A 230,686-nucleotide genomic window follows, 5' to 3' on the forward strand; every position below is an offset into this window, starting at 1 on the left:
GCAGGTCCAGGCGAGCGGTTCGCCGCTGGCTCCTCCGGAGGAGACGATGACCGACGCGCCTTCGGACTTGGCCTTGGCGATCAAGGGGTCGGTGTAGGAGTCGTTGCCGATGGGGAGCGTGTCTCCCCAGATCTGGTTGCAGCCGACGCCGAGCACGAAGGCCGCGGTGTAGGCCTTGAGCTTGTGTCCGGTGATGGCGGTGTCGAGCAGTCCTTCCTGACTGTTCGACATGTCCACGTAGGGGGCCACGGAGTAGACGCTGCTTCCCGCTGCGCTGCTCGCGGGGGCCAGGGCGACGGTGACGCCGGTGGCCGCGAGCGCGAGAGCGGAGACGGTGGCCGCGAATCTTGCCAGGCGCATGACAGTTCCCCTTTCGGGGTGCCCGCTGGGGGCGAGGGGGGTGCACGGGATATTGGTACATACCAAACAACTCGCGGAGCCCTCCGTCAAGAGGACTAGACCAACTTGGTTCGGTTGGGTCGCGTCGCGTCAACTCCGGCTGGGGGAACGGCCGTAGAGGCGGTGCGTCCCTGCTCGGCTCGCGGGTTCGCCCGCGGGCGGCGCTCGTCGTGAAGGCGTGGAAAGGGCCTCTGTTCAGGAGCTAAAGCTCCCGCAAAGACTCGGGCGGTTCAGCCCGGTCGGCCCGGCCGGTTCGGCTCCCGCCCGGTCTCCCGGAGGGGTGGTGCGGGGCTACGGTCTCGACGGCCCGGACTCGCGCCGAAGTGCCGGCCGGGTCCGGAGCCGCCGGGCCCGCCCCACTCGCCGGACCAGCCAGGTTCGGCGAGTCCACCGGGGCGCGGGAGCCTCGCCGGGTCCGTCCGCGGCCCCTTGTGCTCAGGTCGGCGGCGTCACGCGCGCCCTGGGCACCCATGACCCCCGACCCCATCCGTTCAAGAACTCCGTCCCCAGAAACTCCCGCTCGCCTCGTTGACACACCATCAACACACCCGTTTCACTCGTCACTCGTGCATTGGCAACGTTGTCAGGCCGTGGGAGCGACCAGGAACTGTTGCCTGTCGTCGGCGTTCCGGTGTTCTCCGGTGCGCCGCCACCTGATCTGCGAAGCACGAACCGCTGCGGAGGCGACCGATGGTGAGACCCCGACGTTCAGCCGTGCCACGTGACCGCAACAGATTCCGTCAACGCCTCGCCGTGGCCTGCGTGTTGGGCCTGACCGCCCTGCCGCTCACGGCGATCGGCAGCGCCCAGGCCGCGAGCACCGCGACGCCGGCGCTCGTGACGGACCCCGCGTCCCTCGTCAACCCGCTCATCGGCACCTCCGGTGCGGTCGACACCTTCCCCGGTCCCGACATGCCCGCCGGCATGGTGCAGTGGGGTCCCGACACGACGCCCAACCGTCCCGAGGGCGGCGGCTACGAGTACAACGACAACAAGCTCTCCGGCTTCAGCCTCACCCACGTCTCTGGACCGGGCTGTTCCGTCGCTGGCGACCTGCCGATCCTGCCGGTGACCGGTTCGCTGTCGGGTGACCTCGGCAGCACGTCCGTCGGGTTCAGCCACGCCGACGAGCAGGCCGGCATCGGGCGCTACAAGGTCACCGACGCGAACGGCGTCAAGACCGAGCTGACCGACACCACCCGCGCCGGTCTCGGCACCTTCACCTTCCCGACGGGTCAACAGGCCAACCTGCTCTTCAAGTTGAGCGGCGGCGCCACACAGGTCGACGGGACCCGCGTCCAGGTGATCAACAACAAGGAGATCAGCGGCGCGGTCGACAGCGGTCACTTCTGCGGCGCGAGCAACCGGTACACGCTGCACTTCGACATCAAGTTCGACCAGCCGTTCACCGCGAGCGGCACCTGGGTCGGCGGCACCATCAACCCCGACGCGAAGTCGCTGAAGGCCGGCAAGGTCCAACTCGCCCCGCACGCGACCGAGTCGGCGCCGCTGAAGGAGAAGCACTTCACCGTCCCGGCGACGCCGGCCCCCACGGTCCACGGGACCGGTCCAAAAGCCAAAGCCAAAGCCAAAGCCAAAGCCAAGGCCGCCGAGCCGCCCACGACCGGCGCGAACGGCATGTACCTCACCTTCGACACCGCCGCGAACCCCACGGTGAGCGCGAAGGTCGGCGTCTCGTACACGAGCGACGCGGGCGCGGCGAACAACCTCGGCACCGAGATCAAGAACTGGAACGTCGGCGCCGTGGAACGGTCCAACCACGATGCCTGGAACACCGTACTGAACAAGATCCAGGTCGGCGGCGGATCTGCCGACCAGCAGACGCAGTTCTACAGCGCGCTCTACCACGCGCTGCTGCACCCGAACGTCTTCTCCGACGACAACGGCCAGTACATGGGCATGGACAACCAGGTCCACACACTGGCCAAGGGGCAGCACGCCCAGTACGCCAACTACTCGGGCTGGGACACCTATCGCTCCCAGACACAGCTGATGGCGATGGTCGAACCCAAGGTCACCGCCGACGTAGTCACCTCGATGCTCAACGGCTACGACCAGACAGGCCTGTTGCCCAAGTGGGCCTCGAACAACGGCGAGAGCTACGTCATGGTCGGCGACCCGGCCGCCGGCATCATCGCCGACGCGTACGCCTTCGGCGCGACGGGCTTCGACACGACCAAGGCCCTCGCCGCTCTGCAGCACGAGGCCACCGTCCCCAACAACGACCGCCCCGGCGAGTCCGTACGGGACGCCAAGGGCTACCTCCCGCTGGACGAGAACGACTACGGCTGCTGCAACTTCTACGGCCCCGTCTCCACCCAACTGGAGTACGACTCCGCCGACTACGCCATCGCCGCCTTCGCGAAGTCGCTGGGCAAGACGTCCGTCTACGAGAAGTTCGCCACCCGCGCCCAGGACTGGATGAACGTCTTCAACCCGCAGACCGGTTACATGCAGGGCAAGAACAAGGACGGCCAGTTCGCGGGCGGGTTCACCCCCGGCACCTCCAACGGCTTCGTCGAGGGCACCTCCGCGCAGTACACGCCGATGGTCCCGTTCAACCTGCAACAGCTCATCCAGGCCCGCGGCGGCACCAAGGCCTACTCGTCGTACCTGGACAGCCTGCTCGACGACATCACCACCCCGGGCAACGCCGACGCCGACCTCAGCAACGAGCCCAGCGTCGAGATCCCCTGGGAGTACGACTACACCGGCCAGCCATGGAAGACGCAGGCGGCCGTCCGCGAGGCGCAGCAGAAGCTGTACTTCAACGCCCCGGTCGGCTCGTTCGGCAACGACGACCTCGGCGCGATGAGTTCGTGGTACGTCTGGTCCGAGCTCGGCATGTACCCGGAGACCCCGGGCACGGACACCCTGGCGCTCGGCAGCCCGGCGTTCCCGGCGGCCAAGGTGACCTTCGGCAGCGGAAAGACGGTGCGGATCAACGCCCCGCAGGCCGCGCCCGACGCGCCGTACGTGCAGTCGCTCGCCCTCAAGGGGCAGGCTTGGAACGCTCCATGGCTGACGTACCAGAAGTTCCAGGGGGCCGGCTCCCTCGACTTCACGCTCGGCACGCAGCCCAACACCGCCTGGGCGTCAGCCCCTTCGGCGGCCCCGCCCTCGGACACCACGGGCGGCGGCCGGGTGCTGGCCGCGGCCGGCCCCTCCAACGGCCTTGTACTCCAGCCGGGTTCGGCCGGTGACGGCACGCTCGACCTGACCAACCTCGGCAGCGCGGCCGTCACCGTCGACTGGAAGGCGACGGCTCCCTCCGGCGTCACGCCGACCCCGGCGTCCGGATCGCTGACGGTGCCTGCGGCGGGCAGCGCCGAGGCGAAGGTCAAGGTGACGGCGGGCGCGGACGAAGGCCTGTTCCCGGTCACGTTCGCGCTGACCGACCACACCTCCGGTGCGACGCTGGCCGGGGCGACGCTCCGGGTGGCCGTGGCCAAGGCCGGTGCGCTGTGGCCGTACAACACGAACGAGGGCATCTATCCCGACGGCGCCACCTTCTCGGGCGGTTTCGACGGCGGGGGTTGGGCCTTCTCGCAGAACGCGCTGGCGGCCGCGGGTGTCACGAGCGGTTCGCCGCTCACGGTCGACGGCGTCAACTACAACTGGCCGACGGTGACTTCGGGACAGCTGGACAACCTGGAGATGGCCGGCCAGACCATCTCGATGCCGGCCGGTACGTCGGGTGCGTCGCTGGGGCTGCTCGGTACGGCGACCAACGCGCCGACCGACGGCAGCGGCGTCTCGGGCACGGTGACCGTCACCTACACCGACGGCACCACCTCCCAGGGGACGGTCGCCTTCCCGGACTGGACCCTCAACGGCGGTTCCAGCAAGCCGATTCCGGGCGACACGACCGCCGCGACGACGGCTTACCGGAACACCGGGAGCGGGGGCCGGGACAGCGTGAAGACCTACGTCTTCGCCGCGAAGGTCTCGCTGGACTCGTCGAAGCAGGTCGCGTCGATCACGCTGCCGGTGACGGGTTCGACGGGAACCGACCACCTGTTCTCGTACGGCTTCGGCCAGTAGCCAGTAGCCAGTAGCCAGTAGCCAGTAGCAAACAACCAATAGCCGAAGGCTAGTTATCGAAGGTGGACCAGGATCCGGCCCGCGTTGGCCGGGTCCTGTTCCACGCGGGCGTAGAGCTTCTTGATGTGCTTCTGCGCCAGCACGGCCAGCACGCGCTTCTTGAGCTGGCCCGTCCCCTTGCCCGGGATGATCTGGATGGTGTCGACGCCGGTGGCGGCCGCCTTGAAGAGGGTCTGCCGCAGGGCCGTGTCGATGTCGCGATCGCTGCGGAAGTAGGGGTGCAGATCCAGGGTGATCAGGGTCATCGCCTCCGGGGTGTTCTCCAACTCTGGTTCTACGAGGCGGTCGTCCCGTAGCGCGAGGACGGAGCCTCGCCCCGACCCTAGGCTCGATCACATCGAGAGAGCGACAGCTCTTCCGTGGCACCGGCCGGCGCCTGTCCAATTCCCCCACGACGAAGAGGCGTTGTGTCCCCTTTCGGATTGATCGGATCGACCAGTTCCCCGGGCAGTCAGTCCCGGACGCGCCGTGCCGCCACCGGAGTCCTGGCCGCCTCGGCCGTCGTCCTCACGCTGAGCGCGCCGATCGCGGCGGCCACCTCCACCGATGGGCCCGCCTATGTGGCGCGCGGCGACTCCTACGCCTCCGGGGCCGGACTGGCGGGTGTGAAGGACAAGGAGTGCGACCGTACGACCGGCAGCTACCCCAGTCTGATCTCCCGGTTCGCCTCGATGGTGGGCCTCAACCACACGTTCGACGACGTCACGTGCAGCGGCGCCACCACGAACAACTACTGGAATCCCAAAGGCAGTAAGGCTCCCCAGGCCGACGCGCTCACTCCCCGCACGAGACTCGTCACCCTGACCATCGGCGGCAACGACGTCGGCTTCAGCAGTGTGCTCGCCACCTGTGCACGTGTCGCCGCGACGGACCGCGAGGGCACCCCCTGCAAGCAGTACTTCACGGCGGACGGCAAGGACGTACTGGCCGACCGCGTCGTCACTATGGAGGGGCGCGTCCACGATGTGCTCGCCGACATCAGGCGACGCAGTCCGCACGCCAAGGTGATCGTCGTCGGTTACCCGGCGCTCTTCCCCGACAACGGCGTCGGCTGCGCCGAAGTCCCCTTCGCCAAGGGCGACTTCGCGTATCTGCGGGACACCACGAAGCAGGCCAACGCGGCGCTACTACGCCAGGCGGCGGCCGAGGGCGCCCACGCCTCCTACGCGGACACCTACACGGCGACGGTGGGCCACGACATGTGCCGACCCCGTGAGGACCGATGGGTCGAGTCGCTCACCCCCGCTGCCAACACCGCAGCCGCGCACCCCAATGAGTCCGGCCAGTTCGCCATGGCCATCGCCACCCTGCGGCAGATCTACAAGCCGTAGACGACACACGACACCGGACGGACGACAGCGCCTCAAGGCGTACACCCCGAGGCTGACAGGCCGCGCGGATATCCGCCGGAGGCCCGATGACGCTTCCTCGGTCCTGCCTGCAAGGTGGCGGCCATGGGTGAACCCAGAGAACTGACGAAGTGTCATAGACGGTCCTTAGCAGGTAGGTTGACGGCTTTCGCGGCCGTCCTGTGTCTCACCTCGGCCACTGTCGCGCTGCTGCCCACACCCTCGTCCGCCGCGACGGGGCCGGGTGGCACGACGGTGGCCGAGGGCGGTCACACGGTCCGGATCAGTCGCACCGAGTACGGCGTCCCGCACATCCTGGCCCAGGACTTCGACGGGCTCGGATATGGATACGGGTACGCGTTCGCGCAGGACAACGTGTGCGAACTCGCCGACCACGTGGTGACCTTGAGGGGTGAGCGGTCCCGGTACTTCGGGCCCGACGGAGAGCCCGGCGAAGACGAAGCCCAAGGCTCCAACCTCGCGAGCGACACCTACTACAGCGGGCAGCGGCGCGCGGGCACCGTCCACCAACTGCTCGCCCGGAAGGCCCCGTTGGGCCCGACAGCGGAACTGCGCCGGATGGTCGAGGGATACGCCGCCGGGTACAACCGCTATCTCCGCGACACCGGCGTCGACCACCTGCCGGACCCGACGTGCAAGGGCAAGCCCTGGGTCCGGCCGATCACCGCACTCGACCTGTGGAACGTCGTCTACGACGTCAACAGGGTGACCGCGACAGTGCCGTTGGCCCCGGACATCGGCGACGCGAAGCCTCCGACGACGACCGCCGCCGACGGCAAGGACACGGCGGCCTCCAGCGCAACCGCCGAGACCTCCGCCGCCCCGGCCCTCGCCTCCGCCGACGTCGGCAGCAACGGCTGGGCCCTCGGCCGCGACGCGACCCGCACCGGCAACGCCATGGTCCTCGCCAACCCGCACCTTCCCTGGGCGGTCGGCTACTTCCGTTTCTACCAAGTGCAGTTGACGATCCCCGGCACCCTGGACGTCTCCGGCGCCGGCCTCTACGGCACACCCCTGGTCGAGATCGGCCACAACCGCACCCTCGCCTGGACCCACACCGCGAGCGACGCCCAACACGCCTCCGTCTACGCGCTGAAGCTCGCACCCGGCGACCCGACCAGCTACCTGCTCGACGGCAGGACCGTGCCGATGGAACGCCGTACGGTTCCCGTCACCGTCCGGGACGCGAGCGGCGGCCTCTCGACCGTCGAACGCACCCTGTACTCCTCGCACTTCGGTCCCGTCCTCTCCTCCGGCTGGACCGCGACGACCGCCTACGCGATCCGTGACGCCAACGCCGACAACCTGCGCTCCATGAACACCTGGCTGGCCATGGGCAAGGCACGGAACCTCGGCCAACTCCGCGCCGCCCAGAACGAGTTCCAGGGCATTCCCTGGACCTACACCCTCGCGGCCGACACCAGCGGCGGCACATACTTCACCGACTCCTCGGCCGTCCCGCACCTCACCGACGCCCAACTCGCCCACTGCACCCTCCCGGACGACGAGGGGCCGACCGCCCTGGACGGTTCGACGTCGGCCTGTGCCTGGGGGAGTGACCCCGACGCACTCGTGCCCGGCCTCTACGGACCCGCGCAGCAACCGGAGTTGAGCCGTACCGACTACGTCGCCAACTCCAACAACGGCCCCCAGTACGTCAATCCGGAGGCGCCGATCACCGGCCTCCCGGGCGTGTACGACACCGATCCCCACCTCGACGGGCGGGCCCAGCTCGGACTCCGCATGATCGCCCAACGCCGGGACGGCACCGACGGGTTGGGCGCACCGGGCTTCACCGAAAGCACCCTGCGTGACTCGATGCTCGGCAACCGCGTCCTGTCGGCCGAGACGGGCCGTGACGACATCGTCGGCATGTGCCGCGCCCACCCGAGCCTGACGGCCACGGACGGCACGCGGATCGACGTACGGCAGGCCTGTGCGACCCTCGCCCGCTGGGACACCCGCGCCGACACCACCAGCCGGGGCATCGTGCTCTGGAGCACGTTCTACGACCGTCTCCTCGACGGCGGTCCGCCCGACACCTGGCGTCGCGTCCCCTACGACCCCGCCCAACCCCTCACCACACCAAGGGGGTTCAACGGCGAGGACCCGCGCGTCCAGCGCGCCCTGGCCGACGCCGTCCAGGACTTCGCCGCCCGTGACCTCCCGGTCGACGTCGAACTCGGCGCCGTACAGAAATGGGACGGCATCCCGCTGCCCGGCTGTGACGCGGGCTGTTTCGACGTCGTGGAGGCGGATCCGGACTCGGGCACCGGCACCCCGACCGCCGGGGCCTTCGGCACCACCTTCCTGATGACCGTCGAACTGACCCCGGACGGCCCGCGCGCCCACACCCTCCTCACCTACGGCCAGTCCGCGAACCCGGCGTCGCCCCACTTCTCGGACCAGACCCGCCTCTTCTCGCGCAAGCGGTGGGTCACGGAGCGGTTCACCCAGGCGGAGATCTCCGGCGCCCCGGGTCTGGAGGTGACGACTCTGCGCAGGTGACACGGGTCGACGTAGCGCGGGCCGGTCGTAACTCGGCCGCCGCGGTGCGGGGTTGACTGGTCTATACCCTTGACTGGTACATACCAATGCGGTTCAGTGAGGGGCACCATCCCCCACCACGGCCGCCCCCCCACGCCGTGACCGGTCCGACCGGCCCGTGCGCACCAAGGCTCCGCTTCGCCCTGCCCTTGGCGGGGTACGGCCGTGCTCCGCAGAGGAGTTGAACCCTGTGTCGAGACGCCGCATCGCCGCAGTGCTGACCGCACTCGTCCTCGGTAGCCTGACGCCCGTGGTCCTTCCCGCCGCCGGCGCGTCCGCCGCCTCCTGTTCCAGCTATCCGAACTGGGTGGCCGGCAAGTCGTACGTCACCGGCAACATCGTCCGCTACACCGACGGCAAGGCGTACATCGCCGAGCACGACAACCCGGGCTACGACCCGGTCATCAGCACCTGGTTCTGGGAGCCGTACGCCTGCGACGGCTCCGGCACGCCCGTGGGCAACTTCGTGGTGAGCGAGGCCCAGTTCAACCAGATGTTCCCGAGCCGCAACTCCTTCTACACCTACAGCGGTCTCACCGCCGCCCTCAGCGCCTACCCGGGTTTCGCGAACACCGGCAGCGACACCACGAAGAAGCAGGAGGCCGCCGCCTTCCTCGCCAACGTCAGCCATGAGACGGGCGGGCTGGTGTACATCGTCGAGCAGAACACCGCCAACTACCCGACGTACTGCGACTGGTCCCAGTCGTACGGCTGCCCGGCCGGCCAGTCCGCCTACTACGGGCGCGGTCCGCTGCAGATCAGCTGGAACTTCAACTACAAGGCGGCCGGGGACGCGCTGGGCATCGACCTGCTGGGCAACCCCTGGCTGGTGCAGAACGACTCGGCCGTGGCCTGGAAGACCGCGCTCTGGTACTGGAACACCCAGAGCGGTCCCGGTTCCATGACCCCGCACAACGCGATGGTCAACGGCGCCGGCTTCGGCCAGACCATCCGCAGCATCAACGGCTCGATCGAGTGCGACGGCAAGAGCCCCGCCCAGGTGCAGAGCCGCGTGGACGCCTACACGCGGTTCACCTCGATCCTCGGGACCAGCACCGGGGCCAACCTCTACTGCTGACCGTGCGGCACGGGTGCCGGCTGGACCGTTCCAACGGCCGGTGCCCGTCCCACCCACGCGTTCCAGGGGCGGTACGTTCCAGCAGGTCAGACCCTGTGTGAGCGTTCCAGCTTCCCGTTTCCCCCGACTGTTCTGGCGGCTGGGACGGATCGCCGCGCAAGCTGCGGTTGTTCGCAGCGAGACCCACCACGAACCCGGTGGCTCGCCTTCCAGCACCGCACTCAGGGGGAACCCGATCATGTCCGACGCCATCTTCCGCCGCCGTACGGCACTCCTCACCGCGACCCTCGTCGCGGCCGCCTCGCTGGCGCTGACCGCCTGCGGCACCGACCGGGACTCGGCGGCCGAGAACACGCCGACCGTCGCCGCCGACAACGGCATCTCCTCGACCGCGACGCCCAAGACGGACGCGGGGGACACCCGGGCCGCCGCCTCCGGTACGGACGCGTCCGTGACCTCGAAGTCGGGCAGCGGCAGCACCACCGCCAAGGGGTCCACCGGGGCCAAGGGAGCGACCTCCAGCATCGTCACCTGCACCGGCGCCAACACCAAGGTCACCGCGCAGACCGTGTCGCGTCCGCTGAACCACCTGCTGCTGACGGTCAAGAACACCGGCTCCAAGACCTGCTACCTGTACGGCTACCCGGCCCTGCGGTTCACGGACGCCCAGGCCGTGCCCCCGGTCGACGAGGACACGCAGCCGCAGTCGGTCACCACGCTCCGCCCCGGACAGTCGGGCTACGCGGGCGTCCTCCTCTCCGCCGCCGACGGCAGCGGCTCCGGCGGCTACACCGCGAAGACGCTCTCGGTGATCTTCCAGAACCGCGCGCTCGACTTCGTGGGCTCGGGCGTCAAGGTAGCGCTGCCCAGCAAGGGCGTGTACATCGACAGCTCGCTGACCACCACCTACTGGCTGACCAACCCCTCGGACGCCCTCAACTAGGCAGCCCGTGCCGCGAAGTTCCCTGCCGCACAGAGAGGACGTAGGTGTGTCCAGTACATCGAACAACGTGAACCGGCGGCCCGATCCCGGGGCGCCCGCGCACGAGTACTTCGAGGTGGTGTGGCACACCTCGTCCGACGGCGCGTTCAGGAGAGCGGGCGTGCTGGTCTGGGAGATCATCGGTATCGCCGTGGGCCTGCACTCGGCGGACGAGGTGCAGCCGAGCGGTATCGAGATCCGCGAGTGGGAGGGCCCGCTCGTCGTCAGGTTCGTCTACGGCGACGATCACGAACTCGCCCGCCGGCACACGGCGTTGGTGGAACGCCGGCTCTGGAGCTGCACGGTGGGGGAGTTCCTCGCCTTCCTCCGCGAGACGGCCGCCGACCCGACGACGCAACCGGGATCCAACCCGACGACGCAACCCGGATCGGCGGATTTACCTCTCTTGGACTGCGCGTAGCCGACCCGGGCCGCATCAGCTTCTGGAACCACTTGAACCAGTCGAGGAGACATCCCCCATGTTCGACAGCCCCCTTCCCGGGAGCCGAGTTCTCCGCCGTCGTGCCACGGCGCTGACCGTGGCCGGTACGGCTCTCGCGCTCGCCGTTCCCGTCTCGGCCACGGCCGTCTCCGGCGTCGGCCGCGCCGCCGCTGCCCCCGACCCGGTGTCCTCCTTCTCGTTCACCGCCCAGGAACGCAAGGACGCCCTCGCCTACTGGACCCCGGCCCGGATCAAGGCCGTAGGAAAGTCGGTTGACCTCGGGCCGACCGGGCCGAAGACCAAGACGTGGACCGGTCCACAGCTGAAGACCGTGGGGCGGATGTTCATGGTCAACGCCGCGGGGGCCGACACCTGGTGCACGGCCACCGCCGTGAAGAGCGCCAACCGGTCGGTGGTGATGACCGCGGGGCACTGTGTCCGGCGGTCCGCCTCGCCCGTCAACACCAACATGTCGATGGTGTTCGTACCGGCCTACAGCAAGGGCAAGCAGCCGTACGGCGCCTTCGCGGTGCGTACCGTCCTGACGCCGCGTGCCTTCGCGGAGGAGGGGACGAACGACGTGGCCGCGATGGTCGTCGACGCCGACAAGAGCGGTCGTAGGCTCACGGACGTCGTGGGCGGGACGCCGATCGCGTTCAACCGGGCCGTCGGCGGGAAGATCTCGTCCTTCGGCTACCCCGCCACCCACCCGCAGCTCGGCGAGGAACTCCTGCGCTGTGTGGGCACGGAGAAGAAGGAGAACGGCCAGCAGGTGGTCCCCTGCGACATGACCGGCGGGTCCAGCGGCGGCCCGTGGCTGGCCGACCTCAACGAGACCACCGGGCAGGGCACCCTCGTCTCGGTCAACAGTTCGCTGGACGGCTTCACGCCGACCAAGATGTACGGCGAGATCCTGGGCGCCACGGCCAAGACGATGTACGGGCGGGCCGAACGCGGCTGATCTCAGGGCCCGTTGAGGAGGGCTGCCCCCGCCGACAGGGGCAGCCCTACGCGAATACCGCCAGGGGAGGTGCGGTGCCGGATGCCTTGCCATGACAGCCGTGGGGTTGACCAACACTGCCGGCCCCGACACTTCCCGTTCCCCTGGCGGTAGTTCCAGCTTGGGGTGCCGGGCGGGTGCGGGGGGTGTGAACTCCGGGATATCGGTGGGGATATCGGTGCACGTAGTCGTCGGCGGGGGTCTCGGAAGGGGTACGTAAGTACCTCGTACCTATGCCGATTTGGTGCCCTCGGGCTGTGCCGCGGCCAGGATCTCGGTACGCGAGGTGATGCCCAACTTGGCGAGGATGTGCTCGACATGGGCGTCCACGGTGCGTTTGGAGATGACGAGCCGTTCGGCGATCTCCCGGTTGGACAGGCCCTGGGTGACGAGCGCGGCGACCTCGCGTTCGCGGCGGGTGAGGGGATCGGCGGGGCGGGTGTCCGGCGTCGCGGGGCGGGCCGTAGGGATGCCGGGCGGTTCGTCCGCGTCCGTGCGTACGGCGTCCAGGAGTTCGCGGCCCGACATCCGGGCGCCCGCCTCCCGCCAGCGCTCGTACGGTTCGGCGCCCAACGCGGTGCGTACCGACCGCTGTTGGGACTCCTGTTCCTCCAGCAGCCGGGGCAGCATGCCGACCGGGTCGCCGCCCAGCCGTCGCGCGTGCTCCGCGTAGCCCATCAGCCAGCAGGCCCGGACGTACCGCTTCTGCCCGGCCGCGTGCCAGGCGAGGCCCAGGGACGCGAGCGCCGCGACCAGCACCTCGCCGATCTCGCTCGCCGCTTCCAGGCCCCGGCGCAACGCCGTCGCGCTCTCCTCGGGCCGGCCGACGAGCCACAGGATGATGCCCTGGACGGTGAGCGTGGAGCCGTACAACTGGCGCTCGCCGCGGCCCTCCAGATACGTCAGGCCCGTCTCGCACCACTCCAGCGCACGGTCCGTGTAGCCCAACGCGGCGTACAACAGGGCGCCTTCATAGTGGACGACGCCGATGCCCAGCGCGTCGTCCGCCGCGATCATCCGCCGACGGACCGTTTCGAGCGCCGCCGCCCCTTCTTCCACGGCCCCGCCGAGCACGGTCAGGGCGCTCAAGTAGCCCTCGCTGAACAGTTCCACGCGGCTCTCGCCGACGCGCCGCGCCACGTCGAGGGCCTGCGGGAACCGGTCCAACGCCGTCTCCAGGTCGGCCGTCCAGATCCCGAACACCCCGGTCATGAACAGCCCCCAGGCCCGCGTCGCGGAGTCCTCCGGGACGAGGCCGAGCCCCTTGTCGATCCAGTACCGGCCCTCCGACAGCGTGCCCGCCGCCCGCCAGTACGCCCCGAGCCGCGTCGCCAGCCACAGCGCGTCCGTCGCCCGTCCCTCGGTGGCGCAGCCGTACTTCAGGGCCGCCCGGACGTCGGCGATCTCCGCCCGTACGGCGTGGTGCAGTTGGACCTGGCCCCGGCCCATCAGACCGTTCCAAAAACGGCCGACGAGTTCGTCGTAGTGGGCGAAGTGCCGTTGTCGTACGGCCTCGGCGTCGTCGGTGCCGGCCAGGCGAGCGGTGCCGTACTCGCGGATGGTGTCCAGGAGCCGGTAGCGGCCGCCGTCCTCGCCGATGCGCTGGACGACCGACTTGTCGACGAGCCCGATCAGCGCCTCGACGACCTGCCCGCCGTCGAGTTGGACCGTTCCACCAGGGTCGTCGCCCGCGCACACCCGCTCGGCGGCGGACAGTTCGAAGGAACCGGCGAACACCGACAGCCGCGCCCACAGGAGTTGTTCCTGGGGTGTGCACAGGTCGTAGGACCAGTCGATGGCGGCGCGCAGGGTCTGGTGGCGGGTGAGCGCCGTGCGGCGGCCGCCGGTCAGGACCTCGCAGTGGCGGTCCAGGCGGGCGACGAGTTCCGCGAGGGGGACGGCCCGCAGGCGGACGGCCGCGAGTTCGAGGGCGAGGGGGATGCCGTCGAGGCGGTCGACGAGGGCGAGGGTGTGCTCCCGGTCGGCGCCGTCGAGGGCGGGGCCGCCGGTGACGGCCGCGGCGCGCTGCGCGAACAGGTCGACGGCGTCGGCGCGGGCCAGCGGGGCGATCGGCAGACAGCGCTCACCGGGCACGTCGAGCGGCTGCCGACTGGTGGCGAGGACGCTCAGCCCGGGGGCCTCGCGCAGCAGGATGTCGCAGAGCATCGCGCACGCGTCGACCAAGTGCTCGCAGGTGTCGAGGATGATCAACATCCGCCGCCCGCGCAGGTGTTCCACGATGGCGTCCAACGGGGTCATGCCGGACTGCTCGGGCAGTTCCAGGACGCCCGCGAGCGTCGGCGGCACCAACTCCGGGTCGTGCAGCGCCGACAGCTCCACCAGCCGCACCCCGTCGGCGAACCGGTCCCCGGCCGCGCGGGCCGCCCGCAGTGCCGTACGGCTCTTGCCGACCCCGCCCGGACCGACCAGCGTGACCAGCCGCGACCGTGCCAACTCGGTGTGCAGCATCCCGAGTTCCTCGGTGCGTCCGACGAAGCTGGTCAACTCCACCGGGAGTTGACCGCCCCGCCGCTGTCCGAAGCCGTATCCCATGCCGCCCCCATACCCGTCCGCCAACCGGTCACCACAGCGTAGGCGAGTGACTCCCGAGCGTGAACGGTAGTCGAGTCCGGCGGGTGGGCGCGAGATCGCGCGGGCGCCCGGCGGCGCGCCGATCAGGCGACGCGCGCGCCGTTCACGCCGGGCTCACCCAGGTGCCAGTCTCGGCAGAACGCACCATGGCGTCCACAACTGCCGCGCTGCGTACGGCATCCGGGAGCGTCGCGCCGTACGGGGTGCCCTCGGCGACGGAGCGCAGGAAGCGGTACGCCTCGATCACCTTGAGGTCGTCGTAGCCCATCGCGTTCGCCGCGCCCGGCTGGAACGCGCCGAACTCGCCGTCGCCCGGGCCGACATACACCGTGGTGACGGGCTGGTCCTGGTAGGTCGTGCCGCGGCTGACCGCCAGCTCGTTCATCCGGCGGAAGTCCCAGAACACCGCGCCCTTGGTGCCGTGCACCTCGAAGCCGTAGTTGTTCTGCTCGCCGACCGAGACCCGGCAGGCCTCCAGGACACCCCGGGCGCCGGATGCGAACCGCAGCAGGCAGTTGACGTAGTCCTCGTTCTCGACCGGGCCCAACTCGCCGCCGGTGGCCAGGGCGTGGCCCGCGGTCGCGCCCGTGGGGCGGGAGCGCTGCGGCAGGAAGATCGCGGTGTCGGCGGCCAGGGACGTGATGTCGCCGAGCAGGTACCGGGCCAGGTCCGCGCCGTGCGAGGCGAGGTCGCCCAGGACGCCGTGGCCGCCGCGCTCCAGCTCGTAGCGCCAGGTCAGGGCGCCGTCCGGGTGGGCCGCGTAGTCGCTGAAGAGGCGGACGCGGATGTGCGTGACCGTGCCCAGCTCGCCGGACGCGATCAGGTCGCGGGCGGCCTCCACGGCAGGTGCGTTGCGGTAGTTGAAGCCGACCGCGCCCTGGACGCCGGACTTGGTGACGGCGTCGGCCACGGCGGAGGCGTCCGCCGTCGACAGGCCCACCGGCTTCTCGATCCAGATGTGCTTGCCCGCCTCCGCCATCGCGACGCCGATCTCGCGGTGCAGGAAGTTCGGCGCGGTGATGCTCACCGCCCGCACGCGCGGGTCGTCGACCACCTCGCGCCAGTCGCGGGTGGTGGAGGCGAAGCCGAACTGCTCGGCGGCCTGCTCGGCCCGCCCGGGCACCTCCTCGGCGACCGTCACGAGCTGCGGCCGCACGGTCAGCTGCGGAAAGTGGTGCGGGACACGGGCGTACGCCTGTGTGTGCACCCGCCCCATCCAGCCGAAGCCCACGACGGCGACACCGAGAGAGGTCACCATGACTGCCCTTCTTTGGACCGGTCCATAAACTGTCCACGTCACAGTGGAACCCGTTCGTCCTGATGTCAATACCTGGCTGTCAACACCGAGTGTCCGCGCCTTTGACAGGGGGCGCGACCGCATGGAACGGTCCAGCCATGAGCGCTCCGACCATCCGTGATGTCGCCGAGCGGGCCGGTGTGTCGAAATCCCTGGTCTCCCTGGTGCTGCGCGGCTCCGAGCAGGTCCGACCGGAGAAACGACAGGCCGTGCTGGCCGCCGTGGAGGAACTCGGCTACCGCCCGAACGCCGCCGCCCGCAGCCTCAGCGAACGCCGCACCCGCTCGGTCGGCGTCCTGCTGAACGACCTGCGCAACCCCTGGTTCGTGGAACTCCTCGACGGCCTGGGCTCCCGCCTGCACGAGAACGGCCTGCACATGATGCTGGCCGACGGCCGCCTCAACCGCCACCTCGGCGAGGACCTCACCCGCATCTTCACGGAACTCCGCGTCGACGGCCTGATCGTGGTGGGCACCCTCCCCGGCTCCGACGAACTCCTCGCCGCCGCGACCCACATCCCCACGGTGGTCGCGGGCGCCGTCGAGCCGGTCCTGCCCCACGTCGACGTCGTGGCCGGCGACGACTCGTACGGCGCCGTCCTGGCCACCGAACACCTCATCGACCTGGGCCACCGCCGCATCGCCCACATCGCCGGCCAGGGCGTCGCCGGCGAACTCCGCCGCACCTCCTTCGACGCGGTCATGCAGGCCCACGGCCTGACCGACCTCGCGACGGTCGAACAGGGCGACCACACGGAAGAGGGCGGCTACCGCGCGATGGTCCGCCTGCTCACCGCCCCGCACCGCCCCACGGCCGTCTTCGCCTTCAACGACATCGCGTGCGTCGGCGCGCTCTCGGCGGCCGAGGAGTTGGGCCTCCAGGTGCCTCGGGACCTGTCCCTCGTCGGTTACGACAACACGTATCTCGCGCGCCTACGACACCTCTGGCTCACCACCGTCGACAACGGCAGCCACGACATCGGCCGCCGCGCCGCGCAGCTTCTCGTCCACCGGATGAGGGATCCGAGGCGGGCGGAGGAGACGGTACTGTCGGAGCCGCGGATCGAGGTGCGGGGGAGTACGGGACCGCCCTGGACGGAGTAACTCCGGTGCGGGCATGATCCGTACGGTGCCGAACGAATCCGCGGCAGCGCGCCGCCCGCCCCTGCTCTGGGAACAACACTGCTGCCTGGCCCTGGAGAAGAACGCCGACGTCGGCGAACTGGCCCGGTACAGCAGGCCCGGTGGCAGCTTCGTCTCGGTCAACGTGGGCTACGCGCCCCACAGCGCCGACGACGTCACCGGGCTGATCGCGAGCTGGCGGGAACGGATCGCCGCCGACGACCGGCTGCGGCCGGCCGCGAACGTCGACGACATCGACGCCGCCGGGCGCGCGGGGGAGGTGGCGGTCGCCTTCGACCTGGAGGACTCCGGGCCCCTGGAAGGGGAGTTGGACCGGGTACGCCACTTCTACGACCTCGGCGTCCGCACGATGCTGCCGAGCTACAACACCCGCAACGCGGCCGGCGGCGGTTGCCTCGACGAGGTCGACGAGGGGCTCACGGCCTACGGCCGGGCGCTGGTACGGGAGTTGAACGCCGTCGGCATGGTCGCGGACGGCTCGCACTGCGGTGCCCGTACCGGCCTCGACCTGTGCGAGGTCTCCCAACTGCCCGTCGTCTACAGCCACTCGTGCATGCGCGCGGTGTGGGACCACCCGCGCAACATCACCGACGAGCAGGCCAGGGAGTGCGCGGCGACGGGCGGGGTCGTCGGCATCACCGGAGTCGGCATCTTCCTCGGTCCCAACGACGCCTCCGTCGACGCCCTCGTACGCCACATCGACCACGCCGTCGACCTCGTCGGGCCGGAACACGTTGGTGTGTCCACCGACTACCCGTTCGACGAAGGGGACTTGAACGCGATGCTCGAACAGAGCCCGGAGCTCTTCCCCGACTGCTACACCCGCTGGGGCCCGATCGACTTCATGCCCCCGGAGGGCCTGTTGACCGTCGAGGGCGCGCTGCTCGCCCGGGGGTACCCCGACGACGCCGTCGCCGCGATCCTCGGCGGCAACTTCCGTCGGGTCGCCGAGGCGGTGTGGCGGTAGCGGGCAACTCGCGTGCGGTACAGGTCAGTTGACTGGCAGGATGGGTGGGCGTGAGTGAACGCACCACCTTCATGACCATCGCCAGGGCCGCCGCGCCGCTGTATGTGAGCACCCTCGCCGCGTCCGCCGGGTCGCTCGTCGACACCGCGTTGTTGGGGCGGCACGCCACCGTCTCGCTGGCCGCGTTCGCCGTGACGATCGCCGTGTTCAGTCCGGCCACCGCCACCGTGGCGGGGGCGTTGCGCGGGGTCATGCCGTTCGTCGCGCTGCATCGGGATGATCCCGAGGGGCTGTTGCCGGTGGTGCGGAGCGGGATGTGGCTGGCGTTCGTCGTGGGTGGGATGTGTGCGGCGGCCGTGTGCGCGGTGCCGTTGCTCGGCGGGTTGTTCGGGGTGCCGGGGGCCGTGCTCGATCAACTGGGGCTGTTTCCCCGGATGTTGGCGGGGAGCGTGTTGTTGATCGCCGTCAACTCCTCGGCCTCGTCCGTGCTGGTCGCACTCGGGCGGTCGGCGCAGGTGATGCGGTCCGGGCTCGTGGGGACCGGGGTGTCCGTGGCGTTGTCGGTGGTGCTGGTCGGGGGGCCGGGATCGCTGCCGAGCTTCGGGCTGGCGGGGGCCGGGGTGGCCATGCTCGGCTCCAGCGCGGTCGGGGCCTGGCTCAATCAGTACGCGCTGCGTCGGCGGACCGTGCTCGCCGGGCGGCCCGTCCGGCCCGGCAGACCCGATCCGCGCGAGGTATTGCGGCTGGCCCGGGTCGGGGTGCCGCTCGGCGCGACCGTGCTGGTGAAGTTCTCCGTGCTCGGCGTGCTGACCTTCGCCGCCGCCCGGATCGGCACCGACAGCGCTGCCGTGCACAGCGTCTCCGAGTCCCTGGTGAACGTCGTCTTCACCGCCGCCGTGGCGGTCGGGCAGGCCACGGTGCCGTTGATCGCCGGGTACGCCGAGGAACGCGACCTCGCCCGCATCCGGCGCAGTGTGGACGCCGGGATCGGGGTCGCCCTGTGCGCGGTCGTCGTCCTCGGGGCCGTCCTGGTCGTGCTGCGGGACCCGGTGATCGGCCTGTTCACCAGGGACCAGGGGCTGGCGGACCAGGTCGTACGGCTGTTGCCGCTGGTGCTCGCGGTGGTCGTCACCGATGCCCTGCAGGCGGTGGCGGGCTTCGGGCTCGTCGGGCTCAAGCGCACCGTGCCGAGCCTGGTGTCCACGGCGGTGTGGTTCGGGGTGCTCGCGGCCCTCGCGGTACCGGTCGCCGACGCGGCGGGACTGGCCGGCCTGTGGACCGCGCTGGCCTGCGCGAACCTCCTCCAGGCCGTGACCAAGTTCGTCTCCTTCCGGCGACGCAGTGCGCGGATCGTCGGTACGCCGCTTCCGGTGGGCGTGCGGGACGGCAACACCGGCGCGGGCGCGGCTCAAGAGTCCGGTCGGGGGCGTTGAACGGCTGCCGAGGCCCTTCTGGTCGTCAACTGGGCGTGCCCGCAGCGGTCGTAGGGACCGGTCCAAGTCGTTGAACAGTCGCTGAACATCCTTGATCCGAAGCGTATCGGCGGTGTGCGGGACCCGGGTGTCGGCAACGGGCACCTGGTGCGACGTCGACCCCGGCGGGCGTCCGCGCGATGTGACGTCATGGCACGCGCCCATTACGGTCGTACGGACGACGGTGGCGCCGGAAGAGGGGCAGCATGAGCAGCCGGAACCCGGGTGAGATCACGCGCATCGAGGACGCGGCGCTCACCCTGGCCGCGCAGGCCGGGGATGTGGCCTCCCTGGGGCTGTTGCTGGAGCGGCACCGGGCCGGGATGCGTGCCGTCGCGGTGAGTGTGCTGGGGCCGGGGCCCGATGTCGACGACGTGGTGCAGGACGCGGCGCTGACCGCGCTCCGGCGCGTGGGGGATGTGCGGGACCCGGAGGCCGTAGGGCCCTGGTTGCGGATGATCGTGCGGAATCATGCCCGTTCGTTGCTGCGGGGAGCCGTCGATTTCCGGCCGCTCGACGATCTGCATGTGTCCGTCGCGGAATCCGGTCCTGAGCGGTGGCTGGAGCGGCACGCCCTGCGGGACTGGATCTGGGAGGCCATCGAGGAACTGACCCCCGCGCTGCGGTTGCCGCTCGTGCTGCGGCATTTCAGTGTCGGGGTCACGTCGTACGAGCAGATCGCCGAGGCATGTGGGGTGCCCGTTGGAACGGTCCGAAGTCGGCTCAGTCAGGGGCGGGCCAAGCTCGCGCTGGCCCTCGCCGCCACGGCCGACGCCCCGCACGGAGACGTCGGGCGGCGGACCCGCGCCAGCCGGATCGAGGCGCGCGAGACACTGCACGCGGCCGAGAGCGGGCACTTCGGGAAACTGCTCACCGAGCGCTGGTCGCCCGAGGCCGCGCTGGTCCAGGGGAATCAACCGGTGGGCGGCAGAAGCCTGTTGGTGCGCGGGATGGAGTGCGATCTGGAGGCGGGCGTACGGCAGCATCTCGCGCACGCCGTGGCCGGGCGGTCGCTCGTCGTCTGGGAGATGGACATCACCAATCCCGACGACGACCCCGACCACTGCCCGCCCGCCGTGGCCTGGCTCATGAGTCTGGACCGTGCCGGGCGGGTGCACCGGCTGCGTCTCGTGCATCCTCGGCCGGTGCCCGTTCCGCGGGCCCTCGTAGTGTGACCGGCATCACATCGTCCATTTCGAACTTCGGTCTTTCTCCCGCGTCCTGTCCGTGTCATCGCCGTATGCCGAACAGGGAGATCCCATGAGCACCACCCCCACGACCGACCCGCTCGCGAACGGGACCCACACCGTCGAGATCGACGGGGTCACGCAGAGCTACCACGTGCACGGCAGTGGACCGGTCTGCATCGCGCACTCCGGCGGGCCGGGCATCTTCTGGGAGTACCTGCGGATGCCCGCGCTGGAGGAGCACCTCACGGTCGTCTACCCGGAGCCCGTCGGCACCGGCGCCTCCGGCCGGCTGCCGTCCCACCCGCACGGCTACACCCGGGCCCGTTACAGCCGCTTCCTCGCGGCGCTGATCGAGTACCTCGGCGTCCCCGAGGTACACCTCCTCGGGCACTCGCACGGCGGTTTCGTCGCCCAGTACCACGCCCTGCACCACCCCGAGCGCATCGCCGGCGTGATCCTCTACGACAGCGCCCCGGTGACCGGTCCCGAGCACGGCGCCGAGGCGATGCGCCTGGTGCAGGAGTTCGCCGCCCGGCACGCCGAGAACCCGGGGCTCCCCGAGGTCGTTGGAGCGTTCCAGAGCATCCCCACCATCTCCGACGACGCCCAGATGACCGCCGTGGCCCGGGGGATCTTCCCCGCGTACTTCGCCGACTTCTGGGGCCGGGAGGACGAGTTCGGCCCCGCGCGGGCCGGCGTGACGGCCACGTACATCTCCGGCCTTGACGACGACCTCACCCCGGACGTCATCGACGACCGCGCCGACCTCCGCTCGCTCACCGTGCCCGCCCTCGTCCTCGTCGGCCACCACGACGTCATCTGCGGGGTGCGCTGGGCGGAGGAGCTGCACGAGCTCATCCCGGGTTCGGAGCTGGTGATCTTCGAGGACAGCGGGCACTTCGGTCACCTGGAGGAACCGGAGGCCTTCGCGAAGGCCGTGACCGCGTTCGTCGAGGCTCCCGCCGCCAACTAGGTCATTTGGTCGAAGCCCGGCCGGACGGTCCGCTCTAGCGTGGAGGCGTCCGGAGGGTTTCCGACACAACCAAGGAGCAACGGCATGAGTGCCGTCAAGAACATCGTTCTCGTACACGGCGGATTCGTCGACGGTTCCGGCTGGCAGAACGTGTACCGCCTGCTCACCCAGGACGGCTTCCACGTCAGCGTCGTGCAGAACCCGACCCTGTCCCTCGAAGGCGACGTCGCGGTCACCCACCGCGCCCTCGACGCGCTGGACGGTCCGGCGGTCCTCGTCGGCCACTCCTACGGCGGCGCCGTGATCACCGAGGCCGGGCGCCACGACGCCGTCGCCGGGCTCGTCTACATCGCGGCCTTCGCGCCGGACAAGGACGAGTCGGTCGGCTCGCTGGTCGCCGACCCGGCACCCGGCGCGCCCGTGCCCCCGATCCTGCCGCCGGTCGACGGCTTCCTCTTCTTGGACCGTGACAAGTTCGCCGCGTCCTTCGCGGGCGACCTGCCGGCCGAGGACGCCGCGTTCCTGGCCGACGCACAGGTTCCGTGGGGCCTGGACGCGGTGGGCGGAACGATCACCGAGCCGGCCTGGCGGACCAAGCCGAGCTGGTACCTCGTCACGACCGAGGACCGCATGATCCCGCCGCCGGTCCAGCACCAGATGGCCGAGCGCGCCGGCGCCACCGTGGCCGAGGCCGACGGGAGCCACGCCATCTACGTCTCCCAGCCCGCCGCGGTGGCGGACCTGATCAAGCAGGCGGCGGCTCACCAGGCCTGATGTCCCCTCCCTGACCACCTGTCAACTCCCCGCTTCAGCCCGCCTGTTCACAGGCGGGCTGTCCGCGTGACTTCCCGAGGGAAGCCGAGCGAACCCGAGAGGGAAACAGATCCATGACGACCGTCGTCCAGCCGTCCGTCGCCGAGCAGTCCGAGGCGGAGGCCCTCTACCGATTCCAGACGGAGACCCCCGAGCCCGTCCGTACCGCGCTGGGCATGACCGCCGCCAGGATCGGCGGCGGTGTGGTGCTGTCGATGCGCGACGACATCACCCGCTTCTGGAGCAAGGCCCTCGGCTTCGGTGTCACCGCCCCCGTCACGGCCCAACTCGTCCGAGAGGTCTGCGACTTCTACCGCGCGGCGGGCACCCCGCAGGCCGTCTTCCAGATAGCGCCCGCCTTCCTGCCCGAGGACTGGCCGGAGATCTGCGAGCGGGAAGGCATCGTCCAGGGCTCGTCCTGGGCGAAGCTCGTCGGCACTACTGAGGAGGCCGTGGCCCGCGCCGACGCCCTGGACGTGCTGCCCGACGGCATCAGCGTCACCCCGCTGGAGGCCCAACACGCCCTGAAATGGGGCACGGTGATGATGCGGGCCTTCGGGACACCGGTCGAGCACTACGCCGAGATGGGCGCCGCGACCGTGTCCCGGCCGGGCTGGCACCCCTACGGGGCCTGGCTGGAGGGGGAGTTGGTCGGCACCGGCACCATGCTCGTCCGCGGTGACACGGCGCAGATGTTCGCCGGCGCCGTACTGCCCCACGCGCGGGGGCGTGGCGGACAGACCGCTCTGCTTGCCGCACGGGCGCGCGCGGCACGGGAGTTGGGGTGCCGCGTCCTTGTCGCCGAGACCGGCGCCGAGCAGCCCGGCACCCACAACAGTTCCCTGCACAACATGCTCCGCCTCGGCTTCGAGGTGGCCTACGAACGCCCCAACTGGAGCTGGCAGTTGGAGCCTGAGGCGAGCTGAGTGGGAGGCGTCACGGCATGGGGCCGGTCAACGCGTCGCGCAGGCCGCCCCGTGAGGTGACGTTCAACTTCCGGAAGACGCTGCGGAGATGGGCCGCCACCGTACGCGGCGACAGGAAGAGCTGCGCGGCGATCTGCTTGTTCGTCAGCCCGGTGGCAGCGAGTTGGGCCGCCACCCGCTCCTGCGGGGTCAGCAGCGCGTACCGGTCCCGGCCCTCGGACTCGACGGGCTTCAGCGGCTTGACGGGAATCCCGCTCGCCCGCAGCTCGTTGGCAGCCCGCGCACTCCACGGGGTGGCGCCGAGCCGCTCGAACGTGCCGAGCGCCGCGTCCAGATGGATCCGGGCCGCGCCGCCCGCCTTGGCGCGGCGCAGTCGCTCGCCGTAGGCCAGGCAGATCCGCGCCCAGTCGAACGGCCAGCGTTCGGCACCGGGCGTGGCGATGGCCGCCTCGAACCGGTCGTGGTCGATGACGTCCGGGTCCGCCATCGCCTCGGCGGCGTCCGTCAGCATGGCCAACCGGGGTGAGATCGAAGGGATGTCGGTCTTGCGGACCGCCGCGATGTGCGCGGCAGCCTCCTCGTGGTGGTCGGTGTGCACGGCGGCCTCGGTGAAGTCCAGCAGGAGCCACAGCGCGTGCGGCATGAACCGCGGTACCTCGCCCGGTGTGACGAGGGCCCGCAGCAGGCGGTGGGCGGTGTCGAAGTCCGCGCCGCCGAGCGCCGACAGGGCCCGGATGTGCGCGGCGTAGACCCGCAGCGCGCCCAGTCCGCGCGGGTTGCCCCAGGATACGAGCCGGTCCGCGATCTCGCGGGCGGCGGCGCCGTCGCCGCGCGCGGCGGCCACAAGTCCCCGCTGGAAGTGGCCTGTTGAGGCCGTCAGCCGGTAGTCGTACGTCGCGCACCAGGCGAGACCCTCCGCGGTGATCTCCAGCAGGTCGTCCCACTGGCCGCCCGCGTAGGCGTCGTTGGCCAGCAGGAACTGTGCCTGGATCGCCAGGGCCACGGCCCCGCCGTCGCGGCCGTCGTCGATGACCCGGCGCAGCGCGCTGCGGCAACTCGGCAGGCGGTCGATGTAGGAGGCGGAGAGCGCGAGGCTCAAGACCCTTACAGGATCGGTCTGTTGGCGCAGGCCGGCGATGAGGTGGTCGAGCCGGTCGAGGAAGGGCGGCGCGCCGTGCGCCGGATCGCCGAAGGTGCCCAGGATCAACGGCAGCAGGCGGCGCGACGTGGGCGGACGCCGTCGCTTCACGACGTCCTCGAAGGATTGCCACAGTTCCGGTCGGCCGCCGTAGAAGCACACCATGAGGAGGGTGTTGAGGGCCTCGCGGAAGATGTCCTCGACCGTCTCCGTCTCGTCGGGCCACGTATGGGCCTCGATAGCGCGGATGAGCAGCCGGTGGGCGGTGTCCACATCGCCCTCGCCGTTGAGGAGTTGACTGGCCGCCGCGGTGGCGGCGGCCAGCGAGTCGGTGCCGGACGGGTCGGCGTGGTCGGCGTTGTCCAGCAGTGCGCGCACGTTGCGGAGATCGCCGGTGATGTTGGCGCCGAGGCAGGCCGCCTCCGCCAGCCGACGGGCCTTGTCCGTGCCGGTGGCGCTCAACTCCGAGGCGCGCAGCAGGGTGGTGATGGCGCCGACCGCGTCACCGCGGCGCAGGATGCGGTACGCCACCTCGTGCAGTAGGGCGGCCACTTGGTCGTCGGGGCCGACGGCCGCGTCGGCGAGGTGCCGGGCCCGGTGCTCGGAACCCTCGGGAAGCTCGGCGGCGAGGGCCAGTTGGGCCCACCGGCGTTCCTCGCTGGTCGACAGATCCAGCACCGCGGAACGGGTCAGCGGGTGCCGGAACTCCAGTCTGCCGGTGACGCCGTCGACCTGGACGAGTCCGGCGCGCTCGGCGGGGGACAGCCCGGCGAGACCGTCCGGTCCGCCCGACGCCCGCTGGAGGATGCGCAGTTCACCCGAACCGTCCAGCACGGCGAGCAGCAGCAGCTTCCGGGTCGCGGCCGGGAGCGCGGCGACCCGGGTGGAGAAGATGCCCTTGAGCCGCTCGGTCAACGGCAGTACGGCGGGCAGGGTGCCCCGCTCCCGCTGCTGCGAGTCGTTCAGGGGGACGGGCAGTTCGAGCAGGGCGAGAGGGTTGCCCCGGGCCTCCGCGACCAGCCGCCGCCTGACTCTGGGCGTCATCGCGGGGAACCGCTCGGCCACCAGCTCGTTCGCCGAGACGTCGTCCAGCGGCCGGACCTCGTACTCGGGTATCCCGATGTTACTGAGGAAGGACTCGTCGCCGGTCCGGGACGCGCCCAGCAGGGCGATGGGTCCGGTGCGCAGGGCGCGGGCGAGGGTGCCCAGGACCGTGGCGCTGGGCCGGTCCACCCACGCCACGTCGTCGACGATCAGCGCGAGCGGACCGGACTCGGCGGTGGACCGTTCCAGCAGGGCGTGCACGGCGTTGGCGATGGCGAGCAGTTCGGTCGGCTGCTCGTCGGACAGCCCGCGGACCGCCTGGAGGGTCTCCGCCTGCCGTGCGGGCAGCGCGGGAATCTCCTCGGCCAGCGGTTGCAGCAGCTGGTTCAACGCCGAGAAACTGACGCCCCGTTGGAACGGGCAGCCGGAGATCCGCAGCACCCGGAAGCCCGCCCCCGACGCGCGCGGCGCCGCGGCCTCCAGCAGCGCGGTCTTGCCCACCCCGGCCTCCCCGGTCAGCATCAGCGTGACTCCCCGCGCCCGGGCGGTGTCGAAGTGCCCGTCGAGGAAGGCCAGTTCGGCCGATCGTCCGATGAGGGCCGGCGGGGTGAGGGATGCCGATGCCATGACGCCTCCCGTAGGGGTCGAGCGGTCGAGCGGTCGAGCGGTCGAGCGGGAACAGGAACGGTCCAAACGCGCCTGAGGCCGGCTCAGGCGATGCGTGCGGCCGCCTCCGCGGCGGCGTGCTGGGCGGCGACACGGTCCACCGTGACCGTCTCACCGTCCACGACGACGGGCTCACCCGCGACCCAGACATCCTGGACCGCGCGGGAACCCGCCGCCCACAAGAGGTTGGCGAGCAGCCGGCCGTCCTCGACGTCGAGGCCCGCGGCGAAGTGGGGTCCGTCCACGGAGAGGTGGATCAGGTCCGCCCAGTTTCCCGGGCGCAGGGCACCGATGTCGGTCCGGCCCAGGGCCGCGGCGCCGGCCGAGGTCGCCATGAGGAAGGCGTCCGCGGCGGTCAGGGCCATGGCGTCGGCCGTGGCGAGCCGGCAGAACATCATCGCGAGGCGGGCCTCCTCCCACAGGTCGAGGTCGTCGTTGCTCGCAGGCCCGTCGGTGCCCAGGCCGACGGGGACGGACGCGGCGCGCAGAGCGTGCAAGTCGGCGATGCCGGAGGCGAGTTTGGCGTTCGAGCCCGGGCAGTGCGCGACACCGGCACCCGATGCGGCGAGCAGCCGGATGTCGTCGGCGGAGAGATGCACGGCGTGGGCCGCGAGCAGCCGCCCGTCCAACAGCCCGGTCTCCTGGAGCAGTTGAGGCACCGAACCGTGCAACTCCCGCTGGGCCACGTCCTCGGCGAGGGTCTCCGCGACATGGATGTGCACCAGGGCGCCGCGCTGTGCCGCCTCCTCCGCCGTGGCGCGCAGTGCCTCGGGCGGCAGGGTGTAGGCGGAGTGCGGGCCGTAGCAGAGCTCGACCCGCTCACCGGGCCCGAAGCGCAGACCGTCCGTGTCGATCCACTTGCCGATGGCCGCGAGGTCGGTGTGCCAGTCGTCGCCGGGCCGGTCGAAGTAGGCGGGCGCGATCAGGACCCGGCTCCCGGCCTCCAGCGCCGCGTCGGCCACCTGCTCGGCGTGCGCGTACATCTCGGCGCTGGTCGTCACGCCGTAGCGCAGCATCTCGACGCAGCCGAGCAGCATGCCCGCGTGGGCGTCGCGGGGGCGCATGCGGGCCTCGGCGGGCCAGACGGCGTCCTGGAGCCAGGACGCCAGCGGGAGGTCGCCGCCGAGTCCCCGCAGGAGGGTCATCGGGGAGTGCGCATGGGTGTTGACCAGGCCGGGAGCGAGGATGCCGGACAGCGAGGTGAGGGGGACGCCGGCCGGGAGCGGGGGAGCGGTGGCCGCCGGACCGCAGTGGGTGATGCGGCCGTCCGCGTCGACATCGACCACGGCGTCGCGCAGGACGGAGCAGGAAGGGTCGGCCGGGAGGACCACGGGGGCGAGAAAGCGACGGGGCACGGACATGGGGGGAGCTCGCTTCCGGAGGGAGTGCTGTCAACGAGAACAAGATGCGGGACCGATCCAAAAGTTCGATCCCGAGGGCGTGAACTCGATCACAGACGTGGGGAAACGGGGCGTTCCGCTGCCATGAGCATCGCCGGTTTCGGGTGGATAGGATGAGGTGTGTCTTCCTGGAGCCAAGCTCTGACCGTCTCCTCCGCGAGTGCCTGGGACGAGGTCTTCACCGGGCTGCACGGTGCGAGCCGGATCAGGGTGCCGGACCGCCGCGCACCGTGGACCGGGCAGCTGGAGTGGCAGCGGTCGAAGACCTACAGTCTCGCCCTGTGCTCCGGCGGCGAGGAAGTCGTGGACCGGGACAACCGGCACATCCGCACCGATCCCCGCGGTACGTACGAACTCCTCGTCCCCCTCTCCGGGTCGGCCTGGGTCGAACAGGGCGCGGCCGCCGGCGAGATCGGGCCCGGCGTCATGGCGCTGTGCGACATCGACCGGCCGCTGACGTTCGCGCACGGCGCCGACCTCCGCAGCATCTCCCTGATCGTGTCGGGCCAGCACCTCTCGGCGCGCAGCGCGCTCGCCGCCGGCGGGCCGCATCTCCTCGGCGGTGACCGTGGACTCGGCCGTGTCATACGGCAGTTGACGACCACCCTGCACGAGGAGCGCGAGCACCTCTCCGAGACGACCTTCGACATCGCCTGCGACCGGCTCCTCGACCTGGTGTGCCTCGCCGCGGAGGGCGGCGTCGACTCGGCACCCACCGGACAGCGGGCGAGCGTCGAGGCCGCGATCCGGCGCTACGTCCGGGAGCACGCCTGCGACCGTGACCTCGACGTCGTCGGCATCGCGCGGGCGCTCGGCTGGTCCGCGCGCTACGTCCAGCAGGTGCTCCAGGCCGCGGGCACCACCTCCCGCGACCTGATCCGCCGCGAACGGCTGAACGTCGCCAGAACCCGTCTGGCGAGCGCGAGTTGGACGACGTACTCGATCGCGGAGATCGCCCACGCGAGCGGCTTCGGCAGCCACGCCTCGTTCGCCACGGCGTTCCGGGCGGAGTTCGGGCTGACTCCGCGCGAAGCGAGGCGCAACAGCTAGGACGGGCCTAGGAGTTGGCCGGGGTGAAGTACCGCCGCGGGTTGTCGACGAGCATGGTGGTGAGCTGCTCCTCGGTGACCCCAGCGGCGCGCAGGACCGGGAGCACCTGGTCGTGGAGATGGGTGTGGTGCCAGTTCGGCGCGATCTGCTCCCGTACGCCCGGCGGGAACCAGTCGATGTGGCAGGACGCGTCGTGCGACAGGACCATCCGCTCGGCGAACCCCTCGCGCGCGAGGGCCGCGACGGTCGCCACCCGCTGGTCCTCGGGCAGCAGGACGTCGAGACCGAAGCGGTCCATGCCGACGTACGAGCCGTTGTCGATGAGCTGGTGCAGATAGTCGAGGTCGGCGGTGTCACCGCTGTGCCCGATGACGACGGCCCCGAGGTCCACGCCCTCACTGCGCAGGATGTCCTGCGCGACAAGTCCCGTACGGGCGGCGGCACTTGTGTGCACGGTGATCGGAGCGCCGGTACGCAGATGGGCCTGGCCCACCGCACGCATCACCCGCTCGACACCCGGGGTGAGTTCGTTCTCGATCGCGCACTTCAGGAACGCGGCCCGGATGCCGGTGTCCGCGATGCCCTCGGTGAGCTCCCGGACGAACAGCTCGGTCATGCCCTCGGGCCCGCCGAGTAGCGTGCCCGGACCGTGGTACCGGTAGAAGTCGGGGATGTCGGCGAGGGTGTAAATCCCGGTCGCCGCAACGATGTTGAGGTCCACTTGCTCGTTCACCAGGGCGACGCGGGCGACATTGCGGCCGAGCCCGATGACGGTCGGGTCGACCAGCGTGGAGACACCGGTCGCGGCGAGGGCCTTGAGCCGGGAGACGGCGTCGGCGATGCGTTCCTGTTCGTCCCAGGTCTCGGGGAGGCTCTGCCGGAGTTCTTCGCTGACGACGAAGACGTGTTCGTGCATCAGGACGGTGCCGAGGGCGGTTACGGGGATGGCGCCGCGGATGGTTTGGAGTTGGGGGGATTCGGGGGCTTGAGGGGTTGTCATGGTGATCCTTCGGTGCGTGCCCGGCGCGTGGCTTTTGAACGGGCGGGCAGGGGAGGGGAGTTGTGGGGTGGGGGGCTGGAGGTGCAGGGGGTGTCAGTCGTCGGTGGAGTCGGCCGCGGCCTGCCTGATGAGGTCGGCCACGGCGTCCGGCCGGGACACGTACACGGAGTGGCCGGCGTCGGTGCCGGTGACCGTGCTGCCGGCCCGCCGGGCCATGGCCCGCTGCGCGGGAGGCGGGATCATCCGGTCGTCGGTCGCCACCAGGTACCAGCTCGGTTTGTGCCGCCAGGCCGGTTCGCCGATCGCGCCGCCGAGCGCGTCGAGCCCCCACGGCACCTGCGAGTCGGCCATGAACTCCGCCTCGGCCAGGGGGAGATCGGCCGCGAAGGACGCGCCGAACTTCTCCCGGTCGAGGAACAGGAACCCGTCGACCGGCGGCAGGATCGGCGGCACCGGCGCGCCGGGCTCCGGGTCGGCGATCAACGTGTTGACGGACTCGCCCTTGTCGGGCGCGAACGCCGCGATGTATACGAGCCCGGCGACCCGTTCGTGGTTCCCGGCTTCGGTGATGACGGCCCCGCCGTAGGAGTGCCCGACCAGGATCGCGGGCCCGTCCAGCGCGTCCAACACCCGCTCGGTCACCGCGACATCACCCGCGAGGGACAGGGTCGGATTCTGCACGACGCTCACCCGGAACCCGTCGTCCGTCAGCAGCCGGTGCACCTCCCGCCAACCGGAGCCGTCCACGAATCCGCCGTGCACGAGTACGACGTTCTTCACCAGTTCCGTATCCATGGACCCGACTCTTCCAAGGGCACACGGTTGCCGTCTTTCGCGTCGGCGCGCAGTCCTTTCGCGTGGGCGCGCGCCGGGAATGAGGGGGACGGTTGCTGGAGGTCCGGGGCGGTGCGGTCCGGGTTCGTGCATGTTCGGATTCGTGATTCCGCGCCGGGCAGTTGAGGAAGCGCTGCGTCCTTCCGCCTGGGTGCGCGCCGAGCGCGAGTGGAACAGGTTTCGGGGTTCCGGGCCCGCACCGACTGGTCCAGCACTGCCCAGCCCTACCCGGGTTCGTGGCTCGGCTCCGGCCGGTCGGCGAAGCCCTGCGGGTTGTTCGCAAGCCAACTTGCGGATGGCCCCGTCGAGTTGTGTCGTGCCGGGATGATCCTGAGCAGGTCTCACGCCGGGCTAGGCCGAGTGGACCTGGCCCCGCGCCACTGAACCAAGCCGGACTGAGCGGATCCGGCGCCATCTCGGCCAAGCCCAGCCGAGCGGGCCTCGCGCCGGACTGGGGTGAGTTGGACCGGTCCCGTGCCGGACTGGGGTGAGTTGGACCGGTCCCGTGCCGGACTGGGGTGAGTCGGACCGGTCCCGCGCTGCGCCACTGCGCCGGTCCAACTGCCGCCCGACTCGCCATCCGCAGCAGGTCGAAGGGGCAGGGCGCCCCACTCCCGTGCCGCGCGAAGTGGAGCCGAGCCGAGCCGACCCAGTCCCGCGTCCCCGCCTGCAAGACCCCCACCACGCTCCCAGCCTCGCTCGCCATCCGCAGGAGTTCGACCGGGGCATCGCCGGCGGCGGCATTCTCCGCTTCGTCTGGCGTTGATGTCCCCTATAACGCGCTACGTCATCATCTTCCGCCCCCCGCTGATACGTTGCTCGGGCGTCGGCCCTCGCACCCCCAAACCCGCCTCATTCCCCCTAACCCGCCGCCCCCCCGCACCCCCGCCCCCCCCGCACCCCCGCCCCCCCGCCCCCCCGCACCCCCGCACCCCCGCACCCCCGCACCCTTCGAACCCGCCTCAGCCCCCCGAACTCGCAGCCCCCACAGCCCCCGACGAAGGAGAGCCGTGCCCCCGCACGGGACGCGCCGCACCCCGCCGGCCCTGTTCACCGTCGCCCTCGCGTTCCTCCTGCTGGCCGGGCCCGCCTGCGTACCCGGTGCCGAATCCCCGCCCCCGCCCACGCAAGCCGCCCCGACGCGGGCATCCGGCCCGCCCACGGCCTACGGCGCCTACGTCGGATACGGTGCCGACGCCGTGCGCCGGGTCGCGGAGTTCGGGGCCTGGCTGGGACGGCCCGAGCCCCGGGTCGGGCATGCGTATCTGCCCGGGGAGAACTGGAGCGACATCGAGGGCGCCTCCAACGACCTTGCCGTGTGGGCCGATTGGCGGCGCAAGGAGCAGGACCGCCTCCTCGTCCTCAACGTGCCGATGCTGGACCGCAACGAGGACCACCTCCCCGACAGCGTGGTCAGTACCGAGCTGAGAGACGGAGCGGACGGACGTTACGACGACCACTTCCGCATCCTCGCCGAGCGTCTCGTCCAACTCGGCGCCCCCGACACCGAGATCGTCCTCGGCTGGGAGATGAACGGCACCACCTACACCCACCGCTGCGCGCCCGACCCCGCGTCCTGGAAGCGGTACTGGACGCGCATCGTCACCGCGATGCGGTCCGTCCCGGGGCAGCACTTCCGGTTCGACTTCACGCCCAACCGCGGCCGCGACGCGATCCCGTGGACCGACTGCTACCCGGGCGACGACTACGTGGACGTCATCGGCATGGACGCGTACGACGCCCCCCGCGGTCTGCCCTTCTCCCAGCAACTGACCGAGCCTTACGGGCTGTTGGCGCAGGTCGACTTCGCCCGCGCCCACCACAAGCCCATCGCCTACCCCGAGTGGGGACTGTTCGACAACGGCGACAACCCCACCTACATGCGCGGCATGCTCACCTGGATGGCCGGCCAGCGCCCGCTCTACCAGACCATCAGCGACTACTGCCCGCACGGCGTCTGGCGCTGCCACGACAACCCCAAGTCCTCAGCCGTATACCGCTCCTTGACGGACAGTCAGTCATGAGGGAGGTGGGGGGACGGAGAACGGCACCCGCCGTTCTCCGTCCCCCCCACCTCAGACCCTGCGTCCTGAACTACCGTCCTACGGCGTCCACTTCACGTTCGGATTCACCTGGCCGGTCCAGTTGAAGATCGCCATGTTGTCCCAGCCGTCCCCGCTGTTCGCGATGTCGGCGGGGTCCCAGCCGTTGCCGGTGACCGCGTACCAGGTCGGTTCCCAGTAGAAGACGCCGATCGCTCCAGCGCTCCGGGCGGTGTTCTGTACCGCCGTGAACTCCGCACCCTGGCCCGCCCAGGTGAGTGGATAGCCGGAGCACCCCGACGTCACCGAGTTCGCCGTACTGTCCGCGTCGGACGAGGTGAACGGGTAGGCCGTCTCCGCGATGATGACGTCCTTGCCGTAGCGCGACTTCATGTCCGAGACGACGCTGCCCATGTTGGCCAGCGTGCCGTGCCACATGCAGTAGTAACTCAGCCCGGTGATGTCCCAGTTGACGCCCTGCGCCTTGATGCCGTCGTAGAACCAGCGGGCGTTGGAGTCGCTGTCCGCGTCGGCGGTGTGGATGATCACCTGGGTGGAACTGTTGCACGCCTTGGTCGCGTTGTAGCCCGACTTCAGCAGCAGCCCGAGGTTGGTGAAGCTGTTGTTGACGACCTTGCCGTCGTCCCACAGCATGCCGACGTTGATCTCGTTGCCGATCTGCACGCTGTCCGGGGTGGTGCCCTGGGACTTGAGGCTGTTGCAGACGTCGTAGGTGTAGTTGTAGACGTCGGTCTGCAGCGCGCTGATGCCGTGGCTCGACCAGGCCGCCGGCTTGTACTGCTTGCCCGGGTCGGCCCAGGTGTCCGAGTAGTGGAAGTCGATCAGCAGCTTGAGGCCCTTGGCCTTGACCTGCTTCGCGTACGCCAGCACCTTCGCCTTGTTGTTGTAGCCGCTGGCGGGGTTGTTCCAGATCCGCAGGCGGACGTAGTTGACGCCGGCGCCCTTGAGAATGTCGAGCGGGTCCTTGGCGGTCCCGCTGGAGTCGTAGTACTTGGCGCCGAGGTCGATCGCGCGCTGCGCGGACGAGACGTCGGCGCCGAGCATGGTGAGCGAGTTCGCCGCGGCGGCGTCCGTGGGGGTGAGCATCGCCGCCGGCAGGGCGACTGCGGCCAGGAGCAAGGCGGCTTTGACTATGCGGCCCGGGCTTCTCACGTGGATCCCGACCTCCTTGGGTCGACTGACATGCGCATGCGGGTGTGTCTGAGAACGTTCACAGTAGGAGAGGTGACAGGCGCTGTAAATATGTGTGTCGGTTGTATTTCCCGCAGTTGGTGGGCGTCACGATCGCGTGAACGAGGTGGGAACGTACACAACCGTGTGCGCGCAGTGGTACCGGGGTACTACGCCCGCGCCCTCAATGACCCCCCGGTACGACGGTTTCGAGCCCCCCACCCTCCTAGCGTTGCCGGCGGGAAGGCCCAGTGGGGGCGGTGGCACGTGAGCGCGAGGGAAACCGATGATCGAGGCACACCAACTGACGAAGCGGTACGGGGAGAAGACGGCGGTCGACCGGCTGGACTTCGTCGTCCGGCCCGGCACCGTCACCGGCTTCCTGGGCCCCAACGGCGCGGGAAAATCGACCACGATGCGCATGATCGTCGGCCTGGACGCGCCCACCAGCGGCACCGTCACGGTCAACGGCAAGCCCTACGCCGAACACAGCGCACCGCTCCAGGAGGTCGGCGCGCTCCTTGAGGCCAAGTCGATCCACCCGGGCCGCTCCGCCTTCGATCACCTGATGGCGCAGGCCCACACGCACGGCATCCCGCGCCGCCGGGTCGACGAGGTCATCGAGATGACCGGACTGCAGAGCGTGGCGAAGAAGCGGGCCGGGGCTTTCTCCCTCGGCATGGGCCAACGGCTCGGCATCGCCGCCGCGTTGCTCGGCGACCCGGCGACCGTCATGCTCGACGAACCCGTCAACGGCCTTGATCCGGAAGGCGTGTTGTGGATCCGCAACCTGCTGACCGGGCTCGCCGCGGACGGCCGAACCGTCTTCGTCTCCTCGCACCTGATGAGTGAAATGGCGCTGGTCGCCGACCACTTGATCGTCGTCGGGCGGGGGCGGCTGCTGGCCGACACCACCGTGCAGGACCTGGTCCGGCACGCGGGCGGCGACACCGTCACCGTGGCCTCCGAACAGCCGGCCCGGCTGCGCGAGGTCCTCGCCGGTCCCGGCGTCGAGATCAGCGGCGAGGTCGGTTCCGAGGAACTGCACGTCACCGGGCTGACCGCGCGGGCCATCGGCATCAGGGCCGCCGAGCACGGCATCCCGCTCTTCGAACTCAGCGCGCGGACAGTGTCGTTGGAGCAGGCGTTCATGGACCTGACCCGGGACGCCGTCGAGTACCACGGCTCCACCACCGTCGAGACCTCCGGGAGGGCCGCGTGAGCACCATCACCGCGACCGACAGCGCCGCACCCGCACCGGTGAAACCGGCCCGTCCGCCGTACAAGGTCACCGGGCGTCGCGTGCTGCGCTCCGAGTGGGCCAAGTTGTGGTCCCTGCGCTCCACCTGGATCACCCTGGGCCTGGGCCTGCTGTTCCTGATCGCGTTCGGCCTGATCGCCGCCGCGCACTACAAGTCCTCCTACGGATCAGGGCACTTGAGGTCCGACGACGCGAACTCCACCGCGCTCGACATCTCCCTCTTCGGTACGAACTTCGCACAGCTCGCGCTCGGTGTGCTGGGCGTCCTGGTCACCGCCGGCGAGTACTCGACCGGCATGATCCGCTCCACCCTGGCCGCCGTACCGCGCCGCCTGCCGGTGCTGTGGTCGAAGGCCCTCGTGTTCGGCGTGGTCGCGTTCGGGATCTCCCTCGTCGGGGTGTTCGTCGCGTTCCCGATCGTGAGCGGCATCGTCTCCGGCACCCCGGCCGCTCTCACCTTCTCCCACTCCGGAGTCGTACGGAGCCTGCTCGGCGCCGGTCTCTACCTCGGCCTCGTCGGCGTGATCGGTACCGCGCTGGGCGCGCTGCTGCGCTCGGTCGCCGGGGGCATCTCGGTCCTCGTCGCCACGTTCATGCTGGTCCCGGGCCTGATCTCGCTGCTGCCCAGCTCCTGGCAGGACGACATCAGCCCCTATCTGCCGAGCAACGCGGGCGGGTCGATGTTCGCCCTGACCCACGACTCGACGTCCCTGTCGCCCACCGCCGGACTCCTGGTCTTCCTGGGCTGGACGGCCCTCGCGCTGGCCGGGGCCGCGTACCGGCTGCTGCGGACCGACGCCTGAGGTCTCTGGGGCCGGGTGTCCGACGCCCGCACGTCGCGCACCCGGCCCCACAATGAACAGGTGACCCCCATGAACCCGGACCAGTGACACCGATGAGCCTCGACGACCCCGCCCACCTGCTGTTCGCGGAAACGGACCTGCCGTGGAGTCATCCCGTGGCCGGCGGCCTGTCCCGGTTCGGCCGGCGGATCAAGCAGGGCGACCGGCGACACCCCTGGGTGCTGGACACGGCCCTGACGGTCATGGCCGCGCTGGTGTTCTGCCTGCCGGACCTGGTGGACGACGACGACGGCCGACGGCGCGGCTTCGACAACAGCTTCATCCATCTGCCCTGGCCGGCGACCGTCGCCCTGCAGGCCGGACTGGTGCTGCCGCTGCTGCTGCGGCGCCGCAGGCCGACCCTGGCCTTCGCGCTGATCGCCGCGGCGTTCTTCGTCCAGGCGGGGCTGGGCGTCTGGCTGCGCGCCGACGTCGCCCTGCTGATCTCCCTCTACAGCCTGGTCCTGCACGGGCAGTTGCGCCGGCTGCCCGTCGCCTGCGCGGTGACCCTCGCCGCCCTGGGGCTGTTCGCGCTGCGGCTGCCGCCCCAAGTGCCGGTCCTGGACGCGCTGTTCGTCCTGTTCAGCACGATCACGGCGGCGGTGGCGCTCGGCTTCGTGGTCCGCATCCGGCGCGCCCAGCTCGCCGTACTGCGCGACCGCGCGGCCCGCCTGGAGATCGAGCGCGACCAGCGCAGCAAACTCGCCGCCGCCGCCGAACGCACCCGCGTGGCACGGGAGATGCACGACATCATCGGCCACAACCTCTCCGTCATCATCACCCTCGCCGACGGCGGCGCCTACGCCACCGACCTCGCCCCCGAGCGCGGCAAGCAGGCCCTGCTCCTCATCGGCGACACCGGCCGCCAGGCACTCGGTGAACTGCGCCGCATGCTGGGCGTGTTGCGCGTCCAGACCGCCACACCGGACGCCCCCGAACTCAGCCCGCAACCGGGCATCGCCGACCTCGACGCCCTGTGCGCCCGTATCCGCGCGGCCGGTCCGCAGGTCGTGTACCGCACCGGCGGCGACCCGGCCGCCCTGGATCGCGGAGTCCAACTCACCGTGTACCGCATCGTGCAGGAGGCTCTCACCAACGCCCTCAAGCACGCGGGCCACGACACCCGCGTCGAACTCGCCGTGAACGTCGAGGAGTCAGGGGTGCGCATCGACTGCCACGACACCGGCCCGGGCGCCGTCACCGCCGGACCCGCACCGACCCACGACGAAGGACACGGACTCGCCGGCATGAGAGAACGCGCCGCCCTCTACCACGGCACCGTCACCGCGGGCCCCGCCCCCGGCGGCGGCTGGACGGTACGGGCCACCCTCGACCCCACCCCGCTCACCGCGAGCGGAAACACGAGCGGAAACACGGGCAGGAACACGAGCGGAAACACGGGCGCGACCGGGGGAGCGGCATGACCACCGTGCTCATCGTGGACGACCAGCCCCTCCAACGCCTGGGTTTCCGGATGCTGTTGGAGGCCAACCCCGACACCGAGGTGGTCGGCGAGGCCGGGCACGGCGGCGAGGCGGTGCGGATGGCCGCCGAACTGCGTCCCGACGTGATCCTGATGGACGTACGGATGCCCGGCATGGACGGCATCGAGGCCACCCGCCGGGTCGTCGCGGCCGGCGACCGCTCCCGTGTCCTCATCCTGACCACCTTCGACCTCGACGAGTACGCCCACGAGGCACTGCGCGCGGGAGCCAGCGGCTTCCTCCTCAAGGACGCCCACCCCGAGGAACTCCTCGCCGGCATCCGCGCGGTGGCCTCCGGCGACGCGGTCATCGCCCCCGCGCTCACCCGCCGCCTGCTGGACGCCTACGCCCAGCACCTGCCGAAGAGTTCACCGCAGGGACCCGAGGCGGCGCCCACGACGGACGACCCCCGCATCCGCCCCCTCACCGACCGCGAGCGCGAGATCCTCGTCGCCATCGGCCAGGGCTGGACCAACGGCGAGATCGCCGAGCGCCTCTTCCTCTCCGAGTCCACGGTGAAGACCCACGTCGGCCGCGTCCTGGCGAAGGTCGGCGCCCGCGACCGCATCCAGGCGGTGATCCTGGCCTACGACCTCGGACTCGCCCGCCCCAACTCCGCCGACCAGTAGCCCGGTCCCGGCGAGGCGGCCGGGGCCGCGTCCACGCAGGTCGACCGCCGCCGCGCTGGTTGCCCGCTGGTCGACAACACCCCAGCTCACACCGGGTTTCCCACCCGTCCCCCCGACGGGCGACAGGAAACCCGTCGACCCCGGAACTCCCCCCGGAACAGGCTGATCCCGTCAGCACGAAGCACGGCCCGCGACGACGCAGGAGACCCACCAGGGGGAAACACGCGCACGCGCCTACGCGCAGGCCACCGGCTCCGACATCCTCAACGGCGGCGCGAGCCGGCAGTACTGCACCACCCGCGCCGCCGCCCGCTTCACCGCCACCCAGGGCCTCGCCCCGCTGCTCCTCCAGACCTGGGGCACCGGCGTCTGGACGGAGACGGCGCCCTCGGTCGGTGCCACCCGCGTCTACGCCTTCCCCGACGCGACCAGCATCCGCGTCGAGTGCCAGAAGTACGCGGAGACCGTCACCGCGGACGGCGTCCCCACCTGCACCTGCACCTGACCCGCACCGCATAAATCCCGTGCTCCACACCCCCGGGCTTCCCTACACTCGCCACATCCGTTGACGAGTGAGGGGAGCCCGGCCGTGCGCTACAGCACCGCTGTCGTCGTTCCCCGCTCCCGGTACGAGGTGATCCTCGTGTCTTCGGCCGTCCGGTGCCCGCTGCGCGGCCGGTACCGGATGCCCGTGACGTGACAGCTTTTTGACGCTCCGTCAATTCATCTCTCCCGCACGGGAATCGCGCCGCCCTGCACGGAAATCACTTTCGAAAGGCCACGGGCCGTGCGCACCGAACGCCCTCTCACCACCCCGCTCTCCGCCGTCCGCAACCTGGGCATCCTCGCCCACGTCGACGCCGGCAAGACCACCGTCACCGAGCGGTTCCTCTACCTCACCGGCACCACGCACAAGCGCGGTGAGGTCCACGACGGCACGACCGTCACCGACTTCGACCCGCAGGAGCGCGACCGTGGCATCACCATCTTCGCCGCGGCCGTCACCTGCGCGTGGGACGGTCACCGGATCAACCTGATCGACACCCCGGGACACGTCGACTTCGCCGACGAGGTGGAACGGTCCCTGCGCGTCCTCGACGGCGCGATCGCGGTGTTCGACGCCGTCGCGGGCGTGGAACCGCAGAGCGAGTCGGTGTGGCGCCAGGCCGACCGGTACGGCGTCCCGCGCATCGCCTTCGTCAACAAGCTGGACCGCGCGGGCGCCGACCTCGACACGGCCGTCGCCTCCATCCGCGAACGGCTCCATCCGGCGCCGCTGGTGGTGCAGTTGCCGATCGGCACGGAGGACGGCTTCACCGGCGTCGTCGATCTGCTGCGGATGCGTGCCCTGGTGTGGACCGACGGCAGTGACACGGCGGCGGAACTCCCGGTACCGGAAGGCCTGTTGGAGGAGGCGCGGCGGCGCAGACGGCTGCTGGAGGAGGCGGTGGCGGAACTGCACGCGGGTGCGCTGGAGGAGTTCTACGCCGAATCCACGCTGTCCGCCGAGACGTTGAGCGCCGCCCTGCGCGACCTCACCCGCACCGGCGACGGTGTGGTCGTCCTGTGCGGCTCGGCCTACCGCAACCGGGGTATCGAGCCGCTGCTGGACGCCGTAGTGGCGTATCTGCCGTCGCCGTCGGACGTTCCGCCGGTACGGGGGACGGACGACGCGGGCGTCGAGCAGGAGCGGGTGGCGGATCCCCAACGCCCCTTCTCCGCGCTGGCGTTCAAGGTGAGTGCGACCGCGACCGGGCGGCTGACGTATCTGCGGATCTATTCGGGCACGATCGAGAAGGGAGCCACCGTGTGGGACCCGGGCGTACGGCGTACCGAGCGGATCGGGCGCATCCTGCGGGTGCAGGCCGACCGGCACGAACGCCTGGACCGGGCGGTCGCCGGGGACATCGTCGCCGTGGTCGGACTGAAGTCCACCCGCGCCGGCTCGACCCTGTGCGCGCCGGACGCCCCGCTCGTCCTCGAACCGCCCACGGTCGCCGACCCGGTGGTCTCCGTTGCGGTCGAGGCCCGCAGGAGCACCGACACCGACCGACTGGCGTCGGCACTGGCCCGACTGGCCGAGGAGGACCCGTCGTTGGTGGTCCGCACCGATGCCGAGACCGGGCAGACGGTCCTGTCCGGCATGGGCGAACTGCACCTGGAGGTCGCGGTGGAGAAGATCCGCCAGGCCACGGGTGTGGAGGTCAACGTCGGCCGCCCGAGGGTCGCTTACCGGGAGACGGTCGTGCGCGGAGTGACCGGCCGGGTCTACCGGCACGTCAAACAGGACGGCGGATCAGGCCAGTTCGCGCACGTGGTGCTCGACGTCGAACCGCTGGAGGGCCTCGGCTTCGAGTTCCGCTCGGCGGTCGTCGGTGGACGCGTGCCGCAGGAGTACGTCCGCTCGGTGGAGGCCGGGTGCCGTGACGCCCTCACCGAGGGGCCGGTCGGCGGCTTCCCGGTGACCGGGCTGCGCGTCACGCTGACCGACGGGGCGACCCACGTGAAGGACTCCTCGGAGACGGCGTTCCGCACGGCCGGCCGCCTCGGCCTGCGCGAAGCCCTGCGCGCCTGCACGACCGTCCTCCTCGAACCGGTCGTCGAGGTCACCGTCACCGTGCCCGAGGACGCGGTCGGCGGAGTGCTCGGCGACCTGGCCGCCCGCCGAGGCCGCGTCACCGGCTCGACGACTCGCACGGGTTCGGCGATCGTCACGGCGACCGTGCCCCTGGCCGAACTCTTCGGCTACGCAACGCGGTTGCGCAGCCGGACCCAGGGCCGGGGCACGTTCACCGCCCGGCCGACGGGGTACGCGCCCGCGCCGGGTGCGGTGGCGACCCGGTAGCGACACAGGGGCGGGAGGCGTCTCAACGCGGGGCGCCTCCCGTCGCCGGTCTTGGGAGTCGGGCTGGGGGGGGGCGAAACACGTGCGTGTGGGCGTAACTCGTGTGCTGTGCAGGACGGTTGAACAGCCGGACTGGAGGTCGTCGTCGCTGTGACGGTGACGGTGACGGTGACGGTGACGGGTGCGGACCGAAGGGGGAGCTTCGGCCCGCATCCGCCACGTACTCAGGGACTCCGGGGTCTCAGGGACTGCCGGGGTCTTAGGGGTACGAGGTCACCGTCGACGGCACGGTCGACGTGCCCGAGGTCGGCGAACCCGTCTCGTTGATGACGTGCTCGTACTGGCCCTGGCCGCCGAGCGAGACGACCAGCAGGTCGTGGAACTTCACGCCCGAACGGTTCGGCGCCGCGAAGCCGTTGTGCTGCACGATCGTCGGGGCGACGTTGTAGTAGCAGTAACTGCCGAGGCCCCAGCCTTCGTGCACGGTCACGTTGTCGGCGACCTTGTACGCGGCGTAGCCCTTGATCGAGCCGTTCTGGATGGCGGCCTGGTTGGGGGCGTCGTACGCCTTCTCGTTCTGGAAGAAGATCGTGCGGCCCCGTTCGCCGTTCCACTGGACGTCGTACTTGTTGAAGTGTTCGACGAAGAGGCCGGTGGTCAGGACGTCGGCGCCGTTGACGACGAGGCCGTAGTCGGCGCGGTTGGTGTCCCAGCCGATGCCCGTGCCGTGGTCGGCGCGCCAGAGCCAGGTGTGGTCGACGATGGTGTGGCGGTTGTTGATGACCATGCTGGCGGTGGCTTTGCCGGCGCCCGCGCCGCCGATGCGGACGAAGACGTCCTGGACGGTGGTGGGGTTGGCGGAGTGGTCCGTCGTCGTGCCGGCGGGGCCGACTTCCAGCAGGGTGTTGGAGTTGACGGTGCCGGCGTCGATGAGGAATCCGGCGAGCCGTACGCCGTCGACGTTGGCGGTCTTGAGCGCCGTAACTCCGTTGTCGGGGACGAGAGTTGCGTAACCCAGGCCCAGGACAACGGTGTTGGCGTTGTTGACCTGGATCGGCTGGTCCAAGTGGTAGATGCCCGGGGTCAGCAGGAGGTGAAGTCCCTGTGTGAGCGCCTGGTTGAGGGTGGCCGCCGTGACGCCCGGCTTCGCGACGTAGAACTGGGAGAGGGACAGCGAGGTGCCGCGAGGGGTGCCGTTGCCCCAGGTGACCCCGCTCGCGTTGGTGCGCTTCTCGGGGAGGAAGACGCGGTACTCGGTGCCGTTCAGGTACAGGAAGGGCTTCTCGCGGGAGACCGGGGTCGTGGCAAGCGTGGTGTACACCGGGTTCGGGAAGCCCTGCGCCGGTGCGCCCTGGACGCCTGAGAAGACCATGTTCCAGACGCCGTTGAGCCAGCTGCCGATCGCGCTGTCCCGGGTGTACCACTGCTGCTGCGAGTACGGCTGGACCTGGCCGTCGATCCGGCTGTCGGCGATGTAGCCGCCGCTGGCCCAACCGTAGCCGTTCGGGGAGAGGTTGAGGCTGCCGCGGACGTGCATCCGACGGAAGGGGGCCGCCTGAGCCACGGCCCACCTGTTGGTTCCGCTGACGGGCACGAGGGCGAGGTTCTCCGCCGAACGCCAGAAGTTCTGGGTGGCGTTGCCGTTGAACCAGCCGGCGTCGACCGTGATGTCACCGTTGATCGTGGTGTCGTCGGGGGAGAGGCCGAGCCCGGAGATCGAGGTGTAGAAGCCGAGTTGGGCGTTGAGCCCGTTGTACGTGCCCGGCTTGAACAGCAGTTGATAGCGGCCGGTGCCGAACTGGGCCGTCTCCTGCTGGGCGAAGATCTGGTCCAGCCTGGCCTGGATGCCGGCGGTGGACGGGTCGAAGACGATGACGTTGGGGCCGAGATCGCCGCCACCCGGCAGGGCGAGTGGCTTGTTCGCGACGGGAGTGGCGGGAGCGGCGGGGGTCGCGGGGGCGGCGGAAGCTGCGGAGGCGGTTGCGGGCAGCCCGGCCAGGGCGGACACCGCTGCGGCGGCACCGAGGACGGCTCTGCGGGGAACTGGGGACATAAGGCGGCTCTCCTTGTTCATGAAATGAACGCCTGTGGGGTTGGGAGCGCTCTCTCGCGGGGGAATGCTTCAGGTCCGTGAACACGGTCGTCAAGAGGTACGACCGAGTTCGACGAGTGGCGTCCAAACTCTTGACGCCTCTGGCTTCCGAGGTTTAACTCACGTCCTAAATTAAGTCGTGAGTGCATTCCCTGAAGGGACACCCGGAGTATGCGCAGCATCCGAGCCGCGGCCGTAGGCGCCGTCACCATGTCACTCGCCCTTGCGGCCACGGCCTGCGGAGGCGGTTCGTCCACGGGTGGGGGATCCAACGACTCGCCCAAGACGCTCACCTACTGGGCGTCCAACCAGGGCGCCAGCATCGCGATCGACAAGAAGGTCCTCCAGCCCGAGCTCGACAAGTTCAAGAAGCAGACCGGCATCACGGTGAAGCTGGAGGTCGTGCCCTGGTCCGACCTGCTCAACCGCATCCTCACGGCGACGACTTCCGGCCAGGGCCCCGACGTCCTGAACATCGGCAACACCTGGAGCGCCTCCCTGCAGGCCACCGGCGCCTTCCTCCCGTGGAGCGCGGCCAACTTCGCGAAGATCGGCGGCAAGGACCGCTTCGTCGACTCCGCGCTCGGCTCCACCGGCGCCACGGGCAAGGACCCGGCCGCCGTCCCGCTGTACTCGATGGCGTACGCGCTCTACTACAACAAGCAGATCTTCGCCGACGCCGGCATCTCCCAACCGCCCACCACCTGGGCCGAGTTGGTCGCCGACGGAAAGAAGATCGAGGCGAAGGGCAAGCAGGCGCTCGGCGCCGAGGGCGCCAACGTCTCCGAGAACATCCACCACGCCTTCGTCTTCGCCAAGCAGCACGGCGCCGACTTCTTCACCGCCGACGGCAAGGCCGACTTCACCAACGACGGTGTCGTCGCCGCCGTCAAGCAGTACGTCGACCTGATGGCCAAGGACAAGGTCATCCCGGTCGGCAACGCCGAGTACGCGCAGAACCAGTCCGTCAGCGACTTCGCCAAGGGCAAGACGGCGATGCTGATGTGGCAGTCGGCGTCCGCCAACCTCAAGTCCCAGGGCATGAGCGAGAGTTCGTACGGCATCGCCCCGATCCCCGTGCAGTCCGGCACCCCGGGCACCGGCGCGCAGACCAACTCGATGGTGGCCGGCATCAACCTGGCCGTCTTCAAGAACACGAACAACCTGGACGGTTCCACCAAGTTCGTGAAGTTCCTGACGAGCGACGCCGAGCAGAAGATCCTCAACACGGCGTACAGCTCCATCCCGCCGGTGAAGACCGCGCAGGAGGACACCGCGTTCAACACCCCCGCGAACGCCGTCCTCAAGGACACCCTCGCCAAGAGCGCCGCCGCGCTCCCGCAGGTCGCCGACGAGTCCCAGTTCGAGACGGCGGTCGGCACGGCCGTCAAGGACCTGTTCGCCGACGCCGCCGCGGGACGCGCCGTGACGACCGCGTCGGTCAAGGCGGAGCTCGAAAAGGCTCAGCAGCAGATGCCGGCGAAGTGAGTGCGACTGTGACGAGCACTGTCACCCCGGAGGCCGCCGAGCGGAAGGACACGTCCGCCACGGCGGCCCCCGGGCCGCGCCGCCGCCGTACCGACCGGATCCGCCGGATCGGACTGCCGTATCTGCTGCTCCTGCCCGCCCTGATCCTCGAACTCCTGGTCCACCTGGTGCCGATGGTCATCGGCATCGTCATGAGCTTCAAGGAGCTCACCCAGTTCTACATCCGCGACTGGGGCACCGCGCCCTGGTCCGGCTTCGGCAACTACAAGGTCTCGGTGGACTTCAGCGCCCCCGTCGGCAAGTCGCTCCTCCACTCCTTCTTCGTCACCGTCGTCTTCACCCTGCTGTCGGTCGCCTTCTGCTGGCTGCTCGGCACGGTCACCGCGATCTACATGCAGGACAACTTCCGCGGCCGGGGCCTGCTGAGAGCGCTCTTCCTGATCCCGTACGCGCTGCCGGTCTACGCGGCCGTCATCACCTGGGTCTTCATGTTCCAGCACGACAACGGCCTGGTGAACCACGTCCTGCACGACCAGCTGCACATCACCAGCAAGCCGTCGTTCTGGCTGATCGGCGACAACAGCTTCTACGCGCTGCTCATCGTGCACGTGTGGAAGGGCTGGCCGTTCGCCTTCCTCATCGTCATGGCCGGCCTGCAGAACATCCCCAAGGAGCTGTACGAGGCGGCGTCCATCGACGGCGCGGGCCGGTTGCAGCAGATCCGCCGCATCACCCTGCCGTCGCTGCGCCCGGTCAACCAGGTGCTGGTCCTGGTGCTGTTCCTGTGGACGTTCAACGACTTCAACACGCCGTACGTCCTGTTCGGCAGGTCCGCCCCCGAGGCCGCGGACCTCATCTCGGTCCACATCTACCAGGCCTCGTTCGTGACGTGGAACTTCGGCACGGGCTCTGCGATGTCGGTCCTGCTGCTGCTGTTCCTGCTCGTCGTCACCGGTGTGTACCTGGTGGTCACTTCACGCGGACGGAGGTCGGCCGATGTCTAGTTCCTCTCTCTCCAGGTCGCCGATGGCCCCGCCCCGGTCCTTCATCTGGTCGCGGCGGATCTTCCTCACCCTGCTCGCCGGCTTCGTCCTGGTGCCGGTGTACGTCATGCTCTCCAGCTCCCTGAAACCGCTCTCGGACGTCACGGGCAAGTTCCGCTGGCTGCCGAGCGGTCTCACGATCCGCCCGTACATCGACATCTGGTCGACGGTCCCGCTCGCGAAGTACTTCATGAACTCGCTGATCGTGTCCGTCGCCGCGACGGTCTGCTCGGTGGTGATCGCGGTCTTCGCCGCGTACGCCGTCAGCCGCTACGAGTTCCGCGGCAAGCGCGTCTTCACGGTCACCGTCCTGTCGACGCAGATGTTCCCGGGCATCCTCTTCCTCCTCCCGCTGTTCCTCCTCTACGTCAACATCGGCAACGCCACGGGCATCGCCCTGTTCGGCTCGCGCGGCGGCCTGATCCTGACGTATCTCACCTTCTCCCTGCCCTTCTCCATCTGGATGCTGATCGGCTACTTCGACTCCGTGCCAAGGGACTTGGACGAGGCCGCGCTGGTCGACGGCTGCGGTCCGCTCGGCGCACTGCTGCGCGTCGTCGTACCGGCCGCGATCCCCGGCATCGTCGCGGTCGCCGTCTACGCCTTCATGACCGCGTGGGGAGAAGTCCTCTTCGCCTCCGTCATGACCAACGACTCGACCCGCACGCTCGCCGTCGGACTCCAGGGCTACTCCACGCTCAACGACGTGTACTGGAACCAGATCATGGCCGCCTCGCTGGTCGTCAGCGTGCCCGTGGTCGCCGGCTTCCTGCTGCTGCAGCGCTATCTCGTCGCCGGGCTGACGGCGGGCGCCGTCAAGTGACCGACCCGACCAACTCCGCTGACCGTAAAGGGACTTCAGTGACCATCGACTTCGCCGCACTCCCGCACGACTTCCTGTGGGGCACGGCCACCGCGGCGTACCAGATCGAGGGAGCCGTCGCCGAGGACGGACGCGCGCCGTCGATCTGGGACACCTTCTCGCACACTCCCGGAAAGATCGCGAACAACGACAACGGCGATGTCGCCTGCGACCACTACCACCGTTGGCGCGAGGACCTCGGCCTGATGCGCCAACTCGGCGCCAACGCCTACCGGTTGTCGATCGCCTGGCCCCGGGTGATCCCCGGCGGCGACGGCCCGGCCAACCCCAAGGGCCTCGCGTTCTACGACGAGTTGGTGGACGGACTCCTGGAGGCGGGCATCACCCCCTCCGTCACCCTCTACCACTGGGACCTGCCCCAGGCCCTCCAGGACCGCGGCGGCTGGCCCGAGCGAGCCACCGCCGAGCACTTCGCCGCGTACGCCTCGGTCATGGCCGAACGCCTCGGCGACCGCGTCACCCACTGGACGACCCTCAACGAGCCCTCCTGCTCGGCCTGGATCGGCCACCTCGAAGGCAAGATGGCCCCGGGTTGGACCGATCTAACGGCCGCCGTCCGGGCTTCCTACCACCTGCTGCTCGGCCACGGCCTCGCCGCCCAGGCGATCCGCGCCGCCGCCCCGGACGCCCAGGTCGGCATCGTCAACAACCTCTCCACGGTGTATCCCGCCAGCGACCGCGACGAGGACATCCAGGCGGCCCGCCGACAGGACGGCCACGTCAACCGCTGGTGGCTCGACCCGATCCACGGCCGCGGCTTCCCGGCGGACATGGTCGAGACGTACGGCGTCGAACTCCCGGAACAGCCGGGCGACTTGGCGACCATCGCGGCCCCGCTCGACTGGCTCGGCCTGAACTACTACTTCCCGGCGACGGTCGCCCACGCCCCCGACGGCCCCGCCCCGTACACCCGCGCCGTGCGCCGCCTCGGCGTCCCGCGCACCGGCATGGACTGGGAGATCGACGCGTCCGGCATCGAGACCCTGCTGCTCCGCCTCACCGAGGAGTACGCCCCCCGCCGGATCTACGTCACCGAGAACGGCTCCTCGTTCCCCGACGTCGTACGCCCCGACGGCACCGTCGACGACCCGGAGCGCCAGGACTACCTGGTCCAGCACCTCGCCGCCTGCGCCTCGGCGGCCCGCAAGGGCGCCCCGCTGGCCGGCTACTTCGCCTGGTCGCTGCTCGACAACTTCGAGTGGGCGTACGGCTACGAGAAGCGTTTTGGACTGGTCCATGTGGACTACGAGACCCAGGTCCGCACGATCAAGGGCTCCGGCCGCCGGTACGCGGACATCATCCGCGACCACCGCAGCCGGGCCCGGCGCGCGGCCTGAGCAAGGCCGCCCCGGTGGGCGCGGGCGGGGGAGCCCGCACCCACCGGGGCACCACCATCCCCATGTGTGTCATGCGCACGACAGTCAGCTGTGCGTCAGCACGAGCACCCCCAGAAGGAGATCCGCCCCTCAAGGAGACCCGCATGCCCGCACGCACCCTGCTCACCGCGCTCACCGCACTGGCCCTGCTCTCCGCCACCCCGGCCCTCGCGGCCCCCGCCCCGCAGGCCGCGGCAGCCGCGACCTGGGACACCGACCGCGCTGCCGCCGCCTACGCCGCGAACCCGGCCGCCGTCACCGCCTCCGGCAGCGAGAACGCCGGCACCACCCCCGGCCTCGCCTTCGACGGCGACGGCGCGACCCGCTGGTCCAGCAACTTCGCCGACGACGCCTGGATCCGCCTCGACCTCGGCACGACGATCCGCATCGACCGCGTCACCCTCGACTGGGAGGCGGCCTACGGCAAGAGATACGTCCTGGAGGTCTCCAAGAACGGCACCGACTGGACGCCGTTCTACACCGAGACCGCCGGCACCGGCGGCTCGGTCACCACGAGCACGTACCCCCAGGAGGTGACGGGCCGCTACGTCCGCATGCGCGGCCTGGAACGTTCCACGCCCTACGGCTACTCGCTCTACTCCTTCAAGGTCTACGGCGGCGAACCGGCCCCCGCGTCCACGGCCCGCACCAACCTCGCCCTGAACCACCCGGCGTACTCCAACTACTACCAGCACAACGGCGTTTCACCGGCGTACGTCACCGACGGTGGCTGGCCCGCCAACCTCAAGGACGACGCGACCCGTTGGTCCAGCGACTGGAACGCCGACCGCTGGGTGTCGGTCGACCTGGGGGCGACCTCGACGATCGACACGGTCGACTTCTACTGGGAATCGGCCTACGCCGTCGACTACTTGCTCCAGGTCTCCGACGACAACAGCACCTGGCGAACGGTCTACGAACCCTCGGCCGCCGACATCGCGACCCGCCGCGCGAACATCCAGGCCCCCGCCGACGCGACCGGCCGCCACGACACGGTCACCCTGCCCCAGCCGGTCACCGGCCGCTACGTCCGCATGCTCGGCAAGGAACGCCGCTCCTTCTACAACCCGGCCCCCTACACGGCCCAATTCGGCTACTCCCTCTACGAGTTCCAGGTCTGGGGCACCGGCGGCAGCGCGGCGGCGGCCTACCCCGCACTCCCCGCCGGCCAGTCGGGCACGTACCAGACGACGTTCTTCGACGACTTCACGTCAGCGGCCCTGGACCGCTCCAAATGGCGGGTCGTGCGGACGGGCACGGAAATGGGCTCGGTCAACGGCGAGTCCCAGGCGTACGTCGACTCCACGGACAACGTCCGTACCCAGAACGGTGAGTTGATCCTCGCGGCGAAGTACTGCAAGGGCTGCACCCAGGCGGGCGGCGGCACGTACGACTTCACGTCCGGCCGCATCGACACCAACACGAAGTTCGACTTCACGTACGGCAAGGTCAGCGCCCGCATGAAGCTCCCGGTCGGCGACGGATTCTGGCCCGCCTTCTGGCTGCTCGGCAGCAACGTCGACGACCCGTCAGTGTCCTGGCCGGCCTCCGGCGAGACCGACATCATGGAGAACATCGGCTACCCGACCTGGACGAGCACAGCCCTCCACGGCCCCGGCTACTCCGCCGACGGCAACATCGGCGCCCGCCAGACCTACCCGAACGGCGGCACCGCCGACCAGTGGCACACGTACGCGGTCGAATGGACCCCGACCACGATGCGCTTCTACGTCGACGACACCCTCGTCCAGGAGACCACCCGCAACAAACTCGAATCGACCCGGGGCCAATGGGTCTACGACCACAACCAGTACGTCATCCTCAACCTCGCCCTGGGCGGCGCGTACCCGGCCGGCTGGAACCAGGCGACGACTCCGTACTGGGGGCTGCCGCAGTCGAGCGTGGACAAGGTCGCCGCCGGGGGAGTGCAGGCGGAGGTGGACTGGGTGCGGGTGGAACAGAAGAAGTAACAGCTGGGCCGGTCCGGAGCGCGGCACCGGACCGGCCCGTTCCGCCGCCCGTCAGCAGTCCCTGAACTCCGGTGACTGGTTCAGCACTTGGGACCGTACCGACGTGAACCGCGCATAGGTCTCCCCGTCCAGCGACCCCGGCCGGAATGCCGCCACCCGATGGCAGTTCTGGAAGGCCAGGGCCACCCCGAAGTGGCGCTCCAGGCTGCCCCGGATCGCGTCACTGGCCAGGGCCCGCAACAGCTGGCCGCGTTCCTGTTCGGACGGGGGCGGGGTCTGGTTGTCGGTGAACTCGGCTGTGCCGTCGCGCAGTTCGGTGGCGAGACCGGCGATGAGGTCGTAGGCGTACGGCAGGGACGTGCGGACCGTGTCCACGAAGTCCGCCTCGCGGATGTCACCGTGTTCGGCTTCGGCGAGGAGCTTCGGGGAGACGTCGAGAGACATGAAGAGGGTTGTCCTGTCTGGTTGTTGGTGAGCAGTGAGCAGTGAGCAGTGAGCAGTGAGCAGTGAGCAGTGAGCAGTGAGCAGTGAGCAGTGAGCAGTGAGCGGTTGGTGGTCAGGGTTGTGGCGTCGGGCCCGGTACGTAGTCCGGGTCCACCTGGGCCGCGAGGTTCAGGCCCGTCGCCCTGTCCGCCCACGCGGTGGCGTTGCGGAGGTGGAAGTCGACGGCGTGGCGGTGCAGGGTCGGCCAGTCCCTCGGGCGAGCGTCGACCGCCTCGCGCAGCACCTGCAGGGCGTGCACGTTGTGCGGCTCCAACTCGCCCTGTGCCCGGCCCTGTTCGGCGGCGCGGACGGCGGGGGAGTGGACCAGGTGGGTGAGGAGGTCGTCGCCCACCTCCTCCTTGAGGAAGAGCAGGTCGTCCTCGCCGGTGACCTTGTTGCCGATCACGGCGAGGTGGATGCCGAACTCCCGTGCGTGGTCGCGGTATTGGCGGTAGACGGAGACGCCCTTGCGGGTGGGTTCGGCCACCAGGAACGTCAGGTCGAAGCGGGTGAACAGGCCGGAGGCGAAGGCGTCGGCGCCGGCTGTCATGTCGACGACGACGTATTCGCCGGGGCCGTCGACGAGGTGGTTCAAGTACAGCTCCACCGCGCCGAGTTTGGAGTGGTAGCAGGCCACCCCGAGGTCGCTCTCCTCGAACTCGCCCGTCGCCATCAGCGGGACATCACCCGCACGGACCACATGCCGGGCGTGCACCTCGTCGTCGCCGAGCAGCCGCAGAAGGCGTGAGCCGCGGCCCGGGGGAGTGGTTTTGATCATGGCCTCGGGGGAGGCGATGCGGGGGTTGGTGCCGCGCAGGTAGTTCTTGAGCTCGGTCAGGTGGGCGGCCAGGGGTGGGGCGGTGACCGGTTCGGTGCCGGGAGACGTGCCTGGGGACAGGGCCTCGGCCAGGTGCTGGTTGATGTCGCCGTCGATGGCGAGCACGGGGGCGCCGGCGCGGGCCAGGTGGCGGGCGAAGAGGGCCGACAGCGTGGTCTTTCCGCTGCCGCCCTTGCCGACGAACGCGACGCGCACTACCGGTCCGCCGCGATCACGGTTTTGAAAATGAATGTCATGTGGCTAGGTTTTAGGGGGTGTCCGCGAGGCTGTCAAATCCGGTGGATCAAGGGTGATCCGGGAACGGTCCAAGGGTGATCAAGGCCTAGGAGTCTTAATGCATATGATGTGCAAGTGCTTGACTACTGCATCAGGGCGGCAGGCCCGGACGACATCGACGGTGCGCGTGCCGTGATGCTCGACACCGTCTACCGCGACTTCCACACCGGTTACGTGCCCCGCTGGCACGGCGACATCATCGACCCGGCCGCCGCCTATCTCGCCCTGGCCCGCCACACCCTCCTCGTGGCGCTCGACCCCGCCGACGGCACGGTCGTGGCGACCGCCGCCCTGGACTCCCGTGGACCGGTCCATCCGCCGAACCCGCGCGACCTAGCCGAGCGCTACCCCTCCGGCAGGACCGCACAACTGCGCCGCGTCTACGTCCGCCCCGCACACCGCAGGCGCGGCCTCGCCCGGCACCTCGTCGCCGGACTCCTCGCGTTCGCCGCGACCGACGGCGGCTACCGCGCCGTCTACCTGCACACCGATCCCGCCGTACCCGGCGCCGAGGCCTTCTGGCGGTCGCTCGGGAAGGTCGTGCACGACGAGCGCGACGACCCGGGCGGCGGGCAGGGGATCGTGCACTTCGAACTGCCGATGGAGCGATGACCGCGATGCGACCCGGACGAACCCGCCCTGCCCGCCTGCTCCTCGCCCTCACCCTCGCCCCGCTCCTCACCGGCTGTTTCGCCTCCGTCGGCGAGGAGAGCGGGGACACGACCGGGGAGCCCGGTACCCGGCTGCGCGTCGCCCTCGCGTTCCCGCCCGCCGAGAACCTCTCCCCGTACGGCGCCGACGCCACCATCCTCAGCCGCCTCGGTGTCACCGAAGGCCTGACCTCCCTGGACGCCAACGGCTCCGCCGCCCCCGCACTGGCCCGGTCCTGGCAGCGGGAGGGCGACCGCAGCTGGCTGTTCACGCTCCGCGAGGCCACCTTCCAGGACGGCACCGAGGTCACCCCGGCCCGCGTTGCCACCGCCCTCGGCCATGCCGCCGAGGCGAAGCCCGCCCCGGCCGCGCTCTCCGGCGTCACCCTCACCGCCGAGTCCGCGGGCGGCGACCGCCTGCGCATCACCACCAACTCCCCTGACCCCGTACTGCCGTTGAGGCTGGCCGGGCCCGCCCTCGCCGTGCTCTCCCCGAAGGCGTACGAGGAGAAGGGCCGCGTCGACCCGGTCGGCACCGCCACCGGTCCCTTCGAACTGACGAAGATCACCGGCTCAACGGCCGCCACCCTCGACCGCTTCGACGACTACTGGGGCGGCCTCGCCCAAGCCTCCGGAATCGACGCACGGTTCATCGCGGACGGCACCGCCCGCACCAACGCGCTGCGCACCGGGCAGGTCGACATGGCGGAGGCGATACCCGTCGCCCAGGCCGCCACCCTCGACGCGGACACCCGCCGCGAGACCGCCACCACCCGCACCACGAGCCTCCAACTCAACACCAGGACAGGCCCGTTCAAGGACCCGAAGCTCCGCGCCGCCGCCCGCGAGGCCGTCGACACCTCCGCACTCGCCAAGGGCGTCTACGAAGGTCACGCCGACGCGGGTACGGGCATCTACGGCCCCGCCGTCACCTGGGCGGCGGGCAAGCGCGAGCAACCGGTGGGCCGGGCCGAGCCCGTGGCGCCCGGCGGGCGGACCATCACCCTCGCGACGTACGACAACCGGCCCGAACTACCCGAAGCCGCGCAGGTGTTGAAGCAGCAGCTGGAAAAGGCGGGATTCGAGGTCGAGTTGGAGGTACGGGAGTACTCGCGGATCGAGAGCGACGCGCTGGCCGGGAAGTTCGACGCGTTCGTCGCCGCCCGCAACACCCTGGTGGACACGGGCGATCCGGTGGCCGTGCTCGCCAGTGACTACACCTGCGACGGCGGCTACAACCTCGCCCTGCTCTGCGACAAGGACGTCGACCGGGCCGTGGCGAAGGCCGAGGGCACCGCCGACACCTCCGCACGCCAGAATGCGGCGATGGCGGCCGAGGCCGAAATCCTCGGGACGGACGCCGTCGTGCCGCTCGTGCACCAACGGGTCGTCACCGGCGTCGGCACCTCGGTGCGGGGGGCCCTCCTCGACCCGTACGAGCGCACCCTCGTCGGCCCCGGAACCCGGCGCTGAACCATGCCGCACCGCACGGCCACGCTCCTGTGGCGCGCCTTCCTCGCGGCCGCCCTCGTCTGCGCGGTCGGCCTCCTGCCCTGGCTCTCCCGCACCGACCCGGCCCTCACCGTCCTCAAGGCCCGCTCGGCGGAACGCGACCCCGACCCCGAGGTCCTCGCCACCATCCGTACCCAACTCGGCCTCGATGACGGCCCGTTGCGTCTCCTCGGTCAGTGGCTCACCGGTCTGCCGCACGGCGACGCCGGACGCTCATGGATCTCCGGCGCCGAGGTCATGCCCGGAGTACTCCAAGCCCTGGGCGCGTCCATGCTGTTGATGGGATCGGCGGTTGCGGTGGCCGTCGTCGCGGCCGGGTTGGTGTGTGCGCGGACGTTGCGGCGGGGTGCGCGTGCGGTGGGGCGGCCGGGTGACGGTGGGCCCGGATTCCCGGGCGTGCTGGGGGAGTTCGTCGCACGCCGGCTCGGCGGTACCGGCTCCGCGGCGCGGCCGGAGTCCCGCACTCGACGGCCCTTCCGCCGTCCCGCAGAGCGCCCCGGTGGCACCGGCTCCGCCGTTCTCGCCGCGTTGCCCGAGTTCCTCACCGCGTCCGTGCTCGCCACCGTCGTCGGGGTGCGACTCGGGTGGTTGCCCGCGCTCGGGTGGTACGGGCCGCGTTGGGTGGTGCTGCCGGCGCTTGCGTTGGGGGTGCCTGCCGGGGCTGTCCTGGGGCGGTTGCTCGATGATCTGTTGCCGGGGGCGTTCGGCGAGCCGTGGGTGCGGGCCGCTGCTGCGCGAGGGCTGTCCGGGGGACGCATTGCCCGGCAGGCCGTGCGGCGGTGTCTGCCCGGGCTGTTGCCCAACATGGGTTTGTTCGTCGTCGGGTTGACCGGTGGGGCCGTCGCCGTCGAGCAGATCTTCGACATCCCGGGGCTCGGGCGCACCACCCTCCAGGCCGGCCTCGCGCAGGACCTGCCCGTGCTTCAGGCCGGTACCCTCGCCCTTCTCCTGCTCGCCGCCGTCGCCGCCGGACTCACCCGTCTCGCCGCACGCCTCCTCATCGGCCCAGCGCTACGCGCCGACGCCCTCCCCTCCCTCCACGGGCCCAGCGCCTCAACTCCCCGACGAACACTGCCTCTTGTCTACGGCGCCCTCCTCCTCGGTGTCGTCGCGCTCGGTCTGCCCCGGGATCCCCTCGCCCTCGACACCGGGCTGCGCCTCCAACACCCCACCTGGGCCCACCCGTTCGGCACGGACGCGCTCGGCCGGGATCTCCTCGCGCGGGTCGCCCACGGTGCCGTCGACACCCTGCTGCTCGCCCTCGCGATCAGCGCCGTCGCGCTCGGTACCGGCGTACTGCTCGGGCTGTTGCCCCGGCTGTCCGGGCCGCTCGTCGACACGGTGAACGCCGTACCGCCGGTCCTGGCCGCCCTGTTGGTCACCGCCGTCGCGGGAAGTGGGGCGGCGACACCCTCTCTCGCCGTGGCCGCCCTCGCCTGGACGCCCCTGGCCGCGCACACCTCCGCGCTGCTGCTCCAGGAACGCGCCACCCTGCACGTGACCGCCACCCGGGGCCTGGGCGCGGGCCGTTGGCACATCCTGCGCCACTCACTCCTGCCCGCCGTCCTGCCGCCCGTCACCCGGCACGCCCTGCTCCGCCTGCCCGGCGTCGCGCTCGCCCTCGCCTCGCTCGGCTTCCTCGGCCTCGGCGCGCAACCACCCTCCCCGGAATGGGGGTTGCTCCTCGCCGAGAACCAGCCCTACGCCGAACGCGCCCCCTGGGCAGTTCTGGCCCCCGCCGCCGTACTCGCCCTGCTCGGCGCACTCGCGGTCACGGCCGCCGGGAGCATGCAAGGGGCAAGCACGCGAAGGGAGTTGGCCGCTCGATGACCTCCGTAGCCCTCGTGCGGACCCCGCTCTCACCGCTGCTCCGGCTGCTGATCCTCACTCAACTCGCCTTCAACATCGGCTTCTTCGCCGTGCTGCCGTTCCTGGCCGAGCACTTGGCGGACGCGATCGGCATGGCGGGCTGGCTCGTCGGTCTCGTGCTGGGGTTGCGGACCTTCAGCCAGCAGGGGCTGTTCGTGGTCGGCGGGGCCCTCGCCGACCGGTACGGCGTCCGGCCCGTGGTGCTCGCGGGGTGCGTGCTGCGGATCGCCGGGTTCGGCTGGCTCGGGTATGCGGCGGAGACCTGGGGCGTCGTCGGAGCCGTACTGCTCATCGGGTTCGCCGCCGCGCTGTTCTCACCGGCGGTGGAGTCGGAGGTGGCGCGGCAGGCTGTCGAGTGGGAGGAGACGGGCGGTGGGTCCCGCACCCGGGTGCTCGCGTTGTTCACCGTCGCCGGTCAAGTCGGGGCGTTCGTAGGGCCGTTGCTCGGTGCGTTGCTGCTCGCCGTGGACTTCCGGGTTGCGTGTCTCGCCGGGGCCGGGGTCTTCGTTCTCGTCCTCGCGGGGCATGCGTGGTTGCTGCCGCAGCACATTCCCGGGCGGCCGCACATCAAAGAGAAGGCCGGCCTGCGGGCCCTGGTGCGCAACCGGCCCTTCCTCGCGCTGTGTTGTGCCTACGGCGCCTATCTCCTCGCCTACAACCAGCTCTATCTCGCCCTCCCCGAGGAGGTGGAGCGCGCGGCGGGCTCGCAGGCGCCGCTGGCCTGGCTGTTCGCGCTGTCCTCGCTGCTGGTGGTGACCGCGCAGCTGCCCGTCACCCGGTGGGCGGGGGAACGGCTCGACCCGCGCCGGTCCATGGCGGCCGGGCTGCTGCTGATCGCCGTAGGATTCGCGTCCGTCGCCGTGGCCCGGCCCGCCGAACTGACCGGTACCGCCGGGCTGTTGCCCGCGACCGGCTTCGTCGTCCTGCTCACCCTCGGCCAGATGCTCATCGCCCCTGTCGCCCGCGCCTGGGTTCCCGACCTCGCCGAACCCGGACGCCTCGGCCTCTACACCGGCGCGCTGTCCTCCGTCTCGGGGCTGATCGTCCTCCTCGGCAGCGCGGGCACCGGCACCCTCCTCGACTTGGGGTTGCCCGCGGCCGTGCCCTGGCTGGTGCTGGCCGCCGTACCGATGGCGGCGGTCGGCTTGCTGCCACGCCTGTCACGCCAACCGCACCGGAGATGAGCCGGCCGCACGGCCCCCGTGTCCCACGGCCCCCCTCGTGTCCCACGGCCCCCGCGCTTGGACCGGTCCCGCAGCGCCGTATCCCGGTAAATCGACGCATGCCCGCACGAGTCCCCCCACCCGAACTGAACGCCCCACCCGCCCCCGCCGTACCAAGCCATGAACCAGATATGAGCTGCCCCCTAAACCGCCATCGACGGCTTCGGCGGCAGCGGTGCGTGGGAGGATCCGTCACCATGAGCGCATCGCCGGCGGTTCGGAGCCTGCGCGCCGCGGTGTTCGCCGCGGTGTGCGTGCTGCTGGCTGCCGCGGGGCACGGGCTCGCCACCGGTGCCACGCCTCCGTTGTGGGCGGACGGTGCCGGATTCCTCGTCGTGTTCGTCATGGGGTGGCTGCTCGGCGGTCGGGAACGGTCCATGTGCGGCATTGGTGCCGCCATGCTGGCCACCCAGGCCGGGCTCCACCTCGGTTTCGATGTCGCGCGGCCACGGACCGGCATGGCGATGGCCGGTATGGCGCACATGTCCGGGCACACCATGGCGCCCATGCGGCAGACGCAGGCAATGACCCCGCACGCCGTGGCCGCCCATGTCGTCGCCGCACTCGTCGCGGCCTGGTGGCTGCGGCGCGGGGAGGCCGCGCTGTGGTCGCTGCTGCGCTGGGCCGTCGCCTTCGTGCCGGGGCTCGTGGCCTGGTGGCGGGACGCCCCCGCACCGTCGGCCGCCCGCACCGCCCGCCGTCCCGGACGCGCCGCCGCCGACGCGGCCCCCCTGCGTCAACTCCTCCTCCGGCACGCGGTCAGCCGTAGAGGACCACCGGTCCCGATCCCGTACCCGGTCTGACCACTCAACTTCCTTTTCCCGTACGGAGATCACCTCACCATGTCCGCACACCGCACCACCCTGCGCCGCGCAGGCACCGTCGCCGCGCTCGCCACCGCCGGAGTCCTGGCCGCCGCCGGGGTCGCCTCCGCGCACGTGACCGTCCACCCGGAGAGTTACGCCAAGGGCGCCACGGACGGCGTGCTCACCTTCCGCGTCCCCAATGAGGAGGACAAGGCGAGCACCACCAAGGTCCAGGTCTATCTGCCCACCGACCACCCCGTTCTCGGCGTGCTGGTCACCCCGCAGAACGGCTGGACCGCGAAGGTCACCACCAGCAAGCTCAAGACGCCGGTGAAGACCGACGACGGCACGATCACCGACGCCGTCTCCCAGATCACCTGGACCGGCGGGAAGATCGCGGCCGGACAGTACGAGGACTTCAACGTCGCCTTCGGTCAACTGCCCGACGACACCGACCAGTTGGCGTTCAAGACGCTCCAGACCTACTCGGACGGCGATGTCGTCCGCTGGATCGAGCAGACCACGGCCGGTGACGACGAGCCGGAGAACCCGGCGCCCGTCCTCAAGCTCACCGCGAAGGAGAGCGAGGACGGCGACGCGGCCCCGGCCGCCTCCGCCTCGGCGGCGGCCACCGCAACGAAGACGACGTCCGCCTCCGCCTCCTCGTCGAGCAGTGACTCGACCGCCCGCGGGCTGGGCATCGCCGGGCTGATCGTGGGCGTGCTCGGGCTCGCGGCGGGCGCCTTCGCGATCGTGCGCGGCCGGACCCCGCGGGCGTAGCACCTAAGTCGTAGCACCCGAGTCGTAGCACCCAAGGGGTACGCCGAAGGGCCCGGATCATCAGTGATCCGGGCCCTTCGGTGCGACCGTCCCTACTGCGAGACCAGTTCCAGCAGCTTCTCCTCCGCCGGAACCTCCTCGACGAGGGAGGTGCGGGAGGTGCGCCACAGCCACAGGATGTCGCGGCCGAACGACCACACCAGTGTGCCCAGCGCGAGGGCCACCACGCTGATGTTGGCCGCGTGGGGCAGCAGGTTCGCGCCCGCGAGGAGCAGCAGGATGCCCTGCGTGGCGGCGACCGTCTTGCGGGCCGTGCTCGGCGGCAGCGGGGCGTTCAGCCACAGCCAGACGCGGGCCGCGGCGACGAACCCGTAGCGCATCGCGCCGATCAGCAGGACCCACGGGCCGAGCTGCGTGGAGACGTACACGCTGAGCACCAGGATCAGGAACGCGTCGACCTCCATGTCGAAGCGCGCCCCCAGCGCGGTGGAGGTGCCCGTGCGCCGGGCGACCTTGCCGTCGACGCCGTCCAGGATCAGGGCCACCGCGGTCAGGCCGACCAGCAGCGTGACCGGCGGCGAGCTCTCGAAGGAGTCCGCGACCAGCGCGGTCACCCCGCCGACCAGGATGGCCCGGCCGAGCGTGACCCGGTTGGCCGGGCCGAAGGAACGGGTCCTGGACCGGTGCAAGGCCTTGGAGAGCACAGCCCAGGTGGCGATCGCGAATACCAGGCCGGTCAGCCAGCCGGCCGGCCCCATCCCGATCGCCGTGCCGAGCAACGCCAGCAACAGGATCTGAACGCCCGCTCCCACAGCGGTCTCCTGCTGGACCAGCCTTGCTTCGTATGTGTTGTTCAGGGCCACCGCACACCCTCCGGCCGTATGACAGAGTCGATCAACGCCGCGTACTGTGCGCGGCCTGTGGTTACCCGTACGTGAACAGCTTCCCGATCGTTCAGGAGGAATCCGATGAAGCGCACCGCGAGGGCGTTTTGGATCGGTCCACCGGGTCACGGCGAGATACGCGACGTCGTCCTGCCCGACCCCGCCGAGGACGAGGTGGTGGTCCGCTCCCTGTGGTCGGGCGTGAGCCGCGGCACCGAGACCCTGGTCTTCCGCGGGGGCGTCCCCGAGAACCAGCACGCGACCATGCGGGCCCCCTTCCAGGAGGGCGACTTCCCAGGTCCGGTCAAGTACGGCTACCTCAACGTGGGGGTCGTGGAGGAGGGCCCGGCCGCGCTGCTCGGCCGTACCGTCTTCTGTCTCTATCCGCATCAGACGCGCTACGTCGTCCCCGTGAGTGCCGTGACACCGGTGCCGGAGTCCGTGCCCGCGGGGCGGGCCGTCCTCGCCGGGACCGTGGAGACCGCCGTCAACGCGCTGTGGGACGCGGCGCCGCTGGTCGGCGACCGGATCGCGGTGGTCGGGGGAGGCATGGTCGGCTGCTCGGTGGCCGCGCTGCTGGGCCGTTTCCCGGGTGTGCGGGTGCAGTTGGTGGACGCCGATCCCGCGCGCGCGAAGACCGCCGAGGCGCTCGGTGTCGGCTTCGCGCTGCCGGCGGACGCGCTGGGCGACTGCGATCTCGTCGTCCACGCCAGCGCCACCGAACAGGGCCTCACCCGCGCGCTGGAACTCCTCAGCGCCGAGGGTACGGTCCTCGAACTGAGCTGGTACGGCGACCGGAAAGTGAGCCTCCCGCTCGGCGAGGCCTTCCACTCCCGCCGCCTGGTCATCCGCAGCAGCCAGGTCGGCACCGTCTCCCCGGCGCGTGCCAATCGCAGCTACGCCGACCGGCTCGCCCTCGCCCTCGACCTGCTCGCGGACCCGGCGCTGGACGCGTTGGTCACCGGCGAGAGCGACTTCGAGGAGCTGCCTCAGCTGCTGCCCAGGCTCGCCTCGGGGGAGATCCCGGCGCTGTGCCACCGGGTGCGTTACGCCGACATCGGCTGAGAACTGTTCAATTCCGTACGAGCAAGAGCGTCTGACCTGAGAAAAGAGTGAGAGTCGGCTGAACAGGGGGAGTCGTGGAGCCGTACTACACGGCATCCCCCGGCAGGGATCAGCCGGGGGACCAGACGCGCCGCACCTGGAGGGTCGTCCGTTGTTCAGCATCACCGTTCGCGATCACATCATGATCGCCCACAGCTTCCACGGCGAAGTGTTCGGGCCCGCCCAGCGACTGCACGGAGCCACGTTCCTGGTGGACGCCACCTTCCGGCGCGAGCAGCTGGACGACGACAACATCGTCGTCGACATCGGACTGGCCACCCAGGAACTGGGCGCCGTCGTGAGTGAGTTGAACTACAGAAACCTCGACAACGAACCCGACTTCGCCGGGGTCAACACCTCGACGGAGTTCCTCGCGAAGGTCATCGCCGACCGGCTCGCCGGGCGGATCGAGAAGGGCGCGCTCGGCGAGGGCGCCCGCGGTCTCGCCGGACTCCAGGTCACCCTGCACGAGTCGCACGTCGCCTGGGCGAGTTACGAGCGTGCCCTGTGAACGACGTGACCATCGACCGCGCCCCCTCGCTGGGATTCCTGCCCGCACAGCGCGCGGCCTCCCGGAATGCCGAGATCATCCCCATGTCCCTGCGCACCGTGCACTTCGTGATGCCGGGCGGTGTCGACGACCCGGCCGCGCCGAGCGGCGGCAACGCCTACGACCGGCGGGTCAGCCTGGATCTGCCCGGCTTCGGCTGGCAGGTCCACAAGCACGCCGTGGACGGCGAGTGGCCCCGGCCCGGTGCCGCCGCCCGTGCCGAACTGGCCCGTGTGCTGCGGGAGTTGCCGGACGGCGCCGCCGTACTGCTGGACGGGATCGTGGCCTGCGGAGTCCCCGAGATCATCGTCCCGGAGGCCGACCGACTGAGCCTGGCCGTCCTCGTCCATCTGCCGCTCGGCGACGAGACCGGCCTGGAGGCCGCCGTCGCCGCCGAGCTGGACGAGAAGGAACGGACGGTCCTGCGCGCGGTGTCGGCGGTCGTCGGCACCAGCGAGTGGGCGGTCCGCCGCCTCGTCTCCCACCACGGCCTCGCCCCCGAGCGCGTCCATGTCGCCACCCCCGGCGCCGACATCGCCCCCCTCGCCTCCGGCACCGACGGCGTCTCCCACCTCCTGTGCGTCGCCACGCTGACTCCGCGCAAGGGCCAGCACCGGCTGATCGAGGCACTGGCCGCAGCGGCCGACCTGCCGTGGACCTGCGAGTGCGTCGGCGGCTTCGGCAACGACCCGGAGTACGTCGACCACCTGCGCGACCTCATCAAGCGCCACGGCCTCCAGGACCGGCTGCACCTCGCCGGCCCGCGGGCCGGCGCCGAACTCGACGCCACCTACGCCTCCGCCGACCTCATGGTCCTGATGTCGTACGCCGAGACGTACGGCATGGCCGTCACCGAGGCCCTCGCGCGCGGGATTCCCGTGCTGGCCACGGACGTCGGCGGGCTGCCCGAGGCGGTCGGCCGCGCCCCCGACGGCGGGGTGCCCGGCATCCTCGTCCCGCCGGAGGCCCCCGCCGCCCTCGCCGCCGAACTGCGCGGCTGGTTCGGCGAGGCCGACGTACGCCGGCGGCTCAAGGCGGCGGCCCGCGGCCGGCGCGCGGCGCTCGACGGGTGGGCCACCACGGCCCGCAGCCTGGCCGGCGTGCTCACCCGGCTCCCCAACGAACCCCGGAGGGCGGCATGAGCAAGACGGCTATCACGGCACAGGCTGGACGGATCCCGGCGCAGCCGGGGCCCAGGGGCGTACCGCTGGGCATGCTGGTCGCCCCGGCGCAGGCCGACGCGAAGGACCTGACGGCTGGACAGCCGGGGCCGGAGGACATCATGACGGGAACGGTCCAAGCGGACGCCGGCGAGCAGGCGGAACCGGGTTCCGTGATCCCCGGCGCCGGGCCCGCCGGCCGCCCCGGCGAGCGGGCCACCGTACGGCTGCGGGACGTCGGACCCGACGACCCGCCGCGCTACGCGCCCGAGTGGCTGGAGCTGCGGGAAGGTGCCGACGCCGTGGCGCGAGCGCCCGAACTGCTCGACCCGCTGCGCATCCGGCTCGCCAACCTGCCCGGCCGCTCCGGGGTCGTCATCCACGACCTGGGCTGCGGCACCGGCTCGATGGGACGGTGGCTCGCGCCCCGCCTCGACGGCGCCCAGCACTGGATCCTGCACGACCGCGACCCCTACCTCCTGCACTTCGCCGCCGTCGCCTCCCCGCGCGCCGCCGCCGACGGCAGCCGCGTCACGGTGGAGACCCGGCGCGGTGACGTGGCCCGGCTGACCCCGGACGCGCTGGTCGGCGCCTCGCTGGTGACGGCCTCCGCACTGCTGGACGTCCTCACCCGCGAGGAGGTCGACGCACTCGTCGCCGCCTGTGTCGGCGCCGGCTGCCCGGCGCTGCTCACCCTGTCGGTGGCGGGCAAGGTCGAACTCACCCCGGGCGACCCGATGGACGCGGAGATCGCCGACGCGTTCAACGCCCACCAGCGGCGCGACGGACTCCTCGGCCCGGACGCCGTCACCGTCACCTGCGAGGCCTTCGCCGCGCACGGCGCCACGGTCCGCGTCCACCCGAGCGCCTGGCGGCTCGGCCCGGACGAGGCCGCGCTCACCGCCGAGTGGCTGCGCGGCTGGATCGGCGCGGCCGTCGAGGAACGCCCCGAGCTGAAGGAGCGTGCCGACCAGTATCTGGAACGGCGCCTCGCGGCCTGCGCGGCAGGGGAGTTGAGCGTGCTCGTCCACCACAGCGACCTGCTGGCACTGGCCCGGCCGACGGGGGGCACGTCATGAGCGTCGAGACGATGAGGACGGTCGCGCCGCGGCCGAGCACCAGGACGCGCCGGGTGCGTGTGGACCGGTCCACACCGGTCGCCCTCGCCCTGCGTACCGAGACCGCGGTGGAAGCGGTACGCCGTCCCAAGCACACCCCGCCGCTGCACAGTTCGGCCGTCTCCGGCGACCGCATCGGGGTGATCGTCTCCGCCCCGCGCCCCACTGCCGACCGCGCCACTGCCGACCGCCCCACTGCCGACCGCGCCACCGCCGACCGCGCCTCCGGCGCCCGCCGCGTCCTGCGCGCGATCCTGAACCGGGTGAACTCCCGCGCGGTACGCACCCACGTCGGCACGGTCGCCGGCGTCACCATCCTCGGCGTACTCCTGTGGCGCCTGGGCACCGGCGTCTTCCTGGACGGCCTGCGCCGCATCGACGCCCCGACCCTGCTGATCGGCCTCGCGATCGGCGTGGTCACGACGGTGTTCAGCGCCTGGCGCTGGGCCCTGGTGGCGCGCGGCCTGCGCATCAAGCTGCCGCTCGGCCCGGCCGTCGCCGACTACTACCGCGCCCTGTTCCTCAACGCGGCCCTGCCCGGCGGCATCCTCGGCGACGTGCACCGCGCGGTACGCCACGGACAGAGCGCCGGCGACATGGGCCGCGCCGTCCGCGCCGTCGTCCTGGAACGTGTCGCGGGCCAGATCGCGCTCGCCGTCGTGGGCGTGACGGTCCTGCTGGGCCTGGACTCCCCGGTGATGGGCGACGTCCGCAGCATCGCCCCGGTCGTGCTGCTCGCCGCCCTCGGAGCACTCGCGGTCGTGGCCGCCGTACGCATGAACCGTCCGGCCACCGCCACCCGCCGGAGCCGCGCCCTGCGCACCACCCTCGACGAGGCCCGAGCGGGACTGTTCTCCCGTGCCAACTGGCCCGGCGTCACCTTCTCCTCGCTCGTCATCCTCGCCGGCCACCTCGCGATGTTCGTCGTCGCCGCCCGGGCCGCCGGCTCCGCCGCCACCGTCGCGCAACTGCTGCCGATCGCGATCCTCGCGCTCGTCGCCATGGGCCTGCCGCTGAACGTCGGCGGCTGGGGCCCCCGCGAGGGCGTCACCGCCTGGGCCTTCGGCGCCGCGGGCCTCGGCGCCAGCAGCGGCCTGTCCGTCTCCGTGATCTACGGCGTGCTCAGCTTCGTCGCCGCCCTGCCCGGCCTGCTCGTCCTGGTCGCCCGCTGGTACACCGGCCTGCGCACCGCCGGGCCCGGCACCGCCGTACCGGGCCCGGTGCCCGCTCAGGCCTCCGCGGTCAGCATCGAGAAATACGCGCCGAAGGAATCGGCGAGGCTCGCCAGCAGTGCCTTCCCCTTTTCCGCCGAGCCGAGGGACGGGCGCCCGATGACGCCCGACTCGGTATAGCCGGACATACCGAGCGTCAGGAGATGGCGACGGTCGTCGGCGACGAAATCGGAGGTCTCATATCCGGGACGGATCAATTCGGGATGAGCGTGCAGAAGAATGGAGGTCTCGATTTCCCCCGCATGCATATCGGTGAGCAACGAGGTCAGTACTCCGGCCCGCTCCAGCGCCGTCTCCCAGTCCTCGGCGGCGGGGAACAGCGCCATCCGCTCACCGCGCGCGGAGGACTCCTGAACGACGTTGCCCAGCACGTAGTTTCCGCCGTGACCGTTGACCACCACCAGGGTCCCGACCCCCGAGCGGCGGAGCGAGTCCGCGATGTCCCGCACCACCGCATGAAGGGTCACGGAAGAGATGCTGACGGTCCCCGGCCAGGCCGCGTGCTCGTGCGAGCAGGCGATCGTCACCGGCGGCAGGAGATGCACCGGGTACGCCGCGGCGATCTCCCGGGCCACGGCACAGGCGACCAACGTGTCGGTCGCCAGCGGAAGATACGGGCCGTGCTGCTCGAAACTGCCGACCGGAAGGACGGCGACCTGTGTTGATACTTCTGCCCCCCTAGACCGCACGTCCTCCGTGGTGTCCGTCGGCACCAGTCCGTATGCCGCCGTCCGTGAGTCCGAACCATTCATTTTTTCACGGCCTTTCGTCTCTGCTTAGGAACCAGATCATGACAGAAAACATTGGCGTACTCGGCAAGCAGAAGTCCGCGCAGCCCAGGGGCGCGGAACGCGTCGTGAATGCTCCCTTGCCCACCGTGTACGGCAAATTCCAGGCGATCGGCTACCTGGACCACGACCGCGGTGACGAGCAAGTGGCCCTGGTCTACGGTGACATCGGCACGGACGACGTACTCACCCGACTCCACTCGGAGTGCCTGACGGGCGACGCCTTCGGCTCCCAGCACTGCGAGTGCGGCGACCAGTTGGACGCCGCGATGCGGGCCGTCGTCGCCGAAGGCCGGGGCATCGTCGTCTACTTGAGAGGGCACGAGGGCCGCGGCATAGGCCTGCTCGCCAAGTTGCGCGCGATGGCCCTGCAGGCGGAGGGACTCGACACCGTCGAGGCGAACCTCGCCCTCGGCCTGCCGGTCGACGCCCGCGACTACGGCGTCGCCGCCGAGATCCTGCACGACCTCGGGGTGGCCAGCGTCCGGCTGCTCTCCAACAACCCGCGCAAACGCGAGGCGTTGCTGGAACACGGCATCAAAGTCTCCGAAGAGGTACCGCTGTTGATCCCGCCCTGCGAGAACAACATCACCTACCTCCGCACCAAGCGGGAGCGTCTCGACCACCACCTGCCCCATCTGGACGCGGTGGCGCACTGGTCCTGATTCGGGTGAGCGCGGTCCGGACAGGAAGAGGGAATGACCGACGACGTCCTCTTCCTCTCCGGCGACCGGGTCACGGACCTGCTCGACACCGACACGGCCATCGCCTCGCAGCGCGCGGCCTTCACCGCGCTCGGCGACGGCGACGCCGACCTGCCCGGCAAGATCATGCACCCGAGCCGCTTCGACGACAGCGTTGTCTTCGCCTACGTCTCCCGGCTGTCGGCGGACACCGGGGCGGTGGCGAAGTTCGGCAGCGTCAACCCCGCCAACGCGCGCGCCGGACTGCCCACGGTCCACGCGGTGATCAGCGCCCTGGACCGGTCCACTGGACAGCTGGTCGCGGTCATGGACGGCACAGCGGTGACGACCCTGCGCACGGCCGCGGGCAGCGCCGTCGCCGTCGACGCCCTGGCCGTCCCCGACGCCGACCGCCTCGGCGTCCTCGGCTCCGGCACCCAGGCCCTCGCCCACGTCCGCGCGATCGCCCGGGTCCGGGACCTGAAGTCCGTACGCCTGTGGAGCCCGAACCCCCGGCGACGCGCACGGGCCGCGGAGACGCTGACGGCCCAACTCCCGTTCCCCGTCGAGGCGGTGGCCACCGCTGAGGAGGCCGTGACGAACGCGTCCGTGGTAGCCGCCTGCACCCTCAGCACCACTCCCGTGGTGCACGGCGCCTGGCTCGCGCCCGGCTGCACGGTCGTCAGCGTGGGCTCCTTCGAACCCACCCGCAGCGAGGTCGACCCCGAGGTCCTGCGGCGATCCGCTGCCGTCGTCGTCGACGACCCGGAGACGGCCGCCGAGCACGCCGGACCGATCGTCGACGCCCTGCGCGACGGCCTGCTCACCCCCGACGACCTGATCCCGCTCGGCGCCGCACTCACCGGCCGCCGCGCGGCCCGTACCCGACCCGACGACATCGTCTACTACAACAGCGTCGGACTCGGCATCCAGGACGCGGCAGCGGCCTGGGCCGTCATCCACGCGGCCAAGAAGGAGCGCCCGTGAAGCGTCAGGCAGAGGTCGTCGTCATCGGCGGCGGGGTCATCGGCACCAGCATCGCCTACCACCTGGCCCGCGCCGGCGTCCGGGACGTCGTCCTCGTCGAACGGGACGAACTCGCCGCCGGGTCCACCTCCAAGGCGGCCGGCGGAGTACGCGCCCAGTTCTCCGACGGGCTCAACGTGCAACTCGGCGCCCGCAGCCTGGAGGCCTTCGAACGCTTCGAGGAGGACACCGGCCACGACATCGGGTTACATCGCGTCGGCTACCTGTTCCTCCTCTCGACGCCCGAGGACGTCGCCTCCTTCGAGGCGGGCGTCCGGCTGCAGAACTCGCTCAACGTGCCCAGCCGCCTCATCGACCCCGCCGAGGCCCGCCGCCTCTCCCCGCTGATCAGCACCGACGGCCTCATCGCCGCCGCCTACTCGCCCGACGACGGCCACTGCACCCCCGAGGCCGTCGTCCACGGCTACGCCTCCGCCGCCCGCGCCCACGGCGCGACGATCCTGCGTCACACCGACGTCACCGGCATCGAGACCCGCGGCGACACCATCACCGCCGTCGCGACGACCCTGGGCCGCATCGACACCAACACGGTGATCTGCGCGGCCGGCGCCTGGTCCAAGGGGATCGGCGCGATGGCGGGCGTGGACCTCCCCGTGCAGCCGCTGCGCCGCCAGATCGCGGTCACGGAACCGGTCACGGGACTGCCGCCGAACCTCCCCATGACGATCGACTTCACCACCAGCCTCTACTTCCACACCGAGGGCCCCGGCCTCCTCGTCGGCATGTCCGACCCCGACGAGCGTCCCGGCTTCGCCACCGACACCCACGACCGCTGGATCCCGCGCCTCGCCGACGCCATGCGCCGCCGCGCCCCCGACCTCCTGGAGCTGCGCCGCACCGGCGGCTGGGCGGGCCTGTACGAGAACACGCCGGACCACAACGCCCTGATCGGCGAGGCGACTTCGGTCTCCCGCTTCCTCTACGCCACCGGTTTCTCCGGCCACGGTTTCCTCCAGGGACCGGCCGTCGGCGAGGTCGTCCGCGACCTGTACCTCGGCCACGTACCCTTCGTGGACGTCAGCCCCCTGAGCGCCGGCCGGTTCGCGGCCGACGCCCCGCGCCCGGAGGTCAACCTGGTATGACCGAGCTCCATCTGTGGCTGCGCCACGAGCCCCGCACGACCGAACGCCGCACCCCGGTCGTCCCCTCCGACGCCCGCCGCCTCGTCGAGAACGGCGTGACCCTCACGGTCGAGGAGTCCCCGCAACGGATCTTCCCCATCGAGGAGTACGAGGCGATCGGCGCCCGCGTCGCACCCGCGGACTCCTGGGCGTCGGCGCCGCAGGACACGGTGATCCTCGGCCTCAAGGAACTCCCGGACCAGCCAACCGAGTTGACCCACCGTCACATCCTCTTCGGCCACGCCTACAAGGGCCAGCCGGGGGCGAGCGACCTGCTGCGCCGGTTCGCGGCCGGGGGCGGAGCGCTGCTCGACCTCGAATACCTGGTGGACGACAAGGGCCGCCGCCTCGCCGCGTTCGGCTTCTGGGCGGGCTACCTGGGCGCTGCCCTGGCCGTGCTCCAGCACCGGGGCCGACTGGTCGCGCCACTGACGCCGACTTCGAAGGAGGAGCTGGACGAGACGCTCCAACTCGCCGCAGGGGACACCGAGTTCAACGCCCTGGTGATCGGCGCGCTGGGCCGCAGCGGACGGGGAGCGCGGGTCGCGTTCTCCACGGCCGGTATCGAACCGACCTGTTGGGACCTGCCCGAGACCCAGAACCTGGACCGCCCGGCCCTGTTGGCCCACGACGTGCTGGTCAACTGCGTTTTGGCTACGACGCCCGTCCCGCCCTTCCTCCGCGAGACGGACCTCGACGACCCGACCCGCCGCCTCCGCACCGTCTCCGACGTCACCTGCGACGTCGGCTCGCCCCTCAACGTCCTGCCGGTCTACGACCGCACGACCGAATGGGACGCCCCGGTACGGCAGTTGCACGAACGTCCCCCGCTCGACCTCATCGCCATCGACAACCTGCCGTCCCTCCTGCCGAAGGAGTCCAGCACGGACTTCTCGGCCGCGCTGCTGCCCCAACTCCTGGACTTCGGCACCGGCGAGGCGTGGGGCCGCGGCCTGGACCTGTTCCGTACGAAGTCCCGCGAACTCGGAATCGCCGTGGCGGAAGGGGAGTTGGGCCATGTCTGACGTGGTGCGCGCGAGCGGTGCCGTCCACTGGATCGGCGCCGGACTCTCCACGGGCAGCGGCCTCGCCCTGCTCTGCGACACGGCCGAGCGGGTACGGCTGTGGCACCGCACCGAGGAGCGTGCGGCGCAGGCTCTGGACCACCTGGGCCTGACGGGACGCGCCGAACCGCGAGCGTTCGGACTCGCCGCGCTCACGGCCGAGTTGGCGCCCGGAGATGTAGTCATCTCCATGCTGCCCGCGCCCGAACACGCGGCGCTGCTGGCGGTCTGCGTGCGGCGTCAGGCACACTTCGCCTGCTCCAGCTATGTGTCCGACGCCGTCCTCGAACAGGTCCCGGCGGCCGAGAAGGCGGGGATCGTCGTCCTCACCGAGGCAGGTCTCGACCCCGGCATCGACCACCTCTTCGCGCACAGCCTCGTCGCCCGCGCCCGGGAGGCGATCGGCGAGGGTACGGCGGCCTCGTACAGCCTCACCTCGTACTGCGGCGGGGTTCCCGCGGTGCCCAACGACTTCCGGTACCGGTTCAGTTGGGCCCCGGCCGGAGTGCTGGGCGCGCTGCGCTCACCGGCGCGGTACCTGGAGGACGGCGAGGAGACCACGGCCGACCGGCCCTGGGAGGTGACCCGGCCGCATGTCGTCGACGCCGAGACCTTCGAGGTCTATCCGAACCGGGACAGCGTGCCGTTCATCGAGCAGTACGGGCTGCCGGCGGGCTGGACGCCACGGACCTTCGTGCGCGGCACCCTGCGCCTCGATGGCTGGCTGCGGGCCTGGGACGCGGTGTTCGAGGAGCTGAAGGCGGGCGACGACACCCGGATCGCCGCACTGGCAAGGGAGTTGGCGGCGACCTACCCCACCACGGACACGGACCACGACCGGGTCGTCCTCGTGGTGTCCCTGGACGTCCGGGGCGACACGGGCGGGACCTGGTCCGGCAGCTACCTCCTCGACCTGGTCGGTGACGAGGAGGAGAGCGCGATGGCCCGCTGTGTCTCGCGCCCGCTCTCCCTCGCCGTCCGCCACATCCTGTCCGACGACCTGCCGTCCGGCCTGAACCGGGCGGCGGAGACGGCGGAACGGTCACGGGAGTGGCTGAGCGAACTGGCGGGGGAGGGGCTGGAGTTCACCCTGCGAGTCGATCACTAGCGGTGCAGCGGCGACCGGGCCTCAGTCCGTGACCGCCTCGTGCACCAGTTGCTTCAGCTCGGGGATGATCTTCAGGGAGTGCTTCGGCCGCAGCTGGGTCATGAACTGCACGGTGAGATCGCGGCCCGGGTCGACCCAGAACGTCGTCGTCGCCGCGCCGCTCCACCCGAACGCGCCCAGTCCCGTGGGGGATTGGGTGCGCTCGGGGTCGATGACCACGGACACGCTGAGGCCGAAGCCCATGCCGTCGTTGCCGGGCTCCTGGTGCGCGGGGCTGCCGAAGGCGCGCATGTCGGCGCCGCCGGGGAGGTGGTTGCTGGCCATGAGGTCGACCGTCTCGGGGGCCAGCAGCCGGGTGCCGTCGAGTTCGCCCCGGCACCGCAGGAACTCCGCGAACCGGTGCACGTCGTACGGGCTCGCCGCCATCCCGCCGCTGCCCGACAGGAACCGCGGCCGGCCGCCCCGAAGCGGCAGCCCGGCGATCGGCTCGATACCGCCGCCGTCGGCGTCGCCGTACAACTCGGAGAGCCGGTCGGCCTTTTCGTCCGGGACCGAGAAGCCGGCGTCCGGCATCCCCAGCGGCCGGAAGATCCGCTCGGCGAAGAACTCGTCGAGCCGCTGCCCGGACACCACCTCGATGATCCGGCCCAGGACGTTCGAGGCGACGGAGTAGTTCCACTGCGTGCCCGGCTCGAACTGGAGCGGCAGGCTCGCGTAGATGTCGATCGTCTCGGCGAGGTTCGCGCCGGGCGGCACGGACGACTCCAGGTGCGCCTCCCGGTACAGGGCGTCGACCGGGTGCGAGTGGTAGAACGCGAAGGTCAGGCCCGAGGTGTGGGTCATCAGATGCCGGATCAGCATCGGCTGCTCCACCGGCCGCGTCTTGACGTCGGCGCCGGAGCCGCTGTCGTAGACCCGCATGTCCGCGAAGGCCGGCAGATGACGGCCGACCGGGTCGTCCAGGGAGAGCTTGCCCTCCTCCATCAGGATCAGCGCGGCGACCGCGGTGACGGGTTTGGTCATGGAGTAGATCCGGTACAACGTGTCCGGCGTGACGGGCCGTTGGGCCGCGACATCGCGGTGCCCGTGGGCGGTGAGGTGGGCGACGCGACCACCGCGGGTCACGGACACCAGGAAGCCCGGCAGGCGCTCCACGTCGACGTAGTGGGCGAAGTGCTGGTCCAGGCGGTCCAGCGCCTTGTGATCCAGTCCGACCTCGTCCGGGTCGACCTCTTGTCGCAGCTGTGCCATGGCTCTCCTCCGAATTGCGTTCACGAGGTGGGGTCCCGCATACCCGGCCCCGGACACCTCGGAACTCATCGTCGCGCAGGAACACCTGCGCGGTCTCCTGTAACGGGGGGATGTGTGAGCGACGCGACTGTCCGTCCGGGCAGCGCGAGACAGGCGAGAGTGCCGGTCAGGGCCACCGCGGCGAGGATTCCGAGCGCCGATTCGCGGCTACTTCCGGCCATCAGTGCGCTTCCGGCCGCGACCCCCAGCGTCGGCCCCACGTTCACCGCGGTCTGCTTGAGCCCGCCCGCCACCCCGGCCGACTCCACGGCGGCTTCCCGCACGACCACTTGGGTCGCCGCCACCAGGACCGTTCCAAACCCGGCCCCGAGCAGGGCGAATCCCGCACATACGGTGATCGTGCCCGACGCCCGCGACAGCACGAGAACAGCCAGGGCTACGACCGTCATCGCCACGCCGGCCGTACGACGCGCCCCGACCCGGCGCAGCACCACGGCGGTCGCGGGTGCCGCGAGGACCATGGCGGCGGCCAATGGCAGCCCTCGGAGGGCGCTTTGGAACGGGCCAAGTCCCATCGTGTCCTGCAGGAAGTAGGTGACGACGAACAGCGTCCCGGAGAAGGCGGCCGACGCCGCGAGCAGCATCCCGAGCGCCCCGCGGATCGCCGCCGAGCCGACGACGTCCGGCGGCAGGAGCGGATGTGCGGTACGACGTTCATGGCGTACGAAGGCGAAGCCTGCCAGCACGGACGCGGCCAGCCCGGCGGCCGAACCGGGGAGGTCCACCAGCGCCTGGATGAGAGAGGCGAGGGAGAGCGCGAGGAGCAGGGCGCCGGGCAGGTCGAATTGGACCGCTGATGCTCTTTCTCGGTGAGGCTCTCGCACGGTGAGGGCGAGCACGCCGAACACCAGCGAGGGCACGACGTTGAGGAAGAACACGGCCCGCCAGCCCACCGTGTCCACCAACGCCCCGCCCAGCAACGGTCCGGCGGCGGCCGCGATTCCGATCACACTCGTCCGGACGGCGATGGGCATGCCGAGCCGGTCGGGCGGGAACGCGGCGCGCAGCATGCCGAGCGTGGCCGGTTGGAGCAGCGCCCCGAACACCCCCTGGATCACCCGGAGTCCGATCACCCACCCCACCCCGGGCGCCAGCCCGATCCCGGTTGAGGCGAGACCGAAGCCGAGCATGCCGATCCCGAACACCCGCTGATGCCCGTACCGGTCCCCGATCCGACCCGCCGACACCAACAGGCTTGCCACGGCGACCAGATACGCGGTGCTCGTCCACTGGACCTGCGCGAGCGAGGCCCCCAACTCCCGTTGCAGAGTCGGCTGTACGACGGTGAGCACGGTCCCGTCCAGGGCGACGATCGCCGCCCCCGCCGCACTGCTCGCCAGCACGAGCCTTCGTTGGACCGTCATCGGGTGGTCTCCGGACCGAGGTGCGCGTCGAGGGCCGACCGCAGCAGGGGTGCGAAGTCGTCGACTCCGGTGGCGAGTTGGAGGCTGCCCCAGCGCCAGAGCTGGGCGACGCCGTGCAGGTTCGCCCACAACGCGCCCGCGACCAGACGGGCGTCCACGTCGGGACGGGCCCGGCCGACCAGGTCCACCAGGACACCGAACAGCGGCAGGCTGGTGTCCCGCAGCCCCAAGTGCCCGCTTTCCAACAGGTCGTGACGGAACATCAACTCGTACATGCCGGGGTTGGCGAGGGCGAACTCCAGATAGACCCGGCCCAGTGCCGTCAACTGCGCGCGCGGGCTCGCCGTACCGTCCGCGATCGCGCCTTTCGCCCGCTCACCCAGCTCGGCGAAGCCGCGCCGTGCGATCGCGGACAGCAGCTCCAGGTGGGTCGGGAAGTAACGGCGGGGCGCCCCGTGCGAGACACCGGCCCGGCGGGCGATCTCGCGCAGGGTCAACGCCTGCGCGCCCTCCTGGGCCATCAGCTCCACGCCGACGTCGACCAGGCGGCCCCGTAGTCCCGCTTCCGGTTCGCTCATGCTCATAGACACTGTCTACCAACGATCCGTAGACAGTGTCTACTCCCTGGCTCCCGACTCGGGGAATGCGTGACCTGCTTCACACGGTTGATGACTGCATGACTCACGACGCGACGCAGGACGCACTGCTCCAGTTGCTCTCCGAGGGCCACGGCGGGGTGCTGGTCACCCTCAAGAAGGACGGCCGCCCCCAGTTGTCGAACGTCAGCCACGCCTACTACCCCGACGAGCGGATCATCCGTGTGTCGATCACGGACGACCGCGCCAAGACCCGCAACCTGCGCCGGGACCCCCGCGCCTCCTACCACGTGACCAGTTCCGACCGCTGGGCCTTCACGGTCGCCGAGGGCACGGCCGACCTCGCTCCGGTCGCCGCCGACCCGCACGACGACACGGTCGAGGAACTCATCAAGCTGTACCGCGACGTCCTCGGCGAGCATCCGGACTGGGACGACTACCGGGCGGCGATGGTTCGGGACCGGAGGCTGGTGCTGCGGTTGCGGGTGGAGCGGGCGTACGGCATCCCTAAGCGGTCCGAGCAGGGGTGACCCGTCGTCACCATCCTTCACCGGCGCTAAGGTTGATCCGCTGATCGTGAGCGGACGACGGGGGAGTGCACGAGGTGATGGATCTGCTGTCCACGGGCGCCATCGGTGCGGTGTTCGGGGCCGTCGGCTCCGGGATGGCCGGTGAGGCAGGCAAGTTGGCCTGGGAGTCGGCCGGCGGAATGGTCCGTCGCCTCGCCGGACGCGAGGTGACGGCGCCCGCCACCCCCGACGAGGTGAACGCGATCGCGCGCCTGGTCCACGACCGCGTCCACAGCGACCCCGAACTCGCCCTCGCCTGGACCCGGTTCGCGCGAGGCGTGCGCATTCCGGAACCTCTCACCGGGCCGGGGCGCCACTGCCTCCCCTCGGCACCCCGTTCCTTCACGGACCGTCAGGACGCCCTGAAACTGCTGGACAAGGAGGCGACCCGCGCCTTCGACGGCCGTCCACGGCTGGCGCTCCTCCACGGCCCCGAGGGCATCGGCACCAGCACCCTCGCCTTCCACTGGGGCGCACGGCAGGCGGCCCGCTTCCCCGACGGCCAGCTCTACGCCGACCTGCGCGCGCTCGGCCCCGAACCCGTCCTGGCCACGCTGCTGCGCCAACTCGGCCTGCCCGACGAGGACATACCGCCCTCGGCCGCCGACCGGACCGCCCTGTTCCGGCGCTCCCTGACCGACCGGCGCGCTCTCGTCGTGCTCGACCACGCGCGCTCCGCCGCCCAGGTGCAGCCGCTGCTGGCACCGGCGCCGGACGTGGTCACCCTCGTCGTGGCGCGGAATCCGCTGATCGGCCTCGACGCGCTGCGGATCCCGGTCGGACCGCTGGGTCGCCGGGACGCGAAACGGCTGCTCACCGAGCTGGCCGGCAAACCCGCGGTCAGTGCCGCCCGCGCCACGCTGCCCGCCGTACTGGACCGCTGCGCCGGTTCGCCCTACGCGCTGCGCGCCGCCGCACCCCGGCTGACCGAGCCGCCCCTGCCGCCGGAGACACCCGCCGGGTCCGACAACGACCCGGTGACTTCCGCCGTCGAGGACTCGTACCGCCTGCTGGCCCCTGATGCCGCCCGCCTCTACCGCCTGACCGGCCTGTACGACTGGCCCGCGCTCGAAGCCGCCGCGGCCGCCCGCGCCGCCGACATCGACGAGGGCGAGGCCGCCCGGCTCTTAGACGAGTTGGCGAGTGCCCTGCTCATCGAGCCGACCGACGACGGCCGTTACCGCTACCGGCCCGCCGTCCGTGCGCACGCCGCCCGGACCGCCGCCGCCGTGGACGGTATCGCCGCGTGCTCGGCCGCCGTGTCCCGCACCGTCGAGGGCTATCTGCGGCTCGCACTCGCCGCGGCACAGGCCGCGTTGCCCGAGAGCTGGCGCGTCCCGTCCACGCCCACACCGCTGTCGTACGAGAACCGGGGCGCGGGCGTCGCCGCACTCGCCGCCGAAGCACCCAACCTGGTCCAAGCGGTGCACGCCGCCGAGGAGTTCGGCGACTGGGACACGGTCGTCCTGCTGGGTCAGGCCCTGTGGCCGCTCCAACTCAAGGCCGGCCACCACGACATACTGCTGCCCGCGTTGCAGGCCGGTGTCCGTACGGCGGACGCCCATTTCCCCGGCACCCGCACCGCCGGTGCCCTGCACGCCCAACTCGCCCACAGTCTCATGGAGTTGCGCCGCTGGGACGAGGCGGAACCCGAGGCGCTCGCGGCGGCACGGGACGAACGGGCGGGAGGCCATGTGCGCGGCCAGGCCTCCGCCGTCGAGTTCCTCGGCCTGCTCCGGCTGCGCCAGTGGCGCTTCGACGAGGCGTACACGGCCTTCGACGAGGCGTACGGCATCCTCGACGGCATCGGTCCCGCCGACGAGGGCGCCGCCGATCTGCCGCGCGCCCGCGCCCTGCTGGAGCGCCACCGCGGCCGTGCCCTGCGCGGACTGGGCCGCCAGGACGAGGCCGTAGAGCGCCTGGACCGCGCCCTGGCCTTCTTCCGCGCCAGCGGCGAGGCCTACAACACGGCCCGCACCCTCACCGACCTCGCCGAAACCCGCCTGAACGGCGGCGAGTTCACGGCCGCCCGCGCCCTGATCGACGAGGCGACCGCCGCCCTCCGCGACGAGAAGGCCGAACAGCACCTGGAGTATCTGCGCACCCTGCGCGAACGCTGCGAGGGCTAGCCGCAGTTGAACCGAACCCGGTGCACAGCCCCTCCCGTGCCCACGGTCAACCCCTGTGCGACGACCTCGTGCAGTGACTTGCCGGACGCGAGCCAGGAGTACAGGGCCGAGGCGTAGGCCGCCGGGTCGGCGTCCGCGCCCGGGTCGGCGCGCAGGTGCAGCAGGGTGCCGTCCGAGGTACGGACCGTGCAGGTGCCGGGGCCGGTGATGTACGCGGCCAGGGCGCACTGCGGGTGCCGGGCGAGTGTCTCCGTCGTCCAGAGCGCGGGCGATCCGAAGCGCGGATCGTCGGCCGCGCCGTGGCGGAACACCACCTCGGCCAGGGAGAGTTGGGACTGCTCACGGGTGTCCTCGTGCACCGCCATGTGTGTCTCGCCCGGGCCGTCGGGCGCCGGGTGCGGGCCCGCGTACCGGACGACCGAGACCTCGCCCGAGCCCGGCAACGTGGTCAGCACCTGGAGCGGGACCGTGTGCGCCGCGGGCTCGAACGGCGGGAGCGGGAGGGGTTCGAGCAGCGCGGGCGCGTCCGGTTCGGGGATGCCGATGATGTCGTAGAAGAGGTGTCGGAGGCGGGTCGCCGACTCGCCCGGCAGGGAGCTGGTGAAGGTGGCGGGGTCGGGCAACGGGCTGTGCTTGTCGATGAGTTGGGTCAGTTGCGGGCGCAGTGGGCGTGCGGGGTCCAGGCGGGGTGCCGTACGGACGAAGGCGTGCACCGGGGCGTCCGGGGCGAGGCCTGTGAGGGGTGCGGCGCCGAGGAGGACGGGGGTGCCGAGTGCGGCGGCGTAGTAGGTGACCGAGCCGTGGTCGCCGATGACGGCGTCGGCGGCGAGCAGGGCCTGGCGCCAGCCGTGCAGGGGGTCGACGAGGGTGAGGCCGGCGCGACGGGCGCGGTCCAGCCAGGCGCGGAGCTGGCCGGGGCCGTGGCCGTACCAGATGTTGGGGTGCAGGACGGCGGCGAGACGGTACTCGTCGACGGGGAGTTCGGAGGTCAGCCGGGGGAGCAGGGAGGGCAGTATGTCGTCGCCGAACAGGGATTCCGGGTTCCAGGTGGAGTTGAGAACCACGAGTCGCTGCGCACGTCCGACGCCCAGCGCCCGACGGTAGCGCTCCCGGTACGGGCGGGCTGCCAACATGCGGTCCCAGCAGGGGTCACCGGCCAGTACGCCCGTGGGCGCGGCCTCGGGACAGACGGTCCGCAACCGTTCCAACTGCTCGGAGTGCGACAGCACCAGCGCGTCCGCGACGGGCCGCCCGCTTTCGTCGAGCAACCATTCCGGCGACAGTCCGAAAACCGGAGCCGCAGCTTCCGCCGCCTCGCTGCCGGGTGTTGGGTGTTGGGTGTTGGGTGTTGGGTGTTCCCAGCTTCTTAGGATATCCGACGCCGTGTGACAACACGGCCAATACACCGGAAAATGCCCGGAGTTGACCGCCGAAGCTCGCCGACACCGCCAAATCGACCGATGTCTGAACGGCCTGGTCCCAGGGCACCACCGGCACCCCCGTTTCCGCCAGCAACTCCGCGACCCCCGCCCGAAACGCCGACGATCCCGTGCACGTCACCAGCAACTGCACCCGGAAGTCGTCGTGGAACAGCGGCAGTACATCGAGCAGCCGGGTCGCGGAGGTCACGTTGTGGACGACGAACAGCACCTTGCGGCTGTGCCCCCGTGTCGCCCACCGCCCGGCGTCGTCGCCGACCGGCACCCGTATCCACTCCTCGGCCCGCGTCACGCCCCTCGACCACCTTTCGCACGTGTGATCGGGCAACGATAGTCAGCCCCCGGGTCCGCGTGCACCGGCCGCCCCTGAAATCGGCCGGGGCACGCGGAGACCCCTCCCTCGGCGGTAGCGGCGCTGTTCTTTTCTGCTCGTTCCGGCCGATGTTCTTGCGCGAAACGTCATCTGTCAACGGGGTGTCCGCGTACGGGGGAGAGCCCGCACCGGTCCGGACGGCCCCGAAACCGAAACCCCCGGGCAACGGAGCCCGGGGGTGCGGTACTTGGGGAGCGACGGTCAGGCCGTCACCGTCTCCGGCTGCGACGCCTCCCGGGGCGACCGGGTGCCGAGCAGCTCCGTCGGGACCGTGTGGGTCTCGCGGGCCGTGAGCACGGCGATCACCGGCGGGACGCACAGCGCCGCCGTGAACAGCGCCACCGCGGACCAGTCCGTGCCGTCCGGACCCGCGATCTGCGCGGCGAACGTGACCGCGAACCCGGCCACGGCGAAGCCGATCTGGGTGCCGATGGCCATGCCGGACAGCCGGACCCGGGTCGAGAACATCTCGCCGTAGAAGGAGGGCCACACGCCGTTCGCGGCGCTGTAGACGATGCCGAAGGCGACGATGCCGAGGAGCAGGATGAGGGCGTAGGAGCCCGTCGAGATGGCCCAGAGGTAGAGGAACATCGTGATCGCGCTGCCGACCGCGCCGATCAGGTAGACCGGGCGGCGGCCGATGCGGTCGGAGAGCGTGGCCCACAGGGGGATCGCGGCGAGGGCGACGAGGTTGGCGAACGCGCCCACCCACAGCATCGACGAGCGGGACATGCCGACCGAGTCGCTGGTCGCGTAGGCCAGCGCCCACACCGTGAAGATCGTCGAGACGGAGGCGATGAGTGCGCCCGCGATCACCCGCAGGACATCCGCCCAGTGCTCGCGCAGCAGGACCACCAGCGGAAGCTTCACGACGCCCTCGGTCGCCGCCTGCTCGGCGAAGGCCGGGGTCTCCTGGAGGTTGCGGCGGATGAAGTAACCGGCCACCGCGACCAGCACGCTCGCCCAGAATGGAACGCGCCAACCCCACGACAGCAGCTGCTTGTCCGGGAGTTGGGCGACGGCGAGGAACACGAGCGTCGCGATGAGCTGGCCGCCCTGGGTGCCGCCCAGCGTGAAACTGGTGAAGAAGCCACGCCGGTCGGCCGGCGCGTGCTCCAGCGTCATGGAACTGGCGCTGGCCTGTTCGCCCGCCGCGGAGATGCCCTGCAGGACCCGGCACAGCACGAGCAACACCGGGGCGAGCGTGCCGACTTGACCCCGCGTGGGCAGACAGCCGATGAGGAACGTCGACAGGCCCATCAGCAGCAGCGTGAAGATCATGATCTTCTTACGGCCGACCCGGTCGCCGAAGTGCCCGAGGAACAGCGCGCCGACCGGCCGGGCCGCGTAGGCCACACCGAAGGTCGCCAGCGAGAGCAGGGTCGCCGTCGCCGGGTCCGAGTCGTCGAAGAAGACCTTGGGGAAGATCAGGGCTGCGGCGCTGCCGTAGATGAAGAAGTCGTAGTACTCCAGGGCGCTGCCGATCCAGGCGGCGGTGGCGGCCTTTTTCGGTTGCCCGACGGCTTTGGCGGGGACGGACACGGCTTGCTCCTTCGGGGGGACTCCGGAGTGGGCGGAGTGAGCGGCGGGGGAGAGGTGCCGGATCCCTGGGGTGACGGGACGGCGGGGTGACGGGACGGTCGCGCCGGGTGCTGCCGCGCTTCCCAGCTAATTAACCCACTGGGTAGTTAGTAGCGGTTGGCTACGGATGTTGCGCTCACGTTTCCCGGGTGTCAAGAGGCCCTGCCGAAGGATCTCGCGGCTCAGTCCGTCGCCCGCTCCGCCGTCAGATAGGCGATCACCATGTCGCCCAGCATCGTCCGGTAGTGCTCGCGCTGGGCCGGTGCCACCAGGTCGCGGCCGAACAGGGCGCCGAAGGTGTGCCGGTTGGCGACCCGGAAGAAGCAGAAGGAACTGATCATCGCGTGCAGGTCGACGGCGTCCACGTCGGCCGTGAACAGGCCGGACTTCTGCCCCGACTCCAGGATGCGGCGGATCACGTCGAGGGCGGGCGAGCCGATCTTGCCGAGCTTCTCGGAGGCGGCGATGTGCTCGGCGCCGTGGATGTTCTCGATGGACACCAGGCGGATGAAGTCCGGATGCTGCTCGTGGTGGTCGAAGGTCAGCTCCGCGAGTCGGCGGATGGCCGCGACCGGGTCCAGATGCTCGACGTCCAGGCCGCGTTCGGCCTCGCGGATCACGCCGTAGGACCGTTCCAGAACGGTCGTGAAGAGCTGTTCCTTGCCGCCGAAGTAGTAATAGATCATCCGCTTGGTGGTGCGGGTGCGGGCGGCGATCTCGTCGACGCGGGCGCCGTCGTAGCCGGCCCGGGCGAACTCGTGGGTGGCCACGTCGAGGATCTCGGCCTTGGTGCGGGCCGCGTCACGGATGCGCCCGTTCGGTCGTGCCGGTTCTTCGACGCTGGTCATCGGGTTCCTTGGCTTCCTTCGGGCGCAGGCGCGGTGTGCGGCCGATTGTAGAAGGAGCGGCCGGTCACGGGCGGGCGGGTTCCCGGCCGAGGGGTTCCCGTGGCGCGGTGATGCTGATATAGCTAACGTACTAGTTCGTACATTAGTGAGCCGCTCAGGAGGGCCACCGTGGCCGGTGTCTGCAAGGACTCGTATCTCGTCGGGCTGATCGGTTCCGGCATCGGCCCGTCCCTCAGCCCCGCCCTGCACGAACGCGAGGCCGACCGGCAGGGGCTGCGCTATCTGTACCGGCTCATCGACATCGACGTGCTCGGCGTCGGCCCGGAGGCGGTCGGCGAACTGGTGCGCGCCGCCCGCGACTTGGGCTTCGACGGGCTCAACATCACCCACCCGTGCAAGCAGCTCGTCATCGAGCACCTCGACGGGCTCGCCCCGCAGGCCGAGGCGCTGGGTGCGGTCAACACCGTCGTGTTCGGGGCGGACGGCCGCGCGATCGGCCACAACACGGACGTCACCGGATTCGCCGCCTCCTTCGCCCGCGGACTGCCCGACGCCCCCATGGAACGCGTCGTCCAGCTCGGCGCGGGCGGCGCGGGCGCGGCCGTAGCGCACGCCACACTCACGCTCGGAGCCGAGCGCGTCACCGTCGTCGACGCGCTGCCGGAACGGTCCAACGCTCTCGCCGACTCCCTGAACCGCCACTTCGGCCCGGGCCGCGCGGCCGGCGCCACCCCCGACCGGCTGCCCGAACTCCTGGCCGCCGCCGACGGCATCGTCCACGCCACGCCCACCGGGATGGCCGCCCACCCCGGACTGCCCTTCCCCGCACGGCTGTTGCACTCCGGACTCTGGGTCGCCGAAGTGGTCTACCGCCCGCTGGAGACCCAACTGCTGCGCACCGCGCGCGCGTTGGGCTGCGCAGCCCTCGACGGCGGCGGCATGGCGGTCTTCCAGGCGGCGGACGCGTTCCGCCTGTTCACCGGCCGGGAACCCGACAGCGCCCGCATGCTCGCGGACATCGCCGAGTTGGCCGGTGCCGTACCCGCGCCGAAATAGCCGTGCCCGCACCGAAATTGAGAGGTACCCCGATGCGCACGTCCATCGCCACCGTCTCCCTCAGCGGATCCCTCACCGAGAAACTCACCGCCGCCTCCCGGGCCGGCTTCGACGGCGTCGAGATCTTCGAGAACGACCTGCTCGCCAGCCCGTTGACGCCCGAGGAGATCCGCGCCCGGTGCGCCGACCTCGGCCTGACCATCGACCTGTACCAGCCGATGCGGGACATCGAGGCGGTGCCCGAGGCCGAGTTCGCCCGCAATCTGCGCCGTGCCCGGCACAAGTTCGAGCTGATGCGCAGGCTCGGCACCGACACCGTCCTCGTCTGCTCCAGCGTCTCCCCGCTGGCCGAGGACGACGACGCGCTCGCCGCCGCCCAGCTCAGCCAACTGGCCGACCTGGCACAGGAGTTCGGCGTCCGCGTCGCCTACGAGGCACTCGCCTGGGGACGGCACGTCAGCACGTACGACCACGCCTGGCGCATCGTCGAGACGGCCGGCCACCCGGCACTCGGCACCTGCCTCGACAGCTTCCACATCCTGTCGCGCGGCTCTGAACCCAAGGACCTCAAAGGCATTGCGGACATCCCCGGTGAGAAGATCTTCTTCCTCCAACTCGCCGACGCCCCACTCCTCGCGATGGACGTCCTCCAGTGGAGCCGCCACTACCGCTGCTTCCCCGGCCAGGGCGGCTTCGACGTCACCGGACTCGTACGGCACGTCCTGGCCGCCGGTTACGACGGCCCGCTCTCGCTGGAGATCTTCAACGACGTGTTCCGGCAGGCGGAAGCGGGCTCGACAGCGGTCGACGCCCAGCGCTCGCTGCTGGTCCTGCAGGAGACGGTCGGCGTACTGGAGCCCCCCGCTCCCGTCGTCCCCACGGGCATCGCCTTCGCCGAACTCGTCACCCCCGACGCGGAACCCGTCTCGGCCCTGCTCGGTGCCCTCGGCTTCTCCCGCACGGCCCGCCACCGCGCCAAGCCGGTGGACCTGTGGCAGCAGGGCGAGGCCCGCATCCTGGTCAACACCGGCCCCGCGCTACGACGGGACGGCACCGCCCTCGCGGCGATCGGCCTGGAGTCACCCGACCCGGAGGGCGCCGCCCGCCGCGCCGAGGCCCTCCTCGCGCCGGTCCTGCCCCGCCGCCGCGCACCGGGCGACGCCCAACTCGACGCCGTGGCCGCACCGGACGGCACGGAACTCTTCTTCTGCGCCCGCACCACCCCCGAACTCCCCGGCTGGCGAGCCGACTTCACCGACACCACCGGTCAACTGCCCGTCGAGACAGGCGTCCAGCGCATCGACCACCTCGCCCTCACCCAACCCTGGCACCACTTCGACGAGGCAACCCTCTTCCACCGCAGCGTCCTTGGGCTCCAGGCCCAGGAGAGCGTCGACGTCGCCGACCCCTACGGTCTGCTGCGAAGCCGCGCCGTCACCACCCCCGACGGCAGCGTCCGTATCGCGTTGAGTGTCGGCGCGGCCCCGACCGAGGACGGCGCCCACGCCCAGCACATCGCCCTCGCCAGCGAGGACGTGGTCGCCGCGGCCCGCCGCTTCCGCGAGGCCGGTGGCCAACTGCTCCGCATGCCCGCGAACTACTACGACGACCTCGCGGCCCGATTCGCCTTCCCCGAGGGCGAGTTGGAGACGTACCAGGACCTCGGCATCCTCTACGACCGGGACGCGGGCGGCGAGTTCAGGCACTGCTACACCCGGACGGTCGGGCGGGTCTTCTTCGAACTGGTCCAGCGCGGGCCGGGCTACCGGGGCTACGGCGCCCAGAACGCTCCGGTGCGGCTGGCCGCCCAGCACACGGCGAAGCGGCTCACTGGCGGCTGACGGTCCTGGTCACGCCGGTGACGACCGTGGTGGCCAGGATCCAGCCGGTGATGATCAGGCCGTAGGCGAGGTACTGGTACCAGCCGTCCGGCGCGAACGCCTCCTCCTGGCCGAAGGAGATCACCGGGAGCAGCAGGTCGAGCGTGTAGAACACCGGGTTGAAGTGCGGGGCCTCGGACGCCTTGAGGGCGTGGGGGTGGTGCAGGCCGTAGGCGAGGGAGCCGATCGCCAGCAACGACAGCAGCCAGCCGCAGGCGCGCAGCGGGCGGAAGCCGTAGCCGACGGTGGCGTCCTGGACGTAGCCCCAGACGCGGCCGTACCAGGGGCGGGTGCCGCGCAGGCGGCGCTGCTTGGCGAGTTGGACCTGGCGGGCGGCGTGGTCGTCACCGATACGGAGGTAGGCGGCGGTCAACTGTTCGTAGGCGTAGGGGACATAGCCGTCACGGTCTCGTTCGAGCAGCGGCAGTCGGCGCTCGGCCGGTTCGCGCGGGGACAAGGTCGTATAGGTGAGGCCGTCCAGTCGCACCTCGTCGGGCCAGGTCTCCTGTGCCACGTGCAGGGTCTCGATCTGGGACCGGCGCAGATTGACCCTTCCCACGATGGGTTCGGCCTCCCGCAGCCACAATTCCCCGATCACCGCGCTGCTCGCCCGCAGCGCGACGGCTCCGGGGTTCTTCAAGTCGGCGTAGGACAGCCCGAGTTGACCCGGGACGCGAGCGCCGCGCAGGTCGAGACGGCCTCGCACGACGATGCGCATGGCGTGGAGGTCGATGCCGACGGTCAGGGCCTCCGCCTGGAGGGCTGTGTGTCCGGGATGGTCCAGGCGGGCGTCGTCAAGGTTGATCGAACCGGCGACGGTGGCACCGTCGAGACGCACCTGTCCCTGAACCTGCAGTCCGGGCACCCACATGTCGTCGCCGATGGAGGCCTGATTGAGCTGGAGCACCGGCTCCGCCGCGTCCGGTGCCGTGAGCTGTGCCCGTTCCATGAACAGCGCACCCGATATCTGGGCTCCGCCCAGCCGTACGGGTCCCCTCAACCGGCAGTCCGTCAGCCGTAGTACGCCGTCCAGCCGAAGCGTGGCCGCGGTCAGTCCTGGCAGCACCGAGTCACTCAGGTTGAGCTGCCGGAACCGGGCGCCGTACAGGTTGGGGACCTCGTCGAAGTGGCAGTGGTTCAGCCGGACGGAGCGGTCTGTCGTCCCGTACTGGAAGTCGAGTACACCGGTGATCCGGGCACCCTCCAGTTTCAGCGCGGCGATCTCGCCGTCCTCCTGCGGCCCGTTGAGCAGCAGGGCCCGCAACACCTGGGCGCGCACGGTCCGTTCGGGCCCCCAGTCGGCGCCGAGGGTGACGTCCTCGTCGTCCGCCGTACGGAAGTCCACGGACTCGCCCAACGGGAAGGCCCGCCACACCTGTTCCTCGGCCGGTGTCAGATCGTTGATCTCCATCAAGCGGGACTCTAGCCGCGCGGAGGTCCCGGGCACAGGGCACGACAACGGCCCGGACCGCACGTCAACGCGTGGTCCGGGCCGTGGAGTTGTGCCGTTGCTACGGTCGGGTGTTCCACTCCGCGATCACCGGGCGGTCGTGCTCGGTGGAGAGGCGGCTGACCGTGCCGGTGGCCAGTTGGAACAGGCGGCCGTCCGCCGCCGTCAGACCCAGCCGGCGGGCGGTGAGCACCCGCAGGAAGTGGGCGTGGGCCACGAGGATCACGTCACCGTCCACCAGTGCCGAGTCCACCCGCTTCAGTACCCGGTCGGCCCGGGCGCTGATCTCCTCCGGGGACTCGCCGGGGTGTCCGGCCGGGCCCGGCGGCACGCCGTCGGTCCACAAGTACCAGTCGGGGCGGGTGCGGTGGATGTCCACGGTGGTGACGCCCTCGTAGCCGCCGTAGTCCCACTCGTGCAGGTCCGGGTCGGGTACGGCCCCGGTGATGCCCGCGAGTTCGGCGGTCCGTATCGCGCGGCCGAGCGGGCTGGTCAGTGCGAGAGCGAAGGTCCGGTCCGAGAGGAGCGGAGCGAGGCACTTGGCCTGTTCCTCACCGTGCTGGGTGAGGGGCAGGTCGGTCCAGCTGGTGTGCTGGCCCGACACGCTCCACTCCGTCTCGCCGTGGCGGACCAGGAGAAGATCCCCCACGGCGCGCCTACTTGGACTCGACGGCGTGACCGCCGAACTGGTTGCGCAGGGCGGCGATCATCTTCATCTGCGGGGAGTCGTCCTGGCGCGAGGCGAACCGCGCGAAGAGGGAGGCCGTGATCGCGGGCAGCGGCACCGCGTTGTCGATGGCCGCCTCGACGGTCCACCGGCCTTCGCCGGAGTCCTCCGCGAAGCCCCGCAGCTTGTCCAAGTGCTCATCGCCGTCAAGGGCGTTGACCGCCAGGTCCAGCAGCCACGAGCGGATGACGGTGCCCTCCTGCCAGGAGCGGAACACCTCCCGCACGTCGGTGACGGAGTGGACCTTCTCCAACAGCTCCCAGCCTTCGGCGTACGCCTGCATCATGGCGTACTCGATGCCGTTGTGAACCATCTTGGAGAAGTGCCCGGCGCCGACCTTGCCGGCGTGCACGAAGCCGAACTCGCCCTCGGGCTTGAGGGCGTCGAAGATCGGCTGCACCTTGGCGATGTTCTCGACGTCCCCGCCGACCATCAGCGCGTAGCCGTTCTTCAGGCCCCAGACGCCGCCGGAGACACCCGCGTCGACGAAGCCGATACCCTTGGCGCCCAGCTCCTCGGCGTGCTTCTCGTCGTCCGTCCAGCGGGAGTTGCCGCCGTCCACGATGACGTCGCCGGGCTGGAGCAACTCGCCCAGCTCGTCGACGACCGACTGGGTCGGGGCGCCGGCCGGGACCATCACCCATACCGTGCGCGGGGCTTCGAGCTTGTCGACCAGTTCGGCGAGACTCTCGACGTCGGTCACTTCGGGGTTGCGGTCGTAGCCGATGACGGTGTGGCCCGCGAGGCGGATGCGCTCGCGCATGTTGCCGCCCATCTTGCCGAGGCCGATCAGTCCGAGCTGCATGTCAGTTCACTTCCTGAGAATCCTGGGAATTACGGAGCGTCCGGTAGGTGGCCACGAGAGCGGCGGTGGAGGAGTCGAGGCCGGGCACGTCGGCGCCTTCGGTGAGGGCGGGTTCGACGCGCTTGGCGAGGACCTTGCCCAGCTCGACGCCCCACTGGTCGAAGGAGTCGATGTTCCAGACCGCGCCCTGGACGAACACCTTGTGCTCGTAGAGGGCGATGAGCTGCCCGAGGACGGACGGGGTCAGTTCGCGGGCCAGGATCGTGGTCGTGGGGTGGTTGCCCTTGAACGTCTTGTGCGGCACCAGTTCCTCGGGCACACCCTCCGCGCGCACCTCGTCCGGTGTCTTGCCGAAGGCCAACGCCTGTGTCTGGGCGAAGAAGTTGGCCATCAGCAGGTCGTGCTGCTTCTTGAGCCCGTCGCTCAGCTCGGCGACCGGGTTGACGAAGCCGATGAAGTCCGCCGGGATCAACTTCGTGCCCTGGTGGATGAGTTGGTAGTAGGCGTGCTGGCCATTGGTCCCGGGCGTGCCCCAGACCACCGGCCCGGTCTGCCATTCCACCGGATTCCCGTCCCGGTCCACCGACTTGCCGTTGGACTCCATGTCCAGCTGCTGCAAGTAGGCGGTGAACTTGGAGAGATAGTGCGAGTACGGCAGCACCGCGTGCGACTGGGCGTCGAAGAGGTTGCCGTACCAGACGCCCAACAGGCCGAGCAGCAAAGGTGCGTTGGATTCTGCGGGTGCGGTGCGGAAGTGCTCGTCGACGAGGTGGAAGCCGTCGAGCATCTCGCGGAAGCGGTCCGGGCCGATGGCGATCATCAGGGAGAGACCGATGGCCGAGTCGTACGAGTAGCGTCCGCCGACCCAGTCCCAGAACTCGAACATGTTGTCCGTGTCGATGCCGAAGTCCGACACCTTCCCGGCGTTCGTCGACAGCGCCACGAAGTGCTTCGCGACCGCCTTGTCGTCACCGCCGAGCCCCTCAAGGAGCCACGTCCGGGCGGACGTCGCGTTGGTGATCGTCTCGATCGTGGTGAAGGTCTTGGACGCGACGATGAACAGCGTCTCGGCCGGGTCGAGGTCGTGGGTCGCCTCGTGCAGGTCGGCGCCGTCCACGTTCGACACGAAGCGGACCGTCAACGAGCGGTCGGCGAACGCGCGGAGCGCCTCGTACGCCATCGCGGGACCGAGGTCGGAGCCGCCGATGCCGATGTTGACGACGTTGCGGATACGACGGCCCGTGTGACCGGTCCACTCGCCGGAGCGGACGCGGTTCGCGAAGCCGGCCATCTTGTCGAGCACGGCGTGGACCTGGGGCACGACGTTCTCGCCGTCGACCTCGATCACCGCGTCGCGCGGGGCACGCAGCGCGGTGTGCAGGACCGCGCGGTCCTCGGTGACGTTGATCTTCTCGCCGCGGAACATGGCGTCGCGGAGGCCGAACACGCCGGTGGCGGTGGCCAGTTCCTGGAGCAGGGCGAGGGTCTCGTCCGTGATCAGATGCTTGGAGTAGTCGATGCGCAGATCGCCGACGGTGACCACGTACCGCTCCGCGCGCCCCGGGTCCGCCGCGAACAACTCACGCAACTGCGGCTGCAGTTGATCCGCGCGGTGGTCCTCCAGCGCGGCCCACTCCGGTCGCCGGGTGAGCTTGGGGGAGTCAGACATGAGAAGGGGTCTCCTTGGTGCCCTCGGCCCGCAGGGCGATGGCGTACATCTCGTCGGCGTCGAGGCGCCGCAGCTCCTCGGCGATCAGTTCGGAGGTCGTGCGGACCTTCAGCGCGAGGGTGCGGGACGGCTGCCCGGGCAGGGTCAGGGTGGCCAGCGGGCCCTCGGGACGGTCGATGACGACCTCGCCGGCGCCGGTGCCCAGGCGGACGGCCGTGATGACCGGTCCGGCGGTGACCACGCGGTCGATCTTCACCTTGAGGCGGGCCTCCAGCCAGCGGGCCAGCAGCTCGGCGGCCGGGTTGTCGGCCTCGCTCTCCACCGCACCCGAGGTGATCTTGGACTTGGCCTGGTCGAGGGCCGCCGCCAGCATCGAGCGCCACGGCGTCAGCCGGGTCCAGGCGAGGTCGGTGTCGCCGGGCGCGTAGGCACGGGCGCGGGCGTCCAGCGCCTCCAGCGGGTTGGCCGCCGCGTACAGGTCGGTGATCCGGCGCTGCGCGAGGGCGCCCAGCGGGTCCTTCGCCGGGATCTCGGGGGCGTCCCCGGGCCACCAGACGACGACCGGCGCGTCCGGCAGCAGCAGCGGCAGCACCACGGAGTCGGCGTGGTCGGACACCTCGCCATAGGTCCGCAGGACGACCGTCTCGCCGGTGCCGGCGTCGGCGCCCACCCGGACCTCGGCGTCGAGGTGCGAGTTGGTACGGTCCCGCGGGGTGCGGGCGTGCCGCTTGATGACGACCAGGGTGCGCGAGGGGTGCTCGTGCGAGGCCTCCTCGGCCGCCTTGATCGAGTCGTAGGCGTTCTCCTCGTCCGTGACGATGACCATCGTCAGGACCATGCCCACGGCAGGGGTGCCGATGTCGCGGCGACCCTGCACCAGCGCCTTGTTGATCTTGCTTGCCGTGGTGTCGCTCAGGTCGATCTTCATGGCCTGCGCCAGCTCCGTCCGTCTCGTGCGAGCATCTCGTCCGCCTCCTCGGGACCCCAGCTGCCCGAGGAGTACTGCGCGGGCTTGCCGTTCTGTGCCCAGTACTCCTCGATCGGGTCGAGGATCTTCCAGGACTCTTCCACTTCCTGGTGGCGCGGGAACAGGTTGGCGTCACCGAGCAGCACATCCAGGATGAGCCGCTCGTACGCCTCCGGGCTCGACTCCGTGAACGACTCGCCGTAGGCGAAGTCCATGGACACGTCCCGGATCTCCATCGAGGTGCCCGGCACCTTGGAGCCGAACCGCACCGTCATGCCCTCGTCGGGCTGCACGCGGATGACGATCGCGTTCTGGCCCAGCTCCTCGGTGGCGGAGGAGTCGAAGGGGGAGTGCGGGGCCCGCTTGAAGACGACCGCGATCTCCGTCACGCGCCGCCCGAGCCGCTTGCCGGTGCGCAGGTAGAAGGGGATGCCCGCCCAACGGCGGTTGTCCACCTCCAACTTGACGGCCGCGTAGGTGTCGGTCTTCGACTGCGGGTCGATGCCGTCCTCCTGGAGGTAGCCGACGACCTTCTCGCCGCCCTGCCAGCCCTCCGCGTACTGCCCGAACACCGTGTGCTCGCCCAACTCCTGGGGCAGCCGTACCGACTTGAGCACCTTGAGCTTCTCGGTGAGCAGCGCCTCCTCGTCGAAGGCGATCGGCTCCTCCATGGCGGTCAGAGCCATCAGCTGCAGGAGGTGGTTCTGGATGACGTCACGGGCCGAACCGATGCCGTCGTAGTAGCCGGCGCGCCCACCGATGCCGATGTCCTCGGCCATCGTGATCTGGATGTGGTCGACGTAGGACCGGTTCCAGATGGGCTCGTACATCTGGTTGGCGAAGCGCAGCGCCAGGATGTTCTGGACGGTCTCCTTGCCGAGGTAGTGGTCGATCCGGAACACCTGGTCCGGGTCGAACACCTCGTGCACGATCTTGTTCAGCTCACGCGCGCTCTTCAGGTCGCGGCCGAACGGCTTCTCGATGACCGCGCGCCGCCAGGAACCCTCGGCGGCCGTCGCGAGCCCGTGCTTCTTCAGCTGCTGGACGACCTTCGGGAAGAACTTCGGCGGTACGGAGAGGTAGAACGCGTAGTTGCCACTCGTACCGCGCGAGGTGTCCAACTCGTCGACGGCGGCGCGCAGTTGCTTGAACGCCGTGTCGTCGTCGAAGTCGCCCGGGATGAACCGCATGCCCTCGGCGAGCTGTTGCCAGACCTCCTCGCGGAACTCGGTCCGGGAGTGCTCGCGCACCGAGTCGTGCACGACCTGCGCGAAGTCCTGGTCCTCCCAGTCCCGCCGGGCGAACCCGACGAGCGAGAAGCCCGGCGGCAGCATGCCGCGGTTGGCCAGGTCGTAGACGGCCGGCATCAGCTTCTTGCGGGACAGGTCACCGGTGACCCCGAAGATGACCAGCCCGGACGGGCCCGCGATCCGGGGGAGCCGGCGATCGCGGGGGTCACGCAGCGGGTTGTCCCAGCCGGCGGCCAGCGCGTCCGTGAGTTCTTCGACGGTCAGTGCCTGCACGCCTGCGTCGGCCGCCTCGGCCGCTTCGGCCGGTTTCGTTGCGGGAAGTTCCTCGGTCATTCCCCGTCGACCCCCTTGCTGCTCAGCGACTTCGCGACGGCGTCCAGCAGGTCCTGCCAGGCCACCTCGAACTTGGCGACGCCCTCGTCCTCCAACTGCTTGACGACCACGTCGTACGAGATCCCCAGCCGCTCTACGGCGTCCAGGTCGGCGCGGGCCTGCGCGTAGCCGCCGGTCACCGTGTCGCCGTGGATGTCGCCGTGGTCGGCGGTGGCGTTCAGCGTCGCCTCGGGCATGGTGTTGACCGTGCCGGGCGCGACCAGCTCGTCGACGTAAAGGGTGTCCTTGTACGACGGGTCCTTCACGCCGGTCGAGGCCCACAGGGGGCGCTGCTTGTTGGCCTTCGCGCCCGTGAGAACGGTCCAACGGGCCGAGGAGAAGACGTCCTCGTACGCCTCGTAGGCGAGCCGCGCGTTGGCGAGCGCCGCCTTGCCCTTCAGGGCGAGGGCCTCGTCCGTGCCGATCGCGGTCAGGCGCTTGTCGATCTCGGAGTCGACGCGGGAGACGAAGAAGGACGCCACGGAGTGGATGGTCGCCAGGTCGATGCCCGCGGCCTTCGCCTTCTCCAGGCCGGCCAGGTAGGCGTCCATGACCTCGCGGTAGCGCTCCAGGGAGAAGATCAGCGTGACGTTGACGCTGATGCCCTCGCCGATGACCTCGGTGATGGCCGGGAGACCGGCCTTCGTCGCCGGGATCTTGATCATCACGTTGGAACGGTCCACCAGCCAGGCCAGCTGCTTGGCCTCGGCGATGGTCGCCTCGGTGTTGTGGGCGAGCCGAGGGTCGACCTCGATGGAGACCCGGCCGTCCTGCCCGCCGGTCGCCTCGTACACCGGGCGCAGGATGTCGGCGGCGGCGCGGACGTCGGCGGTGGTCATCATCCGCACGGCCTCTTCGACCGTCACCTTGCGCACGGCGAGGTCGGCGAGCTGCTCCTCGTAACCCTCGCCGGAGCCGATGGCGGCCTGGAAGATGGAGGGGTTGGTGGTGACACCGACGACGTTCCTGGTGTCGACGAGTTCGGCGAGGTTGCCGGACTCGATCCGCTTGCGCGACAGGTCGTCCAGCCAGATGGAGACGCCCTCGTCGGACAGGAGCTTGAGAGCTCCCGCGGTGGCGGTCACTTCGGTCACTGTGATCATCTTCTTTCTGGCGATCGGATCAACCGCGCGCGGCGGCAAGGGATTCCTTGGCCGCTGCGGCGACGTTCTCGGCGGTGAAACCGAACTCGGCGAACAGGATCTTGGCATCGGCGGAGGCGCCGAAGTGTTCGAGGGAGACGATGCGTCCTGCGTCACCCACGAACCGGTACCACGTGAGACCGATCCCGGCCTCGACCGCAACGCGGGCCTTCACGGACGGCGGAAGGACACTGTCGCGGTACGCGCGCGGCTGCTCCTCGAACCACTCCACGGACGGCATCGACACCACCCGGGTGCCCACACCCTCGGCCTCCAGCCGCTCCCGCGCCTCGACGGCGAGGTGGACCTCGGAACCGGTCGCGATCAGCACGACGTCCGGGGTCTCGGTGGAGGAGTCCTTGAGGACGTAACCGCCGCGCGCCGCATCGGAGTTGGGCTCATAGGTCGGCACACCCTGACGGGTCAGCGCGAGGCCGTGCGGGGCGGGGTGGGTGGCGTGCCGCTTGAGGATCTCGGCCCAGGCGATCGCGGTCTCGTTGGCGTCGGCCGGGCGCACGATGTTCAGGCCCGGGATGGCGCGCAGCGAGGCGAGGTGCTCGACCGGCTGGTGGGTGGGGCCGTCCTCGCCGAGACCGATGGAGTCGTGGGTCCAGACGTACGTCACCGGGAGCTGCATCAGCGCGGAGAGGCGGACGGCGTTGCGCATGTAGTCGGAGAACACCAGGAAGGTGCCGCCGTAGACACGCGTGTTGCCGTGCAGCGCGATGCCGTTCATCTCGGCCGCCATCGAGTGCTCGCGAATACCGAAGTGGATCGTACGGCCGTACGGGTCGGCCTCCGGCAGCGGGTTGCCCTTCGGGAGGAAGGACGAGGTCTTGTCGATGGTGGTGTTGTTCGAGCCGGCCAGGTCGGCGGAGCCGCCCCACAGCTCGGGCAGGACCGGTCCAAGCGCCTGGAGGACCTTGCCGGAGGCGGCGCGGGTGGCGACGGAGGAGCCCGCCTCGAAGACCGGCAGCGACTGCTCCCAGCCCTCGGGGAGCTGGCCCGCGACGATTCGGTCGAAGAGCTTCGCGCGCTCGGGCTGGGCACCGCGCCACTTGTCGAGCTGCTTGTCCCAGGCGGAGTGCGCCTCGGCGCCCCGGTCCAGGGCCTGACGGCTGTGGGCGACGACCTCGTCGGCGACCTCGAAGGACTTCTCGGGGTCGAAGCCGAGGACGCGCTTGGTGGCGGCGATCTCGTCGGCACCGAGCGCGGAGCCGTGGGCGGCCTCGGTGTTCTGGGCGTTTGGAGCGGGCCAAGCGATGATCGTGCGCATCGCGATGATCGAGGGGCGCCCGGTCTCGGCCTGCGCCGTCCTCAGCGCCGTGTACAGCGCGTGGGGGTCGATGTCGCCGTCGGCGGCGGGCTCGATGCGCTGGGTGTGCCAGCCGTAGGCCTCGTACCGCTTCAGGACGTCCTCGGAGAAGGCGGTCGCGGTGTCGCCCTCGATGGAGATGTGGTTGTCGTCGTAGACGAAGACGAGGTTGCCGAGCCGCTGGTGCCCGGCGAGCGAGGAGGCCTCGGCGGAGATGCCCTCCTCCAGGTCGCCGTCGGAGACGATCGCCCAGACGGTGTGGTCGAAGGGCGACTCGCCCTCGGGAGCCTCGGGGTCGAACAGGCCGCGCTCGTAGCGGGCGGCCATCGCCATGCCCACCGCGTTGGCGACACCCTGTCCGAGCGGTCCTGTCGTGGTCTCCACACCGGCCGTGTGCCCGTACTCGGGGTGACCAGGCGTCTTCGACCCGTGCGTCCGGAACGCCTTCAGGTCGTCCAGCTCCAGCTCGTACCCGGCGAGGTACAACTGCGTGTACAGCGTCAGCGAGGTGTGGCCGGGGGAGAGGACGAAGCGGTCACGACCGGTCCACTCGGGATCCGCGGGGTCGTGACGCATCACCTTCTGAAAGATCGTGTACGCGGCGGGAGCCAGGGCCATCGCGGTGCCCGGGTGGCCGTTGCCGACCTTCTGTACCGCGTCAGCGGCCAGAACACGGGCTGTATCGACAGCGCGACGATCGAGATCGATCCACTCGAAGCTGTCAGGGGTGTGCGCGTTCATCTTCAAGAAGTCCTCGGAAAGAGCGGAAGAACTGCTCGGACGTCTTCAAATCTAAAAGTCTGACTTTTACGAGGGAAGGTGCCGGTGTGCCAGCCTGTGGTGAAAGTGGGACACCGGCAGCAACGCTGAGACGGCACGAGAAGGACATGACGGACAGAACTATCCAAGACGTCGGCGGTGACGGCGACGTGATCAGAACGTTTCCCTTCCCTGTCGATCTGAGTGTCTGCGGCGTCGGCATGCAGGTCGGCCCGATGGGCACCGGCCACACCTGGCACGCCGACGCGCCCCTGCACCGCGTCCACCGCATCGACTTCCATGTGGTGATGCTCTTCTCCGGCGGCCCGGTCCGCCACATGATCGACTTCGCCGAGTACGAGGTGGGCGCCGGCGACGTCCTGTGGATCCGCCCCGGCCAGGTCCACCGCTTCGCGCGATTCGACGAGTACCACGGCACCGTCCTGACCATGCAGCCCGGCTTCCTCCCGCGCGCCACGGTCGAGGCGACGGGCCTCTACCGCTACGACCTCCCCCCGGTCCTGCACCCCGACGAGCCCCGCCTCGCCGCCCTGCGCGCCTCCCTGGCCCAGCTCCAACGCGAGTACGAGGACACCGAGACCCTCCCGCTCACCTTGCACACCTCGGTCCTACGGCACTCCCTGACGGCGTTCCTGCTGCGCCTCGCGCACCTGGCGGCGAGCTCGGCGGAGGACGCCGCCCGCCAGGCCGACACGACGTTCACCCTCTTCCGGAACGCCGTGGAAAAGGGCTTCGCCACCAACCACAGCGTCAGCGCCTACGCCGACGCCCTCGGCTACTCCCGCCGCACCCTCGTCCGCGCGGTCCGCGCCGCGACCGGCGAGACCCCCAAGGGCTTCATCGACAAGCGTGTCGTCCTGGAGGCGAAGCGGCTGTTGGCCCACACGGACCTGCCGATCGGTCGCGTGGGCGCGGCAGTTGGGTTCCCGGACGCGGCGAACTTCTCCAAGTTCTTCCAGCAGCACACGGATGTGACGCCGGCGGGGTTTCGGGCGGAGTTGCGGTGAGGGCGGGGGACGCGCTGAACGGGTACATGCCGAAGGGGGCCCACGCGCACGCGTGAAGCCCCCTTTCCCCGTGGGGAGTTGGGATCAGTGGCCGAAGTCGAACCAGTTGACGTTCACGAAGTCCGCCGGCTGGCCGCTGGTGAAGGTGAGGTAGACGTCGTGGGTGCCGGTGACCGAGCTGATGTTGGCCGGTACCGTCTTCCATGACTGCCAGCCCCCGGTGTTGGCCAGCGCGAAGCTGCCGATCGGGGTCGCGGTGGGGCTGTCGAGGCGGACCTGGACCAGGCCGCTGACTCCGCTCGCGGCGCCGCTCGCGACCCGGGCGTAGAACTGGGTGGCCGCCGTGGAGCCGAAGTTGACGCCCTTGTAGAGGGCCCAGTCGCCGTTGGCGATCGTGCCGATGTCCTGGCCGCCGCCGGTGTCCGTGGTGGTCTCGGCGACGGTGCCGGACTGGCTGTCGTAGGACTCGGCCTGGATGGCGCTGTAGGCGTCACGGTTGCCGGTCGGCGGGGTCGTGGTACCGCTCCCGCTGCCCGTGGACGAGAGGACCTGGACGTAGTCCACCGTCATCGGGTGGTTCGGGTCGGTGGCGCTGGTGGGGCCGCCGCCGAACGCGTCCGGGAAGCCGCCGCCCATCGCCACGTTCAGGATGATGAAGAAGCCGTGGTTCGTCGCGTTGGCCCAGGTCGTCGCGTCGACCTGACTGGAGTTCACCGTCTCGAAGTTGACGCCGTCGAGGTAGTAGCGGATCTGCTCGGGACTTGTGGACCGGTCCCACTCCATCGCGTACGTGTGGAAGCCCGCCTGGCAGGTCGTACCCGTGCACGCCGTCGAACCGCCGATGCCGGTCGTCTCGTTGCACGGACCGCCCGGGCTGGTGCCGCAATGGACCGTGGACCAGTCCGTGTTGAGACCCTGGACGTTCTCCATGATGTCCAACTCGCCCACGCTGGGCCAGTTCTGGTAATTGCCCCGGTACGGCGCGCCCAGCATCCAGAACGCGGGCCAGTAGCCGAGCGCCGACGAGCCGGTGACGTTGGGGAGTTGGATACGGGCCTCGACGCGGAGCTTCCCGCCGGCCGGTGGCTGGAAGTCCGTGCGGTTGGTCTCGATCCGGCCCGAGGTCCAGTTGCCGGAGGCGTCCCGGCGCGGGGTGATCAGCAGGTTGCCGTTGCCGTCGAGCGCCACGTTGTTGGTGGAGGAGGTCATCGTCTCGACCTCGCCGGTGCCCCAGTTGGCGGCCCCGCCCGGGTACGAAGTCCCGGTGTCGTACTGCCAGTTGGTGGTGGAGACACCGGTGCCCGCGGAGCCGTTGAAGTCGTCCAGGAAGACCTGCGTCCAGCCCGACGGGGGCGTGGGCGCGGATGCGTTCGCGGGCAGGGTGAAGGCCGTGGCGGTGGCGGCCGCCAGGCCGAGGGTGCTGAGGACGGCGATCAGGACACGCCTGAGGGGACGGGGTCTGCGCTGCGTGCCGGAGGGTTCACTCATCGGTGCCTCTCGGATACGGAGTGGGGAGCGGGTGCCGTGCCTGCCTGAGAGCGCTCTCACGCAGTGGGGTGCGCGGTCAATGTGCTCTCAGCCACTCCGGGCGTCAAGAGGTGAAGCCGGGAAAGTCCTTTCGGTGGGCGGGGGTTCAGGTGATGAATGCGGTGAAAGAGGGGGTTTCCGAGGGGTGGCGCCGGTGGGGGGCGGGTGTGCGTGGGTGGCGGAGGGTGCGGTCGGGATCGGACGGGGCTGCGGGGGTCGGTGCGTGCTGCCGGGATCGGTGCGTGCCGCCCGGATGCGTGCCGCCGGGACCAGAGGGCGCCGCCGGGATCCGAGCGTGCCGGGCCGGGGGGCTGGAGGCGCTGCGGGACCGGAGGCGCCGTGGGGGCAGGAGCGTGCCGCCGGGAGCGGCCGGTGCCGCGCGGACCAGAGGGTGCCGGGACTGGAGGGTGCCGGGACTGGAGGGCGTCGGGACTGGAGGGCGTCGCCGGGATTGCGAGGCGCTGTCGGGATCGGGGCGCGCTGCTCGGAGTAGTCGGGGTCGGAGGGTGCCGCCGGGTCTGGACCGTTCCAGGGGGTAGAGCGCGTCGGGTCCTGACTGCGCCAGGGGCCAGGGGTGGCCTGGGCCAGAGCGCGCCGGGGCTGGAGGGTGTCGCGGGTCTGGACCGTTCCAGGGGCCAGAGCGCGTCGCGTCCGGACCGTGCCAGGGGTCAGCGGTGGCCCGGGCCGGAGCGCGTCGGGGCTGGACCGTTCCAGGAGGCAGAGAGTGCCGGGGCTGGACCGTCCAGGAGGCAGTGCGCGCCGGGGCTGGAGGGTGTCGCGGGTCTGGACCGTTCCAGGGGCCAGAGCGCGTCGCGTCCGGACTGCGCCAGGGGTCAGCGGTGGCCCGGGCCGGAGCGCGCCGGAGCTGGACCGTTCCAGGAGGCAGGGGGCGCCGGGCTGGACCGATCCAGGAAGGCAGCGCGCGCCGGGATCTAGGCCGCGCTCCCCGCCTTCCACTCCGCCCAGGACAGGTTCCAGCCGTTGAGGCCGTTGTCCGCCGCCACGGTCTTCTCGCCGGAGTTCTTCACGATGACGACGTCGCCGAGCATCGAGCTGTCGTAGAACTTGTAGCCCGGCACCGACGTGTCGTTGGCGCCCTTCGCGTCGTGCAGGCCGACGCAGCCGTGGCTGGTGTTCTCGTTGCCGAAGACCGAGGTGGACGCCCAGTAGTTGCCGTGCACGAACGTGCCGGAGGTGGTGAGGCGCTGGGCGTGCGGGACGTCGGAGATGTCGTACTCGTCGCCGAGCCCGACCGTCGAGGACTCCATGCGGGTCTGCTTGAACCGCTCGCTGATCACCATGATCCCGGACCAGGTGGTGTGCTGGGCGTTGCCGCCGCTGACCGGATAGGTCGCGAGGGTCTTGCCGTCCCGCTTGACGGTCATCTCCTTGCTGGACAGGTCCACCGTGCTGATCTGTTCGCGCCCGATGTCGAAGGTGACGTCCTTGGACTGGACGCCGTAGACGCCGTCCTGGCCCTCGATGTCCTTCAGGCGCAGGCTGAGGGTGATCTTCGTGCCGGCCGCCCAGTACGTCTCGGGCCGGAAGTCGAGCCGGGTGTCGCTGAACCAGTGGCCGACCACCTCGACGGCGGGCTCGGCGGTGACCGTGATCGCCTTCTGGACAGTGGACCGGTCCTTGACCGCGTGGGTGAAGTTGATCGACACGGGCATGCCGACGCCGGAGGTGGAGTTCGCCTCTGGGGTGAAGTAGCCGACGAAGGTCTCGCCGGGCGACTTCGTGGTGAAGGTCACCGTCTTCGCGGCGGCGCCCTGCGCCTGCGCCGCGACCGTGTACTTCGTGCCCGAGTACGGGTTCTTCGCGGACGTCCACTTCGTCTTGGCGTCGTTGAACGTCCCGGCCAGCGTGGAGCCGTCGTTGCCGGTCACCTTCACCGCGGCGAGCGTGCCGTCCGTCACGCTGACCGTGACCGGGGTGGTGAAGTCGGCCTTCTTGGTGCCGTCCGCGGGCAGGACCGTGACGGTCGGTACCTTCGCGGCCTTCACCGACGCGGTCGCCGACGAACCACCGGACGACGAGCTCTCCGCGGCGCCCGCCGAGCCGCTGCAACCGGTCAGGACGGCGGCCGGCACCACCCCGAGCACGGTGAGGACCCCACGACGGGACCACCTCTCCGACTGCTTCTCGGACCGGTTGGATATGTGCGACACGCCCACAGCACGCCTTCCTCCGCATGTCGCGCACGCCCACTGGCCGTACGCGACGAGATCACCAGTGCCGTTGCATCCTGCGTCACTTGCATGGGTTGAATCTTTGAATCCCAGGGGCTCCACCTGAGATTCCTGTGAAGAGAGCCTGAAAGAAGGCCTGAAACCACGGTTGCCGGACGCTTCCCGAGTGTGAACAGAGTATGAAGGCGCCGACCGGTGCCCTGAGTATCCGGTGAGATCCCCGTCCCGCCATGGCGTCCCCACCCACCCGGTCGGAAGAGTGAGGAAGGACCTGAAGGCGGAGTTCCGTTTCGGCGGCTCCGCGGCAGACCACGCCGGAGGTATTCGTGACCGAAGTCCGCAAGCGGCCCACCGTGGCGATCGTCGGAGCGGGCGCGGCAGGCACCCTGACCGCCGTCCAGCTCTGCGAGACCGCCACCCGCCGCCGGACCCCCCTCGACCTGGTGCTGGTCGACCCGGCCCCGGAAGCCGGCCGCGGCACCGCCTACGCCACACCCGATCCACGCCACCGGCTCAACGTCCCGGCGGGCGGCATGAGTTGCTACCCCGACGACCCCGGCCACTTCACCCGCTGGCTGTGCCGCCACGGCGAACCCACCGTCAGCGCCGCCGACTTCGCCACCCGCTACCGCTTCGGCGCCTACCTCGCCGACACCCTCGCCCAGGCCGTCGTCCGCTCCCACGGCACGGTCTCCGTACGCCGACTGCGCACCCGCGCGGAGAGCTGTACCGGCGCCCTCGAAGGTCCGGCAGGTCCGGCAGGTCGTGCAGGTCGTGCAGGCCAGGCAGGCCCGGCAGGCCAGGCCGATCCGGCGGGCCCGGTGGAACTCCACCTCGCCGACGGCGGACTCCTCACCGCCGACAGTGCGGTCCTGGCCACAGGCCCAGCCGCTCCTACGGCCGCCTGGGCACCGCCCGCGCTGCGCACCTCGCCCCGCTTCGTCAACTCGCCCTGGAAACCTGGTGCGTTGGACGCCGTGCGCGAGGACACCGCCGACATCCTCCTCGTCGGCATGGGTCTCACCGCCGTGGACCTGGCCCTCACCCTCGACCACCCCGAGCGCACGGTCCACGCCGTCTCGCGCAACGGACTCCTGCCCCAGCCCCACGCGTTGGGACCGGCCGGCGCGATGGAGGCGCCGAGCTGGCCCCGCGACCTGACACTGAACGCACTGCGCCGAACCGTCTACCGGCACGTCAGCCGCTCGGTCCGCACCCACGGCGACTGGCGCCCCGCCCTGGACAGCCTGCGCCCGCACACCGCGCGACTCTGGCACAGTCTCACCCCCGAAGAACGCGGGGAGTTCCTCGCGGGTGAGGGCGCCCTCTGGAACACCCACCGCCACCGCATGGCCCCCACCACCGCCGAGTCGGTCACCCGGGCCCGCACCGCCCGCCGCCTCCAGGTCCACGCGGGCACGATCACCGATGTGACCGAGTCCGGTGGGCAGTTGGCTGTCGCGCTCTCCAACGGCCGTACGTTGCGCGTGGGTTGGGTGATCGACTGCACGGGACCCGGGCAACGGCTCGAAGACCCGTTGTGGCGCGGCCTGTTCGAGACCGGTACGGCGGTGCCCGGACCGCTCGGCATGGGAGTCGCCACGCGCGACGGACGCCTCCTCGACGCCCAAGGCCGTTCCGTACGACCGCTGTTCACGCTCGGCGCCCCCAGGCGTGGTGAGTTGTGGGAGACCACCGCGATCCCCGAGATCCGCGTCCAGGCGGCCACCCTGGCCCAGCAGTTGCTGGCGCCACCGACCCGCCGCGCCGCCCGCCGCAGGCCGGTCGACGGACTCGGACTCCCGCTGTCGACCCACGCCGAGGCCGCCTCCGCCTACCGCAACGGACTCGACCGGGTCCTCAAGGTCCGCGCCGGAGCCGAGGACGCCTTCGCCCGCGCGGTCGCCCTGGACCCCGGATTCGCCCTGGGTCACGCGGCGTTGGCCCTGCTCGGCCACGAGTGCGGAGCCGCCGTCGACGTACCCCGGGCGCTCGCGGACGCCCAGCGCTGCGCACGCGAACGGGCCGACGAACGCGAGCGCTCCTTCGTCGAGGTGATCACGCGCCGGGTCCAATCCGCCGACGGGGACCGGGCGTTGATACGTCACCTCGACACCCACCCCGCCGACGCGCTCGCCCTGGCCGCCGCCGTCCCCACCATCGCCTTCTCCGGCGTCACCGACCTGGACGACGACTACGCGCTGCGCCTGGTCGAGCGGACGTCCCCCGCCTACGACGGGCACTGGTTCCACACCTCGTTGCTCGCGTTCCTGCGCCAGGAGCAGGGCCGGCTGCACGAGGCGGGTGAACTCGCCCACCGCGCCTTGGGAGTCGAACCCGCGTCCGGTCACGCCGTGCACGCGCTGGCCCACGTCCATTACGAGTCCGGCGCCCACGAGGCGGGCCGGGACTGGCTGGACCGCTGGGTCTCCGGGCAGGGCCGGGGCGCCGTCCACCGGGCCCACTTCTCCTGGCACATCGCCCTCCACGAACTGGCGTTGGACGACCCCGCCGCCGTACGCAGGCGCTGGTTCGCGCAGTTGGCGCCCGGGCGGGTGACCGGGGTACGCGCGCTCGTCGACTCGGGGTCACTGCTGTGGCGGGCCCGGCTCAGCGGCAACTGGCAGGGCGAGCTGCCCACTTCGGATGTTCTGGACACCGTGGCCTGCGAGGTGCTGGAGCGACCGGCGACCGCGTTCACCGCCCTGCACGTGGCGGTGGCTCTGACGGCGGCCGGAGACCTCCCGGCCCTCCGCCGGCTGCGCGACCACGCGGCGGGCGCCGACCCGGTGCAGCGCGAGGTCATCGCCCCGCTCTGCGACGCCTTCGCCGCCCTCGTCGAACACCGCTTCCACGAAGCCGCCCACGGCCTCGACGCGTTGCTGCCGGTCCTGCGCAAGGTGGGCGGCAGCGCGGCCCAACGCGAGGTCGTGGAGGAGACGTTGCTGTACGCGCTGGTGTCGGCGGGACGGTGCGACGCGGCACGCCGGCTGCTGGACGCACGGCTGGACCGGAAGGCGGCGCCCCGGGATCGGCGGATGTTGGCGGGGTTGCCCGGGTGAAACGGGCTGGGACGAGGGGGAGTTGGACGCGTGTCCTGTCGTAGGCCCGCGTCTGTTCGGAATGCCGTTGGTCAGTCGGGCGTGGGCTGTTCGCGGGGCTCGTCGTCGGGTGTCGAGGGGAGGTCGAGGGTGGCCTCCAGGCCTCCGGTGGGGGTGGTGCCGAGGTGGAGGGTGCCGCGGTGGAGGTGGGCTTGTTGGTCGACGAGGGCGAGGCCGAGGCCGGAACCGGGGGAGCGGGTGCGGGTGCCGCGGGTGAACCGGGCCTTCATGGCCTGCCGTTGGGCGGCGGGGATGCCGGGGCCGTCGTCGCCGACGGTGATCCGGACCGTGCCCGCGTCCTCGGTGAGCCGGATGTCCACCGTGCCGTCGGGGCGGCCGTGGAGGGCCGCGTTGTCGAGGAGGTTGTCGACGGCAAGGCGTAGGCCGACGGGCCAACCGTCCACGGTCGCGGGGGAGTTGGCCGTCAGCCGGTAGGTGGTCGTGGGGTGGCGGTGCGCCGCGTGGGCGACTGCCTCGTCGAGGAGTTCGCTCAGGACGACCGGGGTGCGTTCGGGCAGGGCGTGGGCGTCGCCGCGGGCCAGGGTCTGAAGTCCCGTGAGGAGCGCGGTGATACGGCGGTGCTCCGCGCTCATCGCCTCCAGGGCCCGGGCCCGTTGGGGTGCGGGGAGATCGGGGTTGCGCTGGAGGGTCTCCAGGGTGACCCCGAGACTGGTGAGCGGGGTGCGGAGTTCGTGGCCCGCGTCGGCGGTGAAACGGCGGGTGGAGTCCATGCTGACGCGCAACTGGTCCAGCATGCTGTTCAGCGCGTGGGAGAGGTCCGCGACCTCCTGCGGGCCTGTGACGGCGGGGAGTTGGGGCCCGGCCGTGTCCGCGCTGATCGCGAGGGCGCCGGTCCGCAGCCGTTCCAGCGGCTGGAGGATGATCCGGGTGAGCAGCCAGACGCCGCCGGCGGTGGCGAGGGCGGCGAGGAGCGTGACGGCGGCGACGATCACGGTGTTGTCCGCGAGCCGCCGTTCGATCGGGTCGATGTCCTGGAGCACTTCGAGCCGCTCGCCGGTGGTGCTCAGCGACCGGGTCAGTGAACGCCAGGTCTGCCCGTCGGTGTCGATCGTGCGGTACCCGTCGCGGGTCGGCACCGGGAGCGGAGCGCTCGGCGTCTCACCGTGCTGCGCGATCACCTTCCCGCCGGAGACGAGCCGCACCAGGCTCTGACTACCGGCGAGCAGCCCGCCGTAGTCGTCGCTGTCCTCCCCGTCACCGCTCGGATGGTCGCCCTGGTCGCGGAGTTTGTCGGCGTCCTGGTCCCCCTTCTCGACGCGCGCGGCGAGTTGACGGTCGACGTCGGTACGGTCGCGATGGTCGATCCGCGCAACGATGACCAGCCCGGCGAGCCCGACCACGACGGTCACCAGCAGCACGACAGCGGCGGTGATCCGGGAGCGGAGGCTGCGCGGGAGCCAGGTCATGGGGCGGTCCGTGGGGTGACGGCGGGTGAGGTGCGGGGGCGCGGGCCGGGCGGCAGCCATGTTGGGGCCGGTCGGGCGGGATCGGTCGTGGCCGTGATCCGGGCGCGCAGACCCCGTGGCAGCCACCTCACGAACCGGTGCGCAGGACCGACCGCGGCGGTGATCCCGGCACGCAGGCACCGCAGCAGCGACCTCACGGGCCGGTACGCGGGACCGACAGCGGGGATGATCGGGGCACGCAGACCCCGCCGTAGCCCCCTCACGGACCGGTGCGCAGGACGAAGCCGATCCCGCGGACGGTTCGAAGCACCCGGGGGCCGCCGTCGGCCTCCAGTTTCTTGCGGAGGTAGCCGATGAAAACGTCCACCACGTTGGTGTCCACGTCCCAGGTGTAGCCCCAGACCTGCTCCAACAGCTGGGCGCGGGAAAGGACTTGGCCGGGGCGGTGGGCGAGGGCGAGCAGGAGGTCGAACTCGCGGGTGGTCAGCCGGAGTTCGCGTCCGGCCCGGGAGGCCACGCGGCGCGCGGGCTCGATCGCGACGTCGCCGACGACCAGGGACCGCTCGGTCGTCGACTCGTGCAGCCGCACCATCGCGTGCAGCCGGGCGGACAACTCCCCGACGGAGAACGGTTTTACGACGTAGTCGTCCGCGCCCGCCGCGAGCCCCGCGACCCGGTCGTCGACCTCGTCGCGGGCGGAGAGCATGCACACGGGAAGGGTTCGGCCCTGGGCGCGCAGCGCGCGGACGACCTCGACCCCGGACAGGCCCGGCATCGTCACGTCCAGGACGATCACCGACGGCGGGCGGCCGGCTACCTCGTCGAGTGCCGTCTCGCCGTCCTCGGCCAGCCGGACCGTGAAGCCCTCAAGTCCGAGCCCCAGGTCCAGGGCCGCGCGCACGCCGGGGTCGTCGTCGACCACCAGCACCTCCGGCCTACGGCCCACCGCCGCCATGCAGCACCTCGACTTCCTCACCGGCACCCGCGGAAACGGGCACTGCCGCCTGCCTCAAGGATCAGGTACCTCAAAGAATCAGGTGCCTCAAGAATCAGCTGCCTCCAGGATCGGCGGTGAACGACAAGGAAGTCTAAGAACCACGCGGGCCGGTCCTCCCGCCGAGCTGGTATCGACACAGGTCAGCGGCGAGCATGCTCCTCCCGGCCGCCGGGTTTCTTAGAGCGGCCACAAAGAGCGAAGCAAGGGTGAGGACACGCCCTGCCCAAGGGGCATCCCTTGACCTCGCGACGAAGGAAGCCCGCCGATGACCCTGTCCACCGAGCTGCCCCGCGGGCAACGCACCCCGCCCGCCCCACCCCGCCGGGCGCGATTCACGCTCGCCGACCCGCTCGGCGCGCTGGCGATCCTGTCCGTGGTCGCGGTCGTAGCCCTGTGGGTCATGAACCAGGGCGGCCCACTCAGCCTCACCGCCTCCGACCGGGCGACAGGCTCCCTCGGCCTGCTCGCCGGCCTGCTGGCCTCCGACCTGATGATCCTCCAGGTCGTCCTCCTCGCCCGGATCCCCTGGGTGGAACGGTCCTGGGGCCACGACCTGCTCACCCGCCGGCACCGTCTGATCGGCTTCGCCTCGTTCTGGCTGATGACGGCCCACGTCACCCTGTTCGCCGTGGAACGGTCCAATCGCGAACCCACGGCGATACCGGACGCACTCCTGCGCCTGTTCATCACCGACTCATGGATGCTGTTCGCCACCGCCGGGACCGCCCTGCTGATCATGGTCGTGGTGACCTCGATCCGCGCGGCCCGCCGCCGACTCCGCTACGAGTCCTGGCACCTGCTGCACCTCTACTCCTACGCCGGCATCGCGGCCACCTTCCCGCACACCTTCACCGACGGCGCCGACTTCCACGAGACCTGGACCCGCGTCTACTGGTGGTGCCTGTACGGCTTCGCGTTCGCCGCCACCCTCCTCTACCGCGTCGCCCTGCCGGCCTGGCGTTCCCTCTACCACCGCCTGCGGGTCGAGTCCGTGGTCACGGAGGCACCCGGCACGGTGTCGATCACGTTCAAGGGGCACCGCCTGGACCGGATGCGGACGGCCTCCGGCCAGTTCTTCGTCTGGCGCTTCCTCGACGGCCCCGGCTGGTCCCGCGGCAACCCGTACACCCTCTCCGCCGCCCCCACCCCCGACCGGTTGCGCATCACCATCAAGTCCGCGGGCGACGGCAGCGAACGCGCGGCCCGCCTCACCCCCGGCACCCGCGCCCTGATCGAGGGCCCCTACGGCACCCTCACCGCCCGCCACCGCACCCGGCCCGGCATGCTCTTCATGGCCGCCGGAATCGGCATCACCCCCATGCGCGCCCTGCTCGAAGACGCCCCCTATGCCCCCGGCGAGGCCACCCTCATCTATCGCTACGGCGAGGACGAGCACGCCGTGTTCGCCGACGAACTCCGCACCATCGCCACCCACCGGGGCGTCGAACTGATCCTCCTCCCGGGCCCGCGCCGCGCCGACACGTCCTGGCAGGCAGCGGATTCCGCCCACCGCGAGGGCACGTCCTCGCCGGTCGCGGGTCCGGCCCACCTCACGGATGCCTCCTGGCAAGCCGCCGGTCCCGCGCACCGCGCCGACACCGCCCGGCAGACCGCGGGCCCGGCCCACCTCACCGATGCCTCCTGGCAGGCCACGGGTTCCGCGCACCACGCCGCCACTTCCCGGCAGGCCGCAGGTTCCGTACACAGCGCCGCCACTTCCCGGCAGAGCGCAGGTCCCGTCCCCCTCGCCAACGCTCCCGGGCAGACCACCGGCCGCGCCCACCTCGACGACGACATCCAGGTCCTCAAGAGCCTCGTCCCCGACATCGCCCACCGGGACGTCTACGTCTGCGGCCCGCCCACCTGGATCACCGCCGTCCGCAAGGCCGCACGCGGCGCCGGCGCCCACCGCGACAGCATCCACACCGAAGAGTTCGCCTGGTAGCGGCGCCGCACCAGCAGCGCCCCACCCCGTCAACTACAGGAGCACACATGCGACGCATCACCCTCTGGTTCACCGCCACCCTCGCCGTGGCCGCACTCCTCTTCGCCTTCCAGCTCAACGCCTCCGGCGCGACCGGCAAGTCCGGAGACGGCGGCGACCACATGCCGCCCGCTTCAACCTCCACCTCGACCTCCACCCCCAACGCCTCGGCCAGGCCCGGGGACGACACCGCCGGCTACGGCGACCACGTCGGAAAGCCGGGCGAGAACAAGTAGGTGCCTCACACCTCCGGCCGCCACCCCAACGCCCGGGATATCCCCCGCGCCGCAAGCCGCACCGCCGGGATCAACGCCGGTACCTGCGCGTCCACTTGAGGCACGACCACCGACACCGCCGCGACCACCGCACCGCCCGGCCCGTGCACCGGAGCCGCCACCGACAGGGCGTCGTCCGTGATCTGACGGGTACTCACCGCGACGCCGGTGCGCCGGACTTCGGCCAGTACCCGGCGCAGTCGTACCGGATCGGTGATCGTGTACGGCGTGAAGGACGCCAACGGACCTGCGCAGTAGGCCTCTTGGAGGTCCGGGTCGCCGTGGGCCAGCAGGGTGAGGCCCACGCCCGTGGCGTGGAGGGGCCAGCGGGCGCCGACCCGGATGTGTACGCCGACCGCCGAACGGCCCGAGATCCACTCGGTGTAGACGACCTCCGTACCGTCCCGCACCGCCAACTGCACGTTCTCGTGCGTCGATTCGTACAGGTCCTCCAGGTACGGGAGGGCGAGTTGGCGCAGCGCGAGGCCGCGCGGTGCGAGCGCCGCGATCTCCCACAGCCGTAGGCCTACGTGGTACGTCCCCGACGTGTCCCGCTCCAGCGCTCCCCACTCGGTGAGGGCGCCCGCGAGGCGGTGGGCGGTGGTCAGGGTGAGGCCGGCGCGGCGGCTGATGTCGGACAGGGACAGGGCCGTGTGCGCGTGGTCGAAGGCGGCGAGCACGGCGAGCAGCCGGTCGGGCGCGGACCGGGTGACGGGCGCCGCGGAACCGGGGATCTTCGAGGACCGCGTGATGGGCGCGGGCCCAGTGGTCGTCGCCGACTGTGCCGTGGTCGCGGACTCGGTGTTCGTCGCCGAGCGCGTGGCCGTATCGGATCCGGTGCTCGTCGCGGACCGGGTGGTCGTCATGGCCGGGCCTCCGTCCGGTGTCAGGTCAGTCCGTCCTCGGCGACCCGTTGCAGCAGGGTGTGCAGGGTCTCCCGCTCGGTCGCGTCGAGCGGGTCCAGCAGTTCGTTCGTGACGCGCAGGCCCGCCTCGTCCGTGTCGCGCAGGAAGCCGCGGCCGTCCGCCGTCAGGACCACGATGCGGCTGCGCCGGTCGTCGGGGGAAGGGCGGCGCTCGGCGAACCCGAGCTTTTCCAGGTCGTCGACCAGGCCGACGATCGCGCTCGGGTCGTAGCCGAGCCGGGTGCTCAGTTCGCGCTGGAGGGCGCCCTCGGACGTGGCCAGGAAGCGGAGCAGCGCGTAGTGGCGCAGGCGCAGGCCCGACTCCTGGAGGAACGTGTTGAAGAGCTGGCCGGAACGCAGGCCCAGCCGGTACATGAGGTAGCCCGTGTCCGCGTGCAGCCCGCGCATCCACGGTTCGTGCGCGTCGATCGGAGGGGTCGCGGCGTGCGGCTGACGTGCGATGGCGGGCTCCCTGGGTCGAGGCCCCGGGCGGGGCGTGCGGTGGTTCGGAGCCAGTGTGACGCACATGGTCCATCGGCAACAACTATTGACGTCAACAATTATTGCTCTTAGCTTCGATCTCGTAGCCGCACCCCGGTGCGTTCAGACCCCGGCGCGGCTCGCAGCCGTATCGCCGTGTGAAGGGATCCGCTCGTGCCCAGCATCGATCTGACCGGCAAGGTCGCCGTCGTCACCGGCAGTGGCCGGGGCCTCGGCCTCGCCTACGCGCACGCTCTGGCCGCCCACGGCGCGTCCGTGGTCGTCAACGACATCGACGAGGCGGTGGCCGACCAGGCCGTCAAATCGATCACCGAGGCGGGCGGCACGGCCGTCGCCGAGGTGGTCCCGGTCGGTACGACGGAGGCGGCCGAGCGGCTGGTGAACCGTGCCGTCGAGGAGTTCGGGCGGATCGACATCCTGGTCACCAACGCGGGCATCCTGCGCGACAAGGTGCTGTGGAAGATGACCGACGAGGACTTCGACGCGGTGATCACCACCCACCTGAAGGGCACCTTCACCTGCGCCCGCGCCGCCGCCGTACGGATGCGCGAGCAGGGCGAGGGCGGCAGCCTGATCCTGGTCGGCTCGCCGGCCGGCCAGCGCGGCAACTTCGGCCAGACCAACTACTCGGCCGCCAAGGCCGGCATCGCCGCCTTCGCCCGCACCTGGTCGATGGAACTCGGCCGCGCGGGCATCACCGTCAACGCGATCGTGCCGGTCGCCGCGACCGCCATGACCGAGACGATCCCCGCGTTCGCCCCGTACATCGAGGCCATGAAGAACGGCGACCCGCTGCCCGACTTCCTCCGCAAGGGCGAGGGCTTCGGCACCCCCGAGGACTGCGCCGCGCTGGTGCCGTTCCTCGCCTCCGAGGCCGCGCGCGGCATCACCGGCCAGGCCATCGGCATCGGCGGCGACAAGGTGGCACTCTGGTCCCACCCGCAGGAGATCAGCGTGGCCTACGCCGACGGCGGCTGGACCCCTGACACCCTGGCCGACGCCTTCCCCACCTCGGTCGGCGCCGAACTCCAGTCCGTCGGCATCCCCGCACCGAAGCTGCCGGAGGCGTGATGACATCCCCCACGAACGTCGGCGAACGCGCCATGGACATCGGCGAACTCGTCGCGATCGACGTCCACACCCACGCGGAGGTGTCCTCCAAGGGCCACTCCTCCCTGGACGACGACCTGCACGACGCCTCCTCCGCCTACTTCAAGGTCGAGGGCAAGCGGAAGCCGACCCTGGAGGAGACCGCCGCGTACTACCGCGAGCGGAAGATGGCCGCGGTGATCTTCACGGTCGACGCCGAGTCCGCGACCGGCACCGAGCCCGTCCCGAACGAGGAGGTCGCCGAGGCCGCCGCCGCCAACGCCGACGTGCTCATCCCCTTTGCGTCCATCGACCCGTTCCGGGGCCGGGCGGGCGTGAAGCAGGCCCGCCGCCTGGTCGAGGAGTACGGGGTCAAGGGCTTCAAGTTCCACCCCAACATCCAGGGCTTCTTCCCCAACGACCGGTCGGTGGCCTACGACCTCTACGAGGTCATCGAGGAGACGGGCACCATCGCTCTCTTCCACACCGGCCAGACAGGCATCGGCGCGGGAGTGCCGGGGGGCGGCGGCATCCGCCTGAAGTACTCCAACCCCCTGCACGTGGACGACGTCGCCGCCGACTTCCCGCACCTCAAGATCATCCTGGCGCACCCGTCCTTCCCCTGGCAGGACGAGGCCCTCGCCGTCGCCACGCACAAGCCGGGCGTGCACATCGACCTGTCCGGCTGGTCCCCGAAGTACTTCCCGCCGCAACTGGTGCAGTACGCCAACACCCTGCTGAAGGACAAGGTCCTCTTCGGCTCCGACTACCCCGTCCTCACCCCGGACCGCTGGCTCGCCGACTTCGAGAAGCTGCCGATCAAGGACGAGGTCAAGCCGAAGATCCTCAAGGAGAACGCCGCCCGCCTGCTCGGCCTGACGTAAGGGACGCCGGATGCGCAACGAGGGACTGGGGTCATGGCCCGCACGCCGGGCCCGCAAGACCCCGCACCGCACGGCTCTGGTCTACGGCGGATCGTCTACGGTCGGCGGCGGATCGTCGGCAGATCACGGTGGTTCGTCGACGGACGCCGGTGGATCGTCGACGGACTACGGCACATTGCATACACGAACCACCCGCCTCGCCCACGCCCTGCGCGCCCGAGGCGTCCGCCGCGGCGACCGCATCGCCTACCTCGGCCCCAACCACCCCTCCTACCTGGAGACCCTGTTCGCGGCCGGCATCCTCGGCGCGGTCTTCGTCCCCCTCAACACCCGCCTGGTCGGCCCGGAGATCGCCCACCAACTCACCGACTCCGGCGCCAAGATCCTCGTCTACGGCCCGACGCACGCCGGCCTCGTCGCCGGACTGCCGGGCAGCACCGACGTACGCACGTACCTCGAAGTCGGCCCGGAATACGAGGAGTTGCTCGCCGCGGCCTCCGACGAGCCGATCGACGAGCCCGTCACGGCCGACGACACCTGCATCATCATGTACACCTCGGGCACGACCGGCCGCCCCAAGGGCGCCATGCTCACCCACGGCAACCTGGCCTGGAACGCGATCAACGTCCTCGTCGACACCGACCTGATCGCCGACGAACGCGCCCTGGTCTCCGCCCCGTTGTTCCACACGGCCGGCCTCAACATGCTCACCCTGCCGGTGCTGCTCAAGGGCGGCACCTGCGTCCTGGTCGAGGCCTTCGACCCGGCGGCCACCTTCGACCTGATCGAACAGCACCGGATCACCTTCATGTTCGGGGTCCCGACGATGTTCGACCAGCTGGCCCGGCACCCCCGCTGGGCCGACGCCGACCTCTCCTCGCTGCGCATCCTCACCTGCGGCGGCTCCCCGGTCGCCTCCCCGCTGATCGCCGCCTACCAGGAACGCGGACTGACCTTCCTCCAGGGCTACGGCATGACGGAGGCCGCGCCCGGAACCCTGTTCCTGGACGCCGAACACGCGGTCAGCAAGGCGGGTTCGGCGGGCGTGCCGCACTTCTTCAGCGACGTACGGGTCGCACGGCCCGACCTCACCCCCGCCGACATCGGCGAGACCGGCGAGGTCGTGGTGCGCGGGCCCCATGTCATGCCCGGTTATTGGGGGTTGCCGGAGGAGACGGCCGCGGTCTTCGCCGACGGCTGGTTCCGCAGCGGGGACGCGGCACGGACCGACGAGGACGGGTACGTGTACATCGTCGACCGCATGAAGGACATGATCATCTCCGGCGGGGAGAACATCTACCCCGCCGAGATCGAGGACCTCCTCCTCGCCCACCCCGACATCGTGGAGTGCGCGGTCATCGGGGTCGCGGACGACAAGTGGGGCGAGGTGCCGCGCGCGGTCGTCGTGCCGCGCGAGGGTGCTTCGCCGGACCCGGACGAGGTGCTCGCGTCGCTGGCCGGCCGGCTCGCCAAGTACAAGATCCCCAAGTCGATGGTGGTCGCGGACGAACTCCCGCGCACCGCCTCCGGCAAGCTCCTCAAGTCCCGGGTGCGCAAGCGCTTCGGCGACCAGTAACTCCCTTAAGGAACAGGCTACTTATGACCATCACCGTGAACGGCCTCGACGAACTCAAGAAGCTCGCGGGCAGCGACCTCGGCACCAGCGAGTGGATCGAGGTCACCCAGGAACGCGTCAACACCTTCGCCGACGCGACCGGCGACCACCAGTGGATCCACGTCGACCCGGAGAAGGCGGCGGCGGGCCCCTTCGGCGCGCCCATCGCGCACGGCTATCTGACCCTCTCCCTCTTCATCCCGCTCTTCACCGAGCTGCTGGACGTCGAGGGCGTGTCGACGAAGGTCAACTACGGCCTGAACAAGGTGCGTTTCCCCGCACCGGTCAAGGTGGGGTCGCGGATACGGCTCGTCGCGAAGCTGGCCTCGGTGGAGGACGTGCCGGGCGGAGTGCAGGTCGCGGTCGACGGAGCGATCGAGATCGACGGCGGGCCGAAGCCCGCCGCCGTCCTGCAGAGTCTCTCGCGGTTCTACGCCTGACCGGCAGCCGCAACTACCGTTCGTCTACTGCTGTTTGTACGAGTAGACGCTCGTCGACACCTGGCACACGCCCGGCTGGACGACCTCGGCGCGCAGTGTGCCGCTGTTCACGTCGTAGTCGATGCCCTCGGCCTCGAACGTGCCCGTGCAGATGCTGCGTGCCGGCAGTGCGAACAGGCTGGTGACCGTGCCGGTGGTCGGCTGGCCGTCCAGCTTGTGCGGGAGGTCGACCTGGAGGAGCGGGCGGATCTCGGGGAACTTGGTCCCCGACGCGTCGTCCGAGACGCACACCAGGCGGGTGTCCGTCACGAAGTCGCAGCCCTGGATGTCGTTCACCGTCTTGTCCAGGGTGATCTGCCCGGCCTGCGGCAGCGCCCCGCCCGTCGCCGGAGTCGACGGGTTGAGCAGGGGCGTGGGGAAGACCTGGAGTCTGGACTGGTCGCCCCACTCGCCCGACACCATCCACTGCGTGTCGGGCGAGATCGCGTCGAACGAGTTGTTGATCTTCTCGCCCGAGTCCAGCGTGTGGACGTACGAGTAGCGCGTCCCGGACGGCGTGGTGACCGCGAACATCTTGGACGTGCCCGTGTCGGCGCCCTGGTAGGCGTCGAAGATGTAGCCGTTGGCGATGTCCGGGTCGCCGATGTGGTTCCAGCCCTGGATGCGCAGATCCAGCGGGATGGACGCCAGCCCGCGGTACAGCAGCGAGCCGTCCGCCTGACTGGCGACGCCCTCACCGCCGCCGAGGCTGCCGGTGTACGCCGTGCCGGTCTCCACCCACGTGGTGGCGGCCGCGGCCGAGGAGGTGCTCACGCCGAGCGTGAGAGCACCCAATAAGGCGGCGAGGAGAGTGAGTTGACGCTTCATCAGATACCTGCCAGGTCGACGAAGATGGGGTTGGAATAGAACCATGTGTCGGCCCACGGGTCACCGTTTCCGGGCTCATGGGGGATCGGGCCGTGCGGATCGACCGAGGCGCCGAGGTACCCCGCGCCGTGCCGCTCGCCGTCGCTGCCGCGCAGCCGCAGGTAGAAGGACTCGTCCCCGGCGGTCACCGGGATGCGCAGGGTGTACGTCCCCTTGCGGCCGCCGACGTCCGCCGTACGCACGACCTTCGTGTCCGGCGCCCGCCACGCGTCCCGGTCGGACACCGCACCGCGCACCGCTCCCCGGATCACGTCCACGTGCGCCAACTCGGGCAGGATTCCCTGGGCGTTGGGCCGCGAGGCGGTCGTCACGGTGATGTTCAGCGTGAGCCGGTCGCCCTTGCGGACCCGCAGCCGGCCGCCCAGGGTGACACCCTGGCCGTGGTCGCAGTCACGCTTCAGGCGGACGTCGAGCCCGTCCAGCAGATGCCCGTGGTCCACCCAGACCCGGCCCGCTCGCATGCCCGCCATCACCTCGCGGTAGCCGTAGCGGGTCACGCCCACATGGGTGCGGCTGAACTCGCCGGGCCAGAAGTCGCTGCCGGGCTGCGGGGAGTCGGTGTTCACCGGGTCGGGCAGCTTGCCGGTGTTGTCGAAGTTCTGCCCGTCGGGCCAGGCACCGTTGGCCCAAGTGTCGTAGACCGTACGGTGGTTGTCGGAGTTGGTGGTGATCGAGAACAGCCGGCCCTCGGCCAGCATCGAGTCCCACAGCCCGCCGACGGTCGCCGTCGCCCAGTCGAACCCGCCGTACGTCACATACGCGTCCGCCGGATAGCCCGACCAGGACTGCGCCGACGGCTTGTTCTCGTACTCGCCGCGGATCGACGTGGCACCGCGCCAGCCGGGGAGGGCCGCGCCCTGGGCGCCGGGTGCGCCCTCCATGCCGATCATGATCTCGGGGGCCGCGTCCCGCCAGTTACGCATCTCGTGCGGGGAGTCGATACCCAGGCGCAGCGGGTGGTTGGCGAGGACGAGGACGTCGTCGACGTAGCCCGAACGGCGCTGCTCCGCCAGCCACTTGATGGCCTTCACCGCGTGGGCCTCGTTGCGGGCGGTGTCCGCGTCGGCGACGCCGCCCTTGTCGTAGCCCAACAGTTTCCCGTCGTAGGCGAGTTCGAACTGCGTGAGCAGATCCACCTCGTGGCGGCCGGGCGCGGCGAACACCGTGCAGTGCTCGGCGGCCGGGATGTACCACTCCAGGCCCTGGAAGATCAGCTGGCGGGGGTTCGCGGCGCGTGCCTTGAGGATCTCGGCGTGCTCCAACTCGGCGCCGTAGGAGGCGTGTCCGAAGTTGGAGTGCTCGTTGAACACCATCCAGTCGAGGCCGTACTTCGCGGCGGCCTGTGCCTGCTGGGAGAACGTGTACTTCGCGTCGTGGCTGTACACGGAGTGCACGTGATGGTCGCCGACGAGGTAGGCGAGGCGCGGGTCGTTGCCGCCGTAACCCCGCCCGGCCGCCGAGGCGGAGGTGGCGAGCGGGCCCGCGCCGAGGGTGAACGCGGCACCGAACAGGCCCGCGCGGCGCAGGAGTTGGCGTCGGGAGACACCCTGCGCGTCGAGGGCGGCGGGGGAGACGGACGGATCGGCCCAGGAGGGCAACTGCTGCTCGGCCATGATGGTTCGGAAGTCCTCTGGAGGCTGGAGGGCTGTCAGTGGTTCATGAAGTCAGTGGTTCGTGGAGTCAGTTGGCCATGAAGTCAGTGGTTCATGAAGGAGGCGACGGGCAGCGCCCGTTCGACGATCCGGACGTCGCCGAGTCGGCCGTGCAGGATCTGGTCGATCTTCCCGGCGTACTCGTAGCCGCCGAGCAGCCAGGGCAGGCCGACCGAGGTGAGGCCCACGGCGGTCGCCGTCGGATTGCGCACGACCGGGCAGCCCTCGACGTAGAGGGTGGTGTGCTTGCCGTCGCTGACCACGGCGAGGTGCCACCAGGTCTCCAGCGGGGTCTCCTGCCCCCAGTTGCTGGCGATGCCCTCCTGGTTCAACGGCCGTACCGCCCACTGGGGTTCGCGGTCGTTGGAGAGCGAGAGCGTGGCGAGGGGCTCGTCCGGGTCGTCCCCGGTCTTGCCCGCGGCGCCGCCCGTGCCGGTCCGACTCACCAGCCCCGACCAGGCGTTGTGGTCGGGGTCCCAGTCCGCGGGCAACCGGTAGAACGCCTCGACGGTGTAACCCCGCTTGAACGTCGCCGAGTTGAGGGGTGCTCCGTCGACCGTGCGCAGATACGCGCCCTTGAGCGGTGACTTGTAGCCCGTGAACTCCAGGCTGCCGTGGCCGGGTTGGTCGGGGTGGTGGTCCGAGGACCAGTTCAGGGTGCCGCCGCCGACCGTGACGAGGGTGAGGTCGTTGCCGCGCCCGGACTGGTCGCGGACGGTGCCGCTCACGGCCGTGGCGTCGTCGTGTCCGTCGAAGCGCCAGTACGCCACTGTGCCGGGGACGAGGAGCTTCGAGGTGGGGCGCGAGGGGCGGGCGGGGACCGGGGCGAAGCCGGAGAAACGGGTCGCGAAGTCGATGTCGACGGTGAACCGGTCGGCGTCGCCGCTGAGTTCGATCTCCTGGCGCTCCAGCTCGTTGAGGCCCTTTGCCGCCCGGCCCAGGATCCACGGGGAGACGGTCTCGATGTCGATGACCCCGCGGTCCAGGTCGAAGCGGTAGAGGCGGATCATCGCCGCGCCGCCGAAGTAACGGTTCTGATAGTTCGTCAGGTGCAGATGGACGTCATTCCCCGCCGCGTTCTTACGCGTTGCCCGACCGGCGGGCCAGTAGTGCCCGTTGAGCGTGAGGAAGATCTGGTCGTGGTCCTCGATCAGCTGGTCCCACAACTGCTGCCCGTAGGCCGACAGTTGGTCGTCCTCGACGACCAGCTCGTGCGTCGTCAGGATCACCGGCGTGTGCGGGTGCTGGGCCAGCACGCTCTTGGCCCACGCGTACCCCTTCGCCGACAGCCGCCAGTCCAGCGCCAGCACCATCCACTCACGGCCCGCCGCCTCGAAGAGGTGGTACGTGTTGTAACCGTCGGCGGACGCACCGCCGAACGTGCGCGCACCCTTGAAGCGCTGCGGCCCGAACGTGTCCAGGTACGGCGAGGTGCCGCGCTGGTCGTCGGTCGAGGAGTTCACGTCGTGGTTGCCGGCCAGCACGCTGTAGCCGACGCCCCGCCGGTCCAGCAGCCTGAACGCCTCGCCGATCGCGGCGAATTCGGGCTTCGCGCCGTTCTGCGTCAGGTCGCCCAGGTGGGACAGGAACACGATGTTCTCGTCCTTGCCGTGCTCCAGGAGATAGCGCAGCGAGGCCTCGATCGGCGCCTTGTCGATGCTCGGCCCGTCGAAGAGGTACTGGGTGTCCGGCATCACCGCGAGCGTGAAGCGGCGGCTGTCGGTGTCGGGCCGCCAACTCGCCGTCGCCGATGCCGAGATGGGGGCCGCCTCGGCGGCGCCAGGCAGGGCGACGCCCGCCGTGGCGGCGGCGCCGAGCAGCGCGGTCGCCCGCAGGAAACTGCGCCGACCGGCGCCGGCCCGGGCAGTCTCGCACTGGTCGCTCTCGTACTCGTGCTCATGCGAAGTACACACGTGTGCTCCGTGGGTAAGTGCTCGTGAAAGCTGGGGAGTTCAAGGCTGTGGAGCCGGAACCTGAGGGATTCAGAGAACGCGCAGGGTCCAGCTCCAGCGATGGACACCCGGTGGGACGAGATACTCCGGTGACGTGTCGGGACCGCACGACGCCGTGCCCAACCCCCGGTGCGCCGCGTCGAGTTGCACCACGCAGGACGCGCGCGGCACCAGTTCGTCGTGGTGCCGTACGGCGGTCAGGTCCTCGGCGCGATGGCGGGTCACCGAGACCTGGCGGGGCTCGTCGAGGTCGACCGCGAGACCGGTGGCGTCCGGTGCCGACAGCGTGAACCGCCGTACCCCGTGCCGGCCGCCGCTCTCCTGCGGCCGCAGATACGGGGTGAACAACTCGTCGACGGGAACCGAGTGGTGGCCCACGGGCGCGCCCGTGCTGCGGTCGGGGTACGACTCCCAGGGACCCCGGCCGAACCACTCCAGCAGATCAAGCCCCGGCACCGTCTCGAACACGGTGCCCACCCGGGCCACGTCGACGAACTCATCGGGCAGTTCGGCCGATTCCTCGACCAGGACCCCGCCCTCGACCGGTGTGAACACCTGACAGTGCCGGACCACACCGACCGCCCCGGCGTACTCGGCGACCGTCGTCACCCGCTCGCCGTCCCGCCGTACCGAGACAATCTTGCGGACCAGCGAGTCGAGCCCCCAGGTCCGCCAGCGCGCCGCCATGCCGCCCAACTCGTCGTTGTCGGTGGGCGCCCGCCACAGGGACAGGGCCGGGGCGACCGTCAACAGCGGGTGGCGGAGAAGGCATTCGCCGTCGACCTCGACCCGGCCGCCGCCAACCACCGGCGTCATGGGAGTTGCCGTCCGCAGCCGTACCTGGGGTGCGCACACGTCCGTGCCGCGCGGTGCCCACGGCTGGTCCTCGGCCGTCGTCACGCGCAGCGTCAGCCAGGCCTCGCCGCCGTCCTCCGGCAGCTCGAACGGCAGCGGAACGGCCGCCGTCTCACCCGGGCGCAGGGCGGGCAGTTCGGCCGGAGCGGTCAGCGTACGGCCGTCCGCGAGGGCCAACTCCCACGTACCGGCAAGCCAGTCGAGGCCCCGGAAGTGCAGGTGGTTGCCGAGGACGATGCCCTCGTGCCGGAAACTCTCGATGCGTACCGGCGCCGCGATCTCCCGGTGCTCGAACATGACCGGCTTGGGCGTGCGGTCGGGAAACACCACGCCGTCCGCGATGAACGCGCCGTCGTGGATCGACTCGCCGAAGTCACCGCCGTACGCCCAGCGTTGACCGGGCGCGGCGACACCGTTGTCGTACAGTCCGGCGCCCGCGCGGCCGGTGGGTCTTCCGTCGCTCACACGTTGCAGGATCCCGTGGTCCCAGAACTCCCAGATGAAGCCGCCCTGAAGACCCGGGGTTGACTCGATGGCGGCCCAGTGGGCCGCGAGGGTCCCGTTGCTGTTGCCCATCGCGTGGGAGTACTCGCACTGGATCAACGGCTTGGTCTGCTCGCCGGACAGGGCGTGCGCGACACAGTCCTCCAGCGGCGCGTACATCGGGCACGCGATGTCGGAGGCGAGGTCGGGGTCGGCCCAGCCGCGCTTGGCCGCGCCCTCGTACTGGACCGGTCTGGTCGGGTCGTGGCGCCGGACCCAGCCGGCCGCCGCGTCGTGATTGGCGCCGTAGTCGGACTCGTTGCCGAGCGACCAGATGATGACCGAGGGGTGGTTCTTGTCGCGCAGCACCATCCTCGACACCCGGTCCACGAACGCGTTCAGATAGCGCGGGTCGTCCGCGATCTCGTGCGCGTGGTCGTGCGACTCGATGTCCGCCTCGTCGACGACGTAGAAACCCAGCTCGTCGGCGAGGTCGTAGAGCGCCGGGTCGTTCGGGTAGTGCGCGGTGCGGACCGCGTTGAAGCCGAACCGCTTGAGCAGCACCAGGTCCGCGCGCATGTCGTCGTACGACACCGTGCGGCCGGTCAGTGGATGGAAGTCGTGCCGGTTGACGCCCCGGATGTACACGCGCTCGCCGTTGACGAGCAGGTCCCGCCCGACGATCTCCACGTCCCGGAAACCGATGCGCCGGTACGAGGCGTCGGCGACCGTTCCGTCGGCGCGGTGCAGCCGGACGGCGAGGCCGTACAGCTCGGGCGTCTCGGCGTTCCAGGTGCGGACCTCGGGCACGGTGGCGCGCATGCGGGCCTCGCCGAGGAAGTCGGATACCCGGTCGTCCTCGGTGTTGAACCGGTCGAACTCCTCGTCCTGGGTGAGGAGTTGACCGTCGAGATCACCGCTGACGTACCACCCGGCGGGCAGCGCGCCACCCGCGTCCCGCACCTGGCAGTCGACCCGCAGCTCGCCGTCGTGGGACGCCCGCACGGTCACGTCCGCGAGATACAGCGGGTCGGTCGCGTACAGCAGCACCGAGCGTGTGATGCCCCCGTGCCACCACTGGTCCTGGTCCTCGATGTGCGAGGAGTCCGACCACTTGACGACGGTCAGCCGTACGGTGGCCCGCCCGCCGGGACGTACGACGTGCGAGAGGTCGAACTCGGCGGCGAGGTGGGAGTCCTTGGAGAGGCCGACGGGCCGCCCGTCCACGTGCACGAGCAGCACGCTCTCGGCGGCGCCGACCTGGAGCACGATCCGCCGCCCGGCCCAGTCGGCCGGGACGTCCACCTCACGCTCGTAGACACCCGTCGGATTGTGGACCGGCGACTGTGGAGGGAATTCCGCATACGGCATACGGACGTTCGTGTACTGCGGAAGGTCGTCCGTATCCTGCATGGTCCATACGCCCGGAACGTATGCGGACGACCAGGCGTCCGCCAACGGCGCGTCGGGCGCGGGCAGCAGTTGGAAGCGCCAGTCGCCGTCGAGGGAGCGGGCGCCGGCGCGGCGGTCGACGGCGGACATGGGCAACCGCCCCCAGGAGGTCACCTCGGGTGACTCCCAGGGGCGGAGCGCGAGCAGCGGGTCGGTCATCAGCGGATGGCTCCCTTGCCGAGGTCGCCGATGATCTGCTTGGCGCCGACCGCGAACACGATCAGCAGGGGGACGAGGGCCAGCAGCGCGCCGGTCATGACCATTCCGTAGTCGGTGGTGCCGTGGGTGCCGTTGAGCTGGGACAGGGCCACCTGGAGGGTGACGTTGTTCGGGTTGGTGAGGGCGATCAGGGGCCAGGCGTAGTCGTTCCACTGGCCCATGAAGGTGAAGATGCCGAGGAAGGCGAGGCCCGGGCGGACCACCGGGAGGGCGACGTGCCAGTACTGGCGCAGGAAGCTCGCGCCGTCGATGCGGGAGGCGTCGAGGAGTTCGTCGTGGATCGCGCTCTTCATGTACTGGCGCATCCAGAAGATGCCGAATGCGTTGGCCGCCGCCGGCACGATCAGCGCGGTCATCGAGCCGATCCAGCCGAGCTTCGCCATGATGACGAACTGCGGGATGGCCGCGAGCTGCGCCGGCACCATGAAGATGCCCATCAGCAGCGCGAACATCACGTTCTTGCCGGGGAACTGGAACTTGGCGAAGACGAACGCGGCCAGCGAGTCGAAGAACAGGACCAGGAAGGTCACCGACCCCGCCACGAGCACCGAGTTGAACATCGAGCCGAAGAAGTCGATGTTGTCGAAGAGGCTGCGCACGTTCTCCAGGAAGTGCGTGCCCGGCAGCAGCTTCGGCGGGTAGGAGAAGATCTCCGACGAGGTGTGCGTCGACATGATCACGGCCCAGTAGAACGGGAAGGCCGAGAGCAACACGCCCAGGATCAGGGAGACATGGAGGGCGACGCCGCGGCTCCGGGTGCCCCGGATCGCCTTCGGCCGCCGTGTGCCTTGGAAGAATGCCATGGTGACCGGCTCCCTAGTCTTCGCCCCGGCGCTGTACCAGGCGCCAGTTGACGATGGAGAAGATGATGACGACGAGGAAGATGCCCCAGGCCACGGCGGCGCCGTAACCGAAGTCGTTGTTGTCGAAGGTCTGTTGGAAGAAGTACAGGACCATCGTCTGGCCGGAGTGGCCCGGACCGCCCGCGAACGTCGAGTCGTTGGAGGTGTTCTGCAGCAGCACCTGTGGTTCGGAGAAGCTCTGCAGACCGGTGACCGTCGAGATGACGAGGACGAACAGCAGCACCGGCCGCATCATCGGCAGCGTGATCCGGAAGAACGTCTGGACCGGGCCGGCGCCGTCCATCCGGGCCGCCTCGTACACCTCGCTCGGGATGGTCTGCAGACCGGCGAGGAAGATGATCGCGTTGTAGCCGGTCCACTGCCAGGTCATCAGCGTCGCGATGGCGATCTTGATGCCCCACGGGGTGTTCAGCCAGGCGATCTGGTCGATGCCCACCGCCTGCAAGAGGGCGTTCACCAGGCCGAAGTTGGTGGAGAACACCGAGCCGAAGACGATCGCGATCGCCACCACCGAGGTGACGTTCGGGAGGAAGTAGGCGAAGCGGTACACGTTCTTGAAGCGGACCGCCGAGTTGAGCATCACGGCCGTGATCATCGCGAGGAAGATCATGGGGAACGTCGCCAGCGCCCAGATGATCAGGGTGTTGCCGATCGAGTTCCAGAAGTCGGTGTCGCTCAGCAGGTACTTGTACTGCGACAGACCCGCCCACTCCATGGAGCCGAGGCCGTCCCAGCGGTGCAGGGAGAGGTAGAACGAGAAGCCTACGGGGATCAGCCCGAAGCAGAGGAACAGCAGATAGAACGGGGAGATCGCGGCATACAGATGCCAGTACTTGCGGAAGCCGCTCCTGGGCCGCGAGGTGGCGGACGAACTGTCCACGGCGGCCGGGGGCTTGTCCAGTGCGGTGGCCATCAGTAGCTCACCCCCAGGTGGTCCGCGATGCGCCGGCACTTGCTCATGGCGTCACTCCAGGCCTTCTTGGGGTCCTTGCCGAGGACGCCGACGTTCTTGATCTCGTCCTTGAGGGGCTGCCCGAGCGCGATGTCGAACGGGCTGTTGTAGGCGACCGTGATCTTCTGCGCGGCGGGCCCGAAGATGTCCATCGTGTCCTGGCCGCCGAAGAACGGGTCCGGTACACGCACCGACTTCAGGTCGTACGAGGCGGGGGTGGAGGGGAACAGGCCGGCGTCGACGAAACCCTGGGCCTGGTTGGCCGCGTTCAGGATCCAGCTGATGATCGCGAAGGCCTGCTCGGGCTCGCGGCACGCCTTGGTGATCGACAGGAACGAGCCGCCGTTGTTGGCCGGCCGCACCGGCATCTGGGCAACTCGCCATCGCCCCTTGGTCTTTGGCACGCCCGTCTTGATGTCGCTGGTCGCCCAGGAGGCGTTGAGCTGGCTCGGCAGCTTGCCGTCCTGTACGGCGGAGAGCTGGTCCGGGGTGCCGCTGACCAGATCCGAGACGATCTTGCGCTGCTTGGTCTCCACCGCCAACGCCCAGGCGTCGCGCACGTGTTGCTGGTCGCCGATGAAGTGACGGTCCTTGTCGACGTACCGCTTGGAGCCCTGGTTGACCACGTTCTCGAAGATGCTGTTGACGTCGGTGACCAGGTACGTCCCCGGAATCCGCTTCTTCAACTGCTCGCCCGCCGCGAAGAACTTGTCCCAGGTGTTCAACTCCTGTGACACGTCGGCCGGTTCGTACGGCAGCCCGGCCTTGCGGAAGACGGCGTACTGGTAGAAGTGCGCGACCGGACCGCAGTCGATGGGGAAGCCGACCATCGTGCCGTCGTCGGCGATGCCCTGCTCCCACTTCCACGTCAGGTACTGGCTCCTGTACTTGTCCGCGCCGAGTGTCCTGAGGTCCACGAACTGGTCGGCGTTGGGCAGATAGGACGCCATGTCCTCGCCCTTGAGGCCGGCGATGTCGGGGATGTGGGCCTTGCCGGCCATCGTGGTGATCAGCTTGGACCGGTAGTAGCCGCCGATCTTGATCGCCTGGAGGTCGACCGTACGGTCGTAACGCGCCTTGGCGTTCTTGACGACCGTGTCGCCGAGGCCGCCGTCCCAGTACCACAGGACCATGTTCCGGCCGGTGGAACCGGTCGGAACGGCGCAGCCGGACGTCAGGCCGCCGAGCGCCGTGGCGGCCGTACCGGCCAGGCCCGCACGGAGCAGGCCTCTTCGTGAGAGCCGCACAGCTCCCACCGCCTTTCGGATCTGTTCGATCTGTTCGGGTCGTGCATACGAGGGACTCAAGTGGGGGGACTTGGAAGGGACTTGCGGGGTGGGGAAGGGCTACTGCGGTGCGGGGGGAGTGACGGGCGCGTACCTGACGGGCGGGCCGGGGTCCGCCGGGATCCTGTCGACGAGGAAGCCGTACGCACGCCGCAGTTCGGGATCGCGGACTGTATGCAGCCAACGGTCGACGCCGTACCAGCCGGGCGCCGCCAGCGCGCCGCCGTGGTGCTGGACGGACAGCCCGGCCGCGAGCACCGCGAACCGCAGCCGTTCCTCCAGCGGCCAGCCGCCGAGCGAGGCCGCGACGAAACTCGCGCCGAACACGTCACCGGCACCCGTCGCGTCCAGGACGTCGACGGCCAGCGCCGGGACCTCCGCGTACTCGCCGGTCGTCTGGTCGACGGCGACCGCCCCGTCGCCGCCCCGCGTGATCACCGCGACCGGCACCAGTTCGGTGAGGGTGCCGAGCGCCGCGACCGCGCTGTCGGTGCGGGTGTAGGCCATCGCCTCGGCCTCGTTGGGGAGGAAGGCGTGGCACAGGGCGAGTTGGTCGAGCAGGTCGCGTGACCACTGCTCGGTGGGGTCCCAGCCGACGTCGGCGTAGATCTGCGTGCCGTTCGCGGAGGCCTTGGCGAGCCACGCGCGCGGCTCGGACTCCAGGTGCACCAGCGCGGTCCGCGCCTCGGGCGGGTCGCCCATCAGCACGTCCTGCGAGTACGGCGGTTCCTGGCCGTGGGTGACCAGCGCCCGGTCGTCGCCGTGGGCGAGCGAGACGGTGACGGGGGTGTGCCAGCCGTTCGCGGTGCGGGACAGGGAGAGGTCGACGCCCTCCTGGCCGGCGAGGACCTCATGGCAGTACGCGCCGTAGAAGTCGTCGCCGAAGACCGTGGCCAGGGAGGTGCTCAGGCCGAAGCGGGACGCGGCGACCGCGAGGTTCGCGATGCCGCCGGGGCCGCAGCCCATGCCGGCCGTCCAGATCTCCTCGCCCGGCGTCGGCGGCTGCCCCAGACCCGTGAGGACGAGGTCGTAGAAGAGCAGCCCGGTCAGCAGCACATCGGGCCGGGGGTCGTCCACGCGCGCATCCTCTCGTCGGCACGTCGTCTGGAGAGTTCGTCAAAACTCTTCATTTCGGTGACCGGAATCGTGCGCTGCTCGACGAGATTGGTCAATACCCAAGCAGAACTGAGCATAGAAATGATTGAAGATGACGAGTAGTGTTCGCGACGTGCTGGCAGAACGACGACATCAACTCATCCTGCGGGCCCTGCGCTCAGGGGGCCCCGCGGCCGTGACCGATCTCTCCGAGCAGCTGGGTGTGAGCCCCGCCACCATCAGGCGTGATCTGCTCAAACTGGAGGAGGACGGACTGCTCACGCGTGTCCACGGCGGTGCCGTGGCCGACGAGGGCGACCAGCCCTTCGCCGAGGTCGCCGAGGTGCGGGTGGCCGAGAAGGACGCGATAGCCGCGCGCGCCGCGGCGATGGTCGCGGACGGCCAGTCCGTCCTCCTCGACATCGGCACCACCGCCTACCGGCTGGCCCGCCAGCTGCACGGCCGCCGGCTCACCGTGATCACCAGCAACCTCGTGGTCTACGAGGAGCTGGCCGACGACGAGGGCATCGAACTGGTGCTGCTCGGCGGCATGGTCCGGCGCGAGTACCGCTCCCTGGTGGGCTTCCTCACCGAGGACAACCTGCGCCAGCTGCACGCCGACTGGCTCTTCCTCGGCACCAGCGGAGTGCGGCCCGGCGGCCAGGTGATGGACACGACGGTCGTCGAGGTGCCGGTGAAACGGGCCATGATCAAGGCCGCCGACAAGGTCGTGCTGCTCGCCGACGCGCAGAAGTTCCCGGGGACGGGGATGGCGAAGGTGTGCGGTCCCGAGGACCTGGACGCGGTGGTGACGAACGCCCCGGTCGACCCGGTGACCCGTTCCTCCCTGGAGGAAGCGGGCGTCGAGGTCGTCGTGGCAGGAAAGGTGAAAGCGTGAAGCTGACGATTCTGGGCGGCGGCGGGTTCCGGGTGCCGCTCGTGTACGGGGCACTCCTGACGGACCGCGGCGAGGGCCGGGTCACCGAGGTGGTGCTGCACGACCTCGACGACAGTCGACTGTATGCGGTCGCCCGTGTACTGGCCGAACAGGCCGCCACCGTGCCCGACGCCCCCACCGTCACCGCCACCACGGACCTCGACGAGGCCCTGCGCGGCGCCGACTTCATCTTCTCCGCGATCCGCGTCGGCGGCCTCGAAGGCCGCGCCGACGACGAGCGGGTGGCCCTCGCACAAGGCGTCCTCGGCCAGGAGACGGTCGGCGCCGGCGGTATTGCCTATGGTCTACGAACCGTCCCCGTCGCCGTCGACATCGCCCGGCGCGTGGCCCGCCTCGCCCCCGACGCCTGGGTCATCAACTTCACCAACCCGGCGGGCCTGGTCACCGAGGCCATGTCCCGCCACCTCGGCGACCGCGTCATCGGCATCTGCGACTCCCCGGTCGGCCTCGGCCGCCGTATCGCCACGGTGCTCGGCGCCGACCCGCGCGAGGCCTTCATCGACTACGTCGGCCTCAACCACCTCGGCTGGGTCCGCGGCCTGCGCGTCGCCGGCCGCGACGAACTCCCGCGCCTGCTCGCCGACCCGGACCTGCTCGGCTCCTTCGAGGAGGGCAAGCTCTTCGGCACCGACTGGCTCCAGTCGCTCGGCGCCATCCCGAACGAGTACCTGCACTACTACTACTTCAACCGCGAGACCGTCCGCGCCTACAGCGAGGTCGAGAAGACCCGCGGCGCGTTCCTGCGCGACCAACAGGCCCAGTTCTACGACGAGATGAAGCGCCCGGACACGGCCGCGCTGACCGCCTGGGACCGTACCCGCGCCGAGCGCGAGGCGACCTACATGGCGGAGAACCGGGAGACCGCCGGCGCCGGCGAACGCGACGCCGACGACCTCTCCGGCGGCTACGAGAAGGTCGCCCTCGCCCTGATGCGGGCCATCGCCCGCGACGAACGCACCACCCTGATCCTCAACGTCCGCAACCAGGGCGCGCTGTCCGTCCTCGACACGGACGCCGTCATCGAGGTGCCGTGCCTGGTCGACGCCAACGGCGCCCACCCCGTCGCGGTCGCCCCGCTGCCCGACCACGCCACCGGCCTGGTCTGCGCGGTCAAGGGCGTCGAGCGCGAGGTCCTCGCGGCGGCCGAGAACGGCTCCCGTACGACCGCGGTGAAGGCCTTCGCGCTGCACCCGCTGGTCGACTCCGTGAACGTCGCGCGCCGACTGGTCGAGGGCTATACAGAGGTCCACCCGGGTCTGGCGTACCTTAAGTAGGCACCGCCCCGGTAAGCGCTTTCCCCGAGTTCTCGGCAGCGAGTTCTCAACAGCTCCCCACGTTCTCAGCAGCTCAGCTCCCTGGTTCCCTGGAGACCTCCCATGCACGACGAACGCAACCGGATCGAGGAGCGCGTCCAGCGCGCCCATGACCAGCGCATCAAGCCGGCGATCTACGCGGCCACCGCGCCCTTCACGGTCGAGGCCTGGCAGGCCCCCGGTGAGCCGGTCCCCTTCGAGGAGGCCGCGGCGGCGCCGTACGCGCCGTTCGCGATGGACACCCCGTGGGGTCCGCCCTGGGGCACCACCTGGTTCCGGATGCGCGGGCAGGTGCCGGAGGAGTGGGCCGGGAAGCGCGTCGAGGCCGTCATCGACCTCGGCTTCGTCGGCGACTGGCCCGGCAACCAGGCCGAGGCCCTGGTCCACCTCGCGGACGGGACACCGCTGAAGGCGGTCAACCCGCTCAACCAGTACGTGGCGATCGCCAACCCGGCGACCGGCGGCGAGGTCATCGACTACCTGGTCGAGGCGGCCTCCAACCCCGACATCCTCGCCAACAACTTCTCGGAGCCGACGCCGCTCGGCGATGTACTGACGGCAGGCGACCGTCCACTGTATACATTCCGCCGCGCCGACCTCGCCGTCCTCGACGAGGAGGTCTTCCACCTCGACCTCGACGTCCAGGTGCTGCGCGAACTGATGCTGGAACTGGGCGAGCACGACCCCCGCCGGCACGAGATCATGCACGCCCTCGACCGCGCCCTGGACCTCCTCGACCTCGACGACGTCGCCGGTACGGCCGCCGACGTACGGGCCGCGCTGAAGCCGGTGCTCTCCAAGCCGGCCAACGCCAGCGCGCACGTCATCTCCGGTGTCGGGCACGCGCACATCGACTCGGCGTGGCTGTGGCCGATCCGCGAGACCAAGCGCAAGACGTCCCGCACCTTCTCGAACGTGACGTCCCTCGCGGACGAGTACGAGGACTTCATCTTCGCCTGCTCGCAGGCCCAGCAGTACGAGTGGGTGCGCGACAACTACCCGCAGGTGTGGGCCCGCATCCAGGAGTCCGTCAAGCGCGGCCAGTGGGCGCCGGTCGGCGGCATGTGGGTCGAGTCCGACGGCAACCTGCCCGGCGGCGAGGCCATCGCCCGCCAACTCGTGCACGGCAAGCGGTTCTTCATCGAGCACTTCGGCGTCGAGACCAAGGGCGTCTGGCTGCCCGACTCCTTCGGCTACAACGCGGCCTACCCGCAGCTCGCCAAGCTCGCCGGCAACGAGTGGTTCCTCACCCAGAAGATCTCCTGGAACCAGACCAACAAGTTCCCCCACCACACCTTCTGGTGGGAGGGCATCGACGGCACCCGCATCTTCACGCACTTCCCGCCGGTCGACACCTACAACGCCCGCTTCAGCGGCGAGGAGATGTCCCGCGCGGTCCGCAACTACCAGGAGAAGGGCAACGCCACGCGCTCGCTGGCCCCCTTCGGCTGGGGCGACGGCGGCGGCGGCCCGACCCGCGAGATCATGGAACGGGCGCGCAGGCTCGCCGACTTGGAGGGCTCGCCGAAGGTCGTCGTCGAGCACCCCGACGAGTTCTTCGCCAAGGCCCGCGCCGAGTACCCGGACGCCCCCGTCTGGGTCGGCGAGCTGTACCTCGAACTCCACCGCGCCACCTACACCTCCCAGGCCCGCACCAAGCAGGGCAACCGGCGCAGCGAACACAAGCTCCGCGAGGCCGAGTTGTGGGCGACCACGGCCGCGCTGCACGCGCCGGGCTACGCGTACCCGTACGAGAAGCTCGACAAGCTGTGGAAGACGGTGCTGCTGCACCAGTTCCACGACATCCTGCCGGGCTCCTCGATCGCCTGGGTGCACCGCGAGGCCGAGGCCGAATACGCCCGCGTGGCAACGGAGTTGGAGGAGCTGACGGCAACGGCCGTGGCCGCGCTGGGCGGCGGCGGCACCCGCGTCTTCAACACCAGCCCCTACGACCGCGCCGAGGTCATCCGCACGGCGACCGGCGTCCCGATGTACGCGACGGTCCCCGCGAACGGCAGCGCCCCGCTGGCCGCCGAGTACGTCCCGCAGGCGGTGACCGTCACCGACCGCGTCCTCGACAACGGCATCGTCCGCGTCGAGCTCGCCGACGACGGCACCCTCGCCTCCGTGCGCGACCTGCGCCACGGCGGCCGTGAAGTCCTCGCGGACCAGGGCAACTTGCTGCGCCTGCACACCGACCTCCCGAACTACTGGGACGCCTGGGACGTCGACAAGCACTACAAGAACCGCTTCACCGACCTCCTCGACGCCGACTCCATCACCGTCGTCGAGCAGGACCCGCTGCTCGGCGCGATCCGCGTGGAACGGTCCTTCGGCAAGGGCTCGAAGATCGTGCAGACGATCACCGTCCGCGCGGGCAGCGCCCGCATCGACTTCGAGACCGACATCGACTGGCACGAGGCCGAGAAGTTCCTCAAGGCGGGCTTCCCGGTCGACATCCGGGCGGCGCACTCCTCCGCCGAGATCCAGTTCGGCCACATCCAGCGGCCCACGCACACCAACACCAGCTGGGAGGCGGCCCGTTTCGAGGTCTCCGGCCACCGCTGGGTGCACCTCGCCGAGCCCGGCTACGGCGTCGCCGTCATCAACGACTCGACGTACGGCCACGACGTCTCCCGCACGGTCCGCGAGGACGGCGGCACGACGACCACGGTCCGGCTGAGCCTGGTGCGCGCCCCGCGCATCCCGGACCCGGGCGCCGACCAGGGCAGGCACCGCTTCGTCTACTCGCTGCTGCCCGGCGCGAGCATCGAGGACGCCGTCGCCGAGGGCTACGCCCTCAACCTCCCGCTGCGGGTGGCCGATTCGGGCGGCGCCCCGGAGCCGCTCGTCTCCGTCGACGGCGACGGCATCACCGTCGAGGCGGTCAAGCTCGCCGACGACGAGTCCGGCGACGTCGTGGTCCGCCTCTACGAGTCGAGCGGCGGCCGCGCCCAGGGCACCCTGCGCACGGGCTTCCCCCTCGCCGGCGCGCAGATCACCGACCTGCTGGAGCGCCCGTTGGCGGACGAGGTCTCTGTCGACGGCGATGCGGTCGCCGTCGCCCTGCGGCCCTTCCAGATCCTGACGCTCCGTCTGGAACGGTCCAGCGCAGGCGAGTAGACACACCGAGGCGGCCGGCCCACACGGGGGACCGGCCGCCAGGGGTGGGGGTCGTCAGCCGGTGAAACCGGCCGTGATGGACGTGAACTGCCAGGTGTTCTGGCTGATGCCGGAGCAGTTGCTCACCACTCCGCCACCGGCGCACCCGCGGTCACGGTTGACCGACCAGAAGGCGAGCCGGGCGATGTGGTGCGAGTTCGACCAGTCACGGATCGAGGTCCAGATAGCGGGAGTCGTGGTCTCCGACTGGTCCGACAGACCGTTCATGCCCGAGATGCCGATGTGCGAGTAGGCCGTCGCGTCGTCCCACCCGAAGGTCGACTTCAGCTTGGTCTTCAGGCCCTCGGCCGCGGCGACCGTGTTGCCGTACATGTCGGAGCCGCCGCCGAAGTCGAACGGCATGATGGTGAAGACGTCGATGTTGGCGTTGAGCGACTGCGCCTGCTCGATGAGCCGGTTGCCGTAGTACGTCGGGCCGGTCGTCGAGGTGCCGAAGGTGACGATCGTGCGCAGGCCCGGGTTGTTGGCCTTGACGGTCTTCAGCGCGGTCAGGATCTTCGCCTGGACGGCCTCGTTCTCGAACTCGTCGGTGTTCTCGATGTCCATGTCGATCGCCTTGAGGCCGTAGGCGCTGATCACCTTCTGCAGCGCCCCGGCGAGTGCGCTCGCGGAGGAGCAGTTGGCGCCGAGCTTGCTGCCCTGCCAGCCGCCGAAGGACGGCACGATGTCACCGCCGGCCGCGCGGATCTGGTTGATGGCGGTCTGGTCGACGCCACCGGTCAGGGCCCGGCTGCCGTCCCAACTCGGCGTGCAGCCACCGGAGTCGAGCACGAACGCCATCGTGAACCACTTGATGCCGGTCGCGCTCATCACCGTGCTCGGGCTCGGCGGATCGCCCCAGCCCTCGTAGAGATACGGCGCGGCCTGGGTGAACCCGGTGCCACCGCCGGTGCCGGCGCTCGTCGTGACGCTCACCGCGCCCGAGGCCGCCGAACTGTTCCCGGCCGCGTCGCGCGCCTTCACGGTGAACGTGTAGGCGGTACTGGCCGCGAGCCCGGTGACCGTGCCGCTCGTACCGGAGACGCTGAGGACCTGGTTCGAGCCGCTGTAGATGTCGTACGCCGTGACGCCCACGTTGTCCGTCGAGGCGCCCCACGACAGGGACACGGTCGACGAGGTCTTGCCCGTGGACGTCAGGCCGGTCGGCGCGGTCGGGGCCTGGGTGTCGCCACCGCCGCCACCGCCCGGACCGTCGAGGCTGATGTCGTCCGCGTAGTAGGTGCCCTGCGCGTACCAGCCGTGGACGTAGATGGTGGCGCTGGTCTGCGAGGCGGTGGTGGTGAAGGACGTCGTCAGCTGGCTGTACGCCGACGGGGACGAAGTCCACGTCGAGGAACCGCCGTTGACACCGAGGTAGACATAACTGCCGCGCACCCAGCCGCTGAGCGAGTACGTCGTGCTCGGCTGCACGGCGACCGTCTGGGAGCACTGTGCGGTGTCGCTCGAACTCACCGCGCCCGCAAGGGCCTTGGAGCCGCCGTGCACGGGCGAGGAGACGACCGAACCGAGGTTTCCGGTGCAGGACCAGGGGGAGAGACTGCCCGACTCGAAGCCGGGGTTGGTCAGGACGTTGGCCGCCTGAGCCGTACCGGGCAGCGCGATCGCCCCGGCCATGGCCAGGGCGGCGGTACCGAGCAGGGCGAGGAGCCGATGTCTGGAGCGTCTGAGTGTGTCGCGCACGCGATCTCCCTGAAGGAATGGGGGTGTTCGGGAGTGCAAGAGGGTGCGCAACCAAGTTGGTATGGACCAATCGCAGTGTCAAGATGCGACGCCATGATTGGTCCATACCGGTATGAAGTTGTGTGGTGGGAGCGGGAGTTAAGCGCGAGCCGCTGCCCGGCTGCCCGTCTCCGAGGTCTCCGTCTCCACCTCGTCCTGTGCGGGCACGGGCGCCGCCGGGAGCAGGGGCTCCGACTCCTCCGCGCGCTGGTGCGGGAGCGACACCGGACGCAGCTGGCGCGGGCCGGACACCACCGCGTAGTCCGCGCCCAGGAACGGCGGCTCCATCGTGCCCGGGTCCTCGCCGAGTGCCAACTGCACTGCCGCCCAAGGGGCGTTGACCCCGCACAGCGACAGCTGGTGCAGGCCGCCCGCGGGGCGCGTGTTGACGTCCATCAGCACGGGCTGGTCGCCGAACATGCGGAACTGGATGTTGGACAGGTAGTGCAGCCCGAAGCCCTCGGCGATCCGGCGGGCCGGCTCCAGCCACTGCTCCTGCAGGGTGAAACCGCGACGGCGGCCGTTCTTCGTGCGGCCCACGGCGAGCCGGACCAGGTTGTCGGGACCGGTCAGGCAGTCCACCGACACCTCCGGCTCCTCCAGGCGCGGCATGACCAGCCAGTCGACCTGCTCGTCGGCCTGCTCCAGCGCTTCGACGACCGTGTCGAGCGGGACGTAGGGGCTCGGGAAGCCGTTGAGGTGCATGAGCGAGAAGGGGGCGCGCGTGATCACACGGAAGCCCACCCCGCCGGCGCCGGACGCCGGCTTGAAGCACGCCTTGTGCCCGGCGGCCTCCAACTCCTCGACGGCGGCGACGAGTTCGGGCGCCGTGCGCACCCGCCACCACGGCGGTACGGGCACGCCGATCGCCTGGACGGCCTCGTACGCGATCACCTTGTCGTGGAAGACGGCGACGGCCTCGGGGGTCGGCGCCAGCAGTGCCGTACCCACCGCCGCGAAGTCCGCGCGGTGCGCCACGATCTCCGACTGGTGCAGCCGGGGCACGAACACGTCGATGCCGCGACGGGCGCACTGGTCGAGCGCGAACTCGACGTACGCGGCCGGGGACAGGCCCTCGGGCTCCAGGTCGGCGGTGTCGGCGGCGGCCAGTACGGGGGAGTCCGCGTCGCCGTGCGTGGCATGGATCTCGACGGCCCGGTCGCTGGGATTTCTCCGCAGCTGATCCATGAAGAACACGTTCTCCGCGTACGTGCGGTTGAGCCAGACGCGTACGCGAGAGACCATGCAGGGCCGTCCTTTCGGTTTCGCGGGCACGGCGGAGCGAGGCCGTGCCCGGCCAAGGTGGTTGGAGGTACACCAAACCGCCCTCGGCGAAGAGGCGTTCGTGACGGTGGTGTTGGGGCGATCATACGGCGTTCGAAGGGTGCCGCGTGCAACGCCCGTGTTACGGATTCCCCGATGGTGCACACCCACCACGTGAACTCCCCTCGCGGCCCCGCCCTGACCGCCTCGTATGCCCCGGCCGTCTTGTGGCGGCACGGCGGCGTGTGATCTCGTGGACTCATTCGTGTGCATGGAGGGGGCGAGGGTGGAGTCGACGGCCGGCGGTGCCGGGCAGCTGCTGGCCATCAGCGACCTGCACATCGGGTACGCCGAGAACCGCGCCCTGGTCGAGAACATGCGGCCCGGCACGGACGACGACTGGCTGATCGTGGCCGGTGACATCGCCGAGACCGTGGCCGACATCCGCTGGGTCCTCGAACTCCTCGCCGGCCGCTTCCGCAAGGTCCTGTGGGCCCCCGGAAACCACGAACTGTGGACCCATCCCAAGGACCCCGTCACCCTGCGCGGCGTCGCCCGCTACGACCATCTCGTCGCCCTGTGCCGGGAGTTGGGCGTCGTCACGCCCGAGGACCCCTACCCGCTCTGGGAGGGCCCCGGCGGCCCCGTGGTCGTAGCCCCGCTCTTCCTGCTCTACGACTACTCGTTCCTCCCGGCCGGCTGCACGACCAAGGCCGAGGGACTGACGTACGCGCACGGCACCGGCATCGTCTGCAACGACGAGTTCCTGCTGCACCCCGACCCCTACCCCAGCCGCGAGGCCTGGTGCCGGGCCCGGGTCGCCGAGACCGAACGCCGGCTCAGCGAGATCCCCGACGCCCTGCCCACGGTCCTGATCAACCACTACCCCCTGGACCGGCACCCCACCGAGGTCCTCTGGTACCCCGAGTTCGCCATGTGGTGCGGCACCACCCTGACCGCCGACTGGCACCGCAGATTCCGCGTGGACACCATGGTCTACGGCCATCTCCACATCCCGCGGACCACCCACCACGAGGGCGTCCGCTTCGAAGAGGTGTCCGTGGGATACCCCCGCGAGTGGCAGAAGCGCCCGGGACCCCCGGGCCGACTGCGCCGCATCCTGCCGATGGAGGTCGGAACCGGTGATCGAGGAACTGCTTCCGGACTCCGTGGTGACCGTGGAGACACACGGTGACGAGGGGTTCCAGGACGCCCCGCTGTACCCCGAGGAAGAGGCCCGCGTGGCCCGCGCGGTGCCCAAGAGACGCCGCGAGTTCGCCACCGTACGGGCCTGTGCCCGGCGCGCCATGGAGAAGCTCGGCGTGCCCCCGCAGCCGATCCTGCCCGGCGCCCACGGCGCGCCTGGCTGGCCCGCCGGAGTCATCGGCAGCATGACCCACTGCGACGGCTACCGCGCCGCCGCGCTGGCCCGCGCCACCGATCTCGCCTCGCTCGGCATCGACGCCGAACCGCACGCGCCGCTCCCGGACGGCATCCTCCCCTCCGTCGCCCTGCCCGCCGAACAGGAACGCCTGGCACACCTGACGGCGGAGCGGCCCGGCGTGCACTGGGACCGGCTCCTGTTCAGCGCCAAGGAATCGGTCTACAAGGCGTGGTTCCCCCTCACCGGCAAGTGGCTGGACTTCTCGGAGGCCGACATCGAGGTCTTCACGGACCCCGGTGAGGACACCCGCGGCGGCCTCCGCGCCCGTCTTCTCGTGCCCGGCCCGGTGGTGGACGGCGAACGTCTCGACGTCTTCGAGGGCCGCTGGACCGTCGGGCACGGGCTGGTCGCCACGGCGGTCACGGTCCCGTATGCGTCAACTCCCCTCATCCCTCCGGGCACCAGCTCTCCAGCAGCCTGAAGAAGGCCTCCTCATTGCCCGCGAGCCCGGCGTCCGTCAACGCCCGGTCCGCCTCGGCCAGTACCGAGGGCGGGACCAGGACCGGTCGAGGGGCGCCCGGTGGGCCGTCGAAGGCTGCTCGGACCGTGTGCAGCAGCCGTAGATAGGCCTGAACGGCGGCGCGCTCGCGGTCGGTCATCACTGCGGTCTGCATAGGACGGCTCTCCCCTGGTCGGCGTCATGAGCCCCCGCGCGGCGGTGGCACGACTCCAGCTTGCCGGGTACCACTGACAATGCCGTTGCGGCGGGCGCCGGTTCGCCCGCTTAGCGGAGGCGAAACGTCACCGAAATCCCCCGGGGGACAGCGGCCCTACGCTGGAGGGAAGGGCTTTCGGCCGTCCGAGGGCGGCCAGGTGAACGGGAGGCGAGTGCGTGGAGGACGTCCCGGCACGGCGCCCGGCGCGCGCCGCACGACTGCGCTCGGTGGGTGCCGGAGAACTGGAGCTGCGGTACCGCGTCGTGCACGGATACCGCCGTGCCTTCCGCATGGCCGGCCAGGGCCCGGCGCTGGTCCTCATCCACGGCATCGGCGACTCCTCCGCCACCTGGACCGACCTGATCCCCGACCTCGCCCGCACCCACACCGTGATCGCCCCCGACCTCCTCGGCCACGGCGCCTCCGACAAACCGCGGGCCGACTACTCGGTCGCCGCCTACGCGAACGGCGTCCGCGATCTGCTCACCACCCTCGGCATCGAGTCCGCGACCCTGCTCGGGCACTCGCTGGGCGGGGGAGTGGCGATGCAGTTCGCCTACCAGTTCCCCGAGCGCACCGAACGCCTCATCCTGGTCAGCGCGGGCGGCGTGGGCCGCGAGGTCAATCCGGTGCTACGGCTGGTCTCGCTCCCGGGGTCCCATCTCGCCCTGTCCGCACTGCGGTTGCCCGGCATGCGCCTCCAAGTCGGCCTGACCGTTGGGCTGTTGCGGCTCCTCGACACCGACCTCGGCCGGGACGCCCCCGAACTCCTCACCCTCGTCGACGCGTTGCCCGACGAGACCGCCCGCAACGCCTTCATCCGCACCCTGCGCGCGGTCGTCGACTGGCGCGGCCAGGTGGTGACCATGCTGGACCGCTGCTACCTGACCGAGGGCATGCCGACCATGCTGCTGTGGGGCGACCGGGACAGCGTGGTGCCGGTCCGGCACGCGTACGGCGCCCACGAGGCCATGCCCGGCAGCCGGCTGGAGATCTTCGAGGGTGCGGGGCACTTCCCGTTCCACACCGACCCGGCACGTTTCCTCAGCCTGGTCGAGGAGTTCACCGGCACCACCACCCCCGCGCACTGGAGCCGCGAGCACTGGCGCGACCTCCTGTGCGAGGGCCGCCCCGGCGTCACGGCCCAGGGCGGCGCGACGGAACGGGACCTGCGGGAGGCGAGCGAACGCAGCGCGACCTAGCCGGGCCGGCGGCTCGACGTACGGGTCATGTGACGGACCGTCAATTCCTAGCCCCGTGGCCCCGGATACCCCAGGGCCGCCTCGATCCGCCCCGCCAGATGGTCGTGCTGGGCCGGGCCCTTGGGGGACGAACCGGCCAGCCACGTACGGCACTTGCTGGCGAGCAGCAGGCCGAAGCTCTCGGCCTCCCGCTCGTCGGCGCGCTCGAACCGGCTGCGGGCCGCCACCTTGAGGACGGTCGCACGCAACGCGTCCTCGTCGACGGTGTCGCCGAGGAGCCGGGCGGCCACCGCGGAGCCCTCCACGTGCGGGCCGCAGTGCCCGGCCTTCATGTGCCACAGCTCGTGGCCCAGGATCACCAACTGGTGGTCGGGAGCGGTGCGTTCCTCGATCACGACGAGGTCCTGGTCGGCCATGTCGAGCCACAGCCCGCTCGCGGTGCAGGCCGGGAAGGCGGCCGTACGGAACTGGACCGGGCGGCCGCGGCGGCGGCTCATCGCGTCGCACAGCGCGGCGTACAGGTCGTGGGGGCGTGCGGGTGCGCCGAGGCTCAGCTCCGCGACCAACTCGCCGCACAGGCGGCGCATCTGCCGTCCGATGCCCACCGTTCTCCCCCGGATCACGACTCGGGCCGCTTCACGCTCTCCAGGAGCATGTCCAGCCACTCGGCGACCTTGTCGCGGTGCTGGTCGGTGGGCAACTGCGCGGCCCGCCAGGCGATTCCGCGCACTCCGTGGTCCTGGAGCAGCCGCTCCAGCGGGTCCTCCGCGGCCTCGGCCGCCGCCCGCTCGCGGTCCGCGAGCTTCTGCAACAGCTCCTGCTCGGTGCGCTGGAGGGCACCCGCGAGGGCCTCGGAGTCCTCGGCGGTGAGGAACCCGGCGTGCACGCGGAAGAAGCGCTGGAGCGCGTCGCAGTGCTCCATGGTGGGACGCCGGTCGCCGTTGATGAGCGCGCCCGCCTGCTGGCGGGACATGGCCGCGCCGTCGGCGATCTCCTGCTGGGTGTACTTGCGCCCGTTGGGCTTGAGTCTGGTGCGGCGCAGCAGGTCGAGGCGTTGCAGGAACCGGGCCTGCACATCGGGTTCGCCCGCGGGACGGCCGCTCAGCAGGGCTCTGACCACCGGCTCCGGGACACCGCAGGCGACGGACAGCCGGCCGATGTGGACGACCTCGGCCTGGGGCACACCGAGCCGTTCGGCGAGCGCGGTGACGCGGTCGACGACGGCGGGCAGCAGAGCGGTCGGCGTCGTGCCCGGTACCTCGAAGCCATCCGACACCGACAGATCTCCTATACGTCTCTCACAGGCTTCTCACAAACGGCGGCTGTGAACATCCCGGAGAGTAGCGGTTGGTTCGAACTCGCATCCAGGTCTCGCCACAACTGTGGCCAATTTCAGCCGTCAACAAGCATGAAATGCCACGATAGTTGACACGGCTCGCGTCGGGGCACCAGGATCAAGGCGCCGCGAGAAGGCCGCATAGGCAAGAGGGGTGACCTCCCGATGGCATATCAGGCAGGTGGGCAGCGGTCCGCGCCGCGGCCCGTCCCCGAGAGTCCCGAGGCCCAGGCGTATCTGCTGGACTACGCCGCGTTGTTGGAGGCCGTCACTTTCCCCTCCGTCGTCATGGACCACCGCTGGGACGTGGTGTTGACCAACGGCGCGTTCAAGTCACTTTTCCGGGCGGTCGGCCCGCATCCGACGGCGATGCCGGGCGACAACTTCCTTCGCTTCGTGCTCTTCCACCCCGACGCGAGCACCGTTCTCGGTGAGCACGAGTCGAGGTGGTGTCTGCCGATGCTGGCCCACTTCGCCGCCGCCGTGGAGAGCCACGGGCACGATCACGGCCTGCAGGCGATCCGCCGTGACATCGCCCAGGACCCGATCATGGAGGCCGCCTACCGGCAGGGCCTGCCGCACTGGATCCGCGCGGTCGGCGAGCAGGCGGCCGTGGAGCACGACGGCGCGGTCCGCCCGCTGCTGCACCCTGACCCGCGCTGGGGCGCCACCGACTGCCGTGTCGTCGGCGAGACCCCCAAGACCCTTGAGAACATGGGCTATACGCGTCTGACGCTGGTCCTGCGCGAGGCCCGCCGCATTCCACCGCCCAGGGTCCGCAGGGCGGGCCGCGGTGCCGGACACCTGAGGGTGGTCTCCGCGGCCGAGTGAGCGCGGGAGCCGTGCGGCCCGCCTCAACTCCGCAGCCGGTCGGGGGAGTTCGGTACGTACGGTTCCAATTCGGCGTGCGCACAGATGAGTTCGGTCACCGCTCCGCGACCACCAGCACCAACGGCACCCCGTCGCACGGCACCAAGCGCGCCCCCTGCGCGAACCCGGCCCGGCCCGCCGCGAGGGCCTCCGCGAAATCCGGCCCCTTGCTCAGCGAACCGACCAGATGCCGGGGATCGGTCGAAGCGGCCACTCTGCCACGGGCGTTGACCAGCCGGGCCGGTCCCGGCAGCCGGTGCAGCATCGGCATCACGGCCGCCTCGAAGTGCCGTAGATACACGTCCGCCGCGGCCACCCCGGCGAACCGCCCGTCCACCAGGACCGGTGCGGACAGGGTGAGGCTGTACTCGTCCGAGCAGAGGTAGTCGACGTACGGCCCGGCGACCGCCCGCTCCCCGGTGTCGCGGGGCAGCGCGAACCAGTCCCAGTGCGTGTAGTCGGCGTACGCCGAGTGCTCGGGGTCGAGGTCGAGCAGCAGCGGTCGTATGCCGCCGTCGGAGGTGGACTGCCACCACTCCAGCCATGCGGGTACGTCGCTCAGCAGGCCCGGCGCCGCGACGAAGCCGACGCCGGACACCAACTCGTGCCGGGCGAGCCGGAGATGGAGGCCCGGGCGCAGGGCCGCGAGGTCGACGGTCGCCGGGCGGCGGGCCTGTGCGGCGACCTTGGCGAGCAGGGCCGCCGTGTCGGCGCGGGTGGTGGCCACGGCGTCGAACACGGACTCCAGAGCCGAGCGGACCCCGGCCGCGACGGACTGCTCGGGTGCCGTGGCCGGTGTTGCCGTCGCGAGGCTCATGCGTGCCCTCCAGCAGACGGGGAGCGGTCGCGGTGACGGGCTACAGGGCCAGCCGCTCGGCGATGAGCCGCGCCGTGGACTCCTGCACGCACCGCTCGGCCAACTCCCTGGCCGAATCGTGGACCCCATCTTGCACGGCCGAGATTACGGAGCGGTGACGGGCTGCGGCTTCTTCACGATATTCGTCGTTCCCGAGCACGAGACACAGCAGTGCGCCGACCTCGGTCTGCAACGCGACCTGTTCGCGGGTGAGCCGGGCCGACTGTGCGGCGGCGGCCAGCTCGACGTGGAAGCGGCCGTACACCCGGCCGCGCGCCGCCGCGTCCTGGGCGTGCGTCAACTCGTCGGCCGTGCGCCGGAGTTGGATCAGGTCCTCGGGCTCGGTGCGCTGGGCGGCGAGCCGGGCCGCGGTGCCGGACAGGGCGGCCCAGTGGTCGCCGAGGTCGCGCAGTTCCTCGGTGCTCCAGCCGCGCAGCCGGACCTTCAACCGCTCCTCGCCCGGGACTTCGGGCAGCGACACGAAGCTGCCGCCGCCGCGCCCCCTGCGGGTGGTGACCAACCCCTGCTGGCGCAGCGCCATCAGCGCCTCCCGCAGGGTCACCGTGGACACGCCGAGCTGCCCGGCGAGCTCGCTCTCGCCCGGCAGTTGCTCGCCGTCGGAGAGCAGTCCCAGTTCGATGGCGTCACCGAGCCGGCTGACGACGGCGTCGACCCGCGCCCGGTTGTCGACCGGGGCGAAGACGGCTTTCCGGGCGCCGCCGTTCATGTGCTGCTGCTGGTTCACGGTCACCACCTTGCACGTTGACTCAAGCTTTACCTTAAGGGGGTCTTGAGATTTGAACTATGGCTTCATATGTTTCCGTGCAACGTTATAGAGCACCAGAAAGGTTCCCGCCCATGGAGGGGATTGCGATCCGGCTGCGGGATCTGCGGAAATCGTTCGGGGAGACCACCGCCGTGGCCGGCGTCGATCTGGAGATCAGGGACGGCGAGTTCTTCTCGATGCTCGGCCCGTCCGGCTCGGGCAAGACGACCGTGCTCCGCATGATCGCCGGCTTCGAGAGCCCCACCGGGGGCACCGTCGAACTCGCCGGCCAGGACGTCACCGGCCTCGCCCCCTTCGAGCGGGACGTCCACACCGTCTTCCAGGACTACGCCCTCTTTCCGCACATGACGGTCGAACAGAACGTCGCCTACGGCCTCAAAGTCCGCAAGGTCCCCAAGTCCGAACGCCTCGTCCGCGCCCGAAAGGCCCTCGCAGAGGTACGACTTGAGGGCTACGGCACCCGCTGCCCCGCACAGCTCTCCGGCGGCCAGCGGCAACGCGTCGCCCTCGCCCGCGCCCTCGTCGGCCGCCCCAGCGTGCTGCTCCTCGACGAACCGCTCGGCGCCCTCGACCTGAAACTGCGCGAGCAGATGCAGGTCGAACTCAAGGCGCTCCAGCGGGAGGTGGGCATCACCTTCGTCTTCGTCACCCACGACCAGGAGGAGGCCCTGACCATGAGCGACCGCATCGCCGTCTTCGACGAGGGCCGCATCCAGCAGGTCGGCACCCCGGCCGAGGTCTACGAACGCCCCGCGACCCCCTTCGTCGCGTCCTTCGTCGGCACCTCCAACCTGCTGGAGGGCGAGTCCGCCCAACGCGTCGTCGGCACCCCGGGCACCTACAGCATCCGGCCTGAGAAGATCCGCGTCCTCATGGGCTCCGCCGAACCCGACGACCCGGACCACGAGAGCGCCGCCGGCACCGTCGCCGAGGTCGTCTACCTCGGGGACTCCACCCGCTTCCTCGTCGACCTCGACGCGGGCGGCCGGCTCACGGCACTCCAGCAGAACCTGGAGACCTCCGCCGAGGACGTCGCCGCCTACCGCGGCAGCCGGGTGCGACTGCAATGGCACCGGCGCCACACGGTGCACGTTCCCGACCCCCGCTGACCCGCTCGCTCCTCCGCCCAGCTCCTCACCCATCTCCTCCACCCATGGAGAACGCCGTGCGTCTCACCCGAACCCTTCAGGTGACGGCCTGTGCCGCCGTCCTGCTCGCCGCCACCGCCTGCGGCTCCTCCGACAGCGGTTCGTCGGGCGGTGGCCTCAACCCCCCTGATCTCAAAGCCCAGTCGAAGCTCGGCAAGAGCGAGGGCGAGGTCAACCTGGTCGCCTGGGCCGGCTATGTCGAGGACGGCTCCAACGACCCCAAGGTGAACTGGGTCAGCGACTTCGAGAAGCAGACCGGCTGCAAGGTCAACTCCAAGGTCGCCGCCAGCTCCGACGAGATGGTCAAGCTGATGAAGACCGGCGAGTACGACGCCGTCTCCGCCTCCGGCGACGCCTCCCTGCGCCTCATAGCCTCCGGCGACGCGGCCCCCGTCAACACCAACCTGGTCCCCAACTACAAGGACATCTTCCCGGACTTGAAGCTCCAGGCCTGGAACTCGGTCAAGGGCAAGGCCTACGGCATCCCGCACGGCCGCGGCGCCAACCTCCTGATGTACAACACCCAGAAGGTCACGCCCGCCCCGACCTCCTGGGCCGCGGTCTTCGACGACGCCTCCCAGTACAAGGGCCACGTCACCGCGTACGACTCACCCATCTACATCGCCGACGCGGCCCTCTATCTCAAGGCCACCAAGCCCGAGTTGAAGATCAAGGACCCCTACGCGCTCGACCAGAAGCAGTTCGACGCGGCCGTCGCGCTGCTGAAGAAGCAGAACGCGGACATCGGCGAGTACTGGAGCGACTACCTCAAGGAGATCTCCGCCTTCAAGAGCGGCGACTCCGTGGTCGGCACCACCTGGCAGGTCATCGCCAACCTCACCGCCGACGAGGGCGCCAAGGTCAAGGCCTTCGTGCCCAAGGAGGGTTCGACCGGCTGGTCCGACACCTGGATGATCTCCGCCAAGGCCAAACACCCCAACTGCGCCTACCAGTGGCTCAATTGGATCGTCTCGCCGAAGGTCAACGCCCAGGTCGCCGAGTACTTCGGCGAGGCACCCGCCAACTCCAAGGCCTGCGCCGAGACCAGCGACAAGAACTTCTGCGCCACCTACCACGCCGCCGACACCGCGTACTGGAAGAACATCGCCTTCTGGAACACGCCCATCGAGCAGTGCCTCGACGGCCGTACGGACGTCAAGTGCGTGCCGTACGCCAAGTGGGTGCAGGCCTGGACCGAGATCAAGGGCTGAGCCGTGTCCCTGCTGAACCGGACCGCGGGGGCACTGTACCGGCGCCCCCGGCTACGGCTCTCCCTGCTGCTCACCGCACCGCTGCTGTGGCTCGCCGTGCTCTATCTCGGCTCCCTGAGCGTGCTGTTCGTCTCCGCGTTCTGGACGACGGACTCCTTCACCTCCGAGGTGGTGAAGGTCTGGTCCACCGACAACTTCCACGAACTGTTCACGGTGCCCGTGTACCGGCAGGTCATCCTGCGCAGCATCGGCGTCGCGCTCGCCGTCACGGTCCTGTGCGCCGTGATCGCGCTCCCGCTCGCCTTCTACACGGCCCGCGTCGCCAAGCCCCGGTGGCGCCCGCTGCTCGTGGTCGCCATCCTCACGCCGCTGTGGGCCAGTTACCTCGTCAAGGTGTACGCGTGGCGGCTCATCCTGTCCCAAGGCGGCCTGGCCGACTGGATGTTGAAGCCGTTCGGCCTGAGCGGACCCGGGTTCGGACTACCGGCGACCGTCCTCACGCTCACGTACCTCTGGCTGCCGTACATGGTCCTGCCGATCCACACCGCGCTGGAGCAGCTGCCCGCCAACCTCCTTGACGCGTCGGCGGACTTGGGCGCGCGGGCCGGGCGGACCTTCCGCTCGGTCGTGCTGCCGATGGTGCTGCCGTCCGTCGCCGCCGGCTCGATCTTCACCTTCTCGCTCAGCCTCGGCGACTACATCACCGTGCAGATCGTCGGCGGCAAGACCCAGCTGATCGGCAACCTCGTCTACTCCAACATCGAACTCAACCTGCCCATGGCCGCCGCCCTCGGCACCGTCCCGGTCGTCGTCATCGTGGTGTACCTGCTCGCGATGCGCCGCACGGGCGCACTCAGCAGCCTGTAGATGATTCCCGACAGCCTCGACCGCCTCTGAAGGGGGTGACATGTCATGCAGCTCTCCCGTTCCGCGTGTTTCGCCCTGCGCGTGGCCGCCGGGTTCGGCTTCGCGCTGATCTACGTCCCGCTCCTGCTCGTCCTGGTCAACTCCCTCAACCCGGACCGCAGCGCGAGCTGGCCGCCGTCCACCCTGACCTTCCACTGGTGGTCGGTCGCCTGGCAGAACTCCGGCGCCCGCGCGGCCCTCTGGGTCTCCGTGAAGGCCGGCCTCGGCGCCACCGCCATCGCCCTGGTGCTCGGCACCCTGATCGCCTTCGCGGTCGCCCGCTACCGCTTCTTCGGCCGCGACGCCATCTCCTTCGTGGTCGTCCTGCCGATCGCGCTGCCCGGCATCGTCACGGGCATCGCCCTCAACTCGGCGTTCAGTAAGGTACTTGAGCCGCTCGGCGTGGGCCTCGGCCTGTTCACGGTGATCGTCGGGCACGCCACCTTCTGCATCGTCGTCGTCTTCAACAACGTCGTCGCCCGCCTCAGGCGCACCTCCGGGTCGTACGAGGAAGCCGCGATGGACCTGGGCGCCGACACCTTCCGCGCCTTCGTCGACGTCACCTTCCCGCTGGTGCGCTCGGCGCTCCTCGCGGGCGGACTGCTCGCGTTCGCGCTGTCCTTCGACGAGATCGTGGTGACCACGTTCACCGCCGGACCCGGCATCGAGACCCTCCCGATCTGGATCTTCAACAACATGACGCGCCCCCAACAGGCCCCGGTCGTCAACGTGGTGGCCGCGATACTCGTCCTGCTCTCCGTACTCCCGATCTACGTCGCCCAGCGCCTGTCCGCCGACACGGCCACCGCGAGCCGCGTCTGACGGCTGGTCACCCTGCTTGTCAGGGTGACCAGCCGACGCACTCAGCCCGCGAACTCCCTCATCCACGCCTCGACTTCGTCGGCCGAGCGCGGCAACCCCGCCGACAGGTTCTCGTAGCCGTCCGCCGTCACCAGCAGATCGTCCTCGATTCGGACGCCGATGCCCCGCCACTCCTCCGGCACCGTGAGGTCGTCGGGCTGGAAGTACAGGCCCGGCTCGACGGTGAGCACCATCCCGGGTTCGAGGACCCCGTCCACGTACTCCTCGCTGCGTGCCTGGGCGCAGTCGTGGACGTCGAGCCCGAGCATGTGCCCGGTGCCCGCCATGGTGAACCGCCGCTGGAGCGACAGCTCGTAGGCCCGCTCGGCCGGTCCCTCGATGAAACCCCACTCCACCAGCCGTTCGGTCAGGGACCGTTGGGCTGCCTCGTGGAAGTCCCGGTAGTGCGCACCCGGTTTCACCGCCGCCATGCCGGCCTCCTGGGCCTCGAACACCGCGTCGTAGACGGTGCGTTGGACCGGGGAGAACGTGCCGTTGATCGGGAGGGTGCGGGTGACGTCGGCGGTGTAGAGGCTGTGTGTCTCGACTCCCGCGTCCAGCAGGAGGAGTTCACCGGGGCGCACCGGGCCGTCGTTGTCGGTCCAGTGCATGATCGTGGCGTGCTCACCGGCGGCGCAGATCGAGCCGTAGCCGACATGGTTGCCCTCGACGCGGGCCCGGCGGAAGAACGTGCCCTCGATCCAGCGCTCCGAGGTGGCGACCGCCTGTGACAACTCCCGTACGACATCGGTGAATCCGCGCACCGTGGAGTCGACGGCCCGGCGCATCTCGCCGATCTCCCACGCGTCCTTGATCAGCCGCAGCCCGGAGACGGCCGACTCGAACTCGTCGTCGCGTTCCTCGTCGGTGTCGAGCGCGGCGTCCAGGGCCGGGTCGACGCCGCGGACGATGCGGGTGGGTGTCCCGGAGGTCTTCGCCAGATCGTCGGTGATCGTCCGGATGTCACGGCAGGGCAGGCCGAGCACCAGTGCCGACTCGGCCAGCGAGCGGCGGCGGCCCATCCACAACTCGGCGGTGTAGCCGGTCCAGAACTCGTCGGTGTCCCGGCTGTCGCGGGGGAGTTGGTAGCAGTGCGCGTCGTGGCCGCCGTCGGGGCGGGGCTCCAGGACCAGGGCACCGTCGCGTGCCTGGTCGCCGGTGAGATGCACATAGCCGGAGTACGGGCGGAACGGGTGGTGGTCGTCGTTCGAGCGGATCAGGAGCTTCCCGGACGGTACGACGAGGCGCTCGCCCGGGAAGAGCGCGGACAGCGCGGCCCGGCGGCGCGCCGCGTGCGGTGCCTGCTCGGTCGGCTCCAGATCCGTGCGCTCGGTGTCGGCCCAACCGGTCCGCATCAGGGCGGACAGCTCGTCGGAGATTCCTCGGTACAGACCGTTCTTTCGGCCCTTGGCCACGTCGGGTACCTCTTCCGTGTGCGGTGATTCAGGGTGTGGTGAGTCAGAGTGTGGTGATTCCGGGTGGTGATCCCGGGTGGTGACGGTCGCGTCGGAACATCGCGTCGGAACATACCGAGCTAGAGAGTCATGTGACATAGTACTGCTGTGAGCAAGCGACTGACCTGCGATGTCGTGGTCGTCGGAGCCGGAGTGGTGGGCGCGGCCTGCGCCCTCTACGCGGCCCGGGCGGGCCTCGATGTCGTCATCGTGGACCGTGGCCCGGTCTCCGGCGGCACGACCGGCGCCGGCGAGGGCAACCTGCTCGTCTCCGACAAGGAGCCGGGCCCGGAACTTGACCTGGCCCTCCTCTCCGGCCGCCTGTGGGCACAACTCGCCGAGGAACTGGGGGAGTTCGTCGAGTACGAGGCGAAGGGCGGCCTCGTCGTGGCCTCCACGCCTGACGGGCTCGCCGCGCTGGAGCGCTTCGCCGAGCAGCAGCGCACCGCGGGAGTCGTCGCTGGACCGGTCCAAGGCGACGTCCTGTACGACCTCGAACCCCACCTCACCCCCGGCCTCCCGGGCGGCGTGTACTACCCCCAGGACTGCCAGGTGATGCCAGCCCTCGCCGCGGCCCACCTCGTGCGGGCCTCGGGTGCCCGCCTGCTCACCGGCCGCACGGTGACGGACGTACTCCTCAAGGCAGATGGAACGGTCCAAGGCGTCCGCACCGACGGGGGTGACATCCTCGCCCCCACCGTCGTCAACGCCGCCGGCACCTGGGGCGGCGAACTCGCCGCTCTCGCCGGAGTCACCCTCCCCGTCCTTCCGCGCCGCGGCTTCGTCCTCGTCACCGAACCGCTGCCCCGCCTGGTCCGCCACAAGGTGTACGCCGCCGACTACGTGGCCGACGTGGCCAGCGACTCGGCCGCCCTGCAGACCTCGCCGGTCGTGGAGGGCACGGCCGCTGGACCGGTCCTGATCGGTGCGAGCCGCGAACGCGTCGGTTTCGACCGGGAGTTTTCGCTGCCGGTCGTACGGGCGCTGGCGGCGGGCGCGACGAAACTGTTCCCGTTCCTTGCCGACGTCCACGCGATGCGCTCCTACCTCGGCTTCCGCCCGTACATGCCGGACCACCTGCCCGCCATCGGCCCCGACCCCCGGGTCCCCGGCCTCGTCCACGCCTGCGGGCACGAGGGTGCGGGCATCGGACTCGCCACCGGTACAGGGCACTTGATCGCCCAACTGCTGAGCGACAAGACCCCGGACCTCGACCCGGCCCCCTTCCGGCCCGACCGTTTCCCCGAGTTCCCCGAGGAGGACGCGTGAACACCCCACTTCACCTCGCCGACGCCCACCCGGGCCCCGCCTTCACGGTCACCCTCGACGGCCGCGCGATCGAGGCCCTCCCCGGCCAGACCGTCGCCGCCGCCCTGTGGACGGCGGGCGTGACGTCCTGGCGCACCACCCGGGGCGAAGGTCGGCCCCGCGGCATCTTCTGCGGGATCGGCGTCTGCTACGACTGCCTCGTCACCGTCAACTCCCGCCCGAACCAACGGGCTTGCCTGGTGCCTCTGCATCCGGGCGACGCCATCCGTACGCAGGAGGGGACGGGCCTCGATGACTGACGGCCGACCGCACCTCGCCGTGATCGGCGCGGGCCCGGCGGGACTCGCCGCCACCGTCGCCGCCGCGGCCGACGGCGTCCGCGTCACCCTGATCGACTCGGCGGCGCGGGCGGGCGGCCAGTTCTACCGACAACCCGCCACCGAACTGAACGCCGGACGCCCGCAGGCCCTGCACCACCAGTGGCGGACATGGGAGCGGCTGAGGGACGCCCTCGCGCAACACGTGGAGGCAGGCCACGTAAGGGTCTTGACGGATCATCATGTGTGGCTCGTGGAGCGGCGGTTGAACCGACGGCCCGGTGACGCCGACCGAAACTCCTTCACCGTGCACGCCCTCCTCGGTCCCGCCCAGGAGTCCCCGGTCGAGGTGCGCGCAGACGCCGTCCTCCTCGCCACCGGCGGCTACGAGAAGATCCTCCCGTTCCCCGGTTGGACCGTTCCCGGAGTCCTCACCGCGGGCGGCGCCCAGGCCATGCTCAAGGGCACCCTCGCCGTCTCCGGACGCACCGCCGTGGTCGCCGGTACCGGCCCGCTCCTCCTCCCCGTGGCAACAGGCCTCGCGGCAGCCGGAGTCGAGGTGGCCGCGCTCGTCGAGTCCGCCGACCCCAAGGCGTTCCTACGACGGACCCGCGCGCTCGCCGCGCAGCCCGGCAAGGTCGCCGAGGGTGCCCAGTACGCGGCCCAACTCCTGCGCCACCGCGTGAAGGTGCTCACCCGGCACACCGTCGTGGAGGCCCACGGTGACGAGCGGCTGGAGGCGGTGACCGTCGCCGCGCTCGACACCGACGGGCGGGTCCGGCCCGGCACCGAACGCCGGATCGCCTGCGACACCCTCGCCGTCGGCCACGGCATGCTTCCGCACACCGACCTCGCGGAGACGCTTGGTTGCCGACTCGACGGACTCGACGTCCACGTCGACGACGAGCAGCGCACCGACGTCCCCGGCGTCTGGGCGGCCGGCGAGACCACCGGCATCGGCGGCGCCGCCCTCTCCCTCGCCGAGGGCCACATCGCGGGACGCTCCGCCGCGGCACGCCTGAACGGCAACGAACCCGACCCGCGCACCTGGGCGCCGGCCGCCAAGTCCCGTACGAGACTGCGGGAGTTCTTCGCGGCGCTCGACACCGTGTACGCACCGCCCGCCCGTTGGACCGATCTCGTCACCGACGACACCGTGGTCTGCCGTTGCGAGGAGGTCACCGGGGGCGCGATCCGCGAGGCCGTGGACGGGCTCGGCGCCGGTGACGTACGCACCGTGAAGCTGCTGACGCGGGCCGGGATGGGCTGGTGTCAGGGGCGGATGTGCGGGCCCGCGGTCGCGGGGCTGGCCGGGTGCCAACTCACCCCGTCCCGGCGGCCGTTCGCGCGGCCCGTACCGCTCGGGGTGCTGGCCCGTGCCGGAGGGGCCGAGCCCGAGTCCGAGTCCGAAGCCGAGCCGGAATGACCGTACGCCCTGTCCATCAGTAAAATGTCACACCCTATTCAGATGGGAACCGACCGCACATGACCACCCCCACCGCGAACCGCCCCTGGCGCGGCGTCCTCGTCGCCACCGCCCTCCCGCTGACCGACGAACTCGCCGTCGACCACGACAAGTTCGCCGAGCACTGCTCGTGGCTCGTCGACAACGGCTGCGACGGTGTCGTGCCGAACGGCTCGCTCGGCGAGTACCAGGTGCTCACGCCCGAGGAGCGCGCCAAGGTCGTCGAGACGGCCGTCGCCGCGATCGGCGGGGCGCGCGTGATGCCCGGTGTCGCCGCCTACGGCTCCGCCGAGTCCCGCCGCTGGGCCGAGCAGGCGCGCGACGCCGGCTGCGCCTCCGTGATGCTGCTGCCGCCCAACGCGTACCGTGCCGACGAGCGTTCGGTCCTCGCGCACTACGCGGAGGTCGCGAAGGCGGGCGTGCCGATCGTGGCGTACAACAACCCCATCGACACCAAGGTCGACCTGGTGCCCGAACTGCTCGCGAAGCTGCACGGCGAGGGGTACATCCATGCCGTCAAGGAGTTCTCCGGCGATGTCCGGCGTGCCTACCAGCTCGCCGAACTCGCCCCGGAACTCGACCTGTTGATCGGCGCGGACGACGTCCTGCTGGAGCTCGCGCTCGCGGGTGCGAAGGGTTGGGTGGCCGGTTACCCGAACGCCCTGCCCGCCGCGTCCGTCGAGCTGTACCACTCGGCCGTCGACGGCGATCTGGCCACGGCGAAGAAGCTGTACGAGCAGTTGCACCCGCTGCTGCGCTGGGACTCCAAGGTGGAGTTCGTGCAGGCCATCAAGCTGTCCATGGACATCGTCGGCCGGCACGGCGGCCCGGTCCGTCCGCCGCGCGTCCCGCTGCTGCCCGAGCAGGAGACCGCGGTGCGCACTGCCACCGAGAGGGTGGTCGCGGCCGGACTCGCGTAGCCAACGGCACAGTGGTTCACCGGCATTCACCAGGAGCGTCATGCGCAGCAAACTCGTCCTGCACGCCGTCGACTCGCACACCGAGGGCATGCCCACCCGCGTGATCACCGACGGCATCGGCACGATCCCCGGCGCGACCATGAACGAGCGGCGGCTGTACTTCCGCGAACACCGCGACCGGATCCGGCAGTTCCTGATGAACGAGCCGCGCGGCCACTCCGCGATGAGCGGTGCCATCCTCCAGCCGTCCACCCGCCCCGACTGCGACTGGGGCGTCGTCTACATCGAGGTCTCCGGCTATCTGCCGATGTGCGGGCACGGCACGATCGGCGTGGCCACCGTGCTCGTCGAGACGGGCATGGTCGAGGTCGTCGAGCCGGTCACCACGATCCGGCTCGACACCCCGGCCGGACTGGTCGTCGCCGAGGTCGCCGTCGAGAACGGCGCCGCGAAGAACGTCACCCTCAAGAACGTCCCGTCGTTCTCCGTCGGCCTGGACCGCGAGATCACCCTCGCCGACGGGCGGACGGTGACATACGACATGGCGTACGGCGGGAACTTCTACGCCATCCTGCCGCTGGACCAGTTCGAGCTGCCCTTCGACCGGGCCCGCAAGGACGACATCATCAAGGCGGGCCTGTCCCTCATGGAGGCGATCAACGACCGGGACGAGCCCGTCCACCCCGAGGACGACTCCATTCGCGGCTGCCATCACGTCCACCTGTACGCGCCCGGCGCCACCGCGCGGCACTCCCGGCACGCGATGGCGATCCACCCGGGCTGGTTCGACCGCTCGCCCTGCGGCACGGGCACCAGCGCCCGCATGGCGCAGCTCCACGCGCGCGGTGAACTCCCGCTGCACACCGAGTTCGTGAACGAGTCCTTCATCGGCACGCAGTTCACCGGACGGCTTCTCGACACCACCGAGGTCGCCGGTGTCCCCGCCGTCCTGCCCAGTTTCACCGGACGTGCCTGGATCACCGGCACCGCCCAGTACCTGCTCGATCCCGCCGATCCGTTCCCGGGCGGATTCATCCTCTAGATCGGGGATAATTGCCGGTCACGCGTGACATTGCACCGTGTGTGACATTGCACCACTAGGAGACCTCCGATGGCCGTCCAGCGAGCCAGCGCCCCGCCCACCACCGCTCCGGATCTGCCCACGCTGGGCGGCAAGAAGAGCAGCTACCGCGAGCGGGTCGTCGACGCCCTGCGGGCCGCGATGATCGCGGGGGAGCTGCGGCCGGGCGAGGTGTACTCCGCGCCGACGCTCGCCGCCCGCTTCGGTGTCTCGGCGACCCCGGTGCGCGAGGCCATGCTGGACCTTGCGAAGGAGGGGCTGGTCGACACCGTCCCGAACAAGGGGTTCCGGGTCACCGCCGTCTCGGAGAAGCAGCTCGACGAGTACACGCACATCCGCGCGCTGATCGAGATCCCCACGGTGGTGGGGCTGGCCGGGACCGCCGACCCCGTCTCGCTGGAGGCGCTGCGCCCGGCCGCCCGGGAGATCGTCCACGCGGCCGTGGCCGGTGACCTCATCGCGTACGTCGAGGCGGACACCCGCTTCCACCTCGGCCTGCTCGCGCTTGCGGGCAACGCCCACCTCGTCGAGGTCGTCGGTGATCTGCGGGGGCGTTCCCGCCTCTACGGGCTGACCGCTCTCGTCAAGGCGGGTCGGCTGCTGGCCTCCGCGCAGGAGCATCTGGAGCTGCTGGACGCGCTGTTGGACCGCGACAAGGGGGCCGTGCGTGAGATCATGACCCGGCACCTGGGACACGTCCGCGGACTGTGGGCGGCCCACGACTGACCGGGGCCGGGAGCCGTACGGAGTCGTGATCGACTTCATTCGACCACCCCGTAACGCAAACCACTTGCGTATCTTGCGCTATTCTTGCGCACATGACGCGACGACTTGCTGAGGTGGCGAAGAAGGTCGGGGTCAGCGAGGCCACGGTCAGCCGGGTGCTCAACGGCAAACCCGGAGTCTCCGAGCCCACCCGGCAGGCGGTGCTCTCCGCCCTGGACGTGCTCGGCTACGAGCGGCCCACGCAGTTGCGCGGGGAACGCGCGCGGCTCGTGGGTCTGGTGCTGCCCGAGCTGCAGAACCCCATCTTCCCCGCCTTCGCCGAGGTGATCGGCGGCGCGCTCGCCCAACTCGGCCTGACCCCGGTGCTGTGCACCCAGACCAAGGGTGGCGTCTCCGAGGCCGACTACGTGACCCTGCTGCTCCAACAGCAGGTCTCCGGCGTCGTGTTCGCCGGCGGGCTCTACGCGCAGGCGGACGCGCCGCACGACCACTACCGGCTGCTCGCCGAGCGCAACATCCCGGTCGTCCTGGTCAACGCGGCCATCGACCACCTCGGCTTCCCCGCCGTGTCCTGCGACGACGCGGTCGCCGTCGAGCAGGCCTGGCGGCACCTCGCCTCCCTCGGCCACGAGCGCATCGGCCTCGTCCTCGGCCCCGCCGACCACATGCCGTCCGCACGGAAGCTGGCCGCCGCGCGTGCCCTCGCGGCCGACCTGCCCGACGAGTTCGTCGCCCGCGCCATCTTCTCCATCGAGGGCGGCCACGCCGCCGCCTCCCGGCTCATCGACCGGGGGGTCACCGGCATCATCTGCGCCAGCGACCCGCTCGCCCTGGGCGCGGTAAGGGCCGCCCGCCGCAAGGGACTTGACGTCCCGTCACAAATTTCTGTCGTGGGTTACGACGACTCCGCCTTCATGAACTGCACCGAGCCCCCGCTGACCACCGTCCGCCAGCCCATCGAGGCCATGGGCCGGGCCGCCGTGGAACTCCTGAACTCACAGGTCGGCGGCACCGCCGTACCGGCCGAAGAGCTGCTCTTCGAACCGGAACTGGTAGTGCGTGGTTCCACCGCGCAAGCCCCGCGCGGCTGATAGTCACCGCGCTGTCGAATAATTACAGATTCTGCGCGACATCTTGCGGACAGGTGTCGGCGGTGCTTGAGTGTGCGGCGCCCACCGCTCCTGCCCAGAGGGGTCCACCGATGAGAAGCACCGGGTTCCGCCGCACCTTCGCCGCGATCGGCGTCTGTTCTCTCGCGCTCACCGCCGCCGCCTGCGGGTCCGGCGACGACTCGGCGAGTGGCAAGACACGCATCACGGTCAACTGCGAGCCGCCCAAGAGCGCCAAGGTCGACCGGAAGTTCTTCGATTCCGATGTCGCGGCCTTCGAGAAGAAGAACACGGACATCGACGTCGTCACCCATGACGCGTTCCCCTGCCAGGACCCGAAGACCTTCGACGCCAAGCTCGCCGGCGGCCAGATGGAGGACGTGTTCTACACGTACTTCACCGACGCCAAGCACGTCGTCGACATCAACCAGGCCGCCGATCTCACGCCGTACATCAAGGAGTTGAAGAGTTACGACACGCTGCAGAAGCAGCTGCGTGACATCTACACCGTCGACGGCAAGATCTACGGCATCCCGCGCACCGGCTACTCGATGGGCTTGATCTACAACCGCAAGCTCTTCCAGCAGGCCGGCCTCGACCCCGACAAGGCGCCGACGACCTGGGCCGAGGTCCGGGCCGACGCCAAGAAGATAGCCGCCCTCGGCAACGGCACCATCGGCTACGCCGACTACAGCGCCCAGAACCAAGGGGGTTGGCACTTCACCGCCGAGATGTACTCGCAGGGCGGCGACGTCGTCAGCGCCGACGGCAAGAAGGCCACCATCGACACGCCCCAGGGCCACGCCGTGCTGCAGAACCTGCACGACATGCGCTGGACCGACAACTCGATGGGCAGCAAGCAGCTCCTGGTCATCAACGACGTGCAGCAGCTGATGGGTTCGGGCAAGCTCGGCATGTACCTCTCCGCGCCGGACAACATCCCGATCCTGGTCAAGGAGAAGGGCGGCAACTACGACGACCTCGCCCTCGGCCCGATGCCCGGCGGCCAGGGCACGCTCATCGGCGGCGACGGCTACATGTTCAACAAGCACGACACGCCCGCCCAGATCCGCGCCGGCCTCAAGTGGCTCGACAGCATGTTCCTCACCCCGGGCAGCGGTTTCCTCGGCGACTACGCCCGCGCCAAGAAGGCCAACGCGCCTGTGGGACTGCCCGAACCGCGCCTGTTCACCGGGGCCGCCGACGCCAAGGACCAGCAGGTCAAGAAGGCCAACTCCAATGTCCCGGTGGCCAATTACCAGGCCTTCCTCGACGGCAACCAGTCCCTGCAGATGAAGATCGAGCCGCCGGACGCCCAGCAGATCTACTCCGTGCTCGACGGAGCCGTCTCCGCCGTCCTCACCAAGAAGGACGCGAACATCGACCAACTCCTCAAGGACGCCTCCGGAAAGATCGACGGCATCCTGGCCCGGGGCTGACCCGATGACCCGGACGGCCACCCGGAGTCCCGTCGAGCCGACGGCGGAACGACAGGTCGAGGCGCCGCCCCCGGCAGGGGGCCGGGGGCGGCGCCGCCTCATCGACCAGGCCCGTGCCTACGCCTTCCTCATCGGCGGCCTGATCTGCTTCGCCCTGTTCTCCTGGTACCCGGCGATCCGCGCGGTCGTGATCGCCTTCCAGAAGTACACGCCCGGCTCCTCGCCCGAGTGGGTCGGCACCGCCAACTTCACCCAGGTCTGGCACGACCCCGAGTTCACCGCGGCCTGGCGCAACACCCTCGTCTTCACCCTGCTGGCCCTGCTCATCGGCTTCGCGATCCCGTTCGTACTCGCCCTCGTCCTCAACGAGTTGAGGCACTGGAAGGCCTTCTTCCGAGTCGTCGTCTACCTCCCGGTGATGATCCCCCCGGTGGTCACCGCCCTGCTGTGGAAGTGGTTCTACGACCCGGGAGCGGGCCTCGCCAACGAGACGCTGCGCTTCCTGCACCTGCCCACCTCGAACTGGTCCAACGGCACCGACACCGCTCTCATCTCCCTGGTGATCGTGGCCACTTGGGCCAACCTGGGCGGCACCGTCCTGATCTACCTGGCCGCACTCCAGTCCATCCCCGGCGAGCTGTACGAGGCCGCCGAACTGGACGGCGCGAGCCTCCTGCAACGCGTCCGGCATGTGACGGTCCCTCAGACCCGGTTCGTCATCCTGATGCTGATGCTCCTTCAGATCATCGCCACGATGCAGGTGTTCACCGAACCGTTCGTCATCACCGGCGGCGGACCGGAGAGCGCCACCGTCACCGTCCTCTACCTGATCTACAAATACGCCTTCCTCTACAACGACTTCGGCGGCGCCTGCGCGCTCAGCGTGATGCTCCTCGTGCTGCTCGGCGTCTTCTCGGCCCTCTATCTGCGGCTGACCCGCTCCGGAGAGGACGACCTGTGACCACCCGCACGCTGCTCTCCCCGGCGACCCTCGCCCGGCCGCGCGGAAAGGCCGTCTACTGGACGGTGTTCACCGGCGTCGTCGTGCTCTTCGCGCTCGCCTTCCTCTTCCCCGTCTACTGGATGGTCACCGGCGCGATGAAGTCGCCGGACGAGATCGCGCAGACCCCGCCCACGATCATCCCCAAGCACTGGCACCTCAGCGGCTACACCGACGCCTGGTCCCTGATGCAGCTCCCGGAGCACCTGTGGAACACGGTCGTCCAGGCCGCCGGCGCCTGGGCGTTCCAACTGGTCCTCTGCACGGCCGCCGCCTACGCCCTGTCCAAACTCAAGCCCGCCTTCGGCAAGTTGATCCTCGGCGGCATCCTGGCGACGCTGATGGTCCCGGCCCAGGCACTCGTCGTACCGAAGTACCTGACCGCCGCCGACCTCCCGCTGATCCACACCAGCCTGCTCAACAGCCCCCTCGGCATCTGGCTCCCCGCCGTCGCCAACGCCTTCAACCTGTATCTCCTCAAGCGGTTCTTCGACCAGCTCCCGCGCGACGTCATGGAGGCCGCCGAGATCGACGGCGCCGGGAAACTCCGCATCCTGTGGTCCATCGTGCTGCCCATGTCCCGGCCCGTGCTCGGCGTCGTGTCGATCTTCGCGCTCGTCGCCGTCTGGCAGGACTTCCTGTGGCCGCTGATGGTCTTCTCCGACACCGACAAACAGCCGATCAGCGTGGCACTCGTCCAGCTGTCCCAGAACATCCAACTGACCGTGCTCATCGCCGCGATGGTGATCGCGAGCATCCCCATGGTCGCGATGTTCCTGGTCTTCCAGCGGCACATCATCGCCGGGATCAGCGCGGGCAGCACGAAGGGCTGACACCGCCCCCTTCGACGCCCCCGACAGAAAGGCCAGCACCGTGGGACAGCCCACCCCTGCCCAGAGCCAGGACGACTGGTGGCGCTCCGCCGTCATCTACCAGGTCTACGTCCGCAGCTTCGCGGACGGCGACGGCGACGGCACCGGCGACCTCGCGGGCGTCCGCTCCCGACTGCCGTATCTCGCCCAACTCGGCGTGGACGCCCTGTGGTTCAACCCCTGGTACCTGTCACCGATGAAGGACGGCGGCTACGACGTCGCCGACTACCGCGCCATCGACCCGGCCTTCGGCTCGCTCGCCGAGGCGGAGAAACTCATCGCCGAGGCACGGGAGTTGGGCATCCGCACGATCGTCGACATCGTGCCCAACCACGTCTCCGACCAGCACCCGTGGTTCCGTGCCGCCCTCGCCGGCGGCCCCGAACGCGACCTGTTCCACTTCCGCCCCGGACGCGGCGCACACGGTGAACTCCCGCCCAACGACTGGCCGTCGCAGTTCGCCGGCTCCACCGAACCCGTGTGGACCCGCCTCCCCGACGGCGACTGGTACCTCCACCTGTTCACCCCCGAACAGCCCGACCTCAACTGGGCCCACCCGGCGGTGCGTCAGGAGCACGAGGACATCCTGCGCTTCTGGTTCGAGCGCGGCGTCGAGGGCGTCCGCATCGACTCGGCGGCGCTGCTCGCCAAGGACCCCGCCCTGCCCGACTTCGTCGAGGGCCGCGACCCCAACCCCTTCGTCGACCGCGACGAACTCCACGACATCTACCGCTCCTGGCGGGCCGTCGCCGACGAGTACGGCGCCGTCTTCGTCGGCGAGGTCTGGCTCCCCGACACCGAACGCTTCGCCCGCTACCTGCGCCCCGACGAACTGCACACCGCCTTCAACTTCGCCTTCCTGTCCTGCCCTTGGGACCCGGAGCGACTGCGCGCCTCGATCGACGAGACCCTCGCCGAGCACGCCCCGATCGGCGCGCCCGCCACCTGGGTCCTGTGCAACCACGACGTGACCCGCACGGTCACCCGCTACGGCCGCGCCGACACCGGCTTCGACTTCGCCACCAAGGCCTTCGGCACCCCGACCGACCTCGCGCTGGGCACCCGGCGCGCGCGGGCGGCCGCCCTGCTGTCGCTGGCCCTGCCCGGAGTGGTCTACCTCTACCAGGGGGAGGAGCTGGGGCTGCCCGAGGTCGAGCTGCCCGTCGACCGCATACAGGATCCGATGTACCTCCGGTCCGGCGGCACGGATCCCGGCCGTGACGGCTGCCGGGTGCCGCTGCCCTGGGCCGAGGGAGCACCGTACGCGGGCTTCGGTTCGCGCGGTGAGCCGTGGCTGCCGCAGCCGGCCGGCTGGACATCGTATGCGGTCGACCGTCAGCAGCGGACCGTCGACTCCATGCTCAACCTCTACCGCGACGCGATCCGCCTCCGGCCGGTCTTCGGCGACGGCCCCCTCACCTGGCTGCCCGCCCCCGAAGGCGTCCTCGCCTTCGCCCGCGCGGAGGGCGTGATCTGCGTGGTCAACCTCGCCGACGCACCCGCCGACCTTCCCGTCCACACCCGACTTCTGCTGACCAGCGGTCCCCTGGACGACCAGGGACGCCTGCCGCGGGACACGGCCGCCTGGCTGCACACCGCATAGCCGCCGGCCCTCGGCCGTCACCCTGCATCCGCTATCCCCGCACCCCCACCTCGAAGGGATCAGCACATGCACAGCACCACCTTCCGATCTGTCAGGCGCATGCCAATCATCGGTACGGCTGTCGCGCTCGCCGCCGGCACGCTCGTCGCCCTGACCCCGGCCGCCGCCCACGCCGCCTCGGGCGCCTCCCTCCCCTTCACCTCCGTCGAGGCCGAGTCGGCCACCACCAGCGGGACCAGGATCGGTCCCGACTACACCCAGGGGACCCTCGCCTCCGAGGCCTCCGGACGGCAGGCCGTACGGCTCACTTCCGGGCAGCGCGTCGAGTTCACCGTGCCGCGCGCGGCCAACGCCGTGAACGTGTCCTACAACGTCCCGGACGGCCAGAGCGGCAGCCTCGACGTGTACGTCAACGGCGTCAAGATCAGCAGGACGCTCGCCGTCACGTCCAAGTACTCGTACGTGGATACGAGTTGGATCGCGGGCGCCAAGACGCACCACTTCTTCGACAACTCCCGCCTCCTGCTCGGCCAGAACGTGCAGCAGGGCGACAAGGTCGTGTTCGTGTCGACGGGCACCCAAGTCACCGTCGACGTAGCCGACTTCGAGCAGGTCGCCGGGGCCGCCGCGCAGCCCGCCGGTTCGGTGTCCGTGGTCTCCAAGGGCGCCGACCCCAGCGGTTCGGGCGACTCCACCCAGGCCTTCCGCGACGCCATCTCCGCCGCGCAAGGGGGAGTGGTGTGGATCCCGCCGGGCGACTACCGCCTCACCTCCTCCCTCAGCGGTGTGCAGAACGTGACGCTCCAGGGCGCCGGCCAGTGGTACTCGGTCGTGCACACCTCGCGCTTCATCGACCAGTCCAGCTCCTCCGGCGGCGTCCACATCAAGGACTTCGCCGTCATCGGAGAGGTCACCGAACGCGTCGACTCCAACCCCGACAACTTCGTCAACGGGTCGCTGGGGCCGGGCAGTTCGGTCTCCGGTATGTGGATCCAGCACCTGAAGGTCGGCCTCTGGCTGACGGGCAACAACGACAACCTCGTCGTCGAGAACAACCGCATCCTCGACACCACCGCCGACGGCCTCAACCTCAACGGCAGCGCCCACGGCGTCATCGTCCGCAACAACTTCCTCCGCGACCAGGGCGACGACTCCCTCGCCATGTGGTCGCTCAACTCCCCGGACACCAACAGCAGTTTCGAGAACAACACCATCTCCCAGCCGAACCTCGCCAACGGCATCGCGGTCTACGGCGGCACCAACATCGCGGTCAGGAACAACCTGGTCTCCGACACCAACGCCCTCGGCAGCGGCATCGCGATCTCCAACCAGAAGTTCCTCGACCCCTTCTCCCCACTCGCCGGGACCATCACGGTCGACGGCAACACCCTCGTCCGCACCGGCGCGATCAACCCCAACTGGGGCCATCCCATGGGCGCGTTGCGCGTCGACTCGTACGACAGCGCGGTCAACGCGACGGTCAACATCACCAACACGACCATCACCAACAGCCCGTACAGCGCCTTCGAGTTCGTGTCCGGCGGCGGGCACGGCTACTCGACCGGCAACGTCACCGTGAGCGGTGCGAGCGTGCAGAACACCGGCACGGTCGTCGTCCAGGCCGAGGCGCAGGGCGCCGCCAAGTTCAGCAACGTGCAGGCCACCGGCGTCGGCGCGGTCGGCATCTACAACTGCCCCTACCCGTCCGGCTCCGGGGCCTTCAGCCTCACCGACGGTGGCGGCAACTCCGGCTGGAGCAGCACCTGGTCGGACTGCTCGACCTGGCCGCAGCCCGGACAGGGCAACCCGCCCCCGGACCAGAACACCAACCTCGCCAAGGGCCGCCCCGCCACCGCGACCGGCTCGCAGGACGTCTACACGCCGGGCAAGGCGGTCGACGGCGACGCGAACACCTACTGGGAGTCCGCCAACAACGCCTTCCCGCAGGCCTGGACGGTCGACCTCGGCTCCAACCAGGCAGTGCGCAGAGTGGTGTTGAAGCTGCCGCCGTCCTCCGCGTGGGGCGCCCGCACGCAGACGCTGTCCGTGCTGGGCAGCACCGACGGCTCCGCCTACTCGACCGTCGTCGGCTCCACCGGCTACCGCTTCGACCCGGCGACCGGGAACACGGTCACCGTGGCCCTGCCGAGCGGCACGAACCTGCGCTACCTGCGGCTCAACGTCACCGCCAACACCGGCTGGCCCGCAGGGCAGTTGAGCGAAGTGGAGGCCTATCTCACTTCGTGAGTCGGTCCTGAACCGGAAGCGTCCCGCGCTTCGCCGCCTGGATCTGCTCGTACACATGGGTCCGCAGTTCGGCGAAGCGCGGGGCGACCCGGGTGTGCAACTGGTCCCGCTCCACGGGCAGATCGACCTTCAGCTGCTCCTGCACCACGGTCGGCGACGCCGACAGCACGACCACCCGCTCGCCCAAGTACACGGCCTCGTCGATGTCGTGGGTCACGAACAGGATCGTGATGCCCCGCTCCCGCCACAACCCCCGTACCAGATCCTCCAGATCGGCCCGGGTCTGCGCGTCGACCGCCGCGAACGGCTCGTCCATCAGCAGGACTTCGGGCTCGTACGCCAGCGCACGCGCGATCGCGACCCGCTGCTGCATCCCGCCGGACAACTGCCACGGATACGCCCCCGCGGCCTCCGTCAGCCCCACCGACTCCAGCGCGTCCGCGACCAGCTCACGCCGTCGCGCCTTCGACAAGTTCTTCTGCTTCAAGGGGAGTTCGACGTTCTCGCCGACCCGCATCCAGGGGAAGAGGCTGCGCCCGTACTCCTGGAACACGAACGCCATCCCGGGCGGCGGACCGCTCACCTTCCGTCCACCCAGGAGGACTTCGCCCGCGGTCGGGGTGAGCAGCCCGCCCATGCACTTCAGCAGAGTGGTCTTGCCGCAGCCCGACGGGCCGACGAGACAGACGAGTTCGCCGGCGTCGACGGTGAAGGTGAGGTCCCGCACCGCCTCCACCCGGCGGCCGGAACCCTCGTAGACCTTCTTCAGGCCGGATACGTCGAGTTGCGCGTGCATGGACCGCCCTTTCACGATGTTCACGGGGTTCGGCGGGCGGCCTCGCGCAGGCCGTGGTACCAGCCGAGCACCCGCCGCTCGACCACCTGGAAGACGACGGAGAGCAGGAACCCCAGCATCCCGAGGACGAGGATGCCCGTCCACATGTCCGGGATGGCGAAGCTGCGTTGGAACTGGACGATGGTGAAGCCCAGCCCGTCGGTGGCCGCGAACATCTCGCTGATGACCATGAGGATGATCCCGATGGACAGCGCCTGGCGCAGCCCCGCGAAGATCTGCGGGCTCGCCGAGCGCAGCACCAGCGTGCGCAGCCGGGCGACGCCCGTGACGCCGTAGGAGAGGGCTGTTTCCTTCATGACGGGGTCGACCGCGCGGACGCCCTCGACCGTGTTGAGGAGGACGGGCCAGACGCAGCCGCTCGCGATGACCACGATCTTCATCGTGTCGCCTATGCCCGCGAACAGCATGATGACCGGGACCAACACCGGTGGCGGGACCGCCCGCAGGAACTCCAGGACCGGTTCGCACACCGCGCGCACCCGGCGGTACGAGCCGATCACCGTGCCGAGCGCGACACCGACGACGGCCGCCGAGGCGTAACCCGCCGTGAGCCGCAGGACGCTGGGCAGGACGTCCGTCTTGAGGCGGGCGCCGGTCCATACGTCGGGGAAGGTCCTGAGAATCGTGCGCAGTGGTGGCCAGTACACGTTGGTGCTGCCGTCCGACGCCAGCCACCACAGGGCGATCAGCACGGCCGGCAGCGCGACCGCGAACAGCAACCGGAGCAGGATCCGCCTCACACCGCCACCTCCCCGCGCACCGACTGGTGCCAGGCCAGCGCCCGCCGCTCCACGGTGCGGGCGCCGACGTTGATGAGCAGCCCCAGCAGACCGGTCACCACGATCAGCGCGTACATCTCCGGTACCGCCTGCGAGGTCTGGGCGACCGCGATGGTCGCGCCCAACCCCGGTGCCCCGATGACCAGTTCGGCGGTGATGGTGAGGATCAGCGCGACGGCCGCCGCCAGCCGCACGCCGGTCATGACGTACGGCAGCGCGCTCGGCCACAGCACGTGCCGGACCCGGGCCCAGGTGCCGAGACCGTACGACCGTGCCGTCTCCTCGGCGACCGGGTCGACGTCCTGGACGCCGTAGAGGACCTGGATCAGGATCTGCCAGAAGGAGGCGTAGACGACGAGCAATAGCACTGAGCGGAGTTCGGTGCCGTACAACAGCACCGCGAGGGGGATGAGGGCGACCGACGGGATCGGGCGCAGGAACTCGATCGTCGACGCGGTCGCCTCGCGGAGGTGGGGGACGACGGAGAGCAGGACGCCGACGACGATGCCCGCGCCGACGGCGATCGCCAGGCCCAGGGCCCAGCCGGTGAGGGTGTCGCCGAGCGCCGACCAGAACGCGCCGTCCTTGAGTTCGTCCACGAATGCGGACGCGATCCTGCTGGTCGGCGGGAAGTAGGCCTCCTTGACGATGCCGACGCGCGGCACGACCTCGCCGAGGGCGAGGAAGGCCGCGAGTCCGGCCGCACCGAGTGCGGTGTTCAGTCCCCTCACGGAAGCAGCTTGTCCAGGTCGGGAGCCGTCTTGAAGAGGCCGTCCGTCACGCTCAGCTTCTCCAGCGTCTCGATCGACGAACGGTTGGGATCGGCGGGCCACTTGGGCAGGATCACCTTGGCCAGCACGCCGGCGGGGACCTTGGTGTAGGTGGCCACGATCTGCCGGATCTCGTCCGGGTGGGCGTCGGCGTAGGCCAGCGACTCGGCGGTGGCCTCCTGGAACTTCTTCACCACGGCGGGGTTCTTGGCCGCGTACGCCGTCGACGTGAAGTACATGGCGACGGTGAGGTTCGGCGCGACGTCCACCAGCGGCCAGGCGATCTGCTGGGCGCCCTGGCTCAACATGGTGGTGAGCGCCGGTTCGACGGCCATCGCGGCGTCGATCTGGCCCTTGTCGAGCGCGGCCGGCATCTGGTCGAAGGCCAGCTCCACGAACTTGACCTTGTCCGGGTCGCCGCCGGCCTTGCGGACGGATTCGCGTACGGCCGTCTCGTTGATGTTCTTCAGCGTGTTGACCGCGACCTTCTTGCCCTCCAGCTCCTTCGCCGACTTGAGGGAGCTGCCCTTCTTGACGACGAGGGCCCCAAAGTCCTTGCCGGACACGCCCGTTGAGGCGACACCGTTGGCGATGGCCTTCACAGGCACGTCGTTGGACTCGGCGAGCATCAGGGAGGTCATGTTGGAGAAGCCGAACTGGAACTGGCCGCTGACCACACCCGGCACGATGGCCGCGCCGCCCTGCGCGAGCGTCATCGACAGTTTCAGGCCGTGCTTGCTGAAGAAGCCCTCCTTCTGGCCGAGGTAGAGCGGGGCGACATCGACGATGGGGATGACCCCCACCTTGACCGTGGTGGTGCCGGTGGACGAACTCGTTTTGTCCGACGCTCCGTTGCCGGACGAACCGCAGGCCGACGCGGCGACCAGCATGGATCCGGCCGCGAGGCCGACGAGCAGACGACGCATGGCAACTCCTGTGCAGACGACGGTGTTCCGACAGGCTGTGCGCACACCGCACAGTGGTGCTCAACGGGTGTTGAGCGGGAACGTAGGGCCCCGTCGCGGCCAGGTCAATGCCTAGTGCTCACAATATTGTTGACAGTTACCGAAGTGCGTCCCTGCCATGTCGTGAAGTGCGCTCCTGCCGTGTCGTCCGGCGTCATTACGGATCCGGCCCGCGTCGTCACAGATCCAGGACGAGCCGCTTCCCCAGACAGCGCGAGACGCAGATGAGCATCGTCTCGCCGGCCGCCCGTTCCTCCTCGCTCAGCACCGAGTCGCGGTGGTCCGGGGTGCCGTCGAGGACATCGGTCTCGCAGGTCCCGCAGGTGCCCTCGGTGCAGGAGAACAGCACCTCGACCCCGGCGGCGCGCACGGTGTCGAGCACGGACACGCCCACCGGGACGGTTACCGTCTTCCCGCTCTGCTCCAGCACGACCTCGAACTCACCGTCCGCGCCCGCGACTTGGGCCTTGGGCTGGAACCGCTCGACGCGCAGGACGTCACCGGGGCACCGCGCCTCGACCGCGTCGAGCAGCGGCCCGGGACCGCAGCAGTAGACGAGGGTGCCGTCCGGAACGTCGTCCAGGACGGACGGCAGGTCGAGCAGTCCGACCTCGTCCTGCGGAGCGACGGTGACGCGATCGCCGTAGCGGCCCAACTCCTCCGTGAACGCCAGGGAGTTGCGGGTGCGTCCCCCGTAGAGCAGGTTCCACTCCGCGCCCGCCGCCTCCACCGCGGCGAGCATCGGGAGGATGGGTGTGATGCCGATGCCGCCCGCGACGAAGCGGTAGCGGGGGGCGGGCTCCAGCCGGAAGTGGTTGCGCGGGCCGCGTACCCGCACCTTGTCACCCTGCTCCAACTGCCCGTGTACGTACGCCGATCCGCCTCGCCCGTCGGGCTCCCGCAGTACCGCGATCCGCCAAGTCGTACGGTCGGCCGGGTCGCCGCAGAGTGAGTACTGGCGCTCCAGGCCGGGGCCGAGGAGGACGTCGATGTGGGCGCCCGGTTCCCAGGTGGGGAGTTGCTCGCCCAGCGGGTGGCGCAGGGTGAGGGCGAGGACGCCGTCCGCCGCGAACTCCCGTTGCGCTACGACGAGTTCGGCCTCGTAGCTGGTCATGCGTCGGCTCCCTGCGCATCGTCGACGGCGTGGCCGCGGGGGTGGGCGAGCATCCACTCCCACATCTCGATCGGGTCCTGGGACGTGTGCTCGCGCCCGCAGTGGCAGGTGCCGTGCAGGATGTCCGTCCCCGGCAGCCAGTCGATGCGGTAGACCTCGCCGGTCGGAGCGGTCACTGGACCTTCTCCACGGGCTTGGCGCCCTCCTCGACCAGTCGGGCGAGGATACGGCGGGCGGCGAGACCACCGGTGTCGATGTTGATGCTCAGCTCCTGATAGCCGCCGCGCTCCGAACCCAGCGTCTTCTGAAGGAGGTTGAGCGCGTCGACGTCCTGCATGACGACCGTGTGGTTGTTGCCGCGCAGGAACTCGGTGACCTCGGCGTCGTCCGTGGCCCAGTCGCGCGAGACCGCCCAGAAGTCGTACACCTTGCCGTCCGACGAGGGCGTGATGGCGTAGGTGATCTCGGTGTGGAAGCCGTTCGGGTCGCTGCCGTCCTCCTCGGGGAGTACGCCGACCGGGGCGATCCGGCTGTGCAGCAGATACAGGCACGGCGCGTGGTACTCGATGTCCTGCCAGCGGGTGATCCGCCCTTGTATTCCAGTGGACTTGGCGTAGAACGGCGGGCACTCGGCGTCACCCATGTGCCGGCTCACCCGTACGACGCCGGCGCCCTCGTCGACCTCGGTGGTGATCGGTGTCTCGGCGACCTCGGGGGAGCCGATGTAGCCGCCGTGCAGATACGTCTCGTGGGAGAGGTCGAGGAGGTTGTCGACGAGGAGGCCGTAGTCGGCGTCGATCGGTTCCATGCCGCTGACGGTGACCCACTCGGGGGAGGCGAGGTGCGGGGCGCGCGGGATGACCTGCGGGTCCGCGAGCGCAGGGTCGCCGATCCACACCCAGACCAGCGCGTCCTGCTCGACCACCGGGTACGAGGCGACGCGGGCGGTGCGGGGGATGCGTTTCTGCCCCGGCACGTACACGCAGGTGCCCGTCGTGTCGTAGGTGAAGCCGTGGTACCCGCACACGATCCGGTCCCCGTCGAGCCGGCTCTCGGAGAGCGGGAACCGGCGGTGCACACACCGGTCGTGGAGCGCTACGGCGGTGCCGTCGTCCTCGGTGCGGTAGAAGACGAGGGGTTCGCCGAGGATCGTCCGGCCGAGCAGGTCGCGACCTACCTCGTGGCTGTAGGCGGCTACGTACCACTGGTTCCTGGCGAAGGCGGTGGTGTGCGGCATGGCTGCGGCTCCCGTCATTGGGTGATGGCGACATCGTCCGGAAGGGCGTCACCGGGGCGCAATACCTCTTCCGTCTCACGGAAGGGGCGGGGGGAACTGCCTGTTCAGGGCGAGTGCTCGTCTGGGGGAGTGACATCAGGAGGGTGCCGGGCCGACGACCTTGCTGAGCGTTTTCCGGCGATGGTTGTGTCGAGTTTGGCACTCCCGCTTTGCGAACCATGGAAGTTCTGAGCATTTTGCGTCGACTATTGCACCGCAAACTGTCCGTATAGGAGCGGAAATTGCATCGTCGAATACCAGTCGTATTCGTCGGCTCGGGGGAGGGCTTAGGGGCGGGAATCGCGAGGAGGCTGCTGGATTGACGGACGCTGGGACGCGGCCGTCGACCCGCTGTTCGTCTCCCGGTGACACCCATAAGGCGCCGGCTGGTGGAGCGTCCGGCGATGGCCGAGGAGTCAAGGAATCCCGCGGAGGGGGCGCGCGTTTCACATTTCCGAAATTCCGCTTATCAGTTTCGGACTCTACGGCTCTTTTCGGTCAATGCTGTGCCAACCTGACGGTCCAGACGTGGACAGAGGTGGCGAGGGGGACGACCAATGTTCGTGGCAGACACCAATCCGCTGCCGGGCTGGCGCGGGGGCGACGGCAACGCCGCTTATCTCGACAAGACCTTGAAGTTCGGGGAGATCGAGACGCAGCTCAACGAGAGTACGCATTTCGGATTCCTGATGGGGCTGATGCTCCAGGGTCTTCTGGTCTCATTCTTGTTTTACATGGTGTGCGCGGTGATCGGCCTGTTCCTGCTCGTCGTCGCAGGCGTTGTGGGTCTGCTCTGGTTCGTGGTGTCCGGTTTCCTGTCGGTGGCGCTCTTCTGGGTCGTCCTGCTCTTCGCCCGGGTACCTGAGCCGATCGCCGAGTGGCGGGTATTGCTCGCCGAACGGTACGGCCGCCGGGACAGCGTCTATCACGGCATCCGGCAGGTGCTGCACACCCGTGGCTACCCGGTGCGGGTGGAGGAGCAGGAGGGACGGATGATCCTCAGGGAGAACACCTACTCCGTCTACATCTCCGTGTTCGCCTACGGCACCAGCCTGTACCTCGGCTGGATGATGTGGCGTTCGCGCCGGGGGTACCAGTTCATCGGGCAGTATCTCCGCGACATGCTGCAGGGCATCCAGGGCCGCAACCAGATCGAGTGGCAGATGCTGCGCAGTGAACGCGCCCGCGCACTGCGCGAAGCCGCCCACATCGCGTGCCGGGAGGGCCTGGCTGTTGCGCTCTCCGATACCACCCCGCCCACCCTGCCCGCCCAAGTCACCGGGCCGCAGCCTTCGTACGGCAGTGGCATCCCCGGTCCGGTGCAGGGGGCCTACGGTGTGCCGGGCACCGGCATGCCCGCCGCCGCACCGCAGATGCCGACCACCCCGCCCCAAGGACCGTACGACGGTGGCACCCGGGGCGGACCGGGCTGGCAGGGATGACCACGGCCCCGGACGGCTTCCTGGACCTGGCCGGACCCGGGGAGGCTTGGTGCGTGACCGGGGTCCGGCTGGAACCGGACCCCACCCTCGCTCGGGGCTCAGGGGCCCTGGGCCTGCCCGCCGAGGAACGCCGCCGTCGCGCCGTCCAGTTGGAGCGGGCCTGGCTCACCGAGGCCTGGGCCCCGGACGGCCGCTGCTGGGAACTGCGATACGGCCCCAGCGGGCGCGGCGACGGACGGCTCGGGTGTGTGCTGCTGGCGCGTGCGGCCGGGCCCACGCCCCGGGCGGCCCGCGCCGGGGCGCACCTGCTGCGTGAGCAACTCGGCAGGCTGCCCGGCTCGGTCCGGCGCATCCCGCTGGACGCCGGGCAGCTCATGGGTGCCCTGCGGCCCTGGGAACCGGCCGGGATGGTGGAGATCCGGCCCCGGGTGCACTGGAGCGCGATCCCACGCAAGGACGCGGCCTTCCCGTACGGCCTGTATGTGGACGCGCTCACGGCCGAGCCGGTCGTCTGGGAGCCGCTGTGGACCGAACTCACCCGGATCGACGGCCGATTCAGCCTCGGCGTACGGCTCGAACCGCTGGTGTGGCGGCAGCAGGACATGGCGATGGTGGAACGGCTCCTCGTCGAGTACACGGCGCTGGGACGCCCCGGCCGGTTCAACCCGGCCACCGGGTGGCAGGAGGAGTCCGTGCCCTTCGCGGAAGAGGCCGCGGTCCGCTACGCGCGGCTTCGGCAGACGGTGGACAACGGCCCCGGGTACCGGCTGCGGACCGCCCTGGCCTGTGCGGATCCGGCCGCGCTGGCGTCCGTCGCGCAGGCCGCGCAGGTGCTCGCCGCCGCGGTCGGCGGGGCGGGCGGGGCCGGGGCGGCCGTCGTCCGGCAGGTCAGCGATCCGGGCGAACACCGGGCCGCCTGGCGGGCGTTCACCCATCTGCACGACGAGTGGCTCCCCCGGGTGCGGCAGCAGGAGTTCCCGTACGGCTTGGGCGACTTCGAGCGGATGTTGGTCGACCGGGTCACGGTCGCCGAGGCGTCGGCCGCGTTCCGGCTGCCCGCCGAGACAGGTGGTCATCTGCCGCTGTTCTCCGTCTTCTCCGCCGGCCCGCCGGGCGGCACTCCGGCGCAGTCGGCCTGGCCACCCCCGTCCGCCGCCGGACTGCCGCTGCCGCCGCCCGGATTCGGTGGGTCGTCCGAGCCCCGGCAAGGAAGGACCCCGTGACCCACCTCGCCCTCACCTTCGACGCAACCCCGGAGGCGGCGAGCGAACTGCACCGGTCGCTCGCTGCCTGGCTGCGCACCGACGAACGGTTCCGCCGGTCCATCCGGCTGGTTGAGGAACCCCCACCGCCCGGTGCGCTCGGCGGTCTCGCCACGGCGGTCGAACTGGTCACCGCCGCGGGGCCGGTGCTCAGCGCGGCCGTCGGAGCCTTCGGCTACTGGCTGGGCCAGCGGATGACCGGCCACCCGATCAGCTTTACGGTCACCCTCGCGGACGGCAGCTCGCGGTCCTTCACGGCCGACCGGCGCGATCGGGAGCTGGTGCTCGCGGAGTTGGAGCGGTTCGTGGGGCTGGGGCAGGCAGGGCAGGCTGAAGCCGGGACCGGTCCGGGTTCTGAGCCCGGTCCCGACTCGGCCCCCGACCCTGCGTCCCCCGCCGTCCCATGACCCCGCCCCCCGCCTTCCGGCCCGCGTCCGAGAACACGCTCGCCGTGCTCGTCGGTACCGCCACCCACGTTCACCCGAGCGAGCTGCCCGCCGTACCGCAGGCCGCCCGGAACGTGCTGGCGCTGCATGACGCGCTCGCCGCCCCGCGGGGCAGCTTCGGGTACCCCGCAGGGCTCCGTACGGTCGTCGACCCACGTGACGCCGACGAGGTCGTCGACGCCTTGGTCCGGCCCCGGGAGGACGCGCCCCCGGACCGGCGGGACCCGGATGTCCTGCTCTTCTACTACGCCGGGCACGGCTTCGCCGACGCCGATGAGCGGCAGCTGCGCCTCGCGCTGCCCGCCACCCTCTCCACCCGGCGCGGTGACGGCCCCTCGCTGCCCATCCGCGAGGTCCTCGCGGCGATGGCCGCGAGCGGTGCCCGGCAGTGCGTCGCGGTGCTCGACTGCTGTTTCGCCGGGCTGGCCCTGCACGCACCGGAAGCCGCCCGGGTGCATCTGCTGACCGCCGCGAGCGAGGGCTACCAGGCAGGTTTCCTCGACGGCCGCCCCGACCTCCCGACCGCGTTCACCGGTGCTCTGCTGGACCTCCTGGCCACCGGCGTTCCCGACGAGGACCGCCACCTGCGCCTGGGCACCCTCTACCGGCGGCTCGCCGTCATCCTGCCCGCGTCCGACCCACCCCGCCCCGACCCTGCCCAGCGGACCGTCGACGACAGCGCCGACCTCGCCCTCGCCGTGAACCCCGCGCACGGCACCGCCCACACCCGGACCGGCCTGTGCCGCCGCCGCGACTTCGCCCTGCTGGCTCGGAAGGCGGCGCGCCGCGCCGCTGAACTCGACGACCGGAGCCGGTCCACGAGACGCCTGGCCCTGGCTGTCCACGAAGCACGGGCACTGACCGCCGACGCGACGGCAGCCCTGGGGAGGACCGACCCGGACACCCTCTACTACCGGGAGCTGCTGGGTGTTCTGCTCGGCGAGTCCGGCGATTCGGAGTCCGCGCGGGCGGTTCTCACGGAACTCGCCACCGACCTTGAGGCCGACGACCCTGGCCACGCGGAGCGCCTTGCGTCGGTACGAGCGCGCCTGACCCGTCGGAACACTGAAGAGCCTTCCCACCCGGGGGGACGAGGGTGGACCGGATCACAGCCTGCGGCACGGCCGGGAATACGTCCTTGAGGAGGAACCGGGTTGCCTCGATGCCGTCCATGACGGGCAGGCGTACTTCCATGAGCACCACGTCCGGCGGCGTGCGTCGCGGGAGGTCGACCACCTCCTGTCCGTTGGTGGCTTCGGCGATGACGTGGATGTCCGGCATCGTGTCCAGGAGCCTGTCGACGCCCCCTGGGCGTGGAGGCCGCCCGCGGTCTCGGCGAAGTTCAGGTGCGCCCGCAGCACGCGGATCGCGGAGGTTCGGGGCGTGCCTCCCGCCCTCGTGATCCGGTGCCGGTGCTCGGCCGCGCCTTGGCGATCGGTGCGCAGGGACACGTCTGGCGGTCGGTGGCGAGTCTGCCGTAACTGCCGGTGGTGTAGCGGCTGGTGAGGTTTCCGAGGAGGACGAGCGAGAGTTGCTGTTTGAGGTCTGTCTGGTGGGTGCTGTGGCGCGCGGTTGTCTGGCCCGAGTAGAGGCAGGCGTCCCCGTCGCGACGGGCGGCACGGCGCGGCGCGGCGCGGCAACAGGTCTTCCGCCTCACGGAGGGGGTTCGGTAGGAGTTTGCAGGGCTTCGGCAAGGGCGCCGGTAAGGGTTCCAACAAGAGCTTCGCCTACGAGTGGGGAGCCGACGCCGGTTCCTACGCGGCCGGTGCCCGCGCGGTCGTACGGCGGCGGGCGTGAACCCGGTTGATCACGACCGTCGCCGCGAGCGACCCGAGCACCGGGGCGAGCAGGTAGACGGGCAGGAGGGAGGGCGCCCCGGCGAACACCGCCGGCCCGAACTCCCTTGCCGGGTTGGCGATTCCACCGGACAGTGTGCCGAAGGCGATGATCTGGGTGGCGATCATCGTGCCGACCGCCCACGGGGTGAACGGGCCAAGTCGGCGGCTGGAGACGGCGATTCCGGCGACGCCGACGATGACGAACATCGTGGCGGTCTCGATCAGGGCGACGGAGGCCCAACTCCAGCCGGGGGCAGGGCGGATGACGGCGAAGTCCACCGCCGGGGAGGCGAACACCGGGCCCCAGACCAGTCGGCCCGCCGCGATGCCGAGCAGGGAGCCGATCAGTTGGCCGGCGATGTACGGCGCGACATCGCGGCCCGGGGTACGGCCGTAGCGCCACATCGCGAGGGTGATCGCCGGGTTGATGTGGCCGCCGGTGACCTTGCCCCAGGGGGAGAGCATGACGGCGGTGACCGTGTAGCCGGAGAGGGGGGCCACCGCGAGGAGCCTGCCCTCCGGGGCGTTCCACCAGCCGCCGGACGCCGGGTCGATGGTGCCCAGCAGCCAGCGGACCGTTGTCGCCACGATGAACAACATCAAGGCGGTCAGGGCGAGTTCGAGGGGTGCGGAGTGAAGTGTGCGCCACCACGGGAGACTTGGGGACGCTTGCTTCACTGCGGCTTCCTTCGCGGTGGGTCCGTTCACAGCGGCTTCGTCCAGGACGCGTCCGAGCGGGTCAGGACGAACGCCGTGACGGAGGCCGCCACCAGCAGCACCGCCGCGAACAGCAGGGGCAGCGCCCGGCCGCCGTGTTCGACCGTGACCGCACCGGCCAGACCGCCGGCGAACATCGCCGCGGCCGACAGCAGTCGGCGGCCGACCTTGCTGCCCTTGCCGCCCGCGAGGCGGCTGTCCGCGGCGACTCCGGTGATGGTGAGCGTCAGGACGGTCGTGGTCAGGTCGGGTACGGCCAGGGAGCGGGCGGTGGCGTTCTGCACGCCCATCGCCAGGCCGAGGAGGGCGATCAAGGAGTACTGGACGGCCGTGGTCACGTGGGAGATGTCGGCGGTCTGCGCTACGACGTACGCCGCCAGGACCAAGGCCGTCTCCAGCAGCAGCGCCAGGTGCAGGACCCGTCCTCGGTGGGCGCCGGCCCCGTGTGCGAGCCGGCCGCCGAGCAGGGCGCCGAGGGCGAACGCGGCCAGTGCGGCGAGCGAGGCGGCCAGGGAGAAGCCGGCCGCGCCGGCGATCGCGAAGCCGGAGAAGACGACGTTGCCGGTCATGTTGGCGACGAAGACATGGCCCAGGACGAGGTAGCTGAAGGCGTCCACGAGTCCGGTCACCAACGTGAGCGCGAGCATCAGGGGAGGGAGCGGGCCGTGCCGGTCCTCCATGTCGGGGACGACCGTGGTCCACGCGTCGCGCAGTACGGCAGACATGGCATTGCTCCCATTCGCTGGACGTCACCCGGTTTCCCGGCTTCCTCTTCCGGTTCCGCTCTCTCTTCCGAGCGTCGCGCCATGGGAGCGGTACGTCCAACATATGGATACGGGTGCAGCGATCTCCTGAACCGATCGATCAGCTTCCTAAACGGATCGATCGGCCTCTTGGACCGGTCCATCGGCCCGGTCCCTGATCGCGTGCCGCTCCACCACTTCGAGGAACGCCGCCGCGGCCGGTGCCAGCCGCTTGCTGTCGTGGACCGCGCAGATGGTGTGCACCGCCGCCTCGTCCGCGATACGGAGTGCGCGGGCGCCGTACGGCAGGGCGTCCCGCAGGCTCGTGCCCGGCGCGGAGTCGTCGACCACCGACGACCGCGGTACGACCGTCACGCCGATGCCCCGTGCCGCCAGCCGGATCATGTCCTGTATCTGGCCGACCTGGAAGTGCTGGCCGGGTTCCACCCCGGCGCGCGCGAAGGCGGCCTCCACCTGGCGGCGCAGGCCGCTGCCCCGGGTGAACTGGATGAGCTGGTGGCTCTCCGGAAGGTCGGCGAGGTCGACGGTGTCGCGGTCCGCCAGGGCGTGACCGGCCGGCACGATCAGCACCAGCGGGTCGACGGCCAGCACCAAGTGGTCGAGCCCTTCCGGGACTTGACGCGGGCCGAGGCCGACGATCGCGATGTCGAGGTCCCCGGCCAGGACGGCGGCGGCCATCTCCGCGCTGGGTGCGTTGGTCACGTGGAAGTCGATGCCCGGGTAGCGGGCGTGGTAGTCGGCCATCACCTCGACCAGGTCGACCGAGGAGGCCCGCGTCTGCACGAGTCCGAGGCGCAGCCGCCCGCGCCGCAGCCCGGACAGGGCGTCGAGCGCGGCCCGGGCGGTGTCGACGTCGGCGAGGATGCGGCGGGCCAGCGGTTCGAGGAGCTCCCCGGCGGCCGTCAGCCGTACGGAACGGCTGGTACGGCTGAACAACTGGGCTCCCACGTCCTTCTCCAGCCGGGCGATCTGCTGGCTCAGGGCGGACTGGGCGACGTAGCAACTGGCCGCAGCCTGCGTGAAGTTGCGGGTCTCGGCGACCGCGAGGAAGTACTTCAGGTGCCTCAGGTCCATCCCGCGCTCATCTCCCTGCGCATCCCGCCGCCCATCTCTCTTGGCGATTGATTTGAGCGGAACCATGTGTTGGACCGATCCATTGTCGCAGACCTAGCGTCGGACGTGTCGCCGGACGACCGTCACCGAGGCCTCCTCCGGCCTCCCCTCGCCTCCGCCTCCGCCTCTCCGCTCCGAGGAGCCTCCATGTCCAGCAGCACCATGCCTGCGGGCACCATGCCCGTGGGTGGCATACGCCCCTACGACGGGGTCCAGCACCCCGCCCAGCTCGTCGTCCGCAACGCCCGCATCCACACCGGCGACCCCGCCCGCCCGGCGGCCTCCGCCGTGGCCATCACCGACGGTGTCTTCACGGCCGTCGGAGACGACGCGACCGTCGCCCCGCACATCGGCCCCGCCACACGCGTCGTGGACGCACTCGGGCGGCGCGTGATTCCCGGGCTCAACGACTCCCATCTGCACGTCATCCGGGGCGGGTTGAACTATCTGCTCGAACTGCGCTGGGACGGCGTACGGTCCCTGCGCACCGCCCTGCGGATGTTGCGGGAACAGGCCGAGCGCACGCCAATCGGGCAGTGGGTGCGGGTGGTTGGTGGCTGGACCGGGGAGCAGTTCGCGGAGAAGCGGCTGCCGACCGTGTCCGAGTTGAACGCCGCCGCGCCCGACACCCCTGTGTTCGTTCTGCACTTGTACCAGTCGGCGATCCTCAACCGGGCCGCCCTGGAGGCCGTCGGCTTCACGCGCGACTCGCCGAATCCGCCCGGTGGCGAGATCGTGCGCGACTTCGCGGGCAACCCCACCGGTGTGCTGCTGGCCGCGCCCGCCGCCGGGCTGCTCTACTCCACCCTCGCCAAGGGACCGATCCTCGCCCCCGAGGACCAACTCGGCTCCACCCGCCACTACTTGCGCGAGCTGAACCGCTTCGGCATCACCAGCGCCATCGACGCGGCCGGCGGTTTCCAGAACTTCCCCGACAACTACGCGGCCGTCACCGAGCTTGCGGAGCGCGGGGAGTTGACGGTCCGGATCGCCTATCACCTCTTCCCGCAGACCGCCGGGCAGGAACTCGACGACCTGCGCCGCTGGATCGGCATGGTCAGCCCCGGCGACGGAGACGCGTGGCTGCGCTGCAACGGCGCCGGCGAGAACCTCGCCTGGTCCCCGGCCGACTTCGAGAACTTCGCCGAGCCCCGCCCCCAACTCACCGCCCGCGCAAGGGAGGACCTCGACGCGGCGGCCCGGCTGCTGCTCGACAACGGCTGGGGTTTCCGGCTGCACGCCACCTACGACGAGACGATCCGCCAGGACCTCGACGTCTTCGAGAAGATCGCCGCGGACGGCGGATTCCCGGACGGGACACGGTGGTTGTTCGACCACGCCGAGACCGTCAGCCGGAGCAGTCTGGACCGGATCAAAGCCCTCGGCGGCGCCGTCTCCGTGCAGAACCGCATGATGTTCCAGGGCAAGGCCTTCATCGACCGCTACGGCGCCGAGCGCGCCGCGACCGCGCCCCCGATCCGGGCCATGCGCGACACCGGTCTGCTGGTCGCCGCCGGCACCGACGCCACCCGCGTCTCCAGCTACAACCCATGGTTGTCCCTGTCCTGGCTGGTCACCGGCCGGACCATCGGCGACACCCTCCTCTACCCGGCCGAGAACCGCGTGGACCGTTCCACCGCCCTGGAGATGTACACCAGCGCGGGCGCCCACCTCACCGGCGAGGCCGATGTGAAGGGCACCATCACCGAGGGCAAGTACGGCGACCTGGCCGTGCTGTCCGCCGACTACTTCTCCGTCGCCGACGAGGACATCGACCGTATCGAGGCCCTGCTCACCGTGGCCGGCGGCAAGGTCGTGCACGCCGTCGGCGAGTACGAGAACATCGCCGCCCCGCTGCCGGAGATCAGCCCGGCCTGGAGTCCGGTGGCCCGTTTCGGCGGATTCCAAGCCGCGTCAGAGGTGCCCGGTGCCCGACAGGCCCGCGCCTTCGTCGACGCCGCCGCCGACTCCGAAGAGCAGCGCGCCTGGCGCGACCGGCGCGGCGACTTCGACCGAGTACCGCTGGTGCCGCACCAGGTCGGCGGCGCGCTCGACCCACTCGACGGCTGCTTCTGACCGGCCGCTGGACCGGTCCCACGGCGGGTCCGGTTTTACGGTGGCTTGGTGGCCCGACCGGCACTGAGCTGCCGTACCTTCTTCTCGACCGACCGCACACCTCGCTCCGGGAGCAGCAGCATGAGCGCGAGTACGACGACGGGGAACAGCGCGGGGTCCTCCTCGGCCTGGGCGCCGTTGGGGCGGCCGGTGTTCCGGGCGCTGTGGATCGCCCAGTTCGTGTCGAACACCGGCACCTGGATGCAGACCGTCGGCGCGCAGTGGCTGCTGCTCGGGCACGGGGCGACCATGGTGACGCTGGTCCAGACGGCGTCGAGTCTGCCGATCGTGCTGCTGGCGTTTCCCTCGGGCGTGCTCGCCGACCGGTTCGACCGGCGCGGGCTGCTGCTGGTGGCGCAGGTCGCGATGTTCGCCGTGTCCGCGGTGCTGACCGTGCTGGCCTTCGCCGACGCGCTGTCCGCCGTACCCCTACTGGCCCTGACCTTCCTCCTCGGCTGCGGGACCGCCCTGATGGGGCCGTCGTGGCAGGCCATCCAGCCGGAACTGGTGGAGCGGGACCAGTTGGGGCAGGCCTCCGCGCTGGGCGCGGTGAACATGAACCTCGCGCGGGCGGTCGGTCCGGCGCTCGGCGGCGTCGTGGTCGCGGCGGCCGGCGCGGGCTGGGTGTTCGGCTTCAACGCGGTGTCATTTCTCGGGATCGCCGCGGTACTGGTGTTGTGGCACCGCCCGAAGACCACCGTCCCCGCCGCCCAGCAGGAACGGCTCCTGACCGCGGTGTACGCGGGCCGCCGCTACGTTTGGAACGCTCCAGGCATCCGCCGCGTCCTGCTGCGCACGGCCTTGTTCATCCCCGGCGCGGCGGCGCTCTGGTCCCTGCTGCCCCTCATCGCCGCGGACTCCCTCGGACTGGGGTCGGGCGGCTACGGCCTGCTGCTCGGCGCGGTCGGTGTCGGCGCGGTGGCGGGCGCGTTCGCGCTGCCGTGGCTGCGCCAACACCTGGGTATCAACGGCATCTTGGCCGCCGGCGCCATCGTGTTCGCCCTCGTCCTGCTGGTCCTCGCCACCGTGCACGTCACCTGGCTCGCGGTCCTCGTGCTGCTGCCCGCCGGGGTGGCCTGGATCGGCGTCCTGTCCACCCTCAACGCGGCGATTCAGACCCGGCTCCCCGGCTGGGTCCGCGCCCGCGGCCTCGCCGTCTACCTGCTGGTCTTCCAGGGCGGCCAGGCTCTCGCCGCCCCCGTGTGGGGCGCCCTGGTCCAATGGCTCGACCTGACCACCGCCCTCCTCATCGGCACCGCCGTCATGCTGCTGAGCGCGCTCAGCCTCTACCGATGGCGGCTCTACGGCATGGAAGGCATCGATCCCACTCTCTCCGACCACTGGCCGACCCCGCCGCTGGTCTTCGTGCCCGGCCCCTCCGACGGCCCGGTGCTGGTCTCCGTCGTGTACCGCGTCGCACCGGACGACAGCGCGGCGTTCATCGACGCCATGGAACGTGTCGCCCAGTCCCGCCGCCGTACCGGCGCCATCACGTGGGGCCTCTTCCAGGACGGCAACGAACCCGGCCGGTTCATCGAGAACTACCTCGTCGGCTCCTGGGCCGAGCACCTCGCCCAGCACCACAACCGGCTCACCGCCACCGACCGGAGCTTCGAGGATCGCGCCCGCGCCCTGCTCCTGCCCGGCACCGCTCCTGAGGTGACCCACGCCTTCGACGCCGCCGTTGGACCGGTCCTGCCCACCTCGGAGAAAGCTTCCTGAAGACCTGAAGACCTGAAGGTGGGTGCTGGACACCCAGGAGAGGTGTGGCCTGGTTACCCGTGTGCGGGAACGCGACCGTGGAGCCATGAACACGAACGCAGCACCGCACCCCTTCGTCGGCATGTGGGTGACCGCCGACGGGCACATCCGGCAGGAACTCCTCCCGAACGGCCGCTACGACGAGGCCCGCGGGAACCGGCAGAGCGCCTACACCGGCAGTTACACCGTCACCGGCGACCACATCGACTACGTCGACGACACAGGCTTCACCGCCACCGGTGACGTCCGCGACGGCGTGCTCTTCCACGAGCACCTCGTCCTGTACCGCGCGTAACCCGGTACGGCCATGGACAGCCTCGAACTGATCGTCGCCGTCGCGGCCGCCGTCCTGCTGATGGGCTGGCTGTCGCGGCGAACGGGTCTGAGCGAACCCCTGTTGCTGCTCGCCGTGGGATGTCTCGTGGGGCTGACGCCGTCCTTCTCGTCGTTCGCGCTGTCCCCGGACGTCGTCCTGTTCCTCTTCCTCCCCGCGCTGCTGTACTGGGAGGCGCTGACCTCCTCGGTGCGGGAGATCCGCAACAACTTCCGCAGCATCGCGCTCCAGTCCACCGGGCTGGTCCTCGCCACCGCCGTCGCGGTCGCCGTCGTGGCCCACGCGCTGGGCTACGGCTGGCCGATCGCGTTCGTCCTCGGCGCCGTGCTCGCCCCGACGGACGCGGCGGCCGTCGCCGCTGTCGCCAAGGCGATGCCGCGCCGCATCCTGACCGTGCTGCGCACCGAGAGCCTCCTCAACGACGGGACCGCGCTGGTCCTGCTCGCCGTGACCATCGACGTCGTCACCGACGAGCACCCCTTCTCCTGGTCCGGCACGGCACTCGCCTTCGTCGCGTCGTACGGCGGCGGCATCCTGATCGGCGCGGCGATCGCGCTGCTCCTGATCCCGGTCAGGCGCCGGCTGCCCGAGCCGCTGCTGCACAGCGTGTTGAGCGTCGCGACCCCCTTCCTCGCCTATCTGCCGGCCGAACTCCTGCATGTCTCCGGGGTGTTGGCGGTCGTCGTCTGCGGTCTGGTGTCCGCCTGGTTCGGGCCGCGCGTCATCGGGTCCGAGGCCCGTATCCAGGCCGTCGCCTTCTGGGAGGTGGCGAGTTATCTACTGAACGGCGCCCTGTTCGTCCTCGTCGGCATCCAACTACCGGCTGCGGTAAGGGCGTTGACCTCGGTCTCTCTCCTGCGGGCGACGGTCGCCGCCCTCGCGGTGAGTGTCGCGGTGCTCGGGACGCGGCTGCTCTGGTTCTACTCGGTGCCCTATCTGGTACGGCTCCTCGACCGGCGCCCCCAGCAGCGGGACCGCCGGATCACCGCCCCGCAGCGGCTGCCGCTGGCCTGGGCCGGGATGCGCGGCGCCATCTCGCTGGCCGCCGCGCTGACCGTGCCCGCGACCACCGCCGAGGGCCGGATCGTCGGGCAGCGGGACGCCGTCGTGTTCATCACCGCGGTCGTCATCGTCGTCACCCTCACGTTCCTCGGGCCCACCCTGCCGGCCATGGTCCGCCGGGCCCGCTTCCCGGCCGACGAGGACAAGAGCGCCGAACTCACCCTGGCCCGCTGCCGGTTGAGCAGCGCCGCGCTGGACGCCATGCCGGCGCTGGCCGAGCGGTTCGGGGTCGCCGAGGAGGACACCCTGCGCATGGTCCAGGACATCGAGGACCGCACGGCCCCCGCACCCGGCTCCGCGCACCGCCGCGAGAGCGTACGGCGCCTCCAACTCGCCCTGCTCCAGGTCAAACGCGACACCCTCACCGACCTGCGGGACAGCGGCCGTATCGACGACATCGTCCTGCGGGCGGTCCAGGAAGTGCTCGACGCGGAGGAAGTCCGGCTGGGGCGGCCGTAGGCGGTAGGGGGCGAAGGCCGTCCTGGGTGCGGCGCACCTAGGGAAACGGCGGCCTGGTTGCCGTACGGACGCGGATCGAATCTTGGACCACACGTCACCCGACATCACCACACGCCACTCGACGTCACCGAAGTCATCCGAAAAGGGGCTCTCATGAACGCCAACGCCAACGACACCACCTGCGCCGGCCTTCTCGACCAGCTGCGCCGTCAGTCCGCCGACCCGAGCCGGCGCATCCTGTTCACCGGCGCGACCATCGTCACGATGGACCCGGAACTGGGCACAGTGCAGGGCGACTTGCTCGTCGAGGGCGACACCATCGCCGCGATCGGGCCGGACCTGTCCGCCGACGGCGCGGTGGTCGTCGACGCCTCCGGCACGATCCTCGCGCCCGGTCTCGTCGACACCCACCGGCACGCCTGGGAAGCCCAGTTGCGCCGGATCATGCCCGACGTCGACGACCTCGGCGGCTATGTGATGGCCACCCTCGCGGGTTACGCCACCGTCTACCGGCCCGAGGACATGCACGTCGGCACCAGACTCGCGGCGCTCACCGCGCTCGACAGCGGCATCACCACCATGCTCGACTTCTCGCACAACTCCCGTACCCGCGAGCACTCCGACGCGGCGATCGCGGCACTCCGCGACACCGGCATCCGCGGCGTCCACGCCTCCATGGGCCCGCACTTCGGCGACTGGGACCGCCAGTGGCCGGCCGACCTGAACCGCCTCAAGGGCCAGTACTTCAGCAGCGACGACCAGCTCCTCACCCTCCGCCTGGCCACCCTCGCCACCGACGAGATCGCCGGACCCGCCCTCGCCTACGGCCCCGAACTCGCCCGCGCCGCAGCCGACTTGGGAATAGGTGTCAGCGTCGACGCGGTCTTCGGCGCCTCCGGTTCGGAAGCCGTGCTGTCCTGGGCGAAGCACGGCATCCTCGGCCCCGACGTCACCCTGATCCACTCCACGGGTCTGACCGTCGAGGCGTGGAAGGCGATGGGGGAGTCCGGTACGACGGTGGCCCTCGCGCCCACCTCGGACGCGCAGATCGGCCTGGAGACGGCGATCCCCGCGGTGGACGAGGCCCTTGCGGTCGGCATCCGCCCCGGACTGAGCATCGACGTCGAAGTCGCCCTCGCCAGCGACCTGTTCACCCAGATGCGGGCCCTGCTCGCGATCCAGCGGATGCGCGCGGTCAACGCCGCCTACGGCACGGGTGGCGAGCTGTCGCGCATCACCACGTACGACGTCCTCGACTTCGCCACCCTCCAGGGCGCCCGGACCAACGGGCTGGGCGATGTCACCGGTTCGCTCACCGTCGGCAAGAAGGCGGACCTGTTGGTCGTCCAGGCCGAGGACCTCAACAACATGCCGCTCAACGACCCGATCGGGACACTGGTGTTGGGCTCCGACGCCCGCAACATCACCGCCGTGTTCGTCAACGGGCAGCCCCGTAAGTGGGACGGTCAGGTGCTCGACGTGAACCTTCCCGAACTGCGGGCCGAGGTCGCCGCTTCTCGCGACCATGTACTCAACACGCCTGCGAAGTAGGGGGAGTTGAGAATGAGCGCGCGTTGATGCGGCGGGCACCCGAACCCGAGGGTGCCCGCCGCATCAGCAGGGGTGGGTCAGTTGGAGAACCAGGGGTTCCCGCCGCCCAGCGACCACACCGACACCTTGGTGACGCCGAGGCCCTTGAGGACCGCGAGCTTGCGGTCCATGGCGACGCTGTCGACGTAGTCGTAGAGGACGCCGCCGGAGACCCAGCGGATCTCGCCGGAGGAGGCGTCCCGGCGGCTTTCTATGGTCGCCGGGTTGGAGGAGAAGCCGGGGCTCTTCTTCATGTCGCTGAACTGGATGTTGCCCGTAACGGAGTTGAGGTCGCACGGGTCGGGCGCGCTGTAGCCGTAGGAGGGCACGCCGATGATCAGGCGGCTGGGGTCGGGGATCTTGCTCTGCGCGTACTGGGTGACCTTCTTCAGCCAGTCGTAGGGGCTGATGGGCAGGCAGCGGGCGCCGGACGCGGTGTCGAACTCCTCGTCGTAGGCCATGATCACCACGTCGTCGGCGCCGGTGGCGGCCACGGCCGCGTAGTCGTAGAACGAGGCGTCCTCGGTCATCGCCGGTGCGTCGACCTGGAGGCGTTTGCCCTTGGCGTGCAGGGCGGTGGCCAACTGCTTGAGGAACGTCTTGTAGTTGGTGAAGTCGGCGGTGCTCCAGGACCAGTAGTCCTCCAGGTCTACGTCGACGCCGCTGAGCCCGGCGTCGCTGACCAGGGAGGTGACCTTGGTGACGGCCGCCGTACGGGTGCTGCTGGTGCTGACCAGGGCGTGGACGTCGGCGGTGGTCATACCTGAGAGGGTCGGGTACTGGTACGTCGAGTGTGCCTTGAGGTCGGCGACGTTGGCCGCGCTGTAGGTGTTGCAGCTGCCGTCGGCGGTGGTCTCCAGTTTCACCGAGCCGTTGCTCTGGACCGACCAGTACTCGGGGTTGAGGGCGCCGCTCTTCACCCTGTTGTCGGCGTACTCGCTCTTGGCGGTGCAGGTGGAGTCGCCGGTCGACCCGGGGTAGAGCCAGGTCTGGAGCTGGACGCCCGAGGTGGCGGAGGCTGCGGTGGTGGCGGAGCCGGAGGCGGTGGTGTCGGCCGGGACCGAGGCCGTACAGGCGAGCAGTGTGGTGACCGTGGAGGCCACGACGCCGGTCACGGTGAGTGCGTGACGGAACATGAGCGGTCCTTTCTGGTGGGGAGGGGCGGGTCTTTCGGGTGAGGAGGGCGTGCGGGACCGCCGCGTCGGCCGACGGGCCGGCGCGGTGAACTGGTGGGTGAGGGTGGCTAGTTGCTCCAGTAGGGGTCGAAGACCAGGGTGTCGGCGCCGGGGACGGTGGTGGCCGCCGACCAGGAGCCGTCGACGACGCGTCCGCCGTCGGGCCGGGCCGCGAGCGACAGCCTGGTGAAGATGCGGTAGCGGTCGCCCCGGTAGACGGAGCGGGTGAACTCGACGACCCGGCCCGTCGCGTCGCGCGCCGCCCGTTCGAAGAGCAGGGCGGGCGTGTGCACGGAGACGCCGAGGAGTTCGGCCTCCCACTCGTCGACCACGGTCGGTTCGATGCTCTGCGCGGCGTCGGTCAGCAGGATCTCGTAGCGCTGTCCGAGCAGCCGGTAGAAGGAGTCGGTCTCCAGGTCACGGGCGGTCAGTCCGGGGACCAGCGCGTGCGGCACGTGCAGGGTCTCCACGCACATCGGGTCGCCGTCCACCGTCCGCAGCCGGAGGATCCGCAGGATCTGCTCGCTGGGCGCGATGCCCAGCCGACGGCCGATCCGGGGTCCCGCGGCGACGGTCTTGAAGTCCAGGGTGCGGCTCGCCCAGGTGCCGTCCACGCCGCCGACGCCCAGGCCCTGCGCCTGCCCGGGCACGGAACCGCCGAGGTGCTGGGCGACCTTGGCGCGGGCGACGAAGACCCCGCGCCCGTGCTCCCGCACCAGCAGACCGTCACGGACGAAGTCGTCGACCACCGCGCGCAGGGTGGGGCGGGAGACCCCGAGTTCCTCGCACAGTTGCCGTTCGCCCGGGAGGGGGCGGCCGGGCCCGGTCTCCTCGACCAGGTCGAGGAGGTGGGTGCGGATGCGTTCCCGCTTCTCCCAACGGCTCTCACCGCTGACCATTCCTACCAACTTTCCATACCGGTGGTCATTTTTCTCGCGGTCTACTTCAGAAACGCTTGCTTGACAGTGCCCAAATGGTGCCCCAACATGTGCCCACTGGTCAATAAGTGGTAAGCGAAATCGCCGGAGGTTCCATGTCCGAGTCCCGTGGCGGACCCGTCACCCGTACCACCCGTACCCCCCGCCGCGCCGCCCGCCGTACCGTCGCCGGGTCGCTGCTCGCGGTCACGGCGCTGCTGGCCGCAGCATGCACCACCGGCGGTGCCACGTCGAAGGCGGACACCGGCGCCGACGACACCACCCCCGTCACCATCACCTTCTGGCACGGTCTCAGCTCCCCGCACGAGATCGCCTCGGTCGACGCGGTGCTGGCCAAGTTCCACAAGGAATACCCGTACATCACCGTCAAGGCCGTCGCCGCCCAGACCGACGACAAGGTCAACCAGGCCATCCGCGGCGGCACCGCCCCCGACGTGGCCTCCTCGTTCAACGCCGCGAACGTCGGCGGCTGGTGTTCCAGTGGAGCGTTCCAAGACCTCACCCCGGACATCAAGGCCGACCACGTGGACATGAGCCAGATCCCGAAGGCAGTCCAGTCGTACACCGCCTTCGAGGGCAAACGCTGCACGATGCCGTGGCTCGCCGACACCTTCGGCCTGTACTACAACAAGAAGCTGTTCGCGAAGGCCGGCATAACCTCCCCGCCCAAGACCATGTCCGAACTGGCCGCGGACGCCAAGAAGTTGACCACCTTCAACGCGGACGGCTCGATCAAGACCGCCGGGTTCATGCCCTACCTCGGCGCCTACGAGATGCTCACCGAGCACCTGGTCCCCAGCTGGGGCGGCAAGTGGCTCACCGCCGACGGCCAGTCCAATGTCGGCGGCGACCCCGCCTTCGCGCAGGCGCTGACCTGGCAGAAGAGCCTCGTCGACTGGCTCGGCGCGAAGAAACTCGTCACCTTCAAGTCGGGCATGGGTGACGAGTTCTCCGCCCAGAACGCCTTCGAGACCGGCAAGTTGGCCATGATGGTCGACGGCGAGTGGCGCAACGCGTTCATCAAGAACGACAAGGCGGACATCGACTACGGCACCGCGGCCGTGCCCGCCGCCGACGGCAAGTCCCAGCTCTACGGCGCCGGTTACGTCGGCGGCAACGTCATCGGCATGCCGCGCGGCGCCAAACACCCGGGCGCGGCCTGGAAGTTGATCAAATTCCTCACCACCGACACCGACGCGCTGACCACCCTGGCCGACGCGATCGGCAACGTCCCCACCACCACGGCCGCGCTCGACTCGCCCTCGCTAGGCCTCTCCAAGGACCCCGACTTCGCCCCGTTCCTTGAGGTCTACAAGAACCCGCTCACCACCACGACCCCGGCCAGCGGTGACGGCGGCGCCTATCTCACCAACTTCGGTCACTTCGTGGAGAAGTGGCAGAGCGGCGGCGTACCCGACCTGAAGGCAGGGCTGGCCGCGGTCGACAAGCAGAACAACGCCGCGCTCAAGCTGGGGCAGTGACCGTCATGGCCACCACCCAACAGATCACCCAACTCCCGCGCGCCACGGCCCCATTGAAGGCCCGGATGCGCCGCAACCGGCTGCGCGTCCTGCTCTTCCTCGCCCCCGGCCTGGTCGGCTTCGCCGTCTTCCTGATCTACCCCTTGCTGATGACGGTCTGGCTGTCCTTCACCAACTCGAACATGATCTCCCAGGCCCAGTTCGTGGGGCTGCGCAACTACCGCTACCTGTTCGACGGCGACCCGCTGATCTGGCACGCCGTCCGCAACACCGCCTGGCTGGTGGTGATCATGGTCCCGGCGCAGGTGCTCTTCGCCCTCGGCGTGGCCATGGTCACCGCCCGGCTCAAGGCCGGGGCGAGCCTGTTCCGCACCCTGTTCTATCTGCCCGCACTGGCTCCGCCGGTCGCCGCGACCGTCGCCTTCGTCTGCATGTTCAACCCCAACTCCGGCCCGGTGAACCGGATTCTGGGCCTGCTCGGCATCCACGGCCCGCTCTGGTTCAACTCGCCGGACTGGTCCAAACCGGCCCTCACCCTGCTCGCCCTCTGGGGCAGCGGCACGATGATGGTCATCTTCCTGGCGGCACTCCTCGAAGTACCCGCCGAACTCTACGAGGCCGCCGAGCTGGACGGCGCCGGCCCCTGGCACCGCTTCCGCTACGTCACGCTGCCGACGATCTCCCCGGTCGTGCTGTTCGCGGCCGTCACCGGGGTCATCGCCGGACTCCAGTACTTCACCCAGGCGATGGTCGCCTCGCAGGTCGCCAACGGCAACATCCAGCCCGCGCCCGGCTATCCGGACGGCTCCACCCTCACCTTCCCCCAACAGCTCTACATCGCCGGCTTCAACCAGTTCCACGCGGGCTACGCCTGCGCGCTGGCCGTGGTGCTCTTCGTGGTGGCGATGGCGTTCACCGTCGTCCTGCTCCGCCGCGCCTCCGGCTTCGACATCGAGGAGTCGCCACGATGACGTACGGCTTCGAGACCTTCCGCATCGAGGAGTCACCGCGATGACGTACGACGCCGAGATCCTCCGCACAGAGGAGTCGCCACGATGACGTACCGCTTCGCCCATCGGGAAGTCGCCACGCCCGCACGGGACTTGGCCACCGGGGAGCCGCCACGATGACGACGACCTACGCCCCGGCACCCGCCCGGCAGACCCGCGCCGCCTCGCCCCACCGCGCCGCGCGCGGCCGGGCCGGCCGCCGCAGGACCCTGATCTGGATCGCCGAACACGCCATAGCCGTCGGCCTGGCCTGCGCCTTCATCGGCCCGATCGTGTTCATCTTCCTGACCTCGGTCATGACCGACGGCCAGTCCCTCACCACCAGCCTGTGGCCCCACCACTGGCAGTGGTCCAACTACCGCACGGTCTTCTCCACCGCCCCGGTCGGCACCTGGCTCCTCAACACGGTGATCTACGCCGTCGCCGCCACCGCGACCACCCTGCTCTCCAGCGTCCCGATCGCGTACGCGCTCGCCCGGTTCCGCTTCAAGGGCCGCAACACGGCGTTCCTCTGCGTCATCACCATGATGATGCTGCCGCCCCAAGTCCTCGTCATCCCCATGTACTTGATGTGGGCGAGGCTCCATCTCACCGGCACCATCTGGCCGTTGGTGCTCCCGTCCCTCTTCGGGGACGCCTTCTCGGTGTTCCTGCTCCGTCAGTTCCTGCTCACCGTCCCCGAGGACTATCTCAACGCGGCCCGTATCGACGGCTGCGGCGAACTCCGCGTCCTCACCCGGGTGGTGCTCCCGATGATGCGCCCGGCGCTCGTCGCGGTCGGCCTCTTCGCCTTCTTCAACGCCTGGAACGACTACTACGGCCCGCTCATCTACACCGGCGAGACGCCCGCCCACTGGACCCTGGCCCTGGGCCTGGCCACCTTCAAGACCTCCCACGCCGTGCAGTGGAACCTCACCATGGCGGCGACCCTCATCGCGATGGCGCCGGTGATCATCGTCTTCTTCTTCGCACAAAAGGCCTTCATCGAGGGCGTCACACTGACAGGAGTCAAAGGTTGAAGATCACCGTTGTCGGTGGCGGTTCCACGTACACCCCCGAACTCATCGACGGATTCGCCCGGTTGGGCCTCCCCGTCACCGAGATCGCCCTGGTCGACCCCGACCCGGACCGGCTCGACGTCATCGCCCCGTTCGCGCGCCGCATCCTGGCCCGCCAGGGCAGCTCCGCCAAAATCACCACCACCGCAGATCCGGACGCCGGCATCGACGGCACCGACGCCGTCCTCTTCCAGCTCCGCATCGGCGGCCAGGCCGCCCGGCACGTCGACGAGACCTTCCCGCACGAGTGCGGCTGCATCGGTCAAGAGACCACCGGCGCAGGCGGGTTGGCCAAGGCGCTGCGCACCGTCCCGGTCGTCCTCGACCTCGCCGAACGGGTCGCCAAGCGCGCCCCGAACGCGTGGATCGTCGACTTCACCAACCCGGTCGGCATCGTCACCCGCGCCCTACTGGACGCCGGACACAAGGCAGTCGGCCTCTGCAACGTCGCCATCGGCTTCCAGCGCACCTTCGCCGACTGGCTCGGTGTCGACCACGAGCGCGTCGCCCTGGACCACGTCGGCCTCAACCACCTCACCTGGGAACGGGCCGTGCGGCTCGACGGCGTCGACGTCCTCCCGCGTATCTTCGACGAACACGGCCAGGCCCTCGCCGACCGGCTGCGCATGCCGCTGGACGTGGTCCGCAGGCTGGGCGTCGTCCCCTCCTACTACCTGCGCTACTACTACGCCCACGACGAGGTCCTCCGCGAGCAGCTCAGCGAACCCTCCCGCGCCCAGCAAGTGGCCGAGATGGAGGGCGACTTGCTCAAGATGTACGCCGACCCGGCCCTGACGGAGAAGCCCGCCCTGCTGGACAAGCGCGGCGGCGCCTACTACTCCGAGGCCGCCGTGCAACTGGTGCACGCCCTCACGGCAGACACCGGTGACGTCCGCGTGGCCAACGTCCGCAACAACGGCACCCTGCCCTTCCTCCCCGACGACGCCGTCATCGAGGTCCCGTCCCGCATCGACGCGCGGGGCGCAACTCCCTTGCCCGTCAAGGCCGTAGAGCCACTCTTCGCCGGACTGATCGCGCACGTGACGGCCTACGAGGAACTGGCCCTGGAGGCAGCCCTGCACGGTGGAGTCGACCGCGTCGCGACGGCGCTGCTGGCGCATCCGCTCATCGGTCAGGTCAAGGTGGCCGAGGAGTTGGCGGCGAAGCTCGTCGCCGCCAACCGCGAACACCTGTGGTGGGCCTGATGAAGACAGGCCTGCTGCTGGCCGTCGACGGCGGCAACTCCAAGACGGACGTTGCCGTGTTGAGGACGGACGGCACGATCCTGGGCCGTGCGAGAGGCGGCGGCTTCCGCCCGCAGGCGGTGGGCGTCGACGCGGCGATGGACGTACTCGCGGCCCTGCGCGCCGAGGCGATGGCGTCGGCGGGAGTGGCGGCCGACGTCGAGGTGGACGGCATCACGGCCTTCCTCGCCGGGGCCGATCTGCCGTACGAGACCAAGGCGTTGCGCGAGGCCGTCGGCGCCCGCCGCTGGGCGGTGACCCAGCGCGTCGACAACGACTCCTACGCCGTTCTGCGCGCCGGCGCCAGCCGCCCCTGGGGCGTCGGCGTGGTCTGTGGCACCGGCATCAACTGCGTCGGCGTCGCCCCCGACGGCCGCACCACCGGCTTCGCCGCGCTGGGCGGGATCTCGGGGGACTGGGGCGGCGGCATCGACGTAGGCACGTCGGCGCTGTGGCACGCGGCACGGGCGGAGGACGGCCGCGGCCCGCGAACTGCCCTTCGCGCAGCGGTAATTGACCACTTCGGGTTCGCGACGGTCGCCGACGTCACCGCGGCCCTGCACCAGGGTGACCTCCCCGCCATCCGCCTCAGTGAACTCTGCCCGGCGGTGTTCGCGGCCCGCGACGAGGGCGACGAGATCGCGACCGAACTGGTGGAGCGCCTCGCGGCGGAGATAGCGAGAATGGCGGTCACGGTCCTGTGCCGCCTCCAACTCGCCGTCCCCCCGGACCTCGAAGTCGTCCTGGGCGGCAGCGTGTTGGCCGCCGGTCACAAGGCCCTCCTCGACGACGTGGAACACAGGCTCACGGAGGCGGTGCCGGGGGTTCGGCCGGTGGTGTGCACGGATCCGCCGTTGCTCGGGGCGGCCCTGGCCGCGCTGGACTCGCATCCGCGAGCGGAGCCGGGGGCGGAGGCGCGGTTGCGTGCGGGGTTCCGGGGGAGCGGGGGTTCCTGATCCGGTACGGCCGGGTGGGCGGGGGCTGGGGGTGTGAGGTGCCGGGGTCGGGGTCGGCCGGGTGGTGTGCGGGGATCCGCCCGGGTCGCTTTGGACCCGCGCCTGCGCCCCGGGCCTGGTGGTAGGCGGTTCGTGATCCGGTTTGACCAGGTGGACGCCGGTGACGCGAGGTGTCGGGGTCCGGCCAGTGGTGTGCGTGAACGTGCCCCGGTCGCTGGGGTCTTACGTCCACGTCCACGCCCGGGCCTGGCAGCCGGTGGTTCGTGTTCCGGTTCGACCGGGCGGGCGCTGGTGGCGCGGGGCGTCGGGGTCTGGCGAGTGGTGTGCGGGGACCCGCCCCGGTCGTCCCGGTCTTGCGCCCGCGCCCAGAACCGACGGTCGGCGGCCGGCCGCGTGCAGGGCTCACGGGAGCGGCGGTTCATGGTCCGGTGCAAGCTCACGGGCCCGGTGCCACGCGTCGGCCCCGGTCCGGCACTCCCCGCGACCGGCGTCCGATCGCGGGCCGGGTCCCGGGGGACCGGCAGCCCGTGATCCGGCACGATCACACTGGACCGGTGTATTCCGCGCGTCGTCTCGCCGACGCGGTACCGATCGCCGCGCACCCGCACCCGCACCCGCACCCGCACTCGCACCCGCACCCGCACGCGGACCCGCACCCGCATCCGCACCCGCACCCGCCACCGGGTGACCGTCCCGAGGCGTGCGCGACCACCCACGCCCCGCGACGACCACCCATGCCCCGGCCCGACCCACCCCCGCGCCCGGCCCGGGACTCCGCACTACGCCGAGCCCCGCCCCCGCACTACGCCCACCCCCCGAGCCGCATCGCATACCCCGCATGATGCAACTCCCCACCCCGCACCCCCCGCACCCCCCGCTCAGCTCCCCGCCGCAGCGCTCAGCGCTCCGAGCGTGCTGGCCTGCGTACGCCAGTCGGTCTGGTTCGGGCTGGTGCCCGCCCAGCGTTCACCGAGGGCATTGAGCGTGGACCGGTCCAACGCCCACAGGGTGTCGGCCTGCTTCTGGATGTAGGCCCGGTAGGTGGTGGAACCGGTCGCCTTCGCCAGGTCGGCGAAGTTCCGCATGAAGATGCCCTTGAACTGCTTCTGGTTGTCGTCGCAGGACGCCGAGCCGACATCGCAGGACTCGGTCAGCACTCCGCCCACCGTCAGCTGCGAGTTGCTGATCGCGGCATCCGCCAGCGTGCGCGCCGTGGTCAGCATCGAGGTGTCACCCGTCGTCTTCCACAGTTCCGTGAAGGCGCCGATGGCCAGGCCCTGGTTGTAACTCCACACGGTGGAACCGTTGTTGGCGCAGGACGACGAGAGACCGTCGTTCACCAGACCCGCGGAGTTGATCATCCCGCTGGCCTTGTACCAGGCGGCCGACGTCTTCGCCCGCTGCAGCCAGACCGTGTCACCGGCGATGCGCTGGTGCAGCGCGGTGGTCAGCCACAGGTACTGCCCGTTCGTCACCGCGTTCTTGTAGGTCCGCTCGCGGTCCCACCACACGCCGCCGCCGCAGGTGCTGGTGTCCCAGTACTGCTGGATGTAATTGGCAATGGTGACGGCCTCGTTGAGATAGCGCGCGTCGTGCGTGTAGTCGTACGCGTCGATCCACGCGATCGCCCACCACCCCGAGTCGTCGATCGACCGGCTGATGAAGTCGCCCTCGATCGCGTCCGAACTGCGCGTCCCGGCCGGGAAGACGCCCTTGTTCTGGTCGAAGGTGCGGGCGATGACCCAGTCGTAGTCGTGCGTGCCGGTCGTCTTCGCGAAGTCGATGACGGAGGTGAGGGTCGCCGCCGAGTTCCACCAACTGCTGGGCCACCAGCCGTTGTAGGGGTCGTACGACGTCATCAGCGCGTCGGCCGCGGCGCGCGCCCGGGTGGGCACCGGCCGGTACCAGGCCGTGCAGCTGCCCTCGTTGTGGCTCGCCTCCCGGCCGCACGCGCGGACCGCCCCGCCGTAGAGGAGACCGCGCGGGTCGCGGGCGGCGTACATCGCGGTGCGGGTCGTGGTCGCTCCGGACGGGGTGCTCGTACGGCCGAGGGAGGAGCCGTCCGGCCAGGTCGAGCCGCCGTCCCAGGAACGGTCCAACCAGATCTCGTCACCGGCGCCACCCGTGTCGATGCTTCCCCAGGCCATGGAGTTCTTCTGGTCGACGTGCAGCCGAATTGTGCGGCCGTAGAGGGTGGTCGAGGGGATGGGCTGGTCGTCGCCCGCCGCCTGGGCCGCGCTCGTGCCGTCGCAGACCGTGTCGCAGACGGTGGGGTAGACCCAGTTCGTGCAGCCGACGCCGGCCGCGTCGCCGCAGGCACGGACGAGGCCGCGCTTGTGGTTGCGCGGGTCGGTGATGTTGTACATCAGCGTCCTGGTGCCGGTCCATGTGCTCGGGACGCTCGCCTTGCCGAGCAGGCCGTCCCAGGTGGCGCCGCCGTCCCAGGAACGGTCCAACCACACCGCGTCGCCGGTCGTGCCGTTGTCGATGCTGGCCCACGCCATGTCGTCCGCGTCGGACACATGGAGCCGGACGACCCGTCCGTTGAGCGTCTTGTCCGGTACTGGAAACGTTTCCTGTTTGGCCTGCGAAGGGTCGAGCGTGTCACAGGCCAGGACGCACACCTGGGTTGCGGCGGACGCCGGCGACGCGATCGGGACAAGCGCCACGAACGCGAGGGCGGCCGTCAGCAGTAAGCTGAGGAACCGTGGTCTGACAACGATGTCGACGTCATGTAGGGACACCGGTACTCGCCTCGATTTCACGATGGGGGACGCTGGGTGTGAATGGATTCAGCTGTGGATCAATGGTCCATACCTCTACCCGTCCTCGACGCAGTGAACCGGCTTGGTGCGGCCCTGTCAATGTCCTAAGGTGCGCTTTTTACGCGGGAGTTGAGGGCTGTCGCGATGGGTTGACACCCGTTCTCCCGGCGCCCATCATCGGTGCGAACTTCGGCGAGTCATCTCGCGTACCCGTTGCTCTTCCACTCTCAGGCCCCCGCGGTCGATCGGTTTGAATCGATTCACATGCCTGGTTGTCCAGTTGAGCGGCTGGTTCCCCCACCGATCCGGGAGGTACTCATGCGCCGCCGCAGGCCACCGCAGAACCGAAAGCCCAGACCAGGCCGCCTAGTCGGGCTCACCATGACGGTGGCAGCCGCGCTGGCCGTGGCCCCGGCCCTGTCCGCCGGTGCGGCGCCGGCGGCTGCAACGCCCGCTCCCAAGGCGGCACTTGACGCCGTGAACTACTCGCCGACCTCGCGCACCCTCAAGCCGACCGCCGTCTACCGCACCTCCGGCAGCGTCGCGAACCCGACGAACGTCCTCAACGGGCAGGCGACCCGGATCACTGGCTCGCAGTCGGCCGTCACGCTCGACTTCGGGAAAGAAGTCGGCGGATTGGTAACGTTGTCATTCGGCAGCACCAGTTCCAGCGGTCAACGCGTCGGCCTGGCCTTCAGTGAGTCGTCCCTGTACGTGGGCAACAACAGCGACCGCAGCAGTGGCCGCGACGGCGAAGACGGCGCCCTCTACGCCACGCCCTCCGCCAACGGCACGTACACCGTGCCCACCGCGCAACTCCGGGGCGGGTTCAGCTACTTGACGGTTTTCCTCGACAGCTCGGGCTGGGTGGACCTCAAGGGTGTCAGCCTCAACTTCACCGCGGCACCGGGAAAGTCCAACCCGGCCGACTACGCCAACTACTTCACCTCCAGCGACGAGTTGCTCAACCGCATCTGGTACGCCGGGGCGTACACCGTGCAGTTGAACACCATCGCCTCCAACCAGGGCCGCGCCTGGCCCCCGCCCTTCTCGGCCTGGGACAACAGCGCCACCGTCGGCGTGGGCGACTCCGTCCTGGTCGACGGCGCGAAGCGGGACCGTACGGTGTGGCCCGGCGACATGGGCATCGCCGTCCCCACGCAGTACGCGTACTCCAACGACCTGACCTCGACCCGCAACGCGCTCACCACGATGTACAACGCGCAGTCCTCGGCGGGTGAAATCCCTTGGTCCGGGCCGCCGTTCAACCTCACCGGCTCGGACACCTACCACACGTGGACCCTGCTGGGCACGTCCACGTACTTCACGTACACCGCCGACCGGTCGTGGCTGGACTCCGAATGGTCCAACTACAAGCGGGGGATGGCCTTCATCACCAACAAGATCGACGGCAACAACCTCCTCAACGTCACCCGCACCCAGGACTGGGCCCGCGTCGGCCAGGGCGGCGAGAACATCTCCGCCAACGCGCTGCTGTACGGCGCCCTCAAGGGCGGCGCCGGCCTCGCCACGGTCGAGGGCGACAGCGCGCTCGCCGCGAGCTGGAACAGCAAGGCCGCCGCGATCAAGGCCGCCGCCAACTCCCTTCTCTGGGACGCCTCCAAGGGCATGTACAAGGACAACCCGAGTAGCGGGCTGTATCCGCAGGACGGCAACTCCCTCGCCGTCTGGTACGGGTTGAGCGACTCCACCGCCAAGTCGAAGAGCATCATCACCGGGCTCGGCAAGAACTGGGGCATCTACGGCCCGACCACGCCCGAATGGGGCGGCAACGTCTCGCCGTTCGCCGGCGGCATGGAGCTGAACGCCCGCTTCACCGCCAACGACGACTTCACCGCCCTGGACCAGATCCGCCGCACCTGGGGCCACATGCTCGACAGCGACATCGGCACCAAGAGCACGTTCTGGGAGGGCATCCAGTCCGACGGCGGCCTGGCGTACGGCGGTTCGTTCATGAGCCTCGCGCACGGCTGGTCCACCGCGCCCACCTCCACGCTCACCTTCGACGTGCTCGGCACCGCCCCCGAGTCGGCGACCGGCGCCTACCGCTTCGTCCCGCACCCCGGCGATCTGACCAGTGCCCAGGGCCGCATCACCATGCCCCAGGGCGCCATCAACGCGTCCTGGTCCCGCGACCCGTCGGCCGGCACCTACTCGGCCACCCTCTCCAGCCCGTCCGGCAGCAGCGGCCGTATCGGCGTCCCGAAGCTGGGCGGCAACATCACGGTGACCGTGAACGGCGCGACCGTCTGGAGCAACGGAGCCTTCACGCCCACCTCCGGCATCACAGGCGGCAGCCAGGACGACGCCTACGTCTACCTCACCGGCGTCGCCCCCGGCAGCTACACCGTCTCCGCCACCGGCCTCGGCAATCCGTCGGCGCCCACCGAACCCGGCACCGGCGCCCTGCGCGCGGGCTACACCCGGTGCGCGGGCGAGGGCGGCACCTGCTCCTTCAGCGGCACCCGCTCGGTGGCCTACGGCGCCGGGACGTACACGTACAAGACGGTGACCAGTAGCACCGCCTGCTCGAACGACTCCTTCGGCGGCGACCCGGCGGCCAACCTCGTCAAGTCCTGCTACGTCGCCGACGTGGGCGGCCCGCCCGGATACACCGCCTGCGCGGCCGAGAACGGCACCTGCGCCGTGCCCGGCTACAACCGTGACGTCGCCTACGGCGCCAACGGCAACTTCGTCCACCAGGTCACCAACGGCAACGTCGCCTGCTCCAACGCCCACTTCGGCGATCCCATCGACGGCGTCGCCAAGTCCTGCTACCTCCCACCCGCCGGAGCCCCGGCCGGAGGCTGGACCAAGTGCGCCGACCAGAACGGCACTTGTGCCGCGGCGGCGGGACAACCAGTGATGTACGGCGCCTACGGAGCCTTCACCACGGCCACCGCCACCGGCGACACCGCGTGCACCGACGCCACGTTCGGCGACCCCATCTCCGGTGAGTCGAAGGCCTGTTACACCGCCACCGGCGGCCCGGTCGGCTATGCCACCAACTGCTCTGCGGAAGGCGGCACTTGTGCCTTCGGCGGACAGCAGACCGTCGCCTACGGCGCCCGGGGCCGCTTCCTCTACAAGGCATTCAGCGGCGGCGCGAGCTGTACGACGGCGGCCTTCGGGTCCGACCCGCTGCCGGGCGTGAGCAAGTCCTGCTACCTCGCGTCCTGAGCGGCCCCACGCATCCGGCAGCCTCCACTCCCCGCGTGACCGGGGGCTGCCGGATCACTCGGGATGGGCCACTGCCTCCTTCTGCAGGTGCACCGCGGCCAACAGGCTCAGTCGCGGTTCCGCCTGGCGCAGCGCCCGCACCGCGGCGACCGAGTCGAGGTCCCCGGTGAACCCGGTCTCCGCCAGCCGGGAGCGGACCCAACGGGCTTGCAATCGGCCTTCGTTGGCGGCAGCGGTGGCCTCGACGAGAGCGACGGCGCGTTCCAGGCCGGGGCGCTCCTCGGGCGATGCCTCGGCCAGTGCCTCGCGCAGGGCCGCCGCGATCACGTCGGCGTCCCGGATGGTCAGCACGAAGGTGTTCTTCTTGCTCAGTCCCGTGATTCCTGTCATGGGGCTCAGCCTGACCGACATGCCCCTGCACGCAAAGCGACTTGAGGAGGCTCAGAGGCTCGGCTACGCATCGTCGTCCCGCGCCGTCAGGGCGAAGGCCAGCAGGGCCGTCGTGGTGAAGTCCAGCGAGGGCTCCACCGTCTGCCAGGCGCCCACGTCGTCCACGTAGCGCGAACCCTTGCCGTCGAAGTCGGTCCAGGCTCCCGACGGCGGGGCGGCGGTGCACTTCTTCATGGTCGGGAAGCCGTTCAACTCGGCCAGCTTGTCAGCGGCGTTGGGGCCGTTGACCACCGCGCCGCGCAGGATCGCGCCCTTCCCGTCGAGGCTGCCGCGGAGGTTGGCCAACTGGTGTTCCGGGCAGTGCGGGTAGACCTCACCCGCGCCGATCATGAAGCTGGTTCCCCACGGGTTGGCGCCGAGTGCCCAGCCCCGCTGCCGGCCGGCGAACGCGTCGTAGCGGGTGTCCCCGGTGGCCTTGGCGTAGAGGCGGGCGGTGGCCACCAGCCCGAACGTGTGCGGTACGGCGTCGAAGTCGTCGTAGACCGCACCGGCGCCGAAGGGGTCGTGCTCGGCGTGATCGACCCCGTCCTCCAACTGGCGCCGCAGGTCCTTGTTCAAGTCCTGGGCTCCAACTCCGTTGCTGCGGGCGCCGTCCAGAGCGGTGGCCAGGTCGACGTGGGCCAACGCGCTGACGTCCGCGACGTTGAGGGTGCCCTTGACGTCGGATTCCAGGTAGGCCTTGGCCCAGTGGGCGGCCTCGCCGGTCCAGTCGGCCTCCCGGTCGTCACCCAAGTCCCGTGCGGCCAGGGCGAGTTCGGCACCGGCGAACTCCATGTCGTCCTGCCAGGAGTCCTCGGGATAGAAGGCGCTCGGGAAGGCGGTGACGAGCGGCTTGTCGGGGTCGTGGTCGGTGTCGGCCAGGTCGTAGACGGCGGCGGCCTTCTCCAGCCACTCCCGCGCCTGGTCCGGGTCGGAGTCGGCCGTGCGCTGCGCGGCGAGGGCGAACACCGCGGCCACCCGCCCGGCCAGACTCGGCGTGATCGGCTCGCCCGGCTTGTTCGCGCGGAACACCGGCCGGTGCTTGATCGTGTAGTCCGGGTCACCGGGCGACACATCGAGCCGGTCGTCGGCCTCCGGCAGCCGCCACACGTCGTGATCCGTCCGTACGGCGTCGTTGCCCGCGCCGATGCCGACCTGGGCGTAGAGCGTCCCGCTGTCCCCGTCCCACATCTTGTCCACCCACTCCAGCCCGTGCTCGGCCTCGGCGGACAGCGCCTTCATGTCCGGCAAGTCCCGCTCGGCGACCAGGAGTTCGGCGGTCGAGTAGGAGGTGGTGCCGGTGAACTTGAGGAAGTCGCCCGCGTCGAACCAGCCGCCCGAGACATCGGCCTTCACAGCTGTCGGGGTCAGGTGCTCGTCGAGGAGTTCCTCGCCCGCCTCGTCGTAGTGCGGGTCGGCGTAGACGGTCGCGTCCTCGTCGGCGAGATGGGACGGGCCGTGGGACAGCCCGCCGGACACCACGTCGGCTCCGTCGCGCTGTGCCTGGAGGAAGCGGACGTTGTCCCGGACGAGCGGGGTCATCAGCTCGCTCGCGTCGGCGATCCGGAAGGCGGGGGAGCGGCCGGCCGCCGTGCCTGACAGGACGATGCGGTAGGTGCCGGGCTTGTCCAGCGCGGAGAGGTCGACGGTCCGCACGGACGGGAACCTGGCGTTCCAATGGCCGGTGACGGCACCGAGTCGCCCCGCCGTGACCACCTTGTTCCGCGCGTCGACGACCTTGAAGCGCGCCCCCGCGAGCGCCTTCGTGGGCCCCATGACGTACGCCTGTTTCGTCTCGCCCCGCACATAGCCGACCTGGTCGACGCGGACGGCCACATGGGCGGCGGACGGTGTGGCGGCCTCGCCGTAGACATTCAGGCCGACGAGCACGGCGGCGATGCTCACGGCGGTGGTGGTGACCAGGACGGCAGGGCTGCGCAATGCGTTCATGCGCCCACGGTGCCGGGACCTTCATGAGATGAAGATGAGGACGCCGGGGGTGCGTCCGCGGGGAGCCGGAGTTCGGCGAGCAGGCCGCCGCCGGGAGCGTCCGTGAGGCGGGCGGTGCCGTGGTGCAGACCGGCGACCCAGCGGACGATGGCGAGGCCCGCGCCCGTGCCTGGACCGGTCCTGGTGACCCCGCGTGCGAACACGCGTTCCCGGTCCGCGAGCGGTACGCCGTCCCCGTGGTCGCGGACCGTGACCAGTCCCGGCGTGACGCTGACCTCCACCGGCGAACCGGCCGGGCCGCCGTGCCGCTGCGCGTTCTCCACCAGGTTCCGCACCGCCTGAGCCAGCAGATCCGGATCGCCGAGCACCACCACCGGCTCGGCCGTCACGGTCACGCTCCCGTGGTCCGGCAACTCCTCGACCGTGGTCTCCACCAACTGGTCCAGCCGCAGCCGGACCAACTCGACCCGCTGCGCCCCGGACTCCAGCCGCGCCCGGGCGAGCAGCCCGGTGACCAGCCGGCTGAGCCGGTCCACCAGCCGTAGCGCCTCGTCGCTTGGACCGTTCCGTTCCACCACGAGCCGCAGCGTCGCCAGCGGCGTCCGCAGTTCGTGCGCCGCCTCGGCCAGGAACTGCTCCTGCTGGCCGAGCCCACGCAGCGCGGGCCGCATGGCCCGCCCGGACAGCAGATGTCCTACGGCCGCCGCGCAGCAGACCAGGGCCGTGCAGCCGAGGGCCAGCCAGCGCACGAGGAGGTCGTGGTCGTGTTCGCTGCGCGCCAGTTCCGTGCCGACGAGTACCGCCGCCCCGATCCGGTCGCCGTCCCAGACCGGCGCCGCCGCCCACCGCAGCCGCCCGCCCTTGGTGGCGGAGGCGCTGACTTGGACCGTTCCCTGCTCGTCCAGGACGCTGTGCCAGACCTCGTCCAACCGGTCCGTGTCGGGCAGCGACGACCGTCCGGGTACGACGTTCCGCACGGTCGGCGTCTTACCGGGCGGCGCCTGCAACACCGCCAACACCTGGGCGCCCTGGGCGAGTTCGTCCTCGCGCAGGGGCTCCAGGTGCAGGACGCCCGCGTCATCGAACCAGACCGCCCGTGACAGTCCCGCCGCGCGGCTGCCGACCTCGTGGTCGAGGCCGGAGCGGCGGGACGCGGAGTCGATCCGGATGGCGACCACGGCGAGTACGACGAGACAGGCCGCGGTCGTCGCGGCGAAGAGGAGGGTCATCAGGCGGCGGGTGCGGCGGAGCCGGGCCACGGCGGGCGACGGGGCGGAGGCCGTGTCGCGGCGGCTCACGCGTCGCCGCCCAGGCGGTAGCCGACTCCGCGCACCGTCGCGATCGGGTCGGGCGGGCCGAGGCGTCTGCGCAGCTGACCGATCAGGACGTCCACCACGTTGGACATCGGCTCGCTCGCCTCGTCCCAGCAGCTCTCGATCAGCGCGCTGCGGGTCACCACATCGCCCGCGCGCAGCATCAGCAGTTCCAGTACCGCGAACTCCTTGGCGGAGAGGCTGAGCAGGACCCCGGCCCGGGTCACCCGGCGTCGCGGGAGGTCGAGTTCCAGGTCGCCCGTGCGCAGGACGGACGGCCGCGCGGGTTGCTCCCTGCGGCACAACGCCCTTACCCGTACGACCAGTTCGGCGAAGGCGAACGGCTTCACCAGGTAGTCGTCCGCCCCGTGCTCGAAGCCGGCCACCCGGTCGCTCACCGCGTCCAGCGCCGTCAGCAGCAGGAAGGGCAGCACCGAACCAGCCCGGCGATGCGCGGCGAGCAGCGTGAGGGAGTCGCCGTCCGGGACCGAGCGGTCGGCCACGACACAGTCGTAGCGATTGACGGACAGTTTGAGATCCGCCTCGGCCAGCGTGCGCGCGAGGTCCACCGCGAACCCCGCGTCCCGCAGCTGAGCAGCGACGACGGGCCCCAGCTCGGGGTCGTCCTCCAAGACCATTACGCGCATGGGCCGGAGCTTAGGCGACGGCGGGCCGCGCGCTCGGACGCCGTACGCCGAGTGCGCGGCCCGCCGCCCTGAGTGGTCAACTGCCGGGCACGGTGTCCTCGAACGTGGTGCCCGCGCCGCGGTACGCCGCGACCTTGGCGGCGACCTGCGCCGGGGTGAGGACCTGGTCCTTGACGTGCAGGACGTAGTCGACCTGCTCGTCGTAGGACCGCGCGGTGGAACTGGTCAGGCCGCCGAAGTCGATCAGCCACTGGTTGAAGTTGATCGACATCGGCCGCTCCGGCAGGTACGCGGCGTCGTGGGTGCCGAAGAGCTGGCCGTCGATGTAGTACTTGATGCTGCTGTTGTCGATGGTCAGCACCAGGTCGTGCCAGCCGTTGTAGCTCTGCCGGCCCTCGGTGTGCTGGTTGACCGCGATCCACGGGTCGGCCTGGTAGGTCTCCCAGGACGTCGTGTAGAGGATGTTGGAGGTCTCGCCCCAGCCGCCGTTGGGGAGGTACTCGAAGTCGTACTCGGAGTAGTCGTCCGCCAGCGGTGCCGTGAGGTCGTTGATGGTGAAGAACGTCTGGACGAGGTGGTCGCCGTCCGGGCCCGACTTGGGCGCGTCGTTGAACTTGACGCGGGCCGCGTAGGTGCCGTTCTTGAACTTCCGTGTGTTGGTGACGACTTCGGACTGCTCGGTGCTCTCGCCGGTGCCGGACGTCGACGTCTCCAGGTTCATCACGGAGTTGCCGCTCGTGCTCGCGAACGTGACGTTCTCGGGCGCCCAGGTCGCACCGGAGACACCGGGACCGCCGGAGCCGGAGCGCACGCTCCAGCCGTGCGACGAGATCCGCGGGTCGTTGTAGGCGCTGTAGTTGAAGTCGTCGAACAGCGCGGCGCCGGTGGCCGGGGGATCGGTCGGCGGGTCGGTGGGCGGGTTCGTCGGGTCGTTGCCCGCGGGGGCGGTGCCCCACAGCGTGGCGCCGGCCAACTGCGCGGTGACCTTGGACCAGTCGGCGTACGACGTCCGCGAGGCGCCGAAGGAGTAGTCGTCGCTCTGGACCAGCGTCTGCCACGTCGACTGGTAGAAGCGCAGCTGCATGTCACCGGTGTCGGCGCCGGGCGCGAGCGTGCCCGCGCCGGAGGTGAAGCCGATCTCCAGGTAACGGTCCGCCGTGGCCGTCGGGTTGGCGAGTGTGCCGAAGGTGCCCGTGACGTTGGCACAGCCCTTGACGGCCCAGGAACACGCGAAGCGGTAACTCGCGCTCGCCGAGTCCGCCTTGAAGTAGTAGCGGACCTTGACGCTCGCCAACTGCACTGTGCTGGAGCCGGTGTTCTTCACCTTGAACCAGGGCTCGGACTGGTCGGCCGTGGCACCCGTGGCGCTGGTGCGGTACTGCACGCTCAGCCCGTCGCCCGCCGCGCTCGCGGTGGACGGCATGGCGGTGAGCGCGGCGGCGCCCATGGCCACCGCCACGGCGGCGGACGCGGCGGCGCGGAGTCGGTTCTTCGCGTACCTCGTGTCGAACCTCTTGTCGAGTCTCATGTCGTGCCTCTCCAGAAAGGTGGGGTGATTCCGGAACGGGACAGGTGGGTGGGGGAGTTGAAGCGGGACAGCTCAGGGGCGGTACCGGACGCCGAGTGCGTCGAGGCGGGCCGTGTGCTCGTCGAGCCGGGAACGGAAGTCCGCCCAGTCGGTCGCGCCGCTCCAGGCCCGGTCCGCCAGGGCGCACAGGCGGGGGTAGGTGAGGTACTCGATGCGCTCGGGCGTCCTGACGAACTCGGTCCACAACTGGGCCTGGGTGCCCAACACCCGCTCGGACGCGCCCCGTTCGGCGTCCTCGGGATCGGGATCGTGCGCGTGGACGGCACGCAGATCGACGACGCCGCCGGGCTGGCCCTTGGGCTCGCCCGGGTCCTCGGACTGGGCGTAGTCGAGATAGGTCGCCCGGTGATAGGCGCTGATGACGGGGTGGCCGCGGCGCGCCGCCGCCAGGGTGTGCGCCGCGTCGCGCCAGGTCATCACCGTGAAATCCAGGGGCAGTTCGGCCCCCGTCTCGGCCCAGCCGACCGGACGCCGACCGTGCCGTACGAGGAAGTCGCCGATCTGCCCGAGGAACCAGCCGTGCAGCGCCGCGGGACTCGACAGGCCCTGTGCCACGGCCCGTTCGCGGGCGGCGACGCTGTGCGTCCACTCGGCGGTGGGGCACTCCTCGCCGCCGACGTGGATGTACGGCGAGGGGAAGACGTCCATGACCTCGTCGAGGACCGTACGGCAGAAGTCGAGGACCTCGTCGTGGACGCCGAGGACGGTGTCGCACACGCCCCAGCGCGTCCAGACGTCGAGGGTGCGCTCCGGGTTGTTGCCCAGTTCGGGATAGGCGGCGAGGGCGGCGCGCACATGCCCGGGCATCTCTATCTCCGGCATGACGGTGACCCCGCGAGCGGCCGCATAGCTCACCAGGCCGGCGAGTTCGGCCCGGGTGTACGAGCCGCCGTGCGGGACACCGTCGTACAAGTCGCTTCCGGCGGGGCCCAGTTGGGACTCGGCGCGGTGGCCGCCGATCTCGGTGAGCTTCGGGTAGGCGGACACGGGCATGCGCCAGCCCTGGTCGTCGGTGAGGTGCAGATGGAACACGCCGATCTTGTGCAGCGCCAACAGGTCGACGTACCGGCGCAGATAGGAGACGGGCTGGAAGTGCCGGGCCACGTCCAGCATCGCGCCGCGCCAGGGATGACGGGGGAGGTCGGTGATCTCGACACACGGCAGCAGCCACTCCGTGCCGGGCTGCGGGAACTCCGACAGGGCCTGCGGGGGCAGGAGTTGACGGATCGTCTGGATGCCGCGCAGTATTCCGGTGAGGTGCGCGGCGCGCAGCAGTACGGCGTGCGGGGCGATGGTGAGTCCGTATCCCTCCTCGCCGAGACCGGCCAGTCCGGGGTCGAGCGTGAGGGTCAACCGGCCCTCGGGGGACGCCGGTAGGGGCAACCCGGTGGCCGGGGCGAGCAGGGTGCGCAGCAGGTCCGCGGCCGGTTCGGCGCCCGCGCCGATGTGCAGCGCGGTGTCGGCGTCGAGCGTGAACTGCCCTGGCCTGGCCCGCGACTTGGTGGGGCGGGGGACGAGGGAGAGCACGGAACGCTGTGCGGGCATGGATCGTCTCCGGAGCGGGGCGGGGGTGTGTGGGGGAGGCGGTACGGCGGCTCAGCCCTTGACCGCGCCGGCCGCGAAGCCGGAGGTGACATGGCGCTGGAGCAGCAGGAACACCACAAGTGCGGGCGCGGCGAACAGAGTTGAGGCGGCCATGGTGGCGCCCCAGTCGGTGCCGAAGACGTTCTGGAAGGAGGACAGCCACACGGGCAGCGTGCGGTGGTCCTGCTGCTTGATGATCAGGAAGTTGGCGTACGTGAACTCGTTCCACGCCGTGATGTAGCCGAACAGCGAGGTCGCCATCAGTCCCGGCGCCAGCAGCGGGAACGCCACCCGCCGGAACGCGCCGAACCGCGTGCAGCCGTCGACCTGCGCGGACTCCTCCAACTCCGGGGGAATCGTGCCGATGAAGCCGCGCAGCACGATGATCGTGAACGGCAGCGTCATCATGAAGTAGACGAGTGTCAGCGTCGGTAGCCGGTCCAGCATGTCGGTGTCCCGCGAGATGATGTACACCGGGATGATCAGTGACTCCCAGGGCGCCATCTGCGCGATGAACACCATCAGCATGAACTGCCGACGCCCCTTCCACTTCATCCGGGCGACCGCATAGGCGGCGCCCAGCGCGATGACGAGGGCGAGCAGGACCGCGCTCAGCGTGACGAGGAGACTGTTGCGCCAGAACAGACCGAAACCGGCGGCACCGACCGCGGTACGGAAGTGGTCGAGGGTCCAACTCTCCGGCACGATACGGGGCTTGTCGGACTGGATGTCCCGGGTCGGGGTGAACGCGGTCGCGACCATCCAGTACACCGGGAAGAGGCAGACCACGACCGTGAGGACGGCGGCGGCGTTCAGGGGCAGGCGGCGAATGCGGGGCCGGGTCGTGCTCATGCGAGCTCGTCCTCCTGGCGGAACATCTGGCGGAAGTAGAGGACGAGCACGCCGGACATCAGCACGACGGTGACCATGGAGGCCGCCGCACCGAGGTCGTAGCGCTGGCTCGACAGGGCGGTCTGCACCGCGTACACGGGCAGGATCGTGGTGGCGTCGCCGGGACCGCCGTTGGTCATCACCCAGATCTGCACGAACGCCTTGAACGTCCAGATCACTTCGAGCGAGAACACCAGCAGGTAGATCGGCCGGACGATCGGCAGGGTGATGGAGCGGAAGATCCGCGGGCCCGACGCCCCGTCGAGGCGCGCCGACTCGTACAACTCGGCGGGGACGGTGGTGAGCGCCGAGTACAGGGTGATCGCCGCGAACGGCACCGACTGCCACACCACGAGGACGACCACGATCGCGAAGGCGGCCGGCCCGTGCGCGAACCAGGGGTAGCGGTCGAAGGACTCGAACCCCAGCCTCGTCAGTACCGAGTTGACGATGCCGAACTCCGAGTGGAACAGCCACTGGAAGACGGTGGTCGCCGAGATGACCGGCATCGCCCAGGTCAGCACGAGCGCGCTCAGCACCGCGGTCCGCCCGAACCGGCCGAGCCGCTCGACCATCAGCGCGACCAGCGTCGACAACGTCATGATCAGGACGACGTTGATCCCCATGAAGAGGAACGTGCGCCGCACGACCTCCCAGAAGTGCGGGTCGCCCAGCAGCGTCCCGTAGTTCTTGAACCCGACGAACCGCGCGTGCCCCACGATGAGTTGACGCAGTCCGAAGTCCTGCAGCGAGATCACCACGGCACGGATCAGCGGATACACGAGCAGATACAGCGTGCCGAGGACGGCGGGCGCGATCAGGACGTACGGCCAGAGTCCGCGGCCGGCGGTCCGTGCCGGGCGGCGCGGATCCGGGCCGGGGGAGCGCCGGGACGGACCGGTGCCGAGCGGGGGACGTGGCGCGGTCTGTTCTCGGACGGCCGACACGGCGTTCCTCCTTCCGATGAGCAACGGGCAGGTCAGGAACCGGAGTTCATCGCCGAGGTGATGGCCTCGGACGCGGTGGCCGCCTTCTTCTGGATGTCGCCTCCGGTGAGGACGGCCGTCATGTAGTCCTTGATCGGGTTCTTCGCCTCCACGGCGGCCCAGCCCGGGGTGTTGGGTGTCGCGTGGCCCTCGGCGGCGCCGACCGCCATCGCCGCGGCGCCCGGGTCGGAGGCGACCGCGGAGGCGAGGCTGGTCCTGTTCGGGACGTAACTCATCGCGAGCGCGAGCTTCTTCTGCCAGGCGTCGCCGGTGAGTTCCTTGACGAAGGTGTAGGCCGCGCCCTGCTTCGTGGACGCGGTGGGGATGACCAGGTCGGAGCCGCCGGTGAAGACGGCGCCGGGGGTGGCGGCGGTCCTGCCCGGGATCGGGAAGAAGCCCAGCTTGCCCTTGAGCGCGGGGTTGTCCTGGACAACGGCCGTGGCACCGCCCGGAGTCGAGACGACCTGGGCGACCTTCCCCTTGGCCATGACGTCGGCCTGCGGCGGGTTGGCCTCGTCGGAGTCCTTCGGGCCCTTGCCGAGCGCCTGGAGCTGCTCGTAGAACCGCATGCCGTTGATCGCCTCGGGGGTGTCCAGCGTGCCCTTCCACTTGCCGCCGGACTGGGTGGCGAGGTCGCCGCCCTCGTCCCAGACGAAGCCCGCGAGGGTGTACCAGCTCTGGCCGGGCAGGTAAATACCCTGCGTGCCACCGGAGTTGAGCTTCTTGGTGGCGGCGATCCACTGGTCGCGCGTCTTGATGGCGGACGCGTCGATGCCGGCCTGCTTGAAGAGGTCGGTGCGGTAGATCACGACGCGGTTGGCGGCGTAGTACGGAATGCCGTACTGCTTGCCGTCGTAGGAGCCCGGCTCGGCGAGGCCCTTGAGCCAGGTCTTCCCGCCGAGGTCGTCCACCTTGTCGCTGAGGTCGAGCAGCCCCCCGCTCTGCGCGAACTGGGCGACCTGGGTGTTGCCGGTCTCGATGACGTCCGGCGCGTCGTTGCTGGCCAGGGCGGCCGTGACCTTCTCGCCGATCCCGTCCCACTCCTGGATCTGCACCTTGACCCTGATGTGCGGGTGGGCGGCCTCGAAGCCCTTGACGAACTCGTTCTGGAACTGCGCCGAGACGCTGTCCCGCATCAGCCAGACGTCGATGGTGGTGTTCCCGCCGGAACCGGTGCCGGCGGAATCGGAGGAGCTGCTGCAGGCACTCAGTCCGGCGGTCAGTGCGAGCACGGAGACGCCGGCGAAGAAGCGGAACTTCACGGTTCACCTCTGGAGGACATGAACTGACCACCTGACCAGTGAAGCCCACTGGACAGCTCACCTCTCGATGTGGGGACGAAGGTGGCATAGACCAATGAGTGCGTCAACCCCCTCTGCGGTGACGGGACTTGGCGTGCGAATCGGACGGGACCGGGAGAATCACGGCTCGCCGGTGGTTACACTGTCCTGGTCAACAGGGCGATTACGGGCGACTATTGGGCAACTGGTCAAGTGGTCAACCGGGGGTTCCTTGCATGAGGGAGTGCGACATGAAGGCCGACGCGCCAGGTGCGGTGCTCAAACGGGAGCGGGTCCGCGACTTCGTCCTCGACCTCGTCGAGTCGCACCACCCGGGGGACGCGATCCCCTCCGAGCGCGTCCTCTGCGCCCAACTCGGCGTGTCCCGCCCGACGTTGCGCGCGGCGGTCGACGAACTCGTCGCCGCGGGGCTGCTGGTGAGGGAGCACGGACGCGGCATGTTCGTGGCGCCCGAGAAGATCACCCAGGAACTCGTCTCGACCGAGCAGACCATGACGGCACCTCAGGCCGCGGGGGCCTGGTCGAGCCGTCTGCTGGAGTTCACCACCGTCCCGGCCGGTGCCCGGGTGGGCCGCAGACTGCGCCTCTCGCCCGCCGCCGAGGTCGTGTACGTGGCGCGGTTGCGCCTGGTCGACGGCGCCCCGATGGCCATCGAGCATCTGCACATCAGGGCCGATCTGGTCCCCACCCTGTCCGCCCAGGAGCTGGAGGCCGGTGACCTGTACGAACACCTGCGGGAACAGCACGGCGTACACGTCCAGGAGGCGGTCCAGGCGATCGAGCCGACCGTCGTCACCCGGGCCGAGGCCGAACTCCTCGACGTCCCCGAACTCTCCCCGGCCCTGCTCTTCGAACGCCTCACCTCGGACACGACAGGTCAGCCCGTCGAGTACGTCCACTCGATCTACCGAGGCGACCGCTACCGCATCGTCTCCCGCCTCACCCTCGGCCCCTCGGTCACGGCGCCCTCGACCCCCCTCGGCCACCACCCCGGCATCCCCCCGGGGGACTTCGCCCACCGCGACACGATCGCGTCGTCCACGCGGGGGGACATTCAGTCGGCGTCCTGAGGCGCGGGCGCCTGTGTGGTCCGTGCCCAAGTGACCGTGTCGTAGAGGGACTTCGGGTCGTCGGCGTGCAGCCTGATCACCCGTACGAGGCGCGGGGCGCCGAGGAGTTTCGGCGCGTTGACCGGTTCGGTCAGTTCGAGGGTGAGGGAGGTCTGGGAGCCGACGGGCAGGTTCAGCTCGCCGTCCTTCTTCGCGTGGGTGAACAGTGACGCGCGCCGGATGGAAGCGATCCGGGCGACGGGAACGCGGATGTCGACGTGGGCCGCCTGCCGGATCCGCAGGACACCCCCGGCGAGGACGTGCGGCCGGGTGACCGCGGCCGCGTGCATGCCGAGGACGAACAGGACGGTGTAGACGTCGACGACCAGGACGGTGTAGACGTCGACGACCAGGACGACGGCGTGGACGACGGGCCACCGGGCGAGCAGGAACGACAGGGCGACCGTCTCGGCCACGCACACGAACGTGAGGCCGTACATCATCGCGGCCTGGTCGCGGGCGTGCGGGAAGACCCCGTCGGCCTCGCCGACACCGTGCGGACGGCGTACGACCCATCGGACCAGGCTCGCCAGGATCCGCGCCTCGTGCGCCACGTACCGCGCCACACGCTCGGGCACGAGCCGCACGAGCGCTTGCCGCCGGGACAGCCCGAGCCGCCGTAGCCGCGACCAGACGTAGGCCTCGGCGACGAGGAGCGTCAGCAGGAGCAGCTTGCCGCCGAGCAGCACGGCGCCGGGCACCGGAACCCCGCAGAGCAGGCAGATGATCAGGGCGAGTTGGGCAACTCGGTGTCGACCATGCCGGGCTCGATCATGGCCACGCGGACCATCTTCGGGCCGAGCTCCACCCGGAGCAGCCGGGTGAGGTGGCTGATGTACGCCTTGGTGCCGGAGTAGATCGAGAACTTCGTCAGGATGCGGGTGGCCGCGATCGACGAGGTGTTGATCAGGTCGGCCGGCCTGCCCGCGGCGGCGGACTCCGTCAGGTGGGGGAGGAACGCGGCGATCACGTTCATCAGCCCGCTGATGTTGAGATCGATCTGGCGCTGCCAGTCGTCGACCTTCAACTCCTCGACACCGGAGATGAGTTGGACACCGGCGTTGTTGAACACCAGGTCGGCCTTGCCGAAGCGCTCGGCGACCCGGTCCGCGGCGGCCTGGACGGCGGCGCGGTCCGTGACGTCGACGGCCAGGGCGAACGCGGTGCCGCCGGTGGCCTCGATGTTCTTGACCACGCCTTCCAGCCGCTCCTTGCGGCGGGCCAACACGACCACGGTGGAGCCGAGTTCGGCGAGCCGTTCGGCGGTGACGGCGCCCATGCCGCTGGACGCGCCGGAGACGACGGCGACACGGCCGGACAAAGGGGTGCCGGTGAGCAGGGCGGAAGCAGACATCACGGAACCTCAATCAGTTGGATGGGGAGGGTGTTTGATGGTCTGCCAGGTGCAGCTGGTGCGGCCGGTGTGAGAGGTGTGTGGGGTGGTGGCCGGGCCGGGCACCCGAACTCGTCGGGCCCAAGGGTGTGAACTCCTCCGGCCCGGGCGCCCGTTGCCCGTCAGGCGGCGGCGTCGTCGTGCCCGGTGGCCGCGGACTTCTCGCGCCACGGGGCCAGGTCGTCCCGCACCTGCTGGTACTTGACCTCCAGCCGCTCCAGGGTGTCGCGGCCGAGGTAGAGGTGCGTGGGCAGCTTCTCGGTGCCGGTGACCTCGACGATGAGCGCCGCGCCCAGGACGGGGTCGCCGAGCTGTGCGTGGTTGGCCCGGTCGATCCAGTCGAGCGTCACGTGGGCCGGGGTGTCGTCGTAGTCGGCGATGCGGTGCGCGGCGACCGAGAGGGAGCTGGAGTCGAGGAAGTCGGTGCGGAAGACGCCCGGTTCGACCACCATCGACTGGATCCCGAACGGCGCCATCTCGGCGGAGAGCGCCTCGCTGATACCGGCGACCGCGAACTTCGACGCGGAGTACAGACTGACCCCGGGCTCGCCCTCGAAGCCCGAGCGGGAACCGATGTGCACGAGCTTGCCGGAGCCCTGCTTGCGCATGACGGGCAGGGCGGCGCGGGTGACGTTGACGAGGCCGAAGACGTTGAGGTCGAACAGCGACCGCGCCTCCGCGTCGGTGATCTCCTCCAGCGCGCCGAGCAGCCCGCGGCCGGCGTTGTTCACCAGGACGTCGATACCGCCGAAGCGCTCCACCGCGGCCTCGACCGCCTGCGGGATGCTGCCGTTGTCCGTGACGTCCAGGGCGACGGCGAACACGTTGTCGGACTTCTTCAGGTCGTCGGGCACCCGCTCAGGATTCCGTACGGCGACCACGACATTGTTACCGCCTGCCAGTGCGGCCCGGGCGATTTCCGCGCCGATTCCGCGGGAGGCGCCGGTGACAAACCACGTAGCCATGGGGAAAACCTCTTTCGTCGCTTCCCCTTGTGGGGGATTTCTTGTTGACGAGTACGAGTCTGTCCCTCCGGTGCGGAGCTATGAAGGCAGCGGTTTTCCTGGGAGTCCCACACCCAGGAACGGGCCGTGACCGGCGAAGTCGGTGACATGTCAACAAGCTGCTACGGTGAGGCCATGTCCGAACCGCGATGGCTCACCCCCGACCAGGCCGACGTCTGGGCCAAGTACCGGAGAGTGCGCCGCGATCTGCAACGGGCCCAGGACCAGCAGCTACAGCGGGATTCGGGTCTCTCGGCCGCCGACTACGCGCTCCTCGCGCCCCTGTCCGAGTCCGTCGACGGCGTGCTGCGCGCGCGGGAGCTGGGCGCTGAGGTCGACTGGGAGCACAGTCGGCTGTCCCATCAGATCAGCCGCATGGAGAAGCGCGGGCTCGTCACGCGCGAGCCCTGCGCGGACGACGCCCGCGGCTCGATGGTGCGGCTCACGGAAAAGGGCCGGGAAATGATCGAGGCCGCCGCACCCACCCATGTGGAGAACGTCCGGCGGCTTTTCTTTGACCCGCTAACCTCGGACGAGGTTCGCCTTTTCGGCGATTTCCTGGACCGGATACTGGGAGCGGTCGAGCGTAATTCCCGGTAACACAACTCCCGGTAATTTGTAACTCCCGGTAATTCGTAACCTCGGGACATTACTGCGCGTCCTGCACCTCGGGCGCGCTGAGCGAACCCAGCAGGGCCAGGCCGTCCGCCGAGGGGGAGCCCGACTCGGCCTGAAGGATGACGAGCTGCTGCCCGGGCGCGCTGCGGATGGTGAGCGCCTCATGCCGCAGCTCCAGGTCCCCCACCACGGAATGGCGCATCTGCTTGACCTCGTAGGGCGGGACCCGGGTGTACTCGCGGGCCCACAGCGAGCGGAACTCGGGGCTGCGCACGGACAGTTCGCCGACGAGTTCCAGGATGCGGGGATCCTCGGGCGTGCTCGCGGCGGACTGCTGGAGATCGGCGACGGCGCGGTTCTTCGCCCGTTCCGGGCTCCGGTAGAACGTCTTCGCCGCGGGGTCCAGGAAGAGCATGCGCAGCACGTTGTCGCGCTGGGTGAAGTCCCGGTAGAGAGCGTCGGCCAGGGCGTTGGTGGCCAGCAGGTCCTGGGCGTGGCCGACGATGAAGGCCGGGGTCCTGGTCCAGCTCTCGATCAGCTGCCGCAGATGCGGGCGCACCCGCTCGACGCGGGACGGCGACTTCGTACGACGGTTTGTGGGGCGCGCCAGCCGGAACAGTTCGAGCCGGTCCTCCTCCGCGAGCCGCAGCACACGGGCCATGGCCTCCAACACCCGTACCGACGGGCTGAGTTCACGGCCCTGTTCGAGTCTGCTGTAGTAGCTCGGGCTGACTCCCGCGAGCGCGGCGACCTCGTCGCGGCGCAGCCCGGGCACCCGTCGCCGGCCGGAGCCGGCCAGCCCCACGTCGGCGGGGCTGACGCGCTCCCGGCGGGAGCGGAGGAACCGACCCAGCCCTTCAACCGGGTCGGGGCGCACGTCGTCGGTGTACATACCGTCGAGGCTAGGCGGAATACACCCGGAGAAGTTCAGCCGACGGTGGGTGCGTCGCACCCAGGATCACGGCTCCCGGGGTGGCGCGGAGGAGCTGCGGGGCAGGTCGCCCGGGTGGTGAATCACGCTGTGTGAAGAGTGTGGAACCTGGTGCGTTCGTGCACGAGCGGCTCTTCTCAACGATCGAGAAACATCTAGTCTTGCCGCATGAGCAATGGGACCCCTTTGGGTGATTTCCTCCGGGCCCGCCGCGAGGCCCTCAAGCCCCAGGACGTCGGTCTGCCCGAGTACGGGCGACGCCGGGTGCCGGGGCTGCGCAGGGAGGAGGTCGCACTGCTCGCCGGAGTCAGCTCCGACTACTACATCAGGCTGGAGCAGGGACGCGAGAACAGCCCGTCCCCGCAGGTCCTGGAAGCCGTAGCGCAGGCGTTGAAGCTGGACGCGGAGTCCGCCGACCATCTCAACCGGCTCTGTCTGACGCCCTCGCAGCGGCCACACGACTGGGGCGAGGCGGAAGTCAGCACGCAGTTGCTGCAGTTGATGGACGGCTGGGAGCACACTCCGGCGTTCGTGCTCGGCCCGGCGCTCGACATTCTCGCGGGCAACTCCCTTGCCACAGCGCTGCACAGCGGGTTCGACGCGTTCGACAACCTCGCCCGCAATGTGTTCGTCGACCCGGCGGGGCGCGAGTTCTACCAGGAGTGGGACCGGGCCGCGCACTCCTGTGTCGCCGAACTCCGGGCCGCCTACGGCCACGATCCCGAATCGGCCCGGATCGCCGAGCTGGTCGACGAACTCTCCGCGGAGAGCGAGGAGTTCGCCGGGATCTGGCGGCTGCACGACGTCAAGAGCAAGTCCCAGGAAGGCAAGCACCTCAGGCACCCGGACGTTGGCGACCTACACATCGCCTTCGCCGCGTTCACGGTCAACGGCGCCCCGCATCAGCAACTCGTCGTCTACCAAGCCGAACCGGCCAGTCCGACCGCGACCGCCTTCGAGACGCTGCGGGCGCTGGCCACCGGGCCGAAGAAGGCCGGCGCGAACGCGAACACGTAGGCCCGGGCGAACACAAGCACGTAAGCCGAGACTGGTCCTCCCGCGCTCAGGAAAACCGCGGCCTTCATACCGGCGCGCCGTCTGCCGAGACTCGAACCGGCGGACAGCGCGCCGGCCCCGCCGCCGGGACGCGCTCCGTACGGCGTCAGGAGCGGACATGATCACCGTGAAGGACCTTCGGCCCCACCCCCTGGACCAGGTGCACCGGGTGATCGAACCCGGTCCCGTCATCCTGGTCACCACCCGGCACCGGGGCGTCCCGAACGTGATGACCAACGGGTTCAACATGACGGTCCGCCACGCCCCGCCGCTGATCGCGTGCACCATCGGCCCCTGGGACCACAGCTACGAGGCGTTCGTCGAGACCGGCGAGTGCGTCGTCTCGGTCCCGACGGCGGACCTGGCGGCCACCGTCGTCGACATCGGCAACTGCTCGGGCGCGGACGTCGACAAGTTCGAGGAGTTCGACCTGACCGCCGTGGACGGCGAGCAGGTCCAGGCACCGCTCGTCGCCGAGTGCTTCGCCAACATCGAGTGCAGGGTCGCCGACACCGGCCTCGTCGCCCCCTACAGCCTGTTCCTCCTGGAGCCGGTGCGGGCTTGGACCGATCCAACGCAGCCCGCCCCGCGCCTGTTCCACCACCGCGGCGACGGCACCTTCACGCTCGACGGCCCGACCGTCGATCTCCAGGACCGCATGACCAAGTGGCAGTACCTTCTGTAAGCCCGCGGAACCTGCTGCAAGCCCACCGGATCCCCCGGACACTGGAGACTCGACCATGCCCCGAGCAGTGAAATTCTCCCGCTACGGCGGCCCGGAGGTGCTGGAGGTCGTCGAGGTGCCGCGACCGAAGGCGGGCCCCGGGGAAGTACTCGTCCGGGTCGTCGTCGCCGGGGTCAACCCCGGCGAGGCCGGCATCCGGCAGGGCGTCTTCGCGGACATGCGGTCGGCCGTGTTCCCCGAAGGACAGGGCAACGACTTCGCCGGCTGGGTCGCCGAACTCGGCGACGGCGTAAGCGAGTTCGCCGTCGGCGACGAGGTCATCGGCTACCTGCCCCGAAGGGCGCAGGCCGACTACGTCGTCTCGCCCGCCGACGTCCTCGCCCCCAAGCCCGCCGACATCGACTGGGAAACCGCGGCGCCCCTGTCGGCGGTCGGGGTGACGGCATGGGCCGCCGTGGACGCCGTGGAACCGACGGCCGGGGACACGGTCGTGGTGTCCGGCGCGGCCGGCGGGGTCGGCTCCCTCGCCGTGCAGCTCGCGCGGCTGCGCGGCGCGACGGTCATCGGTACCGCCGGACCGCACAACGCCGACTTCCTGCGCTCGCTCGGTGTCGTCCCCGTCGAGCACGGCCCCGGTCTCGCCGACCGGCTGAAGGCCGCGGCACCCGACGGGATCGACGCGTTCGTCGACACCTTCGGGCAGGGCAACGTCGACATCGCCATCGAACTGGGCGTGCCCCCGCACCGCATCAACACCCTCGCCGACGGCCGGGCCGTAGCCCGCTACGGCGTACGCAGCAGGGCCCAGGAGGACGTCTTCACCCCTCAACTGGTCGCCGAACCGGCCGAACTGGTCTCCAAGGGACAACTCGCCGTCCCCATCAGCAAGGTGTATCCGCTGGAAGAGGTCCAGGAGGCCTACCGGCAGGTGCAGCGGCGGCACACGCGCGGGAAGATCGTGCTCAGCCTGGTCCCGCCCGACGAACGCACGGCGCCTGACGCCCCACGCACGTAACCGCACTCCACGGAGGACCCCATGCCCGTACGTCGTATCGGCCTCGTCGTCCACCAGGGACGTGAGACCGCCCGGGACGCGGCGGCGGCCGTGCACGCCTGGAGCGAGGCGCACGACGTCCGCTGCACCGAGATCGACGTCTGGGGCAAGGACCAGCACCGCCGGACCGGACGCGAGGAGGCCGAGGCCGCGGGCAATCCCGACCTCGTCGTCACCCTCGGCGGCGACGGCACCTTCCTGCGCGGCGCCCGCATCGCCGTCAAGAGCGGGGCCGACGTCCTCGGTGTCGACCTCGGCAAGGTCGGCTTCCTCACCGAGGTCCCGGCCTGCGACATCGCCGAGGCCCTCGACGCCGTGCACGAGGGGCGGGCCATCGTGGAGGAGCGCATGACGCTGACCATGCGCGCCTCCCGCCCGCTGGACATCCCCGAGGAGATGGAGGCCCTGCTGCGCTACGGCCGCGGTCCCGCCCTGCCGCCGCCGCGGGTCCGGCCCGAGACCACGGAGGGCGGCGGCTGGGGCTGCGCGCTGGACGTCACCGCGCTCAACGACGTCGTCCTGGAGAAACTCGCCCGCGACCGGCAGGTCGGCGTCGGCGTCTACCTCGCCGGACGACTGCTGGCGACCTACTCCGCCGACGCGCTCGCCGTAGCCACCCCGACCGGCTCCACGGCCTACAGCTTCGCCGCCGGCGGACCTGTCCTCTCGCCCCACATGGACGCCCTCGTCTTCACCCCGATCGCCCCGCACATGACGTTCAACCGCAGCGTGATCGCCGCCCCCGACGAACCGATCGGCCTGCGCGTCCTGCCCCACTCCGGCCAGGCCATCGTCAGCGTCGACGGCCAACTCCGCGGCGTCCTGGACCCCGGCGACTGGATCGGCGTCTTCCGAGCCCCCCAGCGCGTCCGCCTGGTCCGCCTCCGCCCGACGGATTTCTACGGCAGGCTGCGCGACCGGTTCCGGCTCACGGACGCCCCCGCCAACGCGCAGGACGGCCCTTCGGAACCGTTCTTCCGCCCGGACACCCCGGTCCCGGCGGACCTCGCGGGGATGCGCCTGCCGCCGCCGGAAGCCGGGCGCTGAGAGGGGCTCACAGGGGGGCACACGGGGAGGTCGCGTACGAGGAGGGGTTCGGGGTGGATGCGCAGCTGACCGGCGTCGGCCTCCGCGAGGTCCTGGAGGTCGTCGACGATGTGCTGGAGCAGCAGCGCCTCTTCGAGAAGCGAGTCCACGAGTGCCTGGTCGGAGGTGGCGATGCCGTTCTGCACGGCTTCGAGCCAGCTGCGGATGGTGCTGAGCGGAGTGCGCAGTTCATGGGCGACGTCGCTGACCATCGCCTTGCGCTGGCCCTCCATGCGTTCGCGGCGCTGGGTGAGGTCGTTGAAGGCGGCGGCGAGGTAGCCGATCTCGTCGTTGGTGGTGACCGGTACGCGTTGATGTTCCTCTACGGGGCGGCGCGCGGCGTCGGCCAGGGCGCGCAACGGCCGGACGAGGCGGGTGCCCACTACGACGGTGACGGCCACGGTGACCAGCAGCATCAGCCCGGCGACACCGGCGATGCGGGTCGTGTTGGCGGAGGTGAAGTGGAAGGCGGCGCCGGCGCCCGGGCCGCCCAGGCAGGCGAGGAGTTTGTGTGCCCGGCCGGACAGGCTCGCGCGCTCGGCGGTGGTCAGCCGGTAGGGGCCGACGGCGCGAGGGTCGATGCGGTTCGCCCCGGCGTCCGGCAGCAGCGCCGGGTCGGTGTGCAGGGGGTCGACGACGGCCGACGCCCGGGTGGGGAGGGCGGCGGCAGCGGCAGGAGCGGTGGACGAGGTCGCGATCGTACGGCGGCTCTGGGTGGTCAGGGTGATACGGCGGCCGGTCCGCTCGGCGAGGGGGCGCAGGGTGGGGGCGACGCCGTTCCAGTTCGGGTGGGCGGCTGCGTAGCCGACCAGCGTGTCGTAGATGTCCGTGTCGGAGGACAGGAGTTGGCCCTGTTCCCGCTGGATGGCGCTGCTGGTGGTGCGGGCGGCCAGCCAGGCGGTGGCGGCGACCGAGCAGACGGCGATCATCACGGAGGTGGCGAGCAGGCGGACCAACAGGCTTCTGCGCAGCGGCACTTTGGCCCGGACGCGAGCCCTGGACTTCGGCCCGCTGCCTTCCGGGGTCCCCAACTCCGGTTCAGCGCGCACGACTTCCGTCCATGAGCTTGTAGCCGACGCCGTACACGGTCTGCAGATAGGCCGGTCGGCGGGGGACCGCCTCTATCTTCTTGCGCAGGTTCAGGACATGGACGTCGATCGTGCGCTCGGTGATGTAGCGGTCGAACCCCCGTGTCAGGGCGAGGAGTTGGCGGCGGGTGAAGACCCGTTCCGGTTCGGCGGCCATCGCCGCGAGGATCTCGAACTCCCCGGGCGTGCACACCACTTGGCGTCCGTCGAGCTCGACGGTACGGCGGACCGGGTCGACGGCGAGCGCGCCGATCCGCAGCACGGGATCGTCCGGTGCCGCCGTGGTGCCCCGCGCCCGCCGCAGCAGGGTGCGGATGCGGGCCATCAACTCCCGTGGGCTGTAAGGCTTCGTCATGTAGTCGTCGGCGCCGAGGTCGAGCCCGAGCAGAAGGTCCTCCTCCGTGCTGCGCGCGGTCAGCATCAGCACGGGCACATCGGACTCGCGGCGCAGCACACGGCACACGTCCAGCCCGTCGACCAGGGGCATCATGACGTCGAGGACGAGCAGATCCGGCCGCCGGCGCCGGACCTCGTCGATGGCCGCGCGCCCGTCGTGGACGACCAGGGAGGAGTGGCCCTCGCGCTCCAGATAGCGGCGGATCACCTCGGCCTGCTTGACGTCGTCCTCGGCCACCAGGACATATGCGTTCACGCGGCTCACCCTAAGGTCGGCGCCGCGACACCAGACAGAAGTCTGACGGCGGTCTGACAGGATCTTCATATCCTCCGGCCACGGTGCGGCCATGTCGAAACTCACCCGCCGAAGGCGCTCCGCCGTCCTCGTCGGGGGCGGGCGCGGCGGCGGCACTGTGCCTCCTCGTGGCCTGTGGCGGGGGCGGCGGGGGCACGGCGTCCGACGACCATGGCGTGGCCTCGGTCGCCGGCCCGGCCGCGAGGGGCGGGTCGGCGAGGCCGGATGTCGACGACGAATCGGGTCGCCCGCAGCTGCGGCTGGACACCTCCCGGCAGGAGCAGGACCGGCTGACGTTCGTCTACTTCGACTGCCTGCGCGACCACGGTGTCCTCGGCGGGCACAAGCCGGGTTCGAGCCAGTGGTTCCCCGGGGGCGGCGCCACCAAGAACGCCGCCGCCTACAAGGCCTGCCTCGTGAAGAAGCCGCTCCAGCCACCGGAGTTGGACCCGGCGAAGAACCCGCACTACCTGGACGACTTCCGCACGTACATCAGGTGCCTCGACGACGGCGGCCTGAAGGTCAAGGGCCCGGCCGACGGCTCCGGCTGGAACCGCGACGGCGGGTCCACCCCGACCCGGGCCCAGCAGGACAGGCTCGACCACGACTGCGAGTTGAGGGCGTACCAGCAGTCACCACGACCAGCGACGACAACGACGACGCCCGTCCCCGGCGCGGGAAACGCCGTCTGAAGATCGGGGCCGTAGCGGCCAGTTCCTCACCGAGTCCATCGCCCTGTCCTGTCTCGGCGGCCTCGCCGGCACGCTGCTCGGCATCCTCGCCACCGTCGCCTGCGCCACCTACCAGGACCGGCCCCCGGTGATCCCGCTCCCCGCCGTCGCGGGCGGCTTCGCCGGTGCCGTCCTCATCGGCGTGGCCGCCGGCGTCCACCCCTCGATCCGCGCCTCCCGGCTCACCCCCACCGAGGCCCTCGCCACGACGTGACGCGGTCGGCGGTGCGGAGCCGCCCCCGCACGTACGGGCGAGTTTCACATGGGCGCCACCAGACCCTTCCCTGACGTTTGTTGCTCTTGGAACACTCGCACCGCGCGCATTTCGCCATGTTCCGGCCGGCCGCGCGTCAGGATGAGAGGTGCCTCACCCATGTCCGAAGTCAATCGGCGTCGCTTTCTCCAACTCGCGGGTGCCACCACGGCCTTCACGGCACTCTCGAACAGCATCGAGCGGGCCGCCGCACTCCCGGCGAACCACCGCTCGGGGAGTATCGAGGACGTCGAACACATCGTCGTCCTCATGCAGGAGAACCGGTCCTTCGACCACTACTTCGGCTCGCTCAGGGGCGTCCGGGGCTTCGGCGACCCGCATCCGGTCGTGACCCGGCAGGACGGAAAACCGGTCTGGTACCAGTCGGACGGCACGAAGGACATCCTTCCGTTCCGCCCCGAGGCGAACGACCTGGGCCTGCAGTTCATCCAGGACCTCCCGCACAGCTGGAACGACGGGCACGCCGCGTTCGACGGCGGCAAGTACGACAAGTGGGTGCCGTCCAAGGGCTCCACGACGATGGCCTACCTGACCCGCGAGGACATCCCGTTCCACTACGCGCTCGCCGACTCCTTCACCATCTGCGACGCCTACCACTGCTCGTTCATCGGCTCCACCGACCCCAACCGCTACTACATGTGGACGGGTTACACCGGCAACGACGGCGTCGGCGGCGGCCCGGTCCTCGGCAACGACGAGGCCGGCTACAGCTGGACGACGTACCCCGAGCGGCTGGAGAAGGCCGGGGTCTCCTGGAAGATCTACCAGGACGTCGGCGACGGCCTCGACGCGAGTGGCGGCTGGGGCTGGATCCAGGACGCGTACCGCGGCAACTACGGTGACAACTCGCTCCTGTACTTCAAGCAGTTCCAGAACGCGCAGCCCGGCGACCCGCTCTACGACAAGGCCCGCACCGGCACCGACGCCACCAAGGGCGAGGGCTTCTTCGACCGGCTCAAGGCCGACGTCAAGGGCGGCACGCTGCCGAAGATCTCCTGGGTCGTCGCCCCCGAGGCCTTCACCGAGCACCCCAACTGGCCCGCGAACTACGGCGCTTGGTACGTCTCCCAGGTCCTGGACGCGCTGACCTCCGACCCCGAGGTCTGGGCGAAGACGGCCCTGTTCATCACCTACGACGAGAACGACGGCTTCTTCGACCACCTGCTCCCGCCGTTCGCTCCGGGCTCGGCCGCGCAGGGCAAGTCGACCGTCGACGTCGGCCCCGACCTCTTCAAGGGCAACGCCACCAACCCGGCAGGTCCCTACGGCCTCGGCCAGCGCGTGCCGATGATCGTCGTCTCGCCCTGGAGCAAGGGCGGTTACGTCTGCTCGGAGACCTTCGACCACACCTCGGTCATCCGCTTCATGGAGACCCGCTTCGGTGTCCACGAGCCCAACATCTCGCCCTGGCGGCGCGCGATCTGCGGCGACCTGACCACCGCCTTCGACTTCTCCCACAAGGACGTCAAGAAGGTCTCGCTCCCGGGCACCGACGGCTACCAGCCGCCGGACAAGAACCGTCACCCCGACTACGTGCCGACCCCGCCCGCCAACCCGGTGCTGCCCAAGCAGGAACGCGGACTGCGCCCGGCCCGGCCGCTCAAGTACGCGGCCACGGTGGACGGTTCGGCGGACACGGCGGCCGGGAAGTTCACGCTCACCTTCGCCTCCGGCGCGAAGGCCGGCGCCAACTTCCTGGTCACCTCCGCCAACCGCACGGACGGGCCCTGGAGTTACACCACCGAGGCCGGCAAGTCCGTCTCGGACGCCTGGAACTCGGCGTACTCGAACGGCTCGTACGACCTGACCGTGCACGGCCCGAACGGCTTCCTGCGCGCCTTCAAGGGTCCGGGCAAGACCGCTGGACCCGAGGTCACCGCGCGCAACTGCGGCGACGACGTCGAGCTGACCTTCACCAACAAGGGCTCCGGGACGGTGCAGTTGAAGGTCGTGAGCGGCTACGGCGGCCGGGCGCAGACGTTCAAGGTACGGGCGGGCGCCACCGTACGGCACACCGTCGACCTCGGCGCGAGCAAGCGGTGGTACGACCTGACGGTCACTTCCGACGGCGACGCGACGTTCCTGCGGCGATTCGCCGGACATGTCGAGAACGGCCGGCCGGGGGTCAGCGACCCCGCGATCGCGACCGCTTGAGGGGCTTTGTGAAGCCGGTTGTTTTCCGGGGCACTCGCGGTAGTGTGCCCCGGTGACCACGCATTCGAACACACCTGCAGGCTGGTACCCGGATCCGCACGGAGCGCCCCAGACCCTCCGGTACTGGGACGGCGTGAAGTGGACCGAGCACACCAACGCGGACCAGCAGGGCCAGGCCGCCCAGCAGCCGCAGGCCGTGCCGCAGCAGCAGGCGGGGCCGGATCCGCGGGCCCAGCGCCAGGTGAAGCAGCAGGTGCAGCAGCAGGCCGGGGTCGCCGGGGGCGGCCCCGGCGGCGGCAGCCTGTTCACCGAGCCGGTGCTCGTGGTGAACCAGAAGGCCAAGCTGATCGAGCTGACCAACGAGTACAAGGTCATGGATCAGAACGGCAATGTGATCGGCTCGGTCGACGAGGTCGGCCAGAGCACGCTGAAGAAGGCGCTGCGTTTCGTCTCCAGCCTCGACCAGTTCATGACCCACCGGCTGGAGATCCGGGACGCGTACGGGCAGCCGCAGTTGGTGCTGACCCGGCCGGCGAAGATCATGAAGTCCAGGGTGATCGTGTCCCGTCCGGACGGTTCGCCGGTGGGCGAGATCGTGCAGCAGAACATGATCGGGAAGATCAACTTCGCGCTGAACGTGGATGGTCAGCAGATCGGCGCGATCAAGGCGGAGAACTGGCGGGCGTGGAACTTCGCGATCGTCGACCACGCGGACAACGAGGTGGCCCGGATCACGAAGACCTGGGAAGGCCTCGCCAAGACGATGTTCACCACCGCGGACAACTACGTCCTGCAGATCCACTACCAGCTGCCCGAGCCCCTGCTGAGCCTGGTGGTGGCGACGGCCCTGACCGTCGACACCGCGCTCAAGCAGGACTCGCGCGGCCTCGGCTGATCCCGGTCAGAGCGCGGTGAGATGCCCCGGCGCGGACTTCCGGTCCGGCTGCCGGGGCAGCAACGCCGGTTCGGCGGACGCCGATTGAGGTTCCAGCGCCAGGACGGCGGCCACGGGGTGATCGTGGCCGTCGTACTCGTGCAGCAGCGGTACGGCGGGTGTCACCCGGGTCAGCAGGACCACGCCCCAGGACGCGATGCCGGCTCCCGCCAGGGCGAGGAGGATGCCGGCCGCGCCGCCTTGGAGGCGTTCGCCCAGCAGCGCGAGGCCGATCGCGGCGGCGGCCACCGGGTTCGCCAGGGTCACCACCGCGAGCGGGGCACCGAGGCCGCCCCGGTAGGCGGTCTGCGAGAGCAGCAGCCCGCCCGCCGCGAACACCGCGACCAGCAGGGCGACTCCGACCACCTGCATGCTCAGCAGCGGACCCGAACGGTCCGTCGCCGCGACCGTCACGGTCTGCGTGAGCGCGGAGGCCACCCCTGAGGCGACACCGGACGCCGAGGCATGCCGTAGACCGGGCTTCGCGCCGCGTCGGGCCAGCAGGCCGATCAGTGCGGACGTGGCGCCCGCGACCGCCAACGCCTGGGGAACGGTGAGGACTTGGTCGGGCTGGGGGCCGGACGCCGTGACCAGCAGGGCGGAGAGGCCGAGCAGGGTGAGGGCGGTGCCCCGCCACTCGACCGTGGTGACCCGACGACCGGCCACCCGGGCGCCCATCGGGACGGCGGCGACGAGGGTGAGAGCTCCCAGCGGCTGTACGACGGTCAGCGGGCCGTACTTGAGGGCCACGACGTGCAGCAGTGCGGCCGACGCGTTCAGGCCGACCGTCCCCCACCAGGATCCGGTGGCGAGCAGCCGCAGCATGCCCGCGTCGGAGTTGCGGGACGCCAGCCGTTCCTGGGCCACGGCCGCCGCCGCGTAGGCGACGGCCGAGAACAGGGACAGGACGACGGCGACGAGGGTGGCGTTCATCGGCCGGCTCCGACGAGAACCGGTTCTTCTGCGGCGAGTTGGGGCCGTCCGCGCCCGGCGGTCGTCGCCGTGCGGTGCGGGGGGTGGATGAACGCGAGAGCGATGCCGAGCATGGCGGTGGCCACGATCGCGTCCAGCCAGTAGTGGTTCGCCGTGCCGATGATGACCGTCAGCGTGACCAGCGGATGCAGCAGCCACAGCCAGCGCCAGCGGGACCGCGTGGCGACGATCAGGCCGATCGCGACCATCAGGGCCCAGCCGAAGTGCAGCGAGGGCATCGCCGCGAACTGGTTCGAGAGGTGGTCGCTGGTCGGCGGGCCGTAGACCGAGGGGCCGTAGACCTTGGCGGTGTCGACCAGGCCCGTCGCGGCCAGCATGCGCGGGGGTGCGAGGGGGAACACGAAGGGCAGCACCAGGGCGGCCGAGGTGACAGTGGCCAGGACTCGGCGGGCCCAGACGTAGTGCGCGGGGCGCCGCAGGTACAGCCAGACCAGGAAGGCGACGGTGGCCGGGAAGTGGACGGTCGCGTAGAAGGTGTTCGCGATGTGCACGAGGGTGTCGCTGTGCAGCAGTACCGACTGCACCGAGCCCTCGTTCGGGAGGCGCAGGGTCCGTTCCAGGTCCCACACGTGGCGGGCGTTGTGCAGGGCCTCACCGGTGTGGCCCGTCGCCAGCTGGCGGCCGAACTTGTAGACGAGGAAGAGTCCTGCGACGAGCAGGAGCTCACGGACGAGCGGGGGCCGCGCTATCGCGCTGGTCCCCTTCTCTGCAGGCTCGGTGCGGGCATTCATCCCCCGGCCCCTTCGCTGACGGTGGTGCGTGTGGTGGTGCAGGCAGGGCTTGTGACCCGGCTCGCGGCCCGAACTCATCGGTACGAGTTCGTTCCGATACGCCAGTGTACCGATACGGGCGGGTACCGATACGGCGGAGTACCGGTACACTGGCGTATCGATAGCGAAACGAGACACACTGGAGAGCGGACCCCGGGTCCGCGGACCGAGCGAGGAGACGAGCCATGACGTCGCAGGCTGAGGACGCACCGGACACGGTCGCCGCCTCGCGCCGCTCCAAGATCACGCCCGAGCGTGAGCGGGAGTTCTTCGACGCCGTGCTCGAACAGATCCGGGAATGCGGGTACGACTCCGTCAGCATGGAGGGCGTCGCCAGCAGCACCCGGTGCAGCAAGTCCACGCTCTACCGGCAGTGGGGGACCAAGCCCCAGTTCGTCGCGGCGGCGCTGCGGGCCAACCGCCGGGTGCACTTCACCGGCATCGACACGGGCTCGCTCGCGGAGGACCTGCGCCAGGCCGCGCGGGCGGCGGGCGCCTGGTCGGCGAAGGACACGAAACTCGTCTCGGCGCTCGGCCACGCCGTCATCCAGGACAGTGAACTCGCCCAGGCGGTGCGCGAGGCGCTCGTCCATCCCGAGATCGCCGCGCTGGAGGACATCCTGCGCCGCGGTGTGGAACGCGGCGAGATCCCGGCCGACCATCCGGCGCTGCCGTACGTCCCCGCCCAGATCTTCGGCGTCCTGCGGGCCCGCCCCGTCCTGGAGGGCTGTTACGCCGACCCCGACTACCTCGTCAGATTCGTGGAGGCCGCGGTGCTGCCCGCACTCGGCCTCACCTGAGAACCAGGTCGCCGTCCGTGGGATGACTGGACGGTGACCTGCTCGCGCCGCACCGTGGGGACGGGGGCGGCGCGCACCCCCCGGCCGGGTGGGGTTCCTCTTGAGCGGAGAGGCGCCCCACCCGGCCGACTGGTGTCCGGGGAGCCGGCCGGTCCACGGCGAGGGGTCAGATCTTCTGTCCGTCGCCGCCGCTGGTGCCCGAGGCCACCTTGATGCCCGCGGTGATCTCGTCGATCACGGACTGCTTCTGGCCGACGTCGACACCGAAGCGGACCACGACGATCTGACCGGTACTGGCCGGCGACGGGAACGCGAGCGACTCGACATAGCCGTCGGCGCCCTTGCTGGTGATCGCCTTCCAGCGGACGAGGTAGCCCTTCTGCCCGGCCACGGTGACGGCCTTGGAGGCGAGGACCTCGTGGGAGGTGATGCTGCCGTAGGTCGTACCGCCGTAGGACTCCTTCGCGTTGGCGGCGATGTCCGCCTTCGCGACCGCCTCCGCCGTGCTGCCCTTCGTGCCCAGCACCACCGCGGGCGAGGAGTACGCCCCGCCGTTGGTGCAGGTCTGGGCGGTGTTGCCGGGGCACTTGTAGGACGTGTTCGACGTGACCGACGCACCGACCTGGATGACCTGGCCGTACCAGTCGGACGGCACGGTGAAGCTGATGCCGTCGAGCGAGTCGATCACGGTTCCGCCGGCCTTGACCTTCGGCTCCGCGGACTGGCTGGGAGCGGGCGTCGCACCACCGGTCCCACCGGAACCACCCGTCCCGCCGGACCCGCCGAAGGGATCGTTCTGGCCGCCGGTCCCACCGGAACTGCCCGTGCCGCCCTGCCCCTCGGGGCCGCCCTGGCCGTTCGGCGCCTGCTGGTTGCCGGCCTGGGTGCCGTTCCCGCTGCCGTTGTCGGACAGCGCGTACGCACCGACACCGATCGCGGTCAGGACCGCCACCGCGACGCCCACGGCTATGCCCGTGCGCAGATTGCGGCGCGGCGCGGCCGGGGGCTGGGCGGGATACGCCGGATACGCCCCGCCGTACGGCGGCTCCGTCGGGGGACCCCATTCGGCGCCCGACCCGGCGGGGCGGGTGCGGTCCGTCCATGCCTTGCCGTCCCACCAGCGCTCGGCGGTGGGACCGTCATTCGTCTGCCCGGGATCGGGGTACCACCCGGGGGGAGTCACCTGCGTCATGCCCCTACCGTATGAGGCGTCGGTGAAAGGGGGATGAGAGGATCCGGCCGCGGTGCTCCCGCCCGGGTGGTTCTCGATCAGCTTCCGGTGGGTGACCGCGGACGCCTGAGTTGATTCGTGCATGCCCATGCCGGCCGAAGGGCGCTGATCCACAGGCTTGGTGGGCGATGTCCCCAGCGTTACGGGATTGATCGAAAGTGGCCCTGTTCCGGCGCCTTCTGACTGCTCGTCATGCCTATGAGCCCAGCTGTCACCCGTTGCGGCACCAGCTCCCCGGACCGGCCTCCGCATCGGCATCCGGAGGGCTACGCTCAAGGGCTGTACGTCGTTCGGGCTACTGGGGAGGTATCGGGATGACGGAGGAACGGCCTCCGGAGGCCGCCTCGGCCTCCCTGTGGGAGCGCGACGAGGAAGTCGCCGGTGTGGTGGAGGCGATCGACCGGCTGCGCGCCGACGAGTCGTCCTCGGGCAGCCTGCTGATGGTCCGTGGCGAGGCCGGGTTCGGCAAGACCGCGCTCCTGGCCGAGACCCGCCGCATCGCCGAGGCACGCGGCTGCGCGGTCTGGCAGGCCCGCGGCGGCGAGACCCTCAGGTCCGTCCCCTTCAACGTCGTACGGCAGTTGCTGCAACCCGCCCTCATCTCGCTGATGCCCGAGGAGATCCGCGAGTACCTCGGCGACTGGTACGACATCGCCGGCCCCGCCCTCGGCGTCACCGAACCCGGCGAGCGGCAGCCCGACCCGCAGGGCGTGTGCGACGGACTGGTCGCCGCGGTGCGCCGCCTCGCCAAGCGCGTCTGGCCGCTGGTCCTGATCGTCGACGACGCCCACTGGGCCGACCAGGAGACCCTGCGCTGGCTCGCCGCGTTCGCCGAACGCCTCGACGACCTGTCCGTCCTGCTCGTGGTCGCCCGCAGGCCCGGCGAGGTCAGCGGCGAGAGCGCCCGCTACCTGGACGCGATCGCCGCGGCGGCGGGACCGCCGGTCACCGTCCTGGAATCCCTCACCCCGAAGGCCACCGCGGGCCTCACCCGCGCCACCCTCGGCCCGCACGCCGACGGCGCGTTCTGCCGCGAGGTGTGGGCGGTCACCGACGGCAACCCGTACGAGACCGTCGAACTCCTCGCCAAGGTCCAGGACAGCGGCCTCGACCCCGTCGAGGACGCGGCCACCGAACTGCGCGAGCTCAACCGCTCCGCGCGCGGCGGCGGACTGGTCGCCCGTCTGGACGACCTGGGCTTCGAAGCCACCCGGTTCGCCTGGGCCGCCGCCATCCTCGGCACCGGCATCTCCGTGAGCCTGGTCGCCAAGCTCGCCACCATGAGCCGCGAAGAGGCGGGCCGCTGCGCCGAGTTGCTCCGCACCGCCCGCATCCTCACCGCACCCGACCCCGCCGCGTCCCAAGCCGGCGCCGGCGAGCTGGAGTTCGTCCACCCGCTGATCGCCAGCGCCGTCTACGACTCCATCCCGGGCGGCGTCCGTACGGCCATGCACGGCATCGCCGCCCAGGTCGTCACCGACTCCGGGCTCGGCGCGGCCGCCGCCTCACGGCACCTCCTCAAGGTGCACCCGGACGACGACCAGGAACTCGTCGAGCAGCTGCGCGAGGCGGCCCGCGAACACCTCTCCATCGGCGCCCCCGACGCCGCCCGCCGCTGTTTGGAGCGCGCCCTCCTGGAGCCGCCGCTCGCCGAGACCCACGCGCACGTGCTCTTCGAACTGGGCTGCGCCACCCTGCTCACCGCGCCCGCCACCACCATCGGCCACCTCCAGACCGCCCTCGGCATGCCCGGACTCGACGGCCACGCACGCGTGGACGCCGTTTTCCGGCTCTCCCAGGCCCTGATCCACAACAACCAGCTGGAGGAGGCCGTCCGCACCGTCGAGGCGGAGGCCGTCCGGTACGAACCGGGCGCCGCCCGGATGCGGCTCCAGGCCGTCCAGTTCATGTGGGAGGGCATCCACGCGGGCGAGGGCATCTCCCCGGGACGCTCCGAGCGGCTCGCCGCACTCGCCGGCACCTGCGCCGGCCGGGACAACTCCGAGCGGGCCCTGCTGATCCTGCGCGGCTTCGACGCCATGACCCACGGCGAGAACGCCGAGGAGGTCGTCGAGGTCTGCGACCGCGCCCTCGTCAACGGACGGCTCGCCCCCGGACTCGGCTGGACCGACACCGAGTGGGGCATCGAGATCCTCATGATGCTCGCCAGCGCGTACGCGTACACCGACCGCCTGGACCGCGCGGAGAGCCTGTACAACGAAGCCCTGCGCGCCTACGTGACCGCGGGCTGGAGCGGCGGCCACCTCTCCCTGGCGCACGCCTACATCGGCCTCGGCCACCGCAGGCGCGGTCGGCTCCGCGACGCCGAGATCTCGCTGCGCGAGTCCCTGCGCCTCGCCGAGCGCGTCGGCCGCGGACTGCCCCTGTACTGGTCGGCCACCTGCAACCTGGTCGACACGCTGCTCGCCCGCGGCCATGTCGAGGAGGCCTGGGCGACCGCCGAACAGTACGGCTTCGCACCGCCGTACCCCTCCACCATCGTGCTGCCCGACCCGCGCTGCGTGCGCGGCCGGCTCCTGCTCGCCGTCGGCCGCACGAAGGACGGCATCAACGAACTGGAACAGGCCGCGAAGGCGGCGACCGTACGCGGCCATCACAACCCGGTCCTCGTCCCCTGGGCCGTCGACCTCGCCCGCGCCCTCGCCGTCGAGGACCCGACCCGCGCGGCCCAACTCGCCTCCGACGCCCGCCGCCAGGCCGAGCACTTCGGCACGGACACGGCGATCGGCGAGGCCCTCCGCTGCGCCGCCGCACTGGAAACGGGGCAGCGCGCAGTCCGCCTCGCGGCGCAGGCCGTCGCCTACCTGGAGTCCTCGCCGTGCCAGTACGAGCATGCGGCGGCGCGGGTCGAGTACGGGATCGCTGCGCGGTCGGTGGCCGAGATCAACAAGGGCCTGACGCTGGCGCGTTCGTGCGGGGCGGATGGTCTGGTGACACAGGCGCGGGAGGTGCTGGAGACGGGGAGGGGGTTGCGGTGAGCCGTCGTTCGGCTGCGGGCCCGGCGGGGGCTGGTCGCGCAGTTCCCCGCGCCCCTTAAAAGCGTGGGCCAGCCCCAGTTTTGAGAAAGCGCAGGCCAGCCCAAGTCCTTAGGGGCGCGGGGAACTGCGCGACCAGCCACGACGTAGCCGCAGACGACGCACAACAAGCAGCCCCACCCCCTTAGTCGCCCTCTTCGGCCAACACCCGCTGCGCCACAGCAAACGCCGAGTTCGCCGCAGGCACCCCGCAATACACCGCACTCTGCAACAGCACGGCCCCGATCTCCTCCGGCGTGAGCCCATTCCGCCGAGCCGCCCGAACATGCATGGCCAACTCGTCGTAATGCCCATGTGCAATCAGCGCGGTGAGTGTGATCATGCTCCGCTCGCGCCGCGACAACGTTGGATCGGTCCAGACCTCCCCCCACGCATACCGCGAGATGAAGTCCTGGAACCGCGCGGTGAACGGCGTCTGCCGAGCCTGCGCCCGGTCCACGTGGGTATCGCCCAGCACCTCACGCCGTACCTCCATCCCACGCTTGGCACCCCCGCCGAGGTGCGCCCGCAGCGCGGTGAGGACCGCCTCCGGGCACTGCGCGACCGCCAGATGGGAAGCACCCGGGATCTCCACGAGCGCCGAGCCCGCCACCGCGTCCGCGATCTCCCGCAGATGCGCGGGCGGGGTCGCCGGGTCGTCCCGGCCGGCGATCACCAGCGTCCGCGCGCCGATCTCGGGAAGCCGCTCGCGCAGGTCGTACGCGGCCAGCGCGTCACAGCACGCGGCGTACGCGGACGGGTCTGCATCACGCTGGTCGGCCACCAGCTCCGGGACGGTGAACCCGGGCGTGAACCAACGGGAGTCGGCGCTCTCCACCAGCCACCCCACCCCCTCGCTCCGTACCCGCGCGGCCCGTTCCTCCCACGGCTTCGCCCCGTTGAAGTGGGCCGAGGAACAGATGACGGCGAGCGACGCGATCCGCTCGGGGTGGTGCACGGCGAGATGCAGACCGACCGCACCGCCCAACGACACACCCGCGTAGGCGAATTGCTCGATCCCGAGGGAGTCGGCCAGCGCGAGCACCAGGTCCGCGAGGTCTCCTACGGTCGCCCCGGGCCCGATCAGTCCGGGTGCCGAACCACCGTGCCCGGGCAGGTCCCAGCGGATCACCCGGTGGGTGACGGACAGTTCGGGCGCGACCTTGTCCCACAGGGCGTACGACGTGCCCAGCGAAGGCCCGAGCAGCAGCGGGGGAGCGGAATCGGCGCCCTCGGCACGGAAGTTGAGGAGTTTCTCGGTCAACGTCGCTCCAAGGCGCGGTCGGTGAGGGCTCCGGCGGAACCCGTGTAACGGGCGGGGTCGGTCAGTGCGGAGAGATCTTGGTCCTTCAACTCCGGCTCCCCGGCGAGTAGTTCGGCCAACGGCAGGCGCTCCGCGTACGCCCGCCGGGTGACCTCCGTGAGCAGCTCCTTCGCCCGGGCCCGGCCCAGCAGCGGTGCCAGCTCGGCCGACAGCCGCTCGGAGACGATCAACCCATGGGTGAGATCCAGGTGTTCACGCATCACGTCCGGGTGCACCCGCAGCCCCTCGGTCAGCTCGGCGGCATCACGCGCCGCCCCGCCGACCAGCCGCAGCAGCTCCCGCAACGGTTCCCACTCGGCGTGCCAGGCCCCGGCCGGCCGCTCGTCCTCGGCGACCAACGAGCCGTAGAGGACGGCCGCGAGCTGTGGTGCCCGGCGCGCGGCGGCGGCGATCAGCGTGGACCGTACGGGGTTCGCCTTGTGCGGCATGGCCGACGAACCGCCGCCGCTGCCCTCGGAGACCTCGGCGATCTCCGTCCGGCACAGGACGAGGACGTCGGCGGCGACCTTGCCCAGCGCACCCGCCGCGAAGGCCAGGCATCCGGCGAGGTCGGCGATCGGCGTCCGGAGTGTGTGCCAGGGCAACAGGGGTGCCGTCAGGCCGAGTTCACGGGCGTAGGCGTCCGGCAGCGCGAGCGCGTCCTCGGCGCCGTACGCGGTGAAGGCGGCCAACGTGCCTGCCGCGCCCCCGAGTTGGACGGGCAGCGCATCTCTTACCCCCCGTACGCGATCCCGCGCGTCGAGCACCAGCGACCGCCATCCCGCCGCCTTCAGCCCGAACGTCGTCGGTACGGCGTGCTGGGTGAGGGTCCGGCCCGGCATCGCGGTGTCGCGGTGGGCGGTGGCCAGCCCGGACAGCGCGTGCTCCGTGCGGGCCAGGTCGGTCAGGACCAGGTCCAGGGTGCGGGACGCGACCAGCATCGTCGCCGTGTCCATGATGTCCTGGCTGGTCGCGCCCCGGTGGACGTACGGGCCGTACTCCCCGCCGACCGCCTTCGTCAGGTCCGCGACCAGCGGGATCACCGGGTTTCCGCCGGCCCTGGACCGTTCCACGAGGGACCGTACGTCGAAACGGTCCACGTCGGCCGCGGCCGTCACCGCCGTCGTCGCCTCGGCGGGGGCGAGACCCAGGGCGGCCTGGGCGCGGGTGAGGGCTGACTCCGCGTCGAGCAGGGCCCGTAGATACGCGGTGTCGCTCGTCGCGGACGCGGCGGGGGAGCCGGCCCACCCGGGGGCGAGCAGACCGGTGTCCGACGACGGGTCGGCAGTAGTCACTGGAACTCCAGGAAGACCGTTTCGCCTTCGCCCTGAAGGCGGATGTCGAAACGGTATGTGCCCCTGCCGTCGTCCTGCGCGATCAACGTGTCACGCCGCGCCGCGTCCAGCCCGGACAGCAGCGGGTCCGCGGCGAGCGCGGCCTCGTCGCCCGGCAGGTAGATCCGGGTGAAGAGGTGCACCAGCAGCCCGCGCGCGAAGACGCACGCGCTGAGGTACGGGGCGCTACGGCCGCGCGCGCCCGGCCGTAGCGTCCGCGCGTACCAGTGGCCGTTGGCGGCGGTCTGGATGCGGCCCCAGCCGGTGAACTCGACGCCGTTGCGGCCGAGATAGCCACCGCTGGCCGGGTCGCGGCGGATCGAGCCGTCGGTCGTGGAGAGGTTGCCGTCGGGGTCGGGTCCCCACAATTCGACGAAGGCGTCGGGCAGCGGCTTGCCCTCGCCGTCGTAGACGTACCCCTGGACGGTGATCGTGTCCGGGTGTCCGACCGGCGCGATGTCACCGCCGCCGGGGAACGGCAGCGCGTAGCCGTAGAAGGGGCCGACCGTGTGCGACGGGGTCGGCGGCACGGACTCCGGGCGGCTCGTGTCGATCTTCGTCATGGCGGGTCAGCGTCCTTCTTCGATCCAGGTGGCGTGCGGGCCGTCGAGCACGATGTCCCAGTGGTAGCCCATCGAGAACTCGGGCACCGACAGGCTGTGGTCGTACGTCGCGACGAGGCGCTGCCGGGCCGCGTCGTCCGTCACCGACTGGATGATCGGGTCGTACGGGAACAGCGGATCGCTCGGGAAGTACATCTGCGTCACGAGCCGTTGGGTGAACGCCGTGCCGAACATCGAGAAGTGGATGTGCGCAGGGCGCCAGGCGTTGACGTGGTTGCGCCAGGGGTAGGGGCCCGGCTGGACCGTCGTGAAGCGGTAGTTGCCCTCGTTGTCGGTCAACGTCCGCCCGACACCGGTGAAGTTGGGGTCCAGCGGGGCGTCGTGCTGCTCGCGCTGGTGGGCGTAGCGGCCGGCCGAGTTCGCCTGCCAGATCTCCACCAGCTGGCCGCGGATCGGCCGCCCGTCCCGGTCCAACAGCCGCCCGGAGACGGTGATCCGCTCACCGATGGGCTCGCCGTTGTGCTGCCGGGTCAGGTCGTTGTCGATCTCCGTGATGTCCCGCTCGCCGAACGCGGGGGAGGCCAGCTCCACCAGTTCCGGGTCCTTCGAGACGTCGATGGTGACCGGCGGCTGTTTCGGGTGGCGGAGCAGTGAGGAACGGTATGGGGCGTAGTCGCGGCGCGGGTGGTGCTCGACCGGCGCGCCGTCGGCGACCCGCTTCTCGTACGTCGCGTGCTCGGCCGCTATTTCGAGGTCGATGTCGTGCTGGGTGAGAGCCATGGGGGTTCCTGCCGTTCCAGTTCCTACCGTTCGAGGACGAGGGCCAGGCCCTGGCCCACGCCGATGCAGAGGGTGGCGACTCCAACTCCCGTGCCCTTGCGGGCGAGTTGGTGCGCGACGGTGCCCGCGAGCCGGGCACCGGAGGCGCCGAGGGGGTGGCCGAGGGCGATGGCGCCGCCCTGGGGGTTGAGGATCGCGGGGTCGAACTCGGGCCACTCGGCGACACATCCGAGCACCTGCGCGGCGAAGGCCTCGTTCAGTTCGAGGACTGACAGGTCGTCAAATGCCTTGCCCGCCTTGGTGAGTGCGCGGTTGACGGCTTCCACGGGGGCGAGTCCGAAGTACTGCGGGTCGATCGCCGAGACACCGGTCGCGGACACGCGGGCCAGGGGCTGGCGGCCGGTGGCCTTGAGCCCTTCCTCGTCCACCAACAGCAGGGCCGCGGCACCGTCGTTGAGCGGCGACGCGTTGCCCGCGGTCACTGTCCCGTTCTCCGTGCGGAACGACGGCTTGAGCTTGGCCATGGCGGCGAGGGACGCGTCGGCCCGTACGGACTCGTCGGCGCCGAAGACGACCGGGTCGCCCTTGCGCTGCGGGATCGACACGGGGGCGATCTCGCCGTCGAAGAGCCCAGCGGCCTGCGCCTCCGCCGCCTTCCGGTGACTCGCGAGCGCGAACTCGTCCTGCTGCTCCCGGCCGATCTTGTGCTTGTCGGCGATCAACTCCGCGCTCTCACCGAGCGGGATGGTCCACTCCGGGTTCATGGCCGGATTGACCATGCGCCAGCCGAGCGTGGTCGAGTACAACTCGGTGTGCCCGGCGGGGAACGGCCGGTCCGACTTCGGCAGCACGTACGGCGCCCGGGTCATCGACTCCACCCCGCCCGCCACGGCGATGGAGGCGTCCCCGACCGCGATCGCACGGGCCGCCTGGATGACCGCTTCGAGGCCGGAGGCGCAGAGCCGGTTGACGGTGACGCCCGGCACGGAGGTGGGCAGGCCCGCGAGGAGGCCGGCCATGCGGGCGACGTTGCGGTTCTCCTCGCCGGCGCCGTTGGCGTTGCCGAAGTAGACGTCCTCGATGCGGGACGGGTCCAAGTCGGGCGTGCGGGCGAGGAGTTCGCGAAGGGCGTGGGCGGCGAGGTCGTCGGGGCGGACGGAGGCGAGCCCTCCGCTGTACCTGCCGATGGGGGTGCGGACGGCGTCGACGATGTAAACCGGGTTCACAGCAGGCCTTCCGTGACGGTGAGTTTCGCGTCGGTCTTGGCGACGATCTCCTCGACACTCACACCGGGCGCGGTCTCGATCAACACGAGACCTTCGGGTGACACGTCGATCACGCCGAGATCGGTGATGACTCGGTTCACACACGCTTTGCCTGTGAGCGGCAGCGCGCACTCCGTGAGGATCTTCGGGGAGCCGTCCTTGGCCACATGGGTCATGACGACGATGACGGTGCGGGCGCCGTGCACGAGGTCCATCGC

The 230,686-nt window shown here is 70.5% G+C and carries 192 protein-coding genes and 4 pseudogenes (2 of these 196 running past the window's edge); 105 read left to right on the top strand and 91 right to left on the bottom strand.

The genetic code is table 11. The features are described 5' to 3' along the window. On the bottom strand, positions 1 to 360 hold the 5' end (the start) of the coding sequence (locus OG407_RS40780; RefSeq protein ID WP_405865210.1) for a carbohydrate binding domain-containing protein. It extends 1,347 nt beyond the left edge of the window; the window shows 360 of its 1,707 coding nt (coding positions 1–360); the start codon lies at positions 358 to 360; the stop codon falls past the left edge of the window. A 753-nt stretch (positions 361 to 1,113) separates the two neighbouring features. Between OG407_RS40780 and OG407_RS40785 the strand changes: the two genes are divergently transcribed. Further along, complete coding sequence (locus OG407_RS40785; RefSeq protein WP_405865212.1) at positions 1,114 to 4,464, top strand: lectin; 3,351 nt, start codon at positions 1,114 to 1,116, stop codon at positions 4,462 to 4,464. Between the two features lie 53 nt (positions 4,465 to 4,517). Here the strand turns inward: OG407_RS40785 and OG407_RS40790 are convergent, their stop codons facing one another. Next, positions 4,518 to 4,769: a Smr/MutS family protein gene (locus OG407_RS40790; protein ID WP_405865214.1), complete on the bottom strand. Its 252-nt coding sequence runs from the start codon at positions 4,767 to 4,769 to the stop codon at positions 4,518 to 4,520. A 177-nt stretch (positions 4,770 to 4,946) separates the two neighbouring features. On the opposite strand from OG407_RS40790, the gene OG407_RS40795 reads away from it, so the two are divergent. From OG407_RS40795 to OG407_RS40820, 6 genes are all read left to right on the top strand, one after another. Next, the gene (locus tag OG407_RS40795; RefSeq protein WP_405865216.1) at positions 4,947 to 5,855 is read left to right on the top strand and encodes an SGNH/GDSL hydrolase family protein; all 909 of its coding nucleotides are present in this window, start codon (positions 4,947 to 4,949) and stop codon (positions 5,853 to 5,855) included. A gap of 177 nt (positions 5,856 to 6,032) precedes the next feature. Beyond that, positions 6,033 to 8,402, top strand: coding sequence for a penicillin acylase family protein (locus OG407_RS40800; RefSeq protein ID WP_405865218.1), 2,370 nt, complete (start codon positions 6,033 to 6,035; stop codon positions 8,400 to 8,402). Positions 8,403 to 8,631: 229 nt separating this feature from the next. Beyond that, the gene (locus OG407_RS40805) at positions 8,632 to 9,519 is read left to right on the top strand and encodes a glycoside hydrolase family 19 protein (protein ID WP_328676552.1); all 888 of its coding nucleotides are present in this window, start codon (positions 8,632 to 8,634) and stop codon (positions 9,517 to 9,519) included. A 238-nt stretch (positions 9,520 to 9,757) separates the two neighbouring features. Next, positions 9,758 to 10,462, top strand: coding sequence for a DUF4232 domain-containing protein (locus OG407_RS40810; RefSeq protein ID WP_405865220.1), 705 nt, complete (start codon positions 9,758 to 9,760; stop codon positions 10,460 to 10,462). Positions 10,463 to 10,508: 46 nt separating this feature from the next. After that, positions 10,509 to 10,922 (top strand): hypothetical protein, encoded by a 414-nt coding sequence (locus tag OG407_RS40815; RefSeq protein ID WP_405865222.1) that lies wholly within the window; start codon positions 10,509 to 10,511, stop codon positions 10,920 to 10,922. A 58-nt stretch (positions 10,923 to 10,980) separates the two neighbouring features. After that, positions 10,981 to 11,904, top strand: coding sequence for a trypsin-like serine peptidase (locus tag OG407_RS40820; protein WP_405865224.1), 924 nt, complete (start codon positions 10,981 to 10,983; stop codon positions 11,902 to 11,904). A 270-nt stretch (positions 11,905 to 12,174) separates the two neighbouring features. Here OG407_RS40820 and OG407_RS40825 read toward each other — a convergent pair whose 3' ends face one another. Together OG407_RS40825 and OG407_RS40830 are read right to left on the bottom strand one after the other, a co-directional pair. Then, on the bottom strand, positions 12,175 to 14,496 hold the full coding sequence (locus tag OG407_RS40825) for a LuxR C-terminal-related transcriptional regulator (protein WP_405865226.1): 2,322 nt from the start codon (positions 14,494 to 14,496) through the stop codon (positions 12,175 to 12,177). 142 nt (positions 14,497 to 14,638) lie between these two features. Beyond that, a complete protein-coding gene (locus OG407_RS40830; RefSeq protein WP_405865228.1) occupies positions 14,639 to 15,793 on the bottom strand; it encodes a Gfo/Idh/MocA family protein in 1,155 nt (384 codons plus the stop codon). 137 nt (positions 15,794 to 15,930) lie between these two features. On the opposite strand from OG407_RS40830, the gene OG407_RS40835 reads away from it, so the two are divergent. The 7 genes from OG407_RS40835 to OG407_RS40865 all read left to right on the top strand — a co-directional run bounded on the left by OG407_RS40835 (position 15,931) and on the right by OG407_RS40865 (position 23,315). Next, positions 15,931 to 16,935, top strand: a complete 1,005-nt coding sequence (locus OG407_RS40835) for a LacI family DNA-binding transcriptional regulator (RefSeq protein ID WP_405865230.1) — start codon at positions 15,931 to 15,933, stop codon at positions 16,933 to 16,935. Positions 16,936 to 16,960: 25 nt separating this feature from the next. Then, positions 16,961 to 17,941: a dipeptidase gene (locus OG407_RS40840; RefSeq protein WP_405865232.1), complete on the top strand. Its 981-nt coding sequence runs from the start codon at positions 16,961 to 16,963 to the stop codon at positions 17,939 to 17,941. 50 nt (positions 17,942 to 17,991) lie between these two features. Beyond that, positions 17,992 to 19,374 (top strand): MATE family efflux transporter, encoded by a 1,383-nt coding sequence (locus tag OG407_RS40845; RefSeq protein ID WP_405865234.1) that lies wholly within the window; start codon positions 17,992 to 17,994, stop codon positions 19,372 to 19,374. Positions 19,375 to 19,619: 245 nt separating this feature from the next. After that, positions 19,620 to 20,588 carry an RNA polymerase sigma factor gene (locus OG407_RS40850; RefSeq protein WP_405865236.1) on the top strand — a complete coding sequence of 323 codons (969 nt, stop codon included), beginning with the start codon at positions 19,620 to 19,622 and terminating at the stop codon, positions 20,586 to 20,588. Positions 20,589 to 20,673: 85 nt separating this feature from the next. Continuing rightward, positions 20,674 to 21,576 (top strand): alpha/beta fold hydrolase, encoded by a 903-nt coding sequence (locus OG407_RS40855; RefSeq protein ID WP_405865238.1) that lies wholly within the window; start codon positions 20,674 to 20,676, stop codon positions 21,574 to 21,576. An 84-nt stretch (positions 21,577 to 21,660) separates the two neighbouring features. Then, the gene (locus OG407_RS40860) at positions 21,661 to 22,350 is read left to right on the top strand and encodes an alpha/beta fold hydrolase (protein ID WP_405865240.1); all 690 of its coding nucleotides are present in this window, start codon (positions 21,661 to 21,663) and stop codon (positions 22,348 to 22,350) included. A gap of 113 nt (positions 22,351 to 22,463) precedes the next feature. Further along, a complete protein-coding gene (locus tag OG407_RS40865; protein WP_405865242.1) occupies positions 22,464 to 23,315 on the top strand; it encodes a GNAT family N-acetyltransferase in 852 nt (283 codons plus the stop codon). Positions 23,316 to 23,325: 10 nt separating this feature from the next. On the opposite strand, the gene OG407_RS40870 is transcribed toward OG407_RS40865, so the two are convergent. After that, positions 23,326 to 26,124: an ATP-binding protein gene (locus OG407_RS40870; RefSeq protein ID WP_405865244.1), complete on the bottom strand. Its 2,799-nt coding sequence runs from the start codon at positions 26,122 to 26,124 to the stop codon at positions 23,326 to 23,328. An 83-nt stretch (positions 26,125 to 26,207) separates the two neighbouring features. Then, positions 26,208 to 27,524, bottom strand: a complete 1,317-nt coding sequence (locus tag OG407_RS40875) for an amidohydrolase family protein (protein WP_405865246.1) — start codon at positions 27,522 to 27,524, stop codon at positions 26,208 to 26,210. Positions 27,525 to 27,683: 159 nt separating this feature from the next. On the opposite strand from OG407_RS40875, the gene OG407_RS40880 reads away from it, so the two are divergent. Further along, positions 27,684 to 28,613 (top strand): AraC family transcriptional regulator, encoded by a 930-nt coding sequence (locus OG407_RS40880; RefSeq protein ID WP_405865248.1) that lies wholly within the window; start codon positions 27,684 to 27,686, stop codon positions 28,611 to 28,613. Positions 28,614 to 28,620: 7 nt separating this feature from the next. Here the strand turns inward: OG407_RS40880 and OG407_RS40885 are convergent, their stop codons facing one another. Together OG407_RS40885 and OG407_RS40890 are read right to left on the bottom strand one after the other, a co-directional pair. Further along, positions 28,621 to 29,613 carry a phosphotriesterase gene (locus OG407_RS40885; protein ID WP_405865250.1) on the bottom strand — a complete coding sequence of 331 codons (993 nt, stop codon included), beginning with the start codon at positions 29,611 to 29,613 and terminating at the stop codon, positions 28,621 to 28,623. 93 nt (positions 29,614 to 29,706) lie between these two features. Further along, on the bottom strand, positions 29,707 to 30,408 hold the full coding sequence (locus tag OG407_RS40890) for an alpha/beta fold hydrolase (protein ID WP_405865252.1): 702 nt from the start codon (positions 30,406 to 30,408) through the stop codon (positions 29,707 to 29,709). A gap of 1,049 nt (positions 30,409 to 31,457) precedes the next feature. Between OG407_RS40890 and OG407_RS40895 the strand changes: the two genes are divergently transcribed. After that, positions 31,458 to 32,471 (top strand): glycoside hydrolase family 26 protein, encoded by a 1,014-nt coding sequence (locus tag OG407_RS40895; protein ID WP_405865254.1) that lies wholly within the window; start codon positions 31,458 to 31,460, stop codon positions 32,469 to 32,471. 78 nt (positions 32,472 to 32,549) lie between these two features. On the opposite strand, the gene OG407_RS40900 is transcribed toward OG407_RS40895, so the two are convergent. Beyond that, a complete protein-coding gene (locus tag OG407_RS40900; RefSeq protein WP_329348661.1) occupies positions 32,550 to 33,629 on the bottom strand; it encodes a glycosyl hydrolase 53 family protein in 1,080 nt (359 codons plus the stop codon). A 337-nt stretch (positions 33,630 to 33,966) separates the two neighbouring features. Here OG407_RS40900 and OG407_RS40905 point away from each other — a divergent pair, with 337 nt between their 5' ends. The 4 genes from OG407_RS40905 (at position 33,967) to OG407_RS40920 (ending at position 37,896) form a co-directional block, all read left to right on the top strand. Next, the gene (locus OG407_RS40905) at positions 33,967 to 34,902 is read left to right on the top strand and encodes an ABC transporter ATP-binding protein (protein ID WP_405865256.1); all 936 of its coding nucleotides are present in this window, start codon (positions 33,967 to 33,969) and stop codon (positions 34,900 to 34,902) included. Beyond that, a complete protein-coding gene (locus tag OG407_RS40910) occupies positions 34,899 to 35,744 on the top strand; it encodes an ABC transporter permease (protein ID WP_405865258.1) in 846 nt (281 codons plus the stop codon). The genes OG407_RS40905 and OG407_RS40910 overlap by 4 nt, the downstream gene beginning before the upstream one ends. A gap of 92 nt (positions 35,745 to 35,836) precedes the next feature. Continuing rightward, positions 35,837 to 37,207: a sensor histidine kinase gene (locus OG407_RS40915; protein ID WP_405865260.1), complete on the top strand. Its 1,371-nt coding sequence runs from the start codon at positions 35,837 to 35,839 to the stop codon at positions 37,205 to 37,207. Continuing rightward, entirely contained in the window at positions 37,204 to 37,896 is a 693-nt protein-coding gene (locus tag OG407_RS40920; protein ID WP_405865262.1) for a response regulator, read from the top strand. Before OG407_RS40915 ends, OG407_RS40920 begins: the two co-directional genes overlap by 4 nt. A gap of 234 nt (positions 37,897 to 38,130) precedes the next feature. On the opposite strand, the gene OG407_RS40925 is transcribed toward OG407_RS40920, so the two are convergent. Then, positions 38,131 to 38,298, bottom strand: coding sequence for a hypothetical protein (locus OG407_RS40925; RefSeq protein ID WP_405865264.1), 168 nt, complete (start codon positions 38,296 to 38,298; stop codon positions 38,131 to 38,133). Between the two features lie 385 nt (positions 38,299 to 38,683). Here OG407_RS40925 and fusA point away from each other — a divergent pair, with 385 nt between their 5' ends. Further along, positions 38,684 to 40,741: an elongation factor G gene (gene fusA / locus OG407_RS40930; protein ID WP_405865266.1), complete on the top strand. Its 2,058-nt coding sequence runs from the start codon at positions 38,684 to 38,686 to the stop codon at positions 40,739 to 40,741. A 259-nt stretch (positions 40,742 to 41,000) separates the two neighbouring features. Here the strand turns inward: fusA and OG407_RS40935 are convergent, their stop codons facing one another. Beyond that, a complete protein-coding gene (locus tag OG407_RS40935) occupies positions 41,001 to 42,794 on the bottom strand; it encodes a coagulation factor 5/8 type domain-containing protein (protein ID WP_405865268.1) in 1,794 nt (597 codons plus the stop codon). A 210-nt stretch (positions 42,795 to 43,004) separates the two neighbouring features. Between OG407_RS40935 and OG407_RS40940 the strand changes: the two genes are divergently transcribed. The 5 genes from OG407_RS40940 (at position 43,005) to OG407_RS40960 (ending at position 49,593) form a co-directional block, all read left to right on the top strand. After that, positions 43,005 to 44,321, top strand: coding sequence for an ABC transporter substrate-binding protein (locus OG407_RS40940; protein ID WP_403597579.1), 1,317 nt, complete (start codon positions 43,005 to 43,007; stop codon positions 44,319 to 44,321). Between the two features lie 8 nt (positions 44,322 to 44,329). After that, a complete protein-coding gene (locus OG407_RS40945; protein WP_365298165.1) occupies positions 44,330 to 45,325 on the top strand; it encodes a sugar ABC transporter permease in 996 nt (331 codons plus the stop codon). 22 nt (positions 45,326 to 45,347) lie between these two features. Continuing rightward, entirely contained in the window at positions 45,348 to 46,187 is an 840-nt protein-coding gene (locus OG407_RS40950) for a carbohydrate ABC transporter permease (protein ID WP_365299501.1), read from the top strand. A 38-nt stretch (positions 46,188 to 46,225) separates the two neighbouring features. Beyond that, positions 46,226 to 47,584 carry a GH1 family beta-glucosidase gene (locus tag OG407_RS40955; protein ID WP_405865271.1) on the top strand — a complete coding sequence of 453 codons (1,359 nt, stop codon included), beginning with the start codon at positions 46,226 to 46,228 and terminating at the stop codon, positions 47,582 to 47,584. 143 nt (positions 47,585 to 47,727) lie between these two features. Next, entirely contained in the window at positions 47,728 to 49,593 is a 1,866-nt protein-coding gene (locus OG407_RS40960) for a discoidin domain-containing protein (RefSeq protein ID WP_405865273.1), read from the top strand. A gap of 51 nt (positions 49,594 to 49,644) precedes the next feature. Here OG407_RS40960 and OG407_RS40965 read toward each other — a convergent pair whose 3' ends face one another. Both OG407_RS40965 and OG407_RS40970 read right to left on the bottom strand, forming a co-directional pair. Beyond that, positions 49,645 to 50,037, bottom strand: coding sequence for an SCO5389 family protein (locus tag OG407_RS40965; RefSeq protein ID WP_405865275.1), 393 nt, complete (start codon positions 50,035 to 50,037; stop codon positions 49,645 to 49,647). Between the two features lie 112 nt (positions 50,038 to 50,149). Then, positions 50,150 to 51,109, bottom strand: a complete 960-nt coding sequence (locus OG407_RS40970) for an ATP-binding protein (RefSeq protein WP_405865277.1) — start codon at positions 51,107 to 51,109, stop codon at positions 50,150 to 50,152. Positions 51,110 to 51,265: 156 nt separating this feature from the next. Here OG407_RS40970 and OG407_RS40975 point away from each other — a divergent pair, with 156 nt between their 5' ends. The 6 genes from OG407_RS40975 to OG407_RS41000 all read left to right on the top strand — a co-directional run bounded on the left by OG407_RS40975 (position 51,266) and on the right by OG407_RS41000 (position 58,030). After that, positions 51,266 to 51,802: a GNAT family N-acetyltransferase gene (locus OG407_RS40975; protein WP_405865279.1), complete on the top strand. Its 537-nt coding sequence runs from the start codon at positions 51,266 to 51,268 to the stop codon at positions 51,800 to 51,802. A gap of 5 nt (positions 51,803 to 51,807) precedes the next feature. Further along, complete coding sequence (locus OG407_RS40980; RefSeq protein ID WP_405865281.1) at positions 51,808 to 53,313, top strand: ABC transporter substrate-binding protein; 1,506 nt, start codon at positions 51,808 to 51,810, stop codon at positions 53,311 to 53,313. Positions 53,314 to 53,316: 3 nt separating this feature from the next. Continuing rightward, complete coding sequence (locus OG407_RS40985; protein ID WP_405865283.1) at positions 53,317 to 55,182, top strand: ABC transporter permease subunit; 1,866 nt, start codon at positions 53,317 to 53,319, stop codon at positions 55,180 to 55,182. Next, a complete protein-coding gene (locus OG407_RS40990; protein WP_405865285.1) occupies positions 55,179 to 56,405 on the top strand; it encodes an MDR family MFS transporter in 1,227 nt (408 codons plus the stop codon). The genes OG407_RS40985 and OG407_RS40990 overlap by 4 nt, the downstream gene beginning before the upstream one ends. A 236-nt stretch (positions 56,406 to 56,641) precedes the next feature. Next, positions 56,642 to 57,247 carry a hypothetical protein gene (locus OG407_RS40995; protein ID WP_405865287.1) on the top strand — a complete coding sequence of 202 codons (606 nt, stop codon included), beginning with the start codon at positions 56,642 to 56,644 and terminating at the stop codon, positions 57,245 to 57,247. Between the two features lie 39 nt (positions 57,248 to 57,286). Continuing rightward, positions 57,287 to 58,030, top strand: a complete 744-nt coding sequence (locus OG407_RS41000; RefSeq protein WP_329348650.1) for a YcnI family protein — start codon at positions 57,287 to 57,289, stop codon at positions 58,028 to 58,030. A 92-nt stretch (positions 58,031 to 58,122) separates the two neighbouring features. Here the strand turns inward: OG407_RS41000 and OG407_RS41005 are convergent, their stop codons facing one another. Next, positions 58,123 to 58,893 (bottom strand): CDP-alcohol phosphatidyltransferase family protein, encoded by a 771-nt coding sequence (locus OG407_RS41005; RefSeq protein ID WP_405865289.1) that lies wholly within the window; start codon positions 58,891 to 58,893, stop codon positions 58,123 to 58,125. Between the two features lie 105 nt (positions 58,894 to 58,998). Here OG407_RS41005 and OG407_RS41010 point away from each other — a divergent pair, with 105 nt between their 5' ends. The 5 genes and pseudogenes from OG407_RS41010 to OG407_RS41030 all read left to right on the top strand — a co-directional run. Continuing rightward, entirely contained in the window at positions 58,999 to 59,979 is a 981-nt protein-coding gene (locus OG407_RS41010) for a zinc-binding alcohol dehydrogenase (RefSeq protein WP_405865291.1), read from the top strand. A gap of 151 nt (positions 59,980 to 60,130) precedes the next feature. Next, the gene (locus tag OG407_RS41015; RefSeq protein ID WP_403605023.1) at positions 60,131 to 60,529 is read left to right on the top strand and encodes a 6-pyruvoyl trahydropterin synthase family protein; all 399 of its coding nucleotides are present in this window, start codon (positions 60,131 to 60,133) and stop codon (positions 60,527 to 60,529) included. After that, entirely contained in the window at positions 60,526 to 61,710 is a 1,185-nt protein-coding gene (locus tag OG407_RS41020) for a glycosyltransferase family 4 protein (protein ID WP_405865293.1), read from the top strand. The genes OG407_RS41015 and OG407_RS41020 overlap by 4 nt, the downstream gene beginning before the upstream one ends. A 140-nt stretch (positions 61,711 to 61,850) precedes the next feature. After that, positions 61,851 to 62,807, top strand: a complete 957-nt coding sequence (locus tag OG407_RS41025) for a trans-aconitate methyltransferase (protein WP_405868863.1) — start codon at positions 61,851 to 61,853, stop codon at positions 62,805 to 62,807. 11 nt (positions 62,808 to 62,818) lie between these two features. Then, positions 62,819 to 63,982 (top strand): annotated as a pseudogene (locus OG407_RS41030) (YbhN family protein); the annotation flags it as partial. Positions 63,983 to 64,074: 92 nt separating this feature from the next. Here the strand turns inward: OG407_RS41030 and OG407_RS41035 are convergent. Next, on the bottom strand, positions 64,075 to 64,830 hold the full coding sequence (locus OG407_RS41035; RefSeq protein ID WP_405865295.1) for a creatininase family protein: 756 nt from the start codon (positions 64,828 to 64,830) through the stop codon (positions 64,075 to 64,077). A gap of 38 nt (positions 64,831 to 64,868) precedes the next feature. Here OG407_RS41035 and ribA point away from each other — a divergent pair, with 38 nt between their 5' ends. Genes ribA through OG407_RS41060 form a run of 5 tightly spaced genes read left to right on the top strand, consistent with a single transcriptional unit; the run spans position 64,869 to position 69,889 of the window. After that, positions 64,869 to 65,531: a GTP cyclohydrolase II gene (ribA, locus tag OG407_RS41040; RefSeq protein WP_318019959.1), complete on the top strand. Its 663-nt coding sequence runs from the start codon at positions 64,869 to 64,871 to the stop codon at positions 65,529 to 65,531. A gap of 33 nt (positions 65,532 to 65,564) precedes the next feature. Further along, positions 65,565 to 66,536 (top strand): ornithine cyclodeaminase family protein, encoded by a 972-nt coding sequence (locus OG407_RS41045; RefSeq protein WP_405865297.1) that lies wholly within the window; start codon positions 65,565 to 65,567, stop codon positions 66,534 to 66,536. After that, positions 66,533 to 67,678, top strand: a complete 1,146-nt coding sequence (locus tag OG407_RS41050; RefSeq protein WP_405865299.1) for an NAD(P)/FAD-dependent oxidoreductase — start codon at positions 66,533 to 66,535, stop codon at positions 67,676 to 67,678. Before OG407_RS41045 ends, OG407_RS41050 begins: the two co-directional genes overlap by 4 nt. Continuing rightward, entirely contained in the window at positions 67,675 to 68,742 is a 1,068-nt protein-coding gene (locus OG407_RS41055) for a saccharopine dehydrogenase (RefSeq protein WP_405865301.1), read from the top strand. Before OG407_RS41050 ends, OG407_RS41055 begins: the two co-directional genes overlap by 4 nt. Continuing rightward, complete coding sequence (locus OG407_RS41060) at positions 68,735 to 69,889, top strand: saccharopine dehydrogenase family protein (protein WP_405865303.1); 1,155 nt, start codon at positions 68,735 to 68,737, stop codon at positions 69,887 to 69,889. Before OG407_RS41055 ends, OG407_RS41060 begins: the two co-directional genes overlap by 8 nt. Before the next feature lie 21 nt (positions 69,890 to 69,910). Here OG407_RS41060 and OG407_RS41065 read toward each other — a convergent pair whose 3' ends face one another. From OG407_RS41065 to OG407_RS41075, 3 genes are all read right to left on the bottom strand, one after another. Further along, positions 69,911 to 71,140: a serine hydrolase domain-containing protein gene (locus OG407_RS41065; RefSeq protein ID WP_405865305.1), complete on the bottom strand. Its 1,230-nt coding sequence runs from the start codon at positions 71,138 to 71,140 to the stop codon at positions 69,911 to 69,913. A 65-nt stretch (positions 71,141 to 71,205) separates the two neighbouring features. Continuing rightward, on the bottom strand, positions 71,206 to 72,564 hold the full coding sequence (locus tag OG407_RS41070; protein ID WP_405865307.1) for an MFS transporter: 1,359 nt from the start codon (positions 72,562 to 72,564) through the stop codon (positions 71,206 to 71,208). Further along, entirely contained in the window at positions 72,561 to 73,142 is a 582-nt protein-coding gene (locus OG407_RS41075; protein ID WP_405865309.1) for a TetR/AcrR family transcriptional regulator, read from the bottom strand. Before OG407_RS41075 ends, OG407_RS41070 begins: the two co-directional genes overlap by 4 nt. A 98-nt stretch (positions 73,143 to 73,240) precedes the next feature. Here OG407_RS41075 and OG407_RS41080 point away from each other — a divergent pair, with 98 nt between their 5' ends. Further along, positions 73,241 to 73,690 (top strand): PPOX class F420-dependent oxidoreductase, encoded by a 450-nt coding sequence (locus OG407_RS41080; RefSeq protein WP_403605052.1) that lies wholly within the window; start codon positions 73,241 to 73,243, stop codon positions 73,688 to 73,690. A gap of 77 nt (positions 73,691 to 73,767) precedes the next feature. Then, positions 73,768 to 75,858: a tetratricopeptide repeat protein gene (locus tag OG407_RS41085; RefSeq protein ID WP_405865311.1), complete on the top strand. Its 2,091-nt coding sequence runs from the start codon at positions 73,768 to 73,770 to the stop codon at positions 75,856 to 75,858. Here OG407_RS41085 and OG407_RS41090 read toward each other — a convergent pair. Further along, entirely contained in the window at positions 75,855 to 76,991 is a 1,137-nt protein-coding gene (locus tag OG407_RS41090) for a hypothetical protein (RefSeq protein WP_405868865.1), read from the bottom strand. The two genes, OG407_RS41085 and OG407_RS41090, sit on opposite strands and share 4 nt — an antisense overlap. Positions 76,992 to 77,407: 416 nt before the next feature. Between OG407_RS41090 and OG407_RS41095 the strand changes: the two genes are divergently transcribed. Continuing rightward, positions 77,408 to 77,617: a hypothetical protein gene (locus OG407_RS41095; protein WP_405865313.1), complete on the top strand. Its 210-nt coding sequence runs from the start codon at positions 77,408 to 77,410 to the stop codon at positions 77,615 to 77,617. 254 nt (positions 77,618 to 77,871) lie between these two features. Here the strand turns inward: OG407_RS41095 and OG407_RS41100 are convergent, their stop codons facing one another. After that, the gene (locus tag OG407_RS41100; protein ID WP_405865315.1) at positions 77,872 to 79,212 is read right to left on the bottom strand and encodes an MFS transporter; all 1,341 of its coding nucleotides are present in this window, start codon (positions 79,210 to 79,212) and stop codon (positions 77,872 to 77,874) included. A gap of 221 nt (positions 79,213 to 79,433) precedes the next feature. Further along, a complete protein-coding gene (locus tag OG407_RS41105; RefSeq protein WP_405865317.1) occupies positions 79,434 to 80,099 on the bottom strand; it encodes a TetR/AcrR family transcriptional regulator in 666 nt (221 codons plus the stop codon). A gap of 168 nt (positions 80,100 to 80,267) precedes the next feature. Here OG407_RS41105 and OG407_RS41110 point away from each other — a divergent pair, with 168 nt between their 5' ends. After that, positions 80,268 to 81,155 (top strand): shikimate dehydrogenase, encoded by an 888-nt coding sequence (locus OG407_RS41110; protein ID WP_405865319.1) that lies wholly within the window; start codon positions 80,268 to 80,270, stop codon positions 81,153 to 81,155. Positions 81,156 to 81,187: 32 nt separating this feature from the next. Further along, entirely contained in the window at positions 81,188 to 82,996 is a 1,809-nt protein-coding gene (locus tag OG407_RS41115) for a bifunctional sugar phosphate isomerase/epimerase/4-hydroxyphenylpyruvate dioxygenase family protein (protein WP_405865321.1), read from the top strand. Here the strand turns inward: OG407_RS41115 and OG407_RS41120 are convergent. The 8 genes from OG407_RS41120 to tkt all read right to left on the bottom strand — a co-directional run bounded on the left by OG407_RS41120 (position 82,983) and on the right by tkt (position 93,473). Beyond that, positions 82,983 to 84,446, bottom strand: a complete 1,464-nt coding sequence (locus OG407_RS41120) for a membrane-associated oxidoreductase (RefSeq protein ID WP_405865323.1) — start codon at positions 84,444 to 84,446, stop codon at positions 82,983 to 82,985. The genes OG407_RS41115 and OG407_RS41120 overlap by 14 nt on opposite strands. A gap of 100 nt (positions 84,447 to 84,546) precedes the next feature. Continuing rightward, the gene (locus OG407_RS41125; protein WP_405865325.1) at positions 84,547 to 85,134 is read right to left on the bottom strand and encodes a histidine phosphatase family protein; all 588 of its coding nucleotides are present in this window, start codon (positions 85,132 to 85,134) and stop codon (positions 84,547 to 84,549) included. A gap of 7 nt (positions 85,135 to 85,141) precedes the next feature. Beyond that, a complete protein-coding gene (gene gnd, locus OG407_RS41130; RefSeq protein WP_405865327.1) occupies positions 85,142 to 86,017 on the bottom strand; it encodes a phosphogluconate dehydrogenase (NAD(+)-dependent, decarboxylating) in 876 nt (291 codons plus the stop codon). A 1-nt stretch (position 86,018) separates the two neighbouring features. Next, complete coding sequence (gene pgi, locus OG407_RS41135) at positions 86,019 to 87,686, bottom strand: glucose-6-phosphate isomerase (RefSeq protein ID WP_405865329.1); 1,668 nt, start codon at positions 87,684 to 87,686, stop codon at positions 86,019 to 86,021. Beyond that, a complete protein-coding gene (opcA, locus tag OG407_RS41140; protein WP_365298233.1) occupies positions 87,679 to 88,614 on the bottom strand; it encodes a glucose-6-phosphate dehydrogenase assembly protein OpcA in 936 nt (311 codons plus the stop codon). Before opcA ends, pgi begins: the two co-directional genes overlap by 8 nt. Then, positions 88,611 to 90,236 (bottom strand): glucose-6-phosphate dehydrogenase, encoded by a 1,626-nt coding sequence (gene zwf, locus OG407_RS41145; protein ID WP_405865331.1) that lies wholly within the window; start codon positions 90,234 to 90,236, stop codon positions 88,611 to 88,613. Before zwf ends, opcA begins: the two co-directional genes overlap by 4 nt. Beyond that, positions 90,233 to 91,378 (bottom strand): transaldolase, encoded by a 1,146-nt coding sequence (gene tal, locus OG407_RS41150; RefSeq protein ID WP_405865333.1) that lies wholly within the window; start codon positions 91,376 to 91,378, stop codon positions 90,233 to 90,235. Before tal ends, zwf begins: the two co-directional genes overlap by 4 nt. Before the next feature lie 19 nt (positions 91,379 to 91,397). Beyond that, the gene (tkt, locus tag OG407_RS41155) at positions 91,398 to 93,473 is read right to left on the bottom strand and encodes a transketolase (RefSeq protein ID WP_405865335.1); all 2,076 of its coding nucleotides are present in this window, start codon (positions 93,471 to 93,473) and stop codon (positions 91,398 to 91,400) included. A gap of 146 nt (positions 93,474 to 93,619) precedes the next feature. Between tkt and OG407_RS41160 the strand changes: the two genes are divergently transcribed. After that, the gene (locus tag OG407_RS41160) at positions 93,620 to 94,519 is read left to right on the top strand and encodes a helix-turn-helix domain-containing protein (RefSeq protein WP_405865337.1); all 900 of its coding nucleotides are present in this window, start codon (positions 93,620 to 93,622) and stop codon (positions 94,517 to 94,519) included. An 84-nt stretch (positions 94,520 to 94,603) separates the two neighbouring features. On the opposite strand, the gene OG407_RS41165 is transcribed toward OG407_RS41160, so the two are convergent. Further along, entirely contained in the window at positions 94,604 to 96,007 is a 1,404-nt protein-coding gene (locus OG407_RS41165) for a glycoside hydrolase family 16 protein (protein WP_329348629.1), read from the bottom strand. A gap of 971 nt (positions 96,008 to 96,978) precedes the next feature. After that, complete coding sequence (locus tag OG407_RS41170) at positions 96,979 to 98,223, bottom strand: Ig-like domain-containing protein (protein WP_405865340.1); 1,245 nt, start codon at positions 98,221 to 98,223, stop codon at positions 96,979 to 96,981. 341 nt (positions 98,224 to 98,564) lie between these two features. Between OG407_RS41170 and OG407_RS41175 the strand changes: the two genes are divergently transcribed. Beyond that, positions 98,565 to 101,300, top strand: a complete 2,736-nt coding sequence (locus OG407_RS41175) for an FAD/NAD(P)-binding protein (protein ID WP_405865342.1) — start codon at positions 98,565 to 98,567, stop codon at positions 101,298 to 101,300. 71 nt (positions 101,301 to 101,371) lie between these two features. Here the strand turns inward: OG407_RS41175 and OG407_RS41180 are convergent, their stop codons facing one another. Both OG407_RS41180 and OG407_RS41185 read right to left on the bottom strand, forming a co-directional pair. Beyond that, the gene (locus OG407_RS41180) at positions 101,372 to 102,766 is read right to left on the bottom strand and encodes an ATP-binding protein (protein WP_405865344.1); all 1,395 of its coding nucleotides are present in this window, start codon (positions 102,764 to 102,766) and stop codon (positions 101,372 to 101,374) included. Positions 102,767 to 103,025: 259 nt separating this feature from the next. Beyond that, on the bottom strand, positions 103,026 to 103,721 hold the full coding sequence (locus OG407_RS41185) for a response regulator transcription factor (protein ID WP_405865346.1): 696 nt from the start codon (positions 103,719 to 103,721) through the stop codon (positions 103,026 to 103,028). Between the two features lie 307 nt (positions 103,722 to 104,028). Between OG407_RS41185 and OG407_RS41190 the strand changes: the two genes are divergently transcribed. Both OG407_RS41190 and OG407_RS41195 read left to right on the top strand, forming a co-directional pair. Then, a complete protein-coding gene (locus OG407_RS41190) occupies positions 104,029 to 105,708 on the top strand; it encodes a ferric reductase-like transmembrane domain-containing protein (RefSeq protein WP_405865348.1) in 1,680 nt (559 codons plus the stop codon). A gap of 47 nt (positions 105,709 to 105,755) precedes the next feature. After that, positions 105,756 to 105,983, top strand: coding sequence for a hypothetical protein (locus tag OG407_RS41195; RefSeq protein ID WP_405865350.1), 228 nt, complete (start codon positions 105,756 to 105,758; stop codon positions 105,981 to 105,983). Between the two features lie 5 nt (positions 105,984 to 105,988). On the opposite strand, the gene OG407_RS41200 is transcribed toward OG407_RS41195, so the two are convergent. Continuing rightward, complete coding sequence (locus tag OG407_RS41200; RefSeq protein WP_405865352.1) at positions 105,989 to 106,888, bottom strand: IclR family transcriptional regulator; 900 nt, start codon at positions 106,886 to 106,888, stop codon at positions 105,989 to 105,991. Positions 106,889 to 106,908: 20 nt separating this feature from the next. After that, positions 106,909 to 107,334 (bottom strand): MarR family transcriptional regulator, encoded by a 426-nt coding sequence (locus OG407_RS41205; RefSeq protein WP_365298256.1) that lies wholly within the window; start codon positions 107,332 to 107,334, stop codon positions 106,909 to 106,911. Positions 107,335 to 107,580: 246 nt separating this feature from the next. Here OG407_RS41205 and OG407_RS41210 point away from each other — a divergent pair, with 246 nt between their 5' ends. The 4 genes from OG407_RS41210 to OG407_RS41225 are packed head-to-tail and all read left to right on the top strand — an operon-like array spanning position 107,581 to position 111,455. Then, positions 107,581 to 108,498 (top strand): SDR family NAD(P)-dependent oxidoreductase, encoded by a 918-nt coding sequence (locus OG407_RS41210; protein ID WP_405865354.1) that lies wholly within the window; start codon positions 107,581 to 107,583, stop codon positions 108,496 to 108,498. 32 nt (positions 108,499 to 108,530) lie between these two features. Further along, on the top strand, positions 108,531 to 109,400 hold the full coding sequence (locus OG407_RS41215) for an amidohydrolase family protein (protein ID WP_366493912.1): 870 nt from the start codon (positions 108,531 to 108,533) through the stop codon (positions 109,398 to 109,400). A 10-nt stretch (positions 109,401 to 109,410) separates the two neighbouring features. Further along, positions 109,411 to 110,976 (top strand): acyl-CoA synthetase, encoded by a 1,566-nt coding sequence (locus tag OG407_RS41220; protein WP_405865356.1) that lies wholly within the window; start codon positions 109,411 to 109,413, stop codon positions 110,974 to 110,976. A 23-nt stretch (positions 110,977 to 110,999) separates the two neighbouring features. Further along, complete coding sequence (locus OG407_RS41225) at positions 111,000 to 111,455, top strand: MaoC family dehydratase (protein ID WP_403586017.1); 456 nt, start codon at positions 111,000 to 111,002, stop codon at positions 111,453 to 111,455. Between the two features lie 24 nt (positions 111,456 to 111,479). On the opposite strand, the gene OG407_RS41230 is transcribed toward OG407_RS41225, so the two are convergent. The 8 genes from OG407_RS41230 to OG407_RS41265 all read right to left on the bottom strand — a co-directional run bounded on the left by OG407_RS41230 (position 111,480) and on the right by OG407_RS41265 (position 123,173). Continuing rightward, a complete protein-coding gene (locus tag OG407_RS41230; RefSeq protein ID WP_405865359.1) occupies positions 111,480 to 112,322 on the bottom strand; it encodes a hypothetical protein in 843 nt (280 codons plus the stop codon). After that, positions 112,322 to 113,995: a PHP domain-containing protein gene (locus OG407_RS41235; RefSeq protein WP_405865361.1), complete on the bottom strand. Its 1,674-nt coding sequence runs from the start codon at positions 113,993 to 113,995 to the stop codon at positions 112,322 to 112,324. The genes OG407_RS41230 and OG407_RS41235 overlap by 1 nt, the downstream gene beginning before the upstream one ends. A gap of 83 nt (positions 113,996 to 114,078) precedes the next feature. After that, complete coding sequence (locus OG407_RS41240) at positions 114,079 to 115,947, bottom strand: LamG-like jellyroll fold domain-containing protein (protein ID WP_405865363.1); 1,869 nt, start codon at positions 115,945 to 115,947, stop codon at positions 114,079 to 114,081. A gap of 69 nt (positions 115,948 to 116,016) precedes the next feature. Continuing rightward, positions 116,017 to 118,935 (bottom strand): glycoside hydrolase family 2 TIM barrel-domain containing protein, encoded by a 2,919-nt coding sequence (locus OG407_RS41245; RefSeq protein ID WP_405865365.1) that lies wholly within the window; start codon positions 118,933 to 118,935, stop codon positions 116,017 to 116,019. Next, complete coding sequence (locus OG407_RS41250; RefSeq protein ID WP_366493519.1) at positions 118,935 to 119,798, bottom strand: carbohydrate ABC transporter permease; 864 nt, start codon at positions 119,796 to 119,798, stop codon at positions 118,935 to 118,937. Before OG407_RS41250 ends, OG407_RS41245 begins: the two co-directional genes overlap by 1 nt. A 13-nt stretch (positions 119,799 to 119,811) precedes the next feature. After that, entirely contained in the window at positions 119,812 to 120,771 is a 960-nt protein-coding gene (locus OG407_RS41255) for a sugar ABC transporter permease (protein WP_327399989.1), read from the bottom strand. Beyond that, entirely contained in the window at positions 120,771 to 122,057 is a 1,287-nt protein-coding gene (locus OG407_RS41260) for an ABC transporter substrate-binding protein (protein WP_405865368.1), read from the bottom strand. Before OG407_RS41260 ends, OG407_RS41255 begins: the two co-directional genes overlap by 1 nt. Positions 122,058 to 122,156: 99 nt before the next feature. Beyond that, on the bottom strand, positions 122,157 to 123,173 hold the full coding sequence (locus OG407_RS41265; protein WP_405865370.1) for a carbohydrate kinase family protein: 1,017 nt from the start codon (positions 123,171 to 123,173) through the stop codon (positions 122,157 to 122,159). Between the two features lie 151 nt (positions 123,174 to 123,324). Between OG407_RS41265 and OG407_RS41270 the strand changes: the two genes are divergently transcribed. The 3 genes from OG407_RS41270 (at position 123,325) to OG407_RS41280 (ending at position 128,585) form a co-directional block, all read left to right on the top strand. Then, positions 123,325 to 124,089: a DeoR/GlpR family DNA-binding transcription regulator gene (locus tag OG407_RS41270; protein WP_019058991.1), complete on the top strand. Its 765-nt coding sequence runs from the start codon at positions 123,325 to 123,327 to the stop codon at positions 124,087 to 124,089. Next, complete coding sequence (locus tag OG407_RS41275) at positions 124,086 to 125,423, top strand: 6-phospho-beta-glucosidase (protein WP_405865372.1); 1,338 nt, start codon at positions 124,086 to 124,088, stop codon at positions 125,421 to 125,423. The genes OG407_RS41270 and OG407_RS41275 overlap by 4 nt, the downstream gene beginning before the upstream one ends. 102 nt (positions 125,424 to 125,525) lie before the next feature. After that, positions 125,526 to 128,585, top strand: a complete 3,060-nt coding sequence (locus OG407_RS41280) for an alpha-mannosidase (RefSeq protein ID WP_405865374.1) — start codon at positions 125,526 to 125,528, stop codon at positions 128,583 to 128,585. Positions 128,586 to 128,639: 54 nt separating this feature from the next. Here OG407_RS41280 and OG407_RS41285 read toward each other — a convergent pair whose 3' ends face one another. Together OG407_RS41285 and OG407_RS41290 are read right to left on the bottom strand one after the other, a co-directional pair. Then, positions 128,640 to 130,325, bottom strand: a complete 1,686-nt coding sequence (locus tag OG407_RS41285) for a carbohydrate binding domain-containing protein (RefSeq protein WP_405865376.1) — start codon at positions 130,323 to 130,325, stop codon at positions 128,640 to 128,642. 138 nt (positions 130,326 to 130,463) lie between these two features. Then, on the bottom strand, positions 130,464 to 131,609 hold the full coding sequence (locus OG407_RS41290; RefSeq protein WP_405865378.1) for an ATP-grasp domain-containing protein: 1,146 nt from the start codon (positions 131,607 to 131,609) through the stop codon (positions 130,464 to 130,466). Positions 131,610 to 131,913: 304 nt separating this feature from the next. On the opposite strand from OG407_RS41290, the gene OG407_RS41295 reads away from it, so the two are divergent. Together OG407_RS41295 and OG407_RS41300 are read left to right on the top strand one after the other, a co-directional pair. Beyond that, positions 131,914 to 132,822, top strand: coding sequence for a metallophosphoesterase family protein (locus tag OG407_RS41295; protein WP_405865380.1), 909 nt, complete (start codon positions 131,914 to 131,916; stop codon positions 132,820 to 132,822). Then, positions 132,770 to 133,492, top strand: a complete 723-nt coding sequence (locus OG407_RS41300) for a 4'-phosphopantetheinyl transferase (RefSeq protein WP_405865382.1) — start codon at positions 132,770 to 132,772, stop codon at positions 133,490 to 133,492. The genes OG407_RS41295 and OG407_RS41300 overlap by 53 nt, the downstream gene beginning before the upstream one ends. On the opposite strand, the gene OG407_RS41305 is transcribed toward OG407_RS41300, so the two are convergent. Continuing rightward, entirely contained in the window at positions 133,458 to 133,685 is a 228-nt protein-coding gene (locus OG407_RS41305) for a hypothetical protein (protein ID WP_328676367.1), read from the bottom strand. The genes OG407_RS41300 and OG407_RS41305 overlap by 35 nt on opposite strands. A gap of 218 nt (positions 133,686 to 133,903) precedes the next feature. Here OG407_RS41305 and OG407_RS41310 point away from each other — a divergent pair, with 218 nt between their 5' ends. Continuing rightward, entirely contained in the window at positions 133,904 to 134,929 is a 1,026-nt protein-coding gene (locus OG407_RS41310) for an alpha/beta fold hydrolase (RefSeq protein WP_405865384.1), read from the top strand. Between the two features lie 47 nt (positions 134,930 to 134,976). Here the strand turns inward: OG407_RS41310 and OG407_RS41315 are convergent, their stop codons facing one another. Both OG407_RS41315 and OG407_RS41320 read right to left on the bottom strand, forming a co-directional pair. Next, positions 134,977 to 135,516 (bottom strand): toxin-antitoxin system, toxin component, encoded by a 540-nt coding sequence (locus tag OG407_RS41315; protein WP_405868867.1) that lies wholly within the window; start codon positions 135,514 to 135,516, stop codon positions 134,977 to 134,979. A gap of 32 nt (positions 135,517 to 135,548) precedes the next feature. Beyond that, complete coding sequence (locus OG407_RS41320; RefSeq protein ID WP_328676363.1) at positions 135,549 to 136,205, bottom strand: helix-turn-helix transcriptional regulator; 657 nt, start codon at positions 136,203 to 136,205, stop codon at positions 135,549 to 135,551. Positions 136,206 to 136,430: 225 nt separating this feature from the next. Between OG407_RS41320 and OG407_RS41325 the strand changes: the two genes are divergently transcribed. Beyond that, on the top strand, positions 136,431 to 137,096 hold the full coding sequence (locus OG407_RS41325) for a hypothetical protein (protein ID WP_403585978.1): 666 nt from the start codon (positions 136,431 to 136,433) through the stop codon (positions 137,094 to 137,096). 94 nt (positions 137,097 to 137,190) lie between these two features. Here OG407_RS41325 and OG407_RS41330 read toward each other — a convergent pair whose 3' ends face one another. Continuing rightward, positions 137,191 to 137,952, bottom strand: coding sequence for a cache domain-containing protein (locus tag OG407_RS41330; RefSeq protein ID WP_405865386.1), 762 nt, complete (start codon positions 137,950 to 137,952; stop codon positions 137,191 to 137,193). A 40-nt stretch (positions 137,953 to 137,992) separates the two neighbouring features. Next, positions 137,993 to 138,718 (bottom strand): FadR/GntR family transcriptional regulator, encoded by a 726-nt coding sequence (locus tag OG407_RS41335; RefSeq protein WP_405868869.1) that lies wholly within the window; start codon positions 138,716 to 138,718, stop codon positions 137,993 to 137,995. 131 nt (positions 138,719 to 138,849) lie between these two features. Between OG407_RS41335 and OG407_RS41340 the strand changes: the two genes are divergently transcribed. From OG407_RS41340 to OG407_RS41355, 4 genes are read left to right on the top strand one after another with little or no spacing between them, the layout of a single operon-like run. Then, positions 138,850 to 139,887 carry an ABC transporter ATP-binding protein gene (locus tag OG407_RS41340; RefSeq protein WP_405865388.1) on the top strand — a complete coding sequence of 346 codons (1,038 nt, stop codon included), beginning with the start codon at positions 138,850 to 138,852 and terminating at the stop codon, positions 139,885 to 139,887. 56 nt (positions 139,888 to 139,943) lie between these two features. Then, positions 139,944 to 141,137 (top strand): ABC transporter substrate-binding protein, encoded by a 1,194-nt coding sequence (locus OG407_RS41345; protein WP_405865390.1) that lies wholly within the window; start codon positions 139,944 to 139,946, stop codon positions 141,135 to 141,137. Between the two features lie 3 nt (positions 141,138 to 141,140). Beyond that, positions 141,141 to 142,004: an ABC transporter permease gene (locus OG407_RS41350; protein ID WP_328676353.1), complete on the top strand. Its 864-nt coding sequence runs from the start codon at positions 141,141 to 141,143 to the stop codon at positions 142,002 to 142,004. Positions 142,005 to 142,049: 45 nt separating this feature from the next. Continuing rightward, a complete protein-coding gene (locus OG407_RS41355; RefSeq protein ID WP_405865393.1) occupies positions 142,050 to 142,865 on the top strand; it encodes an ABC transporter permease in 816 nt (271 codons plus the stop codon). Positions 142,866 to 142,906: 41 nt separating this feature from the next. On the opposite strand, the gene OG407_RS41360 is transcribed toward OG407_RS41355, so the two are convergent. Beyond that, positions 142,907 to 144,319 (bottom strand): aminopeptidase P family protein, encoded by a 1,413-nt coding sequence (locus tag OG407_RS41360; RefSeq protein ID WP_405865395.1) that lies wholly within the window; start codon positions 144,317 to 144,319, stop codon positions 142,907 to 142,909. A 147-nt stretch (positions 144,320 to 144,466) separates the two neighbouring features. On the opposite strand from OG407_RS41360, the gene OG407_RS41365 reads away from it, so the two are divergent. The 12 genes from OG407_RS41365 to OG407_RS41420 all read left to right on the top strand — a co-directional run bounded on the left by OG407_RS41365 (position 144,467) and on the right by OG407_RS41420 (position 158,406). Then, complete coding sequence (locus OG407_RS41365) at positions 144,467 to 145,627, top strand: NAD(P)/FAD-dependent oxidoreductase (RefSeq protein ID WP_405865397.1); 1,161 nt, start codon at positions 144,467 to 144,469, stop codon at positions 145,625 to 145,627. After that, on the top strand, positions 145,624 to 145,926 hold the full coding sequence (locus tag OG407_RS41370; protein WP_405865399.1) for a (2Fe-2S)-binding protein: 303 nt from the start codon (positions 145,624 to 145,626) through the stop codon (positions 145,924 to 145,926). Before OG407_RS41365 ends, OG407_RS41370 begins: the two co-directional genes overlap by 4 nt. Then, a complete protein-coding gene (locus OG407_RS41375; protein ID WP_405865401.1) occupies positions 145,919 to 147,370 on the top strand; it encodes an FAD-dependent oxidoreductase in 1,452 nt (483 codons plus the stop codon). Before OG407_RS41370 ends, OG407_RS41375 begins: the two co-directional genes overlap by 8 nt. 59 nt (positions 147,371 to 147,429) lie before the next feature. After that, positions 147,430 to 148,329 (top strand): dihydrodipicolinate synthase family protein, encoded by a 900-nt coding sequence (locus tag OG407_RS41380; RefSeq protein WP_405865403.1) that lies wholly within the window; start codon positions 147,430 to 147,432, stop codon positions 148,327 to 148,329. Between the two features lie 40 nt (positions 148,330 to 148,369). After that, positions 148,370 to 149,371: a proline racemase family protein gene (locus OG407_RS41385; RefSeq protein WP_405865405.1), complete on the top strand. Its 1,002-nt coding sequence runs from the start codon at positions 148,370 to 148,372 to the stop codon at positions 149,369 to 149,371. Positions 149,372 to 149,440: 69 nt separating this feature from the next. Further along, positions 149,441 to 150,136 (top strand): GntR family transcriptional regulator, encoded by a 696-nt coding sequence (locus OG407_RS41390; protein ID WP_405865407.1) that lies wholly within the window; start codon positions 149,441 to 149,443, stop codon positions 150,134 to 150,136. A 92-nt stretch (positions 150,137 to 150,228) separates the two neighbouring features. After that, positions 150,229 to 151,227, top strand: a complete 999-nt coding sequence (locus OG407_RS41395) for a LacI family DNA-binding transcriptional regulator (protein WP_403585941.1) — start codon at positions 150,229 to 150,231, stop codon at positions 151,225 to 151,227. A 110-nt stretch (positions 151,228 to 151,337) separates the two neighbouring features. Then, positions 151,338 to 152,684 carry an extracellular solute-binding protein gene (locus tag OG407_RS41400; RefSeq protein WP_327399967.1) on the top strand — a complete coding sequence of 449 codons (1,347 nt, stop codon included), beginning with the start codon at positions 151,338 to 151,340 and terminating at the stop codon, positions 152,682 to 152,684. 4 nt (positions 152,685 to 152,688) lie between these two features. Continuing rightward, positions 152,689 to 153,645 (top strand): carbohydrate ABC transporter permease, encoded by a 957-nt coding sequence (locus OG407_RS41405; protein WP_405865410.1) that lies wholly within the window; start codon positions 152,689 to 152,691, stop codon positions 153,643 to 153,645. After that, a complete protein-coding gene (locus tag OG407_RS41410; protein ID WP_327399965.1) occupies positions 153,642 to 154,517 on the top strand; it encodes a carbohydrate ABC transporter permease in 876 nt (291 codons plus the stop codon). The genes OG407_RS41405 and OG407_RS41410 overlap by 4 nt, the downstream gene beginning before the upstream one ends. A 40-nt stretch (positions 154,518 to 154,557) precedes the next feature. After that, positions 154,558 to 156,159 (top strand): glycoside hydrolase family 13 protein, encoded by a 1,602-nt coding sequence (locus tag OG407_RS41415; protein WP_405865412.1) that lies wholly within the window; start codon positions 154,558 to 154,560, stop codon positions 156,157 to 156,159. Between the two features lie 66 nt (positions 156,160 to 156,225). Then, on the top strand, positions 156,226 to 158,406 hold the full coding sequence (locus OG407_RS41420) for a discoidin domain-containing protein (protein ID WP_405865414.1): 2,181 nt from the start codon (positions 156,226 to 156,228) through the stop codon (positions 158,404 to 158,406). Here the strand turns inward: OG407_RS41420 and OG407_RS41425 are convergent. From OG407_RS41425 to OG407_RS41455, 7 genes are all read right to left on the bottom strand, one after another. Then, the gene (locus OG407_RS41425) at positions 158,396 to 159,202 is read right to left on the bottom strand and encodes an ABC transporter ATP-binding protein (RefSeq protein ID WP_327399962.1); all 807 of its coding nucleotides are present in this window, start codon (positions 159,200 to 159,202) and stop codon (positions 158,396 to 158,398) included. The genes OG407_RS41420 and OG407_RS41425 overlap by 11 nt on opposite strands. Positions 159,203 to 159,222: 20 nt before the next feature. Continuing rightward, positions 159,223 to 160,002 (bottom strand): ABC transporter permease, encoded by a 780-nt coding sequence (locus OG407_RS41430; RefSeq protein WP_405865417.1) that lies wholly within the window; start codon positions 160,000 to 160,002, stop codon positions 159,223 to 159,225. Continuing rightward, positions 159,999 to 160,772, bottom strand: a complete 774-nt coding sequence (locus tag OG407_RS41435) for an ABC transporter permease (RefSeq protein ID WP_405865419.1) — start codon at positions 160,770 to 160,772, stop codon at positions 159,999 to 160,001. The genes OG407_RS41430 and OG407_RS41435 overlap by 4 nt, the downstream gene beginning before the upstream one ends. Further along, positions 160,769 to 161,737 carry an ABC transporter substrate-binding protein gene (locus OG407_RS41440; protein WP_405865421.1) on the bottom strand — a complete coding sequence of 323 codons (969 nt, stop codon included), beginning with the start codon at positions 161,735 to 161,737 and terminating at the stop codon, positions 160,769 to 160,771. The genes OG407_RS41435 and OG407_RS41440 overlap by 4 nt, the downstream gene beginning before the upstream one ends. 217 nt (positions 161,738 to 161,954) lie before the next feature. Continuing rightward, positions 161,955 to 162,890: a PDR/VanB family oxidoreductase gene (locus OG407_RS41445; protein WP_405865423.1), complete on the bottom strand. Its 936-nt coding sequence runs from the start codon at positions 162,888 to 162,890 to the stop codon at positions 161,955 to 161,957. Beyond that, on the bottom strand, positions 162,887 to 163,066 hold the full coding sequence (locus OG407_RS41450) for a hypothetical protein (RefSeq protein WP_327399957.1): 180 nt from the start codon (positions 163,064 to 163,066) through the stop codon (positions 162,887 to 162,889). The genes OG407_RS41445 and OG407_RS41450 overlap by 4 nt, the downstream gene beginning before the upstream one ends. Then, positions 163,063 to 164,127 (bottom strand): aromatic ring-hydroxylating dioxygenase subunit alpha, encoded by a 1,065-nt coding sequence (locus tag OG407_RS41455; RefSeq protein ID WP_033281660.1) that lies wholly within the window; start codon positions 164,125 to 164,127, stop codon positions 163,063 to 163,065. The genes OG407_RS41450 and OG407_RS41455 overlap by 4 nt, the downstream gene beginning before the upstream one ends. A 596-nt stretch (positions 164,128 to 164,723) precedes the next feature. Between OG407_RS41455 and OG407_RS41460 the strand changes: the two genes are divergently transcribed. From OG407_RS41460 to OG407_RS41475, 4 genes are read left to right on the top strand one after another with little or no spacing between them, the layout of a single operon-like run. Then, positions 164,724 to 165,608: a hypothetical protein gene (locus OG407_RS41460; protein ID WP_405865426.1), complete on the top strand. Its 885-nt coding sequence runs from the start codon at positions 164,724 to 164,726 to the stop codon at positions 165,606 to 165,608. Further along, positions 165,605 to 166,831 (top strand): hypothetical protein, encoded by a 1,227-nt coding sequence (locus OG407_RS41465; protein ID WP_405865428.1) that lies wholly within the window; start codon positions 165,605 to 165,607, stop codon positions 166,829 to 166,831. The genes OG407_RS41460 and OG407_RS41465 overlap by 4 nt, the downstream gene beginning before the upstream one ends. Then, positions 166,828 to 167,277 (top strand): effector-associated constant component EACC1, encoded by a 450-nt coding sequence (locus OG407_RS41470; protein ID WP_405865430.1) that lies wholly within the window; start codon positions 166,828 to 166,830, stop codon positions 167,275 to 167,277. Before OG407_RS41465 ends, OG407_RS41470 begins: the two co-directional genes overlap by 4 nt. Further along, positions 167,274 to 168,458 carry a caspase, EACC1-associated type gene (locus OG407_RS41475; protein WP_405865432.1) on the top strand — a complete coding sequence of 395 codons (1,185 nt, stop codon included), beginning with the start codon at positions 167,274 to 167,276 and terminating at the stop codon, positions 168,456 to 168,458. The genes OG407_RS41470 and OG407_RS41475 overlap by 4 nt, the downstream gene beginning before the upstream one ends. Before the next feature lie 55 nt (positions 168,459 to 168,513). On the opposite strand, the pseudogene OG407_RS41480 reads toward OG407_RS41475, so the two are convergent. The 5 genes and pseudogenes from OG407_RS41480 to OG407_RS41500 form a co-directional block, all read right to left on the bottom strand. Continuing rightward, positions 168,514 to 168,597, bottom strand: a pseudogene (locus OG407_RS41480) (DNA-binding response regulator); the annotation flags it as partial. Positions 168,598 to 168,658: 61 nt separating this feature from the next. Further along, positions 168,659 to 168,973 carry a hypothetical protein gene (locus tag OG407_RS41485; RefSeq protein WP_405865434.1) on the bottom strand — a complete coding sequence of 105 codons (315 nt, stop codon included), beginning with the start codon at positions 168,971 to 168,973 and terminating at the stop codon, positions 168,659 to 168,661. Positions 168,974 to 169,070: 97 nt separating this feature from the next. Next, the gene (locus OG407_RS41490) at positions 169,071 to 169,832 is read right to left on the bottom strand and encodes an MIP/aquaporin family protein (RefSeq protein WP_405865436.1); all 762 of its coding nucleotides are present in this window, start codon (positions 169,830 to 169,832) and stop codon (positions 169,071 to 169,073) included. A gap of 26 nt (positions 169,833 to 169,858) precedes the next feature. Further along, positions 169,859 to 170,596, bottom strand: coding sequence for a YoaK family protein (locus OG407_RS41495; RefSeq protein WP_405865438.1), 738 nt, complete (start codon positions 170,594 to 170,596; stop codon positions 169,859 to 169,861). A 147-nt stretch (positions 170,597 to 170,743) separates the two neighbouring features. Then, positions 170,744 to 171,709: a LysR family transcriptional regulator gene (locus OG407_RS41500; protein WP_405865440.1), complete on the bottom strand. Its 966-nt coding sequence runs from the start codon at positions 171,707 to 171,709 to the stop codon at positions 170,744 to 170,746. A gap of 186 nt (positions 171,710 to 171,895) precedes the next feature. On the opposite strand from OG407_RS41500, the gene OG407_RS41505 reads away from it, so the two are divergent. After that, a complete protein-coding gene (locus OG407_RS41505) occupies positions 171,896 to 173,824 on the top strand; it encodes an amidohydrolase (protein ID WP_405865442.1) in 1,929 nt (642 codons plus the stop codon). A 35-nt stretch (positions 173,825 to 173,859) separates the two neighbouring features. On the opposite strand, the gene OG407_RS41510 is transcribed toward OG407_RS41505, so the two are convergent. After that, positions 173,860 to 174,054 (bottom strand): hypothetical protein, encoded by a 195-nt coding sequence (locus tag OG407_RS41510; RefSeq protein ID WP_405865444.1) that lies wholly within the window; start codon positions 174,052 to 174,054, stop codon positions 173,860 to 173,862. Between OG407_RS41510 and OG407_RS41515 the strand changes: the two genes are divergently transcribed. The 4 genes from OG407_RS41515 to OG407_RS41530 all read left to right on the top strand — a co-directional run bounded on the left by OG407_RS41515 (position 174,044) and on the right by OG407_RS41530 (position 179,030). Next, positions 174,044 to 175,585, top strand: coding sequence for an MFS transporter (locus OG407_RS41515; protein ID WP_405865446.1), 1,542 nt, complete (start codon positions 174,044 to 174,046; stop codon positions 175,583 to 175,585). The two genes, OG407_RS41510 and OG407_RS41515, sit on opposite strands and share 11 nt — an antisense overlap. Before the next feature lie 85 nt (positions 175,586 to 175,670). Then, positions 175,671 to 175,919, top strand: a complete 249-nt coding sequence (locus OG407_RS41520) for an Atu4866 domain-containing protein (protein WP_033281666.1) — start codon at positions 175,671 to 175,673, stop codon at positions 175,917 to 175,919. A gap of 12 nt (positions 175,920 to 175,931) precedes the next feature. Further along, on the top strand, positions 175,932 to 177,479 hold the full coding sequence (locus OG407_RS41525) for a Na+/H+ antiporter (protein ID WP_405865448.1): 1,548 nt from the start codon (positions 175,932 to 175,934) through the stop codon (positions 177,477 to 177,479). A gap of 153 nt (positions 177,480 to 177,632) precedes the next feature. Then, positions 177,633 to 179,030 (top strand): amidohydrolase family protein, encoded by a 1,398-nt coding sequence (locus OG407_RS41530; protein ID WP_405865450.1) that lies wholly within the window; start codon positions 177,633 to 177,635, stop codon positions 179,028 to 179,030. Positions 179,031 to 179,107: 77 nt separating this feature from the next. On the opposite strand, the gene OG407_RS41535 is transcribed toward OG407_RS41530, so the two are convergent. Both OG407_RS41535 and OG407_RS41540 read right to left on the bottom strand, forming a co-directional pair. Continuing rightward, a complete protein-coding gene (locus OG407_RS41535) occupies positions 179,108 to 180,205 on the bottom strand; it encodes a glycosyl hydrolase family 18 protein (RefSeq protein WP_405865452.1) in 1,098 nt (365 codons plus the stop codon). A 107-nt stretch (positions 180,206 to 180,312) separates the two neighbouring features. Beyond that, positions 180,313 to 181,143, bottom strand: coding sequence for a GntR family transcriptional regulator (locus tag OG407_RS41540; RefSeq protein ID WP_405865454.1), 831 nt, complete (start codon positions 181,141 to 181,143; stop codon positions 180,313 to 180,315). 134 nt (positions 181,144 to 181,277) lie between these two features. Here OG407_RS41540 and OG407_RS41545 point away from each other — a divergent pair, with 134 nt between their 5' ends. The 5 genes from OG407_RS41545 to OG407_RS41565 all read left to right on the top strand — a co-directional run bounded on the left by OG407_RS41545 (position 181,278) and on the right by OG407_RS41565 (position 186,931). Continuing rightward, positions 181,278 to 182,663 (top strand): ABC transporter substrate-binding protein, encoded by a 1,386-nt coding sequence (locus tag OG407_RS41545; RefSeq protein ID WP_405865456.1) that lies wholly within the window; start codon positions 181,278 to 181,280, stop codon positions 182,661 to 182,663. A gap of 5 nt (positions 182,664 to 182,668) precedes the next feature. Continuing rightward, entirely contained in the window at positions 182,669 to 183,634 is a 966-nt protein-coding gene (locus OG407_RS41550) for a carbohydrate ABC transporter permease (protein WP_405865458.1), read from the top strand. A 155-nt stretch (positions 183,635 to 183,789) separates the two neighbouring features. Further along, the gene (locus tag OG407_RS41555) at positions 183,790 to 184,692 is read left to right on the top strand and encodes a carbohydrate ABC transporter permease (RefSeq protein ID WP_019058936.1); all 903 of its coding nucleotides are present in this window, start codon (positions 183,790 to 183,792) and stop codon (positions 184,690 to 184,692) included. Next, positions 184,689 to 185,936 (top strand): 6-phospho-beta-glucosidase, encoded by a 1,248-nt coding sequence (locus OG407_RS41560; RefSeq protein ID WP_405865461.1) that lies wholly within the window; start codon positions 184,689 to 184,691, stop codon positions 185,934 to 185,936. The genes OG407_RS41555 and OG407_RS41560 overlap by 4 nt, the downstream gene beginning before the upstream one ends. Next, the gene (locus OG407_RS41565) at positions 185,936 to 186,931 is read left to right on the top strand and encodes an N-acetylglucosamine kinase (RefSeq protein WP_405865463.1); all 996 of its coding nucleotides are present in this window, start codon (positions 185,936 to 185,938) and stop codon (positions 186,929 to 186,931) included. The genes OG407_RS41560 and OG407_RS41565 overlap by 1 nt, the downstream gene beginning before the upstream one ends. An 878-nt stretch (positions 186,932 to 187,809) precedes the next feature. On the opposite strand, the gene OG407_RS41570 is transcribed toward OG407_RS41565, so the two are convergent. Beyond that, a complete protein-coding gene (locus tag OG407_RS41570; protein ID WP_405865465.1) occupies positions 187,810 to 189,675 on the bottom strand; it encodes a glycoside hydrolase family 76 protein in 1,866 nt (621 codons plus the stop codon). 402 nt (positions 189,676 to 190,077) lie between these two features. Here OG407_RS41570 and OG407_RS41575 point away from each other — a divergent pair, with 402 nt between their 5' ends. After that, entirely contained in the window at positions 190,078 to 192,897 is a 2,820-nt protein-coding gene (locus OG407_RS41575) for an MGH1-like glycoside hydrolase domain-containing protein (RefSeq protein ID WP_405865467.1), read from the top strand. 54 nt (positions 192,898 to 192,951) lie between these two features. Here the strand turns inward: OG407_RS41575 and OG407_RS41580 are convergent, their stop codons facing one another. From OG407_RS41580 to OG407_RS41620, 9 genes are all read right to left on the bottom strand, one after another. After that, positions 192,952 to 193,287 carry a hypothetical protein gene (locus tag OG407_RS41580; RefSeq protein ID WP_405865469.1) on the bottom strand — a complete coding sequence of 112 codons (336 nt, stop codon included), beginning with the start codon at positions 193,285 to 193,287 and terminating at the stop codon, positions 192,952 to 192,954. 63 nt (positions 193,288 to 193,350) lie between these two features. Further along, positions 193,351 to 195,276, bottom strand: coding sequence for a glycoside hydrolase family 9 protein (locus tag OG407_RS41585; RefSeq protein WP_405865471.1), 1,926 nt, complete (start codon positions 195,274 to 195,276; stop codon positions 193,351 to 193,353). Continuing rightward, positions 195,273 to 196,574, bottom strand: coding sequence for a sensor histidine kinase (locus tag OG407_RS41590; protein ID WP_405865473.1), 1,302 nt, complete (start codon positions 196,572 to 196,574; stop codon positions 195,273 to 195,275). The genes OG407_RS41585 and OG407_RS41590 overlap by 4 nt, the downstream gene beginning before the upstream one ends. Next, positions 196,571 to 197,236: a winged helix-turn-helix domain-containing protein gene (locus OG407_RS41595; protein ID WP_405865475.1), complete on the bottom strand. Its 666-nt coding sequence runs from the start codon at positions 197,234 to 197,236 to the stop codon at positions 196,571 to 196,573. Before OG407_RS41595 ends, OG407_RS41590 begins: the two co-directional genes overlap by 4 nt. Positions 197,237 to 197,312: 76 nt before the next feature. Further along, positions 197,313 to 198,764 (bottom strand): cellulose binding domain-containing protein, encoded by a 1,452-nt coding sequence (locus OG407_RS41600; RefSeq protein ID WP_405865477.1) that lies wholly within the window; start codon positions 198,762 to 198,764, stop codon positions 197,313 to 197,315. A gap of 72 nt (positions 198,765 to 198,836) precedes the next feature. Next, entirely contained in the window at positions 198,837 to 200,369 is a 1,533-nt protein-coding gene (locus tag OG407_RS41605) for a beta-N-acetylhexosaminidase (RefSeq protein ID WP_405865479.1), read from the bottom strand. A 51-nt stretch (positions 200,370 to 200,420) separates the two neighbouring features. Beyond that, on the bottom strand, positions 200,421 to 201,260 hold the full coding sequence (locus OG407_RS41610) for a carbohydrate ABC transporter permease (RefSeq protein WP_405865481.1): 840 nt from the start codon (positions 201,258 to 201,260) through the stop codon (positions 200,421 to 200,423). Next, on the bottom strand, positions 201,257 to 202,246 hold the full coding sequence (locus tag OG407_RS41615) for a carbohydrate ABC transporter permease (protein ID WP_405865483.1): 990 nt from the start codon (positions 202,244 to 202,246) through the stop codon (positions 201,257 to 201,259). The genes OG407_RS41610 and OG407_RS41615 overlap by 4 nt, the downstream gene beginning before the upstream one ends. A 32-nt stretch (positions 202,247 to 202,278) precedes the next feature. Next, on the bottom strand, positions 202,279 to 203,547 hold the full coding sequence (locus OG407_RS41620) for an extracellular solute-binding protein (RefSeq protein WP_405865485.1): 1,269 nt from the start codon (positions 203,545 to 203,547) through the stop codon (positions 202,279 to 202,281). 269 nt (positions 203,548 to 203,816) lie between these two features. On the opposite strand from OG407_RS41620, the gene OG407_RS41625 reads away from it, so the two are divergent. Further along, positions 203,817 to 204,656 carry a GntR family transcriptional regulator gene (locus OG407_RS41625; protein ID WP_405865487.1) on the top strand — a complete coding sequence of 280 codons (840 nt, stop codon included), beginning with the start codon at positions 203,817 to 203,819 and terminating at the stop codon, positions 204,654 to 204,656. Here OG407_RS41625 and OG407_RS41630 read toward each other — a convergent pair. The 3 genes from OG407_RS41630 to OG407_RS41640 form a co-directional block, all read right to left on the bottom strand. Further along, positions 204,641 to 205,396, bottom strand: a complete 756-nt coding sequence (locus OG407_RS41630) for a hypothetical protein (protein ID WP_405865489.1) — start codon at positions 205,394 to 205,396, stop codon at positions 204,641 to 204,643. The genes OG407_RS41625 and OG407_RS41630 overlap by 16 nt on opposite strands. Positions 205,397 to 205,422: 26 nt before the next feature. Next, positions 205,423 to 206,049, bottom strand: coding sequence for an SDR family oxidoreductase (locus OG407_RS41635; protein WP_405865491.1), 627 nt, complete (start codon positions 206,047 to 206,049; stop codon positions 205,423 to 205,425). A 161-nt stretch (positions 206,050 to 206,210) separates the two neighbouring features. Then, the gene (locus OG407_RS41640; protein WP_405865493.1) at positions 206,211 to 207,053 is read right to left on the bottom strand and encodes an SDR family NAD(P)-dependent oxidoreductase; all 843 of its coding nucleotides are present in this window, start codon (positions 207,051 to 207,053) and stop codon (positions 206,211 to 206,213) included. A 126-nt stretch (positions 207,054 to 207,179) separates the two neighbouring features. On the opposite strand from OG407_RS41640, the gene OG407_RS41645 reads away from it, so the two are divergent. Continuing rightward, positions 207,180 to 207,692, top strand: coding sequence for a MarR family winged helix-turn-helix transcriptional regulator (locus OG407_RS41645; protein WP_405865495.1), 513 nt, complete (start codon positions 207,180 to 207,182; stop codon positions 207,690 to 207,692). A 49-nt stretch (positions 207,693 to 207,741) separates the two neighbouring features. Here OG407_RS41645 and OG407_RS41650 read toward each other — a convergent pair whose 3' ends face one another. Next, on the bottom strand, positions 207,742 to 208,602 hold the full coding sequence (locus OG407_RS41650; protein WP_405865497.1) for a helix-turn-helix transcriptional regulator: 861 nt from the start codon (positions 208,600 to 208,602) through the stop codon (positions 207,742 to 207,744). Between the two features lie 207 nt (positions 208,603 to 208,809). On the opposite strand from OG407_RS41650, the gene OG407_RS41655 reads away from it, so the two are divergent. The 4 genes from OG407_RS41655 (at position 208,810) to OG407_RS41670 (ending at position 212,483) form a co-directional block, all read left to right on the top strand. Continuing rightward, positions 208,810 to 209,658, top strand: coding sequence for a helix-turn-helix transcriptional regulator (locus tag OG407_RS41655; protein WP_405865499.1), 849 nt, complete (start codon positions 208,810 to 208,812; stop codon positions 209,656 to 209,658). A gap of 157 nt (positions 209,659 to 209,815) precedes the next feature. Further along, on the top strand, positions 209,816 to 210,382 hold the full coding sequence (locus tag OG407_RS41660; protein WP_405865501.1) for a flavin reductase family protein: 567 nt from the start codon (positions 209,816 to 209,818) through the stop codon (positions 210,380 to 210,382). A 55-nt stretch (positions 210,383 to 210,437) separates the two neighbouring features. Next, positions 210,438 to 211,397, top strand: coding sequence for an NADP-dependent oxidoreductase (locus OG407_RS41665; RefSeq protein WP_405865503.1), 960 nt, complete (start codon positions 210,438 to 210,440; stop codon positions 211,395 to 211,397). A 21-nt stretch (positions 211,398 to 211,418) separates the two neighbouring features. After that, the gene (locus OG407_RS41670; RefSeq protein WP_405865505.1) at positions 211,419 to 212,483 is read left to right on the top strand and encodes an NAD(+)/NADH kinase; all 1,065 of its coding nucleotides are present in this window, start codon (positions 211,419 to 211,421) and stop codon (positions 212,481 to 212,483) included. 80 nt (positions 212,484 to 212,563) lie between these two features. On the opposite strand, the pseudogene OG407_RS41675 reads toward OG407_RS41670, so the two are convergent. Then, a pseudogene (locus OG407_RS41675) lies at positions 212,564 to 213,451 on the bottom strand (histidine kinase dimerization/phospho-acceptor domain-containing protein); the annotation flags it as partial. A gap of 109 nt (positions 213,452 to 213,560) precedes the next feature. After that, entirely contained in the window at positions 213,561 to 214,262 is a 702-nt protein-coding gene (locus OG407_RS41680; protein ID WP_405865507.1) for a response regulator transcription factor, read from the bottom strand. Positions 214,263 to 214,477: 215 nt separating this feature from the next. Here OG407_RS41680 and OG407_RS41685 point away from each other — a divergent pair, with 215 nt between their 5' ends. From OG407_RS41685 to OG407_RS41700, 4 genes and pseudogenes are all read left to right on the top strand, one after another. Further along, positions 214,478 to 214,993, top strand: coding sequence for a hypothetical protein (locus tag OG407_RS41685; RefSeq protein ID WP_405865509.1), 516 nt, complete (start codon positions 214,478 to 214,480; stop codon positions 214,991 to 214,993). 25 nt (positions 214,994 to 215,018) lie between these two features. Continuing rightward, positions 215,019 to 215,246: pseudogene (locus tag OG407_RS41690) on the top strand (ABC transporter permease); the annotation flags it as partial. 159 nt (positions 215,247 to 215,405) lie between these two features. After that, positions 215,406 to 217,460: a phosphocholine-specific phospholipase C gene (locus OG407_RS41695; protein ID WP_405865511.1), complete on the top strand. Its 2,055-nt coding sequence runs from the start codon at positions 215,406 to 215,408 to the stop codon at positions 217,458 to 217,460. A gap of 52 nt (positions 217,461 to 217,512) precedes the next feature. Further along, positions 217,513 to 218,355 (top strand): phospholipid scramblase-related protein, encoded by an 843-nt coding sequence (locus OG407_RS41700; RefSeq protein ID WP_405865513.1) that lies wholly within the window; start codon positions 217,513 to 217,515, stop codon positions 218,353 to 218,355. Positions 218,356 to 218,361: 6 nt separating this feature from the next. Here OG407_RS41700 and OG407_RS41705 read toward each other — a convergent pair whose 3' ends face one another. Further along, entirely contained in the window at positions 218,362 to 219,327 is a 966-nt protein-coding gene (locus OG407_RS41705; protein WP_405865515.1) for a hypothetical protein, read from the bottom strand. Then, the gene (locus OG407_RS41710) at positions 219,324 to 220,118 is read right to left on the bottom strand and encodes a phosphatase PAP2 family protein (RefSeq protein WP_405865517.1); all 795 of its coding nucleotides are present in this window, start codon (positions 220,116 to 220,118) and stop codon (positions 219,324 to 219,326) included. The genes OG407_RS41705 and OG407_RS41710 overlap by 4 nt, the downstream gene beginning before the upstream one ends. Before the next feature lie 224 nt (positions 220,119 to 220,342). Between OG407_RS41710 and OG407_RS41715 the strand changes: the two genes are divergently transcribed. Continuing rightward, positions 220,343 to 220,957, top strand: a complete 615-nt coding sequence (locus OG407_RS41715; protein ID WP_327399906.1) for a TetR/AcrR family transcriptional regulator — start codon at positions 220,343 to 220,345, stop codon at positions 220,955 to 220,957. Between the two features lie 166 nt (positions 220,958 to 221,123). On the opposite strand, the gene OG407_RS41720 is transcribed toward OG407_RS41715, so the two are convergent. After that, a complete protein-coding gene (locus OG407_RS41720; RefSeq protein ID WP_405865520.1) occupies positions 221,124 to 222,149 on the bottom strand; it encodes a DUF2510 domain-containing protein in 1,026 nt (341 codons plus the stop codon). Between the two features lie 353 nt (positions 222,150 to 222,502). Between OG407_RS41720 and OG407_RS41725 the strand changes: the two genes are divergently transcribed. Next, on the top strand, positions 222,503 to 225,187 hold the full coding sequence (locus tag OG407_RS41725; protein WP_405865522.1) for an ATP-binding protein: 2,685 nt from the start codon (positions 222,503 to 222,505) through the stop codon (positions 225,185 to 225,187). Positions 225,188 to 225,368: 181 nt separating this feature from the next. On the opposite strand, the gene pcaD is transcribed toward OG407_RS41725, so the two are convergent. The 6 genes in view from pcaD to OG407_RS41755 are tightly spaced (at most 23 nt apart) and all read right to left on the bottom strand, a layout consistent with a single transcriptional unit that may run on beyond the window. Further along, entirely contained in the window at positions 225,369 to 226,487 is a 1,119-nt protein-coding gene (pcaD, locus tag OG407_RS41730; protein ID WP_405865524.1) for a 3-oxoadipate enol-lactonase, read from the bottom strand. Continuing rightward, entirely contained in the window at positions 226,484 to 227,821 is a 1,338-nt protein-coding gene (gene pcaB, locus OG407_RS41735; RefSeq protein WP_405865526.1) for a 3-carboxy-cis,cis-muconate cycloisomerase, read from the bottom strand. Before pcaB ends, pcaD begins: the two co-directional genes overlap by 4 nt. Further along, entirely contained in the window at positions 227,818 to 228,423 is a 606-nt protein-coding gene (pcaG, locus tag OG407_RS41740) for a protocatechuate 3,4-dioxygenase subunit alpha (RefSeq protein ID WP_405865528.1), read from the bottom strand. The genes pcaB and pcaG overlap by 4 nt, the downstream gene beginning before the upstream one ends. Before the next feature lie 6 nt (positions 228,424 to 228,429). After that, entirely contained in the window at positions 228,430 to 229,203 is a 774-nt protein-coding gene (pcaH, locus tag OG407_RS41745; protein WP_403585840.1) for a protocatechuate 3,4-dioxygenase subunit beta, read from the bottom strand. Between the two features lie 23 nt (positions 229,204 to 229,226). Beyond that, positions 229,227 to 230,429: a thiolase family protein gene (locus OG407_RS41750; protein WP_405865530.1), complete on the bottom strand. Its 1,203-nt coding sequence runs from the start codon at positions 230,427 to 230,429 to the stop codon at positions 229,227 to 229,229. After that, positions 230,426 to 230,686: the 3' end of a CoA transferase subunit B gene (locus tag OG407_RS41755; RefSeq protein ID WP_405865532.1), read on the bottom strand. It continues 384 nt past the right edge of the window; only the last 261 of its 645 coding nucleotides appear in the window; the start codon falls outside the window, past its right edge; it ends in the stop codon at positions 230,426 to 230,428. The genes OG407_RS41750 and OG407_RS41755 overlap by 4 nt, the downstream gene beginning before the upstream one ends.

Source organism: Streptomyces sp. NBC_01515 (assembly GCF_045040345.1).
Classification (GTDB): domain Bacteria; phylum Actinomycetota; class Actinomycetes; order Streptomycetales; family Streptomycetaceae; genus Streptomyces.

Coding starts and splice junctions, on each gene's coding strand:
- OG407_RS40915 (WP_405865260.1), top strand. CDS start 35,837: ATGAGCCTCGACGACCCCGCCCACCTGCTGTTCGCGGAAACGGACCTG.
- OG407_RS41250 (WP_366493519.1), bottom strand. CDS start 119,798: ATGGCATTCTTCCAAGGCACACGGCGGCCGAAGGCGATCCGGGGCACC.
- OG407_RS41670 (WP_405865505.1), top strand. CDS start 211,419: ATGCCCGTACGTCGTATCGGCCTCGTCGTCCACCAGGGACGTGAGACC.
- OG407_RS41255 (WP_327399989.1), bottom strand. CDS start 120,771: ATGGCCACCGCACTGGACAAGCCCCCGGCCGCCGTGGACAGTTCGTCC.
- OG407_RS41460 (WP_405865426.1), top strand. CDS start 164,724: ATGTTCGTGGCAGACACCAATCCGCTGCCGGGCTGGCGCGGGGGCGAC.
- OG407_RS41090 (WP_405868865.1), bottom strand. CDS start 76,991: ATGTTGGCAGCCCGCCCGTACCGGGAGCGCTACCGTCGGGCGCTGGGC.
- OG407_RS41380 (WP_405865403.1), top strand. CDS start 147,430: ATGACCACCCCCACCGCGAACCGCCCCTGGCGCGGCGTCCTCGTCGCC.
- OG407_RS41315 (WP_405868867.1), bottom strand. CDS start 135,516: ATGCGCCGCCTGTGCGGCGAGTTGGTCGCGGAGCTGAGCCTCGGCGCA.
- OG407_RS41635 (WP_405865491.1), bottom strand. CDS start 206,049: ATGTCTGCTTCCGCCCTGCTCACCGGCACCCCTTTGTCCGGCCGTGTC.
- OG407_RS41390 (WP_405865407.1), top strand. CDS start 149,441: ATGGCCGTCCAGCGAGCCAGCGCCCCGCCCACCACCGCTCCGGATCTG.
- OG407_RS41115 (WP_405865321.1), top strand. CDS start 81,188: ATGCGCACGTCCATCGCCACCGTCTCCCTCAGCGGATCCCTCACCGAG.
- OG407_RS41655 (WP_405865499.1), top strand. CDS start 208,810: ATGAGCAATGGGACCCCTTTGGGTGATTTCCTCCGGGCCCGCCGCGAG.
- OG407_RS40875 (WP_405865246.1), bottom strand. CDS start 27,524: ATGTCCGTGCCCCGTCGCTTTCTCGCCCCCGTGGTCCTCCCGGCCGAC.
- OG407_RS41595 (WP_405865475.1), bottom strand. CDS start 197,236: ATGCGCGTAATGGTCTTGGAGGACGACCCCGAGCTGGGGCCCGTCGTC.
- OG407_RS41075 (WP_405865309.1), bottom strand. CDS start 73,142: ATGAGCGAACCGGAAGCGGGACTACGGGGCCGCCTGGTCGACGTCGGC.
- OG407_RS40865 (WP_405865242.1), top strand. CDS start 22,464: ATGACGACCGTCGTCCAGCCGTCCGTCGCCGAGCAGTCCGAGGCGGAG.
- OG407_RS41000 (WP_329348650.1), top strand. CDS start 57,287: ATGTCCGCACACCGCACCACCCTGCGCCGCGCAGGCACCGTCGCCGCG.
- OG407_RS41540 (WP_405865454.1), bottom strand. CDS start 181,143: ATGGTCAGCGGTGAGAGCCGTTGGGAGAAGCGGGAACGCATCCGCACC.
- OG407_RS41695 (WP_405865511.1), top strand. CDS start 215,406: ATGTCCGAAGTCAATCGGCGTCGCTTTCTCCAACTCGCGGGTGCCACC.
- OG407_RS41395 (WP_403585941.1), top strand. CDS start 150,229: ATGACGCGACGACTTGCTGAGGTGGCGAAGAAGGTCGGGGTCAGCGAG.
- OG407_RS41640 (WP_405865493.1), bottom strand. CDS start 207,053: ATGGCTACGTGGTTTGTCACCGGCGCCTCCCGCGGAATCGGCGCGGAA.
- OG407_RS41500 (WP_405865440.1), bottom strand. CDS start 171,709: ATGGACCTGAGGCACCTGAAGTACTTCCTCGCGGTCGCCGAGACCCGC.
- OG407_RS41080 (WP_403605052.1), top strand. CDS start 73,241: ATGACTCACGACGCGACGCAGGACGCACTGCTCCAGTTGCTCTCCGAG.
- OG407_RS41205 (WP_365298256.1), bottom strand. CDS start 107,334: ATGCGCGGGCTGCACGCGGACACGGGCTACCTCATGTACCGGCTGGGC.
- OG407_RS40870 (WP_405865244.1), bottom strand. CDS start 26,124: ATGGCATCGGCATCCCTCACCCCGCCGGCCCTCATCGGACGATCGGCC.
- OG407_RS41375 (WP_405865401.1), top strand. CDS start 145,919: ATGACTGACGGCCGACCGCACCTCGCCGTGATCGGCGCGGGCCCGGCG.
- OG407_RS41495 (WP_405865438.1), bottom strand. CDS start 170,596: ATGTCTGCCGTACTGCGCGACGCGTGGACCACGGTCGTCCCCGACATG.
- OG407_RS41305 (WP_328676367.1), bottom strand. CDS start 133,685: ATGCAGACCGCAGTGATGACCGACCGCGAGCGCGCCGCCGTTCAGGCC.
- OG407_RS41200 (WP_405865352.1), bottom strand. CDS start 106,888: ATGACGACCACCCGGTCCGCGACGAGCACCGGATCCGATACGGCCACG.
- OG407_RS41580 (WP_405865469.1), bottom strand. CDS start 193,287: ATGACAGGAATCACGGGACTGAGCAAGAAGAACACCTTCGTGCTGACC.
- OG407_RS41565 (WP_405865463.1), top strand. CDS start 185,936: ATGAAGACAGGCCTGCTGCTGGCCGTCGACGGCGGCAACTCCAAGACG.
- OG407_RS40885 (WP_405865250.1), bottom strand. CDS start 29,613: ATGACAACCCCTCAAGCCCCCGAATCCCCCCAACTCCAAACCATCCGC.
- OG407_RS40890 (WP_405865252.1), bottom strand. CDS start 30,408: ATGGATACGGAACTGGTGAAGAACGTCGTACTCGTGCACGGCGGATTC.
- OG407_RS41230 (WP_405865359.1), bottom strand. CDS start 112,322: ATGAAGCGTCAACTCACTCTCCTCGCCGCCTTATTGGGTGCTCTCACG.
- OG407_RS41325 (WP_403585978.1), top strand. CDS start 136,431: ATGGCATATCAGGCAGGTGGGCAGCGGTCCGCGCCGCGGCCCGTCCCC.
- OG407_RS41195 (WP_405865350.1), top strand. CDS start 105,756: ATGCGACGCATCACCCTCTGGTTCACCGCCACCCTCGCCGTGGCCGCA.
- opcA (WP_365298233.1), bottom strand. CDS start 88,614: ATGAAGATCGACCTGAGCGACACCACGGCAAGCAAGATCAACAAGGCG.
- OG407_RS41710 (WP_405865517.1), bottom strand. CDS start 220,118: ATGAATGCCCGCACCGAGCCTGCAGAGAAGGGGACCAGCGCGATAGCG.
- OG407_RS41555 (WP_019058936.1), top strand. CDS start 183,790: ATGACGACGACCTACGCCCCGGCACCCGCCCGGCAGACCCGCGCCGCC.
- gnd (WP_405865327.1), bottom strand. CDS start 86,017: ATGCAGCTCGGACTGATCGGCCTCGGCAAGATGGGCGGCAACATGCGC.
- OG407_RS41445 (WP_405865423.1), bottom strand. CDS start 162,890: ATGACCAGCTACGAGGCCGAACTCGTCGTAGCGCAACGGGAGTTCGCG.
- OG407_RS40990 (WP_405865285.1), top strand. CDS start 55,179: ATGACCTCCGTAGCCCTCGTGCGGACCCCGCTCTCACCGCTGCTCCGG.
- OG407_RS41060 (WP_405865303.1), top strand. CDS start 68,735: ATGTCTGACGTGGTGCGCGCGAGCGGTGCCGTCCACTGGATCGGCGCC.
- OG407_RS41385 (WP_405865405.1), top strand. CDS start 148,370: ATGCGCAGCAAACTCGTCCTGCACGCCGTCGACTCGCACACCGAGGGC.
- OG407_RS41625 (WP_405865487.1), top strand. CDS start 203,817: ATGAAGGCCGACGCGCCAGGTGCGGTGCTCAAACGGGAGCGGGTCCGC.
- OG407_RS41340 (WP_405865388.1), top strand. CDS start 138,850: ATGGAGGGGATTGCGATCCGGCTGCGGGATCTGCGGAAATCGTTCGGG.
- OG407_RS41705 (WP_405865515.1), bottom strand. CDS start 219,327: ATGAACGCCACCCTCGTCGCCGTCGTCCTGTCCCTGTTCTCGGCCGTC.
- OG407_RS41650 (WP_405865497.1), bottom strand. CDS start 208,602: ATGTACACCGACGACGTGCGCCCCGACCCGGTTGAAGGGCTGGGTCGG.
- OG407_RS41535 (WP_405865452.1), bottom strand. CDS start 180,205: ATGTTCCGTCACGCACTCACCGTGACCGGCGTCGTGGCCTCCACGGTC.
- OG407_RS41530 (WP_405865450.1), top strand. CDS start 177,633: ATGAACGCCAACGCCAACGACACCACCTGCGCCGGCCTTCTCGACCAG.
- OG407_RS41355 (WP_405865393.1), top strand. CDS start 142,050: ATGCAGCTCTCCCGTTCCGCGTGTTTCGCCCTGCGCGTGGCCGCCGGG.
- OG407_RS41715 (WP_327399906.1), top strand. CDS start 220,343: ATGACGTCGCAGGCTGAGGACGCACCGGACACGGTCGCCGCCTCGCGC.
- pcaG (WP_405865528.1), bottom strand. CDS start 228,423: ATGACGAAGATCGACACGAGCCGCCCGGAGTCCGTGCCGCCGACCCCG.
- OG407_RS41225 (WP_403586017.1), top strand. CDS start 111,000: ATGACCATCACCGTGAACGGCCTCGACGAACTCAAGAAGCTCGCGGGC.
- OG407_RS40855 (WP_405865238.1), top strand. CDS start 20,674: ATGAGCACCACCCCCACGACCGACCCGCTCGCGAACGGGACCCACACC.
- OG407_RS40810 (WP_405865220.1), top strand. CDS start 9,758: ATGTCCGACGCCATCTTCCGCCGCCGTACGGCACTCCTCACCGCGACC.
- OG407_RS41290 (WP_405865378.1), bottom strand. CDS start 131,609: ATGGTCTCTCGCGTACGCGTCTGGCTCAACCGCACGTACGCGGAGAAC.
- OG407_RS40835 (WP_405865230.1), top strand. CDS start 15,931: ATGAGCGCTCCGACCATCCGTGATGTCGCCGAGCGGGCCGGTGTGTCG.
- OG407_RS41035 (WP_405865295.1), bottom strand. CDS start 64,830: ATGAATGGTTCGGACTCACGGACGGCGGCATACGGACTGGTGCCGACG.
- OG407_RS41545 (WP_405865456.1), top strand. CDS start 181,278: ATGTCCGAGTCCCGTGGCGGACCCGTCACCCGTACCACCCGTACCCCC.
- OG407_RS40985 (WP_405865283.1), top strand. CDS start 53,317: ATGCCGCACCGCACGGCCACGCTCCTGTGGCGCGCCTTCCTCGCGGCC.
- OG407_RS41160 (WP_405865337.1), top strand. CDS start 93,620: ATGACGGACAGAACTATCCAAGACGTCGGCGGTGACGGCGACGTGATC.
- OG407_RS41400 (WP_327399967.1), top strand. CDS start 151,338: ATGAGAAGCACCGGGTTCCGCCGCACCTTCGCCGCGATCGGCGTCTGT.
- OG407_RS41420 (WP_405865414.1), top strand. CDS start 156,226: ATGCACAGCACCACCTTCCGATCTGTCAGGCGCATGCCAATCATCGGT.
- zwf (WP_405865331.1), bottom strand. CDS start 90,236: ATGACCGAGGAACTTCCCGCAACGAAACCGGCCGAAGCGGCCGAGGCG.
- OG407_RS40960 (WP_405865273.1), top strand. CDS start 47,728: ATGCCCGCACGCACCCTGCTCACCGCGCTCACCGCACTGGCCCTGCTC.
- OG407_RS41720 (WP_405865520.1), bottom strand. CDS start 222,149: ATGACGCAGGTGACTCCCCCCGGGTGGTACCCCGATCCCGGGCAGACG.
- OG407_RS41600 (WP_405865477.1), bottom strand. CDS start 198,764: ATGAGACTCGACAAGAGGTTCGACACGAGGTACGCGAAGAACCGACTC.
- OG407_RS41440 (WP_405865421.1), bottom strand. CDS start 161,737: ATGCGTCGTCTGCTCGTCGGCCTCGCGGCCGGATCCATGCTGGTCGCC.
- OG407_RS41180 (WP_405865344.1), bottom strand. CDS start 102,766: ATGACCTGGCTCCCGCGCAGCCTCCGCTCCCGGATCACCGCCGCTGTC.
- OG407_RS41405 (WP_405865410.1), top strand. CDS start 152,689: ATGACCCGGACGGCCACCCGGAGTCCCGTCGAGCCGACGGCGGAACGA.
- OG407_RS40995 (WP_405865287.1), top strand. CDS start 56,642: ATGAGCGCATCGCCGGCGGTTCGGAGCCTGCGCGCCGCGGTGTTCGCC.
- OG407_RS41120 (WP_405865323.1), bottom strand. CDS start 84,446: ATGGAGATCAACGATCTGACACCGGCCGAGGAACAGGTGTGGCGGGCC.
- OG407_RS41280 (WP_405865374.1), top strand. CDS start 125,526: ATGCACGACGAACGCAACCGGATCGAGGAGCGCGTCCAGCGCGCCCAT.
- OG407_RS40940 (WP_403597579.1), top strand. CDS start 43,005: ATGCGCAGCATCCGAGCCGCGGCCGTAGGCGCCGTCACCATGTCACTC.
- OG407_RS41010 (WP_405865291.1), top strand. CDS start 58,999: ATGAAGCGCACCGCGAGGGCGTTTTGGATCGGTCCACCGGGTCACGGC.
- tal (WP_405865333.1), bottom strand. CDS start 91,378: ATGATCACAGTGACCGAAGTGACCGCCACCGCGGGAGCTCTCAAGCTC.
- OG407_RS41025 (WP_405868863.1), top strand. CDS start 61,851: ATGACGGGAACGGTCCAAGCGGACGCCGGCGAGCAGGCGGAACCGGGT.
- OG407_RS40980 (WP_405865281.1), top strand. CDS start 51,808: ATGCGACCCGGACGAACCCGCCCTGCCCGCCTGCTCCTCGCCCTCACC.
- OG407_RS40905 (WP_405865256.1), top strand. CDS start 33,967: ATGATCGAGGCACACCAACTGACGAAGCGGTACGGGGAGAAGACGGCG.
- OG407_RS40820 (WP_405865224.1), top strand. CDS start 10,981: ATGTTCGACAGCCCCCTTCCCGGGAGCCGAGTTCTCCGCCGTCGTGCC.
- OG407_RS41330 (WP_405865386.1), bottom strand. CDS start 137,952: ATGAGCCTCGCGACGGCAACACCGGCCACGGCACCCGAGCAGTCCGTC.
- OG407_RS41055 (WP_405865301.1), top strand. CDS start 67,675: ATGACCGAGCTCCATCTGTGGCTGCGCCACGAGCCCCGCACGACCGAA.
- OG407_RS40850 (WP_405865236.1), top strand. CDS start 19,620: ATGAGCAGCCGGAACCCGGGTGAGATCACGCGCATCGAGGACGCGGCG.
- OG407_RS41425 (WP_327399962.1), bottom strand. CDS start 159,202: ATGCACGCGCAACTCGACGTATCCGGCCTGAAGAAGGTCTACGAGGGT.
- OG407_RS40920 (WP_405865262.1), top strand. CDS start 37,204: ATGACCACCGTGCTCATCGTGGACGACCAGCCCCTCCAACGCCTGGGT.
- OG407_RS40950 (WP_365299501.1), top strand. CDS start 45,348: ATGGCCCCGCCCCGGTCCTTCATCTGGTCGCGGCGGATCTTCCTCACC.
- OG407_RS41220 (WP_405865356.1), top strand. CDS start 109,411: ATGCGCAACGAGGGACTGGGGTCATGGCCCGCACGCCGGGCCCGCAAG.
- OG407_RS41475 (WP_405865432.1), top strand. CDS start 167,274: ATGACCCCGCCCCCCGCCTTCCGGCCCGCGTCCGAGAACACGCTCGCC.
- OG407_RS41185 (WP_405865346.1), bottom strand. CDS start 103,721: ATGGCGGCGGTGGGCCGTAGGCCGGAGGTGCTGGTGGTCGACGACGAC.
- OG407_RS41085 (WP_405865311.1), top strand. CDS start 73,768: ATGGATCTGCTGTCCACGGGCGCCATCGGTGCGGTGTTCGGGGCCGTC.
- OG407_RS41245 (WP_405865365.1), bottom strand. CDS start 118,935: ATGACCGACCCGCTGCTCGCGCTCCGCCCCTGGGAGTCACCCGAGGTG.
- OG407_RS41165 (WP_329348629.1), bottom strand. CDS start 96,007: ATGAGTGAACCCTCCGGCACGCAGCGCAGACCCCGTCCCCTCAGGCGT.
- OG407_RS41605 (WP_405865479.1), bottom strand. CDS start 200,369: ATGCCCGCACAGCGTTCCGTGCTCTCCCTCGTCCCCCGCCCCACCAAG.
- pcaH (WP_403585840.1), bottom strand. CDS start 229,203: ATGGCTCTCACCCAGCACGACATCGACCTCGAAATAGCGGCCGAGCAC.
- OG407_RS41065 (WP_405865305.1), bottom strand. CDS start 71,140: ATGGCACAGCTGCGACAAGAGGTCGACCCGGACGAGGTCGGACTGGAT.
- OG407_RS41610 (WP_405865481.1), bottom strand. CDS start 201,260: ATGAGCACGACCCGGCCCCGCATTCGCCGCCTGCCCCTGAACGCCGCC.
- OG407_RS41525 (WP_405865448.1), top strand. CDS start 175,932: ATGGACAGCCTCGAACTGATCGTCGCCGTCGCGGCCGCCGTCCTGCTG.
- OG407_RS41105 (WP_405865317.1), bottom strand. CDS start 80,099: ATGACCAGCGTCGAAGAACCGGCACGACCGAACGGGCGCATCCGTGAC.
- OG407_RS41455 (WP_033281660.1), bottom strand. CDS start 164,127: ATGCCGCACACCACCGCCTTCGCCAGGAACCAGTGGTACGTAGCCGCC.
- OG407_RS41070 (WP_405865307.1), bottom strand. CDS start 72,564: ATGACGGTCCAACGAAGGCTCGTGCTGGCGAGCAGTGCGGCGGGGGCG.
- OG407_RS40790 (WP_405865214.1), bottom strand. CDS start 4,769: ATGACCCTGATCACCCTGGATCTGCACCCCTACTTCCGCAGCGATCGC.
- OG407_RS41235 (WP_405865361.1), bottom strand. CDS start 113,995: ATGGCCGAGCAGCAGTTGCCCTCCTGGGCCGATCCGTCCGTCTCCCCC.
- OG407_RS41465 (WP_405865428.1), top strand. CDS start 165,605: ATGACCACGGCCCCGGACGGCTTCCTGGACCTGGCCGGACCCGGGGAG.
- OG407_RS41505 (WP_405865442.1), top strand. CDS start 171,896: ATGTCCAGCAGCACCATGCCTGCGGGCACCATGCCCGTGGGTGGCATA.
- OG407_RS40830 (WP_405865228.1), bottom strand. CDS start 15,793: ATGGTGACCTCTCTCGGTGTCGCCGTCGTGGGCTTCGGCTGGATGGGG.
- OG407_RS41725 (WP_405865522.1), top strand. CDS start 222,503: ATGACGGAGGAACGGCCTCCGGAGGCCGCCTCGGCCTCCCTGTGGGAG.
- pgi (WP_405865329.1), bottom strand. CDS start 87,686: ATGTCTGACTCCCCCAAGCTCACCCGGCGACCGGAGTGGGCCGCGCTG.
- OG407_RS41550 (WP_405865458.1), top strand. CDS start 182,669: ATGGCCACCACCCAACAGATCACCCAACTCCCGCGCGCCACGGCCCCA.
- OG407_RS40860 (WP_405865240.1), top strand. CDS start 21,661: ATGAGTGCCGTCAAGAACATCGTTCTCGTACACGGCGGATTCGTCGAC.
- OG407_RS41575 (WP_405865467.1), top strand. CDS start 190,078: ATGACGGTGGCAGCCGCGCTGGCCGTGGCCCCGGCCCTGTCCGCCGGT.
- OG407_RS41045 (WP_405865297.1), top strand. CDS start 65,565: ATGACCGACGACGTCCTCTTCCTCTCCGGCGACCGGGTCACGGACCTG.
- OG407_RS41335 (WP_405868869.1), bottom strand. CDS start 138,718: ATGAACGGCGGCGCCCGGAAAGCCGTCTTCGCCCCGGTCGACAACCGG.
- OG407_RS41215 (WP_366493912.1), top strand. CDS start 108,531: ATGGACATCGGCGAACTCGTCGCGATCGACGTCCACACCCACGCGGAG.
- ribA (WP_318019959.1), top strand. CDS start 64,869: ATGACAGAAAACATTGGCGTACTCGGCAAGCAGAAGTCCGCGCAGCCC.
- OG407_RS41660 (WP_405865501.1), top strand. CDS start 209,816: ATGATCACCGTGAAGGACCTTCGGCCCCACCCCCTGGACCAGGTGCAC.
- OG407_RS41665 (WP_405865503.1), top strand. CDS start 210,438: ATGCCCCGAGCAGTGAAATTCTCCCGCTACGGCGGCCCGGAGGTGCTG.
- OG407_RS40965 (WP_405865275.1), bottom strand. CDS start 50,037: ATGTCTCTCGACGTCTCCCCGAAGCTCCTCGCCGAAGCCGAACACGGT.
- OG407_RS41520 (WP_033281666.1), top strand. CDS start 175,671: ATGAACACGAACGCAGCACCGCACCCCTTCGTCGGCATGTGGGTGACC.
- OG407_RS41190 (WP_405865348.1), top strand. CDS start 104,029: ATGACCCTGTCCACCGAGCTGCCCCGCGGGCAACGCACCCCGCCCGCC.
- OG407_RS40825 (WP_405865226.1), bottom strand. CDS start 14,496: ATGGGATACGGCTTCGGACAGCGGCGGGGCGGTCAACTCCCGGTGGAG.
- tkt (WP_405865335.1), bottom strand. CDS start 93,473: ATGAACGCGCACACCCCTGACAGCTTCGAGTGGATCGATCTCGATCGT.
- OG407_RS41585 (WP_405865471.1), bottom strand. CDS start 195,276: ATGAACGCATTGCGCAGCCCTGCCGTCCTGGTCACCACCACCGCCGTG.
- OG407_RS40935 (WP_405865268.1), bottom strand. CDS start 42,794: ATGTCCCCAGTTCCCCGCAGAGCCGTCCTCGGTGCCGCCGCAGCGGTG.